Raw genomic sequence first — 227,985 nt, 5'->3', positions numbered from 1 at the left:
CGGCAGGACATCGACCTGCGGATCATTCCGTTCCGGGGCGAATACTACAAGATCAAGCCGCACCGCCAGCACCTCGTCAAACACCTGATTTACCCCGTGCCGGATCCGAACTTCCCGTTCCTCGGCGTGCACTTTACCCGCATGATCGGCGGCGGCGTGGAGGCCGGGCCGAATGCCGTGCTGGCGTTCCGGCGCGAAGGCTACAAAAAGCTGGACGTGGATTTTAAGGAACTTTACGAAACGCTGACCTGGCCGGGCTTCCAGAAAGTAGCCGGTAAATTCTGGCAGACCGGCATGGGCGAGTATTACCGCTCGTTCTCCAAAGCGGCCTTCACCAAAGCGTTGCAGCAGCTGATTCCGGAAATTCAGGAAGACGATCTGGAAGACGGCGGCGCGGGGGTGCGGGCGCAGGCCTGTGACCGCACCGGCGGCCTGCTCGACGATTTCGCCATTCTGGAAACCGAACGGGCTGTCAACGTCTGCAACGCGCCCTCCCCGGCGGCCACCTCCTCCCTCTCGATTGGCCTGACCGTTTCAGAGAAAGTTTTGGCAAGGTTTGATTAAATAAGTTGTATCGCAGCGTTTAGCGGAGAAAAGAGCCGGGCGGAGGTGCTGAACCATCCCGGCTAAAGGCTGTTTTTCTCCCTTAGTCGCTGCGATACAAATTTTTAACCCGTTGACCACTCCATGACCCCCGACCGCCCCACCACCATCCGCCCCGGCGAAGAGCTGGACCTAACGGCCCTGCAAGCCTACCTGAATGACGCTTTTCCCGGTTTTGGCGAAATAACGGACATCGCCCAGTTTCCCGGCGGCTACTCCAACCTGACGTATTTACTGAAAACGCCGGCAAAGGAATACGTGCTGCGCCGCCCGCCGTTTGGGGCCAAAGACATCAAAGGCGGGCACGACATGGATCGCGAGTTCCGGGTGCTGTCGATGCTGAAGGCGGCGGGCTACCGGACCATTCCGGAGCCGGTGATTTTCTGCGAAGACGAAACGGTGATGAACTGCCCGTTCTACGTCATGGAACGAGTGCCGGGCGTCATTCTGCGGGCGCAGACGGCCCCGAAGCTTGGGATTTCGCCGGAAACGATGCGGCGGCTGTCGGAGTCGCTGGTCGATACGCTGGTCGAGTTGCACGCGCTGGACATTCAGCAGACGGGGCTGGTGCATCTCGGGAAGCCCGAAGGCTACATCCGGCGGCAGGTGGAAGGCTGGCACAAACGCTACCTCGCGGCCCAGACCGACGACGTGCCCGCCATGACTGAACTAGCCCGCTGGCTGACCGACGCTCTGCCCGCCGAAAACGCCCCGACGCTGCTGCACAACGATTTCAAATACGATAACGTCGTTCTGAATCCGGACGATTTGCCCGACATCCGCGCCGTGCTGGACTGGGAAATGTGCACCGTGGGCGACCCGCTGATGGACCTCGGCACCTCGCTTTCGTACTGGGCCGAAAGCACCGACGACCTCTTCCGCAAATCCTTCAACCTGACGCACCTGCCGGGAAACCTTACCCGCCGCGAGGTGGCTGACCGCTATGCCGAGCGCAGCGGCCGCGACGTGTCGAACATCGTGTACTACTACGTTTTCGGGCTGTTCAAAAACTCCGTGGTGATTCAGCAGATTTACACCCGGTACAAAAAGGGCCTGACCAACGACGAACGTTTTGCCGGGCTGTTGTGGGGCGTGCAGGCGCTATCGGGTGTGGCGGTGCAGGCGGTTGACAAGGGGACAATCTGAGCTGTTTTCCCGCGGATTAACGCGGATTTTAGGCGCAGATTTTTCACAGATTATCAGCGAAAATCTGCGTTTAAAATCCGCGTTAATCTGCGAGAACTCATCCTAAACGACCCAGAAAATCAATCAGCAGCCGGATTCCAAAACCCGTTCCGTTTTTCTGCGAGCCGAACTCCGTATCGCCGTAGGCCATGCCCGCAATATCCAGATGCGCCCAGGCGGGGTGATTTTCCGTAAAGACTTCCAGAAACTTGGCGGCGCTGATGGCCCCGGCGAACGGCTTCCCGCTGTAATTTTTGAGGTCGGCCACGTCGGATTTAATGTCTTCTTTGTAAACATCCCAGATCGGCAGCCGCCACAGCCGCTCGCCCGTGCGCTCGGAGGCGGCCAGCAGGTCGGCGCTCAGTTGGTCGTTCTGAGAAAAAAGCCCGGCGGCATGGTAGCCCAGCGCGGCGATGACGTTGCCCGTCAGCGTCGCCAGATCAATCAGAACGTCCGGCTGGAAGTTGCGGATGGCGTAGCCGAGTCCATCGGCCAGAATGATGCGGCCCTCGGCGTCGGTGTCGATGACTTCAATGGTTTTGCCCAGATACGAGCCGATGACGTCGCCGGGCTTGGTCGCGCTACCGTCCACCATGTTTTCAGTGCTCGGAATGAGGCCGACCAGATGCACGGGCAATTTCAGTTTGGCCGCCGCTTCGAGCGTCCCGAGTACGGCCGCCGCGCCGCCCATGTCGCTTTTCATCAGGTGCATGTTGGTCGATGGCTTGATCGAAATGCCGCCCGTATCGAACGTAATGCCCTTCCCCACGAGTCCAACCTTTTTAGGGTTCTCAACGCCCTCCGCCCGGTATTCCAGGATGATGAAACGCGGTTCGAGGTCGCTGCCCCGGTTGACGGCCAGCAGTGCGTGCAGGCCCTGCCGCTCGATTTCGGCCTTATCGAAAACAGTCACCGAATAGCCGTGCTTCCGGCCGGATTCTACGGCCCAGTCCGCCAGCGTCTGCGGCGCCTGGTAGTTGGAAGGCGCGTTGAGCAGATCAAGGATTTCGCGGTGGGTGGTGGCAAGGGCAAGGGCGCGGTCGGCGGCCTTTTGGGCCATTTGGTGCCGTTCTTGGGGCAAAACAAGCACCAGTTCCGGGTCGGCGGCAAAAAAGCCGGTAGCGGCGGGTTTATCCGTCACATAAAGCCGGAGGTCATAGCCGCCCCAGAAAATGCCCTGCACGATGTTTTCGACCGTTTCGGCTGTAAATTCGGTCAGGTCAACGGCCACCGGGCCGGTCAGGCGGGTTTTATTTCGAAAAAAGAACTCCCGGAAAATCTTAACCCAATCCAGAGCGCCCGGTTCTTTACCCAGACCAAGCAGGAAGGTCTTGCGGCCGTCGGGGCTATAAATCGGCAGGACTTCTTTGGCTTCGGCTTTAAAATCCTGTTGCAGCGTTTCGGCAGGCAGGTTTAGGCTGGCGGCCAGAAGGGATAATTTCTGGGCAAGCTCGTCGGTCTGGAGGAGCGGCTGTATCGTGACGGCCTGGTCAACCTGCGTGGTGATGCTAATTTTCATAGTTATTTAACCGAAAAAGCAATGTGTAATCTTATTGGGCACAGAGCGGGCTAAAGCGCCCCTGCGGTTTAAATCAGAAATCAATAAAACAGCCACTCGACCGCTTTCGGAAACTCCCGGCTCCAGTGGGCTTCGTTATGTTCGCCGGCGGGATCAACGGACACTTCGAACTGGATGCTTTCATCATCGATGCCCTGCCGCCGGACCGCGTCATGCAGCCGCTGGATGTTGGGCACCATGTAGGTCGATTCGGCCTCGCCGCCGTAAATGTAGACTTTCGTCTGTTCGGCTTTGTGAAAATGAATGGCATCGAAGTAAATCTTGGGCGAGAGCCAGAGCGAAGGCGAAAAAATCATTAGCCTTCCGAACACGTCCGGGTACATCAGTCCGGCGTAAATGCTGATGAGGCCGCCCATCGAACTGCCGCCGATGCCGGTGCTGGCGTGGTCGGAACGGGTGCGGTAGCGGGCATCCACGGCGGGTTTGAGCGTCCGGGCGATAAACTCCAGGTACTGCCGTCCCTTGCCCCGTCCGAAGCGGGTCCGGTAGGGCGAAAACTCCTTGATTCGTTCCTCTTCGCCGTGGTCGATGGACACCAGAATGACTTCATGACGCCGCCGGGCGGCCAGAACGGCCATCCGCTGGTCGATGTTCCAGCTGCCGAAGCCCACGCCCTCGCCGAAGAGGTTCTGCCCGTCGTGCAGGTACAGCACCGGGTATTGCTTGTCGGTTTCGTGGTAGTCGTAGGGCAGCAGAACGTTGATCCGGCGGGTTGTCTGCAACTGCGGTACGTCAAACTCGTCGCTGAGCAGTTCGACTTTAGGCAAAAACTCGGGGTTGAAAGGCCGCCCGCTCAGACGCCAGTGGGGTACGTAGTCCGTCGCAGTGCCCTCCGTAACCGACAGCGTTCGGTTGTGCACGCCTTCGCCCGTATTGCTGAGCTCGACGGAATCCCAGCCGCCGCGGTTGTATTTGTACTCGATGAGGTCGGGCAGCGCAAGGCCGTCGGGCAAAACCAGTTCGTAAGCACCCGGAGCGGTGGGCTGCATTTGAAACACCGGCACGTCGGGATACCAGCGGCAGAAATTTCCCGAAACGTAAACCGGGCGGTCGTCGCCTTCCGGCGTTTGAAGATGAAAGTGGACAGGCATTTTGGTAACCACGGGCTTCAGCCCGTGAACTGGATGGAAAGGTTTTGCACTTCGTCGGGTTTGGTCTGGGTTAAAGCCCGCGGGTACGGTATAAACGAACGACGTCCTCACACAGTTCGGGCGTTGGCCTGGTCCCGTCGAGCCAGTGAATGGGGAGGCCGTCGCGTTCCATCTTGCGAAAATAGGTCATCTGGCGCTTGGCAAACTGGTGAATGGCCGTTTCCAGGCGGCTGCTCAGGGTGTCGTAGTCGAGGTCGCCGGTCAGGTATTGCGTAATGAATTTGTATTCGAGGCCGTAGTAAATTAATCTTTCGGCCGGAATGCCCCGTTTCAGCAGCGTCTCCACCTCCTCGATCATGCCGTTCCGGAGCCGTTCGTGCAGGCGGCGGCTGATGCGCTCCCGGCGCAGTTCGACCGGCGGGTTCAGACCAACCACCAGAAAGTCGGTCAGTTCGGGCGTCGTGGCCGTTGCGGCATCCGGATGCTGTTGCAGGTGCCGCGAAATCTCGATGGCCCGGATGAGCCGTTTGCGCGTGGAAGTGTCGGCCAGCGGGGTGTAGGCAGACGGCGTTTCGCGGAAAATCCGGTGCAGTTCCTCATCAGGTAACGATTCCAGCGCACGCCGGGCGGCTTCATCGATGGGAATGGCCGTAAACTGATGGCCTTTCAGGACCGCCTCCAGATACAATCCCGTTCCGCCGCAGACAACCGGCAGTTTTTTCCGCTGCTGAATGTTGGCCAGGGCGGCGTGAAAGTCCTTCTGAAATTCGTACAGGTTATACTCCGTTCCGGCGTCCACGATGTTGATGAGGTGATAGGGCACGGGGGCGTCGCCGACCCGGTATTCGTCCAGATCTTTGCCCGTACCGATGTCCATGTCGCGGTAGACCTGGCGCGAGTCGGCGCTGATGATTTCTCCGTTGAGTCGGTGGGCCAACTGTACGGCAAGGCGAGTTTTTCCGGAAGCGGTGGGGCCGAGGATGATGATCATAGAAAGTGGAAACGGTCCTGAACCTGGATTACACGGATTAACGGATTTATCAGGATTGTCTAATTGAGGCAGCGCATCCCGGTAAATCTATTAATCCGTGTAATCCAGGTTCAGAACAAATTTGAGGCTTCCGGCATTATGCACCGGTATCAGTTCTTCGCTTTCTTCCGCCAGCCGGTGCGGGTAGTGGCGGACGAGCGTTTCCGCATCGAGCCAGAATTCCTGCGGGGCGGTCGTTCCCACGCGCTCGAAGCCTAGTTTCTCGTAACTCCGCCCGTCCGACCAGTCGCGGTCGGCGTAGGTCATGATGTCGCCGGGATGCTGTTCCTGGATAAACGCTTTCAACAGCTTGTCGAGCCCGCCGACGACGGTGCAGTTTAACCGGTTTGCAAAGCGCACCAGCTCAACCGAGCGCGAAAGCTTTCCGTTCCGCGGAATGGTGCGGGGGTGGCTGAACGTAGCTACGGCCACCAGCAGTTCCGTCGCGCCGGAATCGACCGTTTTCTGGTAATCGTCCGATAACACGCGAAAATAACGGGCGGGCAGAAACAGTCCATACTTGTATTTCGAGAGCGTGACGACCTGCAAATGGTTGTGGTCGAGAAAGGCCGCCGTGGTTGGCCGGTCAAGGCGCCGGACCTGCGTCAGACGCGCCGGAATCCGTTGGGATTGTCCCGCCAGTGCCCGGAGCCGTGACTGAACCACCTCTTTTTTCAGCCGCCAGACATCTTCCCACAGGTGTATGATGCGCTCGCCTCGCTGCCCAAAGTTATCCGAAAGGTGCTGGAAGAAAAACGGCTCCGTCGGTTGCTCCCGGTACCTTTTCACGACAATCAGGTGCAGAAAAAGGGCTTTGCCGGCCAGTTTCAGCAGCGGAAAGGGGGTTTCGGCCCCGACCGCCACCGGTTCAGCGTCGATTTTTTCAGCGGATAAAAAAGAAAGCAGGTCATCGGTCAGCACAGCGCAAAGGTACGAACGTCGGCCGAAATCATTCCACCCCCCGCGAACGGCGGTAAATCGGCTCGGTCACGAACACGTGCGGAACCGTTATGGCAAAAATGAAGATGAACAGCACAAACGTAAGCGGGTAAGGCAGCTCGATCTGCGCACTGAGCCACAGCAGTCCGCCCAGAAACAGGAACGCCAGAACGGTAATCGGCAGCGCGTCCCGGTAAAATTGCCGGAAACCCGCCGCCCCGTCCGGCGGGTACAGGCTTCGGCTAAACAACCGGATAGAATCTACGCTGTGCCAGATGCCGAAATAAACCGCAAAGCCAACCAGCAGCCGCGTGTGAGTAAAAAGCAGCAGCAGAAAAACCGTAGCCGCCAGCCGCAGTCCCGCTTCCGGCCAGCTCAGCCAGCCCCCCGCCGCGGCCCCCGCCAGCAGTCCGGCCGCCACGGCTCCGTAGGCCAGGGGCGTATTCGGCAGGGCTACAAAAAAGTCCGTAATCGCCGCAAACCCGTATCCGTCGGGCAGGTAGCCGGGCAGTTCGTGGGCACGCAGTGCCAGCAGCGCCGCCAGCAGGTTGGCACCCCAGGCTACGTACAGGCCGTCGGCGCGGCGGGCGGCCCGGGGACGCAGGTGGTCGTGCAGGTCGCCCTGCCCGAAATGATAGGCGGTAATGACCAGAAATAGCACCAGACCCGGCAAAGGCAGCCAGAGCATTAGCCCGGCCGAAGCCAGAAAAACGGCCAGGTACAGCCCAAACGCCCGCCGCGGCGGCAATTGTGGGAAGCGTTTGCGCAGCAACAGCAAATCGTTGGCCCCGTGCGGAATACCGACGAGCAGCAGCACCGGCCCCAGTAGCACCCAGTCGCGGTAAGAGTCGGCGGGCAGCAATGCCCAGAGGAGCCACAGCAGGCCCGAAAGAGCCAGTTGCAGCGCAGGAAGCCGGTAGTCAGGGGCGGAGGTAGCTTTCATACAGGACGCGGAGAAAGGGAGACCAGGGTAATCGCCAGAAAATCCGGGCTTCGTCGAGCGGGGCCGACGAGCGGTCCAGAAATGCCAGAATGTCGGCAAAGCGGTTCCGGCGAAAGAGGGCGCTCATAATGCCGGGGACCCGCTCCGGAAAGCGGTCGATGAGGTGCAGTAGCAGCCGGTCGTAAAACTGGTGGCGTCCCGCCGCGGAAAACCGGCTGACCTGCCCGTCCTGAAGCGAAGCCGCAATGAGGGCCGAGTCCTGTTCGATGAACCGAAAGGCGTAACCCGTGGCGGGCCGGGCCAGTCCGCCCGCCAGACCGATGTGGTGCAGGCCGTCGGCGGTTTGCTGCGGAAACGGGTAGTCGGTCATCGGGATGCTTCCCTGCTCGGAGGCGGTGACGTTGTAGCGGTCGATGCTCCGCCGGTGCAGATACGCCTTTAGTTTTTCTTCGTACGTCCCAACCGGCCATGGTCGGGGCGAAAAAACGGTGTATTCCACCAGCGCCCGCCGGTCGGAGTAAGGCAGCACGTACACAAACTCGGCTCCGCTGCCCGGTTCGGTGCGGAAATCCATCAGCGTGACCGTGTCGGACTCAAAAGCGGGCTCGGGCGTTTCTACAAACCAGCCCAGAAAATGCTGTTGCAGAGCGTACCGGGCCGGGCGGGTAGCGGGCGGGTGAACGCTGCTGAAAAGCCGTTCGCAGCGGATTTCGGCCCCTTCGGTCTGAATCAGGTAGTTGCGGCCACTGGGTCCGTACCGCCGCGAAGCTTCGGTGCGCAGGTGCACGCTGGGCAGGCGAAACAGTTCGTCAAGGATGTGCTGCCGGTAGCGGCGGGCGGGGATGCTAACGTAGCTGTAAGGAGCAATGGGCTCGGTCAGGGCGCCTCGGTGGTCGGCAAACGAGACTTTATGCCAGATACCTTCGGCGAGAGCGGCGTAGCGATCGGGCTCGTGGGTCCAGAAAGACCAGGTTTTTTCGGGATGTTGCAGCAGGGCCGGGTCGAGCAGGGCAATGCGAAGGTCGCCGCCATAACGGCCCACCAGTTCCCGCGCCAGGCTGAGGCCTGCACAGCCCGCGCCGATAATGCCGATGTCGTAGGTATCCGGGTGCATGACCAGATAACCTTCTGCTTTAATAGAATGTTACTATTTATAGAAAAGAATGTATTTTGTCTATATACGCTCGGCTGTGTATACGTTGAACGGAGCGAAAGGCTTACCCAATCATTGTCCTATTTTTTCCGGAAATATGCTTGTTATCGCCCGGAGATGTACTATATTTGCTCAACAGAAAATAGTATGCACGCATACCTTTTGTCAACAAACGAACGCCACAGACGGTTACGGTTGCAGGGTCCTGTTTTCGGGCCGGATCGCCGTAAAACAAGAAAGCCCCGCATGGCTGCGGGGCTTTGGACGGTGGTGATGGACGGAGTCGAACCGCCGACACAAGGATTTTCAGTCCTTTGCTCTACCAACTGAGCTACATCACCGTCGGTCTTGTTTTGTGGGTGCAAAGGTAGCGTAACTTTCGGCTTGTTTGCAACTATTTTCCTGAAATAAATTTAATAAAAATCTGTCCTCAGGCCGAAATGCCTGATAAACAGCGATTAATTTATGGCAATAATTCAGCAAATTTTGTTTGTGGCAGCCCTGGCCGTAGCGGCCTGGTTTGTGACGAAACGCTACAAGTTCATTCGGGACAACATCAATCTGGGCAAGCCCGAAAACCGGAAGGACCGGCCGTCCGAGCGACTCAGCATCATGCTGCGGGTGGCGTTCGGGCAGAAGAAAATGATGACCAACGTAACCGTCGGACTGATGCACTTCGTGATTTACGTGGGCTTCGTCATCATCAATATCGAGATCGTAGAAATCGTGCTGGACGGGATTTTCGGCACGCACCGGCTTTTTGCGCCTTACCTCGGCGCCGTGTATCCGTTCCTGATCAACGTCTTTGAAGTGTTTGCGCTGGGCGTCTGGCTGGTCTGCGTGGGCTTTCTAACCCGTCGCTACGTGACGCGCGTCGGTCGCCTGCAGGGGAGTCGGCACGAAGAAATGAGCTGGCGCTGGCCGCAACTGGACGCTACGCTGATTCTGACGTTCGAAATCCTGCTCATGACGGCCTTTCTGACCTGGAATGCCGCCGACACGGTCCTGCGCGCCCAAGGCGTGGCGCATTACGACGTGCCTGTGGCCGGTGATTTTCTCATCAGCGGACTGCTGACGCCCCTGTTTGAGGGCTGGAACACAACGGCTCTGATTGCCTACGAGCGGTTTGCCTGGTGGTTTCACATTTTGGGTATCCTGTTCTTCGCCGTGTACGTGACCTATTCGAAGCACCTGCACATCATTCTGGCCTTCCCGAATACGTACTTCTCGAAGCTGGAGCCGAAAGGCGAAATGAAAAACATGCCCGAAATCACGAAGGAAGTACAGCTGGCGCTGGGCATTACGCAGCCTGATCCGAATGAGGTGCCGGCCGAAATCGGGACTTTCGGGGCCAAAGACGTGTTCGACCTGAGTTGGAAAAACCTGATGGATGCCTACACCTGCACCGAGTGCGGGCGCTGTACGGCGGCCTGCCCGGCCAACATCACGGGCAAAAAACTGTCGCCGCGCAAAATCATGATGGATACCCGCGACCGGGTGGAGGAAGTGGGCCGGAACCGGGACGCCAACGGCGGCACGTTCGTGGACGACGGCAAGACGCTCATCAACGACTACATCACCGTCGAGGAAATTAACGCTTGCACCACTTGCCAGGCTTGTGTGCAGGAATGCCCGGTGAATATCAATCCGCTGGAGATCATTCTGCAGCTTCGGCGCTACAAAATCATGGACGAGGCGCAGGCACCGGCTTCGTGGAACGCCATGTTCAGCAACGTCGAAAACAACATGGCTCCGTGGAAATTCTCCCCGAGCGACCGGTTCAACTGGGCTGATCAGGTGAACTCATAAAAACACCTGGCTAACTTTTCGTTGGTGATTTGCCGACAACCGGGCTAACTTCGGCCCCAATTACTCAGTGCAAATGGGCCAGCCCGTGTTAGAATGGATGTATTAAGCGTAAAAATTGGAATAGCTCTTTTTTTGTCGGTGGCCGTGGTGCTGCTGCTGTGGCTTCGAAAGTACCTGAACCGATTCTCGGAAAGCCAGCACGGGTCGCTCATTGCCTTGTTCTTTGTTTTCCTGCGGGTAATCCCTTTTGTGCTGGTTTATCTGGTGCTGGGTCTGGAGCCTCGTTCGGACGTTCCGGTCTTTTTCGACGCCGCCCTGCAAGCGAGCCGGGGGCAGGTAGTGTACCGGGATTTCTGGTCGCCGTACTCCCCGCTCTTTGCCTACATGACGGCCCTGCCGGTGCTTTTCTGGCAAAGCGCCAAGGCGGTCGTGGCGCTCATGATTCTGATGGAAGGGCTGGCGCTCTGGCTGACCTGGCGATTTTACCGCCCGCTGCTGGGACGGGACGCGCTGATCCGGGTGCTGGTATACCTGATGCTGCCGGGACCGCTGGTGCTCTGCGTGCTGGGTGGTCAGGAGGACATCTGGATGTGGCTCTTTGTGGTCATTTCGGCGCTGGTCTGGCAACGGACCCGAAACAGCTTCTGGGTGGGCGTGGTAATGGCGCTGGCGCTGATTACGACGAAGGCGCTGGCGGTGCTGCTGGTGGTTTCGCTGTTTTTTCTGGTCGAAAGGCCGTTCAAATACCTGGCCGGGCTGCTTCTGGTGGGCATTCCGTCGTTTGCGCTGCTGGTCTGGCTGGTGGGTGAGAAGTTTCTGACGCCGCTGATGTTTGCCGATATGCCGTTTGCGCCAAACCTGTGGACGGTGGTCAGCCCCATCATCGGCGATTTCCGGCCGTATGCCAAAACGCTGAGCTGGGTCGGGCTGGCCGCGACGATGGGCGTTGCCTGTCTGGCAGCCGCTTTTCTGAAGCAGAAAACGACTTACGAAAAGGCATTACCCGTCCTGTTTTCGCTGTGTTTCAGCTTTATGATGTTTTTTCATAAAAGCTCATTCAGCAATTACGCGTTCATTTTCATGATGCCTTTTGTGCTGGGTATCCTGAATTTATCGAGCAGACGGCAGCTCCTGGCGCTGCTGCTGTTCAACGCGGCGGTCGTGGTGCAGCCCACGTACTGGTGGGGACTGGGGACACCCGTTTTCACCAACTGGGCGATGGTGCTGACGCCGCGCCACCTGATCGAATACGGAATGGAGCTGACGGTCGTGGGCTGTCTGGTGTATTTTCTGGTGCTGCTGTACCGGAACCTCGTCTACCAGCCCGGCCGACTGGGCTCTGTTTAGTTGGGGAAGGTTTAGAGTTTATGGTTTATAGCGGTCCGCCGCAGCGGTTGCTACACCAGATCAACGTATAGCAGAGCAACCGCTGCGGCGGACCGCTATAAACCATAAACTCTAAACCCCAGACTGTTACCTAACTGATTTTAAAGCAATGACAACCGAAATAACCTACAAAGTCCCTACTATGGCCGAAATGGCTGCCCGGGGCGAAGAGCCGGAAGTGTTGTTCTGGGTCGGCTGTGCCGGTTCGTTCGACGACCGGTATAAAAAAGTAACGATTGCTTTCGTCAAGATTCTGAACCATGTCGGCATCCGATTCGCCGTTCTGGGCACCGAAGAAGGCTGTACGGGCGATCCGGCCCGCCGCGCCGGCAATGAGTTTCTGTTTCAGATGCAGGCCACGGCCAACATCCAGGTGCTCAACGGATACGGCGTAAAGAAAATCGTGACAGCCTGCCCGCACTGCTTCAATACGCTGAAAAACGAGTATCCCGAGCTGGGCGGCACGTACGAGGTGATTCACCATTCTCAATACCTGCAGCAGCTGATCAACGAGGGAAAAGTAGCCCTGAAGGGCGGAGGTACGTTTAAAGGCCGCAAAATAACCTTCCACGATTCGTGCTACCTCGGCCGGGCTAACAAAATCTACGAAGCGCCCCGCGAAGTGCTGGAAGCGCTGGATGCCGAACTGGTCGAAATGAAACGCTGCCGCACCAAAGGACTCTGCTGCGGGGCCGGCGGGGCGCAGTACTTCAAAGAGCCGGAGCCGGGCAAGAAGGACGTCAACATCGAACGGACCGAAGAGGCCCTGGCGACGGGCGCCGATACCATCGCCGTCGCCTGCCCGTTCTGCATGACCATGATGTCTGACGGCGTGAAAAACAAGGAGCGCGAAGATTCCGTGAAAGTCTACGACCTGGCGGAACTCGTAGCGCAGGGGCAGGGGTTGTAAAGGAGTCGTAAGTCATTTAGTCGTAAGCGGTCCTCCGCTGCGGTCGTAAGTCGCTCCGCCAGATGAGAATTTGGCGAAGCCACTTACGACTAAATGACTTACGACTTTAAAACGTACTCTCATGCATACCGCTTTCAACAACCTCCCCGATACCGCGCGGCTGTGGATTTACCAGTCGTCGCGCCCGCTGACCGACGCCGAGGTAGCGTCGCTGGAAGCCGAACTTCAACCGGCCGTCAACAACTGGGCCGCTCACGGGACTCCGTTGCTCGCTTCGGCGGCCGTGCTGCACCACCGCTTCATCCTGATTGCCGTGGACGAACAGCACCACCCGCCCAGCGGCTGCTCCATCGATGCGTCCGTCCGCTGGGTCCGGGAGTTGGGGCTGGCGCTGCAAACGGACTTCTTCGACCGTTCGGTCGCCTTTGTTTCGGCTGATGGGGTGGTCCATACGCTGCCGCTGCCCCAGATCAAAGCCGCCGTCGCTGATTGTCAGCTGACGCCCGAAACGCCCATTTTCAACAATCTGATTGCGACAAAAGGGGAATTGGTAAACTGGCAGGTCCGGGCGGGCGACTCGTGGTTAAAGCGGTATTTCAAAACGCAAACTGTGTAATTTTTTAACCACAGAGTGGCGCGGAGTTTTTCACAGAGTGACACAGAGGGGTTAAAAACTCTATTCAACTCGGTGCAAAACTCCGCGCTACTCCGTGGTTGAACCAACCAACTTCTTCGACATGGCCGAAACACTCCTTATTCCTCAAACAGACAACCGGCAGGACAAATACGACAGCCTGCTGCCTCAACTGGAAGCCCTGACCACCGGCGAGCCGGACCTGACGGCCAATCTGGCCAATATCGCCGCCGCACTGAAAGAAGCTTTCGGTTTCTTCTGGGTCGGTTTTTACCTCAAAAAAGGGTCTCAACTGGTACTTGGCCCGTTTCAGGGACCGATTGCCTGCACGCGCATCAACTTCGACAAGGGCGTCTGCGGCGCGGCGTATTCCCGCCGGGAAACCATTCTGGTGCCGGACGTAGAGCAGTTTCCGGGGCATATCGCGTGCAGTTCGCTCTCCCAATCGGAGGTTGTCGTGCCCGTTTTCGACCAGGCGGGCGAAGTGGCGATGGTACTCGACGTGGACAGCGACAAACTAGCCGATTTCAGCGAAGTGGACGCCCGCGAACTGGAGAAAGTAGCCGCGCTGATTACGAAGTTACTGTAAAATCGCCCGCAGCACTTCCCGTTTCCGCGCCGGACCGGGATGCTTTTCGACGGTAAATCCGGCGGCTTTCAGGTTGCGCTGCACGTACCCTTTCGAGCAGTAGGTCGTCAGCAGGCCGCCGGGGAGCATCATCCGGGCAAGCTGCTGGAAAACATCGACGTTCCAGAGTTCGGGCTGGCTGCTGGGAGCGAAGGCATCGAAGTATACGAGATTAAACCGCTTGCCCATCCGGAAGTCCTGCAAACGGGTCTGGTATTTGGTCAGGCTGAAAAAGGGGCTCAGTTCAGCCGGCTCGCCCCAGGGCGTTTCGTGCAGGGCGACGGTGAAGTGCGTATCCAATACTTCATCAAAGTTCAGCAAGCGGGCTTCCAGAAGCGGCAGGGGATAGGCTTCCACGGTCGTATATTTCACCCGTTTCTGCCGTTTTTCGGCTTCGAGCAGCGTCAGCAAGGCATTGAGCCCCGTGCCGAAGCCCATCTCGAACAGGCGTACTTCCTCGAACCGCTCGAAAGCCGCCTCCAGACCCAGTTCGATAAAAACCCGCTGCGATTCCTGCAACGCGCCCAGCACGGAATGGTAATATTGGCCGGTCTCAGGCTTCCAGACCGAATGCGAGCCGTCGGCGGTAACTACCAGACGGCTTTCTGTTTTATTTTCCAAGTTCATCCTTGTATCTTCGCGACCGGAAAAATTTAGGGTTTATCGTTTATCATTTAGAGATAGATACTTCCTCCGAACTATAAACCATAAACAGGAAACTACAAACTAACATCATGATTCAACGCATTCAGACCCTGTTTCTTGCCGTAATTGCCGTCGCGATGGGCGTCGTACTCAGCACGACGATCTGGCAGAAACTGGGCGTCAATAACGAAGTGGCCGAACTGACGGCCCTCCGGCTCACGCATACCAAAATGGTTGGCGCTACGGCCTCTTCCGTGGTGACGCCCGCTTACTACGTCGCCATTCTGGCGGCGCTGATTATTGGCGTATCCATTTACACCATCTTCCAGTACCGTAACCGGGTTCTGCAAATGGGCATGTGTGCCGTCAACGCGCTGCTGCTGACGGGTTTGATGGGTTCTGTGCTGTACCTGACGCTCTACAAGGGCAAGGACTTTTTCAACCCCAGCGACCAGGGACAGTTCACGACCGGCTTCTACGCCATCGTCGTTGCCCTGCTTTGCAACATGTTCGCCAACCGCTTCATCCGCCGCGACGAAAAGCTGGTGCAGGAGTCTAATCGACTCAGATAATTAGGAGTTATGAATTAGGAGTTGGCTCCGCCGAAGAGTAAGCTAACCGGCGGAGCCAACTCTTAATTCATAACTCATAATTCTTTACTTCTAGACGAGTCCTTCCTTCAGCAGGTCGTGCAGGTGCACGAAGCCGAGCACCCGGCCGTTTTCGACGACGACGAGCTGGGTGATGCTGCGGCTCTGCATGATTTGCAGGGCTTCGCTGGCGTAATCGTCGGGGGCGACGCTCACAGGGGAGGGCGTCATGATGTCCCGGGCGTGCAGCCCTTCGAGGTGCAGGGTGCCGTGGCGGCTCAGCATGCGGCGCAGGTCGCCATCCGTCACGATACCGGCCAGTAAGCCTGCTTCATCAACCACGGCGGTTGCGCCCAGCCGCTTCGACGTCATTTCCAGAATCACTTCGTGAACCGTCGCGGCGAGCGGCACCTGCGGCACCTGGTGGTGCGGGTAAAGGTCGCAGACTTTGAGGTAAAGTTTTTTGCCGAGCGAGCCGCCGGGATGGTAGCGGGCAAAATCCTGCCGGGTGAAGCCCCGCGCTTCGAGCAGGCTGACGGCCAGGGCGTCGCCAATGGCCAGCGTGACGGTGGTGCTGGTGGTGGGGGCCAGGTCGAGCGGGTCGGCCTCGCGCTCGCAGGGAGCGGGCAGCACAAAGTCGGCGTGGGCCGCCAGATAGGAATTCGTCTGGCTGACAAAGCCAATCAGCCGGACGCCCGTGCGTTTTAGCAGGGGAACCAGTACTTTTATTTCGGGCGTGTTGCCGCTTTTGGAAATGCAGATGACCACATCGTCGGACTGGATCATACCCAGGTCGCCGTGAATAGCATCGGCGGCGTGCATAAAAAGGGCGGGCGTTCCGGTCGAATTGAGGGTGGCCACAATTTTTTGCCCGATAATGGCACTTTTTCCAATGCCTGTCACGACAACCCGGCCCGAACTTTGCAGGATAGTCTCTACAATTCGTTCAAATTCTTCATCAATACTTTCAACAGCCTGACGGATTGCCTCCGATTCTGCAAGCAGAACCGCCTGTGCCGTTGAGCGAATATTTTTTTTAACTAGTTTCAACGTTGCTTTTGTCGAAATGGATTAACTAATTTTATAAGACAAAGATACAGCAAAACCCAGGGTCTTCAAGAAGATGCCGTCCGGCCTCGGCCGGATATTGTTTTGGAAGGCCATATGTAACGCACACAAACGATCATAACTAAGACAAGTAACCTCCGTGATTTGAGATGATAACGCAGCAGGCAGACCAGACGGTACAAGTCACTCTGAAAGAAAAACTTAAAGAAATTTTTGGCTTCAGCCAGTTCCGGGGCGATCAGGAGGCTATTATCAGCAGCATCCTGGGTGGACAGAATACGTTCGTCATTATGCCCACCGGAGCCGGTAAGTCGCTTTGCTACCAACTGCCCGCGCTGGTGTGCGATGGTACGGCAATTGTCATTTCCCCGCTCATCGCCCTGATGAAAAACCAGGTCGACCAGCTCAACGCGTTCGGCATCAACGCGCAGTTTCTGAACTCGACGCTGACGAAGGCGGAAATGAACAAGGTCAAGCGGGATACGCTCGACGGCACGCTGAAACTGCTTTACATCGCTCCGGAGTCCCTGACCAAGGAAGAAAACCTCGATTTTCTGAAACGGGCCAACATCTGCTTTGTCGCCATCGACGAGGCGCACTGTATCTCGGAATGGGGCCACGATTTCCGGCCGGAATACCGCAAAATCCGGGGAATCATCGACAGCATCGGCAACCTGCCGGTCATCGCCCTGACGGCCACCGCCACGCCGAAAGTGCAGCTGGACATCATCAAGAACCTGCAGATGGAAGACGCCTCGGTCTTCAAAACGTCGTTTAACCGGAAAAACCTGTACTACGAGGTCCGGCCGAAAATCGACGAGAAAAAGCAGCTCATCAAATACATTAAAAATAACAAAGGCAAGTCGGGTATCGTCTACTGCCTCAGCCGCAAATCGGTAGAGGAAATTGCCGAACTGCTGAATGTCAACGATATCAAGGCGCTGCCGTACCATGCCGGACTGGACCCGCAGACGCGGATGAACAACCAGGACGCCTTCCTGAACGAGGAAGTGGACGTTATCGTGGCTACGATTGCCTTCGGAATGGGCATCGACAAGCCGGACGTGCGTTTTGTGATTCACTACGACGCCCCGAAGTCGCTGGAAGGCTATTACCAGGAGACCGGCCGGGCGGGCCGCGACGGGCTGGAAGGCAACTGCGTGATGTTCTACACCTACGACGACATCGTCAAGCTGGAGAAATTCAACAAGGATAAGTCGGTGACCGAGCGCGACAATGCCCGCCATCTGCTGATGGAAATGGTGTCGTACGCCAACCTCGGGGTCTGCCGCCGCCGCCAGCTGCTGGGCTATTTCGGCGAGTACATGGACAAGGACTGCGGCTTCTGCGACAACTGCGTGAAGCATACCGAGCGTTTCAAGGCGCAGGACGAAGTGGTGCTGGCCCTGCAGACCGTGCTCCAGACCGACCAGCGGTTTGATACCGATCACATCGCCGACGTGCTGACAGCCACCGAAAACCAGTACGTCACCAGCTACGAACACAACAAACTCCCCGTTTACGGCAAAGGAACCGAGCTGAACGAGAGCCGGGATTTCTGGTGCTCGCTCGTCCGGCAGGTGACCATTTACGGCTACATTGACAAAGACGTCGACAATTACGGCGTTCTGAAGCTCAGCAAGCGGGGCCGCGCCTACCTCGAAGACCCGTATCCGGTTACTCTTTCCAAAGATCATAACTACGAAATCGTCGAAGAAACCAAGAACGACGATGATGATAATTCGGCCACGGCTTCGGGCTCGGGCAACGCGTACGACGAAGCGCTGCTCGGTCTGCTGAAGGCCATGCGGAAGAAGGTCGCCAAAGAAAAGGGCCTGCCGCCGTACGTGATTTTCCAGGACCCGTCGCTGGAAGAAATGGCGACGACCTACCCGACCACCCGCGAGGAAATGGCGCAGATCAATGGCGTCGGGATGGGAAAAGTGGCTAAGTTTGGCCGCCCGTTCATCGAGCTGATCGCCAAATACGTCGAGGAAAACGACATCGAAACGGCGAAGGACGTGGTCGTGAAATCGATGGTCAACAAATCGAAGGTGAAGATTTTCATCATTCAGCAGATTGACCGGAAAGTGGACCTGGAGGAGATCGCCGAAGCCAAAGACCTGTCGATGGAAGACCTGATCGAGGAGATCGAGCACATCTGCTACTCGGGCACCCGTCTGAACCTCGATTACTACATCAATCAGATTATGGACCGCGACCGGCAGGAGGAAATCTACGATTACTTCATGACGGCCGAGACCGACAACATCGCCGTGGCCCTGCGCAACTTTGGCGGCGACGATGTCACGGAGGAAGAACTGCGGCTGATGCGGATTAAGTTTTTATCGGAAGTAGCAAACTAATTTGAATGAATAATGAACAAGGGATGACGACTATAAAGGCTCATTCATTGTTCATTATTCATTATTCATTCAATGAATATACTAATACTCGGTTCCGGGGGACGGGAGCATGCATTTGCGTGGAAATTGGCCCAGAGTCCTCTTTGTGATAACCTGTTTGTCGCGCCGGGGAACGCCGGAACGGCCCTAAACGCCACCAACCTGAACATTGCAGCCACCGATTTTGAAGCGATCGCGGAGGCTGTTCGTACAAACGCCATAGACCTGCTGCTGGTCGGGCCGGAAGAGCCGCTGGTCAAAGGCGTGGTCGATTACTTCCGAAACAAACCTGAATTTTCTTCTCTCCGCATCATCGGTCCTGACTCGGTGGGCGCCCAGCTCGAAGGCAGCAAGGACTTTTCGAAGCAGTTTATGGTTCGCCACGGCATTCCGGCGGCGGCCTCCCGCACCTTTACGCCGGAAACGCTGGACGAAGGGCTGGAGTACCTGTCCGGCCATTCGCTGCCCATTGTGCTCAAAGCTGACGGGCTGGCAGCCGGTAAAGGCGTGATTATCACCGAAAACGTGACCGAAGCCCAGGACGTCCTGCGGACCATGCTGAGCGGTGAGAAGTTCGGCGAGGCGGGCAGCAAAGTCGTCGTGGAGCAGTTCCTGCGCGGGATCGAACTGTCCGTGTTTGTGCTGTCGGACGGTGTCAATTACAAAATTCTGCCGGAAGCGAAAGACTACAAGCGCATCGGCGAAGGCGATACCGGACCGAACACGGGCGGGATGGGTGCCGTGTCGCCGGTGAAGTTTGCAACGGCTAAATTTCTGCAAAAAGTAGAAGAGAAAGTCGTTAAACCGACGCTGGCCGGTTTGCAGAAAGAAGGAATCCGGTACGTAGGTTTTATCTTTATTGGACTAATGAACGTCAAGGAGGAGCCCTACGTTATCGAGTACAACGCCCGGATGGGCGACCCGGAGACCGAAGTGGTCCTGCCCCGCATTCAGAGCGATCTGGCAGAACTGCTGACGGCGGCGGCCGATGGCGAACTGGATAAGGTCCAACTGCAGGTTTCGCCCCAGACTGCCGTTACCACCGTGGTCGTATCCGGCGGGTATCCGGATGCCTATGAAAAAGGCAAGGAAATTACCGAACTTACGGGTCTGGAAGATGTCACGGCTTTTCATGCCGGAACCTCTCCGGGCCACAACGGACACGTGCTGACCAACGGCGGGCGGGTACTGGCCCTGACAGCCCTTGCCAACTCGCTGGAAAATGCCGTGCAGAAATCCCAGAAAGCGGCCCGAACGGTGCAGTTTGACGGGAAATATTACCGGAAAGACATCGGGCTCGACCTGATCCGGTACCCTGACTGAGTTATCAAGTTATGAATTATGAGTTAAGAGTTATGAGTTAGAAGTTAGTTTGCCCGCTTACCAGAAGGCACGTAACTAACCTTCAACTCATAACTCATAACTCTTAACTCATAACTTTTAACTCTTAACTATAAAGAGTTATGGCATGCAAATCATGTACAACTGGCGGATGCGGAACTCGTACGAAGGACGGAACCGTGTCGGGTTGCAACAATAACGGAGCCTGCAGCACGGGTGGCTGCAACAAGATGAACGTATTCGACTGGCTGAGTAACATGGAAGCTCCTTCCGTGCGCCGGTTCGATGTGGTGGAAGTCAAGTTCAAGGGCGGACGGAAGGAATATTACCGCAATCCGCACCAGTTGGAACTGACGACGGGTGATTTTGTGGTGGTGGAAATGCAGACCGGTTTTCATATCGGCTGCGTGTCCCTGCAGGGTGAACTGGTCCGGCTGCAAATGCTGAAGAAAAGCGTTCAGTACAACGACGAACTGAAAGTGATTCACCGGACGGCCAACCAGAAGGACCTCGAAAAGCACGAACAGGCCATTGCCCGCGACCTGCCGACGATGTACCGCACCCGCGAAATCATCAAGGAACTGAAACTGAACATGAAATTGTCGGATGTGGAGTTTCAATCCGACAATACGAAAGCGACGTTTTATTACTCGTCCGACGAACGGGTAGACTTCCGCGAACTGATCAAACTGCTGGCATCCGAGTTCAAGATTCGGGTAGAAATGCGGCAGATCAGCCTGCGGCAGGAGGCCGGCCGCCTCGGCGGCATCGGGTCCTGCGGACGTGAACTGTGCTGCTCTACGTGGCTGACGGACTTCAAGAACATCACGACTTCGGCGGCGCGTTACCAGAACCTGTCGCTCAACCCCAGCAAACTGTCGGGGCAGTGCGGTCGGCTGAAGTGCTGCCTGAACTACGAGCTGGAAACCTACATGGACGCGCTGCGCGATATTCCGCAGGTGGAAAAGCCGCTGGAAACTCAGAAAGGCCGCGCGACTCTCCAGAAAACGGACATTTTCCGGCGCATCATGTGGTTTGGCTACAGCACCGAAAGCACCTGGTATCCGTTGCCCATCGCCCGCGTTCAGCAGATTATCGAACTGAACAAACAGGGCGTTATTCCTGAGTCGTTCGACGTACTGGAGCCGATTGGGGAACGCAAGGAAGCCCAAAAAGGCACTTCGCTGAACAGCGATCTGGAAAAGCTGGACAAAAAATTCAGCAACCGGGTCGATGTGAAGAAAAAGAAGAAAAAGAAGAAGAAACCGGCTGAAGCGTCGGCTGCCGCGCCGCCACCTGCGGCCCCGGCCGCCAAGGCTCCGGAACGTCCCCGGCGCAACCCGCCCGCGGACCGGACCAAGTCGCAGCCTTAAACAATAAACAAGAAATGCCATATCTGTGAGATATGGCATTTCTTGTTTATTGTTTAAGGCTGGGCGTGATTGCCGCGAAACTGGGGCACCTTTTTCTGGACCGCCCGAATCAGTTCGTACTCCGTCGCCGTCAGCACAAACTCCTCCGAAAAGGCGCAGTAATCGATAAACGGTTCCAGTTCGTCGTCCGTCAGGTCGGTAATGCGAACCACCCAGGCGGGATTCAGGCGGGCATTGAAGATTTTGCGCCGGCGATTTTCTTCAATCAGCTTTTTCAGCTTGCGGTCACTGCGGGCCTTTCGGCTGAAAGTGTTGTAGGCCAGCGTAAACGGCCCGGTGATGGTAATTACCGGAACCTTCGAGACCGGGTCTGAGCTAACGCGGACGTCTTTCGTCAACTGAACACCCTGCAATTCGGGCGGGGTTCCCAGTTGAATGGAGGGCTTTTCCGGGACTTTTTCTTTTAAAAAATTGGGGTCAAACGGGTCGCCGCCCACGCCCCGGACGGTCACCTCCTGAAGCTGCACGGTCTGCGGCCAAAGTGCAATGCGCAGTTCCTGCACCGTGTCGGGCACCACATACCGCATTTCCTGATAGCCGACACAGGTCACGCGCAGAATGTCGCCCGGAGAGGCTACCGTTCGAAAGGCGCCTTCCTCGCCGCTAATGGATACGCGCCTTGTGTTCTGATTCAGGATGGTAGCCGCCGGTATGGGCTTTGCACTTTGTCCGTCAACGATGCGCCCCGGCAGCGACTGCGCAACCGCCTGCCCGGCGAGCCAGCAAAGCAGAAAGACAAACCACTGGATTTTCATACGAGAAGATAAAACCTGAAAACGTACATTCCCGATAATCCTGTTTCGACCGAACCGAAAAAATTAGCCCTGCCCGTCAAAAATCACCGGAATAGAACGGACTGAACACGTAGTAACCGGTGGTTAGAGCGGCCAGAATGAGGCTGGCCTGAAGCAGGTAGGCGATCATGGTTTGCCGTCGTTTTCAATCATCCGAATCACTTCCTTCAGATCTTCGACCGAGACTTTCTCTTGCCGGGCAAAATAACTGACCAGGTTTTTGTACGAATTATCAAAATAATCGGCCACCACCTTTGTCAGCACGAAGCGGTTCTGGTAGTCCTCGCGGTTGATGATGGGGTAATACTGGTAGGTGTTGCCGAACTCGCGGTGCCCGACGTAGCCTTTCTCTTCCAGATTCCGGACAATGGTCGATACGGTGTTGTAGTGCAGCGGCGGATCGGTGAAAAACGGCAGCATTTCCTTGATAAAGGCGTATTCCAGTTTCCAGAGCACCTGCATGATCTCTTCCTCCTTGGCGGTTATCTTTTCCATTTTACCTGGGTCGATCCGTGTACAGCTTTTAAAAACAGGCGTTTGCCAGGATGCACGAACCTGCCCCAAACATAGAACTATTTTTCTAGTTGGAAAACTATTTCTGTAGTTTATTTAGGAACGTTAAATCGGTTCCGCCCGCTGCTTCGTTTGACTATTAGCAGGGCAATCGTAGCTTTGTGAAAACAGCTGAATTCAGATGAAATACATCGGCGCTTTGCTGATCGGTTTGCTGCTGCTCGTGGGCGGCTGCGACTCCAATGCGGTATTTAAAGATATTGAAGACATTGAAGATGGGCGTTGGTTCGTCAGGCAGTCGCCAACGTTTACATTTCAGATCGAGGACACGACCCAGACGTATTCCATCTTTTACAACATCCGGAACAGCCTGTCGTACCCCTATTACAACCTGTATATCAGCCGGGTTCTGCTGGATTCGGCCGGAAAAACGGTGGAATCCAAACTGGACGAACTGATTCTGCTCGACCCCAAAAGCGGCAAACCGTACGGGGACGGCCTGGGGGATCTGTTCGACCATAAAATCAAGGTAGCCGACAAATACCGGTTTCCTCGCCGAGGCCAGTACACCATCCGCCTGCGGCAGTACATGCGGCAGAATCCGCTCCCGGAGATTTACAGTGTCGGCATTAGTGTTGAAAAAGAAATCTGAACCGAACGGCGGCCCGACAGGATTCCACCCATTAAGTGTTTACTTTGAAAAGTTCAATCCACATTTCCAGGTAAATCCTTTACTCTGCTGAATCCAGGTTCAAGACCCTATGGACAAGTACCTGCCTCTCTTCCCGCTGAACCTCGTCGTCTATCCCGACGAAGAACTGAACCTGCACATTTTCGAACAGCGGTATCGCCAGCTCGTCAACGAGTGCCTGGAGGACGAAACGACCTTCGGCATCCCGGCATTTATCAACAACAAAATGCCCGGCTACGGCACCGAAATGCGGGTAACCGCCCTGCACAAACGGTACGAGGACGGACGCATGGACATCAAAACGAAGGGTGTAGGCATTTTCCGGCTGATCGATTACCAGAATCCGACTCCGGGAAAGCTCTATGCCGGCGGACAGGTCGAAACCGTGGAAACGCCCGTCGAGAGCGGCGAGTATGCGCTTGCCTTACACGGAAAGGTTATGCGCCTCTACGAACTGCTGAAGGTGGAAAGCGATCTGGACGCCCAGGTCAGTCTGCTGTCGTTTCGGGTGGCTCACAAAATCGGGCTGTCGGTTGACGAAGAATACGAACTGCTGACCATCGAAACCGAAGACGAGCGGCAGCAATACCTGATCCGCCACCTCGACCGCGTCCTGCCCATTGTTTCGGAAATGGAAAAAACCAAAGACCGCATCCGGATGAACGGCCATTTCAAGAACCTGGACCCGTTGAATTTTTGAATGACTGAATGATTGATTGACTGAATGACTGATTGACTGAATGACTGATTACGGGACTACCAATTCAGTCATTCAGTCAATCAATCATTCAGTCATTTGTCTTATTCAACCAATTTCTTCACCTTCCGCTCAATATCCTTCACCTTCACCGGCTCGGTACGGACGTGTTCGGCTTCGCCGAGCAGGAAGCCGTAGGGGCGGAGCGGCTCCACGGCGTCGAAAATGACTTTCAGGATGGCCGTCAGCGGCAGAGCGAGCACCAGACCGGCCACGCCCCACAACTGCCCCCACAACAGGAGGACGATGATGGCCGCCAGCGGGTTGATGCTGACTTTGGACCCGACGATATACGGGGTGATGAAGTTCCCCTCCAGTACCTGCACAAACGTGAAGACGCCGATCACGCCCAGCGCGACCAGCGGGTTTTCGTTCGTCAGGAGGGTAAACAGCGCGGGCAGCAGGGAGCCGATCAGAATACCGATGTACGGAATGAGGATCATGAACGCCCCGAAAAAGCCGAAGAAGACCGCATAATCCACGTTCAGGATCAGCAGGCCGACGGTATTGAGTACGCCGACAATGATAATGACCGAAACCAGGCCCACGAGGTAGTCCTTGACGACGTTGTAAATCCGGCCGAAAATGATGTCGAGCTTGTGGCGGCGCGTGCTGTGAAAAACCTTGTACAGAAATGACCGGAAGAAATCGCGGTACAGCAGCATGAAAAAGACGTACAGCGGAATGAGCGAGATCGTCGAGAGCGTGTTGGTCGTGGCCAGCAGGGTAGACGTGACAATGGAACCGCCCTGTCGGATGAGGTCGTTGAGGTAACGCCGCGCTTCGCTGACCTGTCGGGTGCGGCTCAACCGCAGGCGCTCTTCCGCAAACCGCTGCAGATTGTCCAGAATGGTGTTCCCGCGGTCGAGGAGTTTGGGCGCTTCTTCGGTAAAGGTGATGATCTGGACCGATACCAGGTAAAACAGCCCGTAGAGCAGCGTAATGACCAGAACCAGCGAAATCAGAATCGCCGCCACCCGCGGAACGCGCCACTTTTCGAGCCGCCAGTTGATGGGGTACAGAATCATGGCGAGCAGAATGGCAAAGATCAGCGGCACCAGCGTGCTTTGCAGCAGTTGCAGGCCAAAAACGAGGATAACGAGTGAAATCAGCACGGCGGCTGTTTTTACCGAGGCCGGCAGATTAATTTCGGGTGATTTGTTGTCCATTCGTACCGTATGAATTCACTGATTATCTTTCTGTTTTCGCTTAAAGTGGCGTTCTGCTCCTGTCAGTTCGAGAAAAAGCGGAGCGGCTTCCGCAGCGGCCGGTCGCAGTACCGCATCGAACGCCTCGGCCGGATGCCCGCCGCCGTGCCCGAAAGCTCGGGACTGGCGTTTCGGCCCGGTCGCGGTACGTTTTGGACGCATAACGACAGCGGCGGCCGCCCGGTGCTGTACGAGGTGGCCATGAACGGCGCACTGCTCGATTCGCTGCCGCTGCCGGGTGTCGCCAACACCGACTGGGAGGCGCTCGCCGCGCAGGACTCAACGGTGCTTTACGTGGGCGACATCGGCAACAACGCCAATACCCGCCCGAACCTAACCGTTTACCGGGTGAACCTCCTTAAGGCCAACCCGCCCCAGCCGATTACCGTTCGTTTTGCTAACCAAACAAGTTTTCCGGCGACGAAAGATACACGGAATTTTGATAGTGAGGCTCTCCTTTTTGCCCGGGATTCCCTGTTCCTGCTTTCCAAGAACCGTTCCCGGCCGCGGCGGCCCGTCAGCCTGTATGGTTTCCCGGCAGAACCCGGCAGTTACGCCCTTTCGCCCCGCGACAGCGTCTGGATCAAAAGCATGGTGACGGACGCCAGCGTCAGTCCCGACCGCCGGACGCTGGCCGTGCTGACGTACGGAAAAATCCTGCTGTTTGACCTTCCGGACGGCCGAATTACGCTTCGCCACCCGACGCGCTGCGTGCGGCTGCCCCGCGGACAGACGGAGGCAATTTCGTTTATCAACAACACCGATTTGGTGATGACAAACGAAAAGGGAGGGATTTATCGGGTGCAGCGAAAAAACGCGAGCCGGTGAAGCAACAGGCTGGCCTACAAAATTAACTTTTTGTTAAGTGCCGGTTATTTCTTGGTAAAACAGACTTCACTGTGCGTAATTTCGGGTCACTAACACAAGATCCTATTCTAATGAGTGCAGCCAAAGCTTCGCAACAACCTCACCGTGTTATGGTCGTCGATGACGACCCGGACATCGTCGAACTGCTGCAATACAACCTGGAAAAAGAAGGGTATGAAGTCCGGACTGCCGGGGATGGCCGCAAGGCCCTCGAAACTGCCCGGGGCTTCCTGCCCGAACTGGTGCTGCTGGACATCATGATGCCGCAGATGGACGGCATCGAAACGGGCCGCCAGCTCCGCGAAATGCCCGAACTTCGCCAAACGTACATCCTGTACCTGACCGCCCGCTCGGAAGAGTACTCCGAAGTGGCCGCTTTTGAAATCGGCGCGGACGATTACCTGACCAAGCCCATCAAGCCCCGCGCCCTGATGAGCCGCATCAACGCCCTGTTCCGCCGCGAAGCTCAGAAGGCCGACCCGGGCGAGCAGGTGGAAGTGGCCGACCTGACCATCAGCCGTAAAAATTACACCGTCACGCAGGCCGATAAGTCGGTGGTGCTTCCGAAAAAGGAATTCGAACTGCTGTTCTTCCTGGCCCAGTCGCCCAACAAGGTGTTCAGCCGCGAGGAACTGCTGCAAAAAATCTGGGGCGCCGACATCTACGTCCTCGAACGCACCGTAGACGTCCACATCCGCAAACTCCGCGAAAAAATCGGCGAAAACTACATCAAGACTCTTAAAGGCGTCGGCTACATGTTCACCGACCAGCCGGAATGACTCAATGATTGAATGACTGAATGATTGAATTTTGAATGAGCGGTCCGCCGCGGTGAATGGCGATCCGCCGCCGCGGTTGACCAGGCCGACAAAGGGTAAAATTTGGCGGAGCCTATTCAATCATTCAGTCAATCAATCATTCAATCATTATCTTTACCTCATGTCCCTGAGTCCCCGCATTATTGCGCTGCTGCTGGCCTGTCTGATTTCGGCGGTCACGGTGGTGTTTCTCACCTTTGTCGAAGGCGTAACGAACAGCATGCTGTTTGTGGTAGGCGTGTCGTCCTTTGCCGTTTCGTTCTTCCTGGTTCTGTACGCGATTGAGTTTCTGGTGTACCGGGAGGTCAACAAGATGTACAAGACGATTCATAAACTCCGCATCCGCGACTTCACGATTTCCCGCAAAAATCTGGTCAAGAGCAACAACCCGTTCAAGAAGCTGAACGACGAGATTTTTGTGTATGTCGCCAAAAAGCAGAAAGAAATCGAAGAGCTGAAACGGCTCGAACTCTTCCGGCGCGAGTTTCTGGCGGACGTGTCCCACGAACTGAAAACGCCCATTTTTGCGGCCCAGGGCTTTATTCATACGCTCATCGACGGGGCCATTGACGACGAAAAAGTCCGCGATAAGTTTCTGAACAAAGCCGCCAAAAGCCTCGACGGCCTCGACGCGCTGGTGAAAGACCTCGTGGCGCTTTCACAACTGGAGACCGGAGAAATCAAGATGCATTTCGAGAAAGTAGACCTGCATCACGTCACGCATGAGGTCTTCGAGCAGCTGGAACGCGTCGCCCAGAAGCGGCATACCGTGCTGAAACTGAAGACCGACCATTCCGGCCCGTTCTGGGTGAAGGCCGATCCGCAGCGCATCTCGCAGGTGATGACCAACCTGGTCGAAAACGCCATCAAGTACGGGAACGAAGACGGAAAAGTCCTCGTCACGCTCGAAGAAGCCAAAAAACACATTCTGGTTTCGGTCAAGGACGACGGTCCCGGCATCCCGCCCGAACACCTGAGCCGCATTTTCGAGCGGTTTTACCGGGTCGACAAAAGCCGTTCGAAGGAACGCGGCGGTACGGGGCTGGGGCTGGCCATCGTCAAACACATCCTCAATGCGCACAAAACCCGCATCACGGTCGAAAGCAAGCTTGAAAAAGGCACCACGTTCAGTTTCAAGCTGGATAAGATCGAAACCCCGTAACCGCGGGCCTCATGTATCCGCGGGCTTTAACCCGTGAACTGCAACTGACTAACCCACATCCGCCCACTCACGGGCTAAAGCCTGTTAATACAGGCTGCCCAAATTAAGTGCTGGTGCTCACGGGCTAAAGCCCGCGGGTACATTATCTTTGCGTTATGAAATTAGCCTTTGAAGACTTCATCGTTTTTGAAAACGAAGACTATATCCTGATTAACAAGCCGCCGCATCTGGCTTCGCTCGACGAACGCAATGCCGACAAATCGGTCAGCATCCTGCGGATGGCGAAAGCCTACCATGCCGACGCCCAGCTTTGTCACCGCCTCGATAAAGAGACGTCCGGAATCATGGCCATTGCCAAAAATCCCGAGGCGTACCGCCATCTGGCCATCCAGTTCGAACACCGCGAAGTGACCAAGCGCTACCACGCCGTCGTGAACGGGGTGCATGATTTTGAAGGGATTTCCGTCTACCTGCCGATTGCGCCCATCAAAGACGGAACGGCCGTCCGGATCGACCGGGTGAAAGGCAAACTGGCCGAGACGATTTTCAACACCCTGAAAGCCTACCGCGACTATACGCTGGTGGAATGCATTCCGATTACGGGCCGGATGCACCAGATTCGGGTGCACCTGATGTGTCTGAAAGCGCCCATTGTGGCCGACCCGACCTACGGCGGCAAACCCATCTTTCTGTCGTCCTTCAAGCGGAAATTCAACCTCAAGCAGGGCACCGAAGAGCAGCCGCTTATCCAGCGGGTGGCGCTGCACGCCCGTTCGCTGACGTTTGCCCTGCCCAACGGCGAGCGGACCCAGTTCGAAGCGCCGTATCCAAAGGATTTCGACGTGGTGGTGAAACAGCTGGAAAAATACGCGCTTTAACGGGTGAAGACGGGGGGCTTGCGGGGCGAGGTTAGGATGGTTTCGTTCAGCCAGCGGTAGGGTCGCCCGTCGGCCCCTAAAAAAGTTGCCTCCACAATTTTATTGTTCATCCGCCGAACAAGCATAACTTGCCTGTTGAAGCTATCCATAAGCGGGTTGTCAATCCGCCGTCGGTGAAAGACGGCACCGCTGCGGTAATATTTTATTTTTTCGCGAAGAACCGGCTTCCCACCCGGTTTATCGTACCCGATGATGATGGTTTTCCGGCGTCTTGTCCTCACTTTCGTGGTGATGATTTGCTTTAAAGATTCGTTTTCAAATTTCTCGACTTCCTCCCGTACAGAGGCGACCGTGCGCGCAGGACTTTGAGCATTACCAGAGAAGGGGAGTAAGCCGGCCATCAGTAGAAAGGCCGCGCCGAAAAGCTTTACATTCATGCAGAATCGCGTTTTAACCGCTTAAACATACTGATTATACCCTGTAAATATGTTCGTTCATACTGTATTTTTCTGGCTGAATAACCCGGCCAGCGCCGACGATCGCCAGGCCCTGCGTGCGGGCCTCGAAACCCTCAAAACCATCGATCACGCCGACGCCTGCTACGTAGGTGCCCCGGCCGAAACCCGCCGTCCGGTCATCGATCATAGCTACGACTGGTCGCTGACGCTGATTTTCAAAGACAAAGCCGCCCACGATGCCTACCAGGAGCATCCGACGCATCTGAAGTTCGTCGACGATTGCGCCCGCTACTGGGAACGCGTGCAGGTCTACGACGCCGTAGCCTAAGCAGATCATTCCTAAACCCCATACTTCCTACCCTGATATGGACGCATCGCGCCGCGAATTTTTGCAGAAATTGTCCGGCCTGGGCGCTACGGCCGTGTCCCTGCCGCTGACCAGCTTTGCCGGTTACGAAAAGCACTACGCCGAAGTGGCCGCCCAGCTCGACCGGCTCGGACAAGGCCGAAAACTCGGTATCGCCCTCGTCGGACTCGGCAGCTACAGTGCCAACCAGCTCGCTCCCGCTCTGCAGCAGACCAAAAACTGCCAGCTGACGGGTATCGTCACCGGGACGCCGTCGAAGGCCGAGGAGTGGATGAAGAAGTACAACATTCCCAAAGAAAATGTGTACGACTACAAAACCTTCGACCGGATTGCCGACAACCCGGCAATCGATGTCGTGTATGTAGTTCTGCCCAATTCGATGCATGCCGAGTACGTGATCCGGGCGGCAAAGGCGGGCAAACACGTCATCTGCGAGAAGCCGCTGGCCATCACCGAAAAAGAGTGTCAGGAGATGATCGACGCCTGTAAAAAGGCGAACCGGCAACTGGCTGTCGGCTACCGGCTGCATTACGAACCGTTTACGCAGGAAATGATGCGGCTTGGACGCGAAAAGGTGTTTGGCAACATCAAATTCGTGGAAGCCAGCGACGGTTTCCGGGCGGGCAACCCTAACCAGTGGCGGCTGAAAAAAGCCATGGCGGGCGGCGGTCCGCTGATGGACGTGGGCATCTACGCCATTCAGGGTGTCCGGCTCGTGACGGGCGAGGAGCCGATTTCCGTAACGGCCCAGTTTGCGCCGAAAACCGATCCGCAGAAGTTCAAAGAAGTCGAAGAGACGCTGTACTGGCAGTTTCAGTTCCCGAGCGGCATCACCTCGACCTCCACCACGAGCTACGCGGCGGGGGTCGAACGGCTGTACGTTTCGGCCGAAAACGGCTGGTTCGAACTGCGCCCGGCCTTTGGGTACGGTCCGCTGAAAGGGCAGACCAGCAAAGGCCCCATCGACAAGCCCGTCGTCAACCACCAGGCCGCGCATATGGACGGCGTTTGCGCCACGCTGCTGGCCGGTCAGCCCCTGCCGGACCACATCACCGGCGAAGAAGGCAAGCGGGATGTCCGGCTGATGCAGGCCATTTACCGGGCTGCCGAAACGGGACGCAAAATTCAATTGTCGTAAGAACGCAAGATTTAATCGTAGAGACGCAGGATTTTGCGTCTCTACGTTGCGTAACTTCGCTTTATGAAAGTCCGCCCCGCGATTCTGCTGATTGAAAACAACCACGTGCTGCTGATGCACTACCGCTACGGCGGCAACGACGTTTACGCGCTGCCCGGCGGGAATCCGGATAAAGGCGAAACGCTGGACATGACCCTCATCCGCGAGCTTCAGGAAGAACTGGGCGTGGAAGTCGAAATCGGCCCCGTCGCCTTTGCGGGGGAGGTGATTTCTCCGGAAGAAAAGGAAGACATGCTGCACCTGGTGTTCGTCGGGCAGCTCATCGGCGGCCTGCCCCGGCTCAATCCCGAACATACCTCGGCTTTGGCCGTCCTCTGGAAGCCCCTGGAAGAACTGGATGCCCTGAACATGTACCCCAACGTCGGGCGGCAGATTCAGCGGTGGCTGCTCGGGCAGGTCAATCTGGAATATGTGGGGAAAATTGACCAGCGGTTTTTCTGACCACACTCCCTGCTACCATCCCGCCGACACTCGCCAGCAGCCCGTACAGCATCGGCGGGTAGTCCGTTTCCAGCTTCAGGCACAAGAGCCAGACCCCGATACCGGCCAGCATCGACAGCAGACAGCCCGCGTTGGTGGCCCGTTTCCAGTACAGCCCCGCCGTCAGCGGCACAAACAGCGAAACCAGACTGAAGGCCGACGACTCGCTCACCAGTTCAAAAATGCTCACATCCCGCTGCGTCGACATCCAGACGCTGATCAGCGTAATGACCACCACCGCCAGCCGGATGGTGCGCAGCAGCGCCGCGTCGGTTACCTCCGGGCGGAAGAATTTGTAGATATTTTCGCCGAAAACCGTGGCCGGAGCCAGAATTGCCCCGCTCGAAACGCTCAGGATCGCCGACGTCAGCGCGCCGAAAAACAGGATTTGCAGCGGCAGTCCGCCGTGCTGGAGAACCATGTTCGGAATGAGCATCTGGTTGTCGATGTTCAGGTTCGGGTACAGAATCCGTCCGCTGAGGCCGATGAACAGTGGCAGCATCGCCACCGTCAGGTACAGAAAGGACGCCAGGTAGGACGCCCGCACCGTCGTCGGCTCGTCCTTGGCCGCCATCACGCGCTGAAAAATATCCTGCTGCGGAATGGAGCCGAGGCCGATGGTCATCCAGGCCGCCACCCATTCCAGGCTGTGTTTGAGCGTAAGATTGGGGAAGAACTGAAAAAAGCCGGGCCGTACCTTACTGGTCAGAGCCTCCAGACTGCCCAATTGCCCGTACAGCATCACGGCAATGATTACGAGGGCAATAACTATGATGATGTTGTGGAAAAAATCGGTGACCGAGATGGACCACATGCCGCCCAGAATGGTGTAAATCATCACAATCAGGGCGCTCGACGAAACGCACCAGAAAATCGGCAGCCCCGTCACGACGTTCATCACGATGCCGATGGCGATAAACTGCGCCGCAATCCAGCTAAAATACGACGGAATAATCAGCAGGGCCGAAATCAGCTCCGCCGACCGCCCGAACCGCAGCCGGAAATAATCGCAGAAAGTGGTGATGCCGAGCCGGTACAGGGGCCGGGCGTAAAACGCGCCCACCAGAAACAGGCAGAGCGCGGAGCCGAAGGGCTCTTCAATGATGCCCAGAACGCCATTTTCGACAAACGTCGCCGGAGCGCCCATGATGGTCTCCGAGCCGAACCAGGTCGCAAACGTCGCCGAAGCGGCCAGCACCAGCGGCAGACTCCGCCCCGCCAGCACAAAGTCCTGCGTATTGGTCACCCGCCGGGCCGCCCAGGCCCCGACGGCAATGTTGGAAAGCAGATAGATTCCGATGAAAAGGAGGAGCATGGGCGTATGGACTCTTTGTGCAGAAGCCGCTAATTCGTTGCCATCTTTTCGGCGTTAGTCTTTCTGACGCCTTTTTCTTTCAGCATCTGTCCGATGGCACGGGCCATTTCGACGGAGGCTTCGATTTCGGCTTTTCGGATCGCTACACTTTCAATATTGAAACCAAACGGAATGGCGCGTTCCAGGCAAACGTCGATCAGGGCTGAGGCAATGTTCAGACAGAGTTGTACCGATTTGTCAAGAATGTTTTCCGACACCTTCAGCTCTTCTTTTAATTCGTCAGGAACATGAATTCCCAGCCACTCCATGAAGTGGAGCGTTTTTACGGAGCCACAGGCCGTCAGCGTAAAAATAAGGGTTGGAGGAGGCACCTGCTGCTGGGCACAGCGAAGCGCCAGATCGTCGATCACCTGCCGGGCATAGTCGAGGTTAAAGACACATTGAGAAATGAAGTACGATACCCCGCAGCTCATTTTATCCAGCATCCGGACTTCTTCATCCTTCAGGACATAATGCCTTTCCGGGATGGTTATTGCGCCAATCACCGATGTGTCCCGGTGTTTGCTCCAGATTCTATACGCTTCGGGCAGACTCGTCTTTACCGGAAAATCCGGTGCTGGAACACCGACGAAAACGGGGTAAAAGCGGTGGGCATGAAGTGCTTCCAGCCACTCAGCCAACTCATCGGGCGAAAATTTCCCGGCAGGGCGATAGATGATTTTGGGAATGGATAACGCCTCCAGATAATTGGCGGCAAAATCCAGCGGGTCGAGCGCATTGATAAACGGAAAGGGTCTTTCTTCTGAGGTCCGGGCCGATTCGTCCTGCACATCATACACCACTAAGGCGTCGATGTCCAGTGTAGCCAGTCGCTCAACGGTTTTTTGGGCAATCTCCGCTACCCGGTCTGCCTCTGTAGTTACTTTGGGTGGGGTGATACCGTAAAGCAGCACGCCGGATTCTGCCGATTTAATCTTTTCAAAAAACATCTTCAATATCTGTCAATACACTTAGGTCGGTTCCAGGTACGAGCATCCTGCCGGTTTGTTCTCCAGTGAACGAGCAAAAATACGGATAGCCTTCTCTTTTAGAATGCGTTTAACGATTTCTTTCCGAGTTACGTGGATTTAACCCGTTCCGGCCCGGTGACCTGCGCCGCGCCGCTGTACTATTTTTTCCGCACATCCAGCCCGTATCCTTTCAGAATGCTCCGCGCCAGGGCGGATTTGTGCACTTCGTCGGCTCCGTCGTAGATCCGGGCGGCGCGTTCATGGGCGTACCAGTAGGAGAGCAGCACGTCGTTGGTCATGCCCAAGGCCCCGTGGGTCTGGATGGCCCGGTCGATGACCCGCAGCATCATGTTGGCGGTCGAGAACTTAATCATCGAAATTTCGTCCCGAACGGCCGCCGCTCCCCGCTCGTCGATGTGTTTGGCCGTTCGCAGGACCAGCAGCCGCGCGGCGTCGATTTCGGCCCGGCTTTCGGCGATGAAGCCCTGGATGAACTGCATTTCGCCCAGCGCCCGGCCTTCGTCCAGTTCGCGGCTGACGGCGTAACGACACATCAGGTCAAAACTGCGTTCGGCAATGCCGATAAACCGCATGCAGTGGTGGATACGGCCCGGTCCGAGGCGCTCCTGGGCCAGCAGAAATCCGCCGCCCTCGGGGCCGATGAGGTTGGCCAGCGGCACCCGGACATTCTCGTAGCGCATTTCGGCATGGCTCGCCCAGCTATCGCCCGTATGGCCCATAATCGGGATATTGCGCACCAGCGTCACGCCCGGCGTGTCCATCGGCACCAGAATCTGGCTGGCCCGCTTGTGCGGCGCGGCCTCCGGATTGGTCACGGCCATGACAATGGCAAACGCCGCTCCATCGGCCGAGGACGTGAACCATTTGTGTCCGTTGATGACGTAGGCGTCGCCGTCTTTTTCGGCGGTTGTGCCCATCCGGACGGGATTGGAACCCGCAAACTCCGGCTCGGTCATGCTGAAGCAGGAACGGATGTCGCCTTCCATCAGCGGCTTCAGGTACCGGTCCTTCAGGTGTCCGGGGGCGTATTTGTGCATCAGTTCCGTATTGCCGATATCCGGAGCCTGTGTGTTGAACACGAAATGCCCGAACGGCGAACTCGCCAGCACCTCACTGATCTGGCCGAATTCGCAGAGCGTCAGGTTCAGGCCACCATCTTCTTCGGGCAGGTGCAGTCCCCAGAGGCCCGCTTTTTTGACCAATTGCCGCTTTTGCTGGAGGATGGGTTCTACATGGGAAAAGTGATGGGTCAGGTTTTCGGTTGTCTCAAGGGGGTAAAGTTCGTTCTGCACAAAGTCACGGATACGGGGGAGCAGTTCGCGGGTACGTTCGGTGGCAAAAAGGTCTTCCATGATGAATTGGGTTTCGGTAAAAGTTCTCGCAGATTTACGGTTCGCCGTTGCGACGCAGATTTTTCCGCAGAAGAACGCGGACGGTCCGACAATTCTTCGAAAATCTGCTTTTAATCCCCGCCAATCGGCGGGAAATAAATCAGCCCGCCATCAGCCCGCCGTCCATCTGAATGGCCTGTCCGGTGCAGAAGGCGTTTTCGTCGGCACAAAGCCACAGAATGGCCTGGGCGATTTCTTCCGGCTGGCCGAGTCGCCCGATCGGAATCATTTTCCGCATGCGTTCTTCCATGCCCGGCGCTACGGCGATCAGCCCGTCGACCATCGCCGAGTGGGTATACACCGGGCAAACGGCGTTGACGCGGATGTTTTTACGGGCGTATTCGAGCGCCGCCGTTTTGGTCAGGCCGATCACGCCGTGCTTGGCCGCGCTGTAGGGTCCACCCATCGGCATGCCGCGTATTCCGGCAATGGACGAAATGTTGACAATCTTGCCGCCGCCCTGCGCCAGCATCTGCCGGATCTCGGACTGCATGCAGTAGAAAACGCCGCTGAGGTTAACGGCCAGCATCTGGTTCCAGGCGTCGGGCGACTGTTCGTGCAGCCGGGCGAAATCGCCGCCGATGCCCGCATTGTTGATGCCGATATCGAGGCGGCCAAAGGTTTCGACAGTTTGCCGGACGGCCGCTTCGACCTCTTCCGGACGGGCGACGTTACAGCGCACAAAAACGGCTTCGCCACCTGCGGCTTCGATCTGCGAAACGGTTTCGGCCCCGCCGGCTTCGTTGACGTCCGAAACCACGACGCGCGCACCTTCCGCGGCAAAGGCCAGCGCCGTGGCCCGGCCGATTCCGGCACCGGCACCGGTGATCAAGGCAACCTGATTCTGAAACGAGGACATAGGAGTACGGTGTAAGATGGAGCCGGTAAAGTAAGGGTTTTTACGATAAATCGGGCTGGCGTCCGGCGCATCCGGACCGGAAAGGCTTTTTTGAAAACGGGCCATCGTCGGTACAGCCCCCATTTTAAACGATTCAACCGCGACTGGACCCGCTACGTCCGCAGATGCCTTGATTCGCCCGCGGCTTTGCGCCATCTTCGCCCCGCATGAAACAACTGATCCGCTTCGTCCGTGACCACTGGCGGGCCGACTTTCGCCCGGACCTGTACGGACTCGTTTTGCTTTTTCTGGCGCTGGCCATCAGCGTCAACTATTACGTGGACCTGGAGGACAGCGTGATCGACGCGTACCGTTCCGAGCCGTTGAAGCGCATGGGTCTGTATTTCCTGCTGTACGCCTGCGCCTACTACCCGACGGCCTTTTTCTGGACGCATTTTAACCGCCGGAAAGACATTCTGCGGCAACGCGATTTCTGGCTATTCAGCCTGTTTGGGCTCGGGATTTTTTCGATTTACGCGGGATTTTACGAATACGAGCGCTGGAGCAGCCAGTTGTTCGGCGGAGAAATTTACACCTATGCCTTCTACCTCCTGAGTAACCTGCATTCCCTGCTGACGGTGCTGCTGCCGCTGATTCTCTTTTACCGTTTTGTGCCGCAGCCGGACAGTGATTTTTACGGCTTAAAGCCCAAATGGAGCGGTCTGCGGCTCTACGGCTGGCTCCTGCTCCTCATGCTGCCGCTGGTGGCGATTGCGTCTTTCCAGCCTTCGTTCCTGCAAAGCTACCCGTCTTACCGCGACACGAATGCCAACGAATTTTTGGCCGTGCCGGAGTGGGTCACGGCGCTGGGCTTTGAACTGGCCTACGGCTGGGACTTCATCCCGACGGAACTGCTGTTCCGGGGCTTTCTGGTCATCGGCATGACGCACATTCTGGGCCGCGGAGCCGTGCTGCCGATGGTCGTGACCTACGCCTTTATTCACTTCGGCAAGCCGCCCGGCGAGACAATCAGCTCCGTCATCGGCGGCTACATCCTGGGCGTTTTTGCGTTGAAAACCCGCAGCGTCTGGGGCGGCATCATCGTCCACCTCGGCGTGGCGTGGCTGATGGAAGCGGCCGCGTTTTTGCAAATGCTGAATGATTGAATTTTGAATGACTGATAGGTTGATGGCTTCGCCAGTATGTTCCTCGATAGCGAAGCCCTAATCAACCTATCAATCATTCAAAATTCAATCATTCTTTAAATCCCGGTTTCCGCCGGAAGAACACCCAACCAGCTTCCTCCCCGATGACTTCCAGGTTCGGATTGTAGCGGTAGTCGTCGGCGTTGATATTGCGGGTGACGAAGTAGGCGGGTTTGTCGACGGGGCCGTTGACGAGCCAGGATTCGTCGTAGCTTTTGGGATTTTGGGGCGGCTGTTTGCGGAAATAGAACAGGTGGGCGTAGCTCTTGTAGCCAATTGGTTCCATGTAAATATCCTGCCCCTGCCGGGCTTCGTAGAAGTCGATGACCGCTCCCTGCACGTAGCGTTCGATGTTGGGCACCACCAGCGGAAGCAGCAGCCACAGCATGACGGGAACGGCAAAGGCCATCGTCAGCAAGGCTTTGGCGGGCTTTCGGGCGTGCTGCACCAGCGACCAGACAATTGCTAGGCCGAAAAGCGCCCCGATCATCCATTCCCAGCCCATCCACTCCACCGGGGCGGTGAGGTTGGCGGCAGCGAAACGGTCTTTCACGTACGGAATCAGCGCGTTGGCGTTCATGCCGACAATGGGCAGTGCCGTCAGCAGAATCGCCAGCAGAATACCGATGGAAGCCAGCCCGGCCGTCAGCCCGCGGTTCCACTTTACCTTGCCTTCGAGATAGCCGTAAATCACCGAAGCCGCCAGAAACGACACCGGAAACCAGGCCATCGACGAATAGTGCACTATTTTCGTTTTCACGATAGAAAACAGAATCATCACTACCCAGAACAGGATCACCATCCAGCGGCGAAAATCCAGCGGCGAGGCTTCGGTCGGTTTTGCCAGTCCTTTGATGGCAAAAAGGGACATCGGAAAACAACCCAGCAGTACGACGACGAAATGGTAATAAAACGGCTGCGCGTGCCCGGCATCGGGCGTCGAGAACAGCCGGATTTGGTACGTGATGAATTCTTCGAGAAACCAGAAGCCGTTTTTGGCCACCTCCAGTCCGAACCAGAGCGAAGCCACCAGCAAGGCACAGCCGACGAAAAGGAGGCCGTTTTTGAAACTCAGAATCGGTCGGAATCGCTGAAGACCCCAGTAAATCAGGAACGTGAGGCCGAGCAGCAGACCGCCGACCGGACCTTTGGTCAGGACCGCCAGCCCGATGAACAGGCCGGAAAAAGCCGCCCGCCGGGTCGCCGCCGAAGTGCCGTAAGCGGCCACGGCCCCAGCCATTTGCCACGTTCCTATAAAGATGAACAGGTTGAATGTCGGGTCGATGATGCCGGTTTTGAAATACAGATGCGGCGTCAGGGAGGCAAAGTAGGCCAGTGCCCAGATGAGTCCGAAGCGCTCATTGACGAGTTTTCGGCCGAACGAATAAAGCACCTGCAACGTAACGATACCAATCAGTGCGTTCGGCAGCCGGGCGGCAAATTCGCCCACGCCGAAGATCTTCATGCAAAGCGCCTGCATCCAGAAAAACAGGGGCGGTTTTTCCCAGAACGGCTGGAAGTTGATCTGAACCCGGGTGTAGTTGCCCGTCACAAGCATCTCCCGCGCCGATTCGGCGAAGTTGATTTCGTCCCAGTCGAAAAGGTGAACGGCTCCCAGAAACGGGATATAGAAAAGAATACCAAGAAAAGCCAGAAGCAGCGGGTAGCGGCGGGGTTGTATTTTCAGCATAGAATGTCCGATAACAAACCGCAAAGGTAAGCGAAAAACAAACCCGCCGGGGAGCGGTTTACCGGGTAATCCCCTGTTATCCCCAATGCCTGACGACCTGATTCTTCGCGACCACCTCGCCCTTGAACGAACACATCTGGCGAACGAGCGCACTTTACTGGCGTATCTTCGGACGAGCATCTTCCTGCTGACCTCCGGCCTCTCCATCCTCCGTCTGGAAGTGCTGGCGCCGCTGACAACCCTGGGCTACGGACTGCTTATCCTGTCGGGCCTGTTTTTGACCGTTGGCCTGTACCGGTTCGTGGCCCACCGGAAGAAAATTGACCAGTATTACCGGAATCTGCCGCAGCAATAAGGCGCGACTGGTTTCCCCGCCGCGCCCGCTGTTTGATCGGTTAGCCTGAAGATCAGCTTCCCATCTGCACCCGACGCTGCTCCGATTCCGAGCCGGTGCTGCGCCGACGCGCCGGGGCGACCGTGCCTTTGCCAAAGCGGTACGTAAAGGCCAGCGTACCCACGCGTGAATCACGGCGCTGCCAGAATTTCTCATCCACGCCCGCCGCCGCCGACGCGCCGTTGACAATGCTGGTCAGGAAAACGTCGCTTACGTTTAGGCGCAATGTGCCCTTGCGCTGCAGAACCGGAGCCTGCAAACCCGCCGAGACGCTGCCCAGCCGCTGAATTGTCATGATGCCGTACACTTCTTTGGCCTGATAGAAGCCCGTCAGTTCGGCCGTCAGCCCTTTGGGGAGCGTAAACGAATTGGTGACATTGAGGTTGAAGGTCGGCAGGGCGTTGCGGATGTTGGTGTTGCCAAGATTGCCGGTGTATTTACCGTAATAGGCTGTCAGGTTGGCGTTCGTGTTCCACCATTTGGTGAGTTGGGCCGGGGCGCTCACCGTCAGGCCGAGGTACTCAAAATTCGCGATGTTGCGGTCGGTCTGGAAGGTCACGAGCGTATCGCGGGAGCCGCCGAAATTGCCCGTCTGCCGCAGCAATACGTTTGTAATGTTGTTGGTGGTCCGACTGTACGACACCGTGGTGGTGAACCGCTGCTTGTACGTATGCGATACTTCGGCCGCGTACGTCAGCTGCGGGAGCAGGTACGGGTTGCCCTCCGAATACGTCGTGCGGTTGATGAAGAACCGGAACGGGTTCAGCTGCCGGTAACTCGGCCGGTCGATGCGGCGGCTGAGGGTGTAATTCAGTTCGTGGTTTTTGGTCAATTTCTGCGTCACGGCCAGACTTGGGAACAACTGGAAATAATTCCGGTCGAAGGTCTGCCCAGTGGTTAGCTGCCGCCCTTTGGCCAGCGTCTGTTCGCCCCGCAGCCCGAACTGCATCGTCAGCTTGCCGACCGGCCGGTTGAAATTGAGGTACGCCGCGTTGATGTTTTCTTCGTAGACAAAATGGTTGGACATGTTGGTGTTCAGCACGTCGCGGTTGTCGAGGCGGTCGTAGAAACGGACATCGTTATCGGTCGTCACATAGCTGAGCTTGAACCCGGCTTCCAGGCGGCCCTTGTTTTTCAGCGGGTTAACGTAATCGGCCTTCAGCGAGCGGATGTTGATATGGCCGCCCAGATCGCCAATCAGCAGTTCGCGGGCCAGCAGGGCGTTTGTGGTTATGTTGTACAGATTCGTCGTAAAAAGCTGGTCGGTGCTGCTCTGGTAACGGACGTAGTCGAGGTCGGCGGTCAGTTCGCGTCCTGAACCTCCGTTCCCCGTACTATCAAAGGTATGCTTGAAATTGAGGTTAACGGAACCGTTCTGCCACAGGTCACTGGAGTTGTTCTGCGTCGTGTAGCGGTCGCGGAGCGCGCCGGTCGGAGCATACCGGAAGGTTTCGTTAAAGCCGTTCGGGGTAAACGCGTTCGAAACGCCGTTCAGCAGCAGGCCGACGGTCGTTTTTTTCGTCGCAAAAAAGTCCATACCCGCCCGAACCGTGTGCGTTTTGAACGGAAACTTGAGGTAGTTGTCCAGCACCTGCCGTTCGGCTACCTCGTTGCCGGTGAAATACCGCCGGTTGATGATTAGATGTGTAAAGGCTTTCCGGTACGAGTAATTGTAGTTGCCGAAGTAATTCCACTTTTTGTTCCGGTAATTGAGGCTGAAACCCGCGTTGGCCTTGCCATACCGACCGCTGCCGTAGCTGGCCGTCAGGTTGCCGTTCATACCCAGCCGCTGGTCTTTTTTCATCCGGATGTTGATGATGCCGGCGTTTCCGGCGGCATCGTAGCGGGCCGAAGGGTTCGTAATGATTTCGATTTTATCAATGGCGTTGGACGGCAGGCTGCGGAGGTAGTTGTCGAGGTCCGAGGCAGCGAGCTGAGAGGGTTTGCCGTCGATCATGATGATGACGCCCTGTTTGCCCTTCAGACTGATGCGGCCGTCCTGATCGACCCGGATGCCCGGTGCCCGTTCCAGCACGTCCATCGCCGCCGCCCCCGCACTCACGATGCTGTTCTCGACGTTGACGATGATCTTGTCCAGTTGCCGCTCGACGAACGGCTTCGCGGTCCGGACGTTGACCTCGTTCAGCGTTCGGGTTTCTTCCTGTACCTGGATGTTGGTGAGTCTGATGGTTGGGTTGGCGGCATTGAGTTGGAAAAGCGGCGTCCGGAAGCGCTGGTAGCCGACCTGCGAGACCTGCACATAGTACCGGCCTTCGCCGACTTCTTCAAATTCAAAAAGTCCCCGCTCGTCTGACAAAGCACCTTTCACTAAGGTCGAATCAGCCGCCCGGTGCAGGGTCACGGTCGCAAATTCGACGACTTTCTGGTTGTTATCGCTGATTTGCCCCGTAATTTTCCCGCGATAAGCCGCTGTCTGGGCGATTACGGAGCTGGTTAACAGGCAGAAAAAAAGAATAAAGTAGCGCTTCCCCATCGTTTCGGATTTGATTTATTTCCAAAATTAGTCTGGTAAAGCGCTACTCTCATCCTCCAGAGTGGGGGATAAGGATGAGTGGATTGTATGGATGCTGAAAGGCTAACGGTCCACCTCGCCCATCACCACATCAATCGACCCCATGATGGCGACGAGGTCCGCAATCATCGAGCCTTTGGCAATTTCGCTCATGACCGACAGGTTATGATAACAGCCCGAGCGGCAGTGGCAGCGGAAAGGCACGTCCGAACGGCCGTCGGCGCGGAAGAAGAAGCCCAGTTCACCCTTCGATGTCTCGCCACGCACGTACATTTCCTGCGCTTTCGGACGGATTTTCTTGGGAACAATCGCCTGCGGGTCAAAATCTCGGGTCCGTTTCAGGTCGGTGGTCAGGCGTTCAAGGCACTGCTCGGCGATGCGGAGCGATTCCCAGCACTCGCGGACGCGGACGTAGTTACGGTCCCAGCAGTCTCCCACGGTGCCCACGAGTCCTTCACCAATCGGAATATCGAAATCGAGTTCGGGGTAAACCGAATAGCCGTCCACCCGCCGGAGGTCGTAGGCCAGGCCCGAGCCGCGGAGCATCGGCCCCGTACAGCCGTAATCAATCGCCACCGGCAGCGGCAGCACGCCGACATTGGCCGTCCGCTGGACGAAAATCTTGTTTTCCATCACCAGTTGCTGCAATTCGAGCAGCTTCGGTTTCAGGTAGCGCAGGAACTCGGCGCAGCGTTCTTCAAAGCCCACGGGCAGGTCGTAATACAGCCCGCCGATCCAGATGTAATTGTACAACATCCGCGAGCCGCTGGCCCATTCGAGCAGGCGCTGGAGGTGTTCGCGGTCGCGCATGTACCACAGGAAGGGCGTGTAAGCCCCGATGTCCAGCGCGTAGGTGCCAATGGCCACGAAATGCGCCGCCATGCGGTTCAGCTCCGAAACCAGCACGCGGATGTATTCAATGCGCTTCGGAATATCGTTCTGAATGCCCAGCATTTTTTCGACGCCCATGACGTAGACGTGCTCCGAGGACATGGCCGTCAGGTAGTCGAGCCGGTCCACAAACGGAATGGTCTGGTTGTAGGGCAGCGATTCGGCATGTTTCTCGAAACAGCGGTGGAGGTAACCGAGGTGCGGCACTACATCGACGATAAATTCGCCGTCGGTCACCACTTCCAGCCGCAGGACGCCGTGGGTCGACGGGTGCTGCGGGCCCATGTTGAGGATCATCTCGCCGGCTCCGAGCGTCTCCACATTGTGTTTATTCGGTTCCGACGCCTGAAAATGGCCGGGTTTGTATTCGTATTGAATCGTTTGCGTCGTCGGTCGGTCAGTCATTGGTGGTCGGCCCGTTCAGGAAATTTCGTCAAAGGTCAGGCGTCAAAGGGCAAAAGTCAACAATTGGCGCTTAACCAGCTATCAATCACACTTTTTCTGAAAAACTTTTTTGTGATAACAACGGCTTTTCACTACCTTTGCGTTCCTATTTGAGAAAATACGTACAGCAATGGCGAAGAAAGGCAATAGAATTCAGGTCATTCTGGAGTGCACTGAGCAAAAGGATTCAGGCGTACCGGGCATGTCTCGTTATATCACGACCAAGAACCGTAAGAACACTCCTAGCCGGATCGAACTTAAGAAGTTCAATCCGTATCTGCGGAAAGTAACCGTACACAAAGAAATTAAGTAATCACCTGGTTAAGGTGTCGTGGCCCCCAACCTTTTTGGTCTGACCACTGACGACTGACCACTGACCACTTCAAATCATGGCAAAGAAAGTAGTTGCAACCCTGAAGAAAGAAGGCAGCGGCAAGAACTTCGCGAAGATCATCAAAGCCGTTAAGTCTGACAAAACGGGCGCGTACACCTTCAAGGAGGAAATGGTGCCCCTGGAAGAAGTTCAGAACGCTCTGAAAGGTTAATCATTCAGCCTTTCTGGTATGACACTGCGTGAAAGTCCCGATGAGGGACTTTTTTGTTTTTATATTTGTTCGGAAGAGACGAAAGAGAACAGACAATAGAGAAAAGACAGGAAACAAAAGGCAAGAGATGAAAATACAGCATCCCTCCTGCGACCTGTTTCTTGTCTCTTGTCTCTTGTCTCTACTCTCTTGTCTATCATCTATCGTCTAAGGAAATGGGATTATTTGATTTCTTCTCGAAAGAAAAAAAGGAATCGCTCGATAAAGGGCTGGAGAAAACGAAGGAAAGCTTCTTCTCCAAGCTGAGCCGCGCCGTGGTCGGAAAGTCGAAAGTGGATGAGGAAGTACTCGACGAACTCGAAGAAGTGCTCATCAGCTCCGACGTCGGGGTGGAAACCACCGTTAAAATTATCAAACGGATTGAGGACCGCGTGGCGCGGGATAAATACGTCGGCACGGACGAACTCGACCGGATTCTGCGCGAGGAAATCGCCGGGCTGCTGTCCGAAAACAAGTCGGAGGACGTCACGGACGAATTTACGCTGCCCGCCGGTAAAAAGCCGTACGTGATCATGGTGGTCGGCGTCAACGGGGTTGGCAAAACGACTACCATCGGCAAGCTGGCGGCCCAGTTTCACAAACGGGGCAAGAAAGTCGTGCTCGGCGCGGGCGACACGTTCCGGGCCGCCGCCGTGGCCCAGCTCAAGCTGTGGGGCGACCGCGTGGGCGTCCCCGTCATCGAACACGGCATGAACACCGACCCCTCGGCCGTGGCCTACGACGCGGTGAAAAAAGCGGTGGAAACCGATGCGGACGTGGTGATCATCGATACCGCCGGTCGTCTGCACACCAAAGTCAACCTGATGAACGAGCTGTCGAAGATCAAGCGCGTGATGCAGAAAGTCATTGCCGATGCGCCGAACGAGGTGCTTCTGGTGCTTGATGGCTCCACGGGTCAGAACGCCGTGATTCAGGCCCGCGAATTCACGAAGGCGACGGACGTGACGGCCCTGGCGATTACCAAACTGGACGGAACGGCGAAAGGCGGCGTGGTGATCGGGATTTCGGATGAATTCAGAATTCCGGTGCGCTACATCGGCGTAGGCGAGAAAATCGAGGACCTGCAGACGTTCAACAAGGCGGAGTTTGTGGATTCGTTTTTTAAGAAATGATTTTATAGACAAAAGAGGAAAGACGAGAGACAACAGACGCGGGCGGTCATGGTGAATCTGGAGGAAATCAACCGGGAGGTCATTGCCATCATGAAACGGCACTACGGCGACCGTCTGGCGAAAATTGTCCTCTTCGGGTCCTATGCGCGCGGGGATTTCGACGAGGAGTCGGATATTGATTATCTAATTGTATTGAAAGATAGTGAAGTCTCGACTCCAAGAGAAATTCATCAGCTCAGCCCCCCAGATGAATGACTTGTCAACGGTGCGTAGTATTCATGTTTCGGCCATACCTGTAGCCTACGAACATCTATTTTCTTCAAGAAAGCCTTTTTATCGGGAAGTACGAAAAGATGGCAAAACCCTTTTTGAGTGAAACCTTTACAGAGTATCAACGTAAGTCAGAGGTAGAAATGTCACTAGCCCGGATTGCAAGGGCTTCCGAGTTTCCTAATGATTGACGCTGCCCTGCATATGGTTGAGGACTTCTCTTCGTTTATTAAAGAAAAATATGCCTAGAACCTGCCACACTCGCTGGGCCTGCAATCTGTCTGCCTGGCTGATCTTGCTGATGCTCGTGCTGGGCATCAGTTTTTTGGCCACTGCCCAGAAAAAACCGGTAACCAAAGCCAAAAAGATGGCAACCACCAAAACGCCGTTCCAGGGCCTCTGCGGCACGGTACTGTTCAAATCCGGCAACAACATGCCTACGGTCGACCGGCCGCAGCCGAAAGGCCAGCCCGTAGCCCGCGAAGTGCTGATCTATGAACTGACGGGAATGAACCAGGTAAAGGCCAACGACGAGGGCTTCTACACGGAGGTGGCGTCAAAGCTCATCAAAACGGTCAAATCCGGAAAGGACGGCAGGTTCTGCGTCAGTCTGCCCGCCGGCTCGTATTCGGTTTTTGTGAAAGAAGAAAAGGGGTTGTATGCCAATGAGTTCGACGGAGAGAACCATATTTTCCCCGTCAAAATCGAAAAAGGCCGCAAATCAACCGCCAAAGTGGAAATCTCGTACGCGGCCGTATTTTAGATCGGTATTGCTTCAGAAAATCCCCTGGATTAAGCCAGTTTAATTTCATCCCCATTTGTACTTTTCCGAACTTTGCGGAAAAATTGAGCGTTCGGATTTGAATAGGTGAACGCTATCGCTTCAAAAAATTTAAGCGGGGCGACGCCCCGCTTTACAGGATGAAAACGAAAGGATTACGTACCAATAAAATTAACATCGTCACGCTCGGCTGTTCGAAAAACCTCGTGGATTCGGAGGTGCTGTATACGCAACTGAAGGGCAACGGCATGAACGTGACGCACGAGTCGAAAAAGGACGATGCCAATATCGTCGTCATCAATACCTGCGGCTTTATCGACAACGCCAAGGAAGAATCCGTCAACACCATTCTCCGCTACGTGGACGCCAAAGAGGCCGGTGTGGTGGATAAGGTCTACGTGACGGGCTGCCTGTCGCACCGCTACAAGGACGAACTGGAGGTTGAAATTCCGACCGTCGATGCCTGGTTTGGCACCAATGAACTACCCCGCCTGCTCAAAACGCTGAAGGCCGATTACAAGCACGAACTCGTCGGGGAACGCCTGCTGACGACGCCCGCCCACTTCGCCTACCTGAAAATTGCCGAGGGCTGCGACCGCCCCTGTTCGTTCTGCGCCATTCCGCTCATGCGCGGCGGGCACGTGTCGCGCCCGATGGACGAACTGGTGAAGGAAGCGCAGTCGCTGGCCCGGCGCGGGACGAAAGAGCTGATCCTGATTGCGCAGGACCTGACGTACTACGGCCTGGATTTGTACAAAAAGCGGAACCTCGCCGACCTGATGCGCCGTCTCTCGGACGTGGAAGGCATCGACTGGATTCGCCTGCAATACGCCTACCCGTCGGGCTTCCCGATGGATGTGCTCGACGCGATGAACGAGCGGCCGAACATCTGCAACTACCTCGACATGCCCCTGCAAACCGGCTCGACCGCCCAGCTTCAACTCATGCGCCGGGGCATCACGCGGGAAAAAACCGAAGCCCTGATTCACTCGATTCGCGAAAAAGTACCCAACATCACCCTGCGGACGACGCTCATCGTCGGTCACCCCGGCGAAACCGAGGAACAGTTCGACGAAACGTACGACTTCGTGGAACGGATGCGTTTCGACCGGCTGGGCGTGTTTACCTACTCGCACGAAGAAAACACGCACTCGTTTAGCTTGGAGGACGATGTTCCGGCCGACGTGAAGCAGGAGCGGGCCGACGAAATCATGGGGCTGCAGCAGGGCATTTCCTACGAACTGAACCAGGAAAAAGTCGGCCATTTTTACAAAGTGCTGTTCGACCGGAAGGAAGGCGGCTATTTTATCGGCCGTACCGAAGCCGATTCCCCGGAAGTAGACAACGAAGTGCTGGTAAAAGCCGATAGCACCTATGTCCGGCAGGGCGATTTTGCGCTGGTAAAAATCACCGAGGCGCATGAGTTTGACCTGTTCGGCGAGGTGGTCGCGCAGTAACGGCGACGAATACCCGCAAACAACGCAGATTGGGCGGATTTACACGGAGAACTTATCTGTGTGAATTCGCCCAATCTGCGTTATCCGTACGCTTTTTTCTAAAATCGAGTAAACGGATAGGCTAATTTTTTGAAAATAAATTCGAAAAAATTTAAGTTGCCGCCTCAAATTTTTTCGAAAAAATGGAAACAATCGCGCCACCCGCAACCGAAAGTTTTGCTTATCCCGATGTGCTGGAAGCCTGTCTGGAGTACTTCAGCGGCGACGAACTGGCCGCTACGACCTGGATGCACAAATACGCCATCCGCAACCAGGACGGCACGTTTCAGGAACGGACTCCCGAGGACATGCACCGCCGCATGGCCCGCGAGTTCGCCCGGATCGAAGACAGGTATAATGACGAGGCGAAGGCCGACAAAACTCTTTCGGCTTACGGACAGGTACGCGAAAAACTGGACGAGGACGCGATCTACGAACTGTTTCAGAAGTTTAAGTACGTTATTCCACAGGGCAGCGTCATGGCGGCGCTCGGCAACCCGACGATGATTGCTTCGCTGTCCAACTGCGTGGTCATTCCGCCTACCTACGACTCCTACGGCGGTATTTTCCTGACCGACCAGCAGATGGCGCAGCTCTTCAAAAGGCGCTGCGGCGTGGGCGTCGATATGTCGAACCTGCGGCCCAAAAACATGGCCGTTTCCAACGCGGCGGGCACCACCACGGGGGCCGTTTCGTTTATGGAGCGCTTCTCCAACACCACCCGCGAAGTGGCGCAGAACGGCCGCCGGGGCGCCCTGATGCTCACGATGGACATTGCCCATCCGGACGTTGAGGATTTTATCACCATCAAGCAGGATTTGAAGAAAGTGACCGGCGCGAACATCTCCGTCCGCCTGTCCGACGAATTCATGAAGGCCGTCGTGGAGGATACGGATTACACCCACCGCTGGCCCATCGACAGCCCGGAGCCGAAAAGCACAAAAACCGTCAAAGCGCGTGAACTGTGGCAGACCATTATCCGCTGCGCCCATAACACGGCCGAGCCGGGTCTGATTTTCTGGGATCGCCAGCATCACTACTCAACTTCCTCTGTTTACCCCGAATTCCGCAACAGCTCAACCAATCCGTGTTCGGAAATCGCGATGCAGGGCGGAGACAGCTGCCGCCTGATTGCGATCAACCTCTACAGCTTTATTGACAACCCGTTTACCCCGAAAGCAAAATTCAATTTCGACAAGCTCTACCGCATCACCTACGAATCACAGCGGCTTATGGACGATCTGGTAGACCTCGAACTGGAAGCCATCGAACGCATTCTGGCCAAGGTGGAAGCCGACCCGGAGCCGGACGAAATCAAGCAGGTGGAAATCAATACCTGGAAACTGCTGTACGAAACCGGCAAACGCGGCCGCCGCACGGGCCTGGGCTTCACGGCGCTGGCCGATGCGCTGGCGGCGCTGGGCCTGAAATTCGACGGCGACAAGGCGCTGCCCGTCATCGAGGAAATCATGCGGACCAAATTGCAGGGCGAGTTCGACAGCTCGGTGGACATGGCCGTCACGCGCGGGTCGTTTGCCGGATTTAATCCCGAGATCGAAAATACGTCGGAGTTTGTGCAGATGATGCAGAAAGAGGTTCCGGCGGTGTACGAACGGATGATGAAGCACGGCCGCCGTAACATTTCGCTGAGTACCGTCGCCCCGACGGGCACGCTCAGCCTGCTGGCGCAGACCTCGTCGGGCCTGGAGCCGGTCTTTCTGCTTTCGTATCGCCGCCGACGCAAGCTGAACGCCCGGGCGGATAAGTCCAAAGCGACTTTTGTGGACGATATGGGCGATGCCTGGGAAGAATTCGACGTTTACCATCCTAAACTGAAGGTCTGGATGGACCAGACGGGCAGGACGAAGCAGGAAGAAAGCCCGTACTTCGGAGCCACGGCTCCCGAAATCGACTGGATTCGGCGCGTGGAGATTCAGGCGCTCGTGCAGAAATACACCACGCACTCGATCAGCTCGACCATTAACCTGCCCAACGATGTGCCGGTGGAGAAAGTGGGCGAAATCTACGTCGAATCGTGGAAACAAGGCCTGAAAGGTATTACGGTCTACCGCGACGGGTCGCGCAGTGGCGTGCTGGTGGCGGCGGAAAGCGAGAAAGAGAAGAAAGAAGAACCGAAACCAAAGCCGGTGGTGGCGATTCAGGAAACCTCGGCCCCGAAACGGCCCAAAAAGCTGGAAGCGGAGGTGATTCGGTTCAATAACGACTACGAAAAATGGCTGGCCGTGATCGGCCTCATCGACGGCAAGCCCTACGAGGTTTTTACCGGCAAAATGGAAGACGCTTTCAACCTGCCGCTCTGGGTGGAGCGGGGCTGGGTCATCAAAAACAAGAGCCACGACGGCGCATCCCGCTATGACTTCCAGTATCTCGACCGCGATGGCTACCGAATCACCATCGAGGGGCTTTCCCGTTCGTTCAACAAGGAGTTCTGGAACTACGCCAAGCTGCTGTCGGGCATTCTGCGCCACGGCATGCCGCTGGGCGATGTGGTCGAACTGGTGAACAACCTGAGCCTGTACGACGACCATATCAACACCTGGAAAAACGGCGTCGCGCGGGCCCTGAAACGCTACGTGCCGAATGATACCCGGCCGGGGGCTGCCTCCCGCCGTTGCCCCGAATGCAGCGATCCGGACGGCCTTATCTACGAAGAAGGCTGCCTGAAATGTAAGAATTGCGGGTATTCAAAGTGCGGCTAAAGCCCTGTTATCAAAAAAGGCGGCGTGAACCATGCCGCCTTTTTTGATGTTGCCCCCTCAACAAAACACCCGCTTCATGGACTGTCAGTACCTATCGCTTGCTGCCACCGGTCAGTTTTCATCCTTGTTCCTCGATTATCTCGAACAGAAGCCTTCCTTAAAGCCCTTCTACGGTCAGTTTCCCACTCTTGATGCGTTTGCCGAAGCGGTAAAGACCCGGCCTTTCAGCGAGGAAAACCGGCAGACGCTGGTGCAGGTGCTCCAGCGCCAGTACGCCGGAATTGCTAACAAACCCGATTTCTCGGTCCTGGCCCAACCCAACACCTTTACGGTCACGACGGGCCACCAGCTCAACATCTTCACCGGCCCGCTGTACGTCATCTACAAACTGATTTCAACGGTCAACTTGGCGAAAAAGCTGAACGAGGCTTATCCGGAGTACCGGTTTGTGCCGGTTTACTGGATGGCCACCGAAGACCACGACGCCGCCGAGATCAATCATTTCAATCTGTTCGGAAAAACGTATTCCTGGACGTTCGCCCAGCAGGGTGCCGTGGGCCGGTTCAACCCTGCCGAACTCGAAGACCTGCTGACCCAGCTTCCCGAAAAAGTCGAACTTTTCGAAAAGGCGTACCTGACGCACAACACGCTCGCGGATGCGGTCCGGTACTACGTCAATGAACTTTTTGGTGCCGACGGCCTGGTGTGTCTGGATGCGGACGATACGGAGCTGAAGCGGCTGTTTGTGCCCGTCATGCAGGACGAACTGCGGAGCCTGTCGAGCGGTACGCTGGTTCAGCAAACGAACCAGGCGCTGGAAAAAATGGGTTACCGCCCGCCCGTGACGCCCCGCGAACTGAATCTGTTTTACCTCGATACCAACCTGCGCGAGCGGATTGTAAAAGAAGGCAGCAGTTACCGGGTGTTGAACACGGACCTGCGTTTTTCGCCCGAAGAAATGGAAAAGCTGTTGCAGGAACATCCCGAGCGGCTGAGTCCGAACGTGGTGCTTCGGCCGGTGTATCAGGAGGTGGTCCTGCCCAATCTGGCCTACATCGGCGGTCCGTCGGAAGTGCCGTACTGGATGCAGTTGAAGGGCGTTTTCGACCATTATAGCCTGCCGTTCCCGATGCTGATTCCCCGCAACTTTGCGATGTACATCAACGCCGCCAGCCGGAAGCGGATGGAGAAGCTGGGCGTGGCCGCCGACGAACTGTTTCAGGACGAGGTCAAGCTGCGGCGCTCGTACATTGAACGCATTACGGAGAATTCGCTCGATCTGGATACGGAAAAGAAGTGTTTTGAGGATTGTTTCACCGACATTCTGGCGAAAGCTGTTCGGGTGGACAAATCGCTGGAAGGCGCCGTCAATGCCGAGAAGACAAAATTGTTGAACGCCATTGAAAACCTCGAAAAACGCCTGAAAAAAGCCGAGGAGCGCAATCACGATACCGTCGTCAATCAATTGATGGGGCTGAAAACGAAGCTTTTTCCCGGCGGCCCGCAGGACCGGAGCGAAAACTTCCTGAATTACCACCTCAACGACCCGGAATTTATCAGCAAACTCAAATCGGCCTTCGATCCGCTGGATTATCGGATGCTGATTTTGTGTGAATAGGTTTATTTCTCGCAAATTCTCGCAGATTTAATTCGGAGATGTTCGGTTCGCTGCTGCGACGCAGAAAAAATCTGCGAGAATCTGCGTCAAAAATCTGCGAGAATCTGCGAGAAACACATGACCAAGTCCGACCTCCGCCGCCTTTACCGCCAGCGCCGCCGCGACCTGCCCGAAGCCGACCGGCAGGCCCGCTGCAACGCGATTGAGCAGAGTTTCTTCCGCTGGTTCACCGGGCAGAACTTCACAAACCCCGTCGTACACACCTTTTTGCCAATTGAAAAGCAAAAGGAAGTGAACACCTGGCCGATTGTCCGCCGACTCTGGCAAATGCCGGGCGTGCGGATCGCCGCCTCGGTTACCAACCCGCAGGACGGCACGCTCACCCACTACGAAATTTTCCCCGATACGCCTTTTATCCCCAACCCCTACGGCATCCCCGAGCCTCCAGACAATTCATTATTCATTATACATTATTCATTAATCTCTCTCGTCCTCGTTCCCCTGCTCGCTTTCGACCAGCGCGGCCACCGGGTGGGCTATGGCGGCGGCTATTACGACCGGTTTCTGGACCAGTGCCGGCCGGATTGCGTTAAAATGGGCTTGTCGCTGTTTGAGCCAGTGGCGAAAATCGACGACGTGTACGAGGGAGACATCCGATTGGACGGATGCGTGACGCCGGGGCAATTCTACAGTTTTCCAAAAAATTAGGTAATTAATCCCCCGCTTTCCCGTATTTTTGCGCCGGGTTTCGGACCCGATTTGTTTAACAGTCAAAATTTTATGCAAGAATGAAAATTGCCGTAGTTGGCGCAACCGGCCTCGTCGGTGGCGAAATCATGAAGGTGTTGGAAGAGCGTAACTTCCCCGTAACGGAACTGATTCCTGTCGCTTCAGAGCGTTCGGTGGGTAAACAGGTTACGTTTAAGGGTAAACAGGTTACGGTCGTGAGCTTCGAGGACGCCATCAAAGCTAAACCGGCTATTGCAATTTTCTCGGCAGGCGGCGGCACCTCGCTGAAGCTGGCTCCGGAATTCGCGGCGGCCGGCATTACGGTCGTGGACAACTCCTCCGCCTGGCGCATGGACCCGACCAAGAAGCTGGTTGTGCCCGAAATCAACGCCAATACGCTGACGCCGGAAGACAAAATCATCGCCAACCCGAACTGTTCGACCATTCAGATGGTGGTGGTGCTGGCTCCGCTGCACCAGAAATACGGCGTCAAGCGCGTGGTGGTTTCGACCTACCAGTCGGTGACGGGCACGGGCAAAGCCGCCGTGGACCAGCTGTTTGCCGAGCGCGCGGGCGACAAAGAGGCCGCTAAAGTGTACCCGCACCCGATCGACCTCAACGTGCTGCCGCATATCGACGTATTCCTCGACAACGGTTACACGAAAGAGGAAATGAAGATGACGAACGAGACGAAGAAAATCATGGGCGACGACAGCATCGCCGTGACCGCTACGACCGTCCGCATCCCGACCATCGGTGGCCACTCGGAAGCCGTCAACATCGAGTTTGAAAACGAATTCGACCTCGACGAAGTGCGCGCTATCCTGTCGCAGGCCGAAGGCGTGGTGGTGCAGGACGATCCGAAAAACTTCGTCTACCCGATGCCGCTGACGGCTCACGGCAAGGACGAAACCTTCGTAGGCCGTATCCGCCGCGACGAGAGCCAGCCGAAAACGCTGAACCTCTGGATCGTAGCTGATAACCTGCGTAAGGGCGCCGCCACCAACGCCGTGCAGATCGCCGAATACCTGATGAAAAATAACCTCGTTCAGGTCGAAGAAGCAGTCGCCTGAAAAATACGCTGCCGGGAAGTTTAAGCGGCTTTCCGGTTGAAACGATTCGCTTCGAAGCCCGTCAGCCCCGCTGCTGACGGGCTTTTTGTTTAAACCTTTTCGCCCATTTGGTATTATACCAGGTAGACGACATTTCAATATGACACAAAAGCTATCCATACTGATTCTTTGCGTATTAGCCTGTTTACTCAGCATCCCGGTACGGGCGCAGCAGCCCTCCGCGGGCGTACTGGAAGCCATTGGCGTCGCGCCCGACACCACCCGTCCGGTCGCGCCAACCCGCCCCGATACGACCCAGTTTAACACGGCCGACCGGCCGGATACGGTCCGCACGGCCCAGCCCGCCCCCGGCCCGCAACCGGCTGCCACGACACCTGCGCCGACGGCCACGGAACGTCAGGTCGGCGGTCAGCCGGGCAGCGGACGCATTCGCGGGCGGCTCGTCGCGCCCCGCAACGGCAGCAACCAGCCCGTTGAATTTGCCAGCGTGGGCCTGTTCCGGGCGGCGGATTCTACTTCCGCCTCCGGGGCGCTGACCGACGAAAAAGGGGCTTTTCAGTTGCAGAACGTGGCTCCGGGCGCCTATTATCTCATCATTCAGTCGCTGGGCTTTGCCGACCGGCGCATTCCCCGCGTGGTGGTCAGTCCGGAACAACCGGAGGTCAATCTGGGCGAAGTCCTGATGTCGGAAACCGCCCGGCAGTTGCAGGAAGTGACCGTGCAGGGCCAGCGCGAAGCGTATGAATATTCGCTCGACCGGAAAATTGTGAACGTAGACCGCCTGCCCATTGCCACGGGCGGAACGGCGATTGATATTCTCCAGAACGTGCCCTCGGTGACCGTCGATGTGGACGGAACGCTGAACCTGCGTGGCAGTACCAACGTCATTGTGCTGGTCGACGGCAAGCCGTCCGGGCTGACGGGACTCGACCGGCAGGCGATTCTGGAGCAGATTCCGGCTTCCAACATCGAACGGATTGAAGTCATTACCAACCCGTCTTCCCGCTTCGATGCCGACGGGGCAGGCGGGATCATCAACATTATTCTGAAAAAAGAACGCGCCGCGGGCTTCAACGGCAACGTGCAGGTCAACGTCGGCACGCGCGACAAGTACAACGCCTCGGTCAATCTCAACGCCCGGTTCAACAAACTGAACCTGTTTGGCAGTTATAATTTCCGGGCCGAACGGCGGTTCAACTACCGGATTTCGGAGCGCCGGAACCTGTTCGACGACTCCACGAGCTTCCTGAGCCAGCGGAACGATGCCATCCGGCGGAGCGTGAACAACAACCTGCGGGTCGGGTTCGATTATAGCCTGACCTCCCGCGACAACATCACGGCTTCGGTGCTGTACCGGCCCGAATACAGCTATGATACGGAAGTGGAAAACTTCAATACGCTGACCGGCGAGCGGCTTTCGCTGGGCCGGACGCTGCGCACCACGGAGGAACGCGAACCCGAACGGGGCCTGGATTACGCCTTTGGCTACCGCCGCAGCTTTGCCAAAAAAGGCCGGGAACTGACCTTCGACGCGACCCTTTCCACGAATAACGCCACCGAAAGCCAGAATTTTCAGAACACCACCACGCTCCCGGTCGAACTGCAGACCGGCAACCTGCGCGTGGGGCGGCAGCAGGCCCGAAACGCGCGGGACAACCGGGTCGGGGTTTTGCAGCTCGATTTTGTGGAGCCGCTGAAAGGCAAAAAGCGGCTGGAAACGGGCCTGAAACACACCTATCGCCATCTCGGAACGGATTACGTTTTCGAGAATATTGTCGGTACCCAGCCCGTTCGCAACGACACGATTTCCAACAATTTTATCTACGACGAATGGACGAGCGCCGCGTACGTCAATTTTGGAAATGAACTCAAACGCTTCAGCTATCAGGTGGGCCTGCGGACGGAATATACCGGCATCCGGACCGACCAGCGGACGACCAGCCAGCAAAGCAACCGGGACTATATCTACCTGTTTCCGAGCGCTTTTGTCAATTACAACCTGAGCCAGAGTCAGAAATTGCAGGTCAATTACACCCGCCGCATCAACCGGCCCTCGGTGCGGTCCTTGAATCCGTTTATCGACCTGGCCGACCCGCTGAACATCTCGTTTGGCAACCCGAATCTGAATCCAGAGCTGATCAATTCGTTTGAACTGAGCCACCTCTGGACGGGCAAGAATACGTCGCTGACGTCGTCCCTGTTTTACCGGCAGACCAACAACGAAGTGACCCGTTTCCGGACTCTGCGCTCCGACGGCGTCACGGAACAGACGTTCCTGAACCTCAACCGGTCGCAGAACTACGGCCTCGAACTGGTGCTGAATCAGGACATTCTAAAATGGTGGAAGGTCAACGGCAACTTCTCGTTTTTCCAGCGGACCATTCAGGCGCTGCCGGGCGTGCCGGACATCCTGACACGGACCAACCGGAGCTGGACCACCCGGATTACGTCCAACATGAGTCCCCGGAAAGGCACGGATCTGCAGGTTGCGGTCAATTACCGGTCGCCGTTCATCGTGGCGCAGGGCACGATTCAGGGCTTTTTCAACGTGGACTTTGGGCTGAAACAGGATGTATTGAAAGGACGCGGGACGATCAACCTGCGGGTGAGCGACATTTTCAATACGCTCCAGTTTGAGAACACCAGCTTTGGGTCCAACTTCGTCTCCACGTCGATCAACAAACGGGAGAGCCGGATCGGATTCATCGGGTTCAGCTACCGGCTCAGCCGGCAGGCGGGCCGCGACCGGGAACGCGATGGCGAAAACCGCCGGCAAAACGACGAATCGGCCGGAGATAACGAATTTTAAACGCACCGGGCGGTACGGCCGGATAGCCCGCCGTACCGCGCGAAAAAAGGATACTTTTTCCGTTTATCCCGTCTGCCTTTGTGCGGACGGGATTTTTTACGCAATTTTTGAAAAGGCTTTAACCTAAACTATAATGGAATCAACCTTACCCGTTATTCAAATCCGTAACCTGCAAAAATTTTACGACCGCTCGCAGGTGCTGAAAGACATCAACCTGACGGTCAATGCCGGGGAAGTGGTCGGCTATATCGGGCCGAACGGGGCCGGGAAGTCGACCACGATCAAAATTCTCATTGGCCTGCTGCCCGAGTTTGACGGAGAAGTCTCCGTACTGGGCTTTGATGTCAGACAAAATCCGATGGAGGTCAAGCGCCGCATCGGCTACGTGCCCGAACAGGCGCAGTTGTACGACGCCCTGACGCCCCGCGAATACCTGGGTTTCATCGGCCAGCTTCACGACCTCGACCCCACCGAAGTAGAGCGCAAAACCGGCGACCTGCTGCGGCTTTTCGGGCTGGATGCCAACGCCGACGACCGGATGACGACGTTCTCCAAAGGCATGCGGCAGAAAGTCCTGTTGATTTCGGGCCTGATTCACAACCCGGATATTCTGTTTCTGGACGAACCGCTGTCGGGCCTGGATGCCAACGCCGTGGTGCTGGTGAAGGAAATCATCCGGCAACTGGCCGACAGCGGCAAGACCATTTTCTACAGTTCGCACATCATGGACGTAGTCGAGCGGATTTCGGACCGGATCGTCATTATCAACCGGGGCGAAGTGATTGCCAACGGCACCTTCGACGAACTGCGGCATCTGCGCGAAAGCGGCTCTCTGGAACAACTCTTCACCCAACTGACCGGCTCCAGCGAGCAAAGCGCCGTGGCCGAAGCATTTATTCAGGCGCTGAAATGAACCTCCTTTTCCTCAGAGTTATTGAGTTTCTGAACCCACTCATTACGCGGCTGGGTGCCGATTTTGGGCAGGTGCGGGCCATTGTGGAGCTGAAGCTCCGGCTCGACAACCGGCGAACGTACCCGGCTTTCGGGCAGTATCGGCAAAACCGGCAGAAAGAATCGGGCAACGCCTTCTGGTGGATGCTGGTCATTTATAGCCTGTTTATGGGGCCGCTGGCCGCCATATTCCTCTGGATTACCGGCGACCAGATGCCGCTGTTCGGTTTTAGTTATGCGTATGGCGTGGCCATGACGATTGTCGCCATGACGCTCATCACCGATTTTTCGTCCGTCATGCTCGATTCTTCGGACAACACGATCATTCTGCCCCGGCCCGTGAGCAGCCGGACCCTGCTGGTCGCCCGGTTGCTGCACATCACGCTGTACCTGCTGCTGATTTCGCTGGCCGTCGAACTGGCCAGTATCGTGACCGTTTTTGTCAAATTCGGTCTTCTGGCCGGTCTGACATTCATGCTGTTCGGGCTGCTGAGCATTTTGCTGGTTGTTTTTCTGACCAACCTGTTTTACCTGCTCCTGATGCGGTTTACGAGCGAGGAGAAGCTGCGGGAGGTGATCAACTACTTCCAGATTGCGGCGGCGATTTTCTTTTACGCCATTTACCAGATCCTGCCGCGGATGCTTGCGTTTGTGGAGGATTCGTTTACGCTAAACATTCGCTGGTGGCATTACCTGCTGCCCCCGGTCTGGCTCGGCGGCGCGGTCGAAAGCCTGGTGTTTCAGAAATTCGACGCGCTGCACCTGGGATTGGTGGCGCTGGCGCTGCTGATGCCGTTTGTCGGGCTATGGGTCATGAACCACTATCTGGCTCCGCTGTACAACCAGCGTCTGGCCATGCTCGACACCGACCACCGCTCGACGGCAGCGGGCCGCCCAACGACCGATCGGACCGGCGGGCTGGCCCGGCTGGTTGCCCGCAACCCGGTCGAGCAGGCGGCCTTTGCTTTTACGTGGCGTATCATGCTCCGGGACCGGAAATTCAAACTGAAAGCCTATCCGGCACTGGGGTACATGGTGGTTATCTTGTTCATGCTGTTCTGGCGAAGCGGACAGGGCTGGTCCGAAGAAGGAAACCGGAAATACCTGCTTTTGCTGTATTTCGCCAACCTGGTCGGGATGCAGGTGCTGCCGTTTGTCTGGCACTCCGACCAGTACAAAGCGGCCTGGCTGTATGCGGTGAGTCCGCTGGCGCAGCCGGGGATGCTGATTTCCGGGGCCGTAAAAGCCGTTCTGGTGCAGTTTTGCCTGCCAGTTTATCTGATTACAGGCCTGATCACGCTGATGCTGGCGGGACCCCATTCCATTGGCGACATTCTGCTGTCCTGGGGCATCAACGCTTCTACGCTGGTACTTTTTGCACTGGGCGGAAACAGCCGGATGCCCTTTTCAATGCCGTTGGAACAGGTAACCAAAGGAACCAATACGTTTCGTGTCTTCGGCATTATGGCTGCCGTAGGCCTGCTCGGGTTTTTGCATTACGGCATGGCGTCGCTTCCCTACGTCGTCTGGATGGCTATTCCGCTGGCGTGGGGTGGTTTTCTGCTGCTCGTGCGGAACCTGCAGCAGACGCCCTGGGCGTCAGTCAAGGAAGCCTGAGGACGAATCGGCCCCGTCTGGGAAGGTTCTGGTCACGAACCGGTAGAGGTACGGAGCCTTGTGCGCTTTGCCGGTTCGCTTTTTGTCCACCCGTTCCAGCAGATTCAGACTCAGCATCTTCCGTTGAAAATTGGTCCGGAGCAGCCGGGTGCCGAGGATGGTTTCGTAAAGCTGCTGTAGGTCGGCCATCGTGAAAACCTCCGGCAGCAGGTTCACGCCGACCGGGGCGTATTCCAGACTGAGCCGAAGCGCCGAGAGGGCTTTGTCGACAATCTGGTTATGGTCAAAGACCAGCGGGGGAAGGGCCTCCAGTTCGTACCAGTCCGCCGCGTCCGAGAAGTCATCGGGCTTGGGGTGGACCTCCGAAAAATCGACCAGAGCGTAATAACCGACCGATATGAACCGCTCGAACAGCCAGTGGCTATCGGGCAGCGCCAGCCCCCGGACGGCCATGATCTGCCGGTGCGTGGCGTCGTTGCGGCGGGCCGGATCGCCGAAGGTGTGAAATTGCCGGAGATAAATGTTCTGCAGGCCGGTCCGTTCGGCCAGTATTCGGTACGCCGCTTCGTCAAGGCTTTCCTCCTGCCGGACAAAGCCGCCGGGTAAAGCGTACAGGTCCGTTTCCGTAAACCGCAGCAGAAGTACCTTCAGATGACCGTCGTGGAAGCCAAGGACGACGCAGTCGATGGAAATGTTTGACAAAAACTGTTTTTCCTCCGTATCGGATAAAAATCGGATCAGGCCCTTTCTGCTCTCCATTTCGTTCAATTTATTCGTTAAAATTAACAATCAACGTTGATACTCTTTAACGATTTCTCTATTATTGTATCAAACTGATACAATAAAGCCGCTTAACCGGACTGGCTTCAAAATTTACGAGAACGTCATGCAGTCTATTTCCCGAAAAACCTTCCTGAAGAACAGCGCGCTTGCGCTGAGTCTGCCGCTGCTTTCGCGGCTGGATGTTTTTGCCAAACCGCCGAAAAACGTCGGCCTCCAGTTATACACCCTGCGCGAACAACTGGGTAAAGACCTGGAAGGGACGCTGCGGAAGGTCTCCGAAATCGGTTATAAAGAAGTTGAACTGTTTGGCTACAGTGACGGCAAATTCTTTGGCAAAACAGCCGCTGAGTTTGGCTCCATGCTGAAGGGCTTCAACCTCACTCCGGTGAGCGGGCACTACCTGGCGGGCGTTGCCATGCCGCAGATGAAAGGTTCGCTGACCAACGACTGGCAGCGGGCCGTAGACGATGCCGCCACGCTCGGCCTGAAATACATGAACTGCGCCTTCCTGTTTCCGGACGAGCGGAAAAAGCTGGACGACTACAAGCGCCACGCCGCGCTGTTCAACAAGTCGGCGGAGGTGACCAAAAAGGCCGGTATCCAGTTCGGCTACCATAACCACGATTTTGAGTTCGAGAAAATGGACGGTCAGGAGCCTTACGACATCCTGCTGAAACAGACCGACAAGAACCTGGTGAAAATGGAACTGGACCTTTACTGGGCCGTTTTTGCCGGAAAAGACCCGGTCGAACTCTTCAAACAAAACCCCGGCCGCTTCCCGCTCGTGCACCTGAAAGACATGGAAAAGAGCGAAAGCCGCACGTTTGCCGAAGTGGGCACCGGCTCGATTGATTTCCAGCGCATCCTGAACGCGGGCAAAACGGCCGGACTGAAGCATTTCTTCGTCGAGCAGGACGTCTGCAAGCGCCCGCCGCTGGAGGCAATTCAGATCAGCTACGGCAACGTAATGAAGCTGAATGTGAACGTCTAGTAACCAGTCAGCGGAAAAATAATTTATTGGAACACAAAAGCCATGCTTTCGGGCGTGGCTTTTTCATGCGTTGGGGGGCGGCTCTGCTTCTGCTGCGTTATATTCGGGCCGTGAGAAAAAAGCCAGCATCGTCAGCCTTACCGGTTTATCAGCTACAATCGTTTCCCCGTCACGAACCGGAGTCGTTGTTTTATATGACGCCGCTGGAGAAGCTTGTCAAGGAATTTAAGGGAATCGATAAGCCTCATTCCCATTCGTTTTATCTGGTGATGTGGATCCGGCAGGGCAGCGGCACGCACACCATCGATTTTAAAACGTACAAGGTCAAACCGGCCCAACTCTATTTTCTGACGCCCGGACAGGTACACAGCTGGAAGCTGTCGCCGGACATTGAAGGGTTCAATCTGTTCTTTGATTCCCATTTTTTCCGCGGCCTTTACGGGAACCGGTTGTACCAGTACCCTTTTTTCCATTCCCACCAGCAACTCCCCCTGCTGGAAGTTGGCGAAGAGTCGAAGCGGTTCGGCGATCTCCTGACGTACGCCTTTGAAGAATACAGCCAGCGACAGGCAAACCGGGACGAGGTTTTTCTTTCTTTTGTGCATATTCTGCTGGAGTCGGCCAACCGGCTTTACCGCCAGCAGTTGGCAGGTACAGAACAGCAGTTATATGCCCGGGTCCGGCAGTATGAAGAGCTGCTGGAAGAGCAGTTTCTGAGCGTTCGGGAGACGCGGGTCTACGCTTCCCAAATGGGGCTTACGCCTAATTATCTGAATCATATCTGCAAAAAAGTGCTGAACAAAACAGCCAGTCAGCTACTCCACGACCGGCTGGTCATTGAGGCGCAGCGACTGTTGACCCATACCACCCAATCAGTCAAGGAAATTGGGTTCAACCTGGCGTTCGAGGACCCGTCTTACTTTGTTCGCTTCTTCAAAAAATACACGGGCCAAACGCCGGCAGAGTTTAGGGAAAAGCTCACGGCGTATCGTTGATTTGTACCATACTTAGCCTGATTTGTCATTCCTTTTGGCTTTCTGAACCGGTACTTTTGCAGGGTAATCACTGCCTGTTTCGGGCAAGTGGCAACCAAACGACTCCAAGCCATGTCAACTCATAGCCGATTCTACAGTGTCTTGTTTAATAAATGTCCCCGCTGCCAGCAGGGCGACTTTTTTGTGACCAAAAGCGCCTTCTCGCTGCATTTTGACCGGATGCATGAGCAGTGTCCGCATTGCCGGGAAAACTTTACGCCCGAGCCGGGCTTTTACTGGGGAGCGATGTTTGTCAGTTATGCGTTTTATACGGCCTATACGCTGCTCACGTTTTTCATCTTTGTGCAGGGACTGAATGTCGATCTGGATTATTATCTGATTGGTCTGACGCCGAGTTTGATTCTGCTGACGCCGTATTTCTTCCGGCTGGCCCGGAGAGCCTGGCTGACGATCTTCATTTCCCCGGTACCGCAGAAAGTGCATCCGGCGGAAAGGTGAGGGAGCTAACCCGCTAAAATGCCAAAAGCCGCAACTTGCGTTGCGGCTTTCGTACCGAAGGAGGGACTCGAACCCTCATGCCCGTAAGAGCACACGCCCCTGAAACGTGCGTGTCTACCAATTCCACCACTTCGGTATTTGGTTGACCACTTGATTTTTGCCGTGTGGCAATCGTCAATCGGGACTGCAAAGATGCAGGATGAAGTTGGATATGTCAAGCCCTTCCTGAAAAAAATATAGCAAAAAAGCGGCGGTGAGCGGCTTTTTTAGGTTGAATGAACTGATTTTCAGACGTAACTAGCGGCGAAAAATTTTTGAAAAAAATTACAGCTGCACCGTTTCGTACGGCGTCGGAATACTGACGTGGCGGAAACCGGCTTTTTCGAGATGGTGCTGAAAAATAAGCTGCCGGTCGATTTCGCCATGAACCAGAAAAACATGCTTCACCTCGGCCGGATCCTGGCAGGACAGGTAGCGCAGCATCTCGGCATAGTCGGCATGGGCGCTGAACGAATCCATCACCTCCACCTCCGCCCTCACGGCGTACGTTTCTCCGAAAATCCGGACTTCCTTCGCGCCGTTCTTCAACTGGCCGCCGAGCGAGTTGGGCGAGCAGTACCCCACCAGCAGAATCGTGTTGCGGCTGTCTTCAATGTTGTTTTTGATGTGGTGCTTGATCCGGCCCGCTTCCGCCATGCCGGAGGCTGAAATGATGATGCACGGCCCCGGCCGCTCGTTGATGGCCTTCGACTCGTCCACGTCGGAAACGTAGTGCAGATTCGGGAAGGCAAACGCATCGCCGTCTTTTTTGATGTATTCCAGAATGTCCGGATTGAAGCATTCTTCGTGGCGCTTCATCACGCCCGTGGCTTTTACCGAGAGCGGACTGTCGATGAACACATCAATGCGGGGCAGCAGGTCGGCGCTTTCGAGCTGGTCGAGGGCGTAGACGAGTTCCTGGGTGCGGTCCACGGCAAAGGCGGGAATGATCAGCTTACCCCGGCGCTCCACGCAGGTTTCCCGCACAATCCGCAGCAGGTGGGCTTTCATGTCGGGTTCCGGCTCGTGCAGTTTGTCGCCGTAGGTCGATTCGCAGATAAGGTAGTCGGCCTGCGGAAACGCCTCGGGCATGCGCAGGATTTTATCGTTGGGTCGCCCGATGTCTCCACTGAAGAAAAGCCGCTTCTCTTCGTTCTTTTCACGAATGGTCAGGCTGACGGCCGCGCTGCCGAGGATATGAGCCGTATCGGTAAACAGAAAGGTAACTTCGCCGCCGTTGAGGTCGTACGGCTGGTGGTAGGGAACCGGGTGCAGAAGGTCCAGCGTTCGCTCGACGTCTTCGGTTTCGTACAGCGTTTCCAGCGGCTGCCGGCCTTTGCGCTGGCGCCGTTCGTTGATGCGCTGGAGGTCTTTTTCCTGAATATGGGCGCTGTCGAGGAGCATGATCCGGCACAGGTCGGCCGTGGCGGGCGTGCAGTAAATCGGCCCCGTATAGCCCATCCGGACGAGGCGAGGCAGCAGACCGGCATGGTCGATGTGCGCGTGCGACAGAATGACCACGTCGATTTCCGCGGGGTCAAAGCCGAAATTCTGATTCAGTTCGTCGGTATTGATGCCCTGAAACAGGCCGCAATCGAGCAGAATGCGGGTGCCGCGCCCGGTGGTGAGGAGGTGCTTGCTGCCGGTTACGGTTCGGGCAGCACCGTAAAATTTTAGTGTCATGGTCGAAGTTTGTTGGGCCTTCGTGGCTTCGGACCTGGCGGTATAGCCACGCAGGCGCGAAGGCACGAAGTGCCACAACGGGCTTAGTTGCATCTGCATATTGGAAAAAATACATCATATCGCCAAACGGATTCTCCGCGTTCGGGCCGTGCCGGTTCTGCTGGGGCTGGCGGCGCTTTTTCTCCTGCTGAACGCCCTGTTTCCGCTCCGGATCAAGCCCCGTTATTCCACGCTCATTACGGCCGCCGACGGCACCGTCCTGCACGCGTTTCTGAACGACGAAGACCGTTGGCGGATGAAGATCGAACTGGCCGAAATTACGCCCACCCTGCGCCGCACGATTCTCTGGAAAGAAGACCGCTGGTTTTACTACCATCCCGGCGTCAACCCGCTGGCCCTGCTCCGGGCGGCTTACCGCAACACCGTCACGGGCCGCCGGACCTCCGGGGCGTCCACCATCACAATGCAGGTCGTGCGGCTGCTGGAACCCCGCGAGCGGACGTACGGGAGCAAAATCATCGAGATTTTTCGGGCGCTGCAACTGGAATGGCGGCTGTCGAAGGACGAAATTTTTCAGATGTACGTGAACCTGATTCCGTACGGCAGCAACGTGGAAGGCATCAAATCGGCTTCGCTGCTGTATTTCGGAAAACCGCCCCAGCTGCTCAGTCTGGCGGAAGTGGCGACGCTGACCATCGTGCCCAACCGGCCGTCGAGTCTGCGGCTCGGCGTGCGCAATGGGTTGGTGGTGCAGGAACGGAACCGCTGGCTGAACCGTCTGCAAACAGCGGCCCTTTTTCCGGAAGAAGACATCCGCGATGCGCTGGCCGAACCGCTGACCGCCCGTCGCCGGGAAGCACCCAAACTCGTCCCGCACCTGGCCCGGCGGCTGAAGAAAGCCTACCCCGACGAACCGATTATCCAGACAGCGATTCTGCCGGGCCGACAGGCGCAGACGGAACAACTGGTGCGCAACTATGTCGGGCGGCTCAGGGCGCAGAACATCCACAACGCGGCGGTGCTGGTGGTGGATAACCGGACAATGCAGGTGGTGGCTTATGTCGGGTCGGCGGACTTTGGCAATGCTTACGACGGGGGTCAGGTGGACGGCGTCCGGGCGGTCCGCTCGCCGGGCAGTACGCTGAAACCGCTGCTGTACGCCCTGGCCTTCGACAAGGGGCTGGCTACCCCCAAAACCGTTCTGAACGATGTGCCAACGAATTTTTCCGGCTATGAACCCGAGAATTACGACCGGCAGTTCTACGGCCCGATCACCGTCGAAAGCGCCCTGGCCAATTCGCTGAACGTCCCGGCCGTGAAGGTGTTGCAGCAACTGGGCACCGGCGCGCTGCTGGATGTGTTGAAAAAAGCGGATTTTCAGACCGTCAGAAAACAGGCAAAAGACCTCGGGTTGTCGGTCATTCTGGGCGGCTGCGGCGTCACGCTGGAAGAACAGACCAGACTTTTTGCGGCCTTTGCCAACGGCGGCCGGTTAAGGGCGTTGCGCCTGAGTAACCAGACAATGGATTCCGCCCGGGTCGCGCTGGTTTCGCCGGAAGCCGCCTTTCTGATCACGGGAATTCTGACGCAGATCACACGCCCGGATTTGCCCAATAACTTCGATAACAGCTATCACCTGCCCCGCATCGCCTGGAAGACCGGCACCTCGTACGGCCGCCGCGATGCCTGGAGCATCGGTTACAACCGGCGGTACACGGTCGGCGTCTGGGTCGGTAATTTTTCGGGAGAAGGTGTTCCGGAACTGAGCGGGGCGAATACGGCCACGCCGCTGCTTTTCGCCATTTTCAACGCCCTGGATTACAACTCGCCGAGCGGCTGGTTCAAGGCACCGGCGGGCAGTCGGCTGATGATGCGGAAAGTCTGCCCCGAAACCGGCGATATTCCCGGCGAAGCCTGCGACCATCCGGTGGCCGATTACGCCATCGAAGGGGTTTCGGCTTTCCACCGCTGCCAGCACCGGAAGGCGGTCTGGACCAATCCGGCCGGGACGGTGTCGTACTGTGCCCACTGCCTGCCGACAGAAGGGGCCGAGCGACGCTTTTACCGCAATCTGGCCCCCGAACTGATCGCCTTTTACGAAACCAGACGCATTCCCTACGACCGGATTCCGCCGCACAACCCCGCCTGCACCCGCGTCTTCGTTCGGAACGGACCGCAGATCATCAGTCCCAACGAAGGCGCGGACTACTTCGTCAATCCGAAAAATCCCGCGCAGCTTCTGCTCAGCTGTCAGGCCGACAACGAGGTGAAACAGGTGTACTGGTACCTCAACGACAAGCTGTACCGCAAGGCCGGGCCGACTGAGGCCGTTTTCTTCCGCCCCGAACCCGGCCCGCTGAAAATCTCCTGCGCCGACGACAAAGGCCGCAACACCGACATCCGGGTCACGATTCGGGAGGAATAGATAAATGACTGAATGACTGAATGACTGAATGATTGAACTAGTGATTCAGCCATTCAATCATTCAGTCATTCATTCTTAACTACCAGGGACTTTTCGAGCATTTCCAGCAGTTCGATGACCCGCTCGTACACTTCGTTCAGCTGTTCATCCGTGATGCAGTACGGTGGGAGAATGTATAGCACGTTACCGAGCGGCCGCATCAGCACGCCCCGTTCGCGCAGGAAGCTGTAGGCTGTATCCCGGATGGAATTGAAGTACGACGTTTGCTCTCCGGTATGAATGTCGAAGGCCAGAATGGTGCCGCGCTGCCGGACATTCCGCACGACCGGGTTCCCGGCAATCTGCGCCGCAAAAGCCGCGTGCCGGGCCGCAATGCGTTCCATGCTGGCGGCGGTTTCGGGCGAAAGCGTCAGGTCTAGACTGGCGAGGGCCGCCGTACAGGCCAGCGGATTGGCCGTAAACGAGTGCCCGTGAAACAGCGTCTTAAATTTGCTTTCCGACAAAAACGCTTCGTAAATCGCCCCGGTGCAGGTCGTGACGCCGAGGGCCATCGTGCCGCCCGTGAGTCCTTTGGAAAGCGCCATGAGGTCCGGCTTCTCCGTGAGGTAGTGCGAGGCGAAAAGCCTGCCCGTGCGGCCGAAACCGGTCATCACTTCGTCAGCAATGACCAGCGCCCCCACGGTCCGGACGCGGCGGAACAGTTCGTCGAGTATAGCCGGTTCGTACATCACCATGCCTCCGGACCCCTGCACCAGCGGCTCGACGATCAGCGCGGCTACGTTCTCGTCCAGCAGGGCGTCCAGCTTCGCGAGTACTTCGTCTTCACGACCTGCGACCGGGGCTGGAATGTATTCGACATCGAACAGAAACGGCACGAACGGCGCGGTAAAGGCATTCCGTCCGCCCACGGCCATTGCCCCAAACGTATCGCCATGGTAGGCATCTTCCAGCGCAATCACCTTCGTCCGGGGCTGGCCGGTGTTGTGCCAGTACTGGAAGGCCATTTTCAGCGCGACCTCCACGGCTGTGGAGCCGTTGTCCGAATAAAAGACTTTCGCCTGGTTTGAAGGGAGAATGGGCAGAAGGCGCTCGGCCAGCTCGACGGCGGGGCGGTGCGTAAAATCGGCAAAAATGACGTGTTCGAGCGTCCGGAGCTGTTCGGATACTTTTTCGGCAATGTACGGATGCGCGTGTCCGTGCAGGTTGACCCACCAGGACGAAATGGCGTCGATGTAGGTCCGGCCGTCTTCGGCATAGAGCATGGCCCCTTCGCCCCGGACAATCGGGATGGGCAGCGGCGCGGTCTGCATCTGGGTAAACGGGTGCCAGATAACGGCTTTATCGCGGGAGGGAAGAGAAGTCATAAATTAAAGGGAGGAAAAGGAGGAGGGGGAGGAAAGGGTTTTGGGCAGGAGCGCGGTTAAGCTGTCTCGAAAGACAGCGGCGTAGCGCGAAACGACCGCTTTGGTTACTTCCTCTTCCCAGCCGATGCGCCCGATGCAGGGAAGGTTGGTGTATTGCAGAATAAAATCTTCCGTGGCGGGCGTCGGTTCCCCGTTGAAGACCAGCCCCAGAATCGGAATGCGTCGGCTCCGCAGGGCTTCGACGGAAAGCAGCGTGTGGTTGATGCTGCCGAGGTAATTTTTGGAAACCAGCACAACCGGCAGTCCCCAGCGCTGCACAAGGTCAATGTTGAGGTCGCGGTCGTTGAGCGGCACCATCAGTCCGCCCGCCAGTTCGATGATGAGGTTGTTTTCGGTTGTCGGCACCTGAATGGCATCCGGACGGATCTCCACGCCGTCGAGCGCCGCCGCGGCATGGGGCGAGAGCGGCTGCCGGAGCGAATAGGCTTCCGGATGGAAGACGGATACGGTATTGGAAATGAGACTTTGAACGGTCCGGCGGTCGGAGTCGGTCAGGTCGCCCGACTGGATGGGCTTCCAGTAATCGGCCTGCAGGGCTTCGGTCAGCACGGCCGAGGTAACGGTCTTGCCGATTTCGGTGCTGATCCCGGCCACGACCAGATGCAGTGGTTTAATCATGCGTTACGGTTGATAAAGTGGTTTTTAACTGCTGAACCAGCGCGAAAATTTCGGCCTCGGTATTGAACGTATGCAGACAGATCCGCAGCCGCTCGCGCCCGGCCGGGACGGTCGGGCTAAGGATGGGCCGCACGTCCAGCCCCGACGCCTGGAGGTCCGTCGCGACCGCCCGGCACGCCTCGTTGCCCGGCACCACCAGACCCTGAATGGCGCTTTCGGTGAGCAGCCAGTCGGCCTCGGGCATCTGCCCGGTTGCCTGCTGGACAAAAAACGCCCGCAGCGTATGAAGTTGGTGAATTTTGTAGGTATGCGTTTGCAGGTGCTCGTAAGCCGCCCGGATGGCCAGCAGACTATGCGGCGGCAGAGCGGTCGTGTACACAAACGAGCGGGCAAAATTGATCAGAAAGTCGCGCAGCAGGGACGAACCAAGCACCACCGCCCCATGAACGCCCAGTCCCTTGCCGAACGTGTGAACCCGGGCAAATACCCGGTTTTCCAGTCCCAGGGCGGACACGACGCCTTCTCCCCGCGGGCCGAAAAGGCCGGTGGCGTGGGCTTCGTCGACCAGGAGGGCGGCACCGTAGCGGTCGCAGAGGTCGCAGAGATCGGCCAGCGGAGCCAGGTCGCCGTCCATCGAATACACGGATTCCACGGCGACGTATACCGTGCCGGTGGCCTTCCGGATTTTGCTCTCAAGGTCATCGAGGTCGTTGTGCCGAAACTTGTGGCGGGTCGCGTAGCTGAGGCGGGCCCCGTCGATCATACTGGCGTGAATGAGTTCGTCGGTCAGTAGTGTATCGCCCCGTTGCGGCACGCTCGCCAGCAGGCCGATGTTGGCATCGTAACCCGAATTGAACAGCAGCGCCGCTTCGGCCCCGTGAAAGGCGGCGATTTCCGCTTCAAGGCTCTCGGCCAGTGCCGCGTTACCCGCCAGCAGCCGGGAGCCGGTGGACCCGTTTGGATGTCCGGCAAAAGAGCCGAGGGAAGCCGCAATCGCCTCCCGCAGTTCCGGCGACCGGGCCAGACCGAGGTAGTCGTTGGAACAGAAATCGACCAGGCCCGTGGGCTGCCTGAGCTGGCGCAGCGAACCGGTCGACTGGCGGCTGTTCAGAAGGGCAGAAAGCGATTCGTTGGCGGTTTTCACCCGAAAAATGCATTTATTGGAACACAAAAGTAGAACAGAATCCGTTTGCTTCGTCAGAAATCCACCGTTCGTATGCCTTCCACGTATTCGCTTCGCCAACGTTTCCGGTATTGGTTTGAAAACACGCTGTCCCGTGGCTCCGGCAGCATCATCGCCTGGCTGGGCCTGGCTTCCCTCGCGCTGGTCCTGCTGGCCGGGCTTATTCTGACACTGTCGGGCATCAGCGCCCCGGACAGCGGCCCGCTTTCGTTCGGCGAAGCGGCCTGGCAAAGTCTCATGCGCGCCCTCGACTCCGGAGCCGTGGGCGGCGATGAAGGCTGGGCGCTCCGGCTCGTCATGCTGCTGGTGACCATCGGCGGCCTTTTTATTCTGTCAACCTTTATTGGGACGCTTACTTCGGGGCTGGAAGGACAGCTGGAAGAACTGCGGAAAGGCCGCTCGCGGGTGCTGGAAAAGGACCATACGCTGATTCTGGGCTGGTCGCCCAAGGTGTTCACCATCGTGGAAGAACTGGTTATGGCCAACGCCAGCCGCCAGCACGCCCGGATTGTGATTCTGTCCGAACGGGATAAGGTGGACATGGAAGACGAACTCCGCGCCCGCATTCCGGATACCCGGACGACAAAAATCATCTGCCGGACGGGGAGTCCGCTGGATCTGGACGAGCTGGAGGTGGTGAGTCCGCACGACGCCCGGTCGATCATCGTCCTGTCGCCCGAGGGGCTGGACAACCCGGATACGCACGTCATCAAATCGGTGCTGGCGCTGACCAACAACCCGAACCGGAAGCCGGGCACGTACCATATCGTGGCGGAACTGCAGTCGGCGGCCAACCTCGAAGCTGGGCAACTGGTCGGTAACAACGAAACCACCTTTGTGCTGGCTGATGAACTCATCGCCCGGGTAACGGCCCAGACCTGCCGCCAGTCGGGGCTGAGCGAGGTGTATACCGAACTGCTCGATTTTGGCGGAAAAGAGATTTATTTCCGGGAAGAACCGACGCTGCTCCGGCAGACCTACCACGAAGCCTGTCTGGCGTATGACAACAGCACGGTCATCGGGATTTTCAGGGCCGATGGGACCGCCCGGCTCAATCCGCCCGCTTCCACGCTGATCAAAAACGGAGATAAGCTCATTCTGATCGCCGAAGACGACACCACCATCCGGCTGGCGCCCAAACACCACTTCGATATCCACACGAATGTTTTTCAGAAAGGCGAGACCGCCGCGAAGCCGGAACGGACGCTGATTCTGGGCTGGAATCCGAAGGGCTTCCGGATTATTCAGGAGCTGGACCAGTACGTGGCGCCCGGCTCGGAAGCGACCGTGGTGCTGGAAGACGATGCGGCCTGGCGCCGCCAGCTGGACAGCCTCAGCGCCCGGCTGACGAATCAGACCCTGACGGTCCGGGTGGGCGAAATAACCCAGAAAGCCACGTTGTACGGGCTTCAGCCGGAAACCTACGACCACACGGTGGTGCTGAGTGAGAGCCACCTGCCGCTCCAGCAGGCCGATGCGCGCACCCTGATTACCCTGCTGCACCTCCGCAACATTTCCGACCAGACCCGCCAGGACCTGAGTATCGTGAGCGAAATGCTGGATGTCCGCAACAAAGCCCTGGCCGAAGTGACCCGCGCCGACGATTTCATCGTGAGCGACAAGCTGGTGAGTCTGATGCTGGCGCAGCTTTCCGAGAACGGGCACCTGCAGCAGGTCTTCGACGATCTGTTTTCGGCGGAAGGTTCGGAGATTTACCTGAAGCCCATTGAGGAGTACATTCAGCCGGGAGTGGCCGTCAATTTTTTCACGCTGACGGAAGCGGCTTCGCGCCGCAACGAAACCGCCATCGGTTATAAAAAACGGGGGAGCGGACCCGGCGGAAAACCCGTTTCCGAGGTGGAAATTAGTCCGGTAAAACACACAGAAGTCCTATTCTCGGCAGGCGACAAACTGATTGTTCTTTCGGAAAACTGAAACATTTCGGCGAAAATCCGGATACACTGCCTTTTAACGCCTTTGCAAAAGTTATCCACCAAAGTCCGATATATTGTTAAGTTATCCACACCCAAATGTGGATAACTTAGCTCAAAATTTGGCTATTTGGGCCGTTTGCACAATAACCCGAAACTTGAGCAACATTTAATCAGACAATCAGTTAAGGCCCGATCGCTAAAACAATCTTCCCAAACTGCTTGCCTTCGTCCATGCGGCGGAGGGCCTGTTCGGTTTCTGATAACGGAAAAATCGCATCGATGACCGGGACCAGCTTGTTGGCTTCGACAAACCGGGTCATCGCCGCAAATTCCTCCCCAGTCCCCATTGTGGTGCCGTGAATGTTGAGCTGTTTGAAGAAGATCTTGGACGGCATCACGTCGGTGATGTTGCCGGTGGTGCCGCCGTAAAAAACGATTCGTCCACCCGGAGCGGCCACATCGATGAGCCGCGCGAAGCCCGGTCCGGCGGCACTGTCGATGAGCACCGTAAAATAGCCGGTTCGGCCGCCGCCGGTCTGGGCTAGAAGGGTTCTGTGCCAGTCGGGCTCGCGGTAGTTGACGCCGCCTTTCGCGCCGAGGGCGAGCGCCCGCTGCAGCTTTTCTTCGGAACCGGACGTCACCCAGACCTCCGCTCCGGCCGCCACGGCGAACTGGAGCGCAATCAGAGCCACGCCGCCGCCGATTCCGGTAATCAGGACCTTATCGTCGGGCCGGAACAGCGCCCGGGTCATGAGTGCCCGCCAGGCCGTCAGCCCCGCCAGCGGTAGCGCCGCCGCCTGCTCGAACGTCAGGTGGGCCGGTTTGGGGTGCAGATACCGGGCTTCAATTTTCAGGTATTCGGCGAAGGTGCCGTTGTCGGGCATGCCCAGAATCTTGAAGTGGGGTCCGTAAAAATGCGGGTTCTCCCCCCAGTTGAGCGAGCAGTTGATGATAACTTCCTGCCCGAGCCAGTGGTCGTCCACACCCTCGCCAAGCTCCGCCACCACGCCGGCCCCATCGGCTCCGGGAATGACGGGCAGTTTCATGCCGGGATAAAGCCCCTGCTGCACGAACACATCCCGGTGGTTCAGAGCGGCCGCTTTCAACTGAACAAGGACTTCGCCGGGGCCGGGAACGGGTTTTTCGGCTTCGGTAAATTCGGCGGGCTGGTGCGTCTGGGAAATGATAACGGCCTTCATGGAAGCGGAAGTTGCGTGGGTTTCTGAACCGGGATTACGCAGATTGAAACGATTGACTATGATTTTTTAAGAGGCATCCTGACTAACCCTCACTCCGCGGAGTCCCGGTTCTGAACCGCGTTTCGGACACTGCCGTATTTCTGCAGCAGCGCTTCGGCCTGTTCGTAGCTCACGCCGGTTTCGCTCATCACCATTTTGGCCGCCCGGTCTTTCAGCTTGAGGTTGGTAAGCTGCATATCGACCATTTTGTTGCCTTTTACGCGGCCAAGCTGAATCATGACCGAGGTCGAAAGCATGTTCAGGGCAAGTTTCTGGGCGGTGCCCGACTTCATACGGGTACTGCCGGTCACGAACTCCGGTCCGACTACGATTTCCACCGGAAACTCGGCGGCCTGGGCCACGGCTGAACCCGGGTTACAGACGATGCAGCCCGTCAGAACGCCAGCCTGACGGGCCTGCTGCAAGCCGCCGATCACATAAGGCGTCCGACCGGAAGCGGCGATGCCGATGAGCGTGTCCAGTTCGTCGATGTGGTATGCCTGTAAGTCTTTCCAGGCCTGTTCGGCATCATCTTCGGCATATTCGACGGCAGAACGGATGGCTTTGTCGCCCCCGGCAATCAGCCCGATGACCAGATCGGGAGACACGCCGTAGGTGGGCGGGCATTCCGATGCATCCACAATACCCAGACGGCCGCTGGTACCGGCTCCGATATAAAACAGGCGCCCGCCTTCTTTCATCCGCTTGACAATTTCGGTCACCAGCGCTTCGAGTTGCGGAATGGCTTTTTCCACGGCCAGCGGAACGGTCTTGTCTTCCTTATTAATATTGGTCAGCAGTTCCTGTACTGACATTTGTTCCAGATTGTCGTAGTGCGATGAGGTTTCTGTAATCATGAGGTCTTCGAAAGTTGGTCCAAAATAAGCACTTTTCAAGTCGCCGGAAAAGAAATGCCATTTCTCATAGAAATGGCATTTCTTTTCCGGCGACTTGAAACGGATTGTTTCTCTGTTCTGGCTGCTTTTTAACAAATAATACTTGCCATTTTAACGCCAACCTCTTTTCTTTGAAGCAAATTACGCTTTCAGCGAAATTTCACTAAACAGGAAATTAACAGCAAACATGTCATCCACCGTAGTCGCCCCCACCCTTAACCGGTATAGTTCGACATTAACCCAGGAAGTAACCAATCCCGCTGCACAGGCCATGCTATACGGCATCGGCCTAACCGAAGCCGACATGAGCAAGCCTCAGATCGGCATTGCCAGCACAGGCTACGAAGGCAACACCTGTAACATGCACCTGAACGGATTATCGGTTTACGTCAAGCAGGGGATACAGGCCAACGAGATGGTGGGGCTGATTTTCAACACCATCGGCGTTTCGGACGGGATGACCAACGGCAACGACGGCATGCGTTATTCGCTGCCCAGCCGGGACCTCATTGCGGATTCCATCGAATCGGTGGTGGCGGCTCAGTGGTACGACGGCGTTATTGCCGTTGTCGGCTGTGACAAAAACATGCCCGGCGCTATCATGGCAATGGCCCGCCTGGAGCGGCCCGCCATCATGGTCTACGGCGGCACCATCCGCTCGGGACATTATAAAGGACAGAAACTGGACATTGTGTCGGCTTTTGAGGCGCTTGGAAAGCGGTTTGCCGGCAATATTTCGGACGAAGATTTTAAAGGCGTGGTACAGAATGCCATTCCGGGAGCAGGGGCCTGCGGCGGCATGTACACGGCCAACACGATGGCGTCGAGTATCGAGGCAATGGGTCTGAGCCTGCCCTTCAGCAGCAGCTACCCGGCCACCCACGAAGGCAAACAGGAAGAGTGCCGGAAAATCGGCGCGGCCATGAAGCGGCTGCTCGAACTGAATCTGACCCCGAAGGAAATTATTACGCAAAAGTCGCTGGAAAACGCGCTGACGATCGTGATGGCCCTCGGCGGCTCGACCAACGCGACGCTGCACTACATCGCCATCGCCCGCGCGGCCGGCCTGACGCTGACACTCGATGATATTCAGAAAATCAGCGACCGCACGCCGCTGATCGCCGACCTGAAGCCGAGTGGAAAATATTACATGGAAGATATGCTCGCCATCGGCGGGGTCCCGGCGGTGATGAAATACCTGCTGAAAGAGGGCCTCATCCACGGCGACTGCCTGACGGTGACGGGCAAAACAGTGGCGGAAAACATGGCGGAGATTCCGGAAATCGACTTTGAGAACCAGAAAATCGTGTTTCCGCTTTCGCAGCCGATCAAGAAAACCGGCCATATCCAGATTCTGTACGGCAACCTCGCTCCGGAGGGCGGCGTCGCCAAGATTACCGGAAAAGAAGGCGAGCGGTTTGACGGCATCGCCAAAGTCTGCGAACACGAGTCGGAAATCATCGACGCGCTGGCCAAAGGCGAGATTCTGCCGGGCAACGTCATCGTCATCCGCAATGCTGGCCCCAAAGGCGGCCCCGGCATGTCGGAGATGCTGAAACCGACCTCGGCCGTAATGGGTGCCGGACTGGGCGATAAAGTGGCGCTGATTACCGACGGACGTTTCTCGGGCGGAACCCACGGCTTTGTGGTGGGCCACATCACGCCGGAAGCGTTCGACGGCGGCCCGATTGCGCTGGTAAAAGACGGCGACCGGATTACGATCGACGCCACCACGCGCCAGCTGACCCTGCACGTTTCGGACGAGGAACTGGCGGCCCGACGGGCGCAGTGGGTACAACCCGCACCGAAGTTTACCAAAGGAACTCTGGGCAAATACATCCGCAACGTCAAATCTGCCAGCGAAGGCTGCGTAACGGACGAAGCCTAAGGTCATGTTCAGTGATTCGGTTCATACTCAACCCCAGGCCTACGCCGCTGTAGAAGGAGCCAGCCGGGCGATCGGCTTTTCGATGCCCTCTGATTTGCAGACGGGCGCCCTGCTGAAAGCGCTGGCCGCCTCCAAACCGCAGTCGCGTATCCTCGAAATCGGAACCGGCACCGGACTGGCGACTTCGTGGCTGCTCGACGGCATGGACATGGACTCGACGCTGATCTCGATTGATAACGAGGCTTCGTTTCAAGCCATAGCGGCCGAAGCGCTGGGCCATGACCGCCGATTGGAGCTTATTTGTACCGATGCGGCCGAGTGGCTGGAAACGCAAAGCGACACGTTTGATTTGATTTTCGCGGACGCCTGGCCCGGCAAATACGCCAACCTGGACTGCACGCTGAACGCGCTGAAGCCGGGTGGGGTGTACGTGATTGATGACATGCTTCCGCAGCCTAACTGGCCGGCCGGACACCAGGCGAACGTGGATGCGCTGGTGGCCCAACTGGAACAGCGACCGGACGTGACGCCGGTGAAGCTGGCGTGGTCAACTGGAATCATGCTTGTTGTTAAAAAGTAGCTATCACCAAGTCGTCAAACGACATTAAAGACTAAATAAATCGAACGACCTATGCAACCAGTGGTCAGTGATATAAACGAACAGCCTTCGGACAAGCTCCTCAAACCCCTGACGGGGGCCGAAGCCCTCATGCAGGCGCTGGTGGAGGAAGGCGTTGAAACCATTTTCGGGTATCCGGGCGGCGCGATTATGCCCGTCTATGATGCCCTGTACGATTACCAGGACCGGATCAACCACATTCTTGTCCGCCACGAGCAGGGAGCCGCGCACGCGGCCGAAGGCTACGCCCGCATCACGGGTCGGGCGGGGGTCTGTCTGGTGACTTCGGGCCCTGGCGCCACCAACCTCGTGACCGGCATCGCCGACGCGCTGATCGACTCCACGCCCATGGTGTGTCTGATCGGGCAGGTGGGCCGCAAACTGCTCGGCACCGACGCGTTTCAGGAAACCGACGTGATCGGCGTCACGATGCCCATTACGAAGTGGAACTATCAGGTCACCAGCGCCGATGAGATTCCGGAAGTGGTCGCCAAGGCGTTCTACATCGCCCAGTCGGGGCGGCCGGGTCCGGTGGTCGTTGATATTACCAAAAACGCCCAGCAGGAGCTGATGACGCGCCCGTTTACGTACGAAAAGTGCGAAAAGGTGATGAGTTATCGCCCGCGCCTGGTGCCCAAGCAGGACCAGCTGGAAAAAGCGGCGGAATTGATCAACAACGCCCGGCGGCCGTATCTGCTGGTCGGCCACGGCGTTCTGATTTCAAAGGCGGAAAAGGAACTGCTCGCTTTCGTGGAAAAAACCGGCATTCCGGTGGCAACGACGCTGCTCGGGCAGTCGGCTTTTCCGGCGGACCATCCGCTGTATACCGGCTGGCTGGGGATGCACGGCAATTACGGCTCCAACGTGATGACCGACCAGTGCGACGTACTGATCGGCCTGGGCATGCGCTTCGACGACCGGGTGACGGGCAACGCCGCTCGCTTCGCCCAGCAGGCCAGAATCGTCCATATCGAGATTGACCCGGCCGAAATCGACAAGATCATGAAGGCCGAGGCACCGGTAGTGGGCGATGCCAAAGAAGCGCTAACCCGTCTGATTGACCTGGTGAAGCCGAACGACCATACCGCCTGGCGGAATGAGTTCCGGAAGTTTGACGCCGAGGAATACGAGCAGGTGAAGAAGCCGGCCCTGGCGCCGACCGGCGACAAAATCAAAATGCCGGAGGTGATCGATCTGCTGTCAAAAAAGACCAATGGAGAGGCGGTAATCGTGGCCGACGTAGGCCAGCACCAGATGATGGCTTCGTCGTATTACCAGTACCGCAAACCGCATAGCCTGATTACTTCGGGTGGTCTGGGAACGATGGGTTTTGCGCTGCCCGCCGCTTTTGGAGCAAAAGTTGGTGCTCCCGACCGGGAGGTGGTTGCGATTATCGGGGACGGCTGTTTCCAGATGACCTTGCAGGAACTGGGCACCATCGCGCAGAACAAACTGCCGGTGAAGGCCATCATCCTCAACAACAACTACCTCGGCATGGTGCGGCAGTGGCAGCAACTGTTTTTCGATCGTCGCTATTCGTTCGTGGAACTGCAAAATCCAGATTTTATCACGATTGCCAAAGGCTTCGGCGTGGCGGGTCACACCTGCAGCACGCGGGAGGAGCTGGCGGCCTCGCTCGATACGCTGCTGGCCTCCGACGTGCCGTACCTGCTCGAAATCATTGTCGAAAAAGAAGAGAACGTTTTCCCAATGGTTCCGGCCGGGGCGAGCGTAGCCGATATTCGATTGTCTTGAACTGGGATTACGCTGATTAAATCCTTGTCAATCATTTAATCAGCGTAATCGCTTAATCAGCGTAATCAAAGTTCTGATGAATACTTACACTATCTGCATATTCACCGAAAATACCATCGGGCTGCTGAACCGGATCACGATCATTTTCACCCGGCGGCGCATCAATATCGAGAGCCTGACGGTATCGGAAACGGAACGCAAGGGCATTTCGCGGTTCACGATTGTCATCAAGCACGAGTCGCGGGAGGAGGTCGAAAAACTGGTTCGGCAAATCCGGAAGATCATCGAAGTGCTGGCCGTTTTTGGCTACCTGAACGACGACATTGTCTACAACGAAATCGCCCTTTTCAAGGTCTCGACGCCCCTGGGTACCAAACCCCTTGATATCGAAACGATCAACACCAAGTACAAGGCCTGGGTCAAATACTGGGGTCTGGATTATGTGGTGATCGAAAAAACCGGCTCGGAAGCCGAAATCTTTGACTTCTTCAGCTACATCAAACCCCACGGCATTCTGGAATTCATCCGTTCGGGCCGGGTGGCGGTGGGCAAGACGGAGAAAGGACTGGTCGAATACCTGCCGGAAGCGGAGTGGGAATACTACCTGTAAAGGGCCGGTCAATGCAGTTTGCGTAACTTTTGATTAACCTACAATACAAACAAAACCATTAAACCAATGGCAAAAATCAACTTCGGCGGTGTAGAAGAAGAAGTAGTAACCCGCGAAGAATTTCCTCTTGAAAAGGCCCGGGAAGTACTCCAGAACGAAACGATTGCCGTCATCGGTTACGGTGTACAGGGCCCCGGCCAGTCGCTGAACATGCGCGACAACGGCTTCAACGTCATCGTTGGCCAGCGCAAAGGAAAAACTTACGACAAGGCCGTGGCCGACGGCTGGGTGCCGGGTCAGACGCTGTTTGAAATCGAAGAAGCCCTCGAAAAAGGAACCATCATCTGCTTCCTGCTGTCGGATGCCGCTCAGATCGAACTGTGGCCGACGGTGCAAAAATACCTGAAGCCGGGCAAATCGCTGTATTTCTCGCACGGCTTCGGCGTTACGTACAAAGACCAGACGGGCATCGTTCCCCCGGCGGATGTCGATGTGTTCCTGGTGGCTCCGAAAGGCTCAGGCACGTCTCTGCGTCGTCTGTTCGTTGAAGGCAAAGGACTGAACTCCTCGTTCGCCATCTACCAGGACGCTTCCGGCAACGCCCGCACCAAAGCCATTGCGATGGGAATCGGCGTCGGTTCCGGCTACCTGTTCGAAACCGATTTCTACAAAGAAGTAACCTCTGACCTGACCGGCGAGCGCGGTACGCTGATGGGAGCCATTCAGGGCATCTTCGCCGCTCAGTACGAAGTGCTGCGGTCAAACGGGCACTCGCCTTCAGAAGCCTTCAACGAAACGGTGGAAGAACTGACGCAGTCGCTGATGCCGCTCGTCGCCGAAAACGGCATGGACTGGATGTACGCCAACTGCTCGACCACGGCCCAGCGCGGTGCCCTCGACTGGTGGAAGCCGTTCCGCGACGCGACCAAGCCCGTCTTCGAACAGCTTTACAACTCTGTTAAGTCAGGCGAGCAGGCCAACATCTCCATCACCCGCAACTCACAGCCGGACTACCGCGAGAAGCTGGAAGAAGAACTGAAAGAACTGCGCGAGTCGGAAATGTGGCGCGCCGGTACGGCCGTACGCAGCCTGCGTCCGGAGCGGAGCTAAGTTTTAAATGAACAATGAATAATGAACCGCGGCGGCGGACCGCAATGAATAATGAAGTTTCGCCGAGTTAGGTTTCTAAACTTGGGCAGCACATTCATTATTCATTGCGGTCCGCCGCCGCGGTTCATTATTCATTTAATCTAACCCAATCCTCGTGCAGCCCTCTCCCATATCATTCCCCGATCTGGACAATATCTACCTCGCGGCCGGACGGCTTCGCGGGGTGGCTGCGCATACGCCCCTGCAGGAGAACCTGAATCTGTCGGATCGCTATGAGGCGCATATTTTTCTGAAACGGGAGGATTTGCAGGTCGTGCGTTCGTACAAGATTCGGGGGGCGTACAACAAGATGGCGAGTCTGCCCGCCGAAGCCCTGGCCAAAGGCGTCGTGTGCGCCAGCGCGGGCAACCACGCCCAGGGCGTCGCCTACGCCTGCCGGAAGATGGGCGTTTACGGCCGGATTTTCATGCCGACCACCACGCCCGCCCAGAAGGTCCGTCAGGTCCGGATGTTCGGAAAAGAGTTTGTGGAGGTCGTGCTGACCGGCGATACCTACGACGACGCCTACGACGCCGCTATTCACTACGTCAATACCCAAGACAGTACGTTTGTGCACCCTTTCGACGATTTGCAGGTCATGGAAGGGCAGGGGACCGTTGGGCTGGAAATCTTCAAGGACGCCAACTTCCGCATTGATTACCTGCTGATGGCCATCGGCGGCGGAGGACTGGCGGCGGGCGTCTCGACCGTTTTCCGGCAGCTCAGCCCCAAAACGAAGCTCATCGGCGTGGAGCCGCTGGGGTCACCGACGATGAAAGCGGCGCTGGAAGCCGGGCAGGTCGTCACGCTGGAAGAAATCGACAAGTTTGTGGACGGGGCCGCCGTCCGGCGGGCCGGGCGAACCACGTTCGAGGTGTGCCGGGCCAATCTGGACCACATTGTACTCGTTCCGGAAGGCAAGGTCTGCACCACGATTCTGCAGCTTTACAACGAAGAAGCCATCGTGGCCGAACCCGCCGGGGCGCTGACCATCGCCGCGCTGGATTTGCTGAAAGACCAGATTCGCGGCAAAAACGTGGTTTGTCTTGTGGGCGGAGGCAATAATGACATCACCCGAACCGAGGAAATCAAGGAACGGTCGCTGCTGTACGAGGGACTGAAGCACTACTTTATCATCCGGTTTGCGCAGCGGGCCGGGGCCATGCGCGAGTTTCTCAGCGACGTGCTCGGGCCAAACGACGACATCACCCTGTTTGAGTATTCCAAGAAAACTAACCGCGAACGCGGGCCGGCGCTGGTCGGCATCGAACTGAAGTCTAAAGCCGACTTCGAGCCGCTGCTGACCCGGATGGAAGAAGCCCGGATTGCCTTCGAGTACCTGAACGACAAGCCGGATTTGTTTGAGTTTCTGATTTAAGGTTTTCAGTTAACCACAGAGTCACACAGAGGTATGGCGCAGAGTATCACAGAGTCAAATGCGTTGACGGGGTTAATTCTTCGATATGCTTTTGATGTACATACTGCTCTGGGGCCTGGGTTGCTTGAAAGTGCTTACAAAGAGTGCCTGTACTATAAGTTACAGAAAGGGGGCTTGATTGTGGAGAAAGAAAAACCGATGCCTCTAATTTTTGAAGAAGTTAAACTCGATTGCGGGTATCGCATAGATTTGCTGGTTGAAAAGAGAATTGTTCTTGAGTTAAAATCAGTGGAAGCCTTGACGGATGTGCATGCGGCTCAACTGCTTACGTACATGCGGCTAGGAAGTTTTAAGCTCGGGTATCTTCTTAATTTCAACGTTACCAGCCTTCGCAACGGCATTAAGCGATTTATTCTCTAAAAAACTCTGTGTTAAACTCAGTGCAACTCTGTGGTTAACACTCATCACGTACAATGAAAAAACACATCGTAGTCATCGCCGGAGACGGCATTGGTCAGGAAGTAACCACCGTTGGAAAACAAGTCCTGGATAAAATCGCCGGGAAGTTCGGCCACGAATTCACGTACGACGAGGCGCTGATCGGTCACGCCGCCATCGAAGCCACCGGCAATCCGCTGCCCGAAGAAACCATTACGAAGTCGAAGGCCTCCGACGCCATCCTGTTCGGCGCCGTTGGTCACCCCAAATACGACAACGACCCGACCGCCAAAGTACGTCCCGAACAGGGGTTGCTGGGCATTCGCAAGGCCCTGGGCCTGTACGCCAACCTGCGCCCCATCAAACTGTTCGACGAATTGCTGAGCGCATCGAGCATCAAACCCGAAATCCTTCAGGGAGCGGATATTCTGTTTTTCCGCGAACTGACGGGCGACGTTTACTTCGGCGAACGGGGTCGGAAAGACAACGGCGACACGGCTTACGACACCATGATCTACAGCCGGTACGAAGTGGAACGCATCGCGGTCAAAGCGTTTGATGCCGCCATGACCCGCCGGAAAAAAGTCTGTTCGGTCGACAAGGCCAACGTGCTGGAAAGCAGCCGCCTGTGGCGGGAAGTGGTTCAGGAAGTGGCAAAGCGCTACCCGGAAGTGGAGGTCGAACACCAGTTTATCGACGCCGCCGCCATGCTGCTGATCAAAGACCCGAAGCGTTTCGACGTCGTGGTGACGGGTAACATTTTCGGCGACATCCTGACGGATGAAGCCAGCCAGATTGCCGGTTCTATGGGCATGCTCGCCTCGGCTTCGGTAGGCGATACCACCGGATTGTACGAGCCCATCCACGGGTCAGCCCACGACATCACCGGAAAAGGCGTAGCCAATCCGCTGGCGTCCGTGCTGTCGGTGGCCCTGATGCTGGACATTTCGTTTGGTATGAAAGCCGAAGCGGATGCCGTTGTCAGCGCGGTTGATGCCGTTCTGAAAGCCGGTTACCGGACCCGCGACATAGCTGACGCTTCCACCCAGGCAGAAAAAATTCTGAACACGGCGGCTATGGGCGAGCAGGTACTGGCGCATTTATAAGAAATACTTTTGATAAAGCCTCTGTACTACAAAGGGTTAAAAAGGTTAAAGGGAAGATTTTTTTCGTTCCCTCTCCGGCAAAAGCCCCTTTGTGGTACAGATTTTTAAAAAATTTTATTCCTAATTATATTTTGCTTCCGCTACAGAAGTCCGAAAGATATTCTATGCATTCCAATCAGGCATTAGATTATTTTATCAGACTTCGCATTGAGCGCATGATACCCGTTTAAACGCCTCGAAGCGGAACTTCTTCCCGCACAATAAAATAAAGTTACCACTTGCCTCACACCATATTTTTAATATTTTTGTGGTGTAAATACGCCTTCAGCGAAATTTCGCAATGAACATAACGAGATCGTACCAACTGCAGAACCTGCCTCTATCCCTATCAGCAAAAGCTGTGTGAGAAAGGTGCTGTATTGGAACAAGGCGGCCCTTTCGGAAAATGAAAGGGTTTTTTTACGTAACCACCTAACCAAATTAAATCACAATACTCTATGAGCCAGCGGATTTACATCTTTGACACAACCCTGCGTGATGGTGAGCAGGTACCGGGTTGCCAGTTGACCACCGAGGAAAAGGTAGTGGTTGCCAAAGAATTGGAGCGGTTGGGCGTTGACATTATCGAAGCCGGCTTCCCGATTTCCAGTCCGGGAGATTTCCGTTCGGTGACGGAAATTTCCAAAGCGGTTTCTGAATCGACGATCTGCGCGCTGTCCCGGGCGAAGGAAGGTGACATTGATGCCGCGGCTCAGGCCCTGAAATACGCGAAACGGGGTCGGATTCATACCGGGATCGGCTCGTCAGATATTCATATCCGTTCGAAGTTCAACAGCACGCGCGAAAGCATTCTGGAGCAGGCCGTAGCCGCCACCAAATACGCCCGGAACCTGATCGACGATGTTGAGTTCTACGCCGAAGACGCGGGCCGGGCCGACCTTGAGTTTCTGGCCCGTCTGGTAGAGTCCGTAATTGCCGCCGGCGCGACGGTGGTCAACATCCCGGACACGACCGGATATTGCCTCCCGGACCAGTACGGCGCAAAAATCAAATACATTTACGACCACGTCCCCAACATCGACAAGGCTACCATTTCCATCCACTGCCACAATGACCTTGGTCTGGCCACGGCCAATGCCCTGGCGGGGATTCAGTACGGAGCCCGGCAGGTGGAGGTGACCATCAACGGCATCGGCGAACGGGCCGGCAACACTTCGCTTGAGGAGGTGGTGATGGCCCTGCAGGTGCACAAGGATCTGGGCTACTATACGAACGTAGATTCCCGGCGACTTTATCCGGTTAGCCAGCTGGTCTCGCAGATGATGCGAATGCCCGTGCAGGCCAACAAGGCGATCGTCGGCCGCAACGCCTTTGCCCATTCGTCCGGCATCCACCAGGACGGCTTCCTGAAGTCGGCCGAGACGTACGAGATCATGAACCCGCACGACGTGGGCGTGCCGACCTCCTCGATTGTCCTCACGGCCCGCAGCGGTCGCCATGCGCTGAAACACCGCCTGGAAATGCTCGGTTACCGCTACGACAAGCCCACGCTGGACACGCTTTACAAGCGGTTCCTGGACATGGCGGACGTCCGGAAAGAGGTGAATGACAAGGACTTGATGGAACTGGTTCGTTAACGCATCACGGGGCTTAAGCCCCGTTTTTTTTGTAAAAGAAGCAACGCCTCCGGGCGGACGCCAAACAAAAAAAGAAAACAAGCCGTTGGCAATACGTCAGTTAACGAGTAACTTAACTGTGCGAGTGAACCTTAAAACGTAAACTATGGCACGACCGACCCCCGAACTCATCGATGCCCTTCGCCGTACCGCCCGAAAGCTGCAGAACGGCGCGCCCTACCAGTGGGGCCACATGGGCGGCTGCAACTGCGGCAACCTGGCTCAGGAGATTACCCGGCTGAGCAAAGACCAGATTCACGCCTACGCCATGGAGCGTTACGGCGACTGGAACGAACAGGTGGCCGACTATTGCCCGACCAGCCAGATGCCCATTGATCTGCTCATCAGCGAAATGCTCAGCGCCGGATTGACCACGGACGATCTGAAGAATCTGGAAAAGCTCTCCGACAAAAAAATTCTGGCCCGTTTCCCGATAGAACGGCGCTTTCTGAAACACAACCGCCGCGACGATGTCGTCGCGTATCTCCACGAATGGGCCGCGATGCTTGAGGAGGAATGGCTGGAAACGATCCATCTGCCTGTGCTCAACGCAGCAGTTTACGCCTGATTCCCGCCCTTCAATTAAAAAACAGATGCCATATCTTGAAGATATGGCATCTGTTTTTTAATTGAAGGCGTCCTCGATATGCTTCACCTGCATCAGTTCATTTTGAATCGTCACGGCAACGATGTCGAAGCGAACATCATGGTGCCAGTCCTTCGCGTAAATGTAGTGCTCGGCGGCCCGCTTGATGAGCCGGGCCTTGCCCCACGAGACAAATTCCTCCGGATTGCCAAAGCTCAGGTTCGTGCGGGTTTTCACCTCCACAAACAGAAGTAATTTGTCCTTCCGGGCAATGAGGTCTATCTCCGACTGCTGGTAGCGGAAGTTTCGCTCCAGAATCTGAAAGCCTTTACCCGCCAGGTAAGTGGCGGCGTGCTCTTCGCCTTTTTTGCCGGTTTCGTTATGCTGTGCCATCGGGTTTGTTCCTGATTTTGTCGCTTATGCCGGGGCTGAAATGCCCGTGTACAGGTAAGACGAAACGATGGGCAAAAAGGAACGAAAACCCCGCAGATTTGCGTTTTCAATGGAAGCACGTGTACGAAATGAATCAGATACTGAATAAACAGGTACAGTTCAGAAACTTAGGTTTGGTTAACTACAAAACAACCTGGGACCAGCAGGAAAGCCTGCTGGCCGAGATTGTGACCATCAAAACGGCCAACCGCAGCCGCCCCGCCGGTGAATGGCAGCCCACCCCGAACTACCTGCTGTTTTGTGAACACCCGCCCGTTTATACGCTCGGCAAAAGCGGCAGGGAAAGCCATCTGCTGGCTAACGACGAGTTCCTGAAAACCATCGGCGCGACGTATTACAAAATCAACCGGGGCGGAGACATTACCTTCCACGGGCCGGGGCAGCTGGTGGGGTATCCGATTCTGGACCTGGACAATTTCTTTACCGACATTCACAAGTACATGCGGCTGCTGGAAGAGGCCATCATCCGGACGCTGGCCGGATACGGGCTGGATGCCGGGCGGATCGATGGACTGACCGGGGTCTGGCTCGACCATGCGGAGCAGCAAAATCCCCGTAAAATCTGCGCCTTGGGTGTAAAAGCGAGCCGTTGGGTAACGATGCACGGCTTTGCGCTGAACGTCAATACGGATTTGAGTTATTTCAATCATATCGTTCCGTGCGGAATTGCCGATAAGGCCGTTACCTCGCTGGAACAGGAACTGGGCCGACCGGTGCCGCTGGACGAAGTGGCCGCTTCCCTGCGGCGTCACCTGGCCGACTTGTTCGAAATGAACCTGGTGGGATCAATTACGGATTAAAAATTACGAATTACGTCTTTCAGGGTTCACGTACGTAATTCGCAATTCGTGATTCATAATTATTCAAACGAGCTAGTTGAATGAAAAAAGATATTCCATTTTTGCCGGTCGAAGGCGTGCAGGTAGTGATTGCACGCGAACGGAACGAACTGAACCAGTACGACTGGAAAGTATTTATCATTAACCAGAATACAGTTCCGATTACCAACGTCTTCGTGACATCGAAAGGCTACGGTTTCCGGGATGACGAAAAACAGGAGACGTCTACGCTCCGGCACTATTTCACCGAACTGAAACCGGGCGAACACCAGGGCATCGAAACCATCATGCCGGACGTGTTCCACCTGAACAATGAGTATTGGGTAAGCTATTTTATTGACGGTCAAATCTTTGATAAAAAGTTTATCTTCGTGCCCGACAGCATCACCGAACAGAATCTGGTGACCATCGCCGAACTGGGTCTGGAAGGCATCCTGCACGAATAATTTTGTCAGTGCGCAGTGGAAAGCAGAGTTTAACGACGATGGCTCCGCTTTGTCCGGCGATGTCAACGCTTTACTCCTGCCTGCCCATGATACCTGCTACCCGCCGTAAACTTAAGAACACCCTTTTTCTCGACCTGAAAACCGTAGCCGCCACGGCGAAGTTTAACCAGCTGAACCCGCGTCTGCAACGGCAGTGGGAACAGAAAATCAGTCATTTCCGGAAAGAAGAAAACTGGTCGATTCAGGAGTGGTACGACAACCGGGCTTCGTTCTTTGCGGAATACGGCCGCATCATCGGAGCCGGAATCGGGGCCCTGTACTGGGATGAGAACGAAGTGCCGCACCTGCGCGTAAAAACGCTGTTCAACGACGAGGAACGACCCCTGTTGCAGCAACTGGTTCAGGTGATGGAACGCTATCCGGCCGACGAACTGAGTCTGTGCGCGCACAATGGCAAGGAATTCGATTTTCCGTATTTGTGCCGACGGCTGCTCATCAACGGACTGCCGCTGCCGCAAACCCTGCAGCTGGCGGGACGGAAACCGTGGGAGAACCCGCACCAGGACACGCTGGAGCGCTGGCGCTTCGGGGATGCCCGGCACTACGTTCCGCTGGAGGTGCTGGCCGCTTTGCTGGACGTGCCCGGTGAGCCGGCCGAGATTACCGGGGAGGAAGTGAGCCGGCTGTATTATCAGGAAAACGACTTGCCAAAAATACGGCGCTACGCCCAGCAGAACATCGCCACACTGGTACAGGTCTACCTGCGGCTGACCGGCGAGGCGGGCATCGAACCAGAACACATAACATTAGTTGATTAGCCATACGTCCGGCGGCAGCGCCTGACCGGATGTTTAGAAAAATATATGAGAAATAACCGAAATAAATCCCGCGAGAGCCACACCCAGAAACGGCGGGGCGGTTCGCAGGGACGACAGGCCGAATCGGCACTTTCGTTTCTGGACGAACTGAAAAATGACCTGGCCGCTTTCTTTGAAATCAACAGCGAAGAGGCTTACGCGCAGACGGACGTACTCGAACACTTCGATGTGTACGACCGGAAAATGAAACTGATTGTCCACGGTCTGCTCGGCGAGCTGACCGACGACGGACAACTGACGCGCCACCCCGATGGCCGGTTCCAGTTTAACCCGCAGGACCGGAGCGTTGAAGGCCGCGTGGATCACGTAAATCCCCGTTTTGCCTTTATCATTACGGGCGACGGAGACCGGGAAACGGACATTTATGTCAGCACCGACGACCTGAACGGAGCCATCGACGGCGACCGCGTCAAAGTGGTGCGCTTCAGCGACTCCTCAAACCGGGGCCGGCGGATTGAAGGCAAGGTCACGGAAGTTCTGGAGCGCGGCCGGGCCGAACTGGTGGGCCGTATCGACGTCTGGTCGACATACGGGCAGGTCATTCCCGACAGTAAGAAGCTGTACGAAGAAATCTACATTCCGAAAGATAAGCTGGCCGGGGCGCAGGATGGCGATAAGGTTATTATCCGCCTGACCCGTTTTCCGGATGGGCGCCACCGTCCGGAAGGAGAAGTGCTGACGGTGCTTGGCCAGGCCGGAAACAACAATACGGAGATGCACGCCATTCTGGCGGAATTTGGGCTACCCGTGCAGTTCCCGGAAGCCGTTGAAGCCGAATCCAATAAGATTTCGACCAAAATCACCAAGAAGGAAATTGCCAAACGGCGCGACTTCCGGGAGATTACGACCTTCACGATCGACCCGGTAGATGCCAAGGACTTCGACGATGCGCTGTCGATCCGGACGCTGGAGAACGGGAACTACGAAGTGGGCGTGCACATCGCCGACGTGACGCACTACATCCTGCCCGGCACCGCCCTTGAAGAAGAAGCGTATCGCCGCGGAACGTCGGTCTACCTCGTGGACCGCACGGTGCCGATGCTGCCCGAAAAGCTGTCCAACGTCCTGTGTTCGCTTCGGCCGCACGAGGATAAGCTGACCTTTTCGGCCGTCTTTGAACTGACGCCCGAAGGCAAGGTTCAGAACGAGTGGTTTGGCCGGACCGTCATCCACTCCGACCGCCGTTTTACGTACGAAGAAGCGCAGGAAATTCTGGACGCCGGGCATGGCGAGTTTGCGGAAGAACTGCAGACGCTGAACCGGATTGCCCTGATTTTTAAGGAAGAACGGTTCCGGAAAGGCGCCATTAACTTCGAAACCGTGGAGGTCAAGTTCAAACTGGACGAGAACGGAGCCCCGCTGCATGTTTACCAGAAAGTCCGGAAGGATGCGCACAAGCTCATCGAAGAGTTTATGCTGCTGGCAAACAAGCGCGTGGCTGAGTTTGTGCACAACCTGCGCCGCGGCGACCATCCGAACGTCATGGTTTACCGGATTCACGAAGCGCCCGACACCGACAAACTCGCCACCTTTGCGACTTTCGCCGGAAAGCTGGGCTACCGGATGAAGGTGGACGAAAAGGAGCTATCGAAGTCGTACAATAGCCTGATGGACGCCATCGAAGGGCAGCCGGAACAGAACGTTCTGCAGCAGCTCGCCATCCGGACGATGGCCAAGGCCCGTTACAGTACCGACGATCTCGGTCACTTTGGACTGGCCTTCCGGCGGTATTCGCACTTCACGTCGCCCATTCGCCGGTATCCGGACATGATGGCGCACCGACTGCTGCAGCATTACCTCGACGGCGGCAAGTCCGTCGAACGCGAGCAGTACGAGGGAATGTGCAAATACTCCTCCGACCGCGAACGGCTGGCGACCGAAGCCGAGCGGGCATCCATCAAGTACAAGCAGGTGGAATTTATGGCCCGCATGGACAAGGAGCGCGTGTTTGAAGGTATTATCACCGGCGTAACCGACTTTGGCATTTTCGTCGAGATCACGGAAACGAGCGCCGAGGGGCTGGTCCGCATGACCGATCTGGGCGATGACTTCTACGAATACGACAAGGAAAATTACCGCCTGATTGGCCGTCGGAACAAGAAAATCTATGCCTTCGGGGATGCGGTTTCGGTCCGGGTGAAAGAAGCCAACATGGCCCGCCGCAGCCTGGATCTCTGGCTGGTGGAAGACCGGGGTCCGTTGAACGAAGCCCGCGGGGCACGCCGGGCTGGTCGCGGCGAACGCAGCCGCGACGAGCGCAGCGAACGGTCACGCGACAGTTCGCGCGGCCGCAGCCGGAAGGAAGCGGTTCCCGCCCCGCCAAAACGGAGAACGCGACGGTAACGAATAGGTAAAAAAAGAGGGGGTACGACCTGCAGGTCGTGCCCCCTCTTTGAGTAAGCAGATCCGGTTACTTCATGGCAATCAGGCGAACCGGCTCCTGTTTGGCCGTGCTCAGGCTCAGTTTCTTCACTTCTTTGCTGGTACCGTTGTTGATTTCGACCGTGTAGGTGCCGTCGGTCAGTTCGGTTACGTCGAAGCGGGTATGAACGATGGTCTTTTTCTTACTGATCCGCTGTATCGCCAGAACTTCGCCTTTTTCGGAAAGCAGGCGTACGTTGGCGGTGGAACCTTCGTTTTTGTCGATGATGACGTTGATTTTGTGGGCGTCTTTGCTCGGATAAACGGCGGTTTTCATGGCCGGTTTCTCCGGATTGGTCGTGTTTGTGTTATCGTTGGCGACTGAAACAGTGACCGAAGCGAAAGCAAGGGCGAGAGAAGCGATGAGCGTTTTCATGGTGTATTTGTTGTTTACTGTTCGTTAAAGTTGTGTTCTGATTTGTTGTTTACCGGGTGTTTGTCCCGTTTTGTTGATTCAAAGATAGGGTAAGTTTATAGTACCTTGCTATGCATAGTACTTTAGCGGTTGAAATAAATAGGCGAGTGGTAAGTATCCGGGATGAATTGCGGACGACCGGGCAAGGTGGGTACGGCTTTTTTGTTATTTTTGAGGCATGACCCAAACGACGATGAGTCCGACGACGTTTCTTGATGCGCTTCATCAGGAAATTCAGCAGACGAAATACGGCCTTCACCCGGCAGAATTATACGATCCGATTCGCTACATCATGAACCTCGGCGGCAAGCGCATGCGTCCGCTCATGACCCTTATGGCCGCTTATCTGTTTGAGGATAACTGGCAAAAGGCCCTGCGCCCGGCCGTAGCGGTAGAGGTGTTCCATAATTTTACCCTGATGCACGACGACATTATGGACCAGGCTCCTCTGCGCCGCGGCCAGCCGACCGTGCATGAAAAGTGGAACCACAACATTGCCATCCTGTCGGGCGACGTCATGCTCGTGAACGCCTACGAACTGCTGCTGGACGTTGAGACGCCGCACATCAAGCGGGTGCTGGCCCGTTTCAACCGCACGGCCGCGGAGGTCTGCGAAGGCCAGCAGCTCGACATGAATTTTGAGACCCGCTGGGATGTCTGCGAGGACGAATACCTCGAAATGATCAAGCTCAAAACCTCCGTGTTGCTGGGCTTTGCGCTGGAACTGGGTGGAATCATCGCCGGAGCCGACGAAGAAACCACCCATCTGCTTTACGAGGGCGGCGTCAACATCGGGCTTGGTTTTCAGTTAAAGGACGATCTGCTGGATGTCTACGGCGACCCCGCCAAATTTGGCAAACAGGTGGGCGGCGACATTATTTCCAACAAAAAGACGTTCCTGCTGATCGAGGCATTACAACAGGCAGCCGGTCCGCTGCGCGACGAACTAACGGGCTGGATTGCCCGTACCGAGTTTGACAAGGCCGAAAAAGTGCAGGCCGTCACCCGGATTTACGACCAGCTGGGTATCCGGCAGCTGACCGAACAGCGCATCAATAATTATTTCGCCAAAGGCTTTCAGAATCTGGAGCAGATCGCCGTAGACCCGGCCCGCAAAGCCCTCTTACTGGATTTTGCCGAGCAACTGATCGGACGGGAAAGTTAATCAACCATGAGCATCACCCTCGCTATCATCGTCATTACCGTACTGGTTAGTGTATACGGTTTCAGTAATCAGTCCTTTCTGGACACGATGGTCCTCAATCCTCCGCGGGTTTTCCGTGGACAGTGGTACCGGCTCATCACGTCGGGGTTTGTCCATGCCGACATGGGGCACCTGATTTTCAATATGATCAGCCTTTATTTCTTCGGTCGGCTGATTGAAATGATTTTCAACGCGCTCTTCGGCACGTCGGGGCCAATCTGGCTGCTGGGCTTTTACCTGCTGTCGATTGTGGTGGCCAATCTGCCTTCGCTGTTCCGGCACCGCAACCACTCTTCCTACAATTCGCTGGGGGCTTCGGGCGGCGTGTCGGCTCTGCTATTCTCGGCCATTCTGTTTCAGCCGCTGAACCCCATCTGCGTTTTTCTGGCGATTTGTATTCCCGGCTTTATCTTCGCGGCCATCTACATGGCATATTCGTTTTACGGTTCGCGGACCAACATGGGGTACATCAACCACGACGCCCACCTGTACGGAGCTTTGTTCGGTGTCGCTTTCATGGTGGTGGTCTACCCGCCGGTTATCTCACTTTTTGTTGATCAGATTGCAAGCTGGCGTCTTTTCTGAGCCATGTTCCAATTACTGAACCAGCCGTATCCGCTTGAAGAAAACCCCTGGGTCCGACTGCGCAGGACGGCATTAATCGGTTTGTTTGTCGGCCTGTTTCTCCTCATTTTTCAGCCTTTCGGGCTACAGCTCTGGCGAACCGATTATAAAGCAGCCAAGATTCTGGGTTTTGGTGTCATTACGGCGGTTATGACGGCCGGAAGCTATTTTGTCCCGGCCTGGATATGGCCCGCGCAGTTTCGGGAGGAGCGCTGGACGGTCGGCCGGGAAATCTTCTGGGTGACAACCAACATCATGCTCATTGCGCTCGCCAACCAGCTTTATCTGAACTGGCTGATCGGCAAATATACCCATCCCTTCGGCTGGCTGGGAACCATACTGGTCACCTACCTGATCGGTGTCTTTCCCACCGGTGCCAGCGTGATTGCCAACTACATCATTCGGCTCAAACGGTATGCGGGCGAAGCGGCCACGGTGCCTGTTCACGCGGTGCACCCGGTCGCCGAGCAGCAGACCCGGCCGCTGACGCTGACCGCGGAGAACGGAAAGGACACCCTTAGCCTGCCTCCCGCCTGTCTGCTGTACATTGAATCGAGCGACAACTATTCGACGGTGGTTTATCTGAAGGAAGATAAACTGGCAAAAACCTTACTCCGGAGCAGCCTGAGCCGTCTGGAGGGGCAAATCAACGAGCCGGATATTGTGCGCTGCCACCGTTCTTACCTGGTGAATCTGGAACTGGTCGAAAAAGTGACGGGCAACGCCCAGGGCTACAAACTGCATCTGCTCGACGGGCAGGCCCAGGTGCCGGTTGCCCGGCGCTACAACGAGAGCCTGATTGCCCGACTGAAGGAATTGTCCTGATTGGTTGCAAAGAAAAAGGCCGACACCCAAGCTGGGCGTCGGCCTTTTTGTATGAATGGCTCTGTTACCGCCAATCCGGATTTTCGCCGTCTGCAATCAACTGCGTCCGGTTCTGACCGGTGACATCCATAGCCCAAATCGTCCGTGCACCCGTTCCAGTAGCGCTGATGTAAGTGAAGATGATGCGGGCACCGTTCGGGGAGAAGCGAGGCTCCAGATCATTGAAACCTTTTGGTTTGCCACCGCCTTGACCGCCGCCACCACCGCCCTGCTGCGGATTTGAGACGTTAAGCAACGAACTGGAATTGATGTCAAAAAGAAAAATGCTGGCGTTTTCCTGGAGACCAAGAGGCTGGCTGGTTTGGAGGTTTTCTGTATCGTACGAAAACATAACGGTCCGTCCATTCAGCGAGAACACGGGGTTGCTAATCCGTCCGCCCGGTCTTCTGCCGAAAAGCGGCCGCTGGTTATACCCGGCACCTTCCGGCGTGTACAACCAGATTTCGTTGTCGTAGAAATCGGCGGTTATCACCCGGGCGACAATCCGGTTGCCCTGCTCGGTCCAGTCGCAACCGGCGAAGAAGCGTCCGTCCGGAGCGGTCACGACCGTCCGGAAGCCCTCGCCAAACGTTCCGGTTGCGCTAACGATATAAAGCCGGTTATTGCTCGGGTAGAGGATTTGCGTGCCGTCCGGCGACCAGCAGAACGAAAGCTCCGTGGTTGGGGCGACGCTGGTAATCGGCGTGCCGGTGATGCGGCGGGCATTGCTGCCGTCCCGGTTCATGACGTAAATATGCGGGTCGCCTTCCCGGTTGGAAATAAAGGCAATCCGTTCACCGTTCGGACTGACGATGGGTCGCCAGTTTCCGCCCACATCGGTAAGCTGGATGTTATCGGTGCCGGCATTCGAGGCAAAAATCTGGAATTGACCGTTCACCCGGCGGGCAAAAACGTACTGCAGGTCCGGGAAAGCCCGGGTGCGGAACGACCAGAGCGGGCTGCTGGTGGGGTCGTTGGTGCCGTCGTTTGCCAGCACCTGCCAGTAGTAAGTGGTTGCGTACCGCAGACCCGTTACTTCCAGCGAATCGGCAGCCGTAGTATAGGATGTAGGCTGAGTATCCCCTTCACGAATTAGGTTTATGGTATACGTCAGGGTATCCCGGTTAGGGTCCGTGGCTTTCCACTTTAGCTTGACCTTGGTGCCTGATGTATCTGAACCCAGCGCAGGAGCCACAAGCGTCGGCGCGTTGGGTGGCCGGTTCTGGCTGCGGTCGGTCTTCAGATTGAGCGTGATGACCGCGACGCGCTCGGCTTCGACCTCCACCGTAATAAACTCGGTGCTGTAACCCGGCAGGCTGGCCTGAACCGTATACCGTCCGGCCGCAATGGTATCGAAACGGAAAGTACCGGTACTGTCTGTTTCCACGGTGCGTCCGGTAGGGCTTAAACGCACGCTAACACCTTTGGCCGGCAGGCGGGTCTGATCAAACTGAACTTTTCCCCGAACGGCACTGTAGATTACCGGTTCAACGGAAAAATCCTCGTTACATCCCCACAATCCCGTCAGCACCGCCGCCAACAGAAGAAAATAAGTAAAGAAGGGTTTCATTAATTCGAATAAGTAATGGTAAAAGAAAGACTGACTCGTTGGTAGATTACTTCGCCTTTTTCAGACTGGAAGCCCGGCGTCCGGACCGACTTATGTAGAGCGAAGCGCCCAGCGAGCCGCGCCAGTAATAATCGTAATACCGGCCGATTACGCGTCCGTCCAGCTTGTCCGTCAGCGGCTGATGGAATTCGGCCGTGGCGCGGAGCCCGATGACGTTATTGAGCGAGTATTCGGCACCAACTCCGCCGCTGACTTTCCAGAATCGTTCCCCGAGGAAACTGATGGGCCGTTCGCCGCGCATACTCACGACCCCCGCCCCGGCGTAGAACAGCGGCGTAACGCGCCGGAAAGCCTGCGGCCGGTAAATCAGGTTTGCTTCCAGCGTGGAGATGGACTGCCGAAAGCGCCCCTCACTTCCCATCGAGCCTAGTCCGGCATTGACCTGCAGACCAAATGAGGGCGTGACGTAAAGTTCGCCGGTCAGGCCATACCCCGTCTGGTTACCCTGGGTGAGATAGTCGCCCTGGTAGCGCAGAGCCGACACGTAGGGTTGGAGCGTAATGCGGGAGGGATCGACCACGTCGCGGCCACCGTAGATATCGGTTTCGCTCATGACGGATTTCTCCGTATCGAATTCCGCCAGCGCTTCCTGAGCGGCTTTCGCCTGCTTTTCATCCACTGTCCACAGGTTGTCGCGGATGCCTTCGAGGATCAGGGAATGGACGGCTTTCTCGATGGCTTCCGTTACCGCCATTTGCGACGGTTCAGTGGTAGAGTATCCGGTTTCCGCTTCCAGCAGGCGTTTGAAGCGCACAAATCGGAAGACGTTGGCACCTACCGTCTGCGAGAAGAGTGTTTTGGAGGTATAAACCGTTTTTAGAATTTTTCCGGATTTGGTGGCTACCGCCCGGAGGTAGACCGTTACGCGGTCCTGCCGATACTGGGCAGACGCGCCCGTGCCGAAGTAGCGCAGGCCCGCTCCGCCCGTAATGATATTGGCGTCGTAGGAGACAATGCCGCCTTCGAGAATAATACCGGCAAACAGCAGCGGGGGAAGCAGTTCGGCTTCGTTTTTATACTGAGCCATGCTGGACCGGACGATCTTCCGTTCGTTCAGCAGGTTACTGACGTTTTCGCGTTCGATGGGAACAAACCAGCCGCTTTCCTCCAAGGCTTTCAGCAGGATATTAGTGGCCCCCTGCGTGACGGCGGTAGACCAGTTGGCGCCCGTTTCCGAAGGACGATACTGGCCTGTCTGGTCACGGAACTTGTAAACGGCGGCGACCACTTTCTCCCGGGGAAGCGGGAGTTTGCGCAATTCGCTGGTAACGGCCGTTTCTTCACCAAGGCGGGCGGGCTGGGGCCGGGTGGGCTGGTTAAAATAGGCAGCGCAACCCTCCAGCAGAACGGCGGCAGCGACCACCCCCAGCACTGCTGCGGCTCTTTGAAAATATTGAATCATTTTAGGTAATCGAAGCAAGTTAAGTAGTCAATCCGGAGACTGATCGCCTGTCAGAAATAAGGTACGGTGATGGTTGTTTCGCCGCCGCTGCCGTCCACAATTCGAATGAGAACCCCTTCTGCCGCATTGGAAACGGTAACCTGAAGGTCTCCATACTGAAAGGTGCCTTCCTGTAGGCCATTTTCACCAAACTGGCTGTCGAGGAGGTCCCGGCTGATCCGGTTCAGAATCTGACGCTGCAGGTTTGTCGAGAAATCTTCCAGAGGAGTCGTTGACTGGCGACCCAAAGAACCGCCCTGACCGGTGGTCTGACTGGCCGGGTCTTTATAGGTGTCCTGAGCTGTTGCCCCGCTGAGCATCCACTGATAGTTAAAGGTATTGCCGCCAAAAGCCGGGTTCAGGGGCCGGTAAACCAGTTGTTGGGCACGGGAAGAAAAGCCCGCGAGCAGTACAAGCGCACAAAAGAGTAATCGTTTTCTCATAATCCTAACAGTGTGTAATCCGTAATCTAAACATGAAGAGCTAAAATATTCCGGTTCCTGACTGGTCCGCACTATTCATCTGGGCCTGAATTTCCTGATAGTTCGCTACATATTGCGTGACTACCTCGACGGCGTTGGTCGCCAGGGCTTCGATAATATCCAGGCGCGCCTGCAAAAACTGCTGCCAGAGCAGCTGGTCATTTATAGTGATGGTGACAATGGTGGTTCCCACGTTGGGCGTCGGAACTTCCTCGATGGTAATTAGAAATTCTTCCTGGTTGAACACGTCCGGTCTTCGGGCGCCGGTTTCTATCGAATCACCCGGAAGCTCAGTGGCTACCGGAACCGAGGTGGCTGACCATTGCCGGTAGAAGGTTTCGTAAAAATCCCGCCCGATCTTGGTTCGGGTATTATCCAGAATGAGGCTGGAGTTTCCGTCTTCCACCAGAGTCCCTTCCTTGAGCGTGCCGTTCATCTCCTCATCACTTAGTGTAGTGAGGTCCTGCGCCTGAATTGATCCGAAAAGGCAGATGAAAAAAAGCCCAAGGATTATGCGTAAACGGCTCATACAGGCCATCATTTAACGGTGTAGAAAAGGACGTAAAGAGAAAAGACTTCATCAGTCAACCAGACTGATCCGGATAATTGCATTATTGTAAGCCAATTTGCTGTTAAAATAAGGGATATATTAACAAGTTGACCTACGTTCTCCCTAATTTTTAGTTGACCATTTATTTAACGTAGGAACATGCAGTAGAAAAATAAAACCCGGCGCCTTCCGATTCGGGCGCCGGGTATAGGGATTGAGTTGTACCGATCAGGGTAAATTATTCTGCATGACGGTAGCAGTGTTGAGTGAACCCACCTGGGCAACGTCGACAAAACCGCCAACGCCCGTTTGATCAACGGTTGCCAGATTCAGTAAGCCAACCGTTTGCAGCACAGAGGCCTCATGGGCGTCGCCAGTCTGGGTAATTACCGCTTCGCTGCCGCCGGAAAGCAGCGTTTGGGTGATAGAAGCCAGGTTCTCATCACCATCCTGCACAACAATAGCTCCGTTGATGCCGCTCAGCAGATCCTGGCTGATGGTAGCCGTATTGCTGTTGCCGGTCTGCTCAATTCCTGCCAGGTTGAAGGCGCTCAGCAGAGACTGCGAAATAGAGGCGGAGTTGTTATCTCCTTCCTGGATTATGCTGGCAGTATTTCCAATGGTCAGGCCGCTCTGCACAATCAAAGCCGCGTTGTCGGTACCGCCCTGAACGATGGCTGCGGTGTTACCGGCGCTGAACAGGGTTTGAGAAATAACTGCTTCGTTGTCGGTACCTTCCTGGATAATGATGGCGGTATTGTCGCCAGACAAGGCTCCCTGCTCAATGTAAGCCAGGTTACCAAATCCGGCCTGACCGATGTACGCGTCGTTGCCGGTGCCCGCCTGGTCGATGAGCGCAAAGTTGCCCAGGCCCAGAAGCTGCTCGATCGTCGCCGTACCGTCGTCGCCGCTCTGGTCGATTTCGGCTTCGTTCAGGCCGGAGAGGAACAGTTGGGTGATGGTGCCGGTATTGCCGTCGCCGGATTGCGAGATGGTCGCGAGGTTGGCGCCGCTCAGGAAGTCCTGCGTGACGTAGGCGTCGTTATCATCCCCGGACTGATCAACAACCGCCGTGTTGAAGGCGCTGAAGCCATCCTGCGTGATGCTGGCGTAGTTGCGGTCTCCCGATTGAGAGATATCCGCCACGTTCAGGATGCTGAAGCCGGACTGCGACAGGTCGATATCGTTGTCATTACCCGCCTGATCGATGTACAGCTGATTTGCGGCGCTGAAGGTAGACTGGACGATTTCAAGGTTGTTGCCGTCTCCCGACTGGGTGATGGAGGCCAGGTTGAGCAGGGAAATATCCTGCGTCACGGTGGCGGTATTGTCACTGCCGGACTGGTCAATCAGCACCGTTCCGAACGCAGTCGCGGCGGTCTGGGTGACATTAGCGGTGTTGTTAGTACTGCTTTGGATTATTTCGATCAGGTTTTCGTCGCCTTCCTGACTTACGTTGACAGTATGGTCACTACCGGTCTGGTTGACCACGGTCGTGTTCGTTTGAGCGTAAGCGGTCACCATCATAAGGAGAGCCGCCCCGGTGAATATTAGTTTTTTCATAAAAAGAGGTTTTGAACAGAGAAGTATAGACGGATATAGAGCAATCAGTCACTCCAGCAAGGCGGGAAGGGCATTTAAGTAGCTTAGCGGATGGGGCGTGTGACGCGGCATCCGGCTATGTGCTGGAGCGATTAAGGAGTACCGGTTTGCGTAACGATGATGGGAACGCCCATTCCGTTCATTTCGATCGTCATGTTGACCCCGCCATTCTGACCGACCGTTATGTCGTTGCCGTTGCCATTCTGAACCAAGGTAAGCGCATTGTCGGCATTGGTCTGGGTGATGGCGGCCATGTTGGCAAACCCATTCTGCTGAACCTCAAGGGAGTTGTCCAGGGTTTCGTTCTGGGTGACGGAGGCATTGTTTGCATCCCCGTTCTGGGTGATAACCACGGAGGTGTTGTCCAGAATAGAAGTCTGCAGCAGGTTGATGACATTGCCGCCGCCATTCTGACTGATGAACGCTTCGTTGGTTCCAAAAACCGCCAGCTGGGTCAAAACGGCCAGGTTGCCCCCACCGCTTTGCAGGATGGTAGCATCGTTGACTCCGAAAAGGCCGCTCTGCTGAAGAATGGCGGTATTCGCCCCATATTGGGTAATGGTGCTGTTGTTTCCGTTGATAACACCCGACTGGCTGACGTTTGCATTATTGTCGCTGCCGTACTGGTCGATTTCAGTCCGGCTGTAACCAACAGAACCGGATTGCCAGACAAAGGCGCGGTTGCGGTCTCCGTTCTGAGCGACGTCCGCGATGCTTCCGCCGAAAGCGTCCTGAACAATATCAATACTATTATCAAAGCCGACCTGAGAAAGATAGGTAGCGTTGTAAAATCCGGCCTGCAGGATATTGGTGTAGTTATTGCCGCCGACCTGCATCTGCGTTGCCACGTTACCAGCATTGTACTGGTTGACATTGCTCCGGTTGTCGTCTCCGGCCTGATGCAGGGTAGCCGTATTGGTTTGGGCAAAAGAAGCCGCCATTGAAAACAGTGTAATTCCGGTAAGGAGTACTTTTTTCACGTTACTATTACGTTTTTGGACAGAGATGTGAGAATGAAGTATACCGGTTTGGGCTTGCGCCTCTGTTTACTGGCTGAACTAAACACTTGTTTCCAAGGGCGGCACTGTTCGAAATGGCAGAAATGGAAGAATCCGGGCAACATTCGCTGCCCGGACCCTGGCCAGTTCCTACTAGGGAACGTTATTCTGATTAACAATCGCCGTGTTGAAGTCGCCAACCTGATCCAGTTGAACCAGACCTGCAACGCCGGTTTGCGTTACATTCAGGAAGTTGAAGAAACCATCCTGCAGAACGAAGCTGTTGGTAACGCCGGTGGTGACGTTTTCATCGCCGTCCTGCGTGATATAGCCTTCGTTCAGACCGCCTGTCTGGAGCAGAGCCGTAGCGTTCAGGTCGCCCGTCTGGCTGATCTCAGCGTAGCTGGCGAGGTCATCCTGCTGAAGAACGCCTGCGTAGTTGAAATCGCCGGTTTGTTCAACCAGAGCTACGGAGCCGATAGCGCCGAACTGATAAACTTCGGCAAAGTTAACATCGCCAAGCTGAGAAACCAGAGCCGTTGCCCCAATCGTCAGGAAGTCTGACTGGTCGATAACGGCGGTGTTGGTTTCGCCTTGCTGACCAATAGCGGCGAAGTTGTTCGGACCTGCGTCGGCTTCCTGGAAGATGAACGCCCAGTTGTCAACACCATCCTGGAAGACACCAGCGTACTGCGGACCGAAAACGCTGTTCTGAGAGATGTAAGCCCAGTTGATTTCGCCCGTCTGCTCTACTTCGGCCACGTTGCCATCGCCGTTCTGGAAGATCTGGGTCAGGTCATTGAAGCTGTTCGTCTGAGTGACAAAGGCAGCGTTGCCAGCCGAGGTGAAACCTGCATCCGTACCATTTTGCTCGATTTCCACCACGCTCAGGACGGCGCCGTCTGTGGTGCTTCCAATCGTACCGCGCTGGTTTACATCAGCCGAGTTGCCCGTTCCGGTCTGCGTAACAATGGTCGTGGCGGCGATAGTGAAGAAGTCCGACTGGTCGACGATGGCCGAGTTACCGGTTCCGTCCTGAAGGATGTCGATCAGGTTGCCGGGGCCGGCCTGTTCGTTCTGCAGGGCAGTCGCTTCGTTGCTGGTGCCGTACTGCGTAATAATGATCTCCTGGGAGAACGTGCTGGTCTGCTCGGTAATAGCCGTGTTGTCGTCGCCGTCCTGCAGAATGTCAACAAACTGGTCGTTGCCGTCCTGGCCTACGGCAACCGTGTTGCCTTCGCCGGTTTGTGAGATGACCGCAGTGTTGGTTTGAGCGTAGGCCGTAGCCATTGCCAGGAAAAGAGCACCCGTTAAAAGTACCTTCTTCATTGAGGTAGAAAATTAAGGTTGAACAGAGAAGTATAAAATAAAAAAGAAAAAGCAAAAGTAAGGGTTAAGGAGCCGAATCGGCTCCTTAACCCTTATCCCTTATGAATTAGGGATTGTTGTTCTGCATGATCGTAGCCGAGTTGTTATTGCCGATCTGGTCAACAACCACCAGACCCGCCGTGCCCGTCTGGGTCAACATCAGCGTATTGTCATTGCCGTACTGCTGAATGTTCGGAACGAGAAGGGGCAGGCCGCTAACCGCATTGTGGAAATCACCTTCCTGTACGATGGTCGCGCTGTTGCCGGAGCCCGTCTGTTCTACACCCGTGAAGTTGTTGTTACCCGTCTGGGTGATGCTGACGAAGTTGTCAAAACCATCGTATTGACCTACGCCCGCCGTGTTGTTGTTGCCGGTCTGCGTGATCGTCGCTTCACTGTCGATGGCGCCGTACTGCCAGATCAGGCCGAAGTTGTCGTTGCCATCCTGAGTGATGGTAGCAGTTGCGTTGATGGTGAAGAAGTCCGACTGGTCGATGTACGCCTGGTTGCCGTCGCCCATCTGATTGATGGTAGCGTAGTTATCCGGACCGGCGTTGTCTTGCTGCTTAATCTGCGCGTAGTTGTCGATGCCATCCTGATTGATGGTGGCTACCTGCGGACCGAAAACGCTGTTCTGGAGGATCTCCGCGTAGTTGTCTGCACCCGTCTGATTGATGTACGCAAAGTTGTCTTCACCGACCTGGTCGATCACGGCTTCATCGCCGCTGCTCAGGTACTGATTGATCTCCGCGTAGTTGCCATTGCCTACGCCATTCTGCGTGATGGTGGCTTCGCTGCCGATGGCTCCGTCCACTACACCAACGGCTCCGGCCTGGTCGATATAGGCCTCGTCGCTCGTACCGGTTTGGGTAATGGTAGCCGTTGACCCAATCGTGAAGAAGTCAGATTGATCCGCAAACGCAAAGTTCTCGGAGCCGCTCTGGGTGATGGTAATCAGGTTGCTCGGACCAGCCTGTTCGTTCTGATAAGCAAACGCGTCGTTGTCCGAACCAGACTGGGTGATCGCAATTTCCTGGCCAAAAACGCTGATCTGCTCCGTGGTAGCGCTGTTGTCCGACCCTGACTGGTCGATCGTAACCAGCTGGTCGCTTCCGGTCTGCAACACGTCTACCGCGTGGCCCGTTCCGGACTGGGAGATGGTTGCCGTGTTGGTTTGGGCATAAGTGGTGGCAGTAATCGCCAACAGGACTGCTCCTGTAAGGAATAGTCTTTTCATAAGTAAATAGTTTAATTGGACAGAGAAAAATGTATAAGCAAAAATTTCATAACCTTGAGGATGCCGACAGGCACCAAAGCGTTTCAGGCAAGAATAATTTACGTTTTCTTCCTGAACCATTCATACTCCTCAACCAAACTGCGATCACTTGTCACAAGCTCCACTAACAGTTCAATACTGCGGGTATTCTACACTTTAAACTTACGTTGTAACAGCGCCGATCAAAGAACCAGATCAGCGGAAACTGACTCGGAATAAGTCAAGGTTCCTGGGGGGATGATAATCTCCAGCTAATCTGCAATTGCATATTCCATTGCAGGCGGTCGGCTGAAAACTAGAGCCATATAAATCGTTACGGTGATAAAACTCTTGAAGCAAAAGTAGTGCACAGGCACGTATGTACATCTACCGTTTAATAAACAAAAACCGCCGTTGAATCAACAGCGCTCCAGGGATAATTCAGACAACTGACTGGAGGATGCACGCATTTTTATTTTACAAGCTAATTTGAGATTCCACAACTTCGTGAAGCACTATCGGGCTGTAAACAACGCGCTTGTTTTCGACACTTCAAAGAAAATTTATAATTTTTTTGTGCCGATTTATTAAACGATGAGACTATTTGAAAAAGTCCTGAGGATCAGGCATTTTCTCGATCAGCTGGCGCAGATAGGTGACATCGATGGAGGAGAGGTCCAGCGCACGCGCACGGTGAAGGCTCGCCCAGGCCTTGGAATAATCAGACTGAAGGTAGTGTGCCCAGGACAGGTAACTGAACGTATTGGCGTAACTGGGGTCGAGGCTGGCCGAGCGATCGAGCCAGGAGATAGCCTCGTTCAGCAGGTCCTTTTCCTGCTTTTCTTCGAACAGCTTTAGCTGAACCGTAGCCAGGTCGGTAATCAGGACGGCGTTGGTATCAACCACGTCAATGCCTTTTTTCAGCAAATGAATAGCTTCCGGCAACTGGCCGCGCTGGTAGGTGACCACTCCCAGGCCCCAGAATGAATCCGCATTCCGGGGGTTGAGGATGTAGGCCAGGTTGAATCGATAGGTGGCCGTATCGAGCTTGCCCTCCGCCAGATAGTCCCAGCCCCGGGCGGCAAAGAACTGGCTGGCTTCCTCGCGGCTGCTAAAATTCTGGTCACAATCGCTCAGAAAGCGGATTTCCCATTCGATATGGTCGGGAGATTTGGGTCCTTCGCCGAAGAGCGGGAGCATCCGTAGTTCTTCAAACGTCTTCGCTGGCGCGGCCATTTCAGGAATGGATTCCCGCACGGGCCGGACACCACCCGTATCAACGGGCCGGGCTGAAGTCAGCATATTTACTGGCTGTGCTGAGGCGAGCAGCGGCAGCCAGACCAATAAAATACTCAACCACTTTACAGCGTCTCGCTTGTTCATAGACCGGTTCTTTGTCCGCTGTGCAGACAGACTGATTAAGAACGCACAGGGCCGCCAAATTAGTACATCTTCCGTTACAAAACGTTACTTTCGGCCTCTGGTCCCGGATGATTTTCGCCCGGTACTCCGGCTGCCCGAGCGCGCGCCCGAACGTCCGGACGGAGCCCCGCCCGTCCGCGGCTTGCCTTTGGCACCCGGCTTCTTCGCCGGCGGAACGTTTTTCTTCTCGTGGAAAGCCCCTTTGAACGTCGGGTCTTCTTTCTTGCGCTGGCTGTCGACTTCCCGAAGCATGGCCTGGCTTTCGTCAAACGGCGTTTCGGTCACCTCCAGGTCGGCGGGCAGCGGTTCCCGCGGGATGGTCTGCTTGATGATGCCCTCAATCTTTTTGATATGGTACTCTTCGGCCATCGTTACGAAGGTAATCGCTTCGCCGGTGCGGTTGGCCCGTCCCGTCCGGCCGATGCGGTGGACGTAATCTTCGTAGATGAGCGGCACATCGAAGTTGATCACGTGGCTGACCAGCTCGACGTCGATTCCCCGGGCGACGACATCCGTGGCGACCAGAACGCGCACGTTGCCTTCCCGAAACGCTTCCATGGAGTTGATCCGGACATTTTGCCCTTTGTTGGCGTGCAGCACCCGAATCTGCCCCTCCTCTACTACCTTTCGTTCCAGAAATTTAAAGACGTTTTCGGCCGTTTCTTTGGACCGCACAAAAACGATTACCCGGTTGAACGTCCCGGCATCGGACAGCAGGCCCGCCAGCAGGTTGATCTTGGTTTTCAGGTTCGGAACCTCGTAGATTTTCTGACTGACCATATCGGCCGTCGAAGCCTGGGGCGTGACTTCCACCCGGGTCGGAAACTCCAGAAACTCGTGGGAAAGCTCCTCCACTTTGGCCGGGAAGGTGGCCGAAAACAGCAGATTTTGCCGTTTCAGGGGGATCACCTCCAGAATCCGGCGAATCTGCGGCATAAAGCCCATGTCCATCATCTTGTCGGCCTCGTCGAGCACCATCGTCGTGAGCTGTTTGGTCACCAGCTCGCCCTTCAGGTAAAGGTCCAGAAAGCGGCCCGGCGTCGACACAACGAGGTCTACGCCCTGCTGAATGGCTTCAATCTGGGTTTTGGGCCCCAGGCCGCCGTACAGGGCGACGTGCCGAATATCCGTGTATTTGCCCAGTTCGGCCACGGCGGCGGCGATCTGCATCACGAGTTCGCGTGTGGGGGCCAGAATGAGCGCGCGGGGATGCTGACCCTGCGCGTATTTGATTTTCATCAGCAGCGGCAGTAGGTAGGCCGCCGTTTTGCCCGTGCCGGTCTGGGCAATGCCGAGCAGATCGTGCCCGGCCATCACCAGCGGAATGGCTTTCTGCTGAATGGGCGTCGGGTGTTCGTAACCCGTTTCCCCGACCGCATTCAGCAACTGCCGGTTCAGCTTGAAATCCTCAAAGGATGTAATTTCCATAGTGCAAAGGTACGTCTGAACCTGGATTACACAGATTAAAGGATTAATTATGATGTTTTTGCCCCGATTAGCGCCTTCAGGTGCCTTTTTGAATGGCTTGATTCCGATTCTGGCCGGGCTACTCAAACAGGAGGCTCACCAGCTCCGCTACGCAGGCGGGCTTATCCTGCCCGTCTACCTCGAAGACGCACTCGGTAATGGCCCGGACACCGTTGGAGCCTTCGTCGCTGTCCGCCGTTCCGGGGTGCTGCGGTTCGACATGGTGCAGCCAGGCTTTCATCCGCAGCCGGCTGCCCGCGGGAACGGGGTTGGTAAAGCGAACTTTATTCGTCCCGTAATTGACGGCCATCCTCACCGAATCGACCCGGAAAATTTCATTCAATAGCTTAGGAGCCAGCGAAAGGGTCAGAAAGCCGTGCGCAATGGGCGCCTTGAAGGGCGACTCGCGGGCGGCCCGTTCGGGGTCGGTATGAATCCACTGGCGGTCGCCGGTTGCCTCGGCAAATTGATTGATCATTTCCTGGGTGATGGTGAGCCAGTCGCTGGTGCCCAGTTCCCGGCCTTTGTGTTCCGTCAAATCAGCCAGCGTTGCGAAGGTCTGCATGGTGTGAATCCGGTTTTTGAATCGCGGTTGTCGAAATGTGTCCGAAATAGGATAACAACTCCGTCATGGCCGACAGGTTCAGAAAATTCTTTCCCAGCAGCTGCTCGTCGCTCACCTGCTCGTGGCCCCAGGTGATCTCGTACGGAATATGAACGGCCTGGCCGCCAATGTGAATAACCGGCAGAACGTCCGATTTTAGCGAATTTCCGATCATCAGAAACTCCTCGGGGCGGATGGCATAACGGCTTAAAAGCCGCTGGTAGGTCGGCTCGTTTTTTTCGCTCACGATTTCCACGTGCGAAAAAAAAGGGCCCAGCCCGGAGCGGGCAATTTTGCTTTCCTGATCGAACAAATCGCCTTTGGTCAGCACCATCAGTTCGTAATGGCCGTGCAGGGTTTCGAGCGTCTCCCGAACGCCCGGCAGCAGTTCAATCGGGTAGTGGATGAGTTCCTTGCCGGTATCAATAATCTGCTGAATTTCGTGGCCCGTCACTTCGCCGCCGGTTAGCTCGATGGCCGTTTCGATCATCGACAGCATGTAACCTTTGGCACCGTACCCAAAAATCCTGAGGTTTCTGATCTGGGCATGGTAGAAGTGCCGGGAAATCGTTTCGGCATCCGTATGGGCGGCCAGGATGGCATGAATGCGCTTTTCGACGTTGATGTAATTGGGCTCGTTGACCCAGAGCGTGTCGTCGGCGTCGAAGGCGATGAGTTTCAGATTGGCTACGTTCATGGTAAGCTGGTTTCTCGCAGATTTTCGCGGATTATAAGACGCAGATTAGCGCAGCAATGAAATCTTTCGATTTTCTGCTAAAATCAGCGCAAATCTGTGAGAAATAATCGAGCGCGTCGTTTAAAAAATTGTTTTTATCTTTCCAGACAACCAACTCCTAGCCCACATCCATGAGTCAGCTTTCTTTTCTATGCGTATCTACCTACTTCAAAGGCGAGGCATTTCTGCGGGCCTGCAAGGAGCTCGGCAATACGGTTTACCTGCTTACGGTCGAAAAACTGGCGAATAGCCCGTGGCCGTTCGAGGCGATTGACGAAGTGTTTTACCTCCCTTCCGAAGCCAATACAAGCGAAAATCTGGACCGGATGGTGGTTGGATTTGCTCACCTTCTGCGTTCGAGAAAGATTGACCGGGTGGTGGCCCTGGATGATTTTGATGTCGAAAAAGCGGCGCTGCTCCGGGAAACCTTCCGGCTGCCGGGCATGGGACAGACAACGGCGCGGTACTTTCGGGACAAACTGGCCATGCGGACCCGGGCTACTGCCGCGGGCATTCGCTGTCCGGCCTTCAGCAGCCTGTTCCACGACCAGAGCATTACGGACTTTCTGAACGCCACCCACGGACCCTGGCTCATCAAGCCCCGGTCGGAGGCGTCCACCACCGGAATCAAGAAGGTTCATTCACTGGATGAAGCCTGGGAGGTGATTCACGGGCTGGGCGACAGCCGGCACCAGTTTCTGATCGAACAGTTCAAGCCGGGGCGGGTCTTTCACGTCGATGCGCTGTCGGTGGAAAAGAAACCCGTCTTTGCGCGCGTCAGCCAGTACCTGGCGACGCCGATGGAGGTGGCGCATGGCGGCGGAGTGTTCCGGACGGCTGTTCTGCCCTTCGACGACCCCGAAACCGCGGCGTTAAAAAAGCTCAACGAAGCCGTGCTGGATGCGTTTGGATTGCAGTTCAGCGCCTCGCATTCGGAATACATCCACTGTCACGACGACGGGCAGTATTATTTTCTGGAAACTTCGTCCCGCGTCGGCGGCGCGCACATCGCGGAGATGGTGGAAGCCTCCTCGGGCATCAGTCTGTGGCGGGAATGGGCCCGGCTCGAAACGGCGATGGCGCTGAATCTGCCCTACGTGGTGCCGCCGGACCAGAAAGCCTATGCCGGGCTGATTGTCTCGCTGGCCCGCCAGCAGTGGCCGGACCTGTCCGTTTTTTCGGACAACGAAATCGAATGGCGCATCAATAAAGAATACCACGTCGGACTTATCGTCAAATCGCCGGACCGGGACCGGGTGCTGGAACTGCTCGACCAGTACATGCACCGGATTTATGACGAATTTCACGCCTCCGCCCCCGTACCGGATAAACCTACCAACTAACCCAGCCGTATGCGCCGTATTGCCGCTTTTTGCCTGTTTCTGTTCAGTTTCAACGGGTTCGCCCAAAACACGTTCATCTCCGATAGTCTGGATGCCTACATCACCCGCGAAATGCAGCGCCAGGGCGTACCGGGCGTGGCGGTGGCGGTCGTCAAGGACGGAAAAGTGGTGGTGCTGAAAGGGTATGGCGTCCGGGACATCACCCGACCGCAGGAGAAGGTGGACGAAAATACCCTGTTTCAGATTGCTTCGAATACCAAGGCGTTCACGGGCACGGCTCTGGCCCTGCTGGAGTCGCAGAAACGGTTGTCGCTGGACGATAAAGTGACCCAATACCTGAAAGACTTCAAACTGCTGAACCCGCTGGCGGCGGGGGAGGCCTCCATCCGGGATATGCTGAGCCACCGGAGCGGGTTCGAGACGTTTCAGGGCGATTTCCTGAACTGGAACAGCAATCTGTCGCGCAGGGACATCATCGCCCGAATGGGACGTCTGCAGCCGACCTACAGTCTACGGGCCAAATACGGGTACTGCAATTCCTGTTTTCTGACGGCGGGCGAAGTCATCCCCGTCGTGACGGACACGAGTTGGGACGCCTACCTGCAAACCCATTTTTTCCGGCCGCTGCAAATGACCCGGACGTCCACCACCACGGCGGCGCTCCGGGCCGAGTCGAACCGGTACCGGCCACATACCCTGTCCGACGGCAAACTGGTCGCCATCGAGTATGCCAACACGGACAACATCGGTCCGGCGGGCTCGATCAATTCGAGTGTGAAAGACCTGGCCAACTGGGTCCTGATGCAGCTCGACAGCGGGCGGTTTGCCGGTCGGCGGGTCGTGCCTTTTTCGGTGATTCAGAAAACCCGCTCGTCGAATACGGTCGTGGGCGACATTCAGTCACGGCTGTTTCCGAGTTCGCATTTTCAGACCTACGGCCTGGGCTGGTTCATGAATGACTACAACGGCAAAAAGCTCATCCACCACAGCGGCGGCTCCAACGGCTGCGTCACCAATACGTATCTTGTTCCGGAACTGAATCTGGGCGTCGTCGTGCTGACGAACACCGACCACAACAGCCTGTACGAAATGCTCTGCCGACAGGTCATTGACGCCTACATGGGCCTGCCATACCGCAATTATAGCCAGATTGCCTGGCAAAGCGGGCGGGCTTCGGAAGAAAAAGCGCTGGCCGAGCTGCGCGAAAAACGGGCCCAAGCCCGCCGCAGCTCCGGCCCGACACTGCCCCTGAAAGCGTTCACCGGGGCTTTCCGCAATGATTTCTACGGCAACCTGACCATCCGGGAGGAGAAGGGTCGGCTCAATATGTATCTGACGCATCACCCGCAGGTGGTCGGGCGCCTGGAGCATTTGAAAGACAATACGTTTCTGTGTACTTACTCCGACCCCGTCATGGGCGTGAAGGAACTGCCGTTCGAGGTGACGGGCAATGAGGTGAAAGCGATTACAGTTTCCGTCAACGACTTTATTGATTTCAAAACCTACCGGTTCGCCCGGGTGCCGTAACGGGCGGTCATTAGGCTTCCACCAGCTCCTGTTTAGGTTTCCGGGGAACCGGAAGGCTGCGGAGCTGTTGAATAGCCTGCAAATCCGCCACGTTTTCGTCCTTCAGTTTCAGCGCGTCCCGGTTCCGAATCACCCAGTCGGCCAGTTGTTTGACCGTGGAAAGATACAGGTTCACGGTATAGGCCGATTTTCCGGAATCCTGCAGAAACACCATGTACCGGCTGACCGATTCGCCCGAAAAAAGGGCTTTCCGGCCGGCCGCCTGTTCCCGCTGCAGGTAGCGGAAAAACGCTTTGAGCGACTTGATGTAATTGACTTTGGAGTTCGTTCCCTGCAGGTGCGTGGCTTCTTCGATGTATTTGTTGATGAGGTTCAGCGCAACCGGAGCGACGGCTTTGGAGGCGTTCGGGTCCGGAATCAGTTCCGGCTGGCCCTGCATCTGATAAAAAAGCAGAAACTTGCGGAGGGGCGAAACCAGATTGCCCGGTTTTCCGGCCGAATAGATAGCCAGCGTATCGCGGTCGGGACGAAGACGATGCTCCAGGCAATAGTCTACATAACGACGGGCGATGCGGGGGTAGTTGCCCGGCCTGGGCAGCCAGTCTTCAAAAGCAGCAATCAGTTCGGTCACCGTCAGCAAACTTGTATTGGCTGCGGTGGCAACGAGCGGTTGAGGAGCGGATTTCTTCGACACAAACTTTCGCACAATGGGTACTAAACTATCGCAATTCTCATTAAAAGACGCGATTGAAGCAAGTTTTTGCAAAGATTAACCCGCCAAACCTACGTTTCCGGTCCCATTTCAATGCCAATGGAGCGCATGAGCTGCGTGGCGTTAAAGCTCCGGCATACCCCCGGCTGCAGCGTGTAGTCGAAGTGAAGCTGGCCGTCCACCACGTCCGAGTGAAAGCTGTAATTTTCGATAAACGGGTGGGTTTCTGCCAGATCGCCCAATTCGACGTCGTGCGTGGAGACAAACCCGGACGCCGTGGTGCCATGTAACTGCATGATGAGCGCCCGCGCGCCCCGGTGCCGGTCGGCCGAATTGGTGCCCTTCAGGATTTCGTCCAGAAAATACAGCACCGGAATCCCGCTTGTCTGCCGGGTCCGTTCAATGAGCGCTTTCAGGCGTTTGAGTTCGGCGTAAAAAGACGACGTACTTTCTTCCAGCGAGTCCTGCGTGCGCATGCTGGTGAAGAGTTGTACGGGCGAGCAGGCAAAGCGTTCGGCTGCGACCACGGCCCCGCAAAGCGCCAGCACGGTATTCGTGGCGACGGTACGCAGAAAGGTGCTTTTGCCGGACATATTCGAGCCGGTAATCAGAATGGTCCGGCCATTGCCTTCCAGCTGCAGAGAGTTCGGAACGCCGCGGTCGGGTCGCAGCAGGGGATGGCGGGCCTGCGTGAAGGCCAGACGGAGGCCGTCTTCCTGCACGGTCGGCGTGGCGTAAGCCGGATGTGCATAGGCAAATCCGGCCAGACTGTTAAGGGCCTCCCACTCCGCCACCACGTCGAGCCAGTCGGCCAGATGGGGGCCAAACCGCCGCTTCCAGCGTTCCAGGGCCGACAGGTAATGAAGGTCCCAAAGCGAGATCAGACCGACAAACAGGAAAAAATATGGATTGCGCCGGAAGTTCAGGTTTTCTACCAGCCGACCGAGCTGCCCGATGGCGTCGGCCGCCGTGGTTTTGTCCGTTTCGAGCCGCCGGTGCAGCCGCCGCAGAATCGCCGCTTCGACGGGCAGGGCCGCAAGGTGTTTCAGCAAATCCCGGTACGTCCGGAGCGACTGGCTGATTTCGTACGTCTGTTCACTGATTTCTTTAGCCTGCTTCGCCACCTGGCTTAGCACAAAGGCGTGGATGAGCAGCGCCGTGGTGACGCCCCAGCCGGGCATCTGGCCGTTCAGCCAGATGCCGATCAACACCAGCGTGAGCGAGGGCAAGAGCCAGCGGAGCAGACTCAGATAAGCAGGAACCGGCTCCTCGGTCGGGGTTTTAGCCCAGATTTTCAGCGTCTTGGTGGACTGCCCGACGGCGGGACTCAGGTAGGCAAGGGCTTCAAAATCCTGTCGCCAGTCGAGCTGAGGGCGTAGTTCGGTTGCGGCGGCCTGCCGGAGCACGATTTCGGCCTCAGGAGCGGCATAAAGCAGGTAAGCCGCCAGCTTGCGGTGGCCTTCGTGGGTATGGGTTCGGTTCAGAAGGCGGAAGAGCGAGTGGTTGCCGAAAACGTCGAGGTCGGCGGCGTAGGGGTGTTCGGGCTCAACAAATTCCTGTCCGGTTTCGGGGCGGGAGAAGCGGCGTTCGAGCCGGGCCGCTTCGTCTGCGTTGAGGTGAGCCAGCCAGCGAAAGCGGTCCCGTTCGCGGCCGATCCGCTGGTGCATTTTCAGCAAAACCAGAAAGCCGATGAGGCCGGCGACGCCAACGCCCAGCCCGATATTCGTCTCGTTCTGTTTAAAAAGAAGATAAACGGCAAGCGCCGCGAGCAGAAACCAGCCCAGGCGGAGGATGGCAAACCGGTTGTACCGGCTCTGGGCCTCGCTTTGCTTCTGGGTGAACTCCTGCTGGCGGTGGGCGAAGGTTTCCTGCATCCGGACTATTCCTTACACTGCGGACAAACGCCCTGAATGAGCAGGTTGGTTTCCTTGCGCTGATACCCGTTCGGCAGGTCGATGGCCGGAATCAGCACGCTTTCCAGACAGGACGTCTGGCCGCACGCTTCGCATTTGAAATGAACGTGGTCGTGGTTGTGTTCGGCATGGGCGCAGCTTTCCTTGCAAAGGGCGTATTTCAGACCCCCTTCGTCGTCGAGCACCTTGTGCAGAATGCCTTTGTCCACGAATGTTTTCAGCGTCCGGTAAATCGTTACCCGGTCGAAATTGTCTTTCAGCCGGTCTTCTATATCGTGATGCGCCAGCGCATAGCCCGATTCAAAAAACGTATCCAGCACTTCCTCCCGGCAACCCGTGTGCCGGAGCTGGAAATCGTCCAGGGTTTGTTTGACGGAAGAATTCATAAATAGAGTGCTTAAGGGGATAAGGGGTAAGTGCTTAAGGCGGTAAGTGCTCAAGACCGCCACTTACCGCCTTGAGCACTTGCCTCCTTACTGGCTTACCGACTGCTGTTCGAACTGTAATTTAACCAAATTCGCGTACAAACCGTCCTCAAGCAGGCTGAGTTCGTCGTGGGTGCCCGCTTCGGCGATTTGTCCGTCCCGAATGACGTAGATCGTGTCCACCTTGCGGATGGTCGCGAGGCGGTGTGCGATGATGATGGTCGTGCGGTCCTGCATCAGAATGTCCAGCGCATCCTGCACCAGCCGCTCGGACTCGGCGTCGAGCGAGCTTGTCGCTTCGTCCAGAATCAGAATGGCGGGGTCTTTCAGAATGGCGCGGGCAATGGCGATTCGCTGGCGCTGTCCGCCCGAAAGTTTCACGCCGCGTTCTCCCACGAGGGTCTGAAGTTTCTCCGGAAACGATTCGATGAACTCCAGGGCGTTCGCTTTCCGGGCGGCTTCCACGATTTCCGCTTCGGTCGCGCCGGGCTTCCCGTAGGCGATGTTTTCCAGAATCGTACCGCCAAAGAGCATCACTTCCTGCGGCACGACGGCGATGTTCTGCCGCAGGTGCGTAATGTTATACTCCCGGATGGCTTTGCCGTCGACCGTAATCGAGCCGCTGTTGGGCTGGTAATACCGGAGCAGGAGCTGCACGATGGTCGATTTACCGGCACCGCTCTGGCCGACCAGCGCAATTTTCCGCCCGGCGTCCACGTCGAGCGAAATGCCGCGCAGTACGGGCACGTCCGGACGGGCCGGGTACGAAAACTGCACGTCGCGGAAAGCAATGTGGCCGTTAACCGCCGGAAGTTGCACCGGAGCGCCTTTCACATCCACTTCTTCGGGTTCATCCAGAATCTCCAGAATCCGCTCGGAAGCCCCGATGGTCCGCTGCACCTGCGCGTACAGGTCGCCCATGCCGCCCACCGAACCGCCGATGAAACCGGTATAGAAAATAAACTCGATCAGGCCCGAAAGCGGCATTTCGCCCGAAATGACAAGGTTGCCGCCGTACCACATGATGCCGACAATGCCGCCAAACAGGGCGAAAATGATGAACGAAACAAAGGCGCCCCGGTAACGGACCGCCTGCAGCGCAATGCCGACGACCTTCTGCATGGCCGTGGTGTAGCGGTTGATTTCAAAACGTTCGGCCGTAAAAGCCTTCACGACGTTCGACGCCTGCAGGGTTTCTTCCACAATGACGTTCGCCGTGGCCAGTTCGTCCTGCACCTGCCGCGACATTTTGCGGATGTACCGACCGAAGACCAGCGCCGCAATGACCAGCAGCGGCACCGTGGCGAGCATGAACAGGGTCAGTTTCCAGGAAAGGTAGAAAATGATGGCCGTCCCGACGACCAGCGTCGCCACCTGCCGGAAGAGTTCGGCCAGGGTGATGCTCAGCACGTCCTGCAACTGCGACACGTCCGACGCAATGCGGCTGGTCAGCTCGCCAACGCGGTGTTTCTCGAAGAAAGTGACGGGCAGCGTAATGATTTTGCTGTAAACGGCCTTCCGCACGTCGGCCATGGCCCGTTCGCTGACCTGCGCAAAGAAATAAATCCGGAAAAAGGAAAAAATGGCCTGAATCACCAGAATGCCGACAAACAGAAGGGTGACCTGGTTGAGGCTCAGAGAAGACTGTCCGTTAATAACACTCGTGACCAGCCCAATGAGCTTGCCAAAGCTCAGCGTGGTGCCGGTCGAAAAAATCAGAAACAGGAAACCGATGGCAAAATAACCCCGGTAAGGCCGCACAAACGAAAAGATGCCCAGCGCCCGCCGCAGGCTATCTCTATTTACTTTCTTTTTATCCTCCGGGGCGACTTCCTCGCCCCTCCCTCGTTTTGCCATTCTATTGCTATTAAGTACTTTTTCGGCAAATCGCCACGCAGCGAACCGCCCAGCGACTCTGGTATTTATTAGTTTACTCCTCCCCCTGCCCGCGATACCCCGATTCTTCAAAGATTTGGCGGGCATTGGTATTGTTCATTAACGCCCGGATTTCCGGCTTTTTTTCGTCGTTATACTTGCCCACAATCCGCCAGCCCAGCCACCGGCCAATGGCGCCGGGAGCTTTCGGTCCCACTTCTGCCGTAAACGGGCGCTCGGTCAGGTAACGCTCTTTCACGCGGGGGTTGGTCTGGTACAGCAACTGATTGTCCAAAAAATGTGCCCAGACCAGATCCTGCGCAGCGTAGGTGCTGGTCAGTTGCCGGTCGGTATAGCCAAGCAGAAGACTATCAGGCGTTTCGGGAAGCATGGTTTTCGTAAAAACAAAGCCTTTTCCGTAATACACCATGTCGGCCAGTAAGGTTTGATCAGTCCGGTTCTCGGCATTGAACGGTTTGGAAAGCGCCAGCACTATGGCCGGGACGATGTATTCTTTCTGATACCGCCGGAGGATGTAGTTCGGCACGTCGGGCCGGTATTTGGCCTGCGGACCGGCAAACCAGTCGAGGCCGATGACCACCAGGCTGTCCGAAACCACCAGGTCCGGCCCCATAAAGCCGGTCACCATGCCCACCACCCGCGGCGGCCTGAACGACGGGAATTCTTTTTGGATGTTGCCGAACGCTTCGGAAAGCGGCCCGGCCAGATCTCCCAGCGTCCCAAAGGCCTCGTTAGTCTGCTGGTACAATAGGTTCAACTCCTTGTCGTTTACCCTTCTGGTTAGTTCGTTCACCAGCGCGGTATCCGCCACGGGATTTTCTACGTTGAAATAAACCCTGGCGGCGTTCTGGTGTCTAATCAGCCACTGGCGGACCTGCTCGCGGGATTTGACCTGAAACAGTTCTGCATCCGCACGTTGAATAAACACGGGAGGCTGTTCGTTGGAACAGGCATTGAGAATCAGTAAACTTACCAACAGAAAAACGACGTGCAGAACCTTCATTCGCAGCAGTAGGGGTTCTCTTTGAAACATACAAATTTATGAAAAAAGTTGCAGCCCTAAGCCTGATTCTTGGTTTGCTCGTCGGGATGGAGACAATGGCTCAGGTAACGGTACAGAAACGCCGTTCGAGCCCGCCGGTTGCCCAGCCGGAAACGCGCCCGGAAACGTCTTCCCGTCGTCGTTCCAACGTGGAAACGCCCCGAAACCGTACAGCGGACCGCGTTTTCCGACGGATTGAGGAAGAAGAAGGGCCGGACTATGCCCGCCCGACCAAACTCGTGGAGATGAGCATCCGCGTGGCGCCGTCCCTGATGCTGAATACGGCCGAAGGCACGGGCGATTACACCGGCTTCGCGCCCAACGGGGCTGGCGTCCGGATGAGCGTCGGCCCGACGCTGGATTATTTCTTCTTTAAGGACCGCTACGCCTTCAGTTCCGGGCTCTGGTACACCATCAAACGCTCGGCCTACCAGATTCCGGGCAGTTACGGAACGGGGCGCTGGATTCCGGGCGCTTCTCCGAAGGAGTCGGTGTATAACCTCCAGTACCTGCAGATTCCGGCTTCGGTGAAAATGTACGCCAACAACCTGTTTCCGGACCTGCGCCTCTACGTGCAGACGGGCGGCGTGCTGGACATTAAACTGGCCGAAAAACCGCAGAATATCGCTTTGAACCGCCTTTATCAGGTCGCCGAGCAGAACGGAGGCCGCCGCCAGTACAGCCGGGGCGACATTGGGCTGCTGCTGGGCGCGGGGGTACAGTACCGGCTCAACGGCTCGCAGGCCATCATCATGGGCGTCAGCTACCAGCGCGGCCTGACCGACGTAGCCCGCGGCCGCAATCTGGTCTCGTACAACCGGGTGGTGGCGCTGGAGGTGGGCTTGAAATTCTAAAATCAGTCTCGCAGATAGCCAAAATCGACCAGTTGGCGGTCCGGTTCCTGAATGGCAACGGTCCGCCCGCCGGTCAGGAGGTAAAGCTGATCGCTCAGGGCCAGCACATCCCGGTAGTAATGATCCGATAGCAGAATGCCTTTTTCCGTTTTAACCGACAGGAGAAACGCCCTCAGCCGTTCGACCAGCACGGGCGACAGGTTGGAAAAAGGCTCGTCGAGCAGCACGAACCGGCAGGGACTGGCCAGAATAAGCAGGGTCTCCCACAGCCGCCGCTGGCCGCCCGACAACCGACCGAAGGTTTGGCTGGTGGTGGGAAGAATGTCCGGGAAAAACAGCTCCAGGGATTCGAAAGAAGCGGCATAGAGCGAAAACGCCTGCCGGACCGTCATGCCCGCCGGAACGAAATGCTTCTGGGGCAGGTAAGCCACCAGCCCGGAATGCGGATAGGCCTTCTTCAGGTACTGACCATTAAGCCGGACCGATCGGTTTTCGGCGCTCCGCGACCCGAACATGACCTGCATCAGGCAGGACTTCCCCGCCCCATTCCGACCCAGCAAACCGGTGATCGCACCTGTTTCGAGGCGTACATAGATATTCTGCAAAATCTTCCGCCCTCCGTATTCGAGCCAGATGCTGTCCGCTTCCAGGATATTTTTCCTCATCAGTAGCCAGTGAAATGGATGAGCAGCAGGCAGACCAGCGCATCGGTGAGGGAGGCGCTCAGGTAAAGTTTTCCCTCCGAGAGACCAAGGTTCTGATAAAAAGTCAGGTGATTGCCGTTCAGCAGCCGGTGCAGGTAATAAATGATCAGCTGGAGCAGTATCCGGAGCCAGACGAAAGCCGTCAGGAAGAACTGGTAACTGTCCGGACTCTCGACCCGTGAGCGGCCAAGTGACCAGAGCAGGATGGAAACCGGGAGCGTTACCGGACAAAGTTGCCGGTAAAAGAACCCGATGGCGCGAAGTTGACGGACATCCATGCGGCCAAGCTAGGCAGAAAGAACTTTTGCCCAACGGAATTAACATACTTTAACAGCCCATTCGGGTAGATGAAAAGGCCATTGCCGTTCACGAAAAGGTGCGGGTGATTCGGCATCAGAAAGCGCTTTTGTCGTATTTTCCGGACAGCAACTTTTTGATTCATGAAACCCTGCCTTACTTTTCTCTTACTTCTTTTCCAGCTCAATGTTTTTGCTCAGGAAGCGTTCAAGCCATTCGAAGTGCAGACGCCCGCCGAGCCTAAAGGCGGTTTGGCGCTGCTGGAGCGATTTATCGACATCAACCGCCGCATGCCCTACAGCGCCGAAGTGGCCAAGGTCAAAGGCAGTGTTTTTGTGACGGGAATTGTCGGCATCGATGGCAAGATGACCAACGTGCGGGTCGCGCGGGGACTACAGCCGGCCTGCGACCGTGAAGCCGTGCGTTTACTCAGTCTGTTCAACGCATGGGAGCCGGCCCAGAAGGATGGGAAGCCCGTGCCGATGGAATTCACGTACGGCGTCCGTTTTGCGCCCACTCGCTCGGACTGCACGCCGGAAGGGATGACAACGTACTACGATGCCGAAGGACAGCAGGTATCGGACGAAGCCACCGCCCAGCTACGCCTGTTCATTCCCGTTGACTCGCTGGGCTACCCGACCGGCAATCCGGTGTTTACCCGAAAGAAAGGCGGCTCGTGGAAGACTGCCAATGAGCGGTTTGTGCTGAGCCGCAAAGACTACATCCGGTACAATTACGAAGACCCGGTTATGCCCGATTCGAGTCGTGTTCAGCGGCTGAGCATGCTGAACACGGGAAACCAGCTTCAGGGAAAAGTGTATACTTTTTACGAAAGCGGCCAGTTGTACTCGGAGGAAAGCTATGTCGATGGAAAAGCGGCCGGTACCGCCCTGTACTTTTATCCAAATGGAATGGTGCGGAAGGCCGAAGACCAGCTGGAACAGGGCGCTACCCGCGAATGGCTTTGGTATCCAAACGGCCAGCTCCGGCAGGTGGCCCTGCGCAGTTTTCACCCGAAGCCGTCGTTTGTGCTCCTGAATCTGTGGGAAGAAACGGGCAAACAGGTGGTCAAAGACGGAAACGGGGCTTGTCAGTTGACCGGCAGGCTGGGCGAACTCGGCTGGATTACTGAGACCGGGCACGTCGCCGAGGGATTGCGTGACAGTGTCTGGGCTGGTTTCACTGCGGGCGGAAAGCCGTTTTACCGGGAAGCCTGGGACAATGGCCGTTTTCTCAGCGGCGTTTCCTATGGCGCTAACGGAGATTCTCTGGTGTACAATGAGCCTGAGCAGCAGCCCGAATTTCAGGGAGGCCAACAGGCCATGTACCAGTTTATGTCCCAGACAATCCGTTATCCCGTCGAACTGGCGCGGAGTCGGACGGGGGGACGGGTGTTTGTCAGTTTTGTGGTCTGCACCGACGGGTCGCTCTGTGATTATGAAGTGCTCAGAGGCGCTCACCCGGTGCTGGATGAAGAAGCCGTCCGGGTGGTGAAGGCCATGAACGGCAAGTGGAAGCCCGGTTTTCGGCGTGGACGGCCGGTCAGAGTCAAATACAGTCTGCCTATTAACTTCGCGATTCAATAACAAAACCTCCCCGGTCGGCCGACCGGGGAGGTTTGTTTTATCCGATTTTGTCAAAACCGCAGTACGGCACCAGCACCGCCGGAATGCGGATGCTGCCGTCGGGCTGCTGGTTGTTTTCGAGGATCGACGCCACGATGCGCGGCAGCGCGAGCGCCGAGCCGTTGAGCGTGTGCAGAAGCTGGGTCCTTCCTTCGGCTTTGTACCGCAGTTTCAGGCGGTTGGCCTGATAGGTTTCGAAGTTGGACACCGAACTCACTTCCAGCCAGCGCTGCTGGGCTGCCGACCAGACTTCCATATCGTACGTCAGGGCCGACGTAAAGCCCATGTCGCCGCCGCAAAGCCGCAGGACGCGGTAGGGCAGTTCGAGCTTTTGCAGCAATCCCTGCACGTACCGGCTCATTTCCTCCAGCGCCGCGTACGATTCCTCCGGCTTGCGAATCTGCACGATCTCCACCTTGTCGAACTGGTGCAGCCGGTTGAGGCCGCGGACGTGCGCACCCCACGAGCCCGCTTCGCGCCGGAAGCAGGGCGTGTAGCCGACGTTCTTTACGGGCAGGTCGCTTTCGGCCAGAATCACATCGCGGTACAGGTTCGTGATGGGCACTTCTGCCGTCGGAATCAGGTACAGGTTGTCCTCTTTGGCGTAGTACATCTGTCCTTCCTTGTCCGGCAATTGCCCCGTTCCGAAACCCGACTCTTCGTTGATGACAATGGGCGGCTGAATCTCGAAGTATCCGGCTTCGAGAGCGTTGTCCAGAAAAAAGTTGATCAGTGCCCGTTGCAGCCGGGCGCCTTTGCCTTTGTAAACCGGGAAACCCGCGCCGGTAATCTTGACGCCGAGTTCGAAGTCGATGATGTCCAGCTTTTTGATCAATTCCCAGTGCGGCTGGGCTCCTTCCGGCAGGGTCGGGATGGCTCCGTTTTCGAGCACCACCTCGTTGTCTTCGGCCGAGCGGCCTTCCGGTACGCTGCTGTGGGGCAGGTTGGGCAGCGTCACCAGCACCTCCTGTACCTGTTTTTCAAGCGCTTTCAGGTCGTCTTCCAGTCCTTTGGAAACGACTTTCAGGTCGGCGGTTTCGGCTTTGGCCGTTTCGGCGGCTTCCTTCTGGCCGTTTTTCATCAGCGCCCCGATTTCTTTGGCTTTGGCGTTGGCGCGGGCCAGGACGTTGTCGAGTTCTTTCTGCGTTTCGCGGCGCTGCTGGTCAAGGTTCAGCACCTGATCAACGGCCGTTTCGGCATTGGCGAAGTTTCTCTTTCGAAGGCCCGCCAGGGTGAGGTCTCTGTTATCGCGGATGAAGGATAGTTGTAGCATAGCGTAGTTAAAAAGCCACTTGGTAGTGGCCATGTAGTTTCGCAAAATTATGAACCAGGAGTCAGGAGTTATGAATTCAAAGTTAGCGGTAAGATTTGCTTGGACTAACTCTTAATTCACAACTCTTAACTCATAATTATTTTACAGACTGAACAGCCCCGTGTTCAGCGCATTCAGCGCTTCGGCTTTGTAACGGGAGTGCAGCAGCAGCGAGATATTGTGCTCGGTTCCGCCGTAGGAGATCATCCGGACCGGAATATCCTTCAGCGCATTCAGCACCTGGGCGGCAATGCCCGGCATGTCGGCGCTGAAGTTGCCCACCACGCAGATAATCGTCTGGTCGTAATCCGGCTCTTCGAGGTCGCAGAACTGGCCCAGTTCCGCCTGAATGTCTTTCAGGTTCGACAGGTCGTCGATCGTAACCGAAACCGACACCTCCGAGGTGGCCAGCATATCGACCGGCGTTTTGTATTTCTCGAAAATTTCGAAAATCCGGCGCAGGAAGCCGTACGCATTCAGCATCCGCAGCGAGTGAATGTAGAGCGCCGTGATGCCGTCCTTGGCCGCTACGGCTTTGAACACCTGGTCGGAGGTCTTGTCGGCAATCAGCGTTCCCGGTGCCGAAGGGTCCATCGTATTTTTCAGCCGGACGGGCACGCCGTATTTGCGGGCGGGCGTGATGGTCGACGGGTGCAGGATTTTGGCCCCGAAATACGCCAGTTCAGCCGCTTCCTCGAAGGTCAGCTCCCGAATCGGGAACGTGTTTTTCACGATGCGCGGGTCGTTGTTGTGCATACCGTCGATGTCCGTCCAGATCTGGATTTCTTCAGCCCGGATGGCGCCGCCGATGAGCGAGGCCGTGTAGTCAGAACCACCACGCTTGAGGTTATCGACTTCTCCGCGCGGGTTGCGGCAGATAAAGCCCTGGGTCACGATGATGTGCTTGTCGAGGTGCGGCCGCAGCATTTCGCGCAGTTTCCGTTCGATATAATCCAGCTCCGGCTCGCCGTCCGTGTCGATCCGCATAAACTCCAGCGCGGGCAGCAGCAGCGACGAAACACCCTGTTCATCGAGGTAAGCCTGAAACATCTGCGTGCTCAGCAATTCGCCCTCAGCTACCAGTTCCTTTTCGTGTTTGAGTGTAAACGGTTTAATGCGGACCAGCGAACGGATGAACGAGAATTCGTTCTCGATGATCTGCTGCCCGCGGCTCAGTCCGGCTGACGATTTGTAAAGCTCGCGAATGAACGAATCGTAATGGGCCTTCAGGTGTTCGATTTTCTCGGTCGCCTCGTCGTCCTGACCGGCCTTCAGCGACTCGGCGATAGACAGCAGGGCGTTGGTTGTTCCCGACAGGGCAGACAGCACGACCATTTTCTGTCCGTTGTCTCCGGTAATCAGGTTGCGAATTGAGTGCATCCGCTCAGGCTTACCCACCGAGGTTCCGCCAAATTTCCAGACTTGCATTGTTTACAATAGTGAATTAGTGAATTGTGAATGGGCGGTTTGTTGACGATAACTCTGTTGAGTGATTGAGTGAATGAGTGAGTTGTGACGATACACGCCACTCAATCACTCATTCGCTCAATCAATATTTACTGTACACGAACTTCTGCAGTCCGAGCATTTTGATCGCGGTCATGGCGGCTTCGTCGCCTTTGTTGCCGTGTTTGCCGCCGGCGCGGTCGAGGGCCTGCTGCTGGTTGTTGGGGGTGAGGACGCCGAAAATGACGGGCTTGGCGGTCTTCAGCCCCACGTTGGTCAGGCCCTGGGCCACGGCGTGGTTGATGTAGTCGTTGTGCTTGGTTTCGCCCTGGATGACACAGCCGATGGCAATAACGGCGTCGATGTCGTCCCGCTGGGCAAACCACTGCGAAGCCAGCGTCAGTTCAAAACTGCCCGGGACGTTGCCCCGGAGGATGTTGCCGGGTTTGGCGCCGTACTGGATAAGCGTATCGTAGGCCCCTCTGGCCAGGGCTTCGGTCACTTCGGCATTCCATTCCGCCACGACGAGGGCGAAGCGCCGGTGGCTGATGTCCGGCAGGTTTTCGGTAGAAAATTCGCTAAGGTTTTTGAGTTCGGTTGCCATGGTTGTTTTTTTATGGTCGAATGGTTGAGCGGCTAAATGGTCAGCGTTGCCTCATACGTTTCGGTCCGTAAGTTTGACCGTTTAGCCTATACCCGTTGAACCATTCAAAAGCTGATCATAAAAAAAGGACAAAGCCCGCCGGCTTTGTCCTTCGTATGTTGCTTGCTGCTTCGATACGGTTACGACTCGCCGGCCATGCTTTCGAGCATGGATTTATATTTCTTGGCGGTCACCGCTTCGGCCGAAGTCGGGTACTTCTCCAGCAGCTGGTTGTAGGTCTCGATGGCTTCGCTGGTCTGCTTGTTCTGCTCGTACGCAACAGCCAGTTTCATCAGATAACCCGGTGTAAAGAACTTATTCGGCTGATAATCAGCGGCTTTTTTGTAGTAATCAATGGCTTCGCCGTAGGCTTTTTTCTCAGAGTACGCATCTCCGATGAGCGAGTAGGCGCGCGCCTGCACCAGCAGGTCGTCTGAGCTGAAGTTTTTCAGCTTCTCGATAGCCTCATCGAATTTACCCTGTTTCAGCAGAGCTACTCCGGCATAAAAGCTGGCCAGTTTCCCCGCCTTGGTCGCGCTGTAATCGTCAGCCACGGCCAGCAGACCCGGATTCGCTCCGTTGCCGCTCAGGGCTTTCTTCACAGAATCCGCTTCCCATTCGTGGACAGACGGATACATAACCGCCTGGGCTTCCTCATTCTGGCTGCTCAGGTAATAGCGATAGCCGAAATAGCCAACAATCGCCAGCACAATGGCCCCGACGATGCCCAGAACGACATTCCGGTTCTTTTCAAAGAAAAATTCGGCTTTGCCCAACTGATCCGCCAATGCGTCCGGATCTTCCAGAAACTCCAGCTTAGAGCCTGTGTTTTGCTTACTCATGTAAACTGACAAATTTGAGGTGCAAAATTACAAGATTATTGCATAGTAAAAAGAAAAAGCCGGACAAAGTTTTGAGTATTAGACGAGAGACAAGAGACAAGAGATGAGAGAAAAGAGATGAGAGGGGATAAGAGGAAAGAAACAAGAGACAAGGAAAGGGGGACCGGAGAAAAGAAAAGAGAGTGAGGCAGGACCGGAAGCCGGAATTGCACTCACTCTCTTTCTGACTGGAGTTTCTTTGTCCCTTGTCTATTGTCTAAACTCCCCTGTCTTTTCTCTAAACCAAAATCCCATTTATTCCATCAGGAACGGATAATCTTCCATGTAAACGTCCTTGAACGCTTCTTCGGCCGGCGGCAGGGGCGATTCTTCGGCGAACTTCACCGATTCGTCTACCTGGGCTTTGATCTTGCGGTCGATTTCGGCCAGTTCTTCTTCGGTCGCGATGTTGCGCTCCAGAATGCGGGCTTTGATGAGTTCGACCGGGTCACGCTGCTTGTACTGCTCAACCTCCTCTTTGGTGCGGTACTTCTGCGGGTCCGACATCGAGTGGCCCCGGTAGCGGTACGTCCGGAATTCGAGGAAGGTCGGGCCTTCTCCGGCGCGGGCACGGGCGGCGGCACGGCCGACGGCTTCGTGCACCGTTTCGACGTCCATGGCGTCAACCGGCTCAGAAGGCATGTCGTACGCTTCGCCGATGGTGTACAACTCCGTTACGTTCGACGTACGGGCCACGGACGTTCCCATGGCGTAGCCGTTGTTCTCCACCACGAAAATAACCGGCAGTTTCCAGGTCATGGCCATGTTGAAGGCTTCGTGCAGGGCACCCTGACGCACGGCTCCGTCTCCGAAGAAACAGATGCAGAGGTTCTGGGTTTTGTTGTATTTCTCCGCGAAAGCAATCCCGGCACCGAGGGGAATCTGGGCCCCAACGATTCCGTGGCCCCCTACGAAGTTGACGGATTTGTCGAATATGTGCATGGAACCGCCCTTGCCTTTCGACGAGCCCGTCTGCTTGGCAAACAGTTCGGCCATCACGGCCTTCGGGTCCGAGCCCAGCGCCAGCGGAATGCCGTGGTCGCGGTAGGCCGTAATCCATTTATCGTCTTTGGTCAGCGCCGTGTAGGCACCTGACGAGCAGGCTTCCTGACCGATGTATAGGTGGCAGAAACCACGAATCTTCTGCTGCCCGTACAGCTGACCGGCTTTTTCCTCAAACTTGCGTTGCAGCAGCATCGACTCGTACCAGTACAGGTAACGCTCTTTCGGATGGGTCGCTTTGGCGGCGGCCGGCGTTTGTTCCGCCTCGGCACCCCGCTTTGATTTTTCTTTTACTGCCATGTTCTTTGGTGAACGTAGAATAAGATAACCGACGGAAACGGAAATCGTTCACGTGCCGGGACGAACGAATCCAAAGCTTGTTACAACGAAAGGGTCTTTATCTTTGTTGCCACTAAGCACACGCCCGGACGCCGCCGCGAAATTACTGATTTCGTTGTTAACAACCATACCGATGCATTTGGAAAAAATGGCCCTGACCAGCTTCAAGAATTATGAGGACGCTAGTTTTCGCTTTAGTCCGCAATTGAACTGCATCATCGGGCCCAATGGCAGCGGCAAAACCAACCTGCTGGACGCCATTTATTTTCTGTCGCTGACCAAAAGTGCGTTTCACAACCAGGATGCCCTGAGCATTGAACACGAAGCGGATTTTTTCATTGTCGACGGTACGTTTCGCCACGACGACCGGGCTACGCAGATTACCATCAGCCTCCAGCGCGGCCAGCGCAAGGCCGTGCTGTCGGACAAAAAGCCTTACGAACGCATCAGCGAACACATCGGCCGCTTCCCGGTGGTGCTGCTGGCGCCCAACGATACGGACCTGGTGCGCGAACACAGCGAAGACCGCCGCCACTTTTTCGACGGCGTACTCTCGCAGCTCGACAACGATTACCTCCGCGACTACCTGACGTATCAGCACGTGCTGAAGCAGCGGAACGGCCTGCTGAAGATCTTTGCCGAACAGCGCTACCACGACGAGGACCTGCTCGAAACGTACAACGAACCGCTGCTCCAACTGGCCGAACGCATCCACCAGCGCCGCAAAACCTTTATCGCCGATTTTCTGCCCATTGTCCAGAAACATTACGCCTACCTGAGCGACGCCCGGGAAGCCGTGGACATCATTTATGAATCGGAGGTGGCCAACGAGGAGTTTGCCCAGGAGTTTCGCCGGAGCCGCCACAAGGACATTCAGCTACAGCGCACGACGAAAGGGGTACACAAAGACGATTACGTGTTCGAGGCCAATGGCGTGGCGCTCAAGAAATTTGGCTCGCAGGGCCAGCAGAAAACGTTTGTTATCGCCCTGAAGATGGCCCAGTTTGAGCAACTGTACGCCGAGAAAGGCATCAAGCCCATCCTGCTGCTGGACGATATTTTTGATAAACTCGACGACCGCCGCATCGCCAAGCTTATCGAACTGATGGAGCAGGGGGCCTTTGGTCAGATTTTCGTCACCGATGCCCGCCCCGAGCGAACGCAGGAACTGCTGGGGTCGGTGAAAACCGAAGTAGCCTATTTCCGAACGGAAGATAATTGATTGAGTGAATGAGTGATTGAGCGGTTGAGTGAAAGAGCTAGCATTCACCTGTCGTAGCCGTTTACTCAATCACTCATTCGCAATTCACTCAATCAAAAATCCACTCAATCGCTCATTCACAAATCACTCAATCAAAATCCACTCAATCACTCATTGAACCATGCTGCCAGCCTCTTACTGGGTCGAAAAGTACAACATGCAGCCGCATCCCGAGGGTGGCTATTTTACGGAAACTTACCGCGCCGAGGAAACCATTCCGCACGAAGCACTGCCGACCCGTTTTTCCGGCCCGCGCCGTTTTAGCACGGCCATTTATTTTCTGCTGGAGAGTCACCATGTTTCGGCCCTGCACCGCATCCAGGCGGACGAAGTCTGGCATTTTTACGCCGGTGGCCCGCTGAACGTGTACGTGATTACGCCTGAAGGAACGCTGGAAATTATTCGGCTGGGGAGCAATCCGGAGGCTGGCGAGGTGTTTCAGGCCGTGGTGCCTGCCGGATGCTGGTTCGGCTCCAGACCGGCCGAGGGAACCGACTATTCACTAGTGGGCTGCACCGTCGCCCCCGGCTTCGATTTCGCCGATTTCGAAATGGCCGACCGGACGACGATGCTGAATGAATTTCCGGAGCTGGAGGAAGTTGTCAGGGAGTTGACGAAGGAAGGGAATGAATAATGAAGGCTCCGCCTCTTTATCCGATTTGGATTGAGGCGGAGCCTTCATTATTCATTCCTTTACTCATTTCACTGAAACTTCACGTCTCCAAACTTCGAGACGATCCGCACTTTGGGGCCGGCGCCTTTACCGATCTGGCCGGTGTACTGCTTAGTGGTCCGGTAGTGGTAGTGTCGCTGGCCGGACTCATCGGTGTTGGGCTGCGTTTTCAGGATGATACGGCTGTTGTCGGACGGATAGCGAAAGTTGCCGTATTGCACCGTTACGTCGAAGTTACTATTTACGTTTTCGGCGACCGGTAGAACCACCGACGAGTAGTTAGCCAGGATATCCACCATCTCGGCGGAGCGGGGCAGTTGCTCGATCCGGAAGCCACCCGAGAACTCTAGTTTGACTTTACAGGTTTCCCGTAAGGTACCGATTCGGGCACCCGAGTAACCGATGTTAGCGTCAATTTTATTCACTTCGCCAATCTGCATCTTCCCGAATTTGTTGTTCAGAATGATGACGTTGGCTTTGTCGAGCACCAGTTTCGAATACTGAAAATCCAGCTTTCCGTTGTCCATTTCCCGGATTTCGCCGGCTCCAAACTGCACGTCGATGTCCACTTTGTCTCCTTTCAGGTCGGTGGCGTAAAAGTTGCCGAACTTGTTGACGACCGTCAGCGGCGCGTGGAAGCTGGGAATGCTGGTGTTGCCAAACTGGTTTTTGACGGACAGGGCGTTGTTTTTCGGCATGGAAATCGTGTAGTCGATCTGAATGCCGTTTTTATTTTCTTCTTTTTTGCCGTCTTTCCGCCAGACGTTGGTGGACCAGCTGTTGCCGTTGAAGTTGGTTTTATCGATAGACGTCCGAAGAAAGATCTGGTCGCCCTGGCGGCGCTCAATGATTTCGACGCCGTCGAGGTACTGCTGCGCCCGGTCGTCGCTGGTGGCGTTGGCCAGAATGGAGATGTCCACCCGGATTTCGTTGCGGTCCCAGAGGTTGACCTTCACGTGTCCGAACTGATTTTCGATATGCAGTTCGTTGCGGGCGTTGACGTCGTAAACCTTGACAACTGATTTCCGGCGTTCGGCCAGCACTTCGGGGTCTTTTGCCGTTGCCCAGGTCATCGACAGGAGGGAAAGCAAAAGGACATTATATAAGTTGATCCGTTTTCGGTTCATTGTTTTGTTGTTTAATTCGTTGAATGATCATCAGCTGCTGGTTGAGCAGGTCGATCTGGAGTTGCAGGTTCTGCACCATCGCCTGAATCAGCACTTCCTGATTGGGATTCTCGGGCAATTCTTTTCTCAGGTTTTTGTAACTGGCTTCCAGCTGGTTCAGCTCGGTGGAGAACTCCTGATAGAGCACTGGGTTGCTGGCGGTCAGGGTTTTGAGTTCAGCCCGTTTTTCGTCAATCAGCCGGGTATACTGAACAAACTCTCTGGCATGGGCTGGAGCCGCGGCCACCACATCGGGCTGCCGGGTAACCCCGTACTGGTTGTTAAAGTACAGGAAACCGCCCGCCAGTCCGACAATCACCGACACCGATGCCGCAATCTGCCACATCCGCCGGCGGTTGCCGAACGTGTTGTTCACCCATACCGAACCGGCCCAGCGCCGCTCGGGCTGGTGTCCCAGTTCCTGCGCGATGGAATCCCACAGGTCGGCACGGGGCTCAAACGTGTCGAAATCTTCCCGGTTGTCCCGGACGAAGCGTTCCAATTTGCTTTTCATAATTCGTTCAATGGCAATAGTGAATGGGCGAATAGCGAACAGGCGCTGCTTTGCTGGGAGGCAGAAACTGCGGAGCCTGTCCGCTATTCGCCCATTCACTATTCCTTTTTATTTCAATAATTCCAAAAGCCGCTTTTTTGCCCGCATGTACTGAGTCCGGGAGGTGGTCTCGCTGATGCCGAGGACAGCCCCGATTTCCTCATGATCGTAGCCCTCGAACAGGTACAGCGATAACACCACCCGGTATCCTTCTGGCAGGCTCTGCATGGCCCGGCGCACGCGGTCCACTTCGAGCTGGATGCCTTCTTCGTCAAACGGTTCCGAATCCGCCACGTCCGGGCCGTCGTCCTCGCCCAGCCGGTACGAGTCGATGTCCACCCATTGCACCCGGCGGCTGCGCAGGTGGTTGATGGACCGGTTGACGACGATCTGTTTCAGCCACGCCCCGAATGTCGATTGTGAACGAAATGTATGCAGGTTGCCAAAAGCGTCAATAAACGCCTCCTGCAGCACGTCTTCTGCCTCACCCACGTGGTTCAGAATGCGCAGACATACGTTAAACATGGCTTTAGAATAGTGCTTATACAACTCGTACTGCGCTTTCCGGTCACCCTGTTTGCAACGTTCTACCAGTTCGACATGGCGGTCAATGTAAACTTTTGTTTCCAAGCGGGCTGAGGAATCGGGTCGGCTTAAATTCATGGTAATGACACCGGTTAATTAGTACCTGTTGCATGCAGCCCGAAAAATTCTTTCAAAAAATATAATGAAAAAAGCCCCCGGCCGTTTAACGGCGTCAGGGGCGGACGAATGGAATGTCTGAACCTGGATTTCGCTGATTTATGGATTAACTGTGATGCTTCGCCTGAATCAGCCTGCGGTCAATCACTGACTCCTTAAATTTAGGCTCCACCTAAGAAGTTCTAAGGCTGCGAAGCATTCATAGTGAATCCTTTAATCGGCTGAATTCAGGTTCAGAACCGTTTTCTCGATAATGTCGCATGCCTGGTGCATCTGTTCTTCCGTAATCACCAGCGGCGGGGCGAAGCGGATTTTGTCGCCATGCGTGGGTTTGCAGAGCAGGCCGGCCTCTTTCAGCTGCATGCACAGTGCCCAGGCGGTTTCGGAGCCGTACTGCGGCAGGTTTTCGATCACGATGGCGTTCAGCAGACCTTTGCCGCGCACCAGCTTTACCAGAGGGGTTTTGTCGATCAGGGCGTTCATGCGGTCGCGGAAAAGTTGGCCCATGACTTCGGCGTTTTCGGCCAGTCCCTCGTCTTCCACCACCTGCAGGGCCGCCATCGTGACGGCGCAGGCCAGCGGATTGCCGCCGTAGGTCGAGCCGTGTTCGCCGGGGCGGATAGTAAGCATGATTTCGTCGCTGGCCAGCACGGCCGACACCGGCATCGTACCGCCCGAAAGCGCTTTGCCGAGGACCAGAATGTCCGGCTTGACGGCCTCGTGGTCACAGGCCAGCCGGCGGCCCGTCCGGCCGATGCCCGTCTGCACCTCGTCGGCAATGAACAGCACGTTGTACCGGGTACAAAGCTCCCGAACGCCGCGGAGGTAGCCCGCATCCGGCACGACTACGCCCGCTTCGCCCTGGATGGGCTCCACCATAAACCCGGCAATGTCCGGATCGGCTTTGAACGCTTCTTCCAGCGCGGAAAGGTCATTGTAAGGCACCAGCTGATAGCCCGGCAGCAGCGGACCGTAGTCGCTGGTTGAGGAGGGATCGGTCGAGGAGGAGATGGCGGCCATCGTCCGGCCCCAGAAGTTGCCAGTGGCGTAGACGGTCTTAGCCGCGTCCTGCGCAATGCCTTTCACCTTGTAAGCCCATTTGCGCGTTAGTTTCAGGGCCGTTTCGCCGCCTTCTGCGCCGGAGTTCATCATCAGCACCTTGTCGAAGCCGAAGTACTCACAGAGGTATTTTTCGCACTGGCCCAGAATATCGGTATGAAAGGCCCGGGAGGTGAGCGTCAGGCGCTGGGCCTGCCGGATCATGGCGTCCACGATGCGCGGATGGCAGTGGCCCTGGCTGACGGCACTGTAGGCCGATAAAAAGTCGTAATATTGCCGTCCTTCCACATCCCAGACAAAAATGCCCTGCCCGCGTTCGAGCACCACAGGAATCGGATGGTAGTTGTGGGCACCGTATTGCTCTTCGAGTTGGATAGCCCGCTGGGTAGCCGTAAGTGAGGTTAAACTTTCCATAAAAATAACGGATTCCGGTAAGGAAGGGGTTGATTTTTAGCAGGTTGATGATTATTTTTCAAGGTAAGTCCAAACCTGCAGACTCAACGGAAGGTTAGGCTCAAAAGTACAAATAGTTAAACAGTCGCCCAAATCATGCTTGAATTCCGCCGTAAGAAACGAAAGGTCCCGGGCCTCGAAGATGAGGACTATTACATCAGTGAGGAAGGCTACGTGGTGCTGACGGCTGCTTACCACCTCAAACGCGGCTACTGCTGCAAAAACGGCTGCCTGCACTGTCCGTACGGCTTCAAAAAGAAGTTATAAAGCATGATTGAGAAAGACTGAAGAAGCCTTTGCCGCTTCCAAACACGGCTTTAAGCCGGAATATCCTGCCGGACGCCGCATTAATAATTCAGAATTTCCGCGCGGTTAGTTGCATTGTTACCAACTATTTAAGAACTTTGCACGCTCATTCAGAAACCGAGTTTAGTCATGGCACGAGTTTGTCAAATCACTGGAAAACGGACGCGGGTAGGTAATAACGTTTCTCACGCTAACAATAAAACCAAGCGCAAGTTCTATCCGAATCTGCAGAAGAAGCGGTTCTTCCTGGAGTCGTCGGGCGAGTGGATCACCCTGAAGGTGTCTACCTCCGCTATGCGTACGATCAACAAGAACGGCGTGGAAGCTACCCTCCGCAAGGCTTACGAAAAAGGCACGCTGTCTTTCTAAGTTGCCCTCCGTTAAAGATTTCAACGAAAAAGCCGCTTCCTTTCGGAAGCGGCTTTTGTTGTTTCAGGCGGGATCGGTCGAAGCCGCCCCGGTCTTATTCCTTCAGTTCGGGTACTTTGACCGCCGGTTTGGGTTTTGAGGCCGGTTTGATAACGCCCAGCGCCTGGAGAATCATCGGTTTCAGCCGCCTTTTGAGCCGGTTAACGCTCACGCGAACCTGTGAGGACGGACTCAGTTCAACTTTTCCCAGGTACTTTTCGATGTAGGCTCTGGCGTTCGCTTCGGCCTTCCAGTACTGCTCATTGCGCGTGTACGATAAAGTTCCGCTGCCTGAGTCGTCGAACGGAGCGTGACGCACGTAGTCCTCCAGCGGAACGTGCTGAAACCGGTAGCCCCGGTTGTACATGTCGTGCGACCAGACCGTGCCCAGGTCAACGCCGTCCCAGCCGCCGCCGTAGCAGCCAATGTCGCCGGCGGGAAGCGTGTTCTGCCGGTAAAGGGGAACGTTGATCAGGCAGCAGTATTCGTTCAGGCGGCATTCGGGCAGGGGGTGGACCCGCCCGGCTTTGATGACGTCGATATCCCGCTCCTGGCGCGGCGTGTCGAAGGCTTCGTGCAGTTCGATGGCGGCGTTGGGGCTGGGTTTATACTGTTCGAAGGTAGAAGGCGTGCAGACCTTGGCCCAGGAGGCCGGGCAACTCCAGCACTGCCCAATCGAACCGATGCCCGCCAGTTCTTCGGGCGACTGCTTCAGCTTTTCGAGCATGGCCCCGATCATGTCGCCGTGAAAAAGCAGGTCGTTGTGCAGCACACACACGTACTTTTTGTCGCTGTCTTCCAGCGAGTGCTGGAACATGATGCTCTGGCGGTACTCTTTGTCGGAGCGTGTCCGCTCGTAGTCGTTGACGTTCGGGTTAAGAAAATACCGGGGCTGAAAGAGTTTGAAGCGAATGTTTTTCTCCCGAAAGAAGTCCACCACTTTATAAATGCCGTCCCAGTCTTCGTGAGGCTGCTGCCGTTCGATACTCAGGTAGACCTTGTCGATATGCTGTCGACTGTGCTGAAACAGGCTGTGAAGGGTGACGATGGTCTGATACGGTTTCCCAAAAAAAGAAAGGGAAACGTCAACTTTGCGGTTCATTTTATGGTCTGTTAAGTACAGTTACGTGATGATGAGCGGGCTGAGCGGGAGAGATATAAATGTAAGACAAAATCAATGCCATTCAAAAACATTTTCATATGTGTACGTTAGGGCCGCCGAGATTTTATTTAACGTAAAAAAACCGTTCGCGCACCGGCGTCAGAAGCGGTGCACGAACGGCTGTAAGCGGAAGACAAAAAGCCTAAATCATTCGTTTGAGAACAATCTCGGTAAAGAAGACCCGGCCGCTTCGGCGGACGATCAGCCCAACGGCCTTGCCTTCTCCTTTCTGCATGATTTTGTAGATCTCGCTGATATTCAGTTGCCCGGCCGGGGCGTTGTTGATAAACAAAAGCTCGTCGCCTTCTTCCAGTCCGGCCTGGGCGGCGGGGGAATCGTCGATGATCCGTTCGACCACGTAGTTGCGCAGGTCGGTGCCCCGGGCCTTCAGTTCCATGCCGCTCATGTCGTGTTCAAACGACTCCTTGAGCATCCGCTTCACCGGCTTCAGCACTAAGTATTTATCGGCATAGTTCAGCGTCACGCGGAAACGGCGGAGAATCTCGCAGCCGATATTCCCGTTCCGCTCGGTGTTGCCGGCCTGAATCTTCATGCCGAACGCCACGCTGTCCGGAAACGACGCCACCACGTTTTCCATTTCGTAGTTCCCGAACTTGATTTTCTGTATCCGGCCCAGATTGCCGTTGATGACGCCGCTCAGCCCCCGGCCCAGCTGCGCCCGGATGACCTTGTCGGGCAGGCGGATGTCGTCGCCGGTACCCCGCCGGTTAATGAGCAGCGCGTGGCCCGCGCCGGTGTCGATCACCACCCGGATCGGCATGGTTTTGCCGTTGTCGACCAGCGCCAGAACGTCCGTATATGGCTTGGTGTCCTGAATCATGATCGGGTACCGGATGCCGTGCGAACGCCGGTACCGGTACGTGGTCGGCTGTTTCAGGATGAGCTCCTTCCGCATGAAGTCGATAGTGACCACAAAGTTGTTGAAGACCTCAAAGCCGAAAATGCCGTGAACCGGAATACCGACATATTCCGACAGTTTCAGAATATCCTGGTCCAGCACGACAATGTTCTGATGAGCCCCGCGCATGGCTCCCATGTTGATCACGTTGTCGATGGCAACGGAGGCCTGAAGCTGCCCGCCTTCGCCCGCGCCGGAGAGCTTCACTTTGCGGGTGTATTTCAGCGACATTTTCCGGACCGCCTCCGGATCGGTAATGATGGTCGAGCTGACGCCCGTGTCCAGAATAAAATGCAGCGTGTCCGAATTGTTGATAAAAACGGGAACGATAATCAGGTTGGAGTGGAGCTGGAAGGGAATACGGGTGATTTTGCGGTTCTGCGTGAGGTAGAACCCATATCGATCCTGCTCCTTTTTATCGTCACCGGCGTAGCCAGTGAGCCAGCCGGTAATCCAGACTAGTACTAAGAGGAGCCGTTTCATGGCAGTAAAGAGTCAAACCATGTGAAAATATACAATTTTTAACGGTAAAAACACAATAGTATGCAAAGGGTTGCACCGGTTGATGGGCGGCACGGGGAAAACTGCTAATTTCGCGCGTCAACTTTCTGAAAAAACCTGGTTTACACCAAATTTCAGAAGGCTTTTCACTTGAGTAAAAGTTCAGTAAGTAAACAAAAGTTATGCGAAAAAAGATTGTTGCCGGTAACTGGAAAATGAACAAAACGGCGGAAGAGGCCGTAGCCCTGACCTCCGAGGTCGTAAACATGATTGGCGATGAGGTGACGGGCGATGTGCAGGTGGTACTCTGCGTGCCGTCTGTCTACCTGACCACCCTTCGGCAGTACCTGACCGGCCGCGTGGCGCTGGGTGCCCAGAACTGCCACGAAAAAGCCTCCGGTGCCTACACCGGCGAGGTTTCCGCCCCGATGCTGAAGTCGATTGGCGTGCAGTACGTCATTCTCGGCCACAGCGAGCGCCGTCAGTATTTCAACGAAACCAATGAGCAGCTGGCCGAGAAGGTCAACATCGCGCTGGCCAATAACCTGACGCCGATCTTCTGCTGCGGCGAATCGCTCGACCTCCGCCAGAGCGGCGATTTTGTCGGCTTTGTCGCCAGCCAGCTGACCGATAGCCTGTTCCACCTCTCGCCGGAGGAGTTCGGCAAAATCGTGATCGCCTACGAACCCATCTGGGCCATCGGCACCGGACTGACCGCTTCGGCCGCCCAGGCCCAGGAGATGCATGCGGCCCTGCGCCAGCATATCGCCGCAAAATACGGCCCCGAAGTAGCCGACAACACGACGATTCTGTACGGCGGCAGCGCCAACGCCCAGAACGCCGAAGAACTCTTCGCCTGCCCCGACGTGGACGGCGGCCTCATCGGCGGCGCTTCCCTCAAGTCCCGGGACTTCACGACCGTTGTCAAAGGAGTTAAGAATTAAGAGTTAAGAGTTAAAAGTAGGCTCCGCTTGGTCATAACCTGACTAAGCGGAGCCTACTTTTAACTCTTAACTCTTAATTTTTAACTGATTGTAGTTTCCAGGCCGAAATGCCGAGCCAGAAAACGGTGCTGCGGTTTTCGGCGCTGCGGTTGAAGAAGTGATTGAGATCGCTCATGCCCACGGCAATCGGTCCGAGCCGGGCGGAGAGGCCCACGGCTACCCGGTTGTCCGGCCCGATAAAGGAAACGGGCAGGGCTATTTCCGAATCTTCGTCTTCAAAACGCGGGGTGATAATCAACTGGCTGGGGTAAACCTCGCGCCCGCCAAGGTTCTGCACCCGCAGGGCGTTGACGTAAAACGCCGGGGAAAGCCGCAGGTCGGCTTCCAGATGCATCGTGCGCGGCAGATTCACGGTCTCAGCGAGATACTGGCCGGTGCTGTTGCTGCGCGAGGCCAGATACTCCAGCGGCGCGTTTCCGAAGCGGTCCAATTCGTCCTGATTGAAATCCTGTGAGAAACTCCCGCTCTGGGACGTGCCGGACCGGTAATCAATCTGGCCATTGTTGAGCAGCGCCGCCGACAGACGCAGGATGTAAGCCGGACGCAGATCGTCCAGCCCGGCGGCCGAGCGGTTCCGACGGTCCGAGGTCTGGTAGCCGATTTCATAAGTCGCCCCCAGGTCGTAGGCCCAGCCCGTACCGAGGTCGTCGCCCGACAGGCGGAAGCCCTGTCGCGGCACCGAGGACTGGCTCATAAACGCTGCATTCTGGATCGAAAGCGTCTTTTCGTTCGTGCCCGCATTGGTTTGGATGGCGTACTGTCCCGCGGCCGTCAGCGTCCGTCGCTGGGCCGCCACAATCCGGCGAAGGGTTCCGCCGATGCGCAGCCGGTGCAGTTCCCCATTGAAGACCTGCAACCCGTAGGTCAGGCCTGCCTCGGCATAACTCTCATTCGCCAGATTAAAATCAAACGACCCTTCCGCCGGTTGGAGCACCCGGCTGTAAAGGCCGCGTCGGTAGGCGTTGGTCAGCGGCTCGGGCAGGGAGGAGCCCGTCAGGTAGCTCCGGATGCGGGTATGCACCGCGATGGCGTGGGCCCGCCCTAGACTGACCAGCACCGACGGCCCGATCAGCTCGGACCAGCCGTTGGTGGCGGGCGCATTCGTCACCGAACCGATGCCGCGCAGGTCCCGCGCCAGCTGGTCGCTGTACGGAAGACGCAACTGGCCGAAATAGTCGTTGCTGTTGAAATACCGAAACAGGGTCGGATTAACGGTCGAGATACCCGCCGCCGGAATGAGGTGGTACCGGTACCGCGAACCGGCCGCCGCGGATGGATTCTGGAGGACGCGGTACAGCCCGCCGTAATTGCTCGACGACAGGCCGGGCAGCGGCTGGGCTTTCAGCAAAGGCGAAAAAAAGAGGAAGAGAAAGCAAATCAGGTGTGAATGGCGCATAAAAGTTAGTTTTCATTCCGTCGCATGCAAATTCCCCGCCTCGTCGTAATGCAGGACCTTAACGGCCAGCAGTTCACGGACGACGGCGGCCACGTGTTCGTCCGGCAGGTTCAGGCGGTCGGCGAGGTGACGCGGCGAAAGGCCCGCCTCCTGCCCGGCCAGCAGGTGCTGAATCCGTTGCCGAATGCCTTCCACATTGGGCGTTTTGCCCGATTTATTCTGTAAACAGGTATCGCAGATGCCGCAGGCTTCGCCCGGTTCTTCGCCGAAATAGGCCTGAAACAGCCGCGTCCGGCACTGAACCGGATTCTGTACGTAGGCCAGCATCGCCTGCACTTTTCCGACGCTGCGCTGCCTGCTTTCCTCGTATTCCAGGACGTTGATAGGCAGCTGCCGGGCATCAAACCGGGGCGTCAGGAACGTCAGCTGCGGTTTGTCTTTCTGTTTGTCGTACACCAGCACGCCGCGCTGCTGCAACTGGTCGAGCACGGCCACCACGTCGGTTTCCGGACGCAGCGCCGCTTTGGCAATGGACGCTTCCGAAATGGTCATGAACCGCGTGAACAACTCGCCGCCGTACATCCGCAGCAGCAACTTGATGAACGGGTCAAAGGTCGGATTTAGTACCTGAAATTCGTAAATGGCCCGGTTATCGAGCGAAAGCATCACTTTGGACGGATTGTAGAACGCTTCGCTCAGTTCAACGAAGCCCGTCAGCTGAAGCTGGCGGATGGCAAAGTGCGTTTCCGAAACGGGCAGCTGGAAGGTCTGGCAAAACGCGTTCAGGTCGAAATCAATGCTCGTGAACTCCCCGCTGCCGATGGCCAGATTCGCCTGGTTGGCCAGCGCCTGGTAAGTCCGCTTCAGCGCCTCGACCGGCGGAAACTGCTGGATGACCCGCTGCTCGATGTCGGTCAGGTCTTTCTGATTGTAGAGCAGCACGGCGTACGATTTATGGCCGTCGCGGCCCGCCCGCCCGGCTTCCTGGTAATAGGCTTCGAGGTTGTCCGGCACGTCGAGGTGCACCACCACCCGCACGTCCGGTTTGTCGATTCCCATCCCGAAGGCGTTGGTCGCCACCATCACCCGCCGACGGTCGTGCAGCCAGTTATCCTGTTTTTCGGAGCGCTGTTTGGTGTTGAGCCCGGCATGGTAGTAATCGGCGCGGATGCCCTGGTGGTGGAGCCATTCGGCCACGTCCTGCGTCTGTCGGCGGTTCCGGACGTAGACAATCGCCGTTCCGGGCACGCCGTTGAGGATTTTCAGCAGCCGGGCGGCCTTATTTTCTTCCAGAATGGCGGAGTACGAAAGGTTCGGCCGGGCGAAGGTCGTCTGGAACACCCCCGGATTCTGCATTTCGAGTTTTTCGACAATATCCACCTGCACGTCCGGGGTCGCGGTGGCCGTCAGGGCAATGACCGGAACGCCCGGCACCAGTTTCCGGAATTCCGCAATCTGAAGATAAGGCGGCCGAAAATCGTATCCCCAGGCCGATATACAGTGCGCTTCGTCAACGGCGAGCAGGCTCACCTTCATCTGCTTGACGCGTTCGATGAGGATTTCGGTCCGCAGGCGTTCGGGCGAGACGTACAGGAACCGGATGTTGCCGTAGACGCAGTTATCCAGCGCCGTGTCGATTTCCCGGTAGTGCATGCCCGAATACACGGCCACCGCCGAAATACCCCGCCGCCGCAGCTGTTCGACCTGGTCTTTCATCAGCGCAATCAGGGGCGTCACCACGATGCAGACGCCGCCCATCGCCAGCGCCGGAACCTGAAAACAAAGCGATTTGCCCCCGCCGGTCGGCATCAGCACGAGCGTATCGCGGCCCTGCAGCACGTTATTGATCACGTCTTCCTGCACGGGGCGGAAGGCGTCGTAGTTCCAGACTTGCTTAAGGATTTGATGAATCGTCATCGGTCAGGTGGTATTCTGTTGTAAAGATAAGGACTACCGGCTGACGAAAGAGTTTCCTGCCGAGAAACGGTTCGCCGCCGTGCCGCCGATGTCGCCCAAAACCTATCCGCGTCAATCTGCGTTCTCAATCTGCGAACATCTGCGAGAAACCAACCCCATGATCACGAAAGTTCAGAAAACCGACGAAGAATGGCGCCGCATCCTGACGCCCGAACAATATTACGTGACCCGCCAGAAGGGAACCGAGCGCGCCTTCACCGGCGAATACTGCGAAAGCCACGAACCCGGCATCTACCAGTGCGTCTGCTGCGGCACCGACCTCTTTGAGTCGAAGAAGAAATTCGAATCCGGCACCGGCTGGCCCAGTTTTACCGAGCCGCTGAATCCCGAACTCATCCACGAAGAGCAGGATTACGCCTACGGCATGATCCGCACCGAAGTGCTCTGCGCCGTCTGTGACGCGCACCTCGGCCACGTCTTCCCCGACGGCCCCCCGCCGACGGGTCTGCGCTACTGCCTGAACTCGGTAGCCCTGAAATTGAAACGAGAATAATAGGATATTTTAAAGAAAAGGAGCGAATTAGTCCAGTAAAACAGCAGGTTTTGCCGTTTTGTCTGGCTAATTCGTTTTTTTATTGTGACGCGTTTTGGGTAGGACAGTCAAAAGCCCGTAAATGAATAGTTAACAGGCAGCCGGTTCTGTAAGCTACTTACCGTAACTCGCCTCCGGCCCCGCCATTATCTGTCCTACTTTCCTATGAATTCTTTTCTGCGTAACCTATTGGTAACGGGGCTGGTTACCACCATGTTTGGCTGTGCCGATACGACCATTGAGCCGACAGAGAGTGCTTCTGCGGAACTGCCTGCCACCGACTTTTCATTCAATTACCAGTCGACACGGGACATCGAACTGAGCGTGAAAGTGAGCAATGCCGGTGCGCCGGGTGAGCGTTTTCGCATCAACGTCTACAACGATGTCCCGTCGCCAGCCAGCCTCATGACGGCCGGTCTGACCGACGCTAACCAGCAGATAAAGCTCGCTCTGCGGACTCCGGCGCCACTCCAGTTTTTGTACATTCAAAAGATCAGCGCCTACGGCGTCGCCGAAGTTCTGAAGGTGCCGGTATCGGAAAAAATGACGGCTGACTTCGGCGTGACCCGTTCGGGAGCCCGGCTGGCAGCGACCGGTCCGGACTGCTCCACGGGCGTCAACCGGCCTCTTGCCAACTTCAACGGCTCGGTCGATGTCAACCCCGGGGACGTGGTCGCCCTGTCGGGAACGTTCAACGGCAGCATCAACATGAACGGCGGTACGGTCCGTATCTGCGGCAAGGCAACCATCACGGGCGTGACGATGAACAACCCCGGTTCGGCCATTTACATTCTCGAAAGCGCGGACGTAACGGCTTCCAACTTTAACATGAACAACGCCGCCACGACGCTGTATAACTATTCGTCAAAGCTGGAGTTCCCCAACGGCGTTTCGTTCGGCGGTTCGGTGGAAAACAACGGCACGATGACCGTCAAGGGCGATCTGAACATCAACAACAACAGTTCCAACGCCCTGACCAACAACGGCACCCTCACCGTCAGCGGCAACCTGAACAATAACCGCAGCCTGACCAACAACAAAACGATCGTCGTTTCAGGCCATTATCAGGCCAACGGCGGCTCGATGAACGTCAACACCTGCAGCCTTTTCGCCAACCAGCTGACCATCAACAGCAACCTGCACAACCGCTCATACGTGAAAGTGACGACCACGACCACGGTCAACGGCGGAACCTTCCTGCGGCAGTACGACGGGGCGCTGCTGAGCACGCACGATTTGATGGAAAATGGTACCATCTCCGGCGAAGGCGCGGCCAAATCGACGGTGAAAGTAGCGGGCAACACGACCATCAACGGCGGGGCGGTGATTTCCGGTAACATCAACCTCTGCGACCTGAACGGCGTGGAAACCAACAACGCCTCGATTGCGCCGACTTTCCTGAGTTGCAGCAACTACATCGCGACCTCGGCCTGCAACCCCGAAGGCTTCGGGCAGGCACCGGTAGCCGACCGCGATAAGGACGGCGTACCCGATTCGCTGGACGATTTCCCGGACGATGCCAAACGGGCTTTCCGGACCTTCTACCCGTCGGCTTCCGGCACATCGACCTACGCTTTTGAAGACATGTGGCCGCTGCAGGGTGATTACGACTTCAACGACCTGGTCGTCAACTTCCGGGTCACCCGCGTGCTGAACGCCGATAACAAAGTGGTGGACCTCAAACAAAACCTGACCATCAGCGCCATCGGGGCGTCGTTCGACAACGGCTTCGGCTTCCAGCTCGACGGCGTCAGCAGCGCGGATGTCGCCAGCGTAACGGGTTCGGTGCTGACCAAAGGCATGGTCACGCTGAACGCCAACAAAACGGAGGCCGGGCAGTCCAAAGCGGTGATCATTGCCTACGATTCGCCGGAATCGCTCATCAAACGCGCCCAAGGCTCCATGTTCAACACGGTGAAGGCGACGCCCGTGGCCGCTCCGGGCGAACTGGAACTGCTCGTGACGTTCGCGACGCCGCAGGACCCGGCCAAGCTTACGCAGGACAGGCTCAACCCGTTCCTGTTCGTCAACAGCAACCGGAAGAAGGAAGTCCACCTGCCGAATTACCTGCCGACGGCCCTGGCCGACGCGACGCTCTTCGGCACCGGCGCTGACGCCACGAAACCCTCAGAAAATCGCTACTACAAAACGGCCCAGAACTTCCCGTGGGCACTGGAGATTCCGAACCAGTTCCGCTATCCGGTTGAGACCGTTGCCATCAACAAAGCGTTCAATAAATTCAATACCTGGGTGGCGAGCAAAGGCGCGCAGAACCAGGACTGGTTTGAAGACAAAGCCGGCTACATCAACCCGGATAAAGTATTCAAATAACCAACCGGACCGACAGCCAGGCCCCGTTCGGTGCGAACGGGGCTTTTTTTATGCGTTCCTGTCGTAAAACCGTTATTTTCGGGCATGAGAACCGTCTTGTACCTCTTCCTTTTTGCCTTTCTGACCGGCTGCGCCGCTTACCGTCCCGTCAAACGCGACCTGGCCCGAAACCCGCTGTACACCGACCACTTCACCGGGTTTGCGCTCTACGACTGGGAAAAGCAGCAAACCGTCGTGCAGCACAACGCCGACAAGTATTTCACGCCCGCTTCCAACACCAAACTGTTCAGTCTTTACGCCGGACTGGTGTCGCTCAAAGACTCGGTTCCGGCCCTGCGTTACCAGCAGCGGGGCGATTCGCTTATTATCTGGGGAACAGGCAACGCTGCTTTTCTGAACCCCGACCTGACCGACACGGCCGCCCTGGCGTTTCTGCGGAACCGGCCCGAACGGATTTTTCTGTCGGCGGCCAATTACAGCGGCCCGCGTTTCGGCTCCGGCTGGGCCTGGGATGATTACAATGATGATTATTCGGCCGAAGTGACGCCCTTTCCGATTTTCGGGAACGTGGTCCGGTTTTCCGTGGCGGACCGGGTGACGCGGGTGAACGCCTCTCCGGCGCTTTTCCGGGATAGTCTGGTGGCGGGCGACCCCCGGAGTACCGGTATCCAGCGGGATGAGTTCGGCAACCGGTTCCGGCAGGGAGCCGTACTGAAGCCGGGGGTGAGGGACGTACCCTTCCGCTGGTCGCCGGAGCTGGCCGCCCAACTGCTGGCCGATACGCTGAACCGGCCCGTCGGGGTGGCAAATCTTCCGCTGAACCGGGCGGCCCGGACCTTCTACAGCATTCCCGCCGATTCGCTTTACAAACGCATGATGCTGGTGAGCGACAACCTGCTGGCGGAACACCTCGTGCTGCTGGCCGCCAACGGCCGCGACACCCTAAACACGAAGGCGAGCATCCGGTTCATTGTCAAAAATCACCTGAAAGACCTGCCCGACCGGCCGGTCTGGGTCGATGGCTCGGGACTGTCGCGGTACAATCTCTTTACGCCGCGGTCGATTGTGGTGCTGCTGCAGAAAATCTACCGGACCGTGCCGCAGGACCGTCTTTTCAACATTCTATCAGCGGGAGGCCGAACGGGCAACCTGCGCAGCGGGTACAAGGCCGACAAACCGTTTATTTATGCCAAATCGGGGTCCATGAGCGGCGTGTACAACCTCAGCGGCTATCTGATCACCCGGAAAGGAAAGCTGATGCTGTTCAGCATGATGCACAACAACTTTACGGCGACCGTTTCCGAGATGCGGAAGCGCACCGAAGCGTTCCTGACGGAGCTTCACCAGCGGTACTAGGGGAACCGCCCCGGCGGGTCGTGGCCAGCCATAAAATTCGGTAAGTCCTTCGTTCTTAACGCTTTTTTAATCGGGAGCAGGCGGTAAGTTTTCCTACAAACGTGCAACTTTGTAGTAGGAAACTCACCGTACACCATGTTGAAGCAATTTTTTACCAGTCTTGTGCGTCGGTTCCAGTTCAATCTGGATGACTTTGGGTTGAAGGAGTGGGTCGTGCTGGTTTATGTCATTGCTCAGCCGCTTGTCTGGGCGCGCTGCATCGACGGCTTTGATTATGCCTGGCACCTGCTTCAGTTTGCCTCTAATTTCGCCGTGGCCGATCTGGCCGAACACCTCATCGGCGCTTACCAGAACCAGACGGATACCAAAGATTTACCCAGGCGAATCATCAACTGGGGGTTGCTGGTCAGCCTGGGCGCTTTCGGGATTCTCTTTGTAGAAAGTTACGTCTACGGTCTGTAAAGGCTAGCGGGCCAGACTCTCGTATGGGTAGAGCGGCCGCGACAGATAATAAGCCGTCAGAAATTCACTGACCAGCGTGAGACGGTAGCGCTCCAGTTCGCGGTAATCGGTGAACGCTACTTTCAACAGATTCCAGCGCTGCTGGTTGTCGCCGCTCACTTCCCGGCCCGCCTGTTCGATGACCTTTTTTGCCTCGCCGGCGCAGGGAGAGGCCGGGTCGATCTGGGCGATCAGCGCCAGCCCCGTGTCGAAGTCGCGGGCCGCCACCCGGGCGCGGGCTTCGGTCAGCAGGCGCTGGCAGGCCTGTTTTTGATACAAAGCAAATACTTGGCCGGTCTTCCGTTCGGCTTCCGAAAAGCAGTCCGTTTCTTTAGGAATACTCAGCAGCAGGCCCAGCGCTTCGGCAAACTGGTTGCGGCGGCTCAACTGCGTCGCCTGATTCAGAATCGCCGGGCAATTCTGGCGGTAGTACGCCAGCGCCTTCGCTTTTCCTTTCTCCATAAACTCCGTGAGTGCCGGGTCCGAGGCGGATACCTCGTTCAGCAGCCCGTTCATGGCGAGGTCGCGGCTGCGTCCGCTGCCGCGCAGGCGTTTGGTGACGGTCGAGAAAATAACCCCGTTATCGGCCTGCCGGATGGTCAGGCTCAGTTCCGCTTCTACCAGTTTCAGCGTCTGAACGCCGGGGTTCAGCGTCTGCTCGTTGACGATCCGCAGGCTCGGGTACAGCACCAGATTGCTTTGCATCCGGTACGACGCCAGCCCGTTTTGAGTCAGCAGGTCAGTCAGGACGGTTTGCAGTTTATCCAACTGGACCTCATTCAGGTCCGCCGAATAGGGCGGCATGACCAGCACCAGATTCAGTTTGCCGAACAGCCCCGGCCCGGTTGTCTGGGCCAGCAGGGGGGCGCTTACGAAAGCATAAAGAGCCAGCAGAAAAAGGCGGATGCGGTTCATGGCTTATTGAATGACAACTTTTAACGGCGTTTTCTGGCCCAGTTTTTCGGCAATAGTCTCGCCGCCGTCGATGACGTCGCAGATCGAGAAATTATCGTCTTCCACCTTCTGCACCGACAGAATGCCCACTTCCTTCTGCCGGGTGAGTTCCTTGCCGTCGACGGTAACTTTCACGAGTTCAATCACTTTTAATTTTTTGTACCGGCTCAGGCCGTACATCTTCCCCGCCGCCAGCAGGACCGTCTGCGCGCCTTTCCGCTTGTGCATTTCCTGCACTTCCACGATGCTGACCATCACCGGAAACGCCACTTTAATCCAGCGGTCCACGGCGCAGCCAATGTTGGCGATGGCGTCGCGGATGGCCTGTTCGGTGGATGACCCCGAGCCGGGCTGGTCGCAGCGGGTGGCCGAGAAGAATCCGCCGCCCGTACTGCCGGCGGCAGTGCCTTTGCCAAACGTTTCGGCATGGACCACTTCGCCGGTTTCTACATCAATGATTTTGAGCGAAAAAGCGATTTTAGCCGAATAAATATACCGTTTCAGTTCAGCCGAAAAGTAATTGCTGGTGCCGATGGATGCCAGATGACCCGTCACGATGTAGCGGGCACCGATGCTTTTGCCCTGGGCAATGACGCGGCTGTCGATGAACTCTTCGCTTTTCTGAAGTTCCCGTTCGCTAGTCACCGCGGCGAGTTTGGTACGGTCAACGATGGTGAAGCGTTTGGCTTTGACAAATTCGTTGGAAACGGCCTCCGTAATCTCGCCCACGTATTTGGCCTCGATATACGACGCATAACTGAACGGAGAAATACCGATAACGTCCCGTTCCTGACCGAAGCCGGTCAGCGGGAGGAGAAACAGAAGGAACAGCCCGAAATAAGTACGCATGGCTTTATTGTAAGGTAATGAAGATGGTATTGCCCTTGACGAGGCGGCTGGTTTTCAGCTTGCGGTCGGGCTTTTTGGTGGTGTAAAGGCTGTTGCAGAACCGGAGGATGTCCAGCGCGTACCGGGTGGTCGTCAGCGGGCGGCCCTGCGGGTCGAGGCGCGGCACCCGCAGCACGTCGAAGGTGGTTTTGAGCGCACTGACGCCGAGAATGTGGTAGCTTTTGGTATGCTCGCCGATCCAGACTTCGAGGGCATCCGACAGCGCGAGCCCGTCCGCCCCGACTTCGGTGTTCATGGTCAGGTCGCTGCCTTCAGCCAGACCTACTTCCAGGCTCAGGTAGCGGCCGTTCTGCACGATGTCGGTAAACTTCTGCTGCATCACGTTCAGAAAATCGTCCAGAATCGGATCAGCGGCCCGGCTGGTGAGTTTGGCAACGTCCTGCGAATAGAATTTGCCGCTGCTGCCGACCTTGTTGGAAAGCGAGGAAGACGTGCTGGATTCGTAGGCATTCAGCACCACGCTCACTTCGTTACCCGTCGGACTTTCGGTGTACCGGTATTCCACCTCCACGCAGATATCCGCCCCCGACGACTGAATCAGCTGCGATTTGAGGTCGCTTTTGGTGTCGCCGGTCAGCACGTCGCTGACGTTCAGGTTCCGGACTTTGGAAAGGTAATCCAGCGTAGAATACCCCCGCTTGTCGAACGCCTCTTTGACTTTGGCCATCACGACGCGGTTGTTGGCATCGTCTTCCACGACCTGACGCAGGTTCTGGCCTTCCCGGAAAAAGGGAAACACCATGATGGTCGGGCGGGTGGCAAGCTGGTTTCGGGACGTATCGGCCGGAGCGACCGCCGGGGTCGGCGGCAGGGTAGCTGGGTCCGGCGCTTTGGCGGCCCGGCGCTGGCCGGAAGCCGTCAGGGACAACGTCAGGGCGCTGCCGAGGGCGAAAAGAAAAAGTGTCGGACGCATTGCGATCAATAGCCAAACGGCCGGATCAGGCCCCGCTGCTCCAGGTGGCGGCGCAGGGCTTCGTGGTTGATGGTAAAGGCAAAACGCAGGCTGCGGCCTCCGGCGGCGGTGCGGCGGCGACCCGTAAAGCGCCGACTCTGGACGACAAAGGGGCGGTGCTGCTCCTGCCGGAAAAACTGGTCGAGGTCCGCCGCGCTGAATTGCCGGGCGTCGGTCATGGGCTGGCGATAGGCGGTCGTGGCGGCGGAGGGAAGTCCCACAAACAGAATCGTTTCGAAAGTTTTGCGCAGGGCATTCTGTTCCATTTCTGGAAAATTGCCGCCCTGCCCGGTGGCTTCCACAGAAACTAGTCCGGCGGCGGGTTCGCCCGTCAGCACCACGTTGGCGCCCGCCGGCACGCGCCGACAGGAAGCAATCAGAAAACTCAGGCACAGCAGGGCCAGAAGTCCTTTTTTCAGCATAAACGTCACGGTGGGTACGGTTAAAATTTGCTGCTCAGTTGCTGGGCCTGCGCCTTGCCGGTCACGGCTTCCGCGTAGCCAGGCATCAGCGAAAGGGCTTCGTCGTATTTCTTAATGGCTTCGTCGCGCAGCCCCAGGCCCGCCAGCGCATCGGCCAGCGCGGTATGCACCCGGTACGGGCGGGGGTGGTTCAGCGTCAGGGCCTGCCGGGCGTCCTCGATAGCACCCTGGAAGTTTTTCTGCTGCACCCGGACGAGCGCCCGCGCCAGGTATCCGTTGGCGAAGTTCTTGTTTTTGGCCACGACGTCTTCAGCGTCTTTAGAGGCTTCCTCCAGACGGCCCATCTTCAGGTACGCTATGGCGCGGTTGGCGTAGGCGTTGGGCGTGTACTTTTCGAGTTCAATGGCCTTGTTCAGGTCCGTCAGCGCTTCGGGGTATTTACCCAGACCGAAGTTGGACGTGCCACGGCAATTGTAGGCGTAGGCATATTTCGGGTTGGCCGCAATGGCTTTGTCGAAGTCCTGAATGGCATCGGCATGTTTCAGCAGATACTCCCGGCAAACGCCCCGTTCGGTGAGGGCTTCGGCGTACGTCGGTCGCAGGGCAATGGCCTTGTCAAAGACAGGAATGGCTTCGACCGGCCGATTGGCGCGCGAGAGGGCCAGTCCTTTCTGATAATACGCTTCTGTATACTTCGGATTCAGCGCGATGGCCGCGTCGAGGGCTTTAACGCCCCGGTCGTATTCGCCCGTCGCTACTGCCGTGAAGCCGAGTTCGTAGTGATAAATTGCCTCTTTTGGTTTCAGCGAAACGCCTTTTTCAAAGTCCGCTACGGAACCCGGCCAGTCATAAACATTGCGCTTGAGCCGCCCGCGGGTGATGTACAGTTTCGCGTCGGTCGGGTACTTGACAATGAGCCCGTCGGTATGTTTGATTTCTTCCCTGATCGCTTTCTCACGGGCTTCCATCCTGGCAACCAACTCTTTCAGTTGGTCAAGGCCTCCCTGAAGCTTGTACAGCGACTCGGAGGCTTTTTCCTGCTCTGTTTTGACGGGTTCAGCGGTCTGGGCGGCGGCCAGCACTTCCACCGGCGGCGGAGCCAGCGCGGGCGGTTCGGCCTTGCTCAGGTCGCGGACGAAGTGCCGGCTGCTCAGGCGGTTGGCCGTCATCCGGGCTTTGGCGCTCAGGGCCGCGTTTTTCATCACTTCGCCGTCGCGCCGGTCGTAGTCGTTTTTGATGAGGGCATCGGCGTAGGCCGCCGATTTATCGAATTCATCGAGCCAGTAATAAATCGTGCCGAGGTTGTAGTAAGCTGAGTAGCGCAGTTTCTTGTCGGCTTTCTCGTCGGCCGGGTATTTTTTGGGCAGGGATTCAAGGTAGTCCAAGGCGGGCTGGAGCAGGGCGGGGTCAAGTCCTTTGGCCGGGGTCATGCCGTCGAAGGCGTCCCTGATGAGTTTGTACTGCTTCTGGTAGGCTTCAAATTCCGGGTGTTTCGACGAGTTGAGTACCCAGAGAGTGCCGGGAACCTTGTTTTTGGTCACGTAGCCGAAGTTGTCGTTGAGCCGGTTGCTGAAGTTCTGCAAAGCCTGGGACGTGAAGCTCTGCCAGCGTTCGAGCAGCACGGAGTTGCGGTTGTTCTTCCAGTACTCGGCCAGTTGCGCCTGGGTAGCAAAATAACTCGTGAAGCTGCCCTGCTGCTGGCTTCCGTCGGCCACGGCGCCTTCTTCCAGGATGTTTTGCTGATAATCGGTGATGACGTACCGCATGGGCACGTAGTAGGTGTAGCTGTAGGCGTAGGTGGTCGTTTTAACTTCCTTGCCGTCTTTGCCCTTCGAAGTTTCCGTTTTGGGCGCTTCCTTCAGATCGCCGAATTGCGGATTGTCGATCTGAATCTTAATGGTAAAATGGCCGCCGCGGGCTACCTTCCGAAAGCCGCTGATGTTGAAATAGCTGTTCTGCAAATCCGCCATGTTGTAGCCCAGCGCCCGGACGTTCACGCCCACCGACGTAAATTCTGTGGAGTAAGTCGTCAGTTCGGCCGGAAGCGGGTTGCGGGGAAGCTGCACATAGGACGCGTGAAAGGAAAATTCGTCCAGGTCCACTTTCTGCGCCTGAAGGGCAGAAAAACCGGTCAGTACGCAGACCAGCAGGTAGAGGTATCTCATAAGAATGCGGCAGGTAAACAGACAAACGTCCTCTACAAAATTAATTAAAATATGAAGATTATTTTTTGTGAAGAGGAATACGGATTTCGGGATGGCTCTCAGTGGCCTTATTTGAGCAAAAAGCGACAAAGAATTTAACGAACGGTAAGAATTGCCCTAGGCATTCCAGCGTTTTACCAGACGATACGCCGGATAGCTCAGCGCCAGAAAGACCACCGCATACAGGCTGCTGGTCTGGTCGCCGATGATGACGCCGACCAGAAAGGCCAGCGAAGCCAGCAGCAGCACCCAGGTCACCACCGGATAGCCCCACGCCCGGAACGGTCGGGGCAGGTTGGGCTCCGTCTGCCGCAGACGAATCAGCGATGCGAAGCCCGAAAAGTAGCAGAGGACAAAGAAAAACGAAGCGATGTCGGAAAACCGGCCGTAGGAACCCGTCAGGATCATCACGCACGACAGCCCGGCCGTCAGCAGCATGGCCGCCCCGGGCGTTCCTCCGGCGTTGACCGTGGCAAATCGCCGGGAGAAAAGCCCGTCGCGGCTGATGGCGAACAGCACGCGCGGGTTGAACATGATCTGGGCGTTGATGATGCCGAGGATGGAAATCAGCAGGAGGCCCGTCACGGCGCGGGCGCTGGCCGGACCGTAAATCCGCTGGATGGCGTCGGCGGCGGGCAGTTTGGAAGCCGCCAGTTCGTTGATCGGCAGGACGTGAAAAAGCGCCAGATTGACCAGCAGGTAAATGGCAATAATGAGCAGCACGCCGCCCATCATCGAGCGGGGCAGGTTCTTGTTCGGATTTACGTCTTCTTCCGTGAAGTAAGCGGCCGTATGCCAGCCGTCGTAGGTGTAGAAAACAGACTGCAAAGCCGCCAGCAGCGCCACAATGAGCGACCCCTGCACGGGAATTTTATTGGCTTCCGAAAAATCGAGCGGCACGTCCGGTTCGTAGGCAAAACAGACCAGCACGAACGCCAGCAGCCCGACGGCCTTCAGAAAACTCATCACCTCCTGCGCCTGGCTCGCCAGCCGTACACCCAGCCAGTGAAACGCGACAAAGGCGACCAGAATGCCCACCCCGATGAGCCGGACGTAGCCGGACAATACCGGGAAAATCAATGCTAGGTACTCACCCATGACGGAAGCCCCAAAGGCCATGGCCGACACGCTTCCGAACCAGCTGGCAATGCCGATCAGAAACCCGGCAAAGTCGCCGAAAGCCCGCCGCGCAAACACGTACCAGGCCCCGGCTTTGGGCAGCATGGTGCCTAACTCAATGACCGACAGCGAGCCCAGCAACGCAAAAAGTCCGACCAGCACCCACACCAGCAGAATCAGCCAGGGGTCGCCCAGTTCCTGAGCAATGGTGCCGGGGCGGCGCAGGATGCCGGTGCCGATGGTGCCGCCGATGGTGACGGCGATGCCGAAGCCGACGCCGAGAAGTTTAAGAAGGGCAGAGGATGATTTGGGCTCAGAAGATGTCATTGGGCTAAAATAAGAGATTTTTTAACCGCAATAACGAACGGAGTCGAACAAGCAGGAATGTTTGACATCTTTGCAGGAGGTTGTTTCTCGCAGATTTGCGGTTCGCCGCTGCGACGCTGATTTCGGACGCAGATGTACGCAGAAAACCCAGCGTCGCAGTGGCGAACCGCAAGTCTGCGTCCGAAATCTGCGAGAAGCCATACAACCCGCTGATTCTATGGCACAAAATTCTTTTTTTCTGGTTTTTCTGGGCGGTGGCCTGGGCAGCGTGACCCGGTACGCCGTCAGCCGGTATGTTCAGCCGTGGCTGGGGCCGTCGTTTCCGGCGGGTACGCTGCTGGTCAACGTGGTGGCCAGTCTGGTGCTGGGGCTGGTGGCGGGCTGGATGGCGGGGCGGCAGGGCGGCGAAACCGTCCGGCTGCTGGTGGGCGTGGGCTTTTGCGGCGGCCTGAGCACCTTTTCGACCTTCAGCACCGATACGCTGGCTCTGCTGCAGCAGGGACGGATTTTGTCGGCTATACTGAATATACTCCTCAACGTCGTTTTGTGTCTGCTGGTCTCGTGGCTGGGTTTTGCCGCCGGGCTGCATAAATTAAGGAGCATTCTATGATTTCTTTCCGAACTTTGCCTCCGTTCATGAAACCGTATCGACTGATTCCCGTCGCGTTAATTATTTTGTTTTTGATGAATACAGCCCTTGCTCAGGATACCGCTCAACGCCTCTTCGAGACCCACGACCAGTACCGCGAAGCCAGCCTTTCGTTCCGCCGGTTCAAACAGAAAGACATCCTGCCCCTGATCGACAGCCTGAAAGCCGACAGCCGGTTTGAAATAACGCAGGTGGGCGAATCCGTCGAAAAACGGCCAATTCAGTTGATTAAAGTCGGGAGCGGACCCCGGAAAGTGCTGCTTTGGTCGCAGATGCACGGTGACGAGCCGACCGCCACGATGGCCCTGTTCGATCTGTTCAACTGGCTGCGTCAGACCGACGAGTTTGACGGGCTGCGCGAACAACTGCTGCGCGAAACAACGCTGTACTTCGTCCCCATGCTCAACCCCGACGGGGCCGAACGCTACCAGCGCCGCAACGCCCTCGACATCGACATGAACCGGGATGCCCTGCGGCTCCAGTCGCCGGAGTCGCGCATTCTGAAAAACCTCCAGCAGACGCTAAAGCCGGACTTTGGCTTCAACCTCCACGACCAGAGTACCCGCTACAGCGTCGGACACACGCCCAGACAGGCGACGATCTCGTTTCTGGCGACGGCCTACGACGAAGCCCGCAACGTGAATCCGGTTCGGGAACGGTCCATGCAGCTCATCATCGGCATGAACCGGGTATTACAGCGCTTCATTCCGGGCGGTGTGGGGCGGTATTCGGATGAGTTCGAGCCGCGGGCGTTTGGCGACAATATTCAGAAATGGGGCACGACGCTGATCCTCATCGAATCCGGCGGCTACCCGAATGATCCCGAAAAGCAGTACATCCGCAAGCTGAACTATGTCGCCATCCTGACGGCGCTGGAATCCATTTCGACCGACGGCTATAAACTGGAAAGCCGGGCGGACTACACCCGGATTCCGGAAAACGAGCGCTACCTGTTCGACGTCCTGATTCGCGGCGTGCAGGTGATGCGCAACGGGAAGCCGTACAAAATGGACGTGGGCATCAACCGCAACGAGGTAAACGTTGCTGGAGCAACTGCCTTTCAGTACCGCAGCGTGGTGGAAGACCTCGGCGACCTGTCTACGTTTTTCGGCATCGAAGAAATCGACGGCAACGGCCTGACGCTGGTGCCCGGCCATGTCCACCGGACGCCGCTGGACTCGCTGGCGCTGGTCCGGAAACTGAACCTGGATTCGCTTTACCGGGAAGGAGTGACCTCGTTCCGGCTGACCAAACCGACGAAAACACCGGCCGTAGTGCCTCCGGTGCAGTTTCTTCAGCCGGGCACGGTAGCCTCCCGCCCGGCCCAGATCGGACAGGGCGCCACCTTCCTGCTCAAGCGGGGCAACCGCATTCGGTACGTTTTTGTGAACGGATTCTGGTACGATGCAGAAACGCAGAAGAATCTGCTGACGAACGGCACGATTGACTAGAAGACCGGCGCTTCGGCGGGTGGAAAACAGGCGTAAAATGTTGGCCGCCCGGTTCTGATTGTTATCGAACGAATATTAAAAAAATATTAAAGTGCTCATTTTCAGGTATTTTTCATTTTCAAATATAACGGTGCCATAATACTGCCATAACACTGACGTAACATTGGTCAAGTAGTTTTGCGACGTGTTTCAACAACCAATATGAAAACTGTCGTAAAGCTACTTGCACTTATCCTGGTCGGTATCACCACCGCCTTCGCCCAGAACGGAACCATCCGGGGCACACTCAAAGACGCTAAAACCAAGGAAGCCCTGATCGGGGCCACGGTCCGCATCGACGGACTCACCCTCGGAGCCGCCGCCGACGTTGAAGGAGCCTTCGTCATTGCCAATGTCCCGGCCGGTACGCACAAGCTTATCCTCTCTTACGTTTCCTACAAAACCAAAGAAATTCCGGGTGTCCGGGTCGAGTCGGGGAACACGACGGTTGTTGAAACCGAACTCGAAGAAGAAGGCGGCCAGAACCTTCAGGAAGTAGTCGTGAAGGCCAGCCGCACGACCAACACCGAAATCGCCGTTATCACCGAAATCAAGCAGATGAAGCCCATTGCGGTGGGTATCTCGGCCCAGCAGATCCAGAAATCGCAGGACCGCGACGCCGCCGCCGCCATCCGCCGCGTGCCGGGCGTGAGCATCGTCGATAACCGCTTTGTCCTGATCCGCGGCCTTTCGGCCCGTTACAACTCAGTGCTGATCAACGACGTGATTACGCCGTCTACGGAAGTGGATACGCGCTCGTTCTCGTTCGACCTGGTGCCGAGCAACATTATTGACCGGATGATCGTCTACAAATCCGGTTCGGCCGAACTGCCGGGCGATTTTGCCGGTGGCGTCATCAAGATTTACACGAAGCGCCGCCCCGAACAGAACTTCCTGGACGTGGGTCTGACGCTGGGTTACCGCCAGAATACCACTTTCCAGAACGTGCAGACGCACGAGCGCAGCGGCGCCAACTGGCTGGGCCTCTGGGGTGCCGACCAGCAGGTGCCGAACAGCTTTCCGACTTCCTCCAACGCCTTCAACGCCCAGAACCCGCTGCAGCGCGCCGCCTATGCCCGCCTGCTGCCCAACACCTGGGGCCTCCAGAACGTCACGGTTTCGCCGGACATTCGCTTTGCGCTGAACACCGGCCGCCGGTTTGATATTGGCAACGTCCGGCTGAGCAACCTCACGAGCGTCAACTACGCGATGTCGCACCAGTACGCCGACGTAGCCTTGAATATCTACCAGAACGGGGCCACGGCCAACGACCAGTTTGAAACCTATCAGGACGCCAGTTACAATCGCAACACCCGTCTGGGTATCCTGCACAACTGGTCGGCCCGCATCTCTCCGGCCTTCAATCTGGAATGGAAAACGCTGTTCAACCAGCTGAGCTCTACGGAAACCATCAACCGGGTGGGCCAGCGCGTGGTGGACGGCTTCGACGTCCGGGCGTATTCGCAGCGCTTCGAAAACCGCAGCATCGTGACGACGCAGCTTGCCGGCGAGCACACCCTCTCCGACCTGACCCGGGTAAACTGGGTAGCGGGTTACGGGTACACCGGCCGCTGGGAGCCGGACTGGAAGCGGGTTCGCTACCAGCGCGCGACAGGGGCGATGGGCCCGGATGGCCAGGAAGCGGCTTACCAGATTACGGTGCCTCAGCAGCCGAACCCGATCGACGTAGGCCGTTTCTATTCGAAACTGGACGAGCGCACCCTGACGTTTTCCGGTAACCTCGAACATTCGTTTGGCAACCCCGCCGACCGCGAGCCGAACCGCCTGCGGGCCGGTATCTACGCCGAACGCAAAAACCGTGACTTCGGCGCCCGCTTCTACGGCTACCAGACTATTGGCAACGCCACGAGCATCATCGGTCAGGAGATTGGCAGCGTATTCAATCCCCGCAACCTGACGGGCCAGCCGGGCGCGCTCTCGCTGCAGGACGGTACCAAAGGCATCGACTCCTACGAAGCCAGCCAGGATTACGCGGCGGCTTACGTCAGCGGCGATGTCAATTTCGGACCGCGCGCCAACCTGACGCTGGGTTTCCGGGGCGAATACAACGACCAGAACCTGTACACCACGCCGGTAAACGTCCGTGAACAACGGGTGGACAATCCGATCTTCAGCCCGCTGCCTTCGCTGAACTTTACCTACAAGCTGAACGAACAGCAGAACGTCCGTCTGGCGTTCTCCTCGACGGTCAACCGGCCGGAGTTCCGCGAGCTGGCTCCGTTTGCGTTCTACGATTTCAACACGCAGTCGGACGTGCAGGGCAACCCCGAGCTGAAGACCGCCAACATTCAGAACATCGACGCCAAGTGGGAACTGTACCCGACCCCGAACGAACTGATTTCGGTGACGGCTTTCTACAAATATTTCCGGAACCCGATCGAGACCTTCCTGCTGCCGAGCGTAAACGGCCTTTCGTATACGTTCACGAACGCCAACTCGGCCCGGAACTACGGTCTGGAACTGGAGATTCGCAAAGGGTTTGCCAATTCGGCCAGCGCCTTCCTGCAGAACATCACGCTGGTGGGGAACGCCTCGATCATCCGCAGCCAGATCAATCTGGGCTCGTTTGTAACTGCTCCGGACCTAAGCGGCACCATCCAGCGCTTTGACCTGACGGGCGTTACCGATACCAAGCGTCCGCTCGCGGGCCAGTCGCCTTACCTGATCAATGCCGGGGTGTACTACGCGCACCCGACCAGCGGCCTGCAGTGGAACGTGCTGTACAACGTCTTCGGCCAGCGGATTTTCGCCGTGGGTAACGTCGAAAGCCCGACCGTGTACGAGATGCCGCGCCACGTGGTCGATCTGAACATCAGCAGGACATTCAACAAACAGTTTGAAGTACGCCTGGGTATTCAGGACATTCTGAACCAGCCGGTGCGCTTTGCGCAGGACTTCAGCCGGGACGCCCGAATCGGCAGCGACGTGACCTCACGGTCGGCCGGTGCGGATCAGGACATCCGGAAGTTCCGCCGGGGCAGTTACTTCACCCTCACCGGGGTCTACACGTTCGGTCGCCGGACGCTGATTCCGTAAGGGTCTGAAGGGGTAATTAACAACCAACCTATCTATAGTTTATGCAATTTCTGAAATCCTGCCGTTTGGCAAACTGGCCGCTCTCTCTGCTGATAGCACTCAGCCTGTTTGCCGGTCTGACGGCTTGTGAGAATGACAGTACACCCGACCCGGTGTTGAGCATCACGAATGTGTCGCCGACGTCTGCTCCGGTTGGCAGCACCGTCACCATTACAGGGACCCAATTCAGCACGACCCCGGAAAGCAATACCGTTACGTTCAGCGGCAATGTCCGGGCGGCAGTTCAGTCGGCCACGGCTACCCAGCTGGTCGTGACAGTTCCGGCTGGTGCCCAGAACGGCCCGATTTCAGTAACTTCCGGTGGCGCTACGGTGCAGAGTGCAACTGCTTTCTCTATCAGCGCCCGTCCGGTACAGGAAGTGCAGGGTGATATTACGCAGAACACCACCTGGTCCAAAGGGACGATTTACGTCATCCGCGGCTTTGTATACGTCAAGAGTGGTGCCGTGCTGACGATTCAGCCGGGAACCATCATCAAGGGCGGAACCCGCGAGCAGGACCCGTCGGGCAACCAGCGCGGCGGTACGCTGATCATCGAAAAAGGTGCCCGTATCGTGGCGGATGGTACGGCCCAGGAGCCGATCGTCTTTACGTCGAACAAGGCCCGCGGACAGCGGAACTACGGCGACTGGGGTGGTATCGTCATCATCGGTAAAGCACCGCACAACCAGGCGGCTTCCCGCACGTTCGAAGGGGGTATCGCCGGTACGTTCGGCACGGACAACGAAGCGGCCGACAATTCAGGTACGCTGCGCTACGTTCGCATCGAGTTCCCGGGTATTGCCCTGTCAACGGCCACGAACTCGGAAATCAACGGTCTGACGCTGTACGGGGTCGGCTCAGGCACGACGATTGAAAACGTGCAGGTTTCCTACAGCGGTGACGATGCGTATGAGTGGTTCGGTGGTACGGTAAACGCCAAGAACCTGGTGGCCCTGCGCACCTTTGACGACGACTTCGATACGGACTTCGGTTATGTGGGTAAAGTGCAGTATGCGCTGGCCCTGCGCGACCCGGCCTTTGCTGACCAGTCCGGCTCCAACATTTTTGAATCCGACAACTTCAACCCGGGCGAACCGGCTACGGCCGCCAACAACGGCCTGCCGCTGACGGCTCCGGTCTTCGCCAACGTGAGTGCGTTTGCCTTCGCGCCGGGAACCACGCCTTCGACGGCTACGGCCCAGGGCAGCGGCGGCTACCAGTCGGCCATGCACCTGCGTCGCAACACGGCCATCAGCATCTACAACTCGGTATTTGTCGGTTTCCCGGAAGGGCTGCGCCTCGATGGCACGGCTACCGGTACGCTGGCCAACGCCACGGCGGGTCGCCTCGACCTCCGCGGCATTACGATGGCGAACGTCGGCATCTCCGGTTCCACCACGTCGATTCCGGTGCGGGGCGCGGGTGCCATCACCAACGAACAGGCTCTGGCGTATTTCTCGGAAGCCGCCCGTAACAACAACGTCGTAACCGACGCCGCCACGCTGCTGCTGCCCGCCGCTACGTTCAACCTGACTACGCCGACCTTACTGCCGGGCACCGGTTCGCCTCTGTTGCAGGGAGCCGTCACGTCGACGAAGCTGGACGCGTTCTTCACGACGGGTGCCTTCCGCGGGGCCTTCGGCGCCACCAACTGGGCGCAGGGCTGGACCAACTTCGATCCGCAGAACACTGACTATAACTAAGCTCTTTTTAATTTCATATTGGTGTCGCACGAAAAGCCGGGGGTTTTACTCCCGGTTTTTCTTTTAGACCGGGATTACACGGATTAATGGATTTACTGTGATTCCAAAACGGCGACGCATCCTGGTAAATCCGTTAATCCCCCGAATCCCGGTTCAAAGACATTCGCTTCTCGTTTCCCCGCTTCCTGAGCCGTTCGGTCAGGTGCCGGGCCGTTTCCGGAAACAAATTGCCCAGTTTCGCCAGCCAGCCTCTTCCCGGCGGAATCAGAATCTCGGCCCTTTTTCGTTCCAGCGCCTCCCGGAGAATCGTCTGGCACACTTCTTCCACGGTCAAAATCCGGTCGCCCGAAAACGTCAGCGCCGCCGCTTCGTGCGGGAGCTGCTGCCGGAACATGTTGGTATCGACCACGTCCGAACAGACGACGGACACGCCCACCCGGTGGCGGTTCAGCTCCGATGCTGCCGCCAGCGAGAAAAACCGGACGGCGGCCTTGGTGGCCGAATAAACCGCCAGCCCTTCGATCGGGGCCACGCCGGCCAGCGAGGCGATGTTGACAATCTGGCCGAAGCGCTGCGGAATCATGGCTTCGGCCATCAGCCGGGTCCCGAGCATGACCCCTTTCAGGTTGATGTCTACCATGAAATCAATGTCTTCCGGCGGAAATTTGGCCACGTAGCCGGGGCGGATGACGCCCGCGATGTTCATTCCAATATCAAGGCGCCCCCACGAACTCATCACTTCGTCGAGCGCCTGCTGCCAGTCGGAGGCACAGGTCACATCGAGTTTCAGCAGGCGGTGCCGGTCCGGAGGCCAGCCGCGCTCGGCCGCCGCCCGGCGGAGCTGGGTTTCATCAATATCGGTGGCCACCACGCAATGGCCTTTCCGCAGGAGCACATCCGTCAGATACAGTCCAATCCCGTTGGCGCATCCTGTCAGGAGGCAGATGTACATCATGAGTAAATCGGTTAGTGTTATGTAGATCAGCGTATTAAAATACAAGCATAAAACATTGCCCGATTATTTTCGGAAATCCGTTAAATTTTTCCTCACTTTAGTACAATTATCGGAGCATCCTATCGACATGACTACCCATCTGACTCCAACCGTCTGCATTATCGGTGCCGGCTCGTCGGGAGTGACAGCGGCCAAGACCCTCAGACAGCACGGGATTGCGTTCGACTGCTTTGAGAAAGGGTCGGACATCGGTGGAAACTGGCGCTACGACAACGACAACGGCCTGTCGTCGGCCTACCGTTCGCTGCACATCAACACCAACCGGGACGTGATGGCTTACAGCGACTTCCCGATGCCGCGCGATTACCCGATGTTTCCGCACCACCGTCAGATTCTGCACTATTTTGAATCCTACGCCCGGCACTTCGGCCTTTACGAGCACATCACGTTCCGCACGGCGGTCACGGACGTTCGCCGGAGTGCGGACGGTTGCGGATACCGGGTCACGACCGACACGGGCCTCGAACGCGATTACAAGTACGTCATCGTCGCCAACGGCCACCACTGGAATCCCCGCTACCCGGACCCGCCATTTCCGGGTACGTTTACGGGCGAAACGCTCCACTCGCACGACTACAAGGTGCCGGAGCAGATTCGGGGCAAAAACCTGCTGATCGTCGGCATCGGCAATTCGGCCGTCGATATCGCCTGCGAGGCCGCCCGGCTGTATTCGGGCCGCGTGGTCATTTCGACCCGCAGCGGCGCCTACATCGTCCCGAACTGGCTGATGGGCATGCCTTTTGATTCGCTGGCCAACCCGCTGACGGCGAAGCTGCCCCTGCCGCTGCAGCGGGGTTTGCTGGGCATGTCGCTCTGGCTGGCCCGCGGGCGGCAGTCGGCCTACGGCGTGCCGGTGCCCAAACGGCCGCTTCTGAGCGAGCACCCGACCATTTCGCAGGATCTGCTGAATCTGGCGGGCCGCGGACTGATTGGTTTCAAACCGAATGTCCGCGAGTTTAAGGGAAAAAACGTAACTTTTGAAGACCATACCACCGAAGCGTTCGATATGGTCATCTACGCGACGGGGTACAAGGTCTCGTTTCCGTTTTTTGGAAACGGCTTTTTTAACGTCGAAAACTCGAACGACCTGCAGCTTTACCGCCGCGTCGTGCATCCGGACTATCCGGGCCTGTTTTTTCTGGGGCTGGTCCAGCCGCTGGGGGCCATCATGCCGCTGGCGGAGGCGCAGGCCCGCTGGATTGCCCGGCTGATTACGGGCGAATGCCGCCTGCCCGACCGACAGGCCATGCTGCAATCGCTCGAAGCCGAAAAGCAACGGAACCTGCGGCGGTACAAGCACTCACCGCGCCACACGCTGCAGGTCGATTTTCATCCGTATAAACAAAGTCTCGAACGGGAAATGAAACGTCGGTAACGCCGGTTTGCCACCGGTCCAAAACCATGAAATCCATCTTTTTTACGCTCCTCTTCTGTTGTCTGCTGGCGACGGCCCACGCCCAGGGCGACGCCCAGAAACGGTTTCAGAAAGCCCTGATTATGGCCGAAGACGGCGAAGTGATTACCCTCGACGAGGGCACATTCCGGTTTACGGGCAGCCTGTCGATGGACGGGAAAAAGCGCGTGACCATCCGCGGAAAAGGGCAGCAGAAAACCATCCTGAACTTCAAAGGCCAGACCGAAGGGGCCGAGGGCATCCGCGTCGATAATTCGGAGAACATCACCATCGAGGACCTGACGATTCAGGATACCAAAGGCGACTGCATCAAGACCATGAACGTCAACGGCATCACCTTCCGCAACGTCACGGTCGAATGGACGGGCCTGCCGGGGCCGGACAACGGCTCCTACGGGCTGTATCCGGTCCAGTGTCAGAACGTCCTCATCGAAAACTGCACCGCCATGGGCGCTTCGGATGCCGGAATTTACGTCGGGCAGTCGAAGAACATCATCGTCCGGAAGTGCCGGGCGACGCACAACGTGGCGGGCATCGAGATTGAAAACTCACTGATGGCCGATGTGTATGACAACGACGCCTACGACAACACCGGCGGTATCCTCATTTTCGACCTGCCCGACCTGGTGCAGAAGCGGGGCGGAAACGTGCGGGTTTTCAATAACCGGATTACGAACAACAATTATCCGAACTTCGCGCCGAAGGGAAATATCGTCGCCAAAGTGCCCGCCGGGACGGGCGTAATGGTTCTGGCCACCAACCAGGTTGAAATTTTTGGCAATGAAATCCGGAAAAACAACAGCATCGGCACGAGTATTGTAAGCTATTATATGACCGAAAATCCTTTGAAGGATTCGGCCTATTACCCGTATCCCACAGCGATTTCCGTTCACGATAACCTCTACGAACGGGACCCGGTGCGGTTTGTGGGAAAAGGGCGAATCGGTCAGTTGTTCCGGCTGAAGCTGCGTTTTGGGAAGAGGGTGCCGGACATTGTGTACGACGGAATCGTGGATCCGAAGGTACGAAGCGCGAGCGGCCAGATCCGTCCGGACGCGCGCATCTGCATCCGCAACAACCGCAACGCTACGTTTGTGAATCTGGACGCCGGGAATAACTTCCGGAACCTGTCGCGGGACGTGGGCCCGTACGATTGTACGCATACGCCCCTGCAGGAAACGGTAGTCCGCCGCGAGCCATGAAACGACTGCTGTGGATGCTGGCGCTGGCGGTGCCCGGCCTGGGTGCGATGTCACTGGAAAGTAAAAAGCCCCAGCCGCCGCCTTTTGAAACATTATCGGCGTACGGTCTTTTTGCCGGGCGACTGGCGGACCAGAAGCCGGCGGAAGGCGTTCTGCCGTACGGGCTGAATACGCCGCTGTTCAGCGATTATGCCGAAAAGCTGCGTTTTGTCCGCATGCCGGAAGGCGAGACCGTGGCCTACAACCCGGACAGCGTGCTCGGATTCCCGGTCGGAACGGTGCTGGCGAAAACGTTTTATTACCCGAACGATGCCCGCGACCCGGCCAAAGGACGGCGGCTGCTGGAAACCCGCCTGCTGGTTCACGAATCGCAGGGCTGGAAGGCGTATCCGTACGTCTGGAACGACGAGCAGACCGACGCCGTGCTCGAAGTGGCCGGCGACCGGAAAGAAGTGGGCTGGACGGATGGAAGCGGCACGCGGCGCAAACTGATGTACACGGTTCCGAACATGAACCAATGCAAAGGCTGCCACGTTTCCGGTAATAAAATGGTGCCGATTGGCCCGTCGGCTCGTCAGTTGAACGGTATTTTTACTTACTCGGACGGGTCCGAAAACCAATTGAGCCGCTGGAGCCGCTTAAAATGGCTGCAAAAGTTGCCTGAGTTGGCAGAAGTGCCTAAATTGGCAATTTGGAATGATCCTGCGACGGGTACAGTAGCAGAAAGGGCGAGAGCATGGCTGGATATTAACTGTGCGCATTGCCACAGTCCGCAGGGGCCGGCCCGCACGTCGGGACTGGATTTGCGGATTCGGCAGAATGACCCTACGCTGCTGGGTATCAACAAGACACCGGTTGCCGCCGGACGCGGTTCGGGCGGACGGCAATTTGATATTGTGGCGGGGCATCCCGAAAAATCCATCCTGGTGTATCGGCTCGAATCGGTCGACCCGGGCATCCGGATGCCGGAATTATCCCGCCAATTAGTCCATGAGGAAAGTGTGGAACTGGTAAAGGAGTGGATTAAGAACCTGAAACCTTGAATCAGTCTTACCGTATATTTTTTTAAACACCGTAACGCGGATGATTTCCAAGAAAGCAAAGTACGCCATTAAAGCACTGAAGGTTCTGACCGAAGAGTTCGGGAAAGGCCCGGTTCTGATTTCTTATATTTCGGCGAAAGAAAATATTCCGAAGAAGTTTCTGGAGGCAATTCTGCTCGAATTGCGTAACCACGGTATTCTCCAGAGCCAGAAGGGCAAGGGCGGCGGCTACCTGCTGCGCGTAGACCCCGAGCGCGTCAACTTGGCGCAGGTGCTGCGGGTCATCGACGGCCCCATCGCCCCGACGCCCTGCGTGTCCAAGCATTTCTACGTCCGCTGCGACGACTGCACCGACGAGCTGACCTGCGCCATCCGCCCCATCATGGAACAGGTGCGCGACGCCAACCTCGCCGTCTACGAAAACACAACGCTGAAGACCTTTATCCCCAAAACCGAAGCCCCGGTGGAGAACACCGCCCCGACGGATTCGGCGGTAACGGTATAAAGTTTAAAGTTTATAGTTTAGGGTTTATAGTTGCTTCGCCATTTCTAAGCCTTGCGGAGCAGCTATAAACCCTAAACTATAAACTCTAAACTTTTAAACGACTACTGATGCTCCTTCCGCAGCAAATCGTTCACCGTCTTTACCGGGTTGAACGTGATCAGCGGGACTTCCACGAAGAGCGTGTTCCAGTCGGCCATGGCGCCGTTCCAGAGGCCAGGCAATTCCTGCGCTTTCAGTTCCTTTCCGTCTTTTGATTTGGCCGTGATAAAGCCCGTTTTGGGGTCGCGGTACGAGACGAGGTTGTACTTCTCCCCATTCCGATTCTTCATCGAACACACCAGATCCACCGGATTGAAGTGCGTAGCCGTGTCGAAAATCTGCTTCTGACCGGCATCGCCGAGGTCGATCTGCGCCGATTCCACGATTTGCAGGGACACCGAACCGTCGGCATTCTGCGCCCAGAACGGCCCGCCGCCGGGTTCGCCCACGTTCTGCACCATACCGCAGACGCGCACCGGCCGGTCGAGCTTGCGGCGGTAGTAGGTTATTTTGTCTTCTTGGGACAGGCTTTCGAAGCCGTTCGGCGGAAGGGTGCAGAGCGTTGTTTTCAGAAATTCGTCAATTTCCGTCAGATAACCTTCGCTCACGTCCGGGCTGTCGAGCAGCTGCTGGAACCGGAAAAGCTGCTGCTGCACGTCGAGCAGCACGGCCCCAATCACTTTTTTGTAGGTAACGGTCGGCTCCTTCAGCCGGTCGGGCACCACGTTGTCGATGTTTTTGATGAACACCACATCGGCGTCGATGTCGTTGAGGTTTTCGATCAGCGCCCCGTGGCCCGCCGGACGGAACAGCAGCGACCCGTCGCCGTTGCGGAACGGAGAATTGTCCGGATTGACCGAGATCGTATCGGTCGCCTTTTTCTGCTCCGAAAAGGTGATCTCGAAGCGGGCCCCGAGTTTTTCCTCATACGTCGGCAGCACCCGCTGAATCAGCTCCTCGAAGCGGTCGCGGTGTTCGGGCGAAACGGTGAAGTGAATCCGGACGAGCCCGTCGGAATTGGCATAGGCCGCTCCTTCCACCAGATGCTCTTCTACCGGCGTGCGCGGCCCGTCGGGGTACTGGTGAAACAGCAGAAGTCCCTTGGGCAGGTTGCCGTAATCCAGCCCTTCGTCGGTCAGGAGAATGGAGAGGACGGACTGCCGGTCCAGATTCTCGGGCTGGCCGAGGGCATCGTAGAAGGCAAAGTCTTTCAGCCGGGCGAAAAACTCATCCACCGACTTGTCGTTCTTGCCTTCCAGCGCCGCAAACAGGGACTTGAACATCCGCGTAGCGGCCCCCGAAGCGGGCACGAACTTGAGCAGCGAGAGGCTGTCGGCCTGCCGGTCGAAGCGGCTCACCAGCTCGCCGGCCTGGGATTCTTCCACCCGGATGATACCGTCGCCGACCGTAGCGGCCTTGATGACGTTCAGGAAGGGAAAACCGTTGACAAAATTTTGTATCTGTTCTTCAACAAGCGCGAGGGAAGCGCCCTGTGCCAGAATCTGGGACTCGTCTTGTTCCGTAAACTGCATACGCGATAAGAAGCGGATAGGATTGATTGTTGCGCGGCAAATACGGGATTTTGGGGCAGGGAATCAAGCCTTTTTTATCTGATAGGCCGACCAGGCTGCCAGCGCCTCTTCTTCCTTCCGGCGCATTTCGGTCGCTTCGGTCTCGGTCTTGTCGCCGTAGCCGCTCAGGTGCAGGAGGCCGTGGGCCAGCACGCGCCGCAGTTCCTGTTCTTCGGGCACGTTCAGGGTTTGGGCGTTGTCGCGCACCCGGTCCACGCTGATGAAAATGTCGCCTTCCAGCCGGTCCTCGTCCTCCGAGTTATCGAAGGTGATGATGTCCGTGTAATAGTCGTGGTCGAGGTGGTCGCGGTTGACCTGCAACAGGTAGTCGTCGGAGCAGAAAATGTAGTTGAGCTCCCCGATTTTGAAGCCTTCCTGCGCCGCCAGCTCTTTGAGCCAGGTACGGGTCTGGGGCTTTTCAGGGAGAGAAAATTTGATGTCTTCGGAAAAGAAACGGAGCATTTTTTAAGAAATTATGAAACGCAGGCGGTTATGACGGGGAAAAGAATGAATAATGAACCGCGGTGGACCGCAATGAAGGCTTCGCAGGGCCAGAACTTTCGCTTACCAAGCCTTCATCATTCATTACAGTCCGCTGCCGCGGTTCAGTGTTCATTCTTTCCGTGCTTATACAATTCTCAATTTCGCAAAGCTCAGCAGCAGCGTCTTTTCGCCGGCTTTGTCGAAGGCAATGACGGCTTTTCGTTCGGTGCCGTTGATGTCCAGCGCCTTGACGGTGCCGAAGCCGAATTTGGCGTGCTCGACCTTCATGCCGACGGCCAGGGCCGCGGTGTCGCTGGGCGCAAAATCCGCCGAGGGCGTGTGGGCCACGTTCATCTGGGGCTGCTGGCGGGCCGTTTTCTGGGCCAGGCTCCGGACAAAGGCCATCGAACCGCCCGAAGGCGTATCGCGTTCGGAGCGCCCGTTCGGCTCGGCTTCGGAGCGGGGGCGTTTGGCCATTTTCAGGTAGTCGGTGTTCACTTCGAGCAGGAACCGGCTGGGTTCGCAGGTTTTCAGGCGGCCGTAGTGGTAGCGCGATTCGGCATACGAAAGCGTCAGCTTTTTCTCGGCGCGGGTGATGGCCACGTAAAACAGCCGCCGCTCTTCTTCCAGATCGGCCCGGCTTTCGAGCATCATCTGCGAGGGAAACAAATCTTCTTCCAGCCCGACGATGAACACGTTCCGAAACTCCAGCCCCTTGGCGGCGTGGATGGTCATCAGGGTCACCTTATCGTTATCGTCGTCGTCCTCCTTCTCGTCGGCGGAGGTCAGCAGCGAAACGGCCTGGAGGAAGGCGCTGAGGCTCTTGTCGTCGTTGTCGGGGTTATCGACAAATTCCTTGATGGCGTTCAGCAATTCCTGGACGTTCTCGTACCGGGCCAGCCCCTCGACGGTTTTGTCGTCGTACAGTTCCTTCAGCAGCCCGGAGGTTTTGGCGATATGCGCGGCCACCTCGTAGGCGTCTTTTTTGTCCAGCAGCAGCCGGTAGCTTTTGATCAGATCGGCAAAGCCTTCAATCGCCACCGCCGCCCGGCCGGCCACGAACTTGTTGATGTCGGCCACAACTTCCCAGATCGGTTCGCTGTTTTCGGCCGCAATGACCGAAATTTTCGCCACCGTGGTGTCGCCGATGCCGCGTTTGGGCAGGTTGATGATGCGCTTGAACGCCTCTTCGTCGTTCTGGTTGACCGTAAAACGGAGGTACGCCAGCAGGTCCTTGATTTCCTTGCGCTGGTAGAACGACAGGCCGCCCACAATGCGGTACTTGATGCTCATCTTCCGCAGGGCTTCTTCAAAGGCCCGCGACTGGGCGTTGGTCCGGTACAGAATCACGAAATCGTTGTTACTCAGCCCTTCGTTGACCTTCTGGTCGAAAATGGCCGAGGCGACCAGACGGCCTTCCTCGTTGTCCGACGCCGCCTTGAGGACATCGATGAGCGTACCGTCCTCGTTGTCCGTGAAGACGTTCTTCTTCAGCTGGGCGCGGTTGCGGGCGATGATGGAGTTGGCCGCTTCCACGATGGTCTTCGTCGAGCGGTAATTCTGCTCCAGCTTGATCGTCCGGACGTCCGGAAAGTCCTTTTCGAAATTCAGAATGTTCTCGATGTTGGCCCCGCGGAAGGCGTAGATACTCTGCGCATCGTCGCCCACGACGCAGATATTCTGGTGGACCGCCGACAGCTTGCGGGTAATCAGGTACTGCGAAACGTTGGTATCCTGAAACTCGTCCACGAGCACGTACTGAAACTTGTGCTGGTACTTGTGCAGGATGTCGAGGTGGTCGCGGAACAGGACGTTGGTGTTGAACAGCAGGTCGTCGAAGTCCATCGCGTTGGCCCCGAAGCAGCGCCGTGCGTAGGCTTTGTAAATCCGCCCGACCTCCGGGATGCGCGCCGCCGCGTCGTCGGCCTGAATCAGCGGATTGCTGATGTAATCGTCCGGCCCGACGAGGCGGTTTTTGGCACCCGAAATGCGGTTGAAGACCACGTTGGCCTTGTACAGCTTGTCGTCGAGTCCGAATTCCTTGATGATGCTCCGCAGCAGCGACTTCGAATCGTCGGTATCGTAAATCGAAAAATTGCTCGTATAGCCGAGAGACTTCGCCTCGATGCGCAGAATTTTGGCAAACACCGAGTGGAACGTGCCCATCCAGATGTTGCGGGCTTCGTTGCCGATCACGCTCTCAATCCGGTGGCGCATCTCGCCCGCCGCCTTGTTGGTAAACGTCAGCGCCAGAATCCGGAACGGATCGACGCCCTGGTGAATCAGGTGGGCAATCCGGAACGTCAGCACGCGGGTCTTCCCCGAGCCGGCTCCGGCAATAATCATCAACGGCCCGTTGCCGTGCAGCACGGCCTCCCGCTGCGGGTCGTTCAGGGTGGAAATATAGTTGGTCATCAACAGCTCGTTAGCACACTCTCTTCTGAGAATAACAGTCAAAATTACGGAAAAAGTTGCCCCTTTGGGAGTTAAGAATTAAGAGTTATGAATTAAAAGCGGCCCGCCACGCAGTCAGCTTCGCTGCGTCAATTTTTAACTCATAACTCTTAATTCTTAACTCCCAAAGGGTGTGACTTGCTCGTCTATGAAGCACCAGAGCCATTGTTCGCCCGGTTCGGCGGAGGCGATGACCGGGTGGCCGGTCTCGTGGAAATGCCGGGTTGCGTGGCGGTTGGGCGAGGAATCGCAGCAGAGCGTGACGCCGCAGGTCTGGCAGGTGCGCAGGTGGACCCATTCACTGCCCGTTTTCAGGCACTCTTCGCATTGATAGGCTTTGGCCGGGCGGACTTCCGTGATGGCCGCCAGGTGTTCGCAGTTCTTGATCCGGATCATGGTGTGGGAAATTAGCAAACCAAGTTAGGCGTTATTGACGGAGAAAGCCAATCTTTCCCCCGGCGCCGACCGCCCAGCACTGCCCTCCAGTGCAGGAAATGGCGTGGTAGGCCGAGTCGTCGATTTTGGTCCAGGTTTTCCCCCAGTCGTCGGTGTAACAGCTTCCCGACGGGCCGACCAGCACGAGCCGCCGCCCGCGAATGTTGCCGATGCCTTCTTTCAGGCCCGGGGGGTTGGTAGGCGTGGCGGCCTCCCAGGTCCGGCCGCCATTGCGCGTGACGGCCACGTTCTGACTGCTGGCTTTCTCGGCCTTGTAATCGCCGCCGACGGCCATGCCCCGCCGACCCATCCGGTCGAACCAAAGGCCAAAAATACCCGCTGTCGGCCCGGCCGGAATGGGGGTGTTGCTGACTTTCCAGCGCCGCAGAATGTTGTTTTGTGTGTAAAACACCCGAGCGGTATCGGCCCCGCCGGAGGCAATGCGGGCGAAACGGGTGTGGGAATGTTGCGAATCCATGCCGTGAAAGATCAGACTGCTGCCGCTGGCGGCAAAGGCTGCTTCGCCGGGTTTGACAGGCGGCAGCCGGTCCGGGCGAATGGGCTTCCAGGTCTGCCCGCCGTTGGTGGTCCGCAGAACGACCCATTTGCCGTCGATGGGGTCGCTGAAAAGCATCCCCTCGCGGCGGTTGTAAAAATCCATCGAGTCGAAGAAGACACCTTTCTGCCGGGTTTCGTACATTAGGTTCCAGGTCTGGCCGCCGTCGGTGGTTTTGTAAATCCGGGCCTGGCCGCGTTCGGCGGGACCGGCGCTCATCAGGTAGGCCATATTGGCATTCACGGCGTAGACATCCCGGAAATCCAGCGAATCGGCGCCCGGTACCCGTCCGGCCTGCCAGGTCTGGCCGCCGTCGGTCGTGCGGACAAACGTACCCCGGGTGCCGCCGACCCAGACTACATTCCGGCTGGCGGCGCTGACGGCGCGGAAGCTGGCCGTGGTGCCGCTCTGCTGCGGCTGCCACTGGGCGAGGAGGGGGGCAGAAGAAAAGAGCAGAAAAAAGCTGAGACAGCCGAAGGCGCGAAACAGGTTCATGAAGCAAAAATGCGGGTTCAACCGGCAAAATACGCAGGCGATGCAAGATGCCCAAGGTTTCGGGAGCGGACGTGTCTACGTTTGTAAGGCGCTTCCGGACGGGCTGTGGCAGATCGGGCGGCAAGCAACACATTACTGACCACGAAAAACATCCATACGCCATGAAAAAGCTCTTTACCCTTACCCTGCTGCTGACGAGCCTCTGGGCCGCCGCACAAACCTCTGACAACACGGTTTCCGCCAAAATCGACGGCAAAGAATGGAAGGCCAAAGCCCAGCGGCTCAACCTGCCGTTTACGGGCGTCAAGTACCTGGCCATCGCCGGGATGGCGGTCAATCCGGATGTGGAAACCTGGATTCGGTTCATTTTTACCGACAAACTGACGCCGGGCACCTACCAGATCGTGAGCGAGGACGAAAAGTACTGGGAAAACAAGGCCAACTACAAAAACGGCGGGGTCGTCTGGGCGCTCGTTGATTATTCGGAAGAAACCAAAGGCCTCGGCCACGCCTTCCGCGACGGCGAATCCCTGAAAGGCACCATCACCATCACCAAAGTGACCGACACCAGCATCGAAGGCACGTTTGAAGCCACGCTGAAAGTCGTCACCTACAAAAAACGCGCGCTGGACACCGTAACGGGCTTCGGCCTCCGCCGGAACCTGGAAGAAAAAGCCATCACGGCCGCCGGCGGCGGGATGCTGACCAAATCCGGGCCGCACGACCACGAAAACACCCGCCGCACCGAAACCAAAGAAGAAATGGTCATCAGCAGCGGCGCGTTCAACGTCAACTGGAGCAGCGGCGCGACAGCGCAGAGGAAATGATGGAATGACTGAATTTTGAATGACTGAATTTTGAATGACTGAATTTTGAATGACTGAATTTTGAATGACTGAATTTTGAATGACTGAATGATTGAGTGACTGAATGACTGATTTGATTCGCTAATTCCAGCACTGCGAAGCTATTCAATCATTCAGTCATTCGATCATTCAGTCATTCAAAAAAGCTGAGCATTTCGGAGGCTTTCGGCCTGCTGGATTGCTCAGCTTTTTTTGTATTAAAATCTGGTTAATGTAGGGTGAGAAATGGATTTTTCCCGGTCAGAATTGCGTTTACTATCTACAGACGCTGATGCTGGTTGCAGTGCCCTGAGATTGGATTCCGTTCCGCCGTACACCGTTGAAGAGTGGTGCATTTATTGCTCTTTAAGAATCAACTGCTTAGACTATTTGCCTTTAATCAACGTTTTTACAACAGCCTGTAAAAATCAACAAACACCTATGCAAGTTTCCATGAATGTACGCCGGAACACCTGGGTATTGGCAGCCATCGCCGGTCTCTGGATGACTTCCTGCAAAAAGGACGAAACCATTGCTCCGACGCAGCCCGTTACCTCTACCGAGGACCAGACGGTCAACGACTGGGTTTTGTCGGAAATGAAAAAATATTATTATTGGAATGATAAGCTCCCGGCTAATCCCAATAAAGCCCTCAAACCCGCTGACTTTTTCAGCTCTCTGCTCTATAAATACGATGCCGTGGCCCGGCCCGACGGCGACCGTTTTTCCTGGATTCAGGAAAGCGCCGACGAACTGAAAGCCAGCCTGAGCGGAGAAGTGAAATCGACCGGCGTGGAGTTTACGCTCCTGCGGCGCGCCTCCGGCTCCGACGACGTGATTGCTCAGGTGCTGTACGTTCAGCCGGGCTCTCCGGGCGCGGCGGCGGGCGTCAAGCGCGGCGACATTATCTACAAAGTCAACGGGCAGAAACTGACCGTCAACAACTACCAGAACCTGCTTTTCTCGCCTACCGCGTTTACCTACGGACTGGCTAAGCTGGAAAACCGGACGCTGGTGGATACGGACGAAACGCGTTCGGTGACGGCTTCCACGATTCAGGAAAACCCGGTTTATCTGGATTCGATTTACGTCCGCAACGGCAAAACGATCGGTTATCTGGTCTACAACCAGTTTATTCCGGGTCCCAACGGCTCGTCTACGCCCGAGTATGATCGTCGCATCGACCAGATTTTCAGCAAGTTCAAGGCGCAGGGCGTCAACGAACTGATTCTTGATTTCCGGTACAATCCGGGCGGTTACGTTTCCTCTTCGGTCAATATTGCCAGCCTGGTCGGAAAGGGAGTCGATAATTCGAAGGTGTATTACCGGATGGAGTACAATAAAGACATTATGAAGGAAGTGCAGGCCGCCGGCCAGACAGGCGATTTGATTACGCGCTTCTCCAATAAGGCCAACAACATCGGCGGCAACCTCCAGCGCGTGTTTGTGCTGACAACCGGCCGCACCGCTTCTGCCAGTGAATTGATCATCAACGGTCTGAAGCCGTTCATGCCGGTCGTGACCATCGGAGGCACGACGACGGGTAAGAACGTGGGTTCGATCACGCTTACGGACGACAAGGGCAAGATCAAGTGGGGCATCCAGCCGATTGTCTTCAAATCGTTCAACAGCGAGGGTACGTCCGAGTACTCGGCCGGGTTCAAGCCCGCCTTTGAGGTGGCCGAAACGGTAGAGTCGCGCACGAAGCCGCTCGGCGACGTGAACGAAGCCCTGCTGAACGAGGCGCTGTTCCAGATCACGGGCAACCGCTCGGCCCGCCGCGCCGCCCGCAACGAAACGGTACTGCCGGAAGTTGGGTCGTCCATCGAACGCAAGGCGGGTGGCAGCAACATGTTCGAAGCCGCTCCGAAACTGAAATAAATAGTTTAAAGTTTAGGGTTTATCGTTTACAGTTAAAATCCGCAATGGTCTGTTCTTCAGTGCGTTATCTATAAGTCATAAACTCTAAACTATAAACAGCGAACTTCTTGATTACAAAAGAATTTAGTTGTTGGATTTGCGAAAAACCGCTCAGTTTGAGCGGTTTTTTCGTTAAAGGCTGTATTTTCCCGAAGGAATCAGCTGCCCGGCCGATACCGGACCCCGGTACAGATAGGTCCAGCAGACCAGCGCCCCGGACCCGGTCTGGACCGGAACAAGGACCCGGCTGTATTCGGGCGGCGTTTCGTCCAGTCCTTCGTAGCGGTCGAGTTCGGCCAGAACTATCTGACTTTCCGTCAGTTTAACGATGTCGCCGTAAACTTTTCCTTCGGATTGCGGTTCGTAATGCGCACCGGGATACCAGCCCAGGTTGTACAGACGGCCGGGAAACCAGCCCGGCCCGACCGGCGTACTGTGCTGGCGCAAAAAGGCCGCCATCGGGTGCGCAGAATCCCGGAGGAGCGTTCCGTAGACAAAAAGGTGGTCGTTTGACGTTGGATTAGTAAGCATTCTGTGATGTCCGTTCGGCGGAGTGTGTAAATTTACGGCATAAAGAGTTCACAGAGTTGTGTCGCCGAGCCAGGCAAGGCCCGCTCCACCTCGGTCCTGCCGCCTGACCCCGCGATACCGACCTTCTTTCCTGAGACAAGTATGTACGATAAAACGATAGGTACGAAACAGAAAGCGCTGCGGATCAACCTCGACCGGCGGATTTACGGCTCCTTTGCCGAAATCGGGGCGGGGCAGGAAACGGCGGCGATGTTTTTCAAAGCAGGCGGCGCTTCCGGCACGATTGCCAAAACGATGTCGGCCTACGATATGACCTTCAGCGACGCCATTTACGGGCCGGAAGAAAGCGGCCGTTACGTGGTGGAATCGCGCCTGAAAAAAATGCTGAGCAAGGAGTACAGCCTGCTCGAAAAGCGTCTGGACGAAAAACGGGGCGAAAACACGACGTTCTTTGCCTTCGCCAATACCGTGGTGGCGCTCAACTACCAGAAAACCAACGAAGGCCACGGCTGGATTGGCCTGCGCTTCCAGCTGACGCCGCGCAGCCCGTATAATGACGTGATTGTACACGTGAAGATGCTCGACAACGAAAACGTGCTCCAGCAGCAGGCGCTCGGCGTGATCGGCGTCAACCTGATTTACGGCTGCTTCTATTACGCCAAAACGCCCGAAACGCTGCTGCTGTCGCTGATGGACGACCTCTCCCCCGAACGGATCGAGATCGACATGGTCCGGTTCAGCGGCCCCGACTTTGCCGGGGTGGACAACCGGCTGATGAGCATGCACCTGGTGAAGAACGGCTTCACCAACGCGGCCCTGTTCGGACCGGACGGCGACGTGCTGCAGCCGTCGGAGGCGCTTTACAAAAAGAACATCCTGCTGCTGCGGGGACGGCTCCGGCCCGTTACGAACGTTCACCTGGACATGCTCGACAACGGCACGAAGCAGTTTCTGGAAGAGCCGGACGTGGAACCCGGCCGCGTGGTGACTATCGCCGAACTGACCCTGCACAACCTGGCCGCGCACGACCACCGCATCGACGAGAAGGACTTCCTCGACCGGGTCGATATTCTCTGCAAGCTGGGCCAGACGGTGATGATCTCCAATTTTCTGGAATATTTCAGGCTGGTGTCGTACCTCTCCCGCATGACCCGGATGAAGATCGGCCTGATTCTGGGCATTCCGAATCTGGAATACATCTTCGAGGAGGAACATTACAAAAGCCTGCCGGGCGGCATTCTGGAGTCCTTTGCGACGCTTTTCAGCCGGAAAGTGAAGCTCTTTGTCTATCCGACGCTGGGGCAGGAAGGCGGCATCTACCACTGCGGCACGTTCCAGGTACCGCCGCATCTCGAACCGCTGTATCAGTATCTGCTGGCCAACGACAAGATTGAGGACATCACGGATTACAACGAAGCGAACCTCCACATTTCCACCGACCGCGTACTGCAGATGGTCAAGGCGGGGGAAGAAGGCTGGGAAACAATGGTTCCCGAAGAAGTAGCCCGGCAAATCAAGGATAACTGCCTGTTTGGCTACCCCTGCGAAGTGCACTACACGCCCCTGTCCGAACAGGTTCGCCAGGCGGCACTGGGCAGTTGATGCTCCCTGATAAATCATAAAAAATCCCGGTTACGAGCGTAGCCGGGATTTTTTATGATTTTCCGGAAAGCGGCACCCGATCCGGCCCTATTTTTGTGTGTATCTTTCAAGGCCGCTTCATATGAAGGCGTGCCCACCGTAACAACTCATGATCGTACTTAGCGTTATTTTTATTGTTTTAGGCCTTTTGGCCTTTATCGGCATCCCGCTGCTAAGTCAGCAGAGCGCATCGGAGCGCCGGTCCGCGGAAGATGCCGCCCGCACCAGCCGGGAGCACCGGCTGCGCATGGAAGAACAAAGCCAGCCCGAGTGGCAGCAGGCGTTTCAGCAGGAGCTGGACCGCCGTCAGCAGGTTCGTCAGCCGGCCAGGGCCCGCCGGAACGCCGTGGAAGTGGTCAAAAGCTGAGTCGCGCCGCGTAGGCCGGGCCGCGCAGGCCGGGCCGCGTAAGCCGGATTTGCCTGACCGGACGGAACTTCACAGTGGTGCTGAACCTCGCAGCGGGGTCAGCACTTTTTTCATTTTCAGCAAAGCATCCGCCCGCTGGCGAAAGTAAGTATCCACAACAATGCCGGTCACAAAACCAGCCGTGAGGCCGAAAATCAATACCCACAGGAGCAGGGTGTAGATGAGATCATTCATGGTTTCGCAGGATTAAAGGGTAAAAACGCCTCTGGCAACAGTCCGGACCTCCGCCCAGCCCTGCTTAGTCGCCGGGAACCGGACGCAGGCAAACACCTTTTTCAAAAATCCCCCGAAGTTTTCTCCACCGCCGGACCCGAAACCGAAGCTAGTTCCGGGTTTCGCTCACCTCCAAAATACAAAATCCATATGGCTCGATGACGTGGTATTCGTGATCCAGCCCGACCGTAAGGGTGGTGCCTTGCCAGTGGTCCACCAGCCGCGCCGGTGTAAAGCCGTGCTCCTTGTAAGCGTACCAGGTCAGATAAGCCGCCTGATCGGAATAGTTGAAGACGCAGTAGAGCCGCTGCCCTTCCCACTCGCGCAGATAACCGGTAACGTGGCTGTTGTGCGGAGACAGCCAGACCTGGTTGCTCCGGTCGGTGACCACATCCAGTTTTTTGCGCAGCGCCAGCAGCTTCTGGGTGCCCGCAAAGACCCGGTTTTCAATCGTATCCGGCTGGTAGACCCGCTGGTTTTTCTCCCAGTCGATCACGGGCCGGTGCATCCAGCGGTTGTCGTAATTTTTTCCGGGATCGCCGAGGTAGCTGTAGTCGTTGGTGTAGCCCGCTTCATCGCCGTAGAACAGCATAGGCAGCCCCCCGGCAAAGATGCTCTGCGCCTGCATCAGCAGAATTTTACGGATTGCCAGCTCAATCTGCTGCCCGTTGCCTTGCGCCAGGGCCTTTTCCAGTCCGCAGAGAGAAGCCAGCGACCCGCTGATTCGGGCGTCGCCGGTTTTGTCGTTGACCGAAAACAGGGCCCCGCTGGCCGGACTGCCGGGAAACTGCCCCGAGTAATAGTTCATCAGAAACCGCCGGTGCGGATACGGCTCAAAACCGGCCTGACGGATCATGGCGTCGTCGTAACCTAGCCCGATATCGTCGTGGCAGCGGGTGTAGGTAATCCAGGAGGTACCCCGGGGCTTGCGCTGTAATTCCGGCTGGGCGGCCAGCATGACCTGCGTTTTGCCCGTGGCCAGCGCATCCCACTGGAGGGCCATCTGGGTCGCGTTGTAGGCAAAATCGCACTCGCGGGCAGCATACGGGCCTTCGCCAAAATATTTCATGATTTCGGCCGGGGCCACAATGGCTTCGCCGAGCAGGGCCATGCCAGGGGTGGCGACGGCCACGCACTGGCGGATCAGCCGCAGCAACTGGTGCGCTTCGGGCAGGTTCTGGCAGGAAGTGCCCACTTGTTTCCAGATGAAGGCCGGGGCATCGATGCGCAGCACGTCCACGCCCAGATTGGCGTAAAAAAAGATCGTGTCCAGCATTTCGACAAACACCCGCGGATTGGCGTAATTGAGGTCCCACTGGTAATTGTGAAAGACGGTCATCACCCATTTTCCGCATTCCGGCACGTACGAAAAGCTGCCCGGCGCACTTTCCGGAAAAATCTCCGGCATGCTGGCTTCAAACTGGTCCGGCAGGGTGCGGTCGGGGAAAAAATAGAAATAGTCCTGATAGACCGGGTCGCCCTGCCTGGCTTTTTCGGCCCAGGCGTGGCGGTGCGAGGTATGGTTCAGGACGATATCCAGCATCAGGTACATATCCTGCTCCTGCAAGGCTGACTGGACGCTTTTCAGGTCGTCGAGCGTACCGAACCGGGGGTCAACTTTCCGGAAATCCGAAACGGCATAGCCGCCGTCGCTTTCCCCGGCCGGACTTTCAAACAGGGGCATCAGGTGCAGCAGATTCACGCCCAGGTCCTGAAGGTAAGCCAGTCGGGCGGGCAGGGCGGGCAAATTTTCGCAGAAGCGGTCCACGTACAAGCTCATGCCGGCGAGCTGGTTGCTGGTAAACCACCGGTCCGATTCCTGCGCCGCCTTTTCCCCGTCCCGTCGGCGGAGGGCTTCGGGGCGGTTTTCAAAAGCCCGTTTTAGCGTGGCGTACAGGTCCGCCAGGCATTCGTCGCGCCGGGGATGCTGGCCGTAGAGCTGGTCGTAAAGGCGGGTAATTTCGGAGGAAAGGGCTTCGTAACGTGTCGTAAAGTCCGTCATAAGTCAGCGCAAAGTCGCAAAGATAACCCGGAAAAGGCACAAAATGCCGGGGCAAACCGGGTTCGCTCCTTTGCCGTTCGTGAAAAAATTAATGTCCGCCGCCGACCGGAACGGCCGTCAGTTCGGTTTGTTTTTCGGTTTTGATAAACAGGGTAAAAAAGGCCGCCAGCAGCAGCAGAATTCCCGCGAACAGAATCGCGTAACCCGCGTGGTTGTTCAGCAAATACTTGAGTACATACCCGAAGGTGATGGTTTGCAGAAACATCGGAATCACAATCATCATGTTGATCACGCCCATGTACACGCCGTAGCGCGCCTTCGGAATGTGGCTGACTACCATCAGATACGGAATACCCATCATGCTTGCCCAGCCGATGCCGAACCCGGTGATGGCCACAAACAGAAGCGGCGTCTGCCGGATAAACGGAAAGGCGATGAAGCCCACGGCCGCCAGCAGCAGGCAGGCAAAATGCACCCATTTGGCCCCAATCTTCCGGGCGAAACCGACCAGCGCGAAGGCCGACAGAAACGTCACGATGTTGTACCAGCCGTTGACCGACCCGGCCAGACTGACCGCTTTTTCGTAGAGATCCTTGTTGTCCGGCGTGGCGTTAAAGACCGAAAGCGCGATGCTTTTGGAGCTGTTCTGCCAGTAACAAAACAGCGCGTACCATTGAAACAGGTAGACCAGCGCCAGCTGCCACATCACCCGGGGCATTTCGGTGATGGCTTCGATGATTTCGATGTTCTGGGCAAACAGCAGCCGGGCGGTCCGGTTGGCTTCGATGCGCCGAATCAGTGCCGGGAACAGCCCGCGGACAAAAAGCGCCGGAATCAGCAGCAGGGCGATGGCGACATACGCGACGAGGGTGGTGACGATGGACAGAAAAAACTGCACCACCAGCGGCGGCATGCCTTCGTTTTTGCGGCGGATTTCCCCAATTTCCCCTTCCGTAGGCGGAATTTCGGACGTGGTTTTCATGCTCCACAACACGGAAGCAATGGAGCAGAATGCACCCAGAAAGAAAGAGGCAAACACCCAGTTGGGCAGCTTACCCGAATACCCGACGAACAGGGCCGGAAAAAGAGCGAGGGAGAAGTTGGCCAGCGTCTGCCCGAAGCCGGTAAAAAAGCTTTGCGCCTGAAAACCAACGGCCTGCTGCGAAGTATCGAGCTTGTCGGCGACAAAGGCGCGGTACGGTTCCATCGCGGTATTGTTGCCCGCGTCCAGAATCCAGAGCAGACCAGCGGCCATCCAGAGCGCCGAACTGAAGGGAAACAGCAGCAGCGCCAGACTGCACAGAATGGCGCCCACCAGAAAATAAGGCTTCCGACGGCCCAGGCCCGGCGTCCACGTTTTGTCGCTCAACGCCCCGATGATCGGCTGGATGATAAGCCCGGTGAGCGGCCCGGCCAGGTTGAGCAGCGGAATCTCGTCCGGGCTGGCGCCCAGAAAGTCGTAGATGGGGTTTACGGCGCTCTGCTGCAGGCCGAAGCTGTACTGGATGCCGAAAAACCCCACGTTCATGTTAATGATCTGCCAGAAGCTCAGGCGGGGTTTCGTCAAGGTCATAGGTGGTTTCATTCCGGAAATTTACCGAAAGTAGCGCCGGTTCCTTGTGGGCTTTGTGATTTTTGTGAAAAAATTGTGAAAAATCCCCGAAAACCCCACCGCGCCGTTGGGGAAGGATGTGCCTGTAAATCAGGACGCAGAAAAAATTTGCCAAAAAAAAGGGGCACTGGCCGCGTCCGGATTAAACATTAACGCAGTTTTAATATCTAACCCAGTAAATTTGTAGACCTGATATAGAATTTACTCAAGTGGACTTATTGAAACAGCCGTACAAAATTTTTCTGGTAGACGATGATGAGGATGATTGCTTTCTGACGAGCAAAGTCATGAGCAATCTGGCTCCCTGCGTAGACGTTGACTGCATTTATCGTGGAGACAAAATGTTGCAGCGGCTGGAAGTCTGCGATCCGGCGGACTATCCCCGCCTGATTCTGCTGGACCTGAACATGCCGATTCTGAGCGGTTTCGAGGTGCTGGTTCGGCTCAAGCAGCATCGTTTGTGGAGAGCAATTCCGGTGGTAATTTTCACCACCTCGTCGGACAAAAGGGACGAAGCCCGGTCGTACGAGCTGGGTGCCAACCTGTTCCTGACCAAGCCGTCCCAGCTAAAGGAAATGGAAGCGCTGTTTTACCGCTACAAGGATGCGATGAGGAGCCCGGTCCAGAATTAAAACGCAACCGATAGAGCCATTACCCAAAGCGCCGCCCGGGAGATTCCCGGGCGGCGCTTTACGTTTGTAACGGAGCGGAAGACGAGTCTCGAACTCGCGACCTGCAGCTTGGGAAGCTGCCGCTCTACCAACTGAGCTACTTCCGCTTGAAGGGTACGCAAATATTAAGGCTATTTCCCAAAATGTCAAATTTATGGGCCCGGATTACGTGGATTCTGCGATTAATTGTGATTTTTGGTCAACTGCATCCCAACCCAAATCCCTTAACCCGCGCAATCCGAGGTCAAGACATGGAAACAAAAACCGCTACCGAACACAAACCCTACATTCCCCCCGCCGAATCGCCCGCCGAATTCACCCTCAAAGCCGTCATCACCGGAGCCGTGTTCGGGGTGCTCTTCGGTGCCGCCACGGTCTACCTGTCCCTGAAGGCCGGACTGTCGGTGTCCGCCTCCATCCCCATCGCCGTCCTGGCGATTTCGCTCGGGCGGCGATTCCTGAACACGACCATCCTTGAAAACAACATCATCCAGACCACTGGCTCGGCAGGCGAGAGCATCGCGTCCGGCGTGGTCTTCACGCTGCCGGGTTTTCTGTTTCTGACCGAAGGCGTCGGGGCGGATTTCTTCAACTACTGGACCATCCTGACGCTGGCCATTCTCGGCGGCTTGCTCGGAACGCTGATGATGATTCCCCTGCGGCGGGCGCTCATCGTGGAAGAACACGGCAAACTGCCCTACCCGGAAGGCACCGCCTGCGGCTCGGTGCTGATCGCGGGCGAACGCGGCGGTGACTTCGCCAAAACGGCTTACCAGGGACTCGGGGCCGCGCTGCTCTACGCCTTGCTGCAAAAGGTGCTGCACGTCATCGCCGAAGTGCCGGTCTGGGCTACCCGACAAACCAACCGCTATTTTCCTTCGGCGCAGGTCGCCGGGGAGATTACGCCCGAATACCTGGGGGTGGGCTACATCGTCGGCTTCCGGATTTCGGCCGTACTCGTCGGGGGCGGCATTCTGGCCTGGCTGGGCCTGATCCCGCTGCTGGCGACGCTGGTGCCGGGCGATACCATTGCGGCGCAACTCGTCAAACTCGGCTACCTCACCAGCGTCACGACGGCCGGCGGGCCCGGCGGCTGGGACCCGGCCACGCATACCTTCAGCGACACGGCCGCCGCCATTTACCGGGCTTACATCCGGCAGATCGGGGCCGGAGCCGTGACGGCGGGCGGCTTTATGACGCTCATCAAGACCATCCCGACCATCGTTTCTTCGTTCCGGCAAAGCTTCGGCGGGTCAGGTGCGAGTCGGGCCACCACGACCGACAGCCGCCTGCGCACCGAGCAGGACCTTTCGATCAAACTGGTCATTTTCGGAAGCCTCGCGCTGGTGATTCTGATGCTCGTTTTACCACAAATACCCGGCGATTCCCTGCTGACCAAGCTGCTGATCGGCGTACTGGTGATCGTGTTCGGGTTTTTCTTCGTGACCGTGGCGAGCCGGATCGTCGGCCTGATCGGCTCCAGTTCGTCGCCGGTTTCGGGCATGACCATCGCAACCATCATGGGCACGTCCCTGGTCTTCATCGCCTTCGGACTGACCGGGCGGATTTACGAACCGGCCGTCCTCGTCGTCGGCGGCATGATCTGCATCGCGGCGGCGACGGCCGGAGCGACTTCGCAGGACCTCAAAACGGGTTATCTGGTCGGGGCAACGCCCAAATACCAGCAGATGGCCCTGTTCATCGGGGTTATTGTGTCATCGCTGGTGATCGGCGCGACCGTCAAACTGCTCGACACGCCGACGCCTGACCTGGTGGCGCAGGGCATCACTCACGCCATTGGCTCCGACAAATTTCCGGCGCCGCAGGGAACGCTCATGGCGACGCTCATCAAGGGCCTGCTGTCCTTCAACCTCGACTGGCAGTTTGTGCTCGTCGGGGCGTTTACGGCGTTTGTCTTCGAACTTTGCGGCGTGAGCGCGCTGGCGTTTGCCGTGGGGCTGTACCTGCCGCTGTCCACGACGCTGCCCATCTTTGCCGGAGGCTGCGTGAAGGCGCTGGTAGACTGGAACGCGAAGCGGAAGGGAGTTGTGGAAGAAGATGCGGACCTGGGTCGGGGCAACCTGTTCTCGACGGGTCTGGTGGCGGGCGGCGCGCTGGCGGGAGTTCTGGTCGCGCTGCTGTCGGTCAACGATTCGGTTTACAACACGCTCACGAGCCTGTCCGTTGAACCGGCGCTGGCCGGTGCTCTGGGCGAAGGGGGCTACATGCTGCTGGGAGCGGCGGCCTTTGTAGGGCTCGCGCTGCTGCTGTACCGGGTGGCGGTCAGAAGCCACGATTAGGGTAAATGAAAAACGGCTGAGATTGCTCAGCCGTTTTTCTTATCGGTAAGACGCCTTCAGCGTCACAATATCGCCTCCTTTGTAGGTCCCGTCGTTGATCTTGCGAACCAGGGCGTCGAGCTGCTGGTGCGCCCAGTCGGGAATGTACTTATCGGCCGTTTCGACAAAAACCCGGGGATAGGTGTATAGATCACGACCCAGTCCGAACTGCACGGCGCAGCGCTTCATGGCGTCGGAAATGCCGCCTTTGATGGGTTCGATATCCGTCCGGTTGGCGCCGTCGGTCTTGGTCACCGACGTGCCGTCGGGCAGGGTTGCCGTGATGCGGCAGAGGAAACCGTCCTGAATTTCGGTGATGTCGTTCTGCCAGCCATTCCAGCCAAACTGCCGGTCGAAGCGCTCCATCACACAGCGGTTGGTGATGTACGGGACAATGATCAGCTTGCCCGTTTTAGTCTGCTGCTGGACCCGCCATTCCATCTCATCTGGCTGGATCGGCTGAGTCAAAACGTCGAGAGCAAATGTCGTTTCGATCATGTTTTTAGGATAAATAGCGCCCGAAGGCCGTTCGTTAGTATATCGTTGTTTTGTCGACTAAAAATACAAAACCGGCACTATTTATCCTATTGTTTCACTAGATATATTTTTGTTTGATTAGCGACCGATCGGAGAATAGTCTGCTCTCATGACAGAAAAATCATTCCTTTCGATTTTCTATCTGATGCAACGTACATAACGGCTGAAACCGGCCGCCGCAAATCGGCCCTGCCGGAAGGGTTCTCCTCTCACCCGGCAACGGCGCTCCGCAGCGCAAACGCTTCGGCCAGCAGCCGATACGACTCCAGCCGTTCCTCCAGATTTGAAGCGATGTTGGCGAGGATGATTTCGTCGACGCCGTAACGGTCAGCCAGGCGCTCCAACTGCGCTTTTACCTCCTCCGGACTGCCGAAGACCATGCGCTGCCGGTTGTGCAGAATCCGGCCCTGCTCGGCCGGCGAATAGACGATGTCCCGGATGTCTTCGTACTCGACCGCTTCGATGCGGCCGCGGGTTTCCAGTTGCAGAAAGCGGTGGTCGGTGATGGCCTGCTGCTGCCGCACGGTTTCCGGATCTTCCGAGCTGAAAACAAACACGGCCACATTGGCCTGCGGCTCCTCCAGATTTTCGGAGGGCTGGAAATGGTCGCGGTAGTACTGCACCGCTTCCGGACCACCGTGCGGATTGATGAAGTGCGCGAAGGAAAAGCCCATCCCGAAATGGGCCGCCAGCGCCGCGCTATGGCCGCTGGAACTCAGAATCCACTGCTCGGGGACCGAAGGGGCCATCGGCATCGCCCGCACCTTTTCCTGCACGCTGCCCGGCGCGTAGCGGTCGTTCAGGTAGTTTTGCAGATCGAACAGCTGATCGACGAAATCCTGCTCGCTGAAGGTGTTCGACGGATTCAGCACGCTGGCCGTAACCCGGTCACCGCCGGGAGCACGCCCGACACCGAGGTCGATCCGGCCCGGAAAAAGGCTTTCGAGCACCCGGAAGTTTTCGGCCACTTTCAGCGCGCTGTAATGGGGCAGCATGACCCCGCCCGAACCGAACCGGATGGTCTGCGTCTGGCCCGCCAGGTGCGCAATCAGCACTTCGGGCGAGGTGCCGGCCAGGGCCGTGGTATTATGGTGTTCGGATACCCAGAAACGGGTGTAGCCCAGTTCGTCGGCGAGTCTGGCCAGCTGAACCGTTTCCTGCAAGGCTTCGGCCGCGTGGCTGCCTTTGCGGATGGGCGATTGATCTAAGACACTTAACCGCATAGTCATTCAGGTTGAGCGGCCCGCCGCAAAGCGGGCCTTCTTTCCTTTCAGAACAGCGGGAACGGGCCGAAAGGTGCCTCCGACCTATCTTTTCTCCGAAACGGCCGCCAGTAGTTTCCCCTCCAGCACCGGGCGCGGGTCTTTGTTGGCCGGATTCAGCACGGACAGGCTTTTCCGGAATTCCATCTGAAGCCCTGCTTCCGTAAACCGGCAGGTTACGAGGTCGTAGTGGGCCGTTTCGATAAATCGCCACTGCATCGTAAACGTGTTGTCGTCCGTCCAGACACCGGAAGCGGCCAGTCTGGTTTCCTTTTCACCCGGTACGGGCGTCGGCACCAGTTTGATGGGCAGGGTCGAAAGGTCGGTCCGGCCTTCGGTCCAGCGGTTGAGGCCGCAGTTGATCCGGTGTTCGCCTTTATCGTCCCGCAGGGTCACGACACAGGCTTCGGGGCGGAATTGGAGCGAAACCGTTTTGATCTTCATCGGGTTCTCGGCCATCTCGAACGGCTTGCCGCTCACCCGACCGACCAGCGGCGAAGTGGTTTGACCGGCCAGCATCGGCAGGGCCAGCGACGTCAGTTTTTGCTTCAGCTGGCCTTGGGCCGAGGCGTTGGCGGGAAGCTTGTCCGCCTGCACGGCGGGCAGGATGTGGTCCCAGACCTGGTCCATGATCGCCTGCATGTCGCCCGTTTCGCTCGTGATGGCAACGACCATTTCCTGTTCGGGCAGTACGATGCAGTACTGGCCGTTGGCCCCATCGCCGCGGTAGGCCCCGTTGCGGCAGCGCCAGAACTGGTAGCCGTAGCCCTGCAGCCAGTCGTTCTTCTCGGCCGGACGTGCGCCGCCTTTCGACATGATGTGCGAGCGGGTCGCGTCGGCCACCCAGCTTTCGGGCAGGATGCGTTTGCCGTTCCACATGCCTTTCTGCAAATACAACTGCCCGAATTTGGCGATGTCTTCGGTCCGCACACGCAGGCCCCAGCCGCCCGTGTTGACGCCCTGCTCGTTGACTTCCCAGTCGGCCCCTTCTATGCCGAGCGGGGCAAAAAGGCGGGGTTTGAGGTAGTCGAGGAGCGTTTGTCCGGTCAGTTTCTGGATAATGGCCGACAGCATGTACGTAGCGCCGCTGTTGTAGACGAAAAACGTACCCGGTTCGTGCTCCACGGGTTGCGCCAGAAAGGCCTTGACCCAGTCATTGCTGTCTCCGGACCGCAGGGCGGGTGTCGAGTCTTTATCGTGGCCCGTCGACATGGTCAGCAGGTCTTTCACGCGCATGGCGGCCAGGTTGGGACTAATGGTCGCCGGGACTTTATCGGGAAAAAGAGAGACGACCTTATCGTTGACCGTCAGCCGCCCTTCGGCCACCGCCAGCCCGATGGCCGTGGAGGCAAAGCTTTTGCTGAGCGAATACAGCGTGTGTTTCAGGTTGGGCGCATAGGGAGCCCACCAGCCTTCGGCGAGCACCTGTCCGCGCCGGAGCACCATAAGGCTGTGGACGTTGAGCTTGCCCGCTTCGACGGCGTTGATAAAATTCAGAATGCCGGATGAGGCCACGCCCTGCGCTTCAGGAAGGCTTCGGGGCAATTGAACGGTCTTGAACGGATGGGCGAGTGCTGATTCGGGTAAAGCGCTGATCAGAGCAATTCCGGTCGTACCAAGGCCGAGTTGCTGAAGGAAGGTTCTACGGGTCAGGAGCATAGGAAAAGCAGGGTTTCGATTTTACAGAAAGCGATAAATCAAAATTTGTTACTTTACCGACTCTGTCCAAAATCCGTCTTTTCGATGCTAAGAACCTTATCCCGCTGGTTGGACCGGATTGCCTCCGCGAAAACCCTGCTGCCCGCCCTGGCGCTGGCGCTCTTTTTCATGGCCTACCTGATGCCCCTGCTGGCCGAACGCATGAACACGGCCGCGGGCCACCCCGTCGAGCCGATTGATGTTCTGATGTTTAAATTTGACCCCGCCCTGATTCAGCGGATGGTCGAAGGGTACGGCGACGCGGGCCGCGCCGTGTACGCGGAGGGTATCGCGACGTTTGACCTTGCCTACCCGCTGGCCTATACGTTTCTGTTCTGCCTGGCGCTGGCGCTGCTGTTCCGCAACCGGCCGTACGCGCCTTTCCCGCTTGTCAACCTGCTGCCGCTGGTAGGACTGGTAGCCGATCTGGCCGAAAATGCCTGCATCGTGTACCTGCTGCGGGCGTATCCAGCCTCCTCTTCCACGGTGGCGTCGGTCTGTACGGTGGCGTCGGCGGTGAAGTGGGCCGCCGCGGCCGGAGTGCTGGCACTAATCGGGTACGGGCTGATTCGGCTGGCTTTCCGGTCGGGGGGCGGGTCACAGGGTCCCCGGGTTGCCGCAGAAAGCGTGGCCGAAGCCTAAACAGTTTGGCGCTGCCCCGGGTTGAGGAAAGGCGATGCACCCTGGCGTCGCCTTTTTCTTACCAAACCGGTTTGTGTATGCGCATGATTTTGTGTTGCCTGCTGCTCGGTCTGACGGCTACGGTCGGTTTCGGACAAAAAGATACGACGATTCTGCGGCGTCCGGCCGAGCCAGCCGTCACCCCGCCCGCCCGGAGCGACGTGCCGGTGACCAGTCCGCCGACGACGCCTTCTTCGGCTCCGCAACTGTCGCCAAACCCGGTCGAGACACCGGCGCCCGCCCGCAACCGGCGCGTCCGTCGCCGCCTCCGGACCGTGCCGCCCAGTGACCCGAATGCGTTCGGCGTAGGCGTAACCATCGAGAAAGACACCACCCGGCGGGACTAAACAGCCCGGTGACCTTCCGCAGCCGCGAGCAGGGCCGGAGGTCAAAGCTGCCAGCAGTAAATGTACCCGTCCGCGCTGCCCGCCAGCAGGCGCGCCCCGGCAAGGGTCGGCGCGGAAAAGATGGCCCCAACCCGGTGATACAGGTTCAGAAAGTCCTCGGGAACGCGGATGAGGGTTTGAATGTCCGGCCGAAACCGGTCGTCGGCGCCGAAATACCGGGATTTGTGCTGTTCGTACCCCACCGTGGTCCGTGTCCAGCGAACGGCTCCGGTCCGGCGGTCGAGACCAAGAATTTTGCCCATCAGCGTGCCCACGTACAACCGGTCGTCCGAAAACGCCGCCCCGCCGAAAATGTTGAATCCCGCATCCGTCCGCCAGAGTTCCCGACCCGTCCGGCCGTCTACGGCGGCGATGAGTTTGTCGTCCGACGTGCCCACGTACAGCACCGAATCGCGGACGCTCAGGGCCGTTGCCCAGCCCAGCGGAAACGATTTGGTCCAGTGGTCGTAGCCGTGCGAGGCATCGAGGGCGTACAGGTTGTAATCCCGGCTGCCGATGTACACCAGCCCGTTGCCGACGACGGGAGACCCCTGCATTTCGCCTTTGGGAAAATAGCGGTGCCCGACCGACTTGAATTTCCACCGCAGCGAACCCGTCCGCACGTCGAGGGCGTAGAGATGTCCGTCCAGCGAACCGATAAAAAGCCGGTCGCCCGCCAGCGCGGGCGTGGTGTGAACAATGTCGCCCGTCTGAAAGCTCCACTGCAATTGCCCGGTGTCGGCGCTGACGGCATAAACGCGTCCGTCGCCCGCTCCGAAACAGACCCAATTGCCGCTGACGACCGGCGAAGAATGGTAGTAGTCCGCAAAATCGTATTTCCGCTCGCCCAGAATGCCGCCCAGCGTCCGGAAACGCCAGCGAATCTGCCCGGAAGCGGCGTCGAGGGCGTACAGCACCGCATCCCCGGCCGTGACGTACACCCGCCCGTCGTGCAGGCAGGCCGTTGACCGGATCACGCCGCCCAGCCGCCGCGCCCAGCGGACCTGCCCGGTTGTCAGGTCCAGCGCGTAAAGTGTGCTGTCGAGGCTGCCGACAAAGGCCCGTTCACCGGATACGGCCGGAGAGCCGATGACGGGGCCGCCCGTCCGGAATTTCCAGGCCAGCGAAGGGCCTGCGTCTGGTTGACCGTGAGCGAAAAAGCAGTAAGTTGTGAGGGCAAGAAGCAGGGCGTATCGCATGGGGCAAGGGTCGGGCTTACAAAGACTTACCGGCAGGCAAGGTAGCCGTTGGGGCGGACAGTTTTCTCCCATCAACTGCGGGAAAGAAGCCGTTCGGCGCGCTGGCTCCGGCCCTCTCCGTAACGAATTCAAACTACTGCCGCTTCTGCGGGTTTTACCATACAAACGTAAGCCGGAGCCGCCTGGGCAGCCGGATGATGATCGGAGAACTGCATGATGAATTCACAACTTTCCAAACCGGAATCCGCTCCCCGGCCCGTCGTGACCCGGCGAATGGACCGTGTTTTTCTCAATTTATACAACGTAGGCACCTTCATTGCCCGGTTTTTCCGGGAAGTCCTGATGCCGCCCTACGAAGGCCGCGAGATCGTGCGGCAGTGCTACGAGGTGGGCGTCCGGTCGCTGCCGCTGATTACGCTGACGGGTTTTATCACCGGCATCGTGTTCACGAACCAGTCGCGGCCGTCGCTGGCCGAATTCGGGGCTACTTCCTGGCTGCCGTCGCTGATTTCGATTGCGCTCGTGCGGGCGCTGGCGCCGCTGGTGACGGCCCTGATCTGCGCCGGGCGGGTGGGCTCCAACATCGGGGCGGAACTCGGCTCCATGCGCGTGACGGAACAGATCGACGCGATGGAGGTTTCGGCCACCAATCCGTTCAAGTTTCTGGTCGCCAGCCGCGTACTGGCCACCACGTTCATGATTCCGACGCTGGCCATGTACTTTGTCGGCGTGGGTCTGCTGGGCGCTTTTCTGAACATCAACCAGAACGAAGGCACCAGCTTTATCAGTTTCGTGGAGGAATTTTTCGACGCGATTTCGTTCCTGGACGTGAATTCGTCGGTGATCAAAGCCACCATTTTCGGTTTCACCATCGGCATGGTCGGCAGTTACAAAGGCTATTATTCTTCAAAGGGAACCGAAGGCGTGGGCCGGGCGGCCAACTCGGCAGTGGTGACGGCGATGTTTCTTATTTTCATCGAAGAAATTATGATTATGCAGATTGTGAACGCTATCCGGGCCATGTAAGATGATGCAGAAATCCACCCCTATCAATCGGGACGAAACCGTCATCAGCCTGCGCGGCGTCCGGATTTCGTTTGGCGATCTGCACGTGCTGCGGGGCGTCGATCTGGACCTGTTTCAGGGCGAAAACCTCGTCGTGCTGGGCCGCTCCGGAACCGGAAAGTCGGTTTTGATAAAAATTCTGGTCGGACTGCTGAAACCGGACGCCGGTTCGGTGAAGGTGCTGGGCGAGGAAGTCACCGCCATGTCGCCCCGCGAACTGGACCAGCTGCGGCTGAAAGTCGGGTTCTCGTTCCAGAACAGCGCCCTGTACGACAGCATGACGGTGCGCGAAAACCTTGAATTTCCGCTCATCCGCAACGTCCGGAACCTCAGCCGGACCGAAATCAACCGGGCGGTGGAAGAGGCGCTGGACGGCGTGGGGCTTTCGCAGACGATCAACCAGATGCCGTCCGAACTCTCCGGCGGGCAGCGCAAACGCATCGGCATTGCCCGGACGCTCATTCTGCGACCGGAAATCATGCTGTACGATGAGCCCACCGCCGGCCTCGACCCCATCACGTCGGAAGACATCAACGGACTCATCAACGAGGTGCAGGAACGGTACCGGACGTCGTCGATCATCATCACCCACGACCTGACCTGCGCCAAAAGCGTCGGCGACCGCATCGCCATGCTCCTCGACGGGCAGTTTGCGCGGCAGGGCACGTTCGAGGAGGTGTTCAACGACCCGGAAGACGAGCGGGTGAAACAGTTTTATGAATACAACTTTGTGATGTAACCCGGAATGATATTCCGGGCAATAAGTCGAAAACGTCCCGGAATGGCATTCCGGGTTACAAATTGAAAAACTAACCCTCCGGAATACCATTCCGGGTTACGCATATGAATTCAGGAGATAACAAACGCGCCATTACCGTCGGCATCTTTATCGCGGTCGGCATTGCTATACTGGTTACGGGAATTGTGGTGCTGGGCGGCCAGCAGAAGCGGTTTGTCAAGACCGTTCACGTGTTTTCCGTTTTTGATGACGTAGGCGGCCTTCAGGTGGGCAACAACGTCTGGTTTTCCGGCGTAAAAATTGGCACCGTGCGCAAAATCCGGTTCTACGGCACGTCGCAGGTCGAAATCATGATGAACATCGAGGAAAGCTCCCGGCAGTACATCCGCAAGGACGCCAAAGCCAGCCTGAGCACCGACGGACTGATCGGCAACAAGATCGTGCAGATCGTGGGCGGCTCTCCCCGGACCGAACCCGTTGAGGACGGCGACCGCCTCCAGGCCAACGAAGCCCTCAGTTCGGATGAAATCATGGAGACGCTTCAGGCCAACAACCAGAATCTGCTCAAAGTGACGACCGACGTGAAGAACATCGTCGATAAAATCTCAAAGGGCAAAGGCATGGCCGGGGCCGTTCTGACCGACGACGGGCTGGCGGTGCAGTTCCGGGCGGCGCTGACGAGTCTGCAGTCCGCCTCCGAAAACGCCAACCGCCTCTCCGGCTCGCTGAACCAGTACACCTCCAAGCTGAACCGCAAAGGCACGCTGGCCTACGATCTGGTGTCGGATACGGTTATTTTCAACGATCTGCGCACCTCGTCGGCCCGGCTGCGGCAGGCGTCCGCGGCGGCGACCGAGATTACCGGCAACATCACCAAAGCCACCGACCGCCTCAACAGCCGCGATAACGCCGTGGGGCTGCTGCTCAACGACGAGACCGTCAACCGCGACCTGAAAGCGACCATCCGCAACCTCGAAAGCAGCACGCAGAAGCTGGACGAAAACATGGAGGCCCTGCAGCACAACTTCCTCCTGCGCGGTTTCTTCCGCAAGCGGGCCAAGGAAGAAGCCAAACAGAAAGAAGCCGCCAAAACCACGGTGACGACGGAGACTGTTAAGGGGATGGAATGAGTGATTGAGTGAATGAGCGGTTGAGTGATCTGGTAATTCTGCACTCAATCGCTCATTCACTCAATTACAAATTTCCAACGTCAAAGCTTCCCCGCCAGACCCCGCATCATTTCTGTAAAATACGCCCCGTTGCCCGGCCCGAACCAGTTCATGTCCCGGGTTTCGTAGTGCTTTTCGTGGTAATATCGGTCCGGCGTGATGTAGCCCACGTACCCGCCGTCGAAGCTCGTAACCATCAGATGCAGGCCGCGCTGCTGCGCCGCCGGAAGTACGTCCGGAACCAGCTCGCCTGAGAAGTCGCAGGGAGTACCCAGCAGTAGGGCGGGACCGAGGCGCAGGGCTTTCAACTCGGACGGGTAATCGCCATAAAACGAAAGAAAAAGGCCCGGCCGGAGTCGCCAGCCGTCGGCAATGCGGGCGTGGGGCTCGCGCAGCGACAGGGGCAGCGTCAGCAAGGCCAGCGCACTGTCGGGGCGGGTCTGGATGGCGGACAGCCGGGGCAGCAGGCGGCGCGCCAGCGAATCGGCATAACGGGCGACGGGCTTGCGGCCGTCGGAGTCGCCTTCCACCCGCGGCGAGGTGGTGCCCACGGCCCCGGCCATGAAAGCCGCAAAGCCGCCCGTGGCCCGCTCGATCCGGTCGACCAGCGCACCGGGATAGTCGCGGCTCAGGTGCCCGGCTCCTTCCACAGCCCGGTAGATGGTGGCGTGGCCCGAAAACGTACACAGATAAGCCGTTTCGCCGGATGCTTTCCGGAATTTCAGCGTCCGGATAGGACCATCGACCGGGCCGCTGTCGTCGCGGCGGTTGTGAATAAACGGCGTGCCGTCCACTTCGTCGTAACCGACCGTGACCGGGTCCATGCGCTGCTTCGCCAGCCGGATGGATTGCAGAATGGCGTCGGTGAGCCTGCCGACCAGTTTTTCGTCAAAATCGCCCGCAATCAGTTCGCCCACCAGTCCGGGAGCCCAGCCGCCGACGCTGTTGTGCGAGTGAATGGCTCCGGAATACACATTGTCCCAGGTCAGGCCCACTTCGGGCAGTCGTTTTTTGAGCTGAGCGGCGACGGTCGGCGGCGTAATGAGCAAATCCAGCGCCAGGACGGCGACGGTGTTGCTGCCGTTGCTGAAGACCATCGTCCGGACGAACACCGAATCGTGGACGGTGGTCCAGTGTTTGCCGCGGCGGACACCGTAACCGCCGGTCGGCGTCGTATAGGCCGGTGTGATGTTGACTTTGGCCCAGCCAGCCTGCAGCGGGGCGGTGGGTTTGGGCGGAAGGGGCAGGGCGGCGAGGCGGGCTTTGGTCTGCCGGTAAAAGTCGGTCTGCCGGTACGGCGTCTCGTCGATGGGCACCACGCTGGCGGCGATCAGCAGCAGCAGTAGAAGGACAAGACCCAGCAGCAATTTAACAATGAAGCGGAAGTAGCGCATCCGGTGGATAGAAGAGGGGTTGTTTTGCAAAGTTTATCAAAGAGAATCAAAGTTCATCAATGATTTCTTTGCGGTTCTTTGCGATCCTTTGCTAAACTTTGTGAAATAACTTTTTTGAATGCCCGCTCCACAACCCATTGGCGTTTTCGATTCCGGCTACGGCGGACTGACCGTCCTGCAAAGCATCGTTCGGAAACTGCCGCAGTACGATTACGTTTACCTCGGCGACAACGCCCGGACGCCCTACGGCACCCGTTCGTTCGATACGGTGTACCACTATACCCTCGAATGCGTGCAGCACCTGTTCCGGATGGGCTGCCGACTGGTGATTCTGGCCTGCAACACCGCTTCGGCCAAAGCCCTGCGCAACATCCAGCAACTCGACCTGCCGACGCTGGCCCCGGAGCGCCGCGTGCTGGGGGTGATCCGCCCGACCACCGAAGTGATTGGCCGGTTTACCGCCTCCGGCCACGTGGGCATTCTGGCGACGCGCGGGACGGTCACATCGGAGTCTTACCGGGTCGAAATCGAAAAGTTTTTTCCGGCGCTGGCGGTGTATCAGGAGGCCTGTCCGATGTGGGTGCCGCTGGTCGAGAACGGCGAGCACCTCGACCCCGGCGCGGATTATTTCGTCCGGAAGCACCTGAAAAACCTGCTGGACCAGTCGCCGGACATCGACACGCTGCTGCTGGCCTGTACCCATTACCCGCTGCTGCTGCCCAAAATCAGGGAATTTGCCCCCGACGGAATGACCATCCTGAGTCAGGGCGAGATTGTGGCCGACAGCCTGGCCGATTACCTGGACCGGCATCCGGAGATGGCGGAGCAGTGCTCCAAGGGAGGCTCGCGCCGGTTTCTGACCACCGACTCTCCGGAAGATTTCAGCCGGCAGGCGGGGCTGTTCTGGAACGAACCCGTAGCGGCGGAGCGGTTAAATCTGTAACTTTGAACGGGTGGGGTTCGCGCAGATTGACGGTTCGCCGTTGCGACGCAGAAAGCACCAGTGCCAATCTGCGCGACCCCCTCAGGCTTTTCTAAACCAAATATGCTGAACAAACTAGTAACCTCCAGCGCCCTTCTGCTGGCCGGAGTAAGCACGGTTCTGGCCCAGACCGGCCCGGAGGCCATTCGCCTCAACCAGCTTGGCTTTTATCCGCAGGCTCCAAAAACCGCCGCGGTGGCCGCCGACGCGCCGACGGCCTTTGCGGTCGTTTCGGGGAAAGATACCGTTTTCCGGGGGCAGCTTTCGGCTCCGCGCACCAGCCCATATTCCGGTAAAAAGACGCGTCTGGCCGATTTTTCAGCCGTTCGCAAGCCGGGAAAATACGTGCTTGTGGTGCCGGGCGTGGGCGTTTCGTACCCGTTCGAAATCCGGAACAACGTCAACGAACCGGTGGCCAAAGCGTCCCTGAAAGGCTTTTATTTCCAGCGCCTGTCGATGCCGCTGGACGAAAAATATGCCGGGAAGTGGGCGCGCCCGGCCGGCCACCCGGATACGAAGGTGCTGGTACACCCGTCAGCCGCTTCGGCCAGCCGCCCGGCCGGAACGGTGCTTTCCTCGCCGCTGGGCTGGTACGATGCGGGCGATTACAACAAATACATCGTCAATTCGGGCATTACGGTCGCCACGCTGCTGTCGCTGCACGAAGATTTTCCGGCCTACAGCCAGAAGCTTTCGGTCGGCATTCCGGAAAGCGGCAACGCCGTGCCCGACCTGCTGGACGAATCGCTCTACAACCTCCGCTGGATGCTGACGATGCAGGACCCCACCGACGGCGGCGTGTACCATAAGCTGACCAACGCCAAATTCGACGGCATGGAAATGCCGCACAAAGTAGCCAACACCCCGCGCTATGTGGTGCAGAAAAGCACCGCCGCCGCCCTGGATTTTGCCGCCGTCATGGCGCAGGCCAGCCGCGTGTACCGGGCCTACAACCGGCCCTTGCCCGGGCTGGCAGACTCCTGCCAGCGGGCGGCGCTCCGGGCCTGGGAATGGGCGCAGAAAAACCCGGCCGTTCTGTACCGGCAGGAGGAAATGAACAAACAGTTTGACCCCGACGTCACGACGGGCGCGTACGGCGACAACAACCTCAGCGACGAGTGGGCCTGGGCCGGTGCCGAACTCTTTGCCACCACCGGCAAACCGGAGTACCTGACCGCCGCCAAACTGACCGAAGGCTCCGTTTCGCTGCCCTCCTGGAACCAGGTACGGGCGCTGGGGTACTACACGCTGCTGCGGCTCGGCAAAAAGCTTCCGGCCCAGTTTCAGAACCAGCTGCCGGACTGGCAGAAGCGCGTGGTGGCCCTGTCGGATACGCTCATGAGCGGTTTCGACCAGCGGCCTTACGCCACGGTCATGGGCCGGACCGCCCGGGATTTTATCTGGGGAAGCAGCGCCGTGGCCGCCAATCAGGGCATTGCGCTCATTCAGGCGTACCGGCTGACCCGCGACCCCCGCTATCTGCGCGGCGCTCTGACGAACCTGGATTACCTGCTGGGCCGCAACGCGACGGGATATTCGTTCGTGACGGGCCTGGGGCACAAAACGCCGATGCACATTCACCACCGGCCTTCCGAAGCCGACGGCATTGCGGAGCCGGTGCCGGGGCTGCTGTCCGGAGGACCCAATCCGGGGCGGCAGGACAAATGCACGACCTATACTTCCACGGCGGCCGACGAATGCTTTACGGATGACGCCTGTTCGTACGCGTCCAACGAAATTGCCATCAACTGGAACGCACCGCTGGTGTACCTGGCCGGAGCCATCGAAGCTCTGCAGGGCGACCTGGGCCGTACCGCTAATGACTAATCAACTAACTATGCCTCAACGTTTAATCCGCACGCTGATCCGGCCCCGCGCGCAGTCGATGGGAGTGCTGACCATGCACCAGCCGCTGCCCGCGCCGGGTCTGGATGCCCTCGACCCGTTTCTGCTGCTGCACCACCACGGTCCGCAAACCTTTCCGTCGCACAACAGCGGCCTGCCGTTCGGACCGCACCCGCACCGGGGTTTCGAAACGGTAACGTTCATTTACGAAGGCGACGTCCGGCACCGCGACAGCAACGGTTTTGCCAGCACCATCGGGCGCGGCGGCGTGCAGTGGATGACCACCGGCCGCGGGCTGGTGCATTCCGAAAGCTCGTCGGCCGAATTTCGCCAGCGCGGCGGCCCGGTCGAACTCATCCAGCTCTGGACCAATTTGCCCGCCCGTTCGAAAATGATCGCGCCGCATTATGTCGGCCTGCAGGAAGCGGACATTCCCACCGCCTCGCTCGACGGCGGCCGGGTGACCGTTGCCGTTACGTCCGGCGAGTGGGAGGGCGTGCAGGGGCCGGTCAGGCCGGTGTACGATGTCGAACTGGCAAACGTGCGCCTGCAGGCGGGCGGGGCGTTTACCCGCCGGATTGCTGCGGATCGCGCCGTACTTTTTTACCTGTTAAACGGGACGATTGTCGTCAACGGACAGGAGGTAACGGGCCGGGCGCTGGTCGTTTTTGCCCCGGAAGGCGACGAACTGAGCGTGGAAGCGCGGACCGATGCCCGCATTCTGCTCGGCTCTGCCCCGCCGCTGAACGAGCCGGTCGCCTCCTACGGGCCGTTTGTGATGAACACGCAGGAAGAAATCCGCCAGGCCATTTTTGATTACCAGAACGGGCTCATGGGCGTTTTGCAGGACGAAGATTAAGCACTGCTGAATAGTAAAAAAGAGGCTTCTGTAATCCGGAAGCCTCTTTTTTGTGCCCGGAAATCACTCCGCGCCGTCGGAATGGATTTTTGACTTCATCAGAAGACGAGGCAATTTTTAAGTAAATCGGGCGGCAAAAACGGTTTTGGGATTAATGACACAGCGGACAAACCGGGCGGCGCACCACCTTAGCCTGCCTGCGGTTTTTCCCATTTCTCAAACCCCGTTTTTCATGAAAAAATACCTCTTGACCGCCCTGCTCAGCGGCGGACTTCTCGCGTCCGTTGTCGCCCAGACCGCCTCCCGGACCGGCACACTGGCCGACATGCAGTTCATCGCCGGACACTGGCAGGGAACCCACAACGGCGGCCCCATCGAAGCGGCCTGGACCGACCCCAGCGGCGACAACATTATGGGCATGATCCGGATGATGAAAGACGGAAAAGTGACCCTGTACGAAGTGTTTGCGTTTGAACAGACCGCCACGGGTCCGGTGGTAATGGTGAAGCACTTCAAGCCCGGCCTGATCGGCGTGGAGGAAAAGGACAAGTCCGATCGGTACGTTTTTCTGGAAGCGTCCAAAAACCGGGCGATTTACGAAAAACAGGGCGGCGACCCGCTGCGGGTGCTGTACGAGCGTCGTTCGCCCAACCAGCTCGTCATTGCGCTCGGTCGGCAGCAGGACGGCAACTGGCAGTTTAAGGACCTCTTCGTTTTTCAGTCCAAATAAATGACGGATTTCGATTTGCCGACGCTTTTTGACCGGTTTCGAACGCTGCGCGCCGCCGTGATCGGGGATTTTGCGGTGGACTGTTACTACACGCTCCAGACCGAAACGGGCGAAAACTCCCTCGAAACGGGCCTGCCGGTGCATTGGGGCGGGCGAATGCAGACTTCGCCGGGCGGCGCCGGAAACGTGGTGCAGAACCTGGCCGCGCTGGGCGTCGGCGCGATTCGGGCGTTCGGGGCCGTGGGCCCGGATGCCTTCGGGCGCGAACTGCGTCACCTGCTGCAGCGGGTCAACGTCGATACAAGCGGCCTGCTGACCGTCGAAACGGGCTGGGACACCTGCGTCTACACCAAGCCGATGCGGGAAGGCCGGGAAGGGAACCGCCTCGATTTCGGAACGCAAAACGCCTTGTCGGAGGCCGTTTTCGGGCAGCTTCTGGCCGAACTCGAACGGGCTTTGCCCACGCTCGATGTGCTGATTCTGAACCAGCAGTTTCCGGCCCCGCTTCTGGACGCCGCCCGGACGGTCCGGCTGAACGAGTTGCTGCTGAACCACCCGAATTGCCAGTACGTGGCGGATATGCGGCACGTGGGGCAGCACCTGCGCCAGATTCCGCTGAAGGTCAATACGGCGGAGCTCGCCCGGATGCTGAACGTTCCGGAGGCGTCGGAAGAGGACGAGGACTGGTGTCGTCAGCACAGCCGTCAGCTCGCCGGTCGCCTGTCTGCGCCCGTCATCCTGACGCGCGGAGCCGCGGGCATTCTGTACGTGGACACAGCCGAATCGGCAAGCGTCGCCGGGTTGCCGCTCGCCGGTCCGCTGGACACCGTCGGGGCCGGGGATACCGTCGTGGCGGCCTACGCGGCCTGCCGGGGAGCCGGAGCCCGCCCGCCGGAAGCCATCGCCCTCGCCAACCTCGCCGCCGCCGTAACCGTGCAGAAGCTCGGCCAGACCGGAACGGCAAACCGGGAGGAAATTAGCGAGTTAGCGAATGGCGAATTGGCGAATAGCTTCGCTCGCCTGCCCCGCAATTCCTAGAGTTGTGAATACGTACCCACTCACTATTCGCCAATTCGCTATTCGCCAATTCACTAATTCACAATCAAAAAGTATGACCCACCTCACCGAAGCCCGCCACCACCTCACGCGGGAGCTTCTGCCGTTCTGGACGGCCCGCTGCCGGGACATGGTCAACGGCGGTTTTATTACGCATTTTGATAAAAATGGCAACGATTCGGGCGAAGATGAGAAGTCGCTGATTGCCCAGACGCGCTGCCTGTACACGTTCGCTTCGGCTCACCGGGCGGGGTATGGCGACGGCGAGCTGGCCGAATTTGCCCGCCACGGCGCGGATTATTTGCTGAGCCGGATGTGGGATGAAGAACATGGCGGGTTTTACTGGATGACCAACCGCCGCGGGGAGGTAGTCAACGACCAGAAAATCGTCTACGGACAGAGCTTCGCCATCTACAGCCTGAGCGAGTACACCCTCGCCACCGGCGACCCCCGCGGACTGGAATACGCTTCCCGGACGTTCGACCTGTTGCAGAAACACGCGGCGGATACGCAGTACGGCGGCTACTTCGAAATGTTCTGGCGCGACTGGACGCTGAAAGGCCCCGGCCCGGCGGGCGGCGACCGCAAAACGCTGGATGTGCACATGCACCTGATGGAGGCGTACACCACCCTTTACGAGGCCAGCCGACTGCCGCTGCACCGCCGAAAACTACAGGAGGTCATCGGCATTTTGCTGAACAAAGTGTTGCATCCGGAGTACGGAACCGGCATTCCGCAGTTCTGGGCCGACTGGCGGGTGGCTCCGCAGATCAAATTCGATGTCATCTGGGGCTGGGACCGGTTCACGGAAGACGGCGTCAAGCGCGAAGCGGAAGACAACACCAGCTACGGCCACAATACCGAATTTGCCTGGCTGCTGCTGCACGCGCTCGAAACGCTCGGGATGCCGCTGGACGATTACCGCGAGGCCCTGCGCAAACCGCTGGAGCACGCCGCCGATTTTGGCATTGATGAAGAATACGGCGGCGTTTTTGTCGAAGGTTCCCATGCCGGAACCGTCTACGACCGGGAAAAAGAGTTCTGGCAGCAGGCCGAAGCCCTCATCGGCTTTCTGGACGGCTACCGGCTGTTCGGCGACGAAAAATACATGCATGCCTACGACCGGGTGCATCGCTTCGTTTTCGACAAAATGATCAACCGCCCTGTGGGCGAGTGGTGGCCGCTGATGACGCGCCAGGGCGAACCCATCTGGACGCACATGAGCCATTCGTGGAAAATCAACTACCACACCGTCCGGTCGATGGTGCAGTCTATCCGGCGGCTGGAACAACTGGCGGCCCGGTCGATACCGGCGGCCCGGTCGTAACCGGCGTCAGGGCCTGCCGGACATTGATCATGACAAAACCGCTTTTGGGAAACGTCGGCAGGCGGGTGATGGGGTAATCCATGTCCTGCTTCGGCACGTCGAAGGTCATCGACTGGGTCAGAAAACCCACCGCCACTTTCAGCGCCTCGATGGTGATCCATTCGCCGGGGCAGCGGTGGCCGTTCTCGTAAGGCCCGCCGCCCTGCGGGATAAGGCGGAACGGGTCGCCGTCCCAGTTCCGGAACCGCTCGGGCCAGAACTCTTCCGGCCGCTGCCAGAGGCGGGCATCGCGGTTGGTGCCGAAAATGTCCAGCAGAACCAGCGTGCCTTTCGGAAAACGGTGCCCCTGCCAGTCGAAATCGTCGCGGACACGGGCGCCCATAAAGGGGGCAAACGGATAATACCGGCGGACTTCCTGCACGAAACGTTCGATGTCGGCTTCGGTTCCCGCCGTCCGGAGCTGCTGCCGGAAGCCCCGGTAGCGGTGCAGGGCGTGGGCCGCAAAGACAATATAGGTCGAAATAGCGACAATCGGACGCGTGGCGTTCAGGAGTTCTACCGCTGCCATTTTGGGGTCGAGCACCTGCGGGCTGCCGGACGCGTCGGGTTCGGTAAATCGGGCCAGTACGGCCAGCGGCGTGCCTTCTTCCACCGGCAGGGTGCCGGCGCGTACCTGTTCGATCAGCGCGCCAATCCACCGCTCGGTGCGTTGCCGGGCGGCCCGGCCTTTCCAGTTGCGCACGCCCAGGCTGCCGAAGCCATCGACCATGCTCCACATATCGCGGGCCCGCTGGGGCGCTTCTTCGTCGGTCAACGGGATTCCGGCCCAGCGGCAGGCGGCCAGCGTCAGCAGGGTCTGGCTTTCTTCGAACAACACCACGCGCGGCATCCGGCTCCAGCGTTCGCGCGCCCGAATCCATTCCTGCCGCATGGCTTCCATCAGTGTCTGAATCCGGTCGGGCGCCATCAGCAGCGAGCGAAACATATCCTTGCGGTGGCGATGCTGGCCGTTGTCGAGGGTGTGAATGGCCTTTTCGCCGGTCAGCGTTTTTTGAATCGGCGCCGGGACGGCCCCATGCCGGATGAATTTCGACGGGTCGTAGAACAACCGAGCCGCCTCCCGACCGTGAATGCAGAAGACCGGCTTTCCCGGCAGATTGATCCCGAAAATATCCGTTTCGTAAATCCGACAGCATTTCTGGATAAATCGGTATCCGTCTGACAAAAAAGCGGACAGGCTCTCGGTCAGGCCGATGCGGGGCATGGGTTTCATGACAGTTGACAGGAAGTGTTAAAGGGTAACGAAACGCTTGAGCGGGGTGTTTGGGAGAAAACGCCGTAGGTGAGGCAACGGCTTCCCTAACTCACACCCTGTCAGGGCCTGCGACCGCTGACAGGGTTTTGGAAGGCTACTGACATAAGGCTGTCACCGGCGCGGGTGATCTTTGTATGGTTCAACCAAAACAAGATAAATACGATGACACCTGTTCAAACCCCGGTAGCCCTGATTCCCATGTGGCAGAAAGAACTGGAGCTCGAAGCCGAGACCACCCGCAAAATGCTGGAACGCGTGCCGGATGACAAATTCGACTGGCAGCCGCATCCCAAAAGCATGACCATCCGGCAACTGGCTACGCACATCGCCGAACTGCCCACCTGGGTTCCGCTGGCAATCAATACCGAGGAGCTGGATTTTGCTGTCTACGAATACAAGCCGGTACCGATCAACAACCGCGCGGAACTGCTGGCCTATTTTGAACAGGCGCTGGACGAGGGTCGGGAAGCCCTGCGCACGGTAGCGGAAGAACAACTGGAACTGCCCTGGACACTGCGGCAGGGCGACCAGATCTTCAGCACCTCGACCAAGGCCGAAACCATTCGCCATGCTTTCAGCCAGATCATCCACCACCGGGCGCAGCTGGGCGTTTTCCTCCGGCTGCTGGACATTCCGATTCCGGGAAGCTACGGGCCGAGCGCGGACGAACAGTAGTTCCGAACTGGGTGAACCCTGGCAGCGGTCGCAGACCCTGCCAGGGTTCACCCAGTTCATTTTGTAAGAAGATTAATCAGGAAGATCAGTTCTCTAAAAGCGGAAAGCTCAGCTGACAAAGCGTGTATTCGCCCAGTTGACTTTCGATGGTTAAGTGCCCGCCCTGCAATTCCGTGAACTGACGGGCCAAAGCCAGTCCCAGCCCCGTACCGGAGATACCTTCTGTATTGGAAGCCCGAAAAAATCCCTCTCCCAGCCGCTCCATGTCTTCCTCCGGAATGCCGATGCCGTAATCCTTGACGGAAACATGGACCCGCCCGTCGGCCTCCCAGAGCCGCACTTCCACGGGTTTCAGAGAATCAACCGAATATTTGAGGCCGTTGCTGAGCAGGTTTTCGAGCACGTGTTCGAGGAGCATCAGGTCCGCGTGAATGATGGCCTCGTCGGTTTCGGGCCGGAAGTCGAGGCGGGCGTAGTCCGGGTCCTGGTGGCGGCGGCGTTCGATCAGCCGCTGGCAGAACGAAACCAGATCGCAGGGTTCGAGCACGAACTGCATGCGGTTCGACTGGTAATTTTCCTGCTGAACGGCCATGTTGATGAGGTGCTTCAGCCGGAGAATTTCCACCCGGATCGGTTCAATGTTTTCGAGCAGCCGCTGGGCAAGTGCCGGGTCGGTCACCTTCTGGCTGATCATTTCGATGAGTTCAATGCCCGAAAGGATGATCGACAGCGGCGTCCGGAATTCGTGCGACACCAGACTGACAAACCGCGACTTCAGCTCGTTGGCCTTTCGCTCCAGCACCAGCGCCTTTTGCAGTTCCTGTTCCGCCTCCTGAAGCCGAATCTGGCTTTCGGCCAGTTCGTGGTTGCGTTTGCGAAGCTCCAGCAACTGCGACACCTGATGAGCCAGGTCCCGGAGGGCCTGCTGCTGGGTAGTGGTCAGTTTGCGGGGATAATGGTCGATCACGCAGAGGCTGCCCAGCGCGTTGCCAGCCGAATCGAGCAGCGGTGCCCCGGCGTAAAACTCGACCTGCAGGGGGCCGGTCGTTAGCGGATTATCAAAAAAACGATCGTCCTGCCGGGCATCCGGAATTTCGAAGAGGTGGTCGGGTTCCAGAATCGCGTGGGCGCAGAAAGCCACGTCCCGCGGCAGTTCGCGGATCTCAAGCCCGTGTGCGGATTTGAACCACTGACGGTCGCGGTCGACGAGGCTGATGAGCGAAACGGGCGTATCGCAGATGACAGAAGCCAGTCGGGTAATAGCATCGTAATCGTCCTCCGGAAGGGTATCCAGAATGGCGTAATCCTGAAGGGCCTGCAGGCGCACTTCTTCATTCTCCGGAATCGGGGCGGTTTTCATCGCATGCACGGGGCCATTGGGAATCAACGTGAATCCTGGCCAAACCACAAAACTTGGAATAAGTGCATGAAGTTACTGCGTAAGTGCAAGCCCCAAATTAAAACCGGATTAACATCCTGATCAGACCCGTACAAAACCCTCCGGGAACGTCTGGTAAATCCGTTCGCGACTGGTCTTCGGAACTCACACCGATAGCGCGCTGTTCCTCCGTCATATCTATGAAGAAATTCCTGAAAATGATGGGACTTGTACTGCTCATAACCCTTGGCCTGATGGGCCTGGCGGTTGGCATTTTTATGAACGTGGCTCCGCAGATGGGCGGCAAGGCTACCGGGGCCCGGCTGCAGCGGATACAAAACTCGCCCAATTTCAAGGACGGGACGTTCCGGAACACCACCGAAACCCTCATGGACATGTCCGTCGCCAAAATGGCCCGCATCGGCTGGCTCATCCTGCGCGGAGTCAAGGGGAGCGAACCGGATGAAGTCATCAAAACCGTGCCGTTCGATGCCGGGCGGCTGGTGCGTACCGGGTCCGCCGATGAAGTCGCCGTAAGCTGGTTCGGCCATTCGTCGCTGCTGATTCGGGTGGGCGGCAAAACCATCCTGACCGATCCCGTTTTCGGCGAACGGGCCTCGGCCGTCTCGTTTCTGGGGCCGAAACGCTTCCGCTACGACCGGTATATGGACGTGGCCGGACTTCCGCCCGTCGATGCCGTCATTTTTTCCCACGACCATTACGACCACCTCGACTACCCGACCGTTTTAGGGCTCAAAGGGCGCGTCAAACGCTTTTTTGTACCGCTGGGCGTCGGGGCGCACCTCGAAGCCTGGGGCATTCCGGCCGGGCAGATTACCGAACTGGACTGGTGGGAAACCACCCAACTGGACGAGCTGACGCTGGTCTGCACGCCGGCGCGGCATTTCTCAGGTCGTGGTTTTAGCCGGGATGCGACGCTATGGAGTTCCTGGGTGCTGCTGGGCGGCGGCAAACGCGTGTTCTACGGAGCCGACTCCGGTTATTCGCCCAACTTCAAGGCCATCGGCGACAAATACGGCCCGTTCGATCTGGCCATGCTCGAAAACGGGGCCTACAACGAGGCCTGGCACAGCATTCACTCCATGCCCGAAGAAACGGCCCAGGCCGGAAAAGACGTCCGGGCGGCCGTCGTGCTGCCCATTCACTGGGGCAAATTCAACCTGGCCCTGCACGAATGGCGCGACCCGATTCGCCGCCTGACGAAAAAAGCCGCCGAACTGGGCCTTCCGCTGACGACGCCGCAGATCGGCGAAGTGGTGCGCCTGGACGAACCGCTGCCCAGGGCGGCCTGGTGGGACCAATACCCGTAAACAACCTTGTTCAGAACAAAGGCCCTCTCCGCGGAGAGGGCCTTTGTTTTTCCGGGCCTTTGGCTATTTTTCTCCAACCCTTTGCCGCTTCTGCAAGTTAGGGGCCTATCCAACGCACTCCGTTATGAATATTACGCTGAAGGTTTGGCGGCAAAAAGGCCCCAATGCACCGGGTAAGCTGGTGGAATACAAACTGAAGGATATTTCACCGGACACTTCTTTTCTCGAAATGTTCGACATTCTGAACGCCGATCTGGTCAAAAAAGGCGAAAGCCCCGTTGCTTTCGATCACGACTGCCGGGAAGGCATCTGCGGACAGTGCTCGATGTACATCAACGGCCGTCCGCACGGCCCGCAGACTGGGGCCGCCACCTGCCTGCTGCACATGCGGAGCTTTACGGACGGCGAAACAATCGTCGTGGAACCCTGGCGCTCGCGGGCGTTTCCCATCATCAAGGACCTGATGACCGACCGCACGGCCTTCGACCGGATCGTGCAGGCCGGGGGGTATATTTCGGTCAACACCGGCTCGGCTCCCGACGCCAACGAAATTCCCATTCCCCGCGATGTGCAGGAAAAGGCAATGGACGCGGCGGCCTGCATTGCCTGCGGCGCCTGCGTGGCGGCCTGCAAGAATGCCTCGGCCATGCTGTTTACGGCCTCACAGGTTTCTAAGTTTGCGCTGCTGCCCCAGGGCCAGGCCGAACGGCAGGAACGGGTGGCGCGCATGGTGGCCCAGATGGACGTGGAGGGCTTCGGTGCCTGCTCGTTTACCGGTGCCTGCGCCGTAGAATGCCCGGCCTCGATTTCCATCGACAACATCGTCCGGATGAACCGCGAATACCTGTCTTCGAAGGCTACGTCGGAAAACACCTAGCGCCGGCCGCGTCACAGAAACAACCGGTACACCGCAATCGCCCCGAACGTGAAGACGACGTGGGCGAGGCCGATGGACGGCAGAAACGTGCGCAGGTTGACAATCGGCGGACGCGGGTGAACGGCAAAGAACAAGCGCCAGAGAATGATGGCTGCCCCCGCACTGGCCGCACTCAGCCACAGTCCGTCCCGAAACGTAGGCTGGCCGATGCCGGTCTGCCAGATCCAGTGATACACGGAGGCAAAAGCCAGTCCGACGGCATAGTGAGCGATAATGCCGGTAATGATCGCCGGGCGGCGTTCAGACAGGCCGCCGTTGGGGCCGGTCTGGTTGGCGATCATGGTGCCCAGTATCTTCGTCACTTTCGTCTGTCGCCCGCCCAGCACAAAGGCGAGCCCGTACATGAACAGCGTCATGAGGGCAGTTCCGGCAATTCCAGACAAAAGGACAGGTAGAATTTCTTCCATACGTTGCTAAACGTGAACAAGTCTTTTTCTGACGTATGGAAGGCAGGAAAATTATTTAGCGAGCAAAAACGCGGTAATTTTGCTCCTTTGAAGGATTGATACATGAAGATTGCCTACATCACCTACGAAGACGAAGGAAAATACACCGCCCCCGTGGGAGGCGACGAAGAAGGGGACCTTTTGCGGTTCCTGTCTAGTAAAGGACTCTCGGTGCACAAGGAAGTATGGACCGACCCCGCCGTCCGGTGGGAAGCCTACGACCTGGCCCTGCTGAAATCACCCTGGGATTATTTTGATAAAATCGGGTCGTTCTACGCCTGGCTCGACACTATTCGGGCGGCGGGCGTCCGGCTGCTGAACCCCGTCGAGGTGGTCCGCTGGAACAGCGACAAGCATTACCTGGCCGACATTGCCGCCGCCGGCCTGCCGGTTACGCCGACCCTGTTTCTCGAAAAAGACACCCGCCCGGACCTGACGGCCTGCTTCGACCAGTTCGGCACCGACAGGCTCATCGTCAAGCCCTGCGTGAGCGGCGGGTCCAAAAACACCTTCGCCCTGACCCGCGAACAGGTGGCCGAATCCAGCCCGCGGGTGGAAGAACTGCTGAAGCAGGAGGCGTTTATGGCGCAGCCGTTCATCGAAGAAATCCGGACCGAAGGCGAATGGTCGCTGCTGTTTTTCGGCGGGCAATTCAGCCACTGCGTCCTGAAAAAAGCCAAACCCGGCGACTTCCGGGTGCAGCACTACCTCGGCGGCACGATTCACCCGCAGGTTCCGGCCGCCGACCTGCTCGCGCAGGCCAGCGCCTACGTGGAGCAGTTTGCAAAAGGCTGCCTCTACGCCCGGGTTGACGGCACGCTGATCAACGGTCGGTTTGTGCTCATGGAACTGGAGCTGATCGAGCCGTTCCTGTTCCTGTTCACACATCCGGAAAGCTTCGAAAACTACTTCCGGGCGCTGGACCGAATGGTGTTGTCAACGGTTCCGGGTCCGGTCTTCTGATTTCGCCGGTTTGTCGGCTTTTCCGGCGGTCTGGTCAAGCCTGGGGAAAGGGATTCCGGCGGGGCCGTTACCTTTGCGGCGTCTCTTTCCTCCATGCTTCTGAAGCCCATGAAAAGCGCCCGGCTGATTGTTGTTTACCTGTTTCTGAGTGCCTGTTACCAATTGCCGGAGTTTATCCGCAACCGTACCGGCAGCGACGGTATGTTTCTGGGTCTGATGGCGCTCTTTCTGCTGCTGGTCCACGTTGTCCTTCGCAAACAGGGCCGGGATGGGCTTCAGGCGGCGGGTCTGCACTGGAAGTCCGGCAGTCGTGCGCAATTACTGACCGGGCTGCTGGTACAAGCTTCGGTAACGGCCCTGGCGTTCGGCCTGAGCTGTGCTCTCGGCCTGACGCGTGTGACGCAGGTGCCGCCGCCCGAGCAGCTGGCAACCGGATTGCTGATTTTTAGCATCGGTACGCTGCTGCCTTCGCTGGCCGAAGATGTCCTGACGCGCGGCTACCTCTTTGCCCACGGGGCGCATCGCCTGAGCGCCCGGACGTTCGTGCTGCTTTCTACCGGTCTTTTTGTGCTCAACCATGCCTACCGGCTGCAGAACGGCCCGACTACCTGGGTGTTTTTGGCCGTCATGGGCGTGAGCCTGGCCCTGCCGCTGGTCCTGACGCGCTCGCTCTGGCTGACGTTCGGGCTGCACTGGGGCAACAACATCGTTTACCAGTTGACGAATAATGTGATCCGTTCGGAGGACGTGACGGACTTTTCATCTACCTGGGTGCTGACCGGCGCGATTCTGCTGATGACGTTTGTGCTGCCGCTGCTGGTGCGTCGGTTGGGAAAGAGCGGGCTGACGGGTGTGACGGATTAACAGGAAATCTACCAAAGCCAAAGGATAAATCTGGTGAACCATTTGTGAGAGAGGTCGTTTAAGAGGCTCGTAACCATCCGCACTCACGTCTATGGAAAACCAGAACGGCAACCGCAACGGAAACGGCCATCAGGAGGGCCAGCCGCAGCAGAACAGCGGCCAAAACACCCTGACTACCCGGCAGGGGCATCCGGTTTATGACAACCAGAATGTCCGGACGGTCGGTAACCGGGGGCCAACCACGCTTGAGAACTACCCATTTCTCGAAAAAATCAGCCATTTCGACCGCGAACGCATTCCGGAGCGCGTCGTACACGCGCGCGGAGCGGGCGCACACGGGGTTTTTGAAGCCTACGGGACGGTAGGCGGCGAGCCGGTGTCCAAATACACGCGTGCCAAACTTTTTCAGCAGCAGGGAAAGCAAACGCCGGTTTTTGTCCGGTTTTCGTCGGTCATCCACGGCGGGCATTCGCCCGAAACGCTGCGCGACCCGCGGGGTTTTGCGGTGAAATTTTATACCGAAGAAGGCAACTGGGACCTGGTCGGCAACAACCTGAAGGTCTTTTTTATCCGGGATGCGATGAAGTTTCCGGATCTGGTGCACGCCTTCAAACCGGACCCGGTCACCAACATCCAGGACGGGCAGCGCATTTTCGATTTCATCTGCAATACGCCCGAGGCCATGCACATGATCACGTTCCTGTTCTCGCCCTGGGGCATTCCGGCCAACTACCGGCAGATGCAGGGTTCGGGCGTGAATACCTACAAATGGTACAACGATAAAGGCGAGGGCGTGCTGGTCAAATACCACTGGGAGCCGCTCAAACAGGGCATTCGTAACCTGACGCAGTTGCAGGCGGAGGAAATTCAGGGGAAAAACTTCAACCACGCCACGCAGGACCTGTTTGAAGCCATCAAACGCGGCGATTATCCCGAATGGGAACTGTGTGTGCAGATTATGAGCGACGACGAACACCCGGAACTGGATTTCGATCCGCTGGATGATACCAAGCTCTGGCCGCAGGACCAGTTTCCGTTCCTGCCCGTCGGCAAGATGACGCTGAACCGCAATCCGGAGAATTATTTCAACGAGGTGGAACAGGTCGCTTTCGGGACGGGCGTGCTGGTAGACGGGCTGGACTTTTCGGACGACAAGATGTTGCAGGGCCGGACGTTCTCGTACTCGGATACGCAGCGCTACCGCGTTGGGTCCAACTACCTGCAATTGCCGATCAACGCGCCGAAAACGCACGTGGCGACCAACCAGCAGGGCGGCCAGATGCAGTACCAGACCGACATTCCGCCCGGAGCCAACCCGCACATCAACTACGAACCGTCGCTGATCGACGGCCTGAAGGAAGCGCCGAAGAATGGCCCCGACCATACGCCGTATGCGCAGGGCAATCTGGTGCGGCAGAAAATTGACCGGACCAACGACTTCAAGCAGGCGGGCGAACGCTACCGGATGTTTGAGGACTGGGAGCGCGAAGACCTGATCTTTAACCTGGTCAACACGCTGGCTCCGGTGGACCGCCGCATTCAGGACAAAATGGTGGAGCTTTTCACGAACTGTGATGAAGATTACGGCCGCCGGGTGCGCGAGGGACTGGAAGCTTCCCGCAACCAAAACGGCAGCGGTCCCATCGGGTCCACCTCGGCCCACGAAGGCGTACAGCAGGCGCAGGAAGAATCCCGTCCCGCCCAGCCGTACTGATGGACACCGAAGCGGTGCTTCGGTGAGTATTTTCTGATACTAGCCGGTGGTGGCACGACTCAATGTCGTGCCACCACTTTTTGGTAAACATTCGCCTGACTTTCAGGGTATTCTAACAAAATGCCATACCCATTTATGAAAGCTGTTGCCATTTACGAACACGGTGACCGAAGCGTACTGCGCCTCACGGACCTGCCCGAGCCGCGGGCCGAAAGCCACGATGTCCTCATCCGGGTGCGGGCCACGGGCATCAATCCCCTCGACACAAAAGTCCGCGACGGCAGTTTCGGCCGACTCATGGGCAAATTTCCCAAAGTGCTCGGGGCCGAGTGTGCGGGCGTGGTCGAAGCGGTCGGCGAACTGGTCACCGATTTTAGCCCCGGCGACCGGGTGGTGGCCTCCCTCGGACCGGTGGGCGGCGGCTACGCCGAACGGGTCAGCACGCACGAAAAGAACGTCGCCCACCTGCCCGACGCGGTTGATTTTCGGGATGGGGCGGCGCTGGTGGTCGGCGGCCTCACCTCGCTCATTGCACTCCGGGACCAGGGCCATCTGCGGCCCGGCGAACACGTGGTGATCAACGGCGCTTCGGGCGGCGTGGGCGTGGCGGGCGTGCAGATTGGCAAAATCCTGCACGGGCACATGACAGCCGTTTGCAGCGCGGCCAATGCGGAACTGGTGCAGAGTCTGGGCGCCGACCGGGTCATTGATTACAAGACAACGGATTTTACGAAAGAACCAGAGCAGTTTCGCCGGTACCGGATCGTTTTCGACGCCGTCGGCAAACGTTCTCTCTCCGAATGCCGGGACGTGCTCTCCAAAGATGGCGTCTACGTATCGACGCTGCCTTCCCCTAAACAGATCGCCGAAACGGTTCTTTCTACTTTTGCCGAGCAGAAAGCCAAAGTGGTTGCTTTTGCCTTCCGGCGCGAAGACATGGCCTGGCTGCTGCAGCATGCCGCGGAAGGCCGCCTGAAAGCCGTTATCGACCGGACCTATACGCTGGACCAGATTGCCGAAGCGCACGAATACAGCGAAAGCGGCCGGGTGAAAGGAAAGCTGGTGGTAGACATGGGCGAATAACGGGCGCATCGCAATGGCACGGCCCGAAGTAGTGCCCCGCTCTTACCGCAGCACCATCACCGTTCCTTTCCGCTTATCTTTGTAAAAAACAAGGGGTGCCGCAGCCCGCAGTCGGGACAGCCCTACAATTCGTCCGCTTATCAAAACGCTCCCGATTCTTTACCAGTCCGCCGATCTGGTGGCGGTCAACAAACCGCATGGCTTGCTGGTGCATCGTTCGCCCATCGCCAGCGACGCCAGCGAATTTGCCGTTCAGCTCCTGCGCGACCAGCTTGGCCAGCGCGTGTATCCCGTGCACCGCCTCGACCGCAAAACCGGCGGCGTGCTGCTCTTTGCCCTGACCGAAGACCTGAACGCGGCCATGCAGACCCTGTTTATGGAAAGCGGTGTACAGAAAACGTACCTGGCGATTGTCCGCGGCCACACGCCGGACACGCTAGACATCGACTACCCACTTCGCCGCGACGACGGGGTGGTGCAGGACGCTTTTACGCAGTTGAAAACCCTGCAACGCACCGAAATCCCGCTACCGTTCGGCAAACACGCGACTTCGCGCTATTCGCTGGTCGAGCTGACGCCCACGACGGGCCGGATGCACCAGCTCCGCAAGCACATGGCGCACGTTTTTTACCCGATCATCGGCGACCGTCCGCACGGCTGCAACAAGCAGAACCGGCTGTTTCTGGAAAAATTTGAAATGAACACGATGCTGCTCCACGCCCGGACGCTCGCCTTCACCCACCCGTCGACCGGAGAGGCCGTGACGATTGAAGCGCCGTGGCAGACAGAATTTGAGCGGATGATAGGGGTGTTGTTTGGCGGAGACTTATTAGAAAATTTCTGATGGAGTTGGAAAGCCCCCATCTATTCACTTTATCTCCACCGCCTTTGCATGCTTCCGGGCCGAGGCTTCGGTTACTTCTGCCAGACCGAGATAGCCCCTGAGGACGCCGGTTCGAACGTCGGCTTGCACGTAATACGTCCGGCCGGGCTGCACATTCAGGTTGAGGCGGTCGCGGCGGCGGGGCGCAATCGTCAGGCCGGAAAGGGCCGATTCGAGCGAAACCGTTCCGGCGGGTACGGTCAATACCAGCGTCTGTCGATTCCAGAGTTTAGCGGCCTTCTTGCCGTTGATCGAAATGTGCCAGGCCCGGGCGCACATCATAAACTGACTGGGACGGTAAACAATCACCGTCGCTTCCGCCGCGGGTCGGGTCGGTTCTTTGGCATGGCATACGGCGAGAGTCAGGAGGGAAAACAGGAGTGTAGCGAGGTTTTTCATGATGGATGTGGATAGCTGTTTGGAAAAACGACGGGTCGGCCAGTTACACTCCGGTTAAGGCACAAAATGTTTAGTTGCGAAGTGGCACGACGTGCCGCCGTGCCACCACGAATTCCTCAACCCAGAAACTGCCGCAGGTAATTCCGGCTGGTCAGAATGGCCGTGCGCACATCCTCCGGTGAACCTTCATAGGCTTTGTCTTCGACCTCGATGCAGACCGGGCCGCGGTAGCGCACGTCGGTCAGGGCGGCAAAGAAGCCGCGCCAGTTGACGTCGCCGAGGCCGGGCAGCTTCGGACTGTGGTACTCCAGCGGATACGCCATGATGCCGACCCGGTTCAGTTTGTCGCGGTAGACTTTCACGTCTTTCAGGTGAATGTGGTGCAGGCGGTCGCGGTACTGGTAGATGGGAGCTACCTCGTCCATCATCTGCCAGACCAGGTGCGACGGGTCGTAGTTCAGGCCCAGCAGCGGCGACGGAATCCGTGTGAACATCTGGTCCCAGATGGCGGGCGTCGTGGCGAGGTTTTTGCCGCCCGGCCACTCGTCCTGCGTGAACAGCATCGGACAGTTTTCAATGCCGATCTTGACGTTGCACTCCTCGGCCACGCGCATGATGGGCGTCCAGGCGTGCACAAAGAGGTCGAGGTTCTCGGCCACGGTCTTCTGCGGATGCCGCCCAATGAAGGTGTTCACCACCGGAATGCCCAGCCGCGCCGCCGCCCGGATCACTTTCTTGATGTGCTCAATGTAGAACTCCGCCTTCTCCGGGTCGGGGTCGAGCGGGTTGGGATAATAACCGAGGCCGGAAAGGTAAACGCCGGTCTGCCGCGTCAGGGTTTGAATGTCGGTGATCTGTTCGTCGTTCAGGTTTTCGACGGCGATGTGCGTCACTCCGGCGTAGCGGCGGGCGTCGGCGTTGCCCTGCGGCCAGCACATGATTTCAACGCATTTGAAGCCGTTCTGTCCGGCAAATTCTAAGGTGGTTTTCAGGTCAGCGTCCGCCATAATGGCGCTGACGAAGCCAAGGTCGAGCATAGGTTTAGGTTAATTCTTGCGGATTAGGCTAGATTTCCGTCCAGAAGGGAACACCGAAAAATCTGCGCTTAAAAATCTGCGTAAATCCGCGAGAAACCAAACCGGACTCACACGGCCGGCCGAAACCCTTTTTCCACCACGCTCCGGACAATGCCGTGAAACCACGACAGCGGCACCATCCGGCGCAGCGCCAACAGCATCGGCGACTGCCCGCCCGCCGGATAACGCAGCCGGAATGACCGGTCGTTGGCCGCCTGAAAAATCTTCTTCGCCACCACCTCCGGTCCCGGCGCGTCGGCTCCGGCTTTCTGGGAGTTGGCGTACGTCACCCGGATGTATTCGTCGTAGTCGGTCAGGCCGTCCTTGCGGAAGAGGTCCATCGACCGCTCGTAAAAATCCGTCTTGATTGCCCCCGGTTCGATGTTTTTGACCCGAATGTTGAACGGCCGCAGTTCAAACGACAGCGCCTCGCTGAAGCCCTCCACCGCCCACTTGGTCCCGTGATAGACGCTGTAGATCGGGAAGGTAATCAGGCCGCCCATCGACGTGACGTTGATGATGGTTCCGTCGCGCTTTTCGCGGAAATAAGGCAGGATTTCGCGGATGACATTCATGACGCCGAACACGTTGGTGTCGAACTGCCGCTGAATCTGCTCCGGCGTGGCCGCTTCAAAAACGCCCACGGCTCCGTAGCCCGCGTTGTTGACGATCACGTCGATGCCTCCGAAGGCGGTCCGGGCGTCGGTAATGGCCTGGCGGATGCTGTCGGCGTCCATCACATCCAGACGAAAGAGGCGCACATTCGGCAGGCCGGCCAATTCGGTTTCTTTGGACGGCGTACGCATGGTGGCCGCCACGTTCCAGCCTTTTTCGGCAAAATAACGGGCGGCGGCTTTGCCAATGCCCGAAGAACTCCCGGTGATGAGAACTGTCTTATTCATGAGGGTTGTTTTTATTGGGTGAAAAAATATTCATTTTAAAGACGAAGGAAAAGACGCATTGCCTGAACACGTCTTCGGAAACTTACCGTTTTACGCCGTCCCAGATAACCGAGAAGGTCGTCTCCCAATCCTGCGGGCTGAGCGGCTGGCCGGTGTAATAGACCTGCTTGGCCAGTTCGTTGAGCATTCCGCAGACCAGCGTAACGAGCAGTTCCGGGTTGGCTTCTTTGATGATCGTCTGCTGCTGGCCTTCGACAACCAGATTCAGAATCGGCTGCATCAGCCCGTTCTCAACCGATTGCGATTCTGCCGTTTCGACAAAATACGGGGAGCGGTAATACTGCTCGAAAAAGGCGGCGTATTCCGGGTGTTCGATGCTTTCTTTCAGGTAATTAAGCGATAATTTCTGAATTTTTACCCGCACCGGATCGGTCTCCCGGATGCCCGCTTCCAGGTCGCCGAGACTTTTCTGAACCAGGTAGGTGTACAGCCGCTGAATCAGCGCCGGTTTATCGGTAAAATAAATGTACACGGTTCCGGTAGCTACGCCCGCCTCTTTGGCCAGGTCCGACATTTTCAGTCCGGCCAGACCCGTTCGGGTGATGAGCTGGAGGGCCGCTTCCAGTATTTGCTGCTCTTTCGCTTCGTCCTTCTGTCGCATGTCTGTTCTTCTAAGACCGCACAAAGTAAGGTGAATAAAAATTCAGTTGCAAGAGTTTGGTGAATAAAAATTCATTTTCTTGAAAAAAAGAAACGCAGAAGGGGGCGCTTCTGCGTTCGGTCCGGTTATTTGAGCGTCATCAGTTTGAGGCAGACCGGGGACGGAACCTTGACGGGCTCGCCGACCTGCGACAGCTTGCCCGTCGCCTTATCCCGTTTGAAGATGAGGATGGAGTCGCTGTTCTGGTTCGCCGCCAGCACAAAATCGCCTTTCGGATCGACCATGAAGTTGCGCGGCACTTCGCCCACCGGCTGATGCCCAACCAGCGTCAGTTTACCGTCTCCTGCAATGGACATGATGGCCAGGGCATTGTGGCCCCGGTTGGACTGGTAAAGAAAGCGGCCCGCCGGGTCGGTGTGGATGTCGGCGCTGGTGTTGTTGCCCGTGAATTCAGCGGGCAGGGTCTTGACGCTTTCCTGAAGAATGGTCAGCGCCCCGGTTTTGGGGTCCCGGTTGAAGGCGACCGTCGCGGAACCCATTTCGGCGACCAGATACGCATTTTTGCCGTTCGGGTGAATAGCGAAATGGCGCGGTCCGCCGCCGGGGGTGATGCTGACAAACGGCGTAGCGGCGGGTTTGATTTTCTGCGCTTTGGCGTCAATTTCGTAGGTGTACAGCTTATCCGTGCCGAGATCGGCTACGTAGACGAAGCGATTGTCGGGCGAAACGGTGGCCGAGTGGATATGCGGCTTGTCCTGACGCTGGGCGTTGGGGCCGCTGCCCGTATAGCGGATGTTCTCGACCGGGCTGCCGAGTTTTCCGTCCGCGCCGATGGGCAGGACCGTAAACGTGCCGCCGCCGTAGTTGGAGACAAACGCCATCCGGCCCGTCTGGTCGATGCTGATGTGGCAGGGACCGCTGCCCTGCGAGGATTCCTGATTCAGAAAAGTCAGCTTGCCCGTTCCCGGTTCGATGGCGTAGGCGCTGACCCCGCCCGCTTTTTCGGCCCCTTCGTTGACGGAATACAGAAACCGGCCGTTGGGATGAATGGCCAGAAACGAAGGGCTTTTATCGTTGGAAGTGGTCGCCAGCGGCTGTAGCGTGCCGGACTTCCGGTCGAAGGCGAACGTGTAGATGCCTTCGCTGCCCCGCACGGAGTAAGTCCCGACGTACAGAATTTCGCGGGAGGACTGGGCGACGGCAAGCTGGAAGCAAAAACAAAGAGAAAAGAAAGACAGGAAGGTGAGGCGTTTCATGAAAGGTCTGTGTTTGAAAGCATGCCCGTAAAAGTAAATGTTTTTGGACGTATACTGAACCGGCAGGCCGCCCCACCGAATCCGGTTGATAAGTATAGCCGGAACATCCCCGTCGCCCGGCGTTATGAGTTCGTGAAACGCACGTAAACAGAACGTTATGACACAGGAACTTACGGGAAAAGTCGCCCTGATCACCGGAGCCGGCTCGGGGATCGGCGAAGCGGCGGCGCTGCTGCTGGCGAAACAGGGCGCCAGAATCGGGGCGCTGGGCCGCACGGAAAGCGAACTGCAGGAAGTGGTCGATCGCATCAAACAGGAGGGCGGCGACGCTATGACGCTGAAAGCGGATATTTCGAGTCCGGAAGAGATGCAGCAGGCGATTCAGAAAGTGGAACAGCAGTGGGGGCGGCTGGACATTGTTTTTGCCAACGCGGGCATCAACGGCGTCTGGGCGCCCATCGAAGACCTGCAACCCGAGGAATGGGACAAAACCATGAACATCAACCTCCGGGGCACTTTCCTGACGGTCAAGTACGCCATTCCGCTGTTGAAGCGGCAGGGCGGGTCGATCATCATTACATCGTCGGTCAACGGCACCCGGATTTTCAGCAATACCGGCGCGACGGCTTATTCCTGCACTAAAGCCGGGCAGGTTGCCTTCACGCAGATGGCCGCCCTGGAACTGGCCAAGCACCGGATTCGGGTGAACGTCATCTGCCCGGGCGCCATTGAAACGAACATCGACGAAAATACGACCAAGCGAAAAATCGAGGAAACTGAGGAGCCGGTAGAATTTCCGGAAGGCAAAATCCCGCTGACGGACGGCCAGCCGGGCCGCAGCGAGCAGGTCGCCGAACTGGTGCTGTTCCTGGCCTCCGATAAATCCAGCCACATCACCGGCACCCCCATCTGGATCGACGGCGCGGAGTCGTTGCTGATGGGTTGATGGAATGACTGAATGATTGAATGATTGAATGACTGATTAGCTCCGCAAGTCTCAAATTGAGGCGGAGCTAATCAGTCATTCAATCATTCAATCATTCAACATTTAGCGTCTCCGTCCAGGCTTTTTCCAGCGTCTGCTGGAAGACTTCCACCGGCTGGGCGCCGGAGATGGCGTATTTGCGGTCGATGACGAAGAACGGGACTCCCCGGACGCCGAGCGCCTGGGCTTCCTGCTCGTCGTAGCGGACTTCCGGACCAAATTCATCACTGGCCAGCAGGTTCTCCACCTCGTCGGCATTCAGCCCGATCTCGGCGGCCAGACGGATGAGCGTTTCCGGGTTGTCCACCACGGCGCCTTCTTCAAAATAAGCTTTGAACAGCCGTTCTTCGGCTTCGGCCTGTTTGCCTCTCTGCTCGGCGAAGTGAATGAGGCGGTGTGCGTGGAAGGTATTGGCGGGCATGGCCCTGTCGAGGCGGAAATTCAGACCGGCCGCGCTGGCGGTGGCGGCCACGCGCTGCTGCATCTGCTCGGCCCATTCCACGCTCTGTCCGTATTTATGCGCCAGTGTTTCGGTCAGCGAAACGCCCGGTTCGGGCCTGGCATGCGGGTCCAGTTCAAAGCTTTTCCACTGAATTTCGAGCCGGTCTTTCCCTGAAAAGGTGGATAATGCCTGTTCGAAATGCCGCTTGCCAATGTAACAGAACGGACAAACTACGTCGGACCAGATTTCAATTTTCATATCAATTAGTTTAGAGTTTATGGTTTAGAGTTTATGGTTTATAGTTGCTCCGCTAGGCTATGACGCCTGAACTGGCGGAGCAACCATAAACTCTAAACCATAAACCTTAAACTCTAAACCCAAAAATTAATTCCCTTCCTCTGACTCGGCTTTGCGGTTGGGTTCTGGTGTGCCGTAGTCGTCGTTGTAAGGAGTGCCGGAGGAGACCTGACCGCCGCTGGTCCAGAGGCCGCCGCCGCGTTCGCCGTCGTTGACGGTGTTCTCGCCGCTCGGGCCGTCTTCGGGCACGTTCCGTTCGTCGTCGTTCTCGGTACCGGCATGGCCTTTGCCGTGTTCGCCGCCGCTGGCAGCCCCGCCGGGAGCCAGGTATCTGTTGCTCAGATTCATCGCTTTTTTCTTCGTTGAGTGATCATAAAATACCTTCTATCAACATCCGGCGCGGTGGAATGTTTATTCGTTAAAAGTTGAAAGTTTAAGGCTGAAAGTTCAGAGTTTAAGGCTGCTTCGCCATCAGAGAAGCGGAATGAGCAGAGCCACCGCCGCGGCGGACCACCTTAAACCTTAAACGTTGAACCTTAAACGCAGATAGCATGAATCCCCAACCGTTTTACCATCGCCTTTCCCATTCGCTGCTGGCGCTGGGTATCATCACCGTGGCCATTTACCTGGGTCAGGACATCCTGGTGCCGCTGGCGCATTCGGTCCTGCTGGCCGTGCTGCTCCGGCCGCTGGAAAAGCGCCTGCTGAAACTGGGCATGCACAAGGTAGTGGCCATCAGTCTGGCCCTGTTTCTGGCCGTGCTGGTGGTGGCGGGCATCGGCACGCTGCTCTCGGTTCAGATCGCCAATTTCATGGACGACTGGCCCAAACTCGAACGCAACATTGACGATGTCTACCGGACCGTCCGCCGCTGGGTCCGGCGGGAGTATAAGGTCAGCTACCGCCAGCAGGAACAGTACATCGAACAGGTGAAAGACCAGACGACCGATTCGCTGAACGGCGTCAACACGCTGGGGCTCATCACCGGCCCGCTGGGCACGATCACGCTGATTCCGATCTACATTTTTCTGCTGATGTACTACCGGACCATGCTGCTGCACTTCTGCCAGCTGCTTTTCCCGGAACAGTTCACCGGCCGGGTGCGCGAGATTCTGGGGGAAATCAAAGCCGTTATCCAGAGCTATGTGGTCGGGCTGCTGCTCGAAACGGCCAGTGTGGCGGCGCTGAACATCGTCGGGCTGGTGGTGCTGGGTGTGCAGTACGCGGTGCTGCTGGGCATCATGGCCGCCATTCTGAACCTGATCCCGTACATAGGCGGGCTGGTGGCTACCGTACTGGCCGTGGCGCTGACGATGGTGAACCACCCGCAGATCGAGGTCCTGCTGGGCGTGGTGGCGGTGTTTCTGTTCGTGCAGTTTATCGACAACAACATCCTGGTTCCGCTGATTGTCGCCTCCAAAGTCCGGATCAACGCGCTGGTGTCCATCGTCGGCGTCCTGATCGGGGGCGTTCTGGCGGGCGTGTCCGGCATGTTTCTGTCCATTCCGGTGATTGCCATTCTGAAGGTCATCTTCGACCGGGTGGAGGGGCTGGAAGCCTGGGGCGTGCTGCTGGGAGACGAAACGCCGGAAACCAAGGGCGATGGCCTGTTTAAAATTCGGCGCAGGGTGCAGATTTATACCGGTGATGAAGTCGATACCTGATTTGGCAAAATAATTTTCCCAAAAGAATTAAATTTTAAAAATTTTATTTCATATGTAACCTTATTAGGTGATATTGTGTAAACCTTTTTTTTACCTTGAAAATCTTAACCGATTCTTAACCCAAATCAACTTCATCGTATGAAGAAAATTTTCACGCTTGCTGCATTTTTTGGATTAGCTTACGGCGCTTCGTCCTGCTTCGAACCGTCGATTGAAGAGTCCGTGGCCGACGGCCATATCCACAGCGCCGCCCGGATAGGGGACGAGGACGACGATCACAAGAAAGACCGTTCCTGCGCCACGATGGAAGTACTGGCCGAAAAGCTTCAGGAAGACCCCGAGCTGGCCGAAAAATTAAAGGAAATTGACAAGCATGCGGATAAGTTCGCCAGCAAAAACGGTCGGATCAGCGCCGCCGCGGCTTATACCGGCACGGTCACCATTCCGGTTGTCATCAACATTATTTATAACAGTGCCAAGCCGCAGGAAAACATCAGCGACGCTCAGATTGCCTCCCAGATGAACGTGCTGAACGCGGACTTCAACGCTACCAACGCCGACCGCGGCCAGACCCCCTCGGCCTTCGCCGCCGCCATCAACGGCTCAGGCTTCGACGTGCAGTTTACGCTGAGCAAAGTGGTTCGGAAAGCTTCCACCAAAACGTCGTGGGGCACGCGCGATGCGATGAAAAAATCCCGCAACGGCGGCATCGAACCGACCGACCCGGCCCGCAACCTCAACATCTGGGTGTGCAACATCGGCGGCGGTATCCTCGGCTACGCCCAGTTCCCCGGCGGCAACCTGTCCACGGATGGCGTCGTGATCTCGCCGCAGTATTTTGGAACCACCGGCTACGTGGCCGCTCCGTTCAACAAAGGCCGTACCGCCACGCACGAAGTGGGGCACTGGCTGAACCTGCGCCACATCTGGGGTGACGGCGGCTGCGGCATCGACGATTATGTTTCCGACACGCCGGATTCCGACGCGCCGAACTACGGCTGCCCGGCCTTCCCGACCGTCAAGTGCGGCAACACGCTCATGACGATGAACTACATGGACTACACCGACGACGCCTGCATGTACATGTTCACCAACGGACAGAAAGCCCGCAGCCGGGCGCTGTTCAACTCCGGTGGCGCGCGCAGCTCGTTTGTACCGGTTCAGTAAGTTTTATTCAGAAGTTGCCCAACGAAGTTCCCGCCCGGCAAAAGGCTCCGCTCAGCGGAAAGCCAGCCGGGCGGGAACTTCGTCGTTTTAACAGCTTCGCCCGTCCGAAACGCCATTTCTGTCCGCTTGCTAATAATTCTATGGGAAATGTGGTTTATCTGGGACAAGTCCTTAACTTACACGGTATTATCCACATCTTCGACCGTGACGCACTATGGCGATGCAGGACAACTACTGGAGACAGCTCTACGGCCTTGAAGCCCGAATTGAAGCCAATCTAACCCGGGTTCTGAACGCCACGGGGCTAACGCACCTCCTGCTTGCCGACCAGTTTACGGAAGATGGTCTCCTCGAATTAACCGATTACGGCTCCGACGAAGCGCTGTGCGACTTCATGGAATCGCTGCGCCGGGACGCGGCCAACCAGTGGCGGCTGAAAACCTACTACGGTCGGGAACTGCCCGTGTCTGAGCTGGTCGTTCAGGACAAACTCAAACTGCTGACGCTGCTGTCGCAGGGACTCTACAGCCCGGCCATCAAACCACCCGGCAACCTCGCCGAACTACGCCCCCTCCGCTCCCTGATGCGGGCCATTGAATGGAACTTTCCGACCGAAGACGTCCGCCTCAAGCGGTTGTTCTCGTACCTGAGCAGAAATTAGTTTTCCGTTTTCTGTTTTGCGTTTTCGGTTTACTGAAGGTCCGTTTTAGGATAACCCCTTCCGCGCGGAGCAACGGAAAACACAAAACCGAAAACACTCACTGCACCCCGATCGTAAACCCTGCTTCGAATTCGCTGCCGGCTTCGACGGTCTGGATGCCTTCTTTCTGCGAAATGTCCACCTTGCGGCCTTCGGTATCGGCGCAGCCCAGCCACGGTTCGATGCAGACGAAATCGGCTCCGGGCTTGGCCCAGATCCCGACGTACGGAAAGGCCGGATACGTGACCGTCACGGCATGGTCGTGGTGGCGGCTGCGGAGCGTGAGGCGGCGGGAGTCCAGCGTTTTGAACACCAGCGCGTCTTTGTCGAACAGGTCACGGGTCAGCGGCAACTGGTTGCCGACGGCCAGCACCGGCTCGGTCTGGCCCGTAAAAAAGCCTTCGTCCGACAGCAGATGACGATCGTAATTTTCTTCCTTCTGGAATTCCAGCATGTAATCTTCGTAGGATTCGCCCGGCGTGAACGGCACGGCAAAAGCCGGGTGCGCCCCGACCGAAAAGTAAATGGGCTGGTTGTCCTCGTTCGTGACTTTATAGATGACCGTTAGCGTGGCGTTGTCAAGCCGGTAAATGATCTGAAAACAAAAGCGGAACGGGTAGGATGCTTCCGTCTGGGCGCTGCTGTGAAGCGAGAACCGGGCTTTTTCGGGCAGCGCTTCTTCGAGCGTAAACTCGGATTGCCGGGCAAAGCCGTGACGGCCCATCGGAAACCGTTCGTCGGCCACCCGGATTTCGTTGTCCAGACAGCCGCCGATCACCGGAAACAGGTTGGGCGCGTGCCAGGGCCATACGGCGGGGTCGGCCTGCCAGAGGTGTTCAATGCCGGTTTTTTTGTTGAAAAGAGAGGTAAGTTCAGCGCCTTTCGGGCGGATGGTTACGCGGAGAAAGTCGTTTTCGAGCTGGGTCATACAGTATCAATCAGCAATTGGATGCGCAGAAATAACCCGTCCGGGCAGGAAAGGTTAGAAACGTTTCGACTTCCTTTTGTGACGGTTGCCCGCTGATTTCTGTCGATCCGGTTGGTTTTTGTTGGCAGGACGGCTCCAAATAAGACAGATTTGTTCCAGCGATGGCGAACAAAGGCCGTCCGGGCCGCCGGTCAGTACGCAAAAATGCGGGAAACTACCTGATTTCACAAACGGGGAATTCTGCGCTACCCCGACCGGAAACAACGGACGTACCTTTGCCCCCGTCATCCGACAGAATCCACACCATTCTACAACAACAACGACTAATGGAAAAGCAGTTTTGGATCAAATCCTGGGACCTGGGCGGGGTCTACACCAGTTTTCACCGGAAAGATGTGCACCCGTACGTGCTCAAACACCTGACGCCGGATGTGCTGGCGGGTAAAACCGTTTTCGTGCCGCTCTGCGGAAAAACCATCGACATGCTGTATTTCAGCCGTTACGCCGACCGGGTCGTCGGGGTAGAACTGGCGGAGAAAGCGGTGGTGCAGTTTTTTGAAGAAAACGGAATTTCCTACCGGCGGCACGGCAAGCGGTATGAAGCGGGCAACCTCGTTCTGTTCTGCCAGGATTTATTCGAACTGACCACAAAAGACCTCGGTCCGCTGGATATCGTCTACGACCGGGCGTCGCTGGTAGCCCTGCCGCTGGACATGCGGATGCGGTATCTGGCCAAAATGGAAGAACTGACGGAGCCGGGCGCGCTGTATTTCCTGAACACCCTGGAATATGCGCCCATCATGGCCACCCCGCCGTTCAGCATCGGTCCGGACGAAGTGCAATCGTACTTCCCGAACTACTCGATGATGCATGCAGAATCGCCCAACCTGCCCGAACATCGGATGGTGCAGAAATTCAACCTGGATTTCCTGATTGAACATGGTTTCTGGCTGAAAAAGCTTTACAACATCAGCCAGAGGTCGGAGAGTCTGGCGGGACTGACGAGCCGTTACGCGTTTAGCTGACTGATTTACCCGTTATGCAAGGGAGGCCCGACGGCCTCCCTTTTTTGCGTTTACCGGCCTGCGGTAGTTTTGGCGGCGCGTTTACTTTTCCGGGTGATAATCAGAACCCTACCCTGCACGCATGGAAACGCCCTCGCCCGACTCACCCTCCGCCACCCTTACTAGTCAGCCCTCCCTGGTGAAGGCCGCGCCCCTGACGCTGACCGGGCGGCTGGGCCACCTGGGACCGGGCTTTATCCTGTCGGCGGCCATTGTCGGCTCCGGTGAGCTGATCGCGACCACCGCGCTCGGAGCCAAAGCGGGCTTCACGACGTTCTGGGTCATTCTGGTCAGTTGTTTTGTCAAAGTGGCCCTGCAGGTTGAGTTCGGAAAAAACGCCATCTACACCGGCCGCACCACCATGCAGACCCTCAACCGCCTGCCGGGTCGTCGGCTGGGGCGGGCGCACTGGAGTATCTGGCTCTGGCTGTCGTTGCAGGGTTTCAAGCTGCTGCAGGTCGGGGGCATTGTCGGGGGCGTGGCGCTGGTACTCCACATTGCCTTTCCGGCCGTCAGTGCGGGCCTCTGGGCGGTTGCCTCGGCGCTCGTTACCTCCCTGCTGATCTACCGGGGCCATTACGGCTGGGTCGAAAAAGGCTCACTGGTGATGATCATTGCCTTTACCGGCCTTATTCTGGTCTCGCTTTTCCTCCTGCAAACCACTCCCTACGCCATCACCGGAAGTCAACTGGCCGAAGGGCTCACTTTTTCGCTGCCGCCGGAAACGGTAGGCGTGGCGCTGGGAGCCTTTGGCATTACCGGCGTCGGCGGCGACGAAATCATGTACTACAATTACTGGTGCGTCGAAAAAGGCTACGCGGCCTATACCGGCCCCAACGACGGAACGCCCGCCTGGGCCGAACGCGCCCGCGGCTGGATTCGGGTCATGACGCTGGACGCCCTGGTCAGCATGGCGATTTATACGATTGTCACGGCGGCCTTTTATCTGCTGGGCGCGTCGCTGCTGCGCCAGCAGGGCGAAATTCCGGAAGGCTTCGCGATGGTCGAAACGCTGTCGCGGCTGTTTACCGTGACGCTGGGACCGGGCGCGAAGGTCATTTTCCTGATCGGAGCCTTTTTTGTGCTTTACTCCACCCTGTTTACCGCTACGGCGAGCTGGGCGCGTATTTTTGGCGATGCCTTCGGCCAACTGGGCTGGGTGCGCTACGAAACCGGACCCGACCGAAGCCGCGTGCTGGCCGTGCTGGCGTGGGCTTTTCCGGCGGTTTGGTGCCTGCTGTACCTGTTTATTCAACTGCCCGTGCTGATGATTCTGCTCGGCGGAGCGGCCACGTCGGTCCTGCTGCTGCTGGTGGCGGGCGTAGCCATTGATTTCCGGTACCGGCAGTTACCACAAACGCTGATCCCTGCCCGCGGCTATGACCTCTGGTTCTGGGCCAGCGTCGCCTCCATCCTGGGCGTGAGTGTGTATGGCGTGTGGCAAATTGTGAAATGACTGAATGATTGAATTTTGAATGACTGAATAGCTTAGCTGGGTTCCAATCTGCGGAGCTATTCAGTCATTCAACCTTCAATCATTCAACCTTCAATCATTTCCTTTGCTCCGCCGGGCAGAAATACGTCGTCCGGCCGCCGACCTCTGTTTTTTCGATCCGGGTCCGGCAGCGCGGGCAGAACTGGTAAGCTTCCACGTCATCGTAGGGGTAGTCGTCCCACTGCCGGACATGAATCAGAAAATCGGGCGGAAAGTCGCGGTACTGGGCTTCGTGCCGGATGGCCGTTTCGAGAACCAGCCGGATGGCGTCGTGCAGGGCGGCCAGCTGGTCGCCGCTCAGGGTATCGGCCCGCTGCTCGGGGTGGATGCGGGCCTGAAAAAGCACTTCATCGACAATCCAGTTGCCCAGACCGGCCACCGTGCGCTGGTCCATCAGCACGGGCTTGATGGCGGTGCGGCGGGACAGAATCCGGGCCGTTAGCTCGGAAAGCGGGATGCTAAGGGCGTCGGGACCAATCTTTTTTCGCAACAAATACGTATCTACGTCGTCTACCAGCCCAACGCGCTCGAACTTTCGGGGACAGATAAATCCCAGATTGAAGCCGCTGGCGAAGTGAAACACGATGCGGGCATGCCGCGGACGGTCGAGGCTGGCGTGGTAATACGCCAGGTCGCCGGTCATGCCGAAATGCAGGCGCAGGGTCACGGCGGGATCGTCGGTAAAGACGAACAAATTCTTGCCCACCCGGCGGGTGCCGGTCAGCGACCGCCCCATCAGGGTTTCGTAAAGCGTGTTGAAATCGGTGGTCAGCAGTTTGTAGTCTTCCACGCTGAGGTCCTCGATCGGCTGGTGGAGCGAGGAGGCTTCGAGGTAGCGGCGGTAGGTTTCTACTTCGGGTAGTTCAGGCATACATCGGATAACGGTACAGAATGGTAACATTCGGTAGCGGCCTGCAGTTCATGCAGAAGGAGGCCTGAGTATCAGCAGAAACCACCGGGCGGGGTGAATAAAATTTTCTTGTCATATATACTAAATAGAAAATAATCCCGTTTTGGTGATATGTGTTGCAAAAAGCGGGGAATGCTTTTGTTCACTCGCCGGAAAACACCATTTAACCGTTGAAGCTGCCGATGACCTTCTACTTTACCTAACCAACCAATCTATTTCATTTAACTAGTTATCTGTCAACTATGGAGAACAAACAGCCGAAAGCGAATGGGGCTCTTATTGCTGCCCTGGTGATCATGACTATTCTGGCCGGGGTATCCAGCTACCTTTTATTCGAGCAGAAAGACGTCAATAAGAATCAGGAATCAACGATTGCGGCCCGCGCTGAAGAACTGTCGACTACCCGCATCAAGCTGGATTCCATTTCAACGGCCCTCGATGCGAAAATTGCAGAGGTAAAGAAGCTCGGTGGGGATGTAACAGAACTGGAACGGGTACGCGGCCAACTGGAGCAGGATCGGGCGGCCCTGCGGCGCGGACAGCGGATTTCGATTTCCAAATACGAAGCAAAAATCCGCCAGTATGAAGCCTTCCTGGCCGAAAAAGACACCCTGATCGCCCAGCTTCGCGATGAAAACCAGGTGCTGGTGACAACCAACCAGACGCTCAACGACGAAAACAGCGGTTTGAAGACGGAGCGCCAGACGCTGACCGATTCGGTGCAGCGGATTTCGGCGGTGAACACCGACCTGAGCGAGAAGGTGACGCGTGCCTCGGCGCTGCGTGCCCAGAACGTCCGGGTGTTCGCCCTGAACTCGAAAGGCAAAGCCCGCGACGCTTCTTCTGACGAAGTAAAAGCCCGCCGGGTAGACAAAATCCGCCTGCAATACACCCTGCTCGACAATCCCCTGACCCGTCAGGAAGAGAAAGAAGTGTACATCCGCGTGCTCGACCCCAGTGGTGCCGTCATCTCGGACGAAGGGACCGGCTCCGGCCGCTTTGACTTCAACGGTCAGGAAATGATGTACACGGCCAAGCAGACCGTGCCTTATACGAACAACAACCAGAACGTAGACTTCACGTACACCCGCGGTCAGGCTTACAAGCCCGGCAAATACACGGTAGAACTGTACGCAGAAGGTTTCCGGATCGGCGAAGGCTCTTTTGCCATCCGCTAAAATACCTGCCCTGTCGGTGGTCTCGGACCCCAACAGCGGCTCACAAAAGGTTTTTACAGCCGCTGTCGGAGTCCGAGACCACCGACAGGGCCAGGGCAGCGCACCTTTTCAGGTGCGCTGTTTCTGCTTTTTGGCAGAAAGGCCAATGATTATTCCGAAAAAGGTTAAATTTGTAACCCTTTTTGTTTGACGATTAACCTAACCTCATCAACATCCGTATGAGACGATTCGGATTGGTGCTGCCGCTGGCGGCCCTGTCGCTCGGTTTGCTGGCCGGTACGCCGCCCAAGACCAAAGCGCCCAAAAAGAAGTTCATCGACGCCCAGAACATGGACAACAAGGTGAAGCCGGGCGATGACTTCTACCAGTATGCCAACGGAAACTGGATCAGAAACAACCCGGTTCCGGCCTCGAAAACCCGCTGGGGCAGCTTCAACGAACTTCGCGAGGAAAGCTCGCGGCGCATCCGGCTGCTGCTGGAAGAAGCCGGCAAGCCGTCGGAGGCCAACAAAGGCCGCGTTCGCCAGATGGTCGGCGATTTCTACGCCTCGGGCATGGACAGCCTGGCGGTGGAGAAACTGGGCTACACCCCCATCAAAGACGAACTGACCCGCATCGCCGCGCTGAAGAACAATGCCGAAGCGCTCAACGAAATGGTTCGCCTGCGGACTTTGGGCCAGGGCATGCTGTTTGGCTTCGGCGTCTCGCAGGACCGCCGCAACCCGAACAAATACGTTCCGCAGCTCGGCCAGGGCGGCACTTCGCTTCCCGACCGCGATTATTACCTGAAAAATGATGCCCGGAGTCAGAAGATCCGGCAGTCGTACCGCGACCATCTGACCAAGATGTTTGGCCTCATCGGCGAAACATCCGAACAGGCCGCCCGGAGCGCCGAAACGGTAATCCGGCTGGAAACGGCCCTCGCCCAGGCGCAACTGAGCCGCGTCGAAATGCGCGACCCCCAGCGGACCTACAACAAGTTTACGGTTGCCGATTTCTCGAAAACAACCCCCACCCTGAACTGGAGCGGCCTGCTCGACCAGTTCGGTGCCAAAGGACAGGACACCTTGCTGGTGGCAAACCCGCGCTTCATGCGCTCGGTGGACAGCCTGCTGACGGCCACCCCGACCGAAGACCTGAAGACCTACATGCGCTGGAACGTCCTGAGCGATGCGGCTCCCTACCTGAGCAGCCCGTTCGTGGCCCAGAGCTTCGCCTTCAATCAGGTCCTGACGGGCCAGAAAGTGCAGACTCCGCGCTGGCAGCGCATCAGTTCGCTGGTGGATGCCCAGCTGGGTGAACTGCTCGGGCAGCTTTACGTCGAAAAATACTTCAAGCCCGAAGCCAAGCAGCGGATGCTGACGCTGGTAGACAACTTGGAAGCGTCTTTCAAGGAACACATCAACGGCCTGGAATGGATGAGCGCCGAAACCAAAAAGCGCGCGCTCAACAAACTGGTGTCGTTCAAACGAAAAATCGGCTACCCCGACAAGTGGGAAACGTACGACGGCGTGGTCATCCGCCGCGACGATTTCTACGGCAACGTTCAGCGTAACCGCCAGTGGGCCTACAACTACAACGTGACGCGCCTCGGAAAACCTGTGGACCGCACCCGCTGGGGCATGACGCCGCCGACCATCAACGCCTACTACAGCCCGGTAAACAACGAAATCGCTTTCCCGGCGGGCATTCTGCAATTCCCGTTCTTTGACGCCGACGCCGACGATGCCATCAACTACGGCGGTATCGGAGCGGTAATCGGGCACGAAATGACCCACGGATTTGACGATTCGGGCCGCCAGTACGACGCCGACGGCACCCTCCGCGACTGGTGGACGCGCGAAGATGCCGCGCAGTTCAGCCAGCGTTCGGACAAGGTCGTGGCGCAGTTCTTCGGCTTCAAGGTGCTGGATTCACTGGCCGTAAACGGCAAGCTGACGCTGGGCGAAAACCTGGCCGACCTCGGCGGGCTGGCCATTGCCTACGATGCGTTCAAGAAAACCAAGCAGGGCCAGTCGGGCGAGAAAATTGACGGCTTCACGCCGGACCAGCGTTTCTTCCTGTCGTGGGCGCAGATCTGGCGCGAAAACGTAACGCCCGAGACGGCCGCTCAGTTGATTCTGACGGACCCGCACTCGCCCGGTCGTTACCGCTGCAACGGTCCCGTGGCCAATATCGACGCCTTTTACAAAGCGTTCGACGTGAAGCCCGGCGACAAGATGTACAAGTCGAAGGAAGAACGGATCAGAGTTTGGTAAGTAGTTAAATTTCAATTTATTACGTACCGGAAAGGGTCGGGGCTTCGCTGGTTTTTCGCTGGCGGTGCTTCGGCCCTTTTCGGCCTTTCAGGCATCCTGTTCATCTTTTTTACTAAATAAATTCCTGATTGCTAGGTCTTAATGCTGTAAAGCCGTACCTTCCGGAAATACATAAAAAAAGTAATGAAAAAAGGAGTTGTTAAATTCTTCAATGAAACCAAAGGATTTGGTTTCATCAAATCTGCGGACTCAGCAGAAGACATCTTCGTGCACGCTTCCGGCCTGATCGATCAGGTTCGCGAGAACGATGAGGTAACGTTCGAAGTAGAACAGGGCCGTAAAGGTCTGAACGCTGTAAAGGTACAACTTGCCTAAACGGCCGGAAGTCAGATACAGAATTCGTTACGAATCATCAAAGGGCTTTTAAAGCCCTTTTTTCTTATAAGGCCAATGCACACAAGGGTAAAGTTTGTGAACAAGGACAAGTCGGTTTTTTTTCAGGTGCTGCGTGAACGGGTAGATGCCGATTTCCGGGAACAAAACCTAACCCGATGTGGGGGGAAGCCGATCCTGGGCAAGAGCGTGGTGCTGCTGGGCCTGTTGCTGGGCTGCTACGCGCTGGTGCTGAGTGATCTGCTGACCGGATGGCCGCTGCTGGGCGTAGCGGTGCTGCTGGGCGTGGCCACGGCGGGCGTAGGCATGTCCGTTATGCATGATGCCAACCACGGCTCGTTTTCCTCCACCCCCTGGATCAATGCCGTGTCGGGGGCAAGTCTTTACCTGCTGGGCGGCAACGTCCTGAACTGGAAAGTGCAGCACAACACGCTTCACCATACCTACACCAACATCCACGACATGGACGAGGACATTACGGGGAAATATTTCCTGCGCCTTTGTCCGACCGAGAAACGGAAGGGGTATCACCGTTTTCAGCACATCTACGCTTTTTTCCTGTACGGCCTGATGACGTTTTCGTTCTTCGTCAAGGATTTCCGGCAAGCCATCAAATACCACCGGCTGGCGGGCAAAGGCCCGGTCAAGCCCTTCACCGGGGCCGAATTGTTGGTGCTGTTCAGCAGTAAGGTGGTGTATGTGCTGCTGGTGGCCGTTTTGCCGCTCTGGCTCACGAGCCTGACCTTCGGGCAGTGGCTGCTGGGCTTTGTCGTGATGCATTTCACCGCCGGACTGATTCTGAGCATCGTTTTTCAGCTGGCCCATATCGTCGAAGGGGCGCACCAGCCCATGCCCGACGCGCAGGGTTCCATTCCGAACGCGTGGGCGATTCACCAACTGGAAACAACGGCCAATTTCGGCTGCCCGCGGTGGTTGTCGTGGTACATCGGCGGACTCGATTATCAGGTCGAACACCACCTGTTCCCGTCCATTTCGCACATTCACTACCGCCGTCTGTCAAAAATTGTGCGGCAGACCGCCGAGGAATTCCGGATTCCGTACAACCGCAAACCGACCTTCGGCCGGGCCCTGCAATCGCATTACCAGATGCTGCGGTCGCTGGGCACGGCCGCGTAAGTCGGCTTATTTCTTCGCGTAACTCTTCACGTACGTCCCCGCCTTGAACTGCTCAAACGGTTCGGCCTTGTGGTGGTTGCCGCCAATGAAGGTGATGATCTGGTGGAAGGCCGTAGGCTCCAGATACCCGGCGACGGGCTGAATCATGCCCATTTTTTCGTCGAGAAAAACGGTCGTGGGGTAAGAAAGCTGGTTGTTCATCAGGCTTGCCGCCAGCTGGTGGTAGCCGCGGCCGTTGCCCTGGTCCACAAACCGGAACGTATCCTTGCCCAGCCTGATGTCTTCCCGCTGCTCGGCGTTCAGCTTCACCGCGTAGTAATTCCGGTTGACGTAGTCCACCACGGCCGCATTCCGGAACGTATTGCGGTCCATGACTTTGCACCAGCCGCACCAGTCGGTATACACG

Annotated in this window: 208 protein-coding genes and 3 tRNA genes (2 of these 211 running past the window's edge); 113 read left to right on the top strand and 98 right to left on the bottom strand. The window is 57.2% G+C overall.

Translation table 11 applies throughout. The annotated features are described in order from the left end of the window. Together lhgO and ORG26_RS11175 are read left to right on the top strand one after the other, a co-directional pair. Positions 1–564, top strand: partial view of an L-2-hydroxyglutarate oxidase gene (gene lhgO, locus ORG26_RS11180; RefSeq protein ID WP_266369168.1) — the 3' portion only. 636 nt of this gene lie to the left of the window's left edge; only the last 564 of its 1,200 coding nucleotides appear in the window; its start codon lies off the left edge, out of view; it ends in the stop codon at positions 562–564. Between the two features lie 123 nt (positions 565–687). After that, positions 688–1,749, top strand: a complete 1,062-nt coding sequence (locus ORG26_RS11175; RefSeq protein WP_266369167.1) for a phosphotransferase family protein — start codon at positions 688–690, stop codon at positions 1,747–1,749. Positions 1,750–1,846: 97 nt separating this feature from the next. Here ORG26_RS11175 and ORG26_RS11170 read toward each other — a convergent pair whose 3' ends face one another. The 7 genes from ORG26_RS11170 to ORG26_RS11140 form a co-directional block, all read right to left on the bottom strand. Beyond that, positions 1,847–3,307, bottom strand: a complete 1,461-nt coding sequence (locus ORG26_RS11170; RefSeq protein WP_266369166.1) for a leucyl aminopeptidase family protein — start codon at positions 3,305–3,307, stop codon at positions 1,847–1,849. Between the two features lie 80 nt (positions 3,308–3,387). Beyond that, positions 3,388–4,458, bottom strand: a complete 1,071-nt coding sequence (locus ORG26_RS11165) for an alpha/beta hydrolase (protein WP_266369165.1) — start codon at positions 4,456–4,458, stop codon at positions 3,388–3,390. Positions 4,459–4,528: 70 nt separating this feature from the next. Next, entirely contained in the window at positions 4,529–5,449 is a 921-nt protein-coding gene (miaA, locus tag ORG26_RS11160; protein ID WP_266369163.1) for a tRNA (adenosine(37)-N6)-dimethylallyltransferase MiaA, read from the bottom strand. Between the two features lie 90 nt (positions 5,450–5,539). Then, positions 5,540–6,409, bottom strand: coding sequence for a PDDEXK family nuclease (locus tag ORG26_RS11155; RefSeq protein ID WP_266369162.1), 870 nt, complete (start codon positions 6,407–6,409; stop codon positions 5,540–5,542). Positions 6,410–6,437: 28 nt separating this feature from the next. Beyond that, on the bottom strand, positions 6,438–7,370 hold the full coding sequence (locus ORG26_RS11150; RefSeq protein ID WP_266369161.1) for a Brp/Blh family beta-carotene 15,15'-dioxygenase: 933 nt from the start codon (positions 7,368–7,370) through the stop codon (positions 6,438–6,440). After that, positions 7,348–8,484, bottom strand: a complete 1,137-nt coding sequence (locus tag ORG26_RS11145; protein WP_266369159.1) for a lycopene cyclase family protein — start codon at positions 8,482–8,484, stop codon at positions 7,348–7,350. Before ORG26_RS11145 ends, ORG26_RS11150 begins: the two co-directional genes overlap by 23 nt. A 307-nt stretch (positions 8,485–8,791) precedes the next feature. Further along, positions 8,792–8,864: transfer RNA gene (locus ORG26_RS11140), tRNA-Phe, on the bottom strand. A 124-nt stretch (positions 8,865–8,988) separates the two neighbouring features. Between ORG26_RS11140 and ORG26_RS11135 the strand changes: the two genes are divergently transcribed. The 5 genes from ORG26_RS11135 (at position 8,989) to ORG26_RS11115 (ending at position 13,851) form a co-directional block, all read left to right on the top strand. After that, positions 8,989–10,332, top strand: a complete 1,344-nt coding sequence (locus tag ORG26_RS11135; RefSeq protein ID WP_266369157.1) for a 4Fe-4S dicluster domain-containing protein — start codon at positions 8,989–8,991, stop codon at positions 10,330–10,332. A gap of 93 nt (positions 10,333–10,425) precedes the next feature. Then, positions 10,426–11,679 carry a hypothetical protein gene (locus ORG26_RS11130; RefSeq protein WP_266369155.1) on the top strand — a complete coding sequence of 418 codons (1,254 nt, stop codon included), beginning with the start codon at positions 10,426–10,428 and terminating at the stop codon, positions 11,677–11,679. Between the two features lie 148 nt (positions 11,680–11,827). Continuing rightward, positions 11,828–12,628, top strand: coding sequence for a (Fe-S)-binding protein (locus ORG26_RS11125; protein WP_266369153.1), 801 nt, complete (start codon positions 11,828–11,830; stop codon positions 12,626–12,628). Between the two features lie 121 nt (positions 12,629–12,749). Next, positions 12,750–13,244: a hypothetical protein gene (locus ORG26_RS11120; RefSeq protein ID WP_266369151.1), complete on the top strand. Its 495-nt coding sequence runs from the start codon at positions 12,750–12,752 to the stop codon at positions 13,242–13,244. 121 nt (positions 13,245–13,365) lie between these two features. Beyond that, positions 13,366–13,851: a GAF domain-containing protein gene (locus tag ORG26_RS11115; RefSeq protein WP_266369374.1), complete on the top strand. Its 486-nt coding sequence runs from the start codon at positions 13,366–13,368 to the stop codon at positions 13,849–13,851. Here the strand turns inward: ORG26_RS11115 and mnmD are convergent. After that, positions 13,843–14,511, bottom strand: a complete 669-nt coding sequence (mnmD, locus tag ORG26_RS11110; RefSeq protein WP_323134416.1) for a tRNA (5-methylaminomethyl-2-thiouridine)(34)-methyltransferase MnmC2 — start codon at positions 14,509–14,511, stop codon at positions 13,843–13,845. The genes ORG26_RS11115 and mnmD overlap by 9 nt on opposite strands. Positions 14,512–14,624: 113 nt before the next feature. On the opposite strand from mnmD, the gene ORG26_RS11105 reads away from it, so the two are divergent. Next, on the top strand, positions 14,625–15,107 hold the full coding sequence (locus ORG26_RS11105; RefSeq protein ID WP_266369148.1) for a DUF4293 domain-containing protein: 483 nt from the start codon (positions 14,625–14,627) through the stop codon (positions 15,105–15,107). 90 nt (positions 15,108–15,197) lie between these two features. Here the strand turns inward: ORG26_RS11105 and ORG26_RS11100 are convergent, their stop codons facing one another. After that, complete coding sequence (locus tag ORG26_RS11100; RefSeq protein ID WP_266369147.1) at positions 15,198–16,175, bottom strand: KpsF/GutQ family sugar-phosphate isomerase; 978 nt, start codon at positions 16,173–16,175, stop codon at positions 15,198–15,200. Positions 16,176–16,342: 167 nt separating this feature from the next. Here ORG26_RS11100 and recQ point away from each other — a divergent pair, with 167 nt between their 5' ends. The 3 genes from recQ (at position 16,343) to ORG26_RS11085 (ending at position 21,312) form a co-directional block, all read left to right on the top strand. Beyond that, positions 16,343–18,559: a DNA helicase RecQ gene (gene recQ / locus ORG26_RS11095; RefSeq protein ID WP_266369146.1), complete on the top strand. Its 2,217-nt coding sequence runs from the start codon at positions 16,343–16,345 to the stop codon at positions 18,557–18,559. 72 nt (positions 18,560–18,631) lie between these two features. Then, positions 18,632–19,921, top strand: a complete 1,290-nt coding sequence (purD, locus tag ORG26_RS11090) for a phosphoribosylamine--glycine ligase (protein ID WP_266369145.1) — start codon at positions 18,632–18,634, stop codon at positions 19,919–19,921. Positions 19,922–20,169: 248 nt separating this feature from the next. Beyond that, complete coding sequence (locus tag ORG26_RS11085) at positions 20,170–21,312, top strand: PSP1 domain-containing protein (protein ID WP_266369144.1); 1,143 nt, start codon at positions 20,170–20,172, stop codon at positions 21,310–21,312. A gap of 53 nt (positions 21,313–21,365) precedes the next feature. Here ORG26_RS11085 and ORG26_RS11080 read toward each other — a convergent pair whose 3' ends face one another. Together ORG26_RS11080 and ORG26_RS11075 are read right to left on the bottom strand one after the other, a co-directional pair. Beyond that, complete coding sequence (locus tag ORG26_RS11080; RefSeq protein WP_266369143.1) at positions 21,366–22,127, bottom strand: carboxypeptidase-like regulatory domain-containing protein; 762 nt, start codon at positions 22,125–22,127, stop codon at positions 21,366–21,368. Positions 22,128–22,292: 165 nt separating this feature from the next. Further along, complete coding sequence (locus tag ORG26_RS11075) at positions 22,293–22,661, bottom strand: BlaI/MecI/CopY family transcriptional regulator (RefSeq protein WP_266369142.1); 369 nt, start codon at positions 22,659–22,661, stop codon at positions 22,293–22,295. Between the two features lie 199 nt (positions 22,662–22,860). Between ORG26_RS11075 and ORG26_RS11070 the strand changes: the two genes are divergently transcribed. Further along, positions 22,861–23,331, top strand: coding sequence for a gliding motility lipoprotein GldH (locus ORG26_RS11070; RefSeq protein WP_266369140.1), 471 nt, complete (start codon positions 22,861–22,863; stop codon positions 23,329–23,331). A 109-nt stretch (positions 23,332–23,440) separates the two neighbouring features. After that, positions 23,441–24,070 (top strand): LON peptidase substrate-binding domain-containing protein, encoded by a 630-nt coding sequence (locus ORG26_RS11065; RefSeq protein WP_266369139.1) that lies wholly within the window; start codon positions 23,441–23,443, stop codon positions 24,068–24,070. Positions 24,071–24,171: 101 nt separating this feature from the next. Here the strand turns inward: ORG26_RS11065 and ORG26_RS11060 are convergent, their stop codons facing one another. Beyond that, the gene (locus tag ORG26_RS11060) at positions 24,172–25,296 is read right to left on the bottom strand and encodes an AI-2E family transporter (RefSeq protein WP_266369138.1); all 1,125 of its coding nucleotides are present in this window, start codon (positions 25,294–25,296) and stop codon (positions 24,172–24,174) included. 9 nt (positions 25,297–25,305) lie between these two features. Here ORG26_RS11060 and ORG26_RS11055 point away from each other — a divergent pair, with 9 nt between their 5' ends. The 4 genes from ORG26_RS11055 to ORG26_RS11040 all read left to right on the top strand — a co-directional run bounded on the left by ORG26_RS11055 (position 25,306) and on the right by ORG26_RS11040 (position 29,060). Then, positions 25,306–26,163 carry an SdiA-regulated/phytase-like domain-containing protein gene (locus ORG26_RS11055; protein ID WP_266369137.1) on the top strand — a complete coding sequence of 286 codons (858 nt, stop codon included), beginning with the start codon at positions 25,306–25,308 and terminating at the stop codon, positions 26,161–26,163. A 110-nt stretch (positions 26,164–26,273) separates the two neighbouring features. Further along, positions 26,274–26,981, top strand: a complete 708-nt coding sequence (locus ORG26_RS11050) for a response regulator transcription factor (protein WP_266369135.1) — start codon at positions 26,274–26,276, stop codon at positions 26,979–26,981. Between the two features lie 160 nt (positions 26,982–27,141). Continuing rightward, the gene (locus ORG26_RS11045; protein WP_266369133.1) at positions 27,142–28,182 is read left to right on the top strand and encodes a sensor histidine kinase; all 1,041 of its coding nucleotides are present in this window, start codon (positions 27,142–27,144) and stop codon (positions 28,180–28,182) included. Positions 28,183–28,337: 155 nt separating this feature from the next. Beyond that, positions 28,338–29,060, top strand: coding sequence for an RluA family pseudouridine synthase (locus ORG26_RS11040; RefSeq protein ID WP_266369132.1), 723 nt, complete (start codon positions 28,338–28,340; stop codon positions 29,058–29,060). Here the strand turns inward: ORG26_RS11040 and ORG26_RS11035 are convergent. Continuing rightward, positions 29,057–29,497, bottom strand: a complete 441-nt coding sequence (locus ORG26_RS11035) for a hypothetical protein (RefSeq protein WP_266369131.1) — start codon at positions 29,495–29,497, stop codon at positions 29,057–29,059. The two genes, ORG26_RS11040 and ORG26_RS11035, sit on opposite strands and share 4 nt — an antisense overlap. Before the next feature lie 49 nt (positions 29,498–29,546). On the opposite strand from ORG26_RS11035, the gene ORG26_RS11030 reads away from it, so the two are divergent. The 3 genes from ORG26_RS11030 to ORG26_RS11020 all read left to right on the top strand — a co-directional run bounded on the left by ORG26_RS11030 (position 29,547) and on the right by ORG26_RS11020 (position 31,524). Continuing rightward, positions 29,547–29,846 (top strand): Dabb family protein, encoded by a 300-nt coding sequence (locus ORG26_RS11030; RefSeq protein WP_266369130.1) that lies wholly within the window; start codon positions 29,547–29,549, stop codon positions 29,844–29,846. A 37-nt stretch (positions 29,847–29,883) separates the two neighbouring features. Continuing rightward, entirely contained in the window at positions 29,884–31,023 is a 1,140-nt protein-coding gene (locus ORG26_RS11025; RefSeq protein WP_266369129.1) for a Gfo/Idh/MocA family protein, read from the top strand. Between the two features lie 63 nt (positions 31,024–31,086). Beyond that, positions 31,087–31,524: an NUDIX domain-containing protein gene (locus ORG26_RS11020; RefSeq protein WP_266369128.1), complete on the top strand. Its 438-nt coding sequence runs from the start codon at positions 31,087–31,089 to the stop codon at positions 31,522–31,524. Here ORG26_RS11020 and ORG26_RS11015 read toward each other — a convergent pair. The 4 genes from ORG26_RS11015 to ORG26_RS11000 form a co-directional block, all read right to left on the bottom strand. After that, positions 31,481–32,878 carry a high affinity choline transporter 1 gene (locus ORG26_RS11015; protein WP_266369127.1) on the bottom strand — a complete coding sequence of 466 codons (1,398 nt, stop codon included), beginning with the start codon at positions 32,876–32,878 and terminating at the stop codon, positions 31,481–31,483. The genes ORG26_RS11020 and ORG26_RS11015 overlap by 44 nt on opposite strands. A gap of 29 nt (positions 32,879–32,907) precedes the next feature. Beyond that, positions 32,908–33,867 (bottom strand): methylenetetrahydrofolate reductase, encoded by a 960-nt coding sequence (locus ORG26_RS11010; protein WP_266369126.1) that lies wholly within the window; start codon positions 33,865–33,867, stop codon positions 32,908–32,910. A gap of 179 nt (positions 33,868–34,046) precedes the next feature. Further along, positions 34,047–35,261 carry an acyl-CoA dehydrogenase family protein gene (locus ORG26_RS11005; RefSeq protein ID WP_266369125.1) on the bottom strand — a complete coding sequence of 405 codons (1,215 nt, stop codon included), beginning with the start codon at positions 35,259–35,261 and terminating at the stop codon, positions 34,047–34,049. Positions 35,262–35,400: 139 nt separating this feature from the next. Beyond that, positions 35,401–36,159, bottom strand: a complete 759-nt coding sequence (locus ORG26_RS11000) for an SDR family NAD(P)-dependent oxidoreductase (protein WP_266369123.1) — start codon at positions 36,157–36,159, stop codon at positions 35,401–35,403. A 206-nt stretch (positions 36,160–36,365) separates the two neighbouring features. Here ORG26_RS11000 and ORG26_RS10995 point away from each other — a divergent pair, with 206 nt between their 5' ends. Next, positions 36,366–37,304, top strand: a complete 939-nt coding sequence (locus tag ORG26_RS10995) for a CPBP family intramembrane glutamic endopeptidase (protein WP_266369121.1) — start codon at positions 36,366–36,368, stop codon at positions 37,302–37,304. A gap of 88 nt (positions 37,305–37,392) precedes the next feature. Here ORG26_RS10995 and ORG26_RS10990 read toward each other — a convergent pair whose 3' ends face one another. Beyond that, entirely contained in the window at positions 37,393–39,033 is a 1,641-nt protein-coding gene (locus tag ORG26_RS10990; RefSeq protein ID WP_266369119.1) for an ArnT family glycosyltransferase, read from the bottom strand. A gap of 85 nt (positions 39,034–39,118) precedes the next feature. Here ORG26_RS10990 and ORG26_RS10985 point away from each other — a divergent pair, with 85 nt between their 5' ends. Then, a complete protein-coding gene (locus ORG26_RS10985; protein WP_266369117.1) occupies positions 39,119–39,388 on the top strand; it encodes a DUF202 domain-containing protein in 270 nt (89 codons plus the stop codon). Positions 39,389–39,440: 52 nt separating this feature from the next. On the opposite strand, the gene ORG26_RS10980 is transcribed toward ORG26_RS10985, so the two are convergent. Together ORG26_RS10980 and ORG26_RS10975 are read right to left on the bottom strand one after the other, a co-directional pair. Then, positions 39,441–41,921, bottom strand: coding sequence for an outer membrane beta-barrel protein (locus ORG26_RS10980; protein WP_266369115.1), 2,481 nt, complete (start codon positions 41,919–41,921; stop codon positions 39,441–39,443). A gap of 102 nt (positions 41,922–42,023) precedes the next feature. Further along, positions 42,024–43,256, bottom strand: a complete 1,233-nt coding sequence (locus tag ORG26_RS10975) for an NADH-quinone oxidoreductase subunit D (protein ID WP_266369114.1) — start codon at positions 43,254–43,256, stop codon at positions 42,024–42,026. A gap of 169 nt (positions 43,257–43,425) precedes the next feature. Between ORG26_RS10975 and rpmG the strand changes: the two genes are divergently transcribed. From rpmG to ORG26_RS10910, 13 genes are all read left to right on the top strand, one after another. Continuing rightward, entirely contained in the window at positions 43,426–43,608 is a 183-nt protein-coding gene (gene rpmG, locus ORG26_RS23575; RefSeq protein WP_266369112.1) for a 50S ribosomal protein L33, read from the top strand. Between the two features lie 76 nt (positions 43,609–43,684). After that, positions 43,685–43,840 (top strand): DUF4295 domain-containing protein, encoded by a 156-nt coding sequence (locus tag ORG26_RS10965; protein WP_266369111.1) that lies wholly within the window; start codon positions 43,685–43,687, stop codon positions 43,838–43,840. 215 nt (positions 43,841–44,055) lie between these two features. After that, positions 44,056–45,012, top strand: coding sequence for a signal recognition particle-docking protein FtsY (ftsY, locus tag ORG26_RS10960; RefSeq protein ID WP_266369109.1), 957 nt, complete (start codon positions 44,056–44,058; stop codon positions 45,010–45,012). A 48-nt stretch (positions 45,013–45,060) separates the two neighbouring features. After that, positions 45,061–45,267: a nucleotidyltransferase domain-containing protein gene (locus tag ORG26_RS10955; protein WP_266369108.1), complete on the top strand. Its 207-nt coding sequence runs from the start codon at positions 45,061–45,063 to the stop codon at positions 45,265–45,267. 256 nt (positions 45,268–45,523) lie between these two features. Continuing rightward, positions 45,524–46,045, top strand: coding sequence for a hypothetical protein (locus ORG26_RS10950; protein ID WP_266369107.1), 522 nt, complete (start codon positions 45,524–45,526; stop codon positions 46,043–46,045). 158 nt (positions 46,046–46,203) lie between these two features. Beyond that, positions 46,204–47,520, top strand: a complete 1,317-nt coding sequence (rimO, locus tag ORG26_RS10945; RefSeq protein ID WP_266369105.1) for a 30S ribosomal protein S12 methylthiotransferase RimO — start codon at positions 46,204–46,206, stop codon at positions 47,518–47,520. A 182-nt stretch (positions 47,521–47,702) separates the two neighbouring features. Next, positions 47,703–50,279: an adenosylcobalamin-dependent ribonucleoside-diphosphate reductase gene (locus ORG26_RS10940; protein ID WP_266369103.1), complete on the top strand. Its 2,577-nt coding sequence runs from the start codon at positions 47,703–47,705 to the stop codon at positions 50,277–50,279. 76 nt (positions 50,280–50,355) lie between these two features. Then, entirely contained in the window at positions 50,356–51,897 is a 1,542-nt protein-coding gene (gene bshC, locus ORG26_RS10935) for a bacillithiol biosynthesis cysteine-adding enzyme BshC (protein ID WP_266369101.1), read from the top strand. Positions 51,898–52,014: 117 nt separating this feature from the next. Continuing rightward, entirely contained in the window at positions 52,015–52,605 is a 591-nt protein-coding gene (locus tag ORG26_RS10930; protein ID WP_266369100.1) for a 5-formyltetrahydrofolate cyclo-ligase, read from the top strand. Positions 52,606–52,685: 80 nt separating this feature from the next. Next, positions 52,686–53,699, top strand: coding sequence for an aspartate-semialdehyde dehydrogenase (locus ORG26_RS10925; protein WP_266369099.1), 1,014 nt, complete (start codon positions 52,686–52,688; stop codon positions 53,697–53,699). Positions 53,700–53,838: 139 nt separating this feature from the next. Then, positions 53,839–56,508 carry a TonB-dependent receptor domain-containing protein gene (locus tag ORG26_RS10920; protein ID WP_266369098.1) on the top strand — a complete coding sequence of 890 codons (2,670 nt, stop codon included), beginning with the start codon at positions 53,839–53,841 and terminating at the stop codon, positions 56,506–56,508. A gap of 133 nt (positions 56,509–56,641) precedes the next feature. Beyond that, positions 56,642–57,421, top strand: coding sequence for an ABC transporter ATP-binding protein (locus ORG26_RS10915; RefSeq protein WP_266369096.1), 780 nt, complete (start codon positions 56,642–56,644; stop codon positions 57,419–57,421). Next, complete coding sequence (locus ORG26_RS10910) at positions 57,418–59,076, top strand: hypothetical protein (RefSeq protein ID WP_266369094.1); 1,659 nt, start codon at positions 57,418–57,420, stop codon at positions 59,074–59,076. Before ORG26_RS10915 ends, ORG26_RS10910 begins: the two co-directional genes overlap by 4 nt. On the opposite strand, the gene ORG26_RS10905 is transcribed toward ORG26_RS10910, so the two are convergent. Beyond that, positions 59,059–59,835 carry an NUDIX hydrolase gene (locus ORG26_RS10905; RefSeq protein WP_266369092.1) on the bottom strand — a complete coding sequence of 259 codons (777 nt, stop codon included), beginning with the start codon at positions 59,833–59,835 and terminating at the stop codon, positions 59,059–59,061. The two genes, ORG26_RS10910 and ORG26_RS10905, sit on opposite strands and share 18 nt — an antisense overlap. 127 nt (positions 59,836–59,962) lie before the next feature. Here ORG26_RS10905 and ORG26_RS10900 point away from each other — a divergent pair, with 127 nt between their 5' ends. The 3 genes from ORG26_RS10900 to ORG26_RS10890 all read left to right on the top strand — a co-directional run bounded on the left by ORG26_RS10900 (position 59,963) and on the right by ORG26_RS10890 (position 62,343). Beyond that, a complete protein-coding gene (locus ORG26_RS10900) occupies positions 59,963–60,850 on the top strand; it encodes a sugar phosphate isomerase/epimerase family protein (protein ID WP_266369091.1) in 888 nt (295 codons plus the stop codon). A 194-nt stretch (positions 60,851–61,044) separates the two neighbouring features. Further along, positions 61,045–61,845: a helix-turn-helix domain-containing protein gene (locus ORG26_RS10895; protein ID WP_266369089.1), complete on the top strand. Its 801-nt coding sequence runs from the start codon at positions 61,045–61,047 to the stop codon at positions 61,843–61,845. A 111-nt stretch (positions 61,846–61,956) separates the two neighbouring features. Next, positions 61,957–62,343 carry a DUF983 domain-containing protein gene (locus ORG26_RS10890; protein ID WP_266369087.1) on the top strand — a complete coding sequence of 129 codons (387 nt, stop codon included), beginning with the start codon at positions 61,957–61,959 and terminating at the stop codon, positions 62,341–62,343. A gap of 52 nt (positions 62,344–62,395) precedes the next feature. On the opposite strand, the gene ORG26_RS10885 is transcribed toward ORG26_RS10890, so the two are convergent. Next, positions 62,396–62,479, bottom strand: a tRNA-Leu gene (locus ORG26_RS10885). 188 nt (positions 62,480–62,667) lie between these two features. Further along, the gene (locus ORG26_RS10880; RefSeq protein ID WP_266369085.1) at positions 62,668–64,065 is read right to left on the bottom strand and encodes an MBL fold metallo-hydrolase RNA specificity domain-containing protein; all 1,398 of its coding nucleotides are present in this window, start codon (positions 64,063–64,065) and stop codon (positions 62,668–62,670) included. A gap of 91 nt (positions 64,066–64,156) precedes the next feature. Here ORG26_RS10880 and pbpC point away from each other — a divergent pair, with 91 nt between their 5' ends. Further along, entirely contained in the window at positions 64,157–66,490 is a 2,334-nt protein-coding gene (pbpC, locus tag ORG26_RS10875) for a penicillin-binding protein 1C (protein ID WP_407704829.1), read from the top strand. 65 nt (positions 66,491–66,555) lie between these two features. On the opposite strand, the gene bioA is transcribed toward pbpC, so the two are convergent. From bioA to ORG26_RS10860, 3 genes are read right to left on the bottom strand one after another with little or no spacing between them, the layout of a single operon-like run. Further along, a complete protein-coding gene (gene bioA / locus ORG26_RS10870) occupies positions 66,556–67,854 on the bottom strand; it encodes an adenosylmethionine--8-amino-7-oxononanoate transaminase (protein WP_266369083.1) in 1,299 nt (432 codons plus the stop codon). 3 nt (positions 67,855–67,857) lie between these two features. Further along, on the bottom strand, positions 67,858–68,532 hold the full coding sequence (bioD, locus tag ORG26_RS10865) for a dethiobiotin synthase (RefSeq protein WP_266369081.1): 675 nt from the start codon (positions 68,530–68,532) through the stop codon (positions 67,858–67,860). After that, positions 68,525–69,676, bottom strand: a complete 1,152-nt coding sequence (locus ORG26_RS10860) for an aminotransferase class I/II-fold pyridoxal phosphate-dependent enzyme (RefSeq protein WP_266369079.1) — start codon at positions 69,674–69,676, stop codon at positions 68,525–68,527. Before ORG26_RS10860 ends, bioD begins: the two co-directional genes overlap by 8 nt. A gap of 72 nt (positions 69,677–69,748) precedes the next feature. Between ORG26_RS10860 and ORG26_RS10855 the strand changes: the two genes are divergently transcribed. Then, positions 69,749–71,650 (top strand): CASTOR/POLLUX-related putative ion channel, encoded by a 1,902-nt coding sequence (locus ORG26_RS10855; RefSeq protein WP_266369077.1) that lies wholly within the window; start codon positions 69,749–69,751, stop codon positions 71,648–71,650. Between the two features lie 181 nt (positions 71,651–71,831). Here ORG26_RS10855 and ORG26_RS10850 read toward each other — a convergent pair whose 3' ends face one another. Both ORG26_RS10850 and murQ read right to left on the bottom strand, forming a co-directional pair. Continuing rightward, on the bottom strand, positions 71,832–72,848 hold the full coding sequence (locus tag ORG26_RS10850; RefSeq protein WP_266369075.1) for a quinone oxidoreductase family protein: 1,017 nt from the start codon (positions 72,846–72,848) through the stop codon (positions 71,832–71,834). A gap of 89 nt (positions 72,849–72,937) precedes the next feature. Beyond that, on the bottom strand, positions 72,938–73,744 hold the full coding sequence (murQ, locus tag ORG26_RS10845; RefSeq protein WP_266369073.1) for an N-acetylmuramic acid 6-phosphate etherase: 807 nt from the start codon (positions 73,742–73,744) through the stop codon (positions 72,938–72,940). A 226-nt stretch (positions 73,745–73,970) separates the two neighbouring features. Here murQ and ilvD point away from each other — a divergent pair, with 226 nt between their 5' ends. From ilvD to ORG26_RS10795, 10 genes are all read left to right on the top strand, one after another. Beyond that, complete coding sequence (ilvD, locus tag ORG26_RS10840; protein ID WP_266369071.1) at positions 73,971–75,671, top strand: dihydroxy-acid dehydratase; 1,701 nt, start codon at positions 73,971–73,973, stop codon at positions 75,669–75,671. A 4-nt stretch (positions 75,672–75,675) separates the two neighbouring features. Beyond that, entirely contained in the window at positions 75,676–76,251 is a 576-nt protein-coding gene (locus ORG26_RS10835; protein ID WP_266369070.1) for an O-methyltransferase, read from the top strand. A 51-nt stretch (positions 76,252–76,302) separates the two neighbouring features. Further along, positions 76,303–78,045: a biosynthetic-type acetolactate synthase large subunit gene (gene ilvB, locus ORG26_RS10830; RefSeq protein ID WP_266369069.1), complete on the top strand. Its 1,743-nt coding sequence runs from the start codon at positions 76,303–76,305 to the stop codon at positions 78,043–78,045. A 76-nt stretch (positions 78,046–78,121) separates the two neighbouring features. Then, positions 78,122–78,655, top strand: a complete 534-nt coding sequence (ilvN, locus tag ORG26_RS10825) for an acetolactate synthase small subunit (RefSeq protein WP_266369068.1) — start codon at positions 78,122–78,124, stop codon at positions 78,653–78,655. A gap of 66 nt (positions 78,656–78,721) precedes the next feature. Continuing rightward, entirely contained in the window at positions 78,722–79,765 is a 1,044-nt protein-coding gene (ilvC, locus tag ORG26_RS10820; protein WP_266369067.1) for a ketol-acid reductoisomerase, read from the top strand. Positions 79,766–79,919: 154 nt separating this feature from the next. Further along, positions 79,920–81,182 (top strand): threonine ammonia-lyase IlvA, encoded by a 1,263-nt coding sequence (ilvA, locus tag ORG26_RS10815; protein WP_323134413.1) that lies wholly within the window; start codon positions 79,920–79,922, stop codon positions 81,180–81,182. 33 nt (positions 81,183–81,215) lie between these two features. Continuing rightward, on the top strand, positions 81,216–81,602 hold the full coding sequence (locus tag ORG26_RS10810; protein WP_266369065.1) for a GxxExxY protein: 387 nt from the start codon (positions 81,216–81,218) through the stop codon (positions 81,600–81,602). A gap of 53 nt (positions 81,603–81,655) precedes the next feature. Continuing rightward, complete coding sequence (gene leuB / locus ORG26_RS10805; RefSeq protein ID WP_266369063.1) at positions 81,656–82,726, top strand: 3-isopropylmalate dehydrogenase; 1,071 nt, start codon at positions 81,656–81,658, stop codon at positions 82,724–82,726. A gap of 497 nt (positions 82,727–83,223) precedes the next feature. Then, a complete protein-coding gene (locus ORG26_RS10800; protein ID WP_266369062.1) occupies positions 83,224–84,363 on the top strand; it encodes a 2-isopropylmalate synthase in 1,140 nt (379 codons plus the stop codon). Positions 84,364–84,508: 145 nt separating this feature from the next. Continuing rightward, positions 84,509–84,970 (top strand): DinB family protein, encoded by a 462-nt coding sequence (locus ORG26_RS10795; RefSeq protein WP_266369060.1) that lies wholly within the window; start codon positions 84,509–84,511, stop codon positions 84,968–84,970. Positions 84,971–85,027: 57 nt separating this feature from the next. On the opposite strand, the gene ORG26_RS10790 is transcribed toward ORG26_RS10795, so the two are convergent. Further along, complete coding sequence (locus ORG26_RS10790; RefSeq protein WP_266369058.1) at positions 85,028–85,381, bottom strand: YraN family protein; 354 nt, start codon at positions 85,379–85,381, stop codon at positions 85,028–85,030. Positions 85,382–85,509: 128 nt separating this feature from the next. On the opposite strand from ORG26_RS10790, the gene lipB reads away from it, so the two are divergent. From lipB to rnr, 4 genes are all read left to right on the top strand, one after another. Continuing rightward, complete coding sequence (lipB, locus tag ORG26_RS10785) at positions 85,510–86,241, top strand: lipoyl(octanoyl) transferase LipB (RefSeq protein WP_266369056.1); 732 nt, start codon at positions 85,510–85,512, stop codon at positions 86,239–86,241. Between the two features lie 80 nt (positions 86,242–86,321). Next, positions 86,322–86,726, top strand: coding sequence for a hypothetical protein (locus ORG26_RS10780; RefSeq protein ID WP_266369054.1), 405 nt, complete (start codon positions 86,322–86,324; stop codon positions 86,724–86,726). 86 nt (positions 86,727–86,812) lie between these two features. Beyond that, complete coding sequence (locus tag ORG26_RS10775; RefSeq protein ID WP_266369052.1) at positions 86,813–87,544, top strand: ribonuclease H-like domain-containing protein; 732 nt, start codon at positions 86,813–86,815, stop codon at positions 87,542–87,544. Between the two features lie 45 nt (positions 87,545–87,589). Continuing rightward, positions 87,590–89,947, top strand: coding sequence for a ribonuclease R (rnr, locus tag ORG26_RS10770; protein ID WP_266369050.1), 2,358 nt, complete (start codon positions 87,590–87,592; stop codon positions 89,945–89,947). 67 nt (positions 89,948–90,014) lie between these two features. On the opposite strand, the gene ORG26_RS10765 is transcribed toward rnr, so the two are convergent. Beyond that, the gene (locus ORG26_RS10765) at positions 90,015–90,401 is read right to left on the bottom strand and encodes a T9SS type A sorting domain-containing protein (RefSeq protein ID WP_266369048.1); all 387 of its coding nucleotides are present in this window, start codon (positions 90,399–90,401) and stop codon (positions 90,015–90,017) included. A gap of 232 nt (positions 90,402–90,633) precedes the next feature. On the opposite strand from ORG26_RS10765, the gene ORG26_RS10760 reads away from it, so the two are divergent. The 3 genes from ORG26_RS10760 to ORG26_RS10750 are packed head-to-tail and all read left to right on the top strand — an operon-like array spanning position 90,634 to position 93,093. Then, positions 90,634–91,605: a polyprenyl synthetase family protein gene (locus ORG26_RS10760; protein ID WP_266369371.1), complete on the top strand. Its 972-nt coding sequence runs from the start codon at positions 90,634–90,636 to the stop codon at positions 91,603–91,605. A 6-nt stretch (positions 91,606–91,611) separates the two neighbouring features. Further along, positions 91,612–92,229 (top strand): rhomboid family intramembrane serine protease, encoded by a 618-nt coding sequence (locus ORG26_RS10755; protein ID WP_266369046.1) that lies wholly within the window; start codon positions 91,612–91,614, stop codon positions 92,227–92,229. A gap of 3 nt (positions 92,230–92,232) precedes the next feature. Further along, positions 92,233–93,093 (top strand): LytR/AlgR family response regulator transcription factor, encoded by an 861-nt coding sequence (locus ORG26_RS10750; protein ID WP_266369044.1) that lies wholly within the window; start codon positions 92,233–92,235, stop codon positions 93,091–93,093. A 64-nt stretch (positions 93,094–93,157) separates the two neighbouring features. On the opposite strand, the gene ORG26_RS10745 is transcribed toward ORG26_RS10750, so the two are convergent. The 12 genes from ORG26_RS10745 to ORG26_RS10690 all read right to left on the bottom strand — a co-directional run bounded on the left by ORG26_RS10745 (position 93,158) and on the right by ORG26_RS10690 (position 106,648). Continuing rightward, on the bottom strand, positions 93,158–94,702 hold the full coding sequence (locus ORG26_RS10745; RefSeq protein WP_266369042.1) for a carboxypeptidase-like regulatory domain-containing protein: 1,545 nt from the start codon (positions 94,700–94,702) through the stop codon (positions 93,158–93,160). Between the two features lie 46 nt (positions 94,703–94,748). Then, a complete protein-coding gene (locus ORG26_RS10740) occupies positions 94,749–96,164 on the bottom strand; it encodes a CsgG/HfaB family protein (RefSeq protein ID WP_266369041.1) in 1,416 nt (471 codons plus the stop codon). 50 nt (positions 96,165–96,214) lie between these two features. Beyond that, positions 96,215–96,646: a curli production assembly/transport component CsgF gene (locus ORG26_RS10735; protein WP_266369040.1), complete on the bottom strand. Its 432-nt coding sequence runs from the start codon at positions 96,644–96,646 to the stop codon at positions 96,215–96,217. Between the two features lie 40 nt (positions 96,647–96,686). Next, positions 96,687–97,214, bottom strand: coding sequence for a CsgE family curli-type amyloid fiber assembly protein (locus tag ORG26_RS10730; RefSeq protein ID WP_266369039.1), 528 nt, complete (start codon positions 97,212–97,214; stop codon positions 96,687–96,689). A gap of 249 nt (positions 97,215–97,463) precedes the next feature. Further along, complete coding sequence (locus ORG26_RS10725; protein WP_266369038.1) at positions 97,464–98,798, bottom strand: hypothetical protein; 1,335 nt, start codon at positions 98,796–98,798, stop codon at positions 97,464–97,466. A gap of 131 nt (positions 98,799–98,929) precedes the next feature. Beyond that, complete coding sequence (locus ORG26_RS10720) at positions 98,930–99,778, bottom strand: hypothetical protein (protein WP_266369037.1); 849 nt, start codon at positions 99,776–99,778, stop codon at positions 98,930–98,932. Between the two features lie 210 nt (positions 99,779–99,988). Then, a complete protein-coding gene (locus tag ORG26_RS10715; protein ID WP_266369036.1) occupies positions 99,989–101,164 on the bottom strand; it encodes a hypothetical protein in 1,176 nt (391 codons plus the stop codon). 106 nt (positions 101,165–101,270) lie between these two features. Then, entirely contained in the window at positions 101,271–102,440 is a 1,170-nt protein-coding gene (locus ORG26_RS10710; RefSeq protein ID WP_266369035.1) for a hypothetical protein, read from the bottom strand. A 618-nt stretch (positions 102,441–103,058) separates the two neighbouring features. Further along, positions 103,059–103,760 (bottom strand): tetratricopeptide repeat protein, encoded by a 702-nt coding sequence (locus tag ORG26_RS10705; RefSeq protein ID WP_266369033.1) that lies wholly within the window; start codon positions 103,758–103,760, stop codon positions 103,059–103,061. Positions 103,761–103,925: 165 nt separating this feature from the next. Continuing rightward, positions 103,926–105,308: a DEAD/DEAH box helicase gene (locus ORG26_RS10700; RefSeq protein ID WP_266369031.1), complete on the bottom strand. Its 1,383-nt coding sequence runs from the start codon at positions 105,306–105,308 to the stop codon at positions 103,926–103,928. Between the two features lie 118 nt (positions 105,309–105,426). Next, the gene (locus ORG26_RS10695) at positions 105,427–105,912 is read right to left on the bottom strand and encodes a MaoC family dehydratase (RefSeq protein WP_266369029.1); all 486 of its coding nucleotides are present in this window, start codon (positions 105,910–105,912) and stop codon (positions 105,427–105,429) included. After that, a complete protein-coding gene (locus tag ORG26_RS10690; RefSeq protein ID WP_266369027.1) occupies positions 105,887–106,648 on the bottom strand; it encodes an HAD family hydrolase in 762 nt (253 codons plus the stop codon). The genes ORG26_RS10695 and ORG26_RS10690 overlap by 26 nt, the downstream gene beginning before the upstream one ends. 170 nt (positions 106,649–106,818) lie before the next feature. On the opposite strand from ORG26_RS10690, the gene ORG26_RS10685 reads away from it, so the two are divergent. Both ORG26_RS10685 and ORG26_RS10680 read left to right on the top strand, forming a co-directional pair. Beyond that, entirely contained in the window at positions 106,819–108,030 is a 1,212-nt protein-coding gene (locus ORG26_RS10685) for an ATP-grasp domain-containing protein (protein ID WP_266369025.1), read from the top strand. A 9-nt stretch (positions 108,031–108,039) separates the two neighbouring features. After that, complete coding sequence (locus tag ORG26_RS10680; protein ID WP_266369024.1) at positions 108,040–109,557, top strand: serine hydrolase; 1,518 nt, start codon at positions 108,040–108,042, stop codon at positions 109,555–109,557. Positions 109,558–109,567: 10 nt separating this feature from the next. Here the strand turns inward: ORG26_RS10680 and ORG26_RS10675 are convergent, their stop codons facing one another. The 5 genes from ORG26_RS10675 to ORG26_RS10655 all read right to left on the bottom strand — a co-directional run bounded on the left by ORG26_RS10675 (position 109,568) and on the right by ORG26_RS10655 (position 115,506). Further along, a complete protein-coding gene (locus tag ORG26_RS10675) occupies positions 109,568–110,251 on the bottom strand; it encodes a site-specific integrase (RefSeq protein ID WP_266369023.1) in 684 nt (227 codons plus the stop codon). A gap of 89 nt (positions 110,252–110,340) precedes the next feature. Next, positions 110,341–112,143, bottom strand: coding sequence for a MutS-related protein (locus ORG26_RS10670; RefSeq protein WP_266369021.1), 1,803 nt, complete (start codon positions 112,141–112,143; stop codon positions 110,341–110,343). A 5-nt stretch (positions 112,144–112,148) separates the two neighbouring features. Next, entirely contained in the window at positions 112,149–112,568 is a 420-nt protein-coding gene (locus ORG26_RS10665) for a Fur family transcriptional regulator (RefSeq protein ID WP_266369020.1), read from the bottom strand. An 87-nt stretch (positions 112,569–112,655) separates the two neighbouring features. Continuing rightward, positions 112,656–114,464, bottom strand: coding sequence for an ABC transporter ATP-binding protein (locus ORG26_RS10660; protein WP_266369019.1), 1,809 nt, complete (start codon positions 114,462–114,464; stop codon positions 112,656–112,658). Between the two features lie 73 nt (positions 114,465–114,537). Beyond that, positions 114,538–115,506: a gliding motility protein GldB-related protein gene (locus ORG26_RS10655; protein ID WP_266369018.1), complete on the bottom strand. Its 969-nt coding sequence runs from the start codon at positions 115,504–115,506 to the stop codon at positions 114,538–114,540. 38 nt (positions 115,507–115,544) lie between these two features. On the opposite strand from ORG26_RS10655, the gene ORG26_RS10650 reads away from it, so the two are divergent. Continuing rightward, positions 115,545–116,399, top strand: coding sequence for a porin family protein (locus ORG26_RS10650; RefSeq protein ID WP_266369017.1), 855 nt, complete (start codon positions 115,545–115,547; stop codon positions 116,397–116,399). A 2-nt stretch (positions 116,400–116,401) separates the two neighbouring features. Here ORG26_RS10650 and ORG26_RS10645 read toward each other — a convergent pair whose 3' ends face one another. Together ORG26_RS10645 and ORG26_RS10640 are read right to left on the bottom strand one after the other, a co-directional pair. Then, the gene (locus ORG26_RS10645) at positions 116,402–117,064 is read right to left on the bottom strand and encodes an ATP-binding cassette domain-containing protein (RefSeq protein WP_266369016.1); all 663 of its coding nucleotides are present in this window, start codon (positions 117,062–117,064) and stop codon (positions 116,402–116,404) included. Continuing rightward, positions 117,064–117,381, bottom strand: coding sequence for a hypothetical protein (locus ORG26_RS10640; protein ID WP_266369015.1), 318 nt, complete (start codon positions 117,379–117,381; stop codon positions 117,064–117,066). Before ORG26_RS10640 ends, ORG26_RS10645 begins: the two co-directional genes overlap by 1 nt. Before the next feature lie 162 nt (positions 117,382–117,543). Here ORG26_RS10640 and ORG26_RS10635 point away from each other — a divergent pair, with 162 nt between their 5' ends. Next, on the top strand, positions 117,544–118,986 hold the full coding sequence (locus tag ORG26_RS10635; RefSeq protein WP_266369014.1) for a TonB family protein: 1,443 nt from the start codon (positions 117,544–117,546) through the stop codon (positions 118,984–118,986). Positions 118,987–119,023: 37 nt separating this feature from the next. On the opposite strand, the gene serS is transcribed toward ORG26_RS10635, so the two are convergent. The 5 genes from serS to pdhA form a co-directional block, all read right to left on the bottom strand. Next, complete coding sequence (gene serS / locus ORG26_RS10630) at positions 119,024–120,298, bottom strand: serine--tRNA ligase (protein ID WP_266369013.1); 1,275 nt, start codon at positions 120,296–120,298, stop codon at positions 119,024–119,026. A gap of 141 nt (positions 120,299–120,439) precedes the next feature. Further along, positions 120,440–121,765, bottom strand: coding sequence for an aspartate kinase (locus ORG26_RS10625; RefSeq protein WP_266369012.1), 1,326 nt, complete (start codon positions 121,763–121,765; stop codon positions 120,440–120,442). A 121-nt stretch (positions 121,766–121,886) separates the two neighbouring features. After that, complete coding sequence (ribH, locus tag ORG26_RS10620) at positions 121,887–122,387, bottom strand: 6,7-dimethyl-8-ribityllumazine synthase (RefSeq protein ID WP_266369011.1); 501 nt, start codon at positions 122,385–122,387, stop codon at positions 121,887–121,889. A gap of 179 nt (positions 122,388–122,566) precedes the next feature. Then, positions 122,567–123,268 (bottom strand): tetratricopeptide repeat protein, encoded by a 702-nt coding sequence (locus ORG26_RS10615; RefSeq protein ID WP_266369010.1) that lies wholly within the window; start codon positions 123,266–123,268, stop codon positions 122,567–122,569. A 294-nt stretch (positions 123,269–123,562) separates the two neighbouring features. Beyond that, positions 123,563–124,609: a pyruvate dehydrogenase (acetyl-transferring) E1 component subunit alpha gene (gene pdhA, locus ORG26_RS10610; protein ID WP_266369009.1), complete on the bottom strand. Its 1,047-nt coding sequence runs from the start codon at positions 124,607–124,609 to the stop codon at positions 123,563–123,565. Positions 124,610–124,781: 172 nt separating this feature from the next. Here pdhA and recF point away from each other — a divergent pair, with 172 nt between their 5' ends. Together recF and ORG26_RS10600 are read left to right on the top strand one after the other, a co-directional pair. Then, positions 124,782–125,870, top strand: a complete 1,089-nt coding sequence (recF, locus tag ORG26_RS10605) for a DNA replication/repair protein RecF (protein WP_266369008.1) — start codon at positions 124,782–124,784, stop codon at positions 125,868–125,870. A 160-nt stretch (positions 125,871–126,030) separates the two neighbouring features. After that, entirely contained in the window at positions 126,031–126,543 is a 513-nt protein-coding gene (locus ORG26_RS10600; protein ID WP_266369007.1) for a cupin domain-containing protein, read from the top strand. Positions 126,544–126,611: 68 nt separating this feature from the next. Here the strand turns inward: ORG26_RS10600 and ORG26_RS10595 are convergent, their stop codons facing one another. From ORG26_RS10595 to rocD, 4 genes are all read right to left on the bottom strand, one after another. Next, positions 126,612–127,709 (bottom strand): hypothetical protein, encoded by a 1,098-nt coding sequence (locus ORG26_RS10595; protein WP_266369006.1) that lies wholly within the window; start codon positions 127,707–127,709, stop codon positions 126,612–126,614. Continuing rightward, the gene (locus ORG26_RS10590; protein WP_266369005.1) at positions 127,681–128,262 is read right to left on the bottom strand and encodes a hypothetical protein; all 582 of its coding nucleotides are present in this window, start codon (positions 128,260–128,262) and stop codon (positions 127,681–127,683) included. The genes ORG26_RS10595 and ORG26_RS10590 overlap by 29 nt, the downstream gene beginning before the upstream one ends. Positions 128,263–128,370: 108 nt before the next feature. Next, the gene (locus tag ORG26_RS10585) at positions 128,371–128,964 is read right to left on the bottom strand and encodes an RNA polymerase sigma factor (RefSeq protein WP_323134410.1); all 594 of its coding nucleotides are present in this window, start codon (positions 128,962–128,964) and stop codon (positions 128,371–128,373) included. A gap of 252 nt (positions 128,965–129,216) precedes the next feature. Next, positions 129,217–130,476: an ornithine--oxo-acid transaminase gene (gene rocD, locus ORG26_RS10580; RefSeq protein WP_266369003.1), complete on the bottom strand. Its 1,260-nt coding sequence runs from the start codon at positions 130,474–130,476 to the stop codon at positions 129,217–129,219. Between the two features lie 135 nt (positions 130,477–130,611). Between rocD and ORG26_RS10575 the strand changes: the two genes are divergently transcribed. Both ORG26_RS10575 and rpmB read left to right on the top strand, forming a co-directional pair. Beyond that, positions 130,612–130,782, top strand: coding sequence for a DUF5522 domain-containing protein (locus tag ORG26_RS10575; RefSeq protein ID WP_266369002.1), 171 nt, complete (start codon positions 130,612–130,614; stop codon positions 130,780–130,782). Positions 130,783–130,950: 168 nt separating this feature from the next. Further along, positions 130,951–131,190, top strand: coding sequence for a 50S ribosomal protein L28 (rpmB, locus tag ORG26_RS10570; protein WP_266369001.1), 240 nt, complete (start codon positions 130,951–130,953; stop codon positions 131,188–131,190). Positions 131,191–131,284: 94 nt separating this feature from the next. On the opposite strand, the gene ORG26_RS10565 is transcribed toward rpmB, so the two are convergent. Beyond that, positions 131,285–132,331 (bottom strand): hypothetical protein, encoded by a 1,047-nt coding sequence (locus ORG26_RS10565; RefSeq protein WP_266369000.1) that lies wholly within the window; start codon positions 132,329–132,331, stop codon positions 131,285–131,287. Between the two features lie 202 nt (positions 132,332–132,533). Next, positions 132,534–133,793 carry an aspartyl protease family protein gene (locus tag ORG26_RS10560; RefSeq protein ID WP_266368999.1) on the bottom strand — a complete coding sequence of 420 codons (1,260 nt, stop codon included), beginning with the start codon at positions 133,791–133,793 and terminating at the stop codon, positions 132,534–132,536. A gap of 200 nt (positions 133,794–133,993) precedes the next feature. Between ORG26_RS10560 and tpiA the strand changes: the two genes are divergently transcribed. Continuing rightward, positions 133,994–134,755 (top strand): triose-phosphate isomerase, encoded by a 762-nt coding sequence (gene tpiA, locus ORG26_RS10555; protein ID WP_266368998.1) that lies wholly within the window; start codon positions 133,994–133,996, stop codon positions 134,753–134,755. Positions 134,756–134,828: 73 nt separating this feature from the next. Here the strand turns inward: tpiA and ORG26_RS10550 are convergent, their stop codons facing one another. After that, a complete protein-coding gene (locus ORG26_RS10550; RefSeq protein WP_266368997.1) occupies positions 134,829–136,211 on the bottom strand; it encodes a DUF5723 family protein in 1,383 nt (460 codons plus the stop codon). 12 nt (positions 136,212–136,223) lie between these two features. After that, positions 136,224–138,128 carry a RecQ family ATP-dependent DNA helicase gene (locus tag ORG26_RS10545; protein WP_266368996.1) on the bottom strand — a complete coding sequence of 635 codons (1,905 nt, stop codon included), beginning with the start codon at positions 138,126–138,128 and terminating at the stop codon, positions 136,224–136,226. 157 nt (positions 138,129–138,285) lie between these two features. On the opposite strand from ORG26_RS10545, the gene msrB reads away from it, so the two are divergent. From msrB to ORG26_RS10525, 4 genes are all read left to right on the top strand, one after another. Beyond that, entirely contained in the window at positions 138,286–138,681 is a 396-nt protein-coding gene (gene msrB, locus ORG26_RS10540) for a peptide-methionine (R)-S-oxide reductase MsrB (RefSeq protein WP_266368995.1), read from the top strand. Positions 138,682–138,885: 204 nt separating this feature from the next. Beyond that, positions 138,886–141,051, top strand: coding sequence for an LruC domain-containing protein (locus ORG26_RS10535; RefSeq protein WP_266368994.1), 2,166 nt, complete (start codon positions 138,886–138,888; stop codon positions 141,049–141,051). 84 nt (positions 141,052–141,135) lie between these two features. Beyond that, positions 141,136–142,407, top strand: coding sequence for a D-alanyl-D-alanine carboxypeptidase/D-alanyl-D-alanine-endopeptidase (locus tag ORG26_RS10530; protein ID WP_266368993.1), 1,272 nt, complete (start codon positions 141,136–141,138; stop codon positions 142,405–142,407). 135 nt (positions 142,408–142,542) lie between these two features. After that, the gene (locus ORG26_RS10525; RefSeq protein ID WP_266368992.1) at positions 142,543–142,869 is read left to right on the top strand and encodes a hypothetical protein; all 327 of its coding nucleotides are present in this window, start codon (positions 142,543–142,545) and stop codon (positions 142,867–142,869) included. A 3-nt stretch (positions 142,870–142,872) separates the two neighbouring features. Here ORG26_RS10525 and ORG26_RS10520 read toward each other — a convergent pair whose 3' ends face one another. The 6 genes from ORG26_RS10520 to ORG26_RS10495 form a co-directional block, all read right to left on the bottom strand. After that, positions 142,873–143,823 (bottom strand): hypothetical protein, encoded by a 951-nt coding sequence (locus tag ORG26_RS10520; RefSeq protein ID WP_266368991.1) that lies wholly within the window; start codon positions 143,821–143,823, stop codon positions 142,873–142,875. 3 nt (positions 143,824–143,826) lie between these two features. After that, positions 143,827–144,711: a CsgG/HfaB family protein gene (locus ORG26_RS10515; RefSeq protein ID WP_266368990.1), complete on the bottom strand. Its 885-nt coding sequence runs from the start codon at positions 144,709–144,711 to the stop codon at positions 143,827–143,829. 4 nt (positions 144,712–144,715) lie between these two features. Beyond that, on the bottom strand, positions 144,716–145,684 hold the full coding sequence (locus tag ORG26_RS10510; protein WP_266368989.1) for a DUF6175 family protein: 969 nt from the start codon (positions 145,682–145,684) through the stop codon (positions 144,716–144,718). A gap of 5 nt (positions 145,685–145,689) precedes the next feature. Continuing rightward, on the bottom strand, positions 145,690–146,145 hold the full coding sequence (locus ORG26_RS10505; RefSeq protein ID WP_266368988.1) for a hypothetical protein: 456 nt from the start codon (positions 146,143–146,145) through the stop codon (positions 145,690–145,692). A 20-nt stretch (positions 146,146–146,165) separates the two neighbouring features. Beyond that, complete coding sequence (locus ORG26_RS10500) at positions 146,166–148,310, bottom strand: tetratricopeptide repeat protein (protein WP_266368987.1); 2,145 nt, start codon at positions 148,308–148,310, stop codon at positions 146,166–146,168. Between the two features lie 156 nt (positions 148,311–148,466). Further along, on the bottom strand, positions 148,467–149,795 hold the full coding sequence (locus ORG26_RS10495) for an APC family permease (protein ID WP_266368986.1): 1,329 nt from the start codon (positions 149,793–149,795) through the stop codon (positions 148,467–148,469). A gap of 217 nt (positions 149,796–150,012) precedes the next feature. Here ORG26_RS10495 and crcB point away from each other — a divergent pair, with 217 nt between their 5' ends. From crcB to ORG26_RS10475, 4 genes are all read left to right on the top strand, one after another. Next, the gene (crcB, locus tag ORG26_RS10490) at positions 150,013–150,405 is read left to right on the top strand and encodes a fluoride efflux transporter CrcB (protein WP_266368985.1); all 393 of its coding nucleotides are present in this window, start codon (positions 150,013–150,015) and stop codon (positions 150,403–150,405) included. Between the two features lie 74 nt (positions 150,406–150,479). Continuing rightward, on the top strand, positions 150,480–151,895 hold the full coding sequence (locus ORG26_RS10485; RefSeq protein WP_266368984.1) for a M14 family metallopeptidase: 1,416 nt from the start codon (positions 150,480–150,482) through the stop codon (positions 151,893–151,895). A 201-nt stretch (positions 151,896–152,096) separates the two neighbouring features. Next, a complete protein-coding gene (locus tag ORG26_RS10480; protein ID WP_266368983.1) occupies positions 152,097–154,991 on the top strand; it encodes a TonB-dependent receptor in 2,895 nt (964 codons plus the stop codon). Between the two features lie 41 nt (positions 154,992–155,032). Then, a complete protein-coding gene (locus tag ORG26_RS10475) occupies positions 155,033–156,736 on the top strand; it encodes an IPT/TIG domain-containing protein (protein ID WP_266368982.1) in 1,704 nt (567 codons plus the stop codon). A 133-nt stretch (positions 156,737–156,869) separates the two neighbouring features. On the opposite strand, the gene ORG26_RS10470 is transcribed toward ORG26_RS10475, so the two are convergent. After that, positions 156,870–157,691, bottom strand: coding sequence for an SDR family NAD(P)-dependent oxidoreductase (locus tag ORG26_RS10470; protein ID WP_266368981.1), 822 nt, complete (start codon positions 157,689–157,691; stop codon positions 156,870–156,872). A gap of 127 nt (positions 157,692–157,818) precedes the next feature. Here ORG26_RS10470 and ORG26_RS10465 point away from each other — a divergent pair, with 127 nt between their 5' ends. Genes ORG26_RS10465 through ORG26_RS10450 form a run of 4 tightly spaced genes read left to right on the top strand, consistent with a single transcriptional unit; the run spans position 157,819 to position 161,915 of the window. Continuing rightward, on the top strand, positions 157,819–159,126 hold the full coding sequence (locus tag ORG26_RS10465) for a flavin-containing monooxygenase (RefSeq protein WP_266368980.1): 1,308 nt from the start codon (positions 157,819–157,821) through the stop codon (positions 159,124–159,126). Positions 159,127–159,152: 26 nt separating this feature from the next. Beyond that, complete coding sequence (locus tag ORG26_RS10460) at positions 159,153–160,367, top strand: parallel beta-helix domain-containing protein (protein WP_266368979.1); 1,215 nt, start codon at positions 159,153–159,155, stop codon at positions 160,365–160,367. Continuing rightward, on the top strand, positions 160,364–161,410 hold the full coding sequence (locus ORG26_RS10455) for an SO2930 family diheme c-type cytochrome (RefSeq protein WP_266368978.1): 1,047 nt from the start codon (positions 160,364–160,366) through the stop codon (positions 161,408–161,410). Before ORG26_RS10460 ends, ORG26_RS10455 begins: the two co-directional genes overlap by 4 nt. Before the next feature lie 40 nt (positions 161,411–161,450). Next, a complete protein-coding gene (locus ORG26_RS10450; protein WP_266368977.1) occupies positions 161,451–161,915 on the top strand; it encodes an RrF2 family transcriptional regulator in 465 nt (154 codons plus the stop codon). A 101-nt stretch (positions 161,916–162,016) separates the two neighbouring features. On the opposite strand, the gene ORG26_RS10445 is transcribed toward ORG26_RS10450, so the two are convergent. From ORG26_RS10445 to ORG26_RS10425, 5 genes are all read right to left on the bottom strand, one after another. Continuing rightward, positions 162,017–163,486 (bottom strand): DUF4301 family protein, encoded by a 1,470-nt coding sequence (locus ORG26_RS10445; protein WP_266368976.1) that lies wholly within the window; start codon positions 163,484–163,486, stop codon positions 162,017–162,019. A gap of 63 nt (positions 163,487–163,549) precedes the next feature. Continuing rightward, a complete protein-coding gene (gene ybeY, locus ORG26_RS10440) occupies positions 163,550–163,987 on the bottom strand; it encodes an rRNA maturation RNase YbeY (protein ID WP_266368975.1) in 438 nt (145 codons plus the stop codon). A 165-nt stretch (positions 163,988–164,152) separates the two neighbouring features. Then, on the bottom strand, positions 164,153–166,423 hold the full coding sequence (locus ORG26_RS10435; protein WP_266368974.1) for an ATP-dependent helicase: 2,271 nt from the start codon (positions 166,421–166,423) through the stop codon (positions 164,153–164,155). Between the two features lie 156 nt (positions 166,424–166,579). After that, positions 166,580–166,858 carry a UBP-type zinc finger domain-containing protein gene (locus ORG26_RS10430; RefSeq protein ID WP_266368972.1) on the bottom strand — a complete coding sequence of 93 codons (279 nt, stop codon included), beginning with the start codon at positions 166,856–166,858 and terminating at the stop codon, positions 166,580–166,582. Between the two features lie 31 nt (positions 166,859–166,889). Continuing rightward, positions 166,890–167,948 (bottom strand): beta propeller repeat protein, encoded by a 1,059-nt coding sequence (locus ORG26_RS10425; protein ID WP_266368971.1) that lies wholly within the window; start codon positions 167,946–167,948, stop codon positions 166,890–166,892. 161 nt (positions 167,949–168,109) lie between these two features. Between ORG26_RS10425 and ORG26_RS10420 the strand changes: the two genes are divergently transcribed. Beyond that, the gene (locus tag ORG26_RS10420; protein ID WP_266368970.1) at positions 168,110–168,775 is read left to right on the top strand and encodes a hypothetical protein; all 666 of its coding nucleotides are present in this window, start codon (positions 168,110–168,112) and stop codon (positions 168,773–168,775) included. Here the strand turns inward: ORG26_RS10420 and ORG26_RS23635 are convergent. Next, positions 168,738–168,908 carry a pentapeptide repeat-containing protein gene (locus ORG26_RS23635; protein ID WP_407704828.1) on the bottom strand — a complete coding sequence of 57 codons (171 nt, stop codon included), beginning with the start codon at positions 168,906–168,908 and terminating at the stop codon, positions 168,738–168,740. The genes ORG26_RS10420 and ORG26_RS23635 overlap by 38 nt on opposite strands. 326 nt (positions 168,909–169,234) lie before the next feature. Between ORG26_RS23635 and ORG26_RS10415 the strand changes: the two genes are divergently transcribed. After that, on the top strand, positions 169,235–170,674 hold the full coding sequence (locus tag ORG26_RS10415; RefSeq protein WP_266368969.1) for a S41 family peptidase: 1,440 nt from the start codon (positions 169,235–169,237) through the stop codon (positions 170,672–170,674). Between the two features lie 171 nt (positions 170,675–170,845). Here the strand turns inward: ORG26_RS10415 and ORG26_RS10410 are convergent, their stop codons facing one another. Further along, positions 170,846–171,244 carry a gamma-glutamylcyclotransferase family protein gene (locus ORG26_RS10410; protein ID WP_266368968.1) on the bottom strand — a complete coding sequence of 133 codons (399 nt, stop codon included), beginning with the start codon at positions 171,242–171,244 and terminating at the stop codon, positions 170,846–170,848. A 141-nt stretch (positions 171,245–171,385) separates the two neighbouring features. Between ORG26_RS10410 and ORG26_RS10405 the strand changes: the two genes are divergently transcribed. Both ORG26_RS10405 and ORG26_RS10400 read left to right on the top strand, forming a co-directional pair. Then, the gene (locus tag ORG26_RS10405) at positions 171,386–172,846 is read left to right on the top strand and encodes a TonB-dependent receptor (protein ID WP_266368967.1); all 1,461 of its coding nucleotides are present in this window, start codon (positions 171,386–171,388) and stop codon (positions 172,844–172,846) included. 148 nt (positions 172,847–172,994) lie between these two features. Then, a complete protein-coding gene (locus tag ORG26_RS10400; RefSeq protein ID WP_266368966.1) occupies positions 172,995–173,252 on the top strand; it encodes a hypothetical protein in 258 nt (85 codons plus the stop codon). Positions 173,253–173,321: 69 nt separating this feature from the next. On the opposite strand, the gene ORG26_RS10395 is transcribed toward ORG26_RS10400, so the two are convergent. The 3 genes from ORG26_RS10395 to ORG26_RS10385 form a co-directional block, all read right to left on the bottom strand. Then, a complete protein-coding gene (locus ORG26_RS10395) occupies positions 173,322–173,486 on the bottom strand; it encodes a hypothetical protein (protein WP_266368965.1) in 165 nt (54 codons plus the stop codon). A gap of 148 nt (positions 173,487–173,634) precedes the next feature. Beyond that, positions 173,635–175,527 carry an alpha-amylase family glycosyl hydrolase gene (locus ORG26_RS10390; protein ID WP_266368964.1) on the bottom strand — a complete coding sequence of 631 codons (1,893 nt, stop codon included), beginning with the start codon at positions 175,525–175,527 and terminating at the stop codon, positions 173,635–173,637. A gap of 88 nt (positions 175,528–175,615) precedes the next feature. Then, positions 175,616–177,100 (bottom strand): MFS transporter, encoded by a 1,485-nt coding sequence (locus tag ORG26_RS10385; RefSeq protein ID WP_266368963.1) that lies wholly within the window; start codon positions 177,098–177,100, stop codon positions 175,616–175,618. A 248-nt stretch (positions 177,101–177,348) separates the two neighbouring features. On the opposite strand from ORG26_RS10385, the gene ORG26_RS10380 reads away from it, so the two are divergent. Next, positions 177,349–177,771: a response regulator gene (locus ORG26_RS10380; RefSeq protein WP_266368962.1), complete on the top strand. Its 423-nt coding sequence runs from the start codon at positions 177,349–177,351 to the stop codon at positions 177,769–177,771. A gap of 73 nt (positions 177,772–177,844) precedes the next feature. Here ORG26_RS10380 and ORG26_RS10375 read toward each other — a convergent pair. Continuing rightward, a tRNA-Gly gene (locus ORG26_RS10375) sits at positions 177,845–177,917 on the bottom strand. A 144-nt stretch (positions 177,918–178,061) separates the two neighbouring features. On the opposite strand from ORG26_RS10375, the gene ORG26_RS10370 reads away from it, so the two are divergent. After that, positions 178,062–180,110 (top strand): OPT family oligopeptide transporter, encoded by a 2,049-nt coding sequence (locus ORG26_RS10370; protein ID WP_266368961.1) that lies wholly within the window; start codon positions 178,062–178,064, stop codon positions 180,108–180,110. A 39-nt stretch (positions 180,111–180,149) separates the two neighbouring features. Here ORG26_RS10370 and ORG26_RS10365 read toward each other — a convergent pair whose 3' ends face one another. From ORG26_RS10365 to ORG26_RS10355, 3 genes are all read right to left on the bottom strand, one after another. Beyond that, positions 180,150–180,647, bottom strand: a complete 498-nt coding sequence (locus ORG26_RS10365) for a Rad52/Rad22 family DNA repair protein (protein WP_266368960.1) — start codon at positions 180,645–180,647, stop codon at positions 180,150–180,152. A 248-nt stretch (positions 180,648–180,895) separates the two neighbouring features. Then, a complete protein-coding gene (locus ORG26_RS10360; protein ID WP_266368959.1) occupies positions 180,896–181,909 on the bottom strand; it encodes an LLM class flavin-dependent oxidoreductase in 1,014 nt (337 codons plus the stop codon). 84 nt (positions 181,910–181,993) lie between these two features. Next, positions 181,994–183,607, bottom strand: coding sequence for a serine hydrolase domain-containing protein (locus ORG26_RS10355; protein ID WP_266368958.1), 1,614 nt, complete (start codon positions 183,605–183,607; stop codon positions 181,994–181,996). Positions 183,608–183,691: 84 nt separating this feature from the next. Here ORG26_RS10355 and ORG26_RS10350 point away from each other — a divergent pair, with 84 nt between their 5' ends. Together ORG26_RS10350 and ORG26_RS10345 are read left to right on the top strand one after the other, a co-directional pair. Continuing rightward, positions 183,692–184,288 (top strand): hypothetical protein, encoded by a 597-nt coding sequence (locus ORG26_RS10350; protein ID WP_266368957.1) that lies wholly within the window; start codon positions 183,692–183,694, stop codon positions 184,286–184,288. A 77-nt stretch (positions 184,289–184,365) separates the two neighbouring features. Then, a complete protein-coding gene (locus ORG26_RS10345) occupies positions 184,366–184,674 on the top strand; it encodes a hypothetical protein (protein ID WP_266368956.1) in 309 nt (102 codons plus the stop codon). 41 nt (positions 184,675–184,715) lie between these two features. On the opposite strand, the gene ORG26_RS10340 is transcribed toward ORG26_RS10345, so the two are convergent. Beyond that, the gene (locus tag ORG26_RS10340; protein WP_266368955.1) at positions 184,716–185,912 is read right to left on the bottom strand and encodes an outer membrane protein assembly factor BamB family protein; all 1,197 of its coding nucleotides are present in this window, start codon (positions 185,910–185,912) and stop codon (positions 184,716–184,718) included. A gap of 216 nt (positions 185,913–186,128) precedes the next feature. On the opposite strand from ORG26_RS10340, the gene ORG26_RS10335 reads away from it, so the two are divergent. From ORG26_RS10335 to ORG26_RS10325, 3 genes are all read left to right on the top strand, one after another. Beyond that, positions 186,129–186,938 (top strand): MlaE family ABC transporter permease, encoded by an 810-nt coding sequence (locus ORG26_RS10335; RefSeq protein WP_266369370.1) that lies wholly within the window; start codon positions 186,129–186,131, stop codon positions 186,936–186,938. A 1-nt stretch (position 186,939) separates the two neighbouring features. Then, positions 186,940–187,716, top strand: coding sequence for an ABC transporter ATP-binding protein (locus ORG26_RS10330; RefSeq protein WP_266368954.1), 777 nt, complete (start codon positions 186,940–186,942; stop codon positions 187,714–187,716). Between the two features lie 104 nt (positions 187,717–187,820). After that, the gene (locus tag ORG26_RS10325) at positions 187,821–188,846 is read left to right on the top strand and encodes an MlaD family protein (protein ID WP_266368953.1); all 1,026 of its coding nucleotides are present in this window, start codon (positions 187,821–187,823) and stop codon (positions 188,844–188,846) included. An 80-nt stretch (positions 188,847–188,926) separates the two neighbouring features. On the opposite strand, the gene ORG26_RS10320 is transcribed toward ORG26_RS10325, so the two are convergent. After that, positions 188,927–190,309, bottom strand: coding sequence for a neutral/alkaline non-lysosomal ceramidase N-terminal domain-containing protein (locus tag ORG26_RS10320; RefSeq protein ID WP_323134408.1), 1,383 nt, complete (start codon positions 190,307–190,309; stop codon positions 188,927–188,929). An 88-nt stretch (positions 190,310–190,397) separates the two neighbouring features. Here ORG26_RS10320 and murI point away from each other — a divergent pair, with 88 nt between their 5' ends. From murI to ORG26_RS10290, 6 genes are all read left to right on the top strand, one after another. Beyond that, positions 190,398–191,222 carry a glutamate racemase gene (gene murI / locus ORG26_RS10315; RefSeq protein WP_266368952.1) on the top strand — a complete coding sequence of 275 codons (825 nt, stop codon included), beginning with the start codon at positions 190,398–190,400 and terminating at the stop codon, positions 191,220–191,222. Between the two features lie 102 nt (positions 191,223–191,324). Continuing rightward, positions 191,325–193,088, top strand: coding sequence for a glycoside hydrolase family 9 protein (locus ORG26_RS10310; RefSeq protein WP_266368951.1), 1,764 nt, complete (start codon positions 191,325–191,327; stop codon positions 193,086–193,088). A 10-nt stretch (positions 193,089–193,098) separates the two neighbouring features. Further along, positions 193,099–193,965: a pirin family protein gene (locus ORG26_RS10305; RefSeq protein WP_266368950.1), complete on the top strand. Its 867-nt coding sequence runs from the start codon at positions 193,099–193,101 to the stop codon at positions 193,963–193,965. 232 nt (positions 193,966–194,197) lie between these two features. Continuing rightward, a complete protein-coding gene (locus tag ORG26_RS10300) occupies positions 194,198–194,695 on the top strand; it encodes a DUF6265 family protein (RefSeq protein ID WP_266368949.1) in 498 nt (165 codons plus the stop codon). Next, on the top strand, positions 194,696–195,733 hold the full coding sequence (locus ORG26_RS10295; RefSeq protein WP_266368948.1) for a bifunctional heptose 7-phosphate kinase/heptose 1-phosphate adenyltransferase: 1,038 nt from the start codon (positions 194,696–194,698) through the stop codon (positions 195,731–195,733). It abuts the gene before it with no gap. Positions 195,734–195,806: 73 nt separating this feature from the next. After that, the gene (locus tag ORG26_RS10290) at positions 195,807–197,078 is read left to right on the top strand and encodes an AGE family epimerase/isomerase (RefSeq protein ID WP_266368947.1); all 1,272 of its coding nucleotides are present in this window, start codon (positions 195,807–195,809) and stop codon (positions 197,076–197,078) included. On the opposite strand, the gene ORG26_RS10285 is transcribed toward ORG26_RS10290, so the two are convergent. Continuing rightward, positions 197,023–198,351 (bottom strand): cytochrome P450, encoded by a 1,329-nt coding sequence (locus ORG26_RS10285; protein ID WP_266368946.1) that lies wholly within the window; start codon positions 198,349–198,351, stop codon positions 197,023–197,025. The two genes, ORG26_RS10290 and ORG26_RS10285, sit on opposite strands and share 56 nt — an antisense overlap. A 204-nt stretch (positions 198,352–198,555) precedes the next feature. On the opposite strand from ORG26_RS10285, the gene ORG26_RS10280 reads away from it, so the two are divergent. Beyond that, positions 198,556–199,068: a DinB family protein gene (locus tag ORG26_RS10280; protein WP_266368945.1), complete on the top strand. Its 513-nt coding sequence runs from the start codon at positions 198,556–198,558 to the stop codon at positions 199,066–199,068. An 85-nt stretch (positions 199,069–199,153) separates the two neighbouring features. Here ORG26_RS10280 and ORG26_RS10275 read toward each other — a convergent pair whose 3' ends face one another. Continuing rightward, the gene (locus ORG26_RS10275; protein WP_266368944.1) at positions 199,154–200,428 is read right to left on the bottom strand and encodes a GAF domain-containing sensor histidine kinase; all 1,275 of its coding nucleotides are present in this window, start codon (positions 200,426–200,428) and stop codon (positions 199,154–199,156) included. A 218-nt stretch (positions 200,429–200,646) separates the two neighbouring features. Between ORG26_RS10275 and ORG26_RS10270 the strand changes: the two genes are divergently transcribed. Further along, positions 200,647–201,777 carry an MBL fold metallo-hydrolase gene (locus ORG26_RS10270; RefSeq protein ID WP_266368943.1) on the top strand — a complete coding sequence of 377 codons (1,131 nt, stop codon included), beginning with the start codon at positions 200,647–200,649 and terminating at the stop codon, positions 201,775–201,777. Positions 201,778–201,901: 124 nt separating this feature from the next. Continuing rightward, complete coding sequence (locus ORG26_RS10265) at positions 201,902–202,654, top strand: succinate dehydrogenase/fumarate reductase iron-sulfur subunit (protein WP_266368942.1); 753 nt, start codon at positions 201,902–201,904, stop codon at positions 202,652–202,654. Positions 202,655–202,665: 11 nt separating this feature from the next. Here the strand turns inward: ORG26_RS10265 and ORG26_RS10260 are convergent, their stop codons facing one another. Continuing rightward, positions 202,666–203,121 (bottom strand): hypothetical protein, encoded by a 456-nt coding sequence (locus ORG26_RS10260; RefSeq protein ID WP_266368941.1) that lies wholly within the window; start codon positions 203,119–203,121, stop codon positions 202,666–202,668. Between the two features lie 102 nt (positions 203,122–203,223). On the opposite strand from ORG26_RS10260, the gene ORG26_RS10255 reads away from it, so the two are divergent. The 5 genes from ORG26_RS10255 to ORG26_RS10235 all read left to right on the top strand — a co-directional run bounded on the left by ORG26_RS10255 (position 203,224) and on the right by ORG26_RS10235 (position 208,628). Beyond that, positions 203,224–204,123, top strand: a complete 900-nt coding sequence (locus tag ORG26_RS10255) for an ATP-grasp domain-containing protein (RefSeq protein ID WP_266368940.1) — start codon at positions 203,224–203,226, stop codon at positions 204,121–204,123. Between the two features lie 93 nt (positions 204,124–204,216). Next, positions 204,217–204,987: a CPBP family intramembrane glutamic endopeptidase gene (locus ORG26_RS10250; RefSeq protein WP_266368939.1), complete on the top strand. Its 771-nt coding sequence runs from the start codon at positions 204,217–204,219 to the stop codon at positions 204,985–204,987. Positions 204,988–205,078: 91 nt separating this feature from the next. Further along, entirely contained in the window at positions 205,079–206,701 is a 1,623-nt protein-coding gene (locus tag ORG26_RS10245) for a catalase (RefSeq protein WP_266368938.1), read from the top strand. A 135-nt stretch (positions 206,702–206,836) separates the two neighbouring features. Next, positions 206,837–207,784 (top strand): NAD(P)-dependent alcohol dehydrogenase, encoded by a 948-nt coding sequence (locus ORG26_RS10240; RefSeq protein WP_266368937.1) that lies wholly within the window; start codon positions 206,837–206,839, stop codon positions 207,782–207,784. 178 nt (positions 207,785–207,962) lie between these two features. Then, a complete protein-coding gene (locus ORG26_RS10235; protein WP_266368936.1) occupies positions 207,963–208,628 on the top strand; it encodes a pseudouridine synthase in 666 nt (221 codons plus the stop codon). A gap of 24 nt (positions 208,629–208,652) precedes the next feature. Here the strand turns inward: ORG26_RS10235 and ORG26_RS10230 are convergent, their stop codons facing one another. The 5 genes from ORG26_RS10230 to ORG26_RS10210 all read right to left on the bottom strand — a co-directional run bounded on the left by ORG26_RS10230 (position 208,653) and on the right by ORG26_RS10210 (position 212,961). Then, the gene (locus ORG26_RS10230; RefSeq protein ID WP_266368935.1) at positions 208,653–209,066 is read right to left on the bottom strand and encodes a DUF2846 domain-containing protein; all 414 of its coding nucleotides are present in this window, start codon (positions 209,064–209,066) and stop codon (positions 208,653–208,655) included. A 116-nt stretch (positions 209,067–209,182) separates the two neighbouring features. Beyond that, positions 209,183–210,103, bottom strand: coding sequence for a sugar phosphate isomerase/epimerase family protein (locus ORG26_RS10225; RefSeq protein WP_266368934.1), 921 nt, complete (start codon positions 210,101–210,103; stop codon positions 209,183–209,185). Between the two features lie 107 nt (positions 210,104–210,210). Beyond that, entirely contained in the window at positions 210,211–211,044 is an 834-nt protein-coding gene (locus tag ORG26_RS10220) for an SDR family oxidoreductase (protein ID WP_266368933.1), read from the bottom strand. A gap of 82 nt (positions 211,045–211,126) precedes the next feature. Further along, on the bottom strand, positions 211,127–211,705 hold the full coding sequence (locus tag ORG26_RS10215) for a TetR/AcrR family transcriptional regulator (protein WP_266368932.1): 579 nt from the start codon (positions 211,703–211,705) through the stop codon (positions 211,127–211,129). 125 nt (positions 211,706–211,830) lie between these two features. Continuing rightward, entirely contained in the window at positions 211,831–212,961 is a 1,131-nt protein-coding gene (locus tag ORG26_RS10210) for a lactonase family protein (protein WP_266368931.1), read from the bottom strand. Positions 212,962–213,118: 157 nt separating this feature from the next. Here ORG26_RS10210 and ORG26_RS10205 point away from each other — a divergent pair, with 157 nt between their 5' ends. Beyond that, positions 213,119–213,907, top strand: coding sequence for an SDR family oxidoreductase (locus tag ORG26_RS10205; protein WP_266368930.1), 789 nt, complete (start codon positions 213,119–213,121; stop codon positions 213,905–213,907). Between the two features lie 91 nt (positions 213,908–213,998). Here the strand turns inward: ORG26_RS10205 and ORG26_RS10200 are convergent, their stop codons facing one another. Together ORG26_RS10200 and ORG26_RS10195 are read right to left on the bottom strand one after the other, a co-directional pair. Beyond that, complete coding sequence (locus ORG26_RS10200; RefSeq protein WP_266368929.1) at positions 213,999–214,646, bottom strand: DsbA family oxidoreductase; 648 nt, start codon at positions 214,644–214,646, stop codon at positions 213,999–214,001. A 126-nt stretch (positions 214,647–214,772) separates the two neighbouring features. After that, positions 214,773–215,033, bottom strand: coding sequence for a hypothetical protein (locus ORG26_RS10195; protein WP_266368928.1), 261 nt, complete (start codon positions 215,031–215,033; stop codon positions 214,773–214,775). A gap of 203 nt (positions 215,034–215,236) precedes the next feature. Between ORG26_RS10195 and ORG26_RS10190 the strand changes: the two genes are divergently transcribed. The 3 genes from ORG26_RS10190 to ORG26_RS10180 all read left to right on the top strand — a co-directional run bounded on the left by ORG26_RS10190 (position 215,237) and on the right by ORG26_RS10180 (position 218,177). Beyond that, on the top strand, positions 215,237–216,349 hold the full coding sequence (locus ORG26_RS10190) for an AI-2E family transporter (RefSeq protein WP_266368927.1): 1,113 nt from the start codon (positions 215,237–215,239) through the stop codon (positions 216,347–216,349). 138 nt (positions 216,350–216,487) lie between these two features. Beyond that, complete coding sequence (locus ORG26_RS10185; protein ID WP_266368926.1) at positions 216,488–217,516, top strand: zinc metalloprotease; 1,029 nt, start codon at positions 216,488–216,490, stop codon at positions 217,514–217,516. 214 nt (positions 217,517–217,730) lie between these two features. Then, positions 217,731–218,177, top strand: a complete 447-nt coding sequence (locus tag ORG26_RS10180) for a hypothetical protein (protein ID WP_266368925.1) — start codon at positions 217,731–217,733, stop codon at positions 218,175–218,177. 97 nt (positions 218,178–218,274) lie between these two features. Here ORG26_RS10180 and ORG26_RS10175 read toward each other — a convergent pair whose 3' ends face one another. Next, positions 218,275–219,144 carry an aldose 1-epimerase family protein gene (locus ORG26_RS10175; RefSeq protein WP_266368924.1) on the bottom strand — a complete coding sequence of 290 codons (870 nt, stop codon included), beginning with the start codon at positions 219,142–219,144 and terminating at the stop codon, positions 218,275–218,277. A 326-nt stretch (positions 219,145–219,470) separates the two neighbouring features. Here ORG26_RS10175 and ORG26_RS10170 point away from each other — a divergent pair, with 326 nt between their 5' ends. Then, positions 219,471–220,169 carry a class I SAM-dependent methyltransferase gene (locus tag ORG26_RS10170; protein ID WP_266368923.1) on the top strand — a complete coding sequence of 233 codons (699 nt, stop codon included), beginning with the start codon at positions 219,471–219,473 and terminating at the stop codon, positions 220,167–220,169. Between the two features lie 121 nt (positions 220,170–220,290). Further along, positions 220,291–221,664 carry an Nramp family divalent metal transporter gene (locus tag ORG26_RS10165; protein ID WP_266368922.1) on the top strand — a complete coding sequence of 458 codons (1,374 nt, stop codon included), beginning with the start codon at positions 220,291–220,293 and terminating at the stop codon, positions 221,662–221,664. A gap of 94 nt (positions 221,665–221,758) precedes the next feature. Here the strand turns inward: ORG26_RS10165 and ORG26_RS10160 are convergent, their stop codons facing one another. Then, positions 221,759–222,574, bottom strand: coding sequence for an Fpg/Nei family DNA glycosylase (locus tag ORG26_RS10160; protein WP_266368921.1), 816 nt, complete (start codon positions 222,572–222,574; stop codon positions 221,759–221,761). 281 nt (positions 222,575–222,855) lie between these two features. On the opposite strand from ORG26_RS10160, the gene ORG26_RS10155 reads away from it, so the two are divergent. From ORG26_RS10155 to ORG26_RS10140, 4 genes are all read left to right on the top strand, one after another. Next, positions 222,856–223,791, top strand: a complete 936-nt coding sequence (locus tag ORG26_RS10155; protein WP_266368920.1) for a hypothetical protein — start codon at positions 222,856–222,858, stop codon at positions 223,789–223,791. 218 nt (positions 223,792–224,009) lie between these two features. Next, on the top strand, positions 224,010–226,049 hold the full coding sequence (locus tag ORG26_RS10150; RefSeq protein ID WP_323134407.1) for a M13 family metallopeptidase: 2,040 nt from the start codon (positions 224,010–224,012) through the stop codon (positions 226,047–226,049). Between the two features lie 183 nt (positions 226,050–226,232). Further along, positions 226,233–226,424, top strand: coding sequence for a cold-shock protein (locus ORG26_RS10145; protein ID WP_266368919.1), 192 nt, complete (start codon positions 226,233–226,235; stop codon positions 226,422–226,424). Positions 226,425–226,499: 75 nt separating this feature from the next. Further along, a complete protein-coding gene (locus tag ORG26_RS10140) occupies positions 226,500–227,579 on the top strand; it encodes a fatty acid desaturase family protein (RefSeq protein WP_266368918.1) in 1,080 nt (359 codons plus the stop codon). 6 nt (positions 227,580–227,585) lie between these two features. Here the strand turns inward: ORG26_RS10140 and ORG26_RS10135 are convergent, their stop codons facing one another. Further along, positions 227,586–227,985, bottom strand: partial view of a thioredoxin family protein gene (locus ORG26_RS10135; protein WP_266368917.1) — the 3' portion only. It continues 167 nt past the right edge of the window; 400 of the gene's 567 nt are visible here — the last part of the coding sequence; the start codon falls outside the window, past its right edge; the stop codon is at positions 227,586–227,588.

Source organism: Tellurirhabdus rosea, from assembly GCF_026278345.1.
GTDB lineage: Bacteria > Bacteroidota > Bacteroidia > Cytophagales > Spirosomataceae > Tellurirhabdus > Tellurirhabdus rosea.
Note: the sequence above shows the minus strand (reverse complement) of the source record. Positions and strands in the feature narration are given on the sequence as shown.

What these genes read in the sequence shown, in the direction of transcription:
- ORG26_RS11175 (WP_266369167.1), top strand. Translation starts at nt 688, where the DNA reads ATGACCCCCGACCGCCCCACCACCATCCGCCCCGGCGAAGAGCTGGAC.
- ORG26_RS11170 (WP_266369166.1), bottom strand. Translation starts at nt 3,307, where the DNA reads ATGAAAATTAGCATCACCACGCAGGTTGACCAGGCCGTCACGATACAG.
- ORG26_RS11165 (WP_266369165.1), bottom strand. Translation starts at nt 4,458, where the DNA reads ATGCCTGTCCACTTTCATCTTCAAACGCCGGAAGGCGACGACCGCCCG.
- miaA (WP_266369163.1), bottom strand. Translation starts at nt 5,449, where the DNA reads ATGATCATCATCCTCGGCCCCACCGCTTCCGGAAAAACTCGCCTTGCC.
- ORG26_RS11150 (WP_266369161.1), bottom strand. Translation starts at nt 7,370, where the DNA reads ATGAAAGCTACCTCCGCCCCTGACTACCGGCTTCCTGCGCTGCAACTG.
- ORG26_RS11145 (WP_266369159.1), bottom strand. Translation starts at nt 8,484, where the DNA reads ATGCACCCGGATACCTACGACATCGGCATTATCGGCGCGGGCTGTGCA.
- ORG26_RS11135 (WP_266369157.1), top strand. Translation starts at nt 8,989, where the DNA reads ATGGCAATAATTCAGCAAATTTTGTTTGTGGCAGCCCTGGCCGTAGCG.
- ORG26_RS11130 (WP_266369155.1), top strand. Translation starts at nt 10,426, where the DNA reads ATGGATGTATTAAGCGTAAAAATTGGAATAGCTCTTTTTTTGTCGGTG.
- ORG26_RS11125 (WP_266369153.1), top strand. Translation starts at nt 11,828, where the DNA reads ATGACAACCGAAATAACCTACAAAGTCCCTACTATGGCCGAAATGGCT.
- ORG26_RS11120 (WP_266369151.1), top strand. Translation starts at nt 12,750, where the DNA reads ATGCATACCGCTTTCAACAACCTCCCCGATACCGCGCGGCTGTGGATT.
- ORG26_RS11115 (WP_266369374.1), top strand. Translation starts at nt 13,366, where the DNA reads ATGGCCGAAACACTCCTTATTCCTCAAACAGACAACCGGCAGGACAAA.
- ORG26_RS11105 (WP_266369148.1), top strand. Translation starts at nt 14,625, where the DNA reads ATGATTCAACGCATTCAGACCCTGTTTCTTGCCGTAATTGCCGTCGCG.
- recQ (WP_266369146.1), top strand. Translation starts at nt 16,343, where the DNA reads ATGATAACGCAGCAGGCAGACCAGACGGTACAAGTCACTCTGAAAGAA.
- purD (WP_266369145.1), top strand. Translation starts at nt 18,632, where the DNA reads ATGAATATACTAATACTCGGTTCCGGGGGACGGGAGCATGCATTTGCG.
- ORG26_RS11085 (WP_266369144.1), top strand. Translation starts at nt 20,170, where the DNA reads ATGAACGTATTCGACTGGCTGAGTAACATGGAAGCTCCTTCCGTGCGC.
- ORG26_RS11080 (WP_266369143.1), bottom strand. Translation starts at nt 22,127, where the DNA reads ATGAAAATCCAGTGGTTTGTCTTTCTGCTTTGCTGGCTCGCCGGGCAG.
- ORG26_RS11075 (WP_266369142.1), bottom strand. Translation starts at nt 22,661, where the DNA reads ATGGAAAAGATAACCGCCAAGGAGGAAGAGATCATGCAGGTGCTCTGG.
- ORG26_RS11070 (WP_266369140.1), top strand. Translation starts at nt 22,861, where the DNA reads ATGAAATACATCGGCGCTTTGCTGATCGGTTTGCTGCTGCTCGTGGGC.
- ORG26_RS11065 (WP_266369139.1), top strand. Translation starts at nt 23,441, where the DNA reads ATGGACAAGTACCTGCCTCTCTTCCCGCTGAACCTCGTCGTCTATCCC.
- ORG26_RS11060 (WP_266369138.1), bottom strand. Translation starts at nt 25,296, where the DNA reads ATGGACAACAAATCACCCGAAATTAATCTGCCGGCCTCGGTAAAAACA.
- ORG26_RS11055 (WP_266369137.1), top strand. Translation starts at nt 25,306, where the DNA reads ATGAATTCACTGATTATCTTTCTGTTTTCGCTTAAAGTGGCGTTCTGC.
- ORG26_RS11050 (WP_266369135.1), top strand. Translation starts at nt 26,274, where the DNA reads ATGAGTGCAGCCAAAGCTTCGCAACAACCTCACCGTGTTATGGTCGTC.
- ORG26_RS11045 (WP_266369133.1), top strand. Translation starts at nt 27,142, where the DNA reads ATGTCCCTGAGTCCCCGCATTATTGCGCTGCTGCTGGCCTGTCTGATT.
- ORG26_RS11040 (WP_266369132.1), top strand. Translation starts at nt 28,338, where the DNA reads ATGAAATTAGCCTTTGAAGACTTCATCGTTTTTGAAAACGAAGACTAT.
- ORG26_RS11035 (WP_266369131.1), bottom strand. Translation starts at nt 29,497, where the DNA reads ATGAATGTAAAGCTTTTCGGCGCGGCCTTTCTACTGATGGCCGGCTTA.
- ORG26_RS11030 (WP_266369130.1), top strand. Translation starts at nt 29,547, where the DNA reads ATGTTCGTTCATACTGTATTTTTCTGGCTGAATAACCCGGCCAGCGCC.
- ORG26_RS11025 (WP_266369129.1), top strand. Translation starts at nt 29,884, where the DNA reads ATGGACGCATCGCGCCGCGAATTTTTGCAGAAATTGTCCGGCCTGGGC.
- ORG26_RS11020 (WP_266369128.1), top strand. Translation starts at nt 31,087, where the DNA reads ATGAAAGTCCGCCCCGCGATTCTGCTGATTGAAAACAACCACGTGCTG.
- ORG26_RS11015 (WP_266369127.1), bottom strand. Translation starts at nt 32,878, where the DNA reads ATGCTCCTCCTTTTCATCGGAATCTATCTGCTTTCCAACATTGCCGTC.
- ORG26_RS11010 (WP_266369126.1), bottom strand. Translation starts at nt 33,867, where the DNA reads ATGTTTTTTGAAAAGATTAAATCGGCAGAATCCGGCGTGCTGCTTTAC.
- ORG26_RS11005 (WP_266369125.1), bottom strand. Translation starts at nt 35,261, where the DNA reads ATGGAAGACCTTTTTGCCACCGAACGTACCCGCGAACTGCTCCCCCGT.
- ORG26_RS11000 (WP_266369123.1), bottom strand. Translation starts at nt 36,159, where the DNA reads ATGTCCTCGTTTCAGAATCAGGTTGCCTTGATCACCGGTGCCGGTGCC.
- ORG26_RS10995 (WP_266369121.1), top strand. Translation starts at nt 36,366, where the DNA reads ATGAAACAACTGATCCGCTTCGTCCGTGACCACTGGCGGGCCGACTTT.
- ORG26_RS10990 (WP_266369119.1), bottom strand. Translation starts at nt 39,033, where the DNA reads ATGCTGAAAATACAACCCCGCCGCTACCCGCTGCTTCTGGCTTTTCTT.
- ORG26_RS10985 (WP_266369117.1), top strand. Translation starts at nt 39,119, where the DNA reads ATGCCTGACGACCTGATTCTTCGCGACCACCTCGCCCTTGAACGAACA.
- ORG26_RS10980 (WP_266369115.1), bottom strand. Translation starts at nt 41,921, where the DNA reads ATGGGGAAGCGCTACTTTATTCTTTTTTTCTGCCTGTTAACCAGCTCC.
- ORG26_RS10975 (WP_266369114.1), bottom strand. Translation starts at nt 43,256, where the DNA reads ATGACTGACCGACCGACGACGCAAACGATTCAATACGAATACAAACCC.
- rpmG (WP_266369112.1), top strand. Translation starts at nt 43,426, where the DNA reads ATGGCGAAGAAAGGCAATAGAATTCAGGTCATTCTGGAGTGCACTGAG.
- ORG26_RS10965 (WP_266369111.1), top strand. Translation starts at nt 43,685, where the DNA reads ATGGCAAAGAAAGTAGTTGCAACCCTGAAGAAAGAAGGCAGCGGCAAG.
- ftsY (WP_266369109.1), top strand. Translation starts at nt 44,056, where the DNA reads ATGGGATTATTTGATTTCTTCTCGAAAGAAAAAAAGGAATCGCTCGAT.
- ORG26_RS10955 (WP_266369108.1), top strand. Translation starts at nt 45,061, where the DNA reads ATGGTGAATCTGGAGGAAATCAACCGGGAGGTCATTGCCATCATGAAA.
- ORG26_RS10950 (WP_266369107.1), top strand. Translation starts at nt 45,524, where the DNA reads ATGCCTAGAACCTGCCACACTCGCTGGGCCTGCAATCTGTCTGCCTGG.
- rimO (WP_266369105.1), top strand. Translation starts at nt 46,204, where the DNA reads ATGAAAACGAAAGGATTACGTACCAATAAAATTAACATCGTCACGCTC.
- ORG26_RS10940 (WP_266369103.1), top strand. Translation starts at nt 47,703, where the DNA reads ATGGAAACAATCGCGCCACCCGCAACCGAAAGTTTTGCTTATCCCGAT.
- bshC (WP_266369101.1), top strand. Translation starts at nt 50,356, where the DNA reads ATGGACTGTCAGTACCTATCGCTTGCTGCCACCGGTCAGTTTTCATCC.
- ORG26_RS10930 (WP_266369100.1), top strand. Translation starts at nt 52,015, where the DNA reads ATGACCAAGTCCGACCTCCGCCGCCTTTACCGCCAGCGCCGCCGCGAC.
- ORG26_RS10925 (WP_266369099.1), top strand. Translation starts at nt 52,686, where the DNA reads ATGAAAATTGCCGTAGTTGGCGCAACCGGCCTCGTCGGTGGCGAAATC.
- ORG26_RS10920 (WP_266369098.1), top strand. Translation starts at nt 53,839, where the DNA reads ATGACACAAAAGCTATCCATACTGATTCTTTGCGTATTAGCCTGTTTA.
- ORG26_RS10915 (WP_266369096.1), top strand. Translation starts at nt 56,642, where the DNA reads ATGGAATCAACCTTACCCGTTATTCAAATCCGTAACCTGCAAAAATTT.
- ORG26_RS10910 (WP_266369094.1), top strand. Translation starts at nt 57,418, where the DNA reads ATGAACCTCCTTTTCCTCAGAGTTATTGAGTTTCTGAACCCACTCATT.
- ORG26_RS10905 (WP_266369092.1), bottom strand. Translation starts at nt 59,835, where the DNA reads ATGGAGAGCAGAAAGGGCCTGATCCGATTTTTATCCGATACGGAGGAA.
- ORG26_RS10900 (WP_266369091.1), top strand. Translation starts at nt 59,963, where the DNA reads ATGCAGTCTATTTCCCGAAAAACCTTCCTGAAGAACAGCGCGCTTGCG.
- ORG26_RS10895 (WP_266369089.1), top strand. Translation starts at nt 61,045, where the DNA reads ATGACGCCGCTGGAGAAGCTTGTCAAGGAATTTAAGGGAATCGATAAG.
- ORG26_RS10890 (WP_266369087.1), top strand. Translation starts at nt 61,957, where the DNA reads ATGTCAACTCATAGCCGATTCTACAGTGTCTTGTTTAATAAATGTCCC.
- ORG26_RS10880 (WP_266369085.1), bottom strand. Translation starts at nt 64,065, where the DNA reads ATGACACTAAAATTTTACGGTGCTGCCCGAACCGTAACCGGCAGCAAG.
- bioA (WP_266369083.1), bottom strand. Translation starts at nt 67,854, where the DNA reads ATGACTTCTCTTCCCTCCCGCGATAAAGCCGTTATCTGGCACCCGTTT.
- bioD (WP_266369081.1), bottom strand. Translation starts at nt 68,532, where the DNA reads ATGATTAAACCACTGCATCTGGTCGTGGCCGGGATCAGCACCGAAATC.
- ORG26_RS10855 (WP_266369077.1), top strand. Translation starts at nt 69,749, where the DNA reads ATGCCTTCCACGTATTCGCTTCGCCAACGTTTCCGGTATTGGTTTGAA.
- ORG26_RS10850 (WP_266369075.1), bottom strand. Translation starts at nt 72,848, where the DNA reads ATGAAGGCCGTTATCATTTCCCAGACGCACCAGCCCGCCGAATTTACC.
- murQ (WP_266369073.1), bottom strand. Translation starts at nt 73,744, where the DNA reads ATGATTACAGAAACCTCATCGCACTACGACAATCTGGAACAAATGTCA.
- ilvD (WP_266369071.1), top strand. Translation starts at nt 73,971, where the DNA reads ATGTCATCCACCGTAGTCGCCCCCACCCTTAACCGGTATAGTTCGACA.
- ORG26_RS10835 (WP_266369070.1), top strand. Translation starts at nt 75,676, where the DNA reads ATGTTCAGTGATTCGGTTCATACTCAACCCCAGGCCTACGCCGCTGTA.
- ilvB (WP_266369069.1), top strand. Translation starts at nt 76,303, where the DNA reads ATGCAACCAGTGGTCAGTGATATAAACGAACAGCCTTCGGACAAGCTC.
- ilvN (WP_266369068.1), top strand. Translation starts at nt 78,122, where the DNA reads ATGAATACTTACACTATCTGCATATTCACCGAAAATACCATCGGGCTG.
- ilvC (WP_266369067.1), top strand. Translation starts at nt 78,722, where the DNA reads ATGGCAAAAATCAACTTCGGCGGTGTAGAAGAAGAAGTAGTAACCCGC.
- ORG26_RS10810 (WP_266369065.1), top strand. Translation starts at nt 81,216, where the DNA reads ATGGCGCAGAGTATCACAGAGTCAAATGCGTTGACGGGGTTAATTCTT.
- leuB (WP_266369063.1), top strand. Translation starts at nt 81,656, where the DNA reads ATGAAAAAACACATCGTAGTCATCGCCGGAGACGGCATTGGTCAGGAA.
- ORG26_RS10800 (WP_266369062.1), top strand. Translation starts at nt 83,224, where the DNA reads ATGAGCCAGCGGATTTACATCTTTGACACAACCCTGCGTGATGGTGAG.
- ORG26_RS10795 (WP_266369060.1), top strand. Translation starts at nt 84,509, where the DNA reads ATGGCACGACCGACCCCCGAACTCATCGATGCCCTTCGCCGTACCGCC.
- ORG26_RS10790 (WP_266369058.1), bottom strand. Translation starts at nt 85,381, where the DNA reads ATGGCACAGCATAACGAAACCGGCAAAAAAGGCGAAGAGCACGCCGCC.
- lipB (WP_266369056.1), top strand. Translation starts at nt 85,510, where the DNA reads ATGAATCAGATACTGAATAAACAGGTACAGTTCAGAAACTTAGGTTTG.
- ORG26_RS10780 (WP_266369054.1), top strand. Translation starts at nt 86,322, where the DNA reads ATGAAAAAAGATATTCCATTTTTGCCGGTCGAAGGCGTGCAGGTAGTG.
- ORG26_RS10775 (WP_266369052.1), top strand. Translation starts at nt 86,813, where the DNA reads ATGATACCTGCTACCCGCCGTAAACTTAAGAACACCCTTTTTCTCGAC.
- rnr (WP_266369050.1), top strand. Translation starts at nt 87,590, where the DNA reads ATGAGAAATAACCGAAATAAATCCCGCGAGAGCCACACCCAGAAACGG.
- ORG26_RS10765 (WP_266369048.1), bottom strand. Translation starts at nt 90,401, where the DNA reads ATGAAAACGCTCATCGCTTCTCTCGCCCTTGCTTTCGCTTCGGTCACT.
- ORG26_RS10760 (WP_266369371.1), top strand. Translation starts at nt 90,634, where the DNA reads ATGAGTCCGACGACGTTTCTTGATGCGCTTCATCAGGAAATTCAGCAG.
- ORG26_RS10755 (WP_266369046.1), top strand. Translation starts at nt 91,612, where the DNA reads ATGAGCATCACCCTCGCTATCATCGTCATTACCGTACTGGTTAGTGTA.
- ORG26_RS10750 (WP_266369044.1), top strand. Translation starts at nt 92,233, where the DNA reads ATGTTCCAATTACTGAACCAGCCGTATCCGCTTGAAGAAAACCCCTGG.
- ORG26_RS10745 (WP_266369042.1), bottom strand. Translation starts at nt 94,702, where the DNA reads ATGAAACCCTTCTTTACTTATTTTCTTCTGTTGGCGGCGGTGCTGACG.
- ORG26_RS10740 (WP_266369041.1), bottom strand. Translation starts at nt 96,164, where the DNA reads ATGATTCAATATTTTCAAAGAGCCGCAGCAGTGCTGGGGGTGGTCGCT.
- ORG26_RS10735 (WP_266369040.1), bottom strand. Translation starts at nt 96,646, where the DNA reads ATGAGAAAACGATTACTCTTTTGTGCGCTTGTACTGCTCGCGGGCTTT.
- ORG26_RS10730 (WP_266369039.1), bottom strand. Translation starts at nt 97,214, where the DNA reads ATGAGCCGTTTACGCATAATCCTTGGGCTTTTTTTCATCTGCCTTTTC.
- ORG26_RS10725 (WP_266369038.1), bottom strand. Translation starts at nt 98,798, where the DNA reads ATGAAAAAACTAATATTCACCGGGGCGGCTCTCCTTATGATGGTGACC.
- ORG26_RS10720 (WP_266369037.1), bottom strand. Translation starts at nt 99,778, where the DNA reads ATGGCGGCTTCTTTTGCCCAAACCAATACGGCTACCCTGCATCAGGCC.
- ORG26_RS10715 (WP_266369036.1), bottom strand. Translation starts at nt 101,164, where the DNA reads ATGAAGAAGGTACTTTTAACGGGTGCTCTTTTCCTGGCAATGGCTACG.
- ORG26_RS10710 (WP_266369035.1), bottom strand. Translation starts at nt 102,440, where the DNA reads ATGAAAAGACTATTCCTTACAGGAGCAGTCCTGTTGGCGATTACTGCC.
- ORG26_RS10705 (WP_266369033.1), bottom strand. Translation starts at nt 103,760, where the DNA reads ATGCTGACTTCAGCCCGGCCCGTTGATACGGGTGGTGTCCGGCCCGTG.
- ORG26_RS10700 (WP_266369031.1), bottom strand. Translation starts at nt 105,308, where the DNA reads ATGGAAATTACATCCTTTGAGGATTTCAAGCTGAACCGGCAGTTGCTG.
- ORG26_RS10695 (WP_266369029.1), bottom strand. Translation starts at nt 105,912, where the DNA reads ATGCAGACCTTCGCAACGCTGGCTGATTTGACGGAACACAAAGGCCGG.
- ORG26_RS10690 (WP_266369027.1), bottom strand. Translation starts at nt 106,648, where the DNA reads ATGAACGTAGCCAATCTGAAACTCATCGCCTTCGACGCCGACGACACG.
- ORG26_RS10685 (WP_266369025.1), top strand. Translation starts at nt 106,819, where the DNA reads ATGAGTCAGCTTTCTTTTCTATGCGTATCTACCTACTTCAAAGGCGAG.
- ORG26_RS10680 (WP_266369024.1), top strand. Translation starts at nt 108,040, where the DNA reads ATGCGCCGTATTGCCGCTTTTTGCCTGTTTCTGTTCAGTTTCAACGGG.
- ORG26_RS10670 (WP_266369021.1), bottom strand. Translation starts at nt 112,143, where the DNA reads ATGCAGGAAACCTTCGCCCACCGCCAGCAGGAGTTCACCCAGAAGCAA.
- ORG26_RS10665 (WP_266369020.1), bottom strand. Translation starts at nt 112,568, where the DNA reads ATGAATTCTTCCGTCAAACAAACCCTGGACGATTTCCAGCTCCGGCAC.
- ORG26_RS10660 (WP_266369019.1), bottom strand. Translation starts at nt 114,464, where the DNA reads ATGGCAAAACGAGGGAGGGGCGAGGAAGTCGCCCCGGAGGATAAAAAG.
- ORG26_RS10655 (WP_266369018.1), bottom strand. Translation starts at nt 115,506, where the DNA reads ATGAAGGTTCTGCACGTCGTTTTTCTGTTGGTAAGTTTACTGATTCTC.
- ORG26_RS10650 (WP_266369017.1), top strand. Translation starts at nt 115,545, where the DNA reads ATGAAAAAAGTTGCAGCCCTAAGCCTGATTCTTGGTTTGCTCGTCGGG.
- ORG26_RS10645 (WP_266369016.1), bottom strand. Translation starts at nt 117,064, where the DNA reads ATGAGGAAAAATATCCTGGAAGCGGACAGCATCTGGCTCGAATACGGA.
- ORG26_RS10640 (WP_266369015.1), bottom strand. Translation starts at nt 117,381, where the DNA reads ATGGATGTCCGTCAACTTCGCGCCATCGGGTTCTTTTACCGGCAACTT.
- ORG26_RS10635 (WP_266369014.1), top strand. Translation starts at nt 117,544, where the DNA reads ATGAAACCCTGCCTTACTTTTCTCTTACTTCTTTTCCAGCTCAATGTT.
- serS (WP_266369013.1), bottom strand. Translation starts at nt 120,298, where the DNA reads ATGCTACAACTATCCTTCATCCGCGATAACAGAGACCTCACCCTGGCG.
- ORG26_RS10625 (WP_266369012.1), bottom strand. Translation starts at nt 121,765, where the DNA reads ATGCAAGTCTGGAAATTTGGCGGAACCTCGGTGGGTAAGCCTGAGCGG.
- ribH (WP_266369011.1), bottom strand. Translation starts at nt 122,387, where the DNA reads ATGGCAACCGAACTCAAAAACCTTAGCGAATTTTCTACCGAAAACCTG.
- ORG26_RS10615 (WP_266369010.1), bottom strand. Translation starts at nt 123,268, where the DNA reads ATGAGTAAGCAAAACACAGGCTCTAAGCTGGAGTTTCTGGAAGATCCG.
- pdhA (WP_266369009.1), bottom strand. Translation starts at nt 124,609, where the DNA reads ATGGCAGTAAAAGAAAAATCAAAGCGGGGTGCCGAGGCGGAACAAACG.
- recF (WP_266369008.1), top strand. Translation starts at nt 124,782, where the DNA reads ATGCATTTGGAAAAAATGGCCCTGACCAGCTTCAAGAATTATGAGGAC.
- ORG26_RS10600 (WP_266369007.1), top strand. Translation starts at nt 126,031, where the DNA reads ATGCTGCCAGCCTCTTACTGGGTCGAAAAGTACAACATGCAGCCGCAT.
- ORG26_RS10595 (WP_266369006.1), bottom strand. Translation starts at nt 127,709, where the DNA reads ATGAACCGAAAACGGATCAACTTATATAATGTCCTTTTGCTTTCCCTC.
- ORG26_RS10590 (WP_266369005.1), bottom strand. Translation starts at nt 128,262, where the DNA reads ATGAAAAGCAAATTGGAACGCTTCGTCCGGGACAACCGGGAAGATTTC.
- ORG26_RS10585 (WP_323134410.1), bottom strand. Translation starts at nt 128,964, where the DNA reads ATGAATTTAAGCCGACCCGATTCCTCAGCCCGCTTGGAAACAAAAGTT.
- rocD (WP_266369003.1), bottom strand. Translation starts at nt 130,476, where the DNA reads ATGGAAAGTTTAACCTCACTTACGGCTACCCAGCGGGCTATCCAACTC.
- ORG26_RS10575 (WP_266369002.1), top strand. Translation starts at nt 130,612, where the DNA reads ATGCTTGAATTCCGCCGTAAGAAACGAAAGGTCCCGGGCCTCGAAGAT.
- rpmB (WP_266369001.1), top strand. Translation starts at nt 130,951, where the DNA reads ATGGCACGAGTTTGTCAAATCACTGGAAAACGGACGCGGGTAGGTAAT.
- ORG26_RS10565 (WP_266369000.1), bottom strand. Translation starts at nt 132,331, where the DNA reads ATGAACCGCAAAGTTGACGTTTCCCTTTCTTTTTTTGGGAAACCGTAT.
- ORG26_RS10560 (WP_266368999.1), bottom strand. Translation starts at nt 133,793, where the DNA reads ATGAAACGGCTCCTCTTAGTACTAGTCTGGATTACCGGCTGGCTCACT.
- tpiA (WP_266368998.1), top strand. Translation starts at nt 133,994, where the DNA reads ATGCGAAAAAAGATTGTTGCCGGTAACTGGAAAATGAACAAAACGGCG.
- ORG26_RS10550 (WP_266368997.1), bottom strand. Translation starts at nt 136,211, where the DNA reads ATGCGCCATTCACACCTGATTTGCTTTCTCTTCCTCTTTTTTTCGCCT.
- ORG26_RS10545 (WP_266368996.1), bottom strand. Translation starts at nt 138,128, where the DNA reads ATGACGATTCATCAAATCCTTAAGCAAGTCTGGAACTACGACGCCTTC.
- msrB (WP_266368995.1), top strand. Translation starts at nt 138,286, where the DNA reads ATGATCACGAAAGTTCAGAAAACCGACGAAGAATGGCGCCGCATCCTG.
- ORG26_RS10535 (WP_266368994.1), top strand. Translation starts at nt 138,886, where the DNA reads ATGAATTCTTTTCTGCGTAACCTATTGGTAACGGGGCTGGTTACCACC.
- ORG26_RS10530 (WP_266368993.1), top strand. Translation starts at nt 141,136, where the DNA reads ATGAGAACCGTCTTGTACCTCTTCCTTTTTGCCTTTCTGACCGGCTGC.
- ORG26_RS10525 (WP_266368992.1), top strand. Translation starts at nt 142,543, where the DNA reads ATGTTGAAGCAATTTTTTACCAGTCTTGTGCGTCGGTTCCAGTTCAAT.
- ORG26_RS10520 (WP_266368991.1), bottom strand. Translation starts at nt 143,823, where the DNA reads ATGAACCGCATCCGCCTTTTTCTGCTGGCTCTTTATGCTTTCGTAAGC.
- ORG26_RS10515 (WP_266368990.1), bottom strand. Translation starts at nt 144,711, where the DNA reads ATGCGTACTTATTTCGGGCTGTTCCTTCTGTTTCTCCTCCCGCTGACC.
- ORG26_RS10510 (WP_266368989.1), bottom strand. Translation starts at nt 145,684, where the DNA reads ATGCGTCCGACACTTTTTCTTTTCGCCCTCGGCAGCGCCCTGACGTTG.
- ORG26_RS10505 (WP_266368988.1), bottom strand. Translation starts at nt 146,145, where the DNA reads ATGCTGAAAAAAGGACTTCTGGCCCTGCTGTGCCTGAGTTTTCTGATT.
- ORG26_RS10500 (WP_266368987.1), bottom strand. Translation starts at nt 148,310, where the DNA reads ATGAGATACCTCTACCTGCTGGTCTGCGTACTGACCGGTTTTTCTGCC.
- ORG26_RS10495 (WP_266368986.1), bottom strand. Translation starts at nt 149,795, where the DNA reads ATGACATCTTCTGAGCCCAAATCATCCTCTGCCCTTCTTAAACTTCTC.
- crcB (WP_266368985.1), top strand. Translation starts at nt 150,013, where the DNA reads ATGGCACAAAATTCTTTTTTTCTGGTTTTTCTGGGCGGTGGCCTGGGC.
- ORG26_RS10485 (WP_266368984.1), top strand. Translation starts at nt 150,480, where the DNA reads ATGAATACAGCCCTTGCTCAGGATACCGCTCAACGCCTCTTCGAGACC.
- ORG26_RS10480 (WP_266368983.1), top strand. Translation starts at nt 152,097, where the DNA reads ATGAAAACTGTCGTAAAGCTACTTGCACTTATCCTGGTCGGTATCACC.
- ORG26_RS10475 (WP_266368982.1), top strand. Translation starts at nt 155,033, where the DNA reads ATGCAATTTCTGAAATCCTGCCGTTTGGCAAACTGGCCGCTCTCTCTG.
- ORG26_RS10470 (WP_266368981.1), bottom strand. Translation starts at nt 157,691, where the DNA reads ATGATGTACATCTGCCTCCTGACAGGATGCGCCAACGGGATTGGACTG.
- ORG26_RS10465 (WP_266368980.1), top strand. Translation starts at nt 157,819, where the DNA reads ATGACTACCCATCTGACTCCAACCGTCTGCATTATCGGTGCCGGCTCG.
- ORG26_RS10460 (WP_266368979.1), top strand. Translation starts at nt 159,153, where the DNA reads ATGAAATCCATCTTTTTTACGCTCCTCTTCTGTTGTCTGCTGGCGACG.
- ORG26_RS10455 (WP_266368978.1), top strand. Translation starts at nt 160,364, where the DNA reads ATGAAACGACTGCTGTGGATGCTGGCGCTGGCGGTGCCCGGCCTGGGT.
- ORG26_RS10450 (WP_266368977.1), top strand. Translation starts at nt 161,451, where the DNA reads ATGATTTCCAAGAAAGCAAAGTACGCCATTAAAGCACTGAAGGTTCTG.
- ORG26_RS10445 (WP_266368976.1), bottom strand. Translation starts at nt 163,486, where the DNA reads ATGCAGTTTACGGAACAAGACGAGTCCCAGATTCTGGCACAGGGCGCT.
- ybeY (WP_266368975.1), bottom strand. Translation starts at nt 163,987, where the DNA reads ATGCTCCGTTTCTTTTCCGAAGACATCAAATTTTCTCTCCCTGAAAAG.
- ORG26_RS10435 (WP_266368974.1), bottom strand. Translation starts at nt 166,423, where the DNA reads ATGACCAACTATATTTCCACCCTGAACGACCCGCAGCGGGAGGCCGTG.
- ORG26_RS10430 (WP_266368972.1), bottom strand. Translation starts at nt 166,858, where the DNA reads ATGATCCGGATCAAGAACTGCGAACACCTGGCGGCCATCACGGAAGTC.
- ORG26_RS10425 (WP_266368971.1), bottom strand. Translation starts at nt 167,948, where the DNA reads ATGAACCTGTTTCGCGCCTTCGGCTGTCTCAGCTTTTTTCTGCTCTTT.
- ORG26_RS10420 (WP_266368970.1), top strand. Translation starts at nt 168,110, where the DNA reads ATGAAAAAGCTCTTTACCCTTACCCTGCTGCTGACGAGCCTCTGGGCC.
- ORG26_RS10415 (WP_266368969.1), top strand. Translation starts at nt 169,235, where the DNA reads ATGCAAGTTTCCATGAATGTACGCCGGAACACCTGGGTATTGGCAGCC.
- ORG26_RS10410 (WP_266368968.1), bottom strand. Translation starts at nt 171,244, where the DNA reads ATGCTTACTAATCCAACGTCAAACGACCACCTTTTTGTCTACGGAACG.
- ORG26_RS10405 (WP_266368967.1), top strand. Translation starts at nt 171,386, where the DNA reads ATGTACGATAAAACGATAGGTACGAAACAGAAAGCGCTGCGGATCAAC.
- ORG26_RS10400 (WP_266368966.1), top strand. Translation starts at nt 172,995, where the DNA reads ATGATCGTACTTAGCGTTATTTTTATTGTTTTAGGCCTTTTGGCCTTT.
- ORG26_RS10395 (WP_266368965.1), bottom strand. Translation starts at nt 173,486, where the DNA reads ATGAATGATCTCATCTACACCCTGCTCCTGTGGGTATTGATTTTCGGC.
- ORG26_RS10390 (WP_266368964.1), bottom strand. Translation starts at nt 175,527, where the DNA reads ATGACGGACTTTACGACACGTTACGAAGCCCTTTCCTCCGAAATTACC.
- ORG26_RS10385 (WP_266368963.1), bottom strand. Translation starts at nt 177,100, where the DNA reads ATGACCTTGACGAAACCCCGCCTGAGCTTCTGGCAGATCATTAACATG.
- ORG26_RS10370 (WP_266368961.1), top strand. Translation starts at nt 178,062, where the DNA reads ATGGAAACAAAAACCGCTACCGAACACAAACCCTACATTCCCCCCGCC.
- ORG26_RS10365 (WP_266368960.1), bottom strand. Translation starts at nt 180,647, where the DNA reads ATGATCGAAACGACATTTGCTCTCGACGTTTTGACTCAGCCGATCCAG.
- ORG26_RS10360 (WP_266368959.1), bottom strand. Translation starts at nt 181,909, where the DNA reads ATGCGGTTAAGTGTCTTAGATCAATCGCCCATCCGCAAAGGCAGCCAC.
- ORG26_RS10355 (WP_266368958.1), bottom strand. Translation starts at nt 183,607, where the DNA reads ATGCTCCTGACCCGTAGAACCTTCCTTCAGCAACTCGGCCTTGGTACG.
- ORG26_RS10350 (WP_266368957.1), top strand. Translation starts at nt 183,692, where the DNA reads ATGCTAAGAACCTTATCCCGCTGGTTGGACCGGATTGCCTCCGCGAAA.
- ORG26_RS10345 (WP_266368956.1), top strand. Translation starts at nt 184,366, where the DNA reads ATGCGCATGATTTTGTGTTGCCTGCTGCTCGGTCTGACGGCTACGGTC.
- ORG26_RS10340 (WP_266368955.1), bottom strand. Translation starts at nt 185,912, where the DNA reads ATGCGATACGCCCTGCTTCTTGCCCTCACAACTTACTGCTTTTTCGCT.
- ORG26_RS10335 (WP_266369370.1), top strand. Translation starts at nt 186,129, where the DNA reads ATGAATTCACAACTTTCCAAACCGGAATCCGCTCCCCGGCCCGTCGTG.
- ORG26_RS10330 (WP_266368954.1), top strand. Translation starts at nt 186,940, where the DNA reads ATGATGCAGAAATCCACCCCTATCAATCGGGACGAAACCGTCATCAGC.
- ORG26_RS10325 (WP_266368953.1), top strand. Translation starts at nt 187,821, where the DNA reads ATGAATTCAGGAGATAACAAACGCGCCATTACCGTCGGCATCTTTATC.
- murI (WP_266368952.1), top strand. Translation starts at nt 190,398, where the DNA reads ATGCCCGCTCCACAACCCATTGGCGTTTTCGATTCCGGCTACGGCGGA.
- ORG26_RS10310 (WP_266368951.1), top strand. Translation starts at nt 191,325, where the DNA reads ATGCTGAACAAACTAGTAACCTCCAGCGCCCTTCTGCTGGCCGGAGTA.
- ORG26_RS10305 (WP_266368950.1), top strand. Translation starts at nt 193,099, where the DNA reads ATGCCTCAACGTTTAATCCGCACGCTGATCCGGCCCCGCGCGCAGTCG.
- ORG26_RS10300 (WP_266368949.1), top strand. Translation starts at nt 194,198, where the DNA reads ATGAAAAAATACCTCTTGACCGCCCTGCTCAGCGGCGGACTTCTCGCG.
- ORG26_RS10295 (WP_266368948.1), top strand. Translation starts at nt 194,696, where the DNA reads ATGACGGATTTCGATTTGCCGACGCTTTTTGACCGGTTTCGAACGCTG.
- ORG26_RS10290 (WP_266368947.1), top strand. Translation starts at nt 195,807, where the DNA reads ATGACCCACCTCACCGAAGCCCGCCACCACCTCACGCGGGAGCTTCTG.
- ORG26_RS10285 (WP_266368946.1), bottom strand. Translation starts at nt 198,351, where the DNA reads ATGAAACCCATGCCCCGCATCGGCCTGACCGAGAGCCTGTCCGCTTTT.
- ORG26_RS10280 (WP_266368945.1), top strand. Translation starts at nt 198,556, where the DNA reads ATGACACCTGTTCAAACCCCGGTAGCCCTGATTCCCATGTGGCAGAAA.
- ORG26_RS10275 (WP_266368944.1), bottom strand. Translation starts at nt 200,428, where the DNA reads ATGAAAACCGCCCCGATTCCGGAGAATGAAGAAGTGCGCCTGCAGGCC.
- ORG26_RS10270 (WP_266368943.1), top strand. Translation starts at nt 200,647, where the DNA reads ATGAAGAAATTCCTGAAAATGATGGGACTTGTACTGCTCATAACCCTT.
- ORG26_RS10265 (WP_266368942.1), top strand. Translation starts at nt 201,902, where the DNA reads ATGAATATTACGCTGAAGGTTTGGCGGCAAAAAGGCCCCAATGCACCG.
- ORG26_RS10260 (WP_266368941.1), bottom strand. Translation starts at nt 203,121, where the DNA reads ATGGAAGAAATTCTACCTGTCCTTTTGTCTGGAATTGCCGGAACTGCC.
- ORG26_RS10255 (WP_266368940.1), top strand. Translation starts at nt 203,224, where the DNA reads ATGAAGATTGCCTACATCACCTACGAAGACGAAGGAAAATACACCGCC.
- ORG26_RS10250 (WP_266368939.1), top strand. Translation starts at nt 204,217, where the DNA reads ATGCTTCTGAAGCCCATGAAAAGCGCCCGGCTGATTGTTGTTTACCTG.
- ORG26_RS10245 (WP_266368938.1), top strand. Translation starts at nt 205,079, where the DNA reads ATGGAAAACCAGAACGGCAACCGCAACGGAAACGGCCATCAGGAGGGC.
- ORG26_RS10240 (WP_266368937.1), top strand. Translation starts at nt 206,837, where the DNA reads ATGAAAGCTGTTGCCATTTACGAACACGGTGACCGAAGCGTACTGCGC.
- ORG26_RS10230 (WP_266368935.1), bottom strand. Translation starts at nt 209,066, where the DNA reads ATGAAAAACCTCGCTACACTCCTGTTTTCCCTCCTGACTCTCGCCGTA.
- ORG26_RS10225 (WP_266368934.1), bottom strand. Translation starts at nt 210,103, where the DNA reads ATGCTCGACCTTGGCTTCGTCAGCGCCATTATGGCGGACGCTGACCTG.
- ORG26_RS10220 (WP_266368933.1), bottom strand. Translation starts at nt 211,044, where the DNA reads ATGAATAAGACAGTTCTCATCACCGGGAGTTCTTCGGGCATTGGCAAA.
- ORG26_RS10215 (WP_266368932.1), bottom strand. Translation starts at nt 211,705, where the DNA reads ATGCGACAGAAGGACGAAGCGAAAGAGCAGCAAATACTGGAAGCGGCC.
- ORG26_RS10210 (WP_266368931.1), bottom strand. Translation starts at nt 212,961, where the DNA reads ATGAAACGCCTCACCTTCCTGTCTTTCTTTTCTCTTTGTTTTTGCTTC.
- ORG26_RS10205 (WP_266368930.1), top strand. Translation starts at nt 213,119, where the DNA reads ATGACACAGGAACTTACGGGAAAAGTCGCCCTGATCACCGGAGCCGGC.
- ORG26_RS10200 (WP_266368929.1), bottom strand. Translation starts at nt 214,646, where the DNA reads ATGAAAATTGAAATCTGGTCCGACGTAGTTTGTCCGTTCTGTTACATT.
- ORG26_RS10195 (WP_266368928.1), bottom strand. Translation starts at nt 215,033, where the DNA reads ATGAATCTGAGCAACAGATACCTGGCTCCCGGCGGGGCTGCCAGCGGC.
- ORG26_RS10190 (WP_266368927.1), top strand. Translation starts at nt 215,237, where the DNA reads ATGAATCCCCAACCGTTTTACCATCGCCTTTCCCATTCGCTGCTGGCG.
- ORG26_RS10185 (WP_266368926.1), top strand. Translation starts at nt 216,488, where the DNA reads ATGAAGAAAATTTTCACGCTTGCTGCATTTTTTGGATTAGCTTACGGC.
- ORG26_RS10180 (WP_266368925.1), top strand. Translation starts at nt 217,731, where the DNA reads ATGGCGATGCAGGACAACTACTGGAGACAGCTCTACGGCCTTGAAGCC.
- ORG26_RS10175 (WP_266368924.1), bottom strand. Translation starts at nt 219,144, where the DNA reads ATGACCCAGCTCGAAAACGACTTTCTCCGCGTAACCATCCGCCCGAAA.
- ORG26_RS10170 (WP_266368923.1), top strand. Translation starts at nt 219,471, where the DNA reads ATGGAAAAGCAGTTTTGGATCAAATCCTGGGACCTGGGCGGGGTCTAC.
- ORG26_RS10165 (WP_266368922.1), top strand. Translation starts at nt 220,291, where the DNA reads ATGGAAACGCCCTCGCCCGACTCACCCTCCGCCACCCTTACTAGTCAG.
- ORG26_RS10160 (WP_266368921.1), bottom strand. Translation starts at nt 222,574, where the DNA reads ATGCCTGAACTACCCGAAGTAGAAACCTACCGCCGCTACCTCGAAGCC.
- ORG26_RS10155 (WP_266368920.1), top strand. Translation starts at nt 222,856, where the DNA reads ATGGAGAACAAACAGCCGAAAGCGAATGGGGCTCTTATTGCTGCCCTG.
- ORG26_RS10150 (WP_323134407.1), top strand. Translation starts at nt 224,010, where the DNA reads ATGAGACGATTCGGATTGGTGCTGCCGCTGGCGGCCCTGTCGCTCGGT.
- ORG26_RS10145 (WP_266368919.1), top strand. Translation starts at nt 226,233, where the DNA reads ATGAAAAAAGGAGTTGTTAAATTCTTCAATGAAACCAAAGGATTTGGT.
- ORG26_RS10140 (WP_266368918.1), top strand. Translation starts at nt 226,500, where the DNA reads ATGCACACAAGGGTAAAGTTTGTGAACAAGGACAAGTCGGTTTTTTTT.